The sequence below is a fragment of the Alteromonas macleodii ATCC 27126 genome (assembly GCF_000172635.2).
Taxonomy (GTDB): Bacteria; Pseudomonadota; Gammaproteobacteria; order Enterobacterales; family Alteromonadaceae; genus Alteromonas; species Alteromonas macleodii.
This window is the reverse complement of the sequence record NC_018632.1, coordinates 634385-865070: the sequence shown is the minus strand read 5'-3', so window position 1 is coordinate 865070 and position 230686 is coordinate 634385. Positions and strand designations below refer to the sequence as shown.

General features: G+C 45.2%; 187 protein-coding genes, 1 other RNA gene, 6 pseudogenes and 1 riboswitch (2 of these 195 cut by a window edge). Of the genes and pseudogenes, 82 read left to right on the top strand and 112 right to left on the bottom strand.

Annotation, left to right across the window (positions count from 1 at the left end):
• A protein-coding gene (locus tag MASE_RS03735) for an aldo/keto reductase (RefSeq protein ID WP_014948422.1) crosses the window boundary here: on the bottom strand, positions 1 to 565 show its 5' portion. 404 nt of this gene lie to the left of the window's left edge; the window shows 565 of its 969 coding nt (coding positions 1-565); the start codon lies at positions 563 to 565; its stop codon lies off the left edge, out of view.
• 238 nt (positions 566 to 803) lie between these two features.
• On the opposite strand from MASE_RS03735, the gene MASE_RS03730 reads away from it, so the two are divergent.
• The gene (locus tag MASE_RS03730) at positions 804 to 1721 is read left to right on the top strand and encodes a LysR family transcriptional regulator (RefSeq protein WP_014948421.1); all 918 of its coding nucleotides are present in this window, start codon (positions 804 to 806) and stop codon (positions 1719 to 1721) included.
• Positions 1722 to 1843: 122 nt separating this feature from the next.
• Here the strand turns inward: MASE_RS03730 and MASE_RS03725 are convergent, their stop codons facing one another.
• Positions 1844 to 3136: a TMEM143 family protein gene (locus MASE_RS03725; RefSeq protein WP_014948420.1), complete on the bottom strand. Its 1293-nt coding sequence runs from the start codon at positions 3134 to 3136 to the stop codon at positions 1844 to 1846.
• Positions 3137 to 3345: 209 nt separating this feature from the next.
• Between MASE_RS03725 and MASE_RS20480 the strand changes: the two are divergent.
• A pseudogene (locus MASE_RS20480) lies at positions 3346 to 4113 on the top strand (PAS domain-containing protein); the annotation flags it as partial.
• 123 nt (positions 4114 to 4236) lie between these two features.
• Positions 4237 to 4644, top strand: coding sequence for a methyl-accepting chemotaxis protein (locus MASE_RS20475; protein WP_321825600.1), 408 nt, complete (start codon positions 4237 to 4239; stop codon positions 4642 to 4644).
• Positions 4645 to 4770: 126 nt separating this feature from the next.
• On the opposite strand, the gene MASE_RS03715 is transcribed toward MASE_RS20475, so the two are convergent.
• Complete coding sequence (locus MASE_RS03715; RefSeq protein WP_014948418.1) at positions 4771 to 5094, bottom strand: DUF3718 domain-containing protein; 324 nt, start codon at positions 5092 to 5094, stop codon at positions 4771 to 4773.
• Between the two features lie 322 nt (positions 5095 to 5416).
• Between MASE_RS03715 and MASE_RS03710 the strand changes: the two genes are divergently transcribed.
• A complete protein-coding gene (locus tag MASE_RS03710; protein ID WP_014948417.1) occupies positions 5417 to 6019 on the top strand; it encodes a YigZ family protein in 603 nt (200 codons plus the stop codon).
• A gap of 130 nt (positions 6020 to 6149) precedes the next feature.
• On the opposite strand, the pseudogene MASE_RS03705 reads toward MASE_RS03710, so the two are convergent.
• From MASE_RS03705 to MASE_RS03695, 3 genes and pseudogenes are all read right to left on the bottom strand, one after another.
• Positions 6150 to 6685: pseudogene (locus tag MASE_RS03705) on the bottom strand (redoxin domain-containing protein).
• 320 nt (positions 6686 to 7005) lie between these two features.
• Positions 7006 to 8952, bottom strand: coding sequence for a M1 family metallopeptidase (locus MASE_RS03700; RefSeq protein WP_014948415.1), 1947 nt, complete (start codon positions 8950 to 8952; stop codon positions 7006 to 7008).
• Between the two features lie 220 nt (positions 8953 to 9172).
• On the bottom strand, positions 9173 to 9601 hold the full coding sequence (locus MASE_RS03695; RefSeq protein WP_014948414.1) for an organic hydroperoxide resistance protein: 429 nt from the start codon (positions 9599 to 9601) through the stop codon (positions 9173 to 9175).
• A 139-nt stretch (positions 9602 to 9740) separates the two neighbouring features.
• Between MASE_RS03695 and MASE_RS03690 the strand changes: the two genes are divergently transcribed.
• From MASE_RS03690 to MASE_RS03675, 3 genes are all read left to right on the top strand, one after another.
• Positions 9741 to 10193 carry a MarR family winged helix-turn-helix transcriptional regulator gene (locus MASE_RS03690; RefSeq protein ID WP_014948413.1) on the top strand — a complete coding sequence of 151 codons (453 nt, stop codon included), beginning with the start codon at positions 9741 to 9743 and terminating at the stop codon, positions 10191 to 10193.
• A 337-nt stretch (positions 10194 to 10530) separates the two neighbouring features.
• Entirely contained in the window at positions 10531 to 11205 is a 675-nt protein-coding gene (gene trhA, locus MASE_RS03680; RefSeq protein WP_014948411.1) for a PAQR family membrane homeostasis protein TrhA, read from the top strand.
• Positions 11206 to 11251: 46 nt separating this feature from the next.
• Positions 11252 to 11779, top strand: a complete 528-nt coding sequence (locus MASE_RS03675; protein WP_014948410.1) for a protein-tyrosine phosphatase family protein — start codon at positions 11252 to 11254, stop codon at positions 11777 to 11779.
• Between the two features lie 100 nt (positions 11780 to 11879).
• Here the strand turns inward: MASE_RS03675 and MASE_RS03670 are convergent, their stop codons facing one another.
• The 4 genes from MASE_RS03670 to MASE_RS03655 all read right to left on the bottom strand — a co-directional run bounded on the left by MASE_RS03670 (position 11880) and on the right by MASE_RS03655 (position 15289).
• Positions 11880 to 12812, bottom strand: a complete 933-nt coding sequence (locus MASE_RS03670; RefSeq protein WP_014948409.1) for a hypothetical protein — start codon at positions 12810 to 12812, stop codon at positions 11880 to 11882.
• Between the two features lie 17 nt (positions 12813 to 12829).
• Positions 12830 to 13588 (bottom strand): hypothetical protein, encoded by a 759-nt coding sequence (locus MASE_RS03665; RefSeq protein ID WP_014948408.1) that lies wholly within the window; start codon positions 13586 to 13588, stop codon positions 12830 to 12832.
• Positions 13588 to 14124, bottom strand: coding sequence for an RNA polymerase sigma factor (locus MASE_RS03660; protein WP_014948407.1), 537 nt, complete (start codon positions 14122 to 14124; stop codon positions 13588 to 13590). The genes MASE_RS03665 and MASE_RS03660 overlap by 1 nt, the downstream gene beginning before the upstream one ends.
• 256 nt (positions 14125 to 14380) lie before the next feature.
• The gene (locus tag MASE_RS03655) at positions 14381 to 15289 is read right to left on the bottom strand and encodes a hydrogen peroxide-inducible genes activator (RefSeq protein WP_014948406.1); all 909 of its coding nucleotides are present in this window, start codon (positions 15287 to 15289) and stop codon (positions 14381 to 14383) included.
• A gap of 335 nt (positions 15290 to 15624) precedes the next feature.
• On the opposite strand from MASE_RS03655, the gene MASE_RS03650 reads away from it, so the two are divergent.
• Complete coding sequence (locus tag MASE_RS03650) at positions 15625 to 16602, top strand: universal stress protein (protein ID WP_014948405.1); 978 nt, start codon at positions 15625 to 15627, stop codon at positions 16600 to 16602.
• 96 nt (positions 16603 to 16698) lie between these two features.
• On the opposite strand, the gene MASE_RS03645 is transcribed toward MASE_RS03650, so the two are convergent.
• The 5 genes from MASE_RS03645 to MASE_RS03625 all read right to left on the bottom strand — a co-directional run bounded on the left by MASE_RS03645 (position 16699) and on the right by MASE_RS03625 (position 23728).
• Positions 16699 to 17970, bottom strand: coding sequence for an inorganic phosphate transporter (locus tag MASE_RS03645; protein ID WP_014948404.1), 1272 nt, complete (start codon positions 17968 to 17970; stop codon positions 16699 to 16701).
• A 340-nt stretch (positions 17971 to 18310) separates the two neighbouring features.
• Positions 18311 to 19027 (bottom strand): phosphate signaling complex protein PhoU, encoded by a 717-nt coding sequence (phoU, locus tag MASE_RS03640; RefSeq protein ID WP_014948403.1) that lies wholly within the window; start codon positions 19025 to 19027, stop codon positions 18311 to 18313.
• Between the two features lie 150 nt (positions 19028 to 19177).
• The gene (pstB, locus tag MASE_RS03635) at positions 19178 to 19984 is read right to left on the bottom strand and encodes a phosphate ABC transporter ATP-binding protein PstB (protein ID WP_014948402.1); all 807 of its coding nucleotides are present in this window, start codon (positions 19982 to 19984) and stop codon (positions 19178 to 19180) included.
• Positions 19985 to 19999: 15 nt separating this feature from the next.
• Positions 20000 to 21559, bottom strand: a complete 1560-nt coding sequence (gene pstA / locus MASE_RS03630; protein WP_014948401.1) for a phosphate ABC transporter permease PstA — start codon at positions 21557 to 21559, stop codon at positions 20000 to 20002.
• Between the two features lie 48 nt (positions 21560 to 21607).
• Positions 21608 to 23728 (bottom strand): ABC transporter permease subunit, encoded by a 2121-nt coding sequence (locus tag MASE_RS03625; RefSeq protein ID WP_014948400.1) that lies wholly within the window; start codon positions 23726 to 23728, stop codon positions 21608 to 21610.
• A 209-nt stretch (positions 23729 to 23937) separates the two neighbouring features.
• Here MASE_RS03625 and MASE_RS03620 point away from each other — a divergent pair, with 209 nt between their 5' ends.
• The 4 genes from MASE_RS03620 (at position 23938) to MASE_RS03605 (ending at position 29201) form a co-directional block, all read left to right on the top strand.
• The gene (locus MASE_RS03620; RefSeq protein WP_014948399.1) at positions 23938 to 24444 is read left to right on the top strand and encodes a glycine cleavage system transcriptional repressor; all 507 of its coding nucleotides are present in this window, start codon (positions 23938 to 23940) and stop codon (positions 24442 to 24444) included.
• Between the two features lie 188 nt (positions 24445 to 24632).
• On the top strand, positions 24633 to 26705 hold the full coding sequence (gene ppk1, locus MASE_RS03615; protein WP_014948398.1) for a polyphosphate kinase 1: 2073 nt from the start codon (positions 24633 to 24635) through the stop codon (positions 26703 to 26705).
• 16 nt (positions 26706 to 26721) lie between these two features.
• Complete coding sequence (ppx, locus tag MASE_RS03610; protein ID WP_014948397.1) at positions 26722 to 28284, top strand: exopolyphosphatase; 1563 nt, start codon at positions 26722 to 26724, stop codon at positions 28282 to 28284.
• A 149-nt stretch (positions 28285 to 28433) separates the two neighbouring features.
• Complete coding sequence (locus tag MASE_RS03605) at positions 28434 to 29201, top strand: transporter substrate-binding domain-containing protein (protein ID WP_014948396.1); 768 nt, start codon at positions 28434 to 28436, stop codon at positions 29199 to 29201.
• Positions 29202 to 29225: 24 nt separating this feature from the next.
• Here MASE_RS03605 and MASE_RS03600 read toward each other — a convergent pair whose 3' ends face one another.
• Positions 29226 to 31352 (bottom strand): S9 family peptidase, encoded by a 2127-nt coding sequence (locus tag MASE_RS03600; RefSeq protein ID WP_014948395.1) that lies wholly within the window; start codon positions 31350 to 31352, stop codon positions 29226 to 29228.
• Between the two features lie 233 nt (positions 31353 to 31585).
• On the opposite strand from MASE_RS03600, the gene MASE_RS03595 reads away from it, so the two are divergent.
• Positions 31586 to 32035 (top strand): hypothetical protein, encoded by a 450-nt coding sequence (locus tag MASE_RS03595; RefSeq protein ID WP_014948394.1) that lies wholly within the window; start codon positions 31586 to 31588, stop codon positions 32033 to 32035.
• Positions 32036 to 32142: 107 nt separating this feature from the next.
• Here the strand turns inward: MASE_RS03595 and MASE_RS03590 are convergent, their stop codons facing one another.
• From MASE_RS03590 to MASE_RS03570, 6 genes and pseudogenes are all read right to left on the bottom strand, one after another.
• Positions 32143 to 33621, bottom strand: a complete 1479-nt coding sequence (locus tag MASE_RS03590; protein ID WP_014948393.1) for a TolC family protein — start codon at positions 33619 to 33621, stop codon at positions 32143 to 32145.
• A pseudogene (locus MASE_RS03585) lies at positions 33611 to 36743 on the bottom strand (efflux RND transporter permease subunit). The gene MASE_RS03590 and the pseudogene MASE_RS03585 overlap by 11 nt, the downstream one beginning before the upstream one ends.
• 60 nt (positions 36744 to 36803) lie before the next feature.
• A complete protein-coding gene (locus MASE_RS03580) occupies positions 36804 to 37889 on the bottom strand; it encodes an efflux RND transporter periplasmic adaptor subunit (RefSeq protein WP_014948392.1) in 1086 nt (361 codons plus the stop codon).
• A gap of 195 nt (positions 37890 to 38084) precedes the next feature.
• On the bottom strand, positions 38085 to 38399 hold the full coding sequence (locus MASE_RS19865; RefSeq protein ID WP_230633693.1) for a hypothetical protein: 315 nt from the start codon (positions 38397 to 38399) through the stop codon (positions 38085 to 38087).
• Positions 38400 to 38612: 213 nt separating this feature from the next.
• Positions 38613 to 40037 carry a sensor histidine kinase gene (locus MASE_RS03575; RefSeq protein ID WP_014948390.1) on the bottom strand — a complete coding sequence of 475 codons (1425 nt, stop codon included), beginning with the start codon at positions 40035 to 40037 and terminating at the stop codon, positions 38613 to 38615.
• Positions 40021 to 40710 carry a response regulator transcription factor gene (locus MASE_RS03570; RefSeq protein ID WP_014948389.1) on the bottom strand — a complete coding sequence of 230 codons (690 nt, stop codon included), beginning with the start codon at positions 40708 to 40710 and terminating at the stop codon, positions 40021 to 40023. The genes MASE_RS03575 and MASE_RS03570 overlap by 17 nt, the downstream gene beginning before the upstream one ends.
• 293 nt (positions 40711 to 41003) lie before the next feature.
• Between MASE_RS03570 and MASE_RS03565 the strand changes: the two genes are divergently transcribed.
• Together MASE_RS03565 and MASE_RS03560 are read left to right on the top strand one after the other, a co-directional pair.
• On the top strand, positions 41004 to 42611 hold the full coding sequence (locus MASE_RS03565) for a phosphoethanolamine transferase (RefSeq protein WP_014948388.1): 1608 nt from the start codon (positions 41004 to 41006) through the stop codon (positions 42609 to 42611).
• On the top strand, positions 42599 to 43018 hold the full coding sequence (locus tag MASE_RS03560; RefSeq protein ID WP_014948387.1) for a diacylglycerol kinase: 420 nt from the start codon (positions 42599 to 42601) through the stop codon (positions 43016 to 43018). Before MASE_RS03565 ends, MASE_RS03560 begins: the two co-directional genes overlap by 13 nt.
• Before the next feature lie 156 nt (positions 43019 to 43174).
• On the opposite strand, the gene MASE_RS03555 is transcribed toward MASE_RS03560, so the two are convergent.
• From MASE_RS03555 to tkt, 4 genes are all read right to left on the bottom strand, one after another.
• Positions 43175 to 44074 carry a fructose bisphosphate aldolase gene (locus MASE_RS03555; RefSeq protein WP_014948386.1) on the bottom strand — a complete coding sequence of 300 codons (900 nt, stop codon included), beginning with the start codon at positions 44072 to 44074 and terminating at the stop codon, positions 43175 to 43177.
• 321 nt (positions 44075 to 44395) lie between these two features.
• A complete protein-coding gene (locus MASE_RS03550) occupies positions 44396 to 45571 on the bottom strand; it encodes a phosphoglycerate kinase (protein ID WP_014948385.1) in 1176 nt (391 codons plus the stop codon).
• 115 nt (positions 45572 to 45686) lie between these two features.
• Complete coding sequence (epd, locus tag MASE_RS03545; protein ID WP_014948384.1) at positions 45687 to 46697, bottom strand: erythrose-4-phosphate dehydrogenase; 1011 nt, start codon at positions 46695 to 46697, stop codon at positions 45687 to 45689.
• 18 nt (positions 46698 to 46715) lie between these two features.
• Positions 46716 to 48707 (bottom strand): transketolase, encoded by a 1992-nt coding sequence (gene tkt / locus MASE_RS03540; RefSeq protein WP_014948383.1) that lies wholly within the window; start codon positions 48705 to 48707, stop codon positions 46716 to 46718.
• Between the two features lie 427 nt (positions 48708 to 49134).
• Here tkt and metK point away from each other — a divergent pair, with 427 nt between their 5' ends.
• On the top strand, positions 49135 to 50280 hold the full coding sequence (gene metK / locus MASE_RS03535; protein ID WP_014948382.1) for a methionine adenosyltransferase: 1146 nt from the start codon (positions 49135 to 49137) through the stop codon (positions 50278 to 50280).
• 239 nt (positions 50281 to 50519) lie between these two features.
• On the top strand, positions 50520 to 50990 hold the full coding sequence (locus MASE_RS03530; RefSeq protein WP_014948381.1) for a hypothetical protein: 471 nt from the start codon (positions 50520 to 50522) through the stop codon (positions 50988 to 50990).
• 88 nt (positions 50991 to 51078) lie between these two features.
• On the opposite strand, the gene MASE_RS03525 is transcribed toward MASE_RS03530, so the two are convergent.
• Complete coding sequence (locus MASE_RS03525; protein WP_014948380.1) at positions 51079 to 51576, bottom strand: 3'-5' exonuclease; 498 nt, start codon at positions 51574 to 51576, stop codon at positions 51079 to 51081.
• 336 nt (positions 51577 to 51912) lie between these two features.
• Here MASE_RS03525 and MASE_RS03520 point away from each other — a divergent pair, with 336 nt between their 5' ends.
• Genes MASE_RS03520 through MASE_RS03510 form a run of 3 tightly spaced genes read left to right on the top strand, consistent with a single transcriptional unit; the run spans position 51913 to position 56755 of the window.
• Positions 51913 to 53091, top strand: coding sequence for an ABC transporter substrate-binding protein (locus MASE_RS03520; RefSeq protein ID WP_014948379.1), 1179 nt, complete (start codon positions 51913 to 51915; stop codon positions 53089 to 53091).
• Positions 53088 to 55967, top strand: a complete 2880-nt coding sequence (locus MASE_RS03515; protein ID WP_170826495.1) for an ATP-binding protein — start codon at positions 53088 to 53090, stop codon at positions 55965 to 55967. The genes MASE_RS03520 and MASE_RS03515 overlap by 4 nt, the downstream gene beginning before the upstream one ends.
• A 23-nt stretch (positions 55968 to 55990) precedes the next feature.
• Complete coding sequence (locus MASE_RS03510; RefSeq protein ID WP_014948377.1) at positions 55991 to 56755, top strand: substrate-binding periplasmic protein; 765 nt, start codon at positions 55991 to 55993, stop codon at positions 56753 to 56755.
• A gap of 19 nt (positions 56756 to 56774) precedes the next feature.
• Here the strand turns inward: MASE_RS03510 and MASE_RS03505 are convergent, their stop codons facing one another.
• A complete protein-coding gene (locus MASE_RS03505) occupies positions 56775 to 57719 on the bottom strand; it encodes a DMT family transporter (RefSeq protein ID WP_014948376.1) in 945 nt (314 codons plus the stop codon).
• Between the two features lie 400 nt (positions 57720 to 58119).
• Between MASE_RS03505 and MASE_RS03500 the strand changes: the two genes are divergently transcribed.
• Positions 58120 to 60516 carry a TonB-dependent receptor gene (locus MASE_RS03500; protein ID WP_187289705.1) on the top strand — a complete coding sequence of 799 codons (2397 nt, stop codon included), beginning with the start codon at positions 58120 to 58122 and terminating at the stop codon, positions 60514 to 60516.
• Between the two features lie 68 nt (positions 60517 to 60584).
• Here MASE_RS03500 and rnpB read toward each other — a convergent pair.
• The 4 genes from rnpB to MASE_RS03485 form a co-directional block, all read right to left on the bottom strand.
• An RNA gene (gene rnpB / locus MASE_RS19855) (RNase P RNA component class A) lies at positions 60585 to 60935 on the bottom strand.
• 37 nt (positions 60936 to 60972) lie between these two features.
• On the bottom strand, positions 60973 to 62436 hold the full coding sequence (locus tag MASE_RS03495) for a potassium/proton antiporter (RefSeq protein WP_014948373.1): 1464 nt from the start codon (positions 62434 to 62436) through the stop codon (positions 60973 to 60975).
• Positions 62437 to 62597: 161 nt separating this feature from the next.
• Positions 62598 to 65165, bottom strand: coding sequence for a protein translocase subunit SecD (gene secD, locus MASE_RS03490; protein ID WP_014948372.1), 2568 nt, complete (start codon positions 65163 to 65165; stop codon positions 62598 to 62600).
• Between the two features lie 85 nt (positions 65166 to 65250).
• The gene (locus MASE_RS03485; protein ID WP_231513040.1) at positions 65251 to 65565 is read right to left on the bottom strand and encodes a hypothetical protein; all 315 of its coding nucleotides are present in this window, start codon (positions 65563 to 65565) and stop codon (positions 65251 to 65253) included.
• A gap of 288 nt (positions 65566 to 65853) precedes the next feature.
• On the opposite strand from MASE_RS03485, the gene MASE_RS03480 reads away from it, so the two are divergent.
• From MASE_RS03480 to MASE_RS03460, 5 genes are read left to right on the top strand one after another with little or no spacing between them, the layout of a single operon-like run.
• The gene (locus MASE_RS03480; RefSeq protein ID WP_014975735.1) at positions 65854 to 69153 is read left to right on the top strand and encodes a transglutaminase family protein; all 3300 of its coding nucleotides are present in this window, start codon (positions 65854 to 65856) and stop codon (positions 69151 to 69153) included.
• A 20-nt stretch (positions 69154 to 69173) separates the two neighbouring features.
• Positions 69174 to 71756, top strand: a complete 2583-nt coding sequence (locus MASE_RS03475; RefSeq protein ID WP_014948369.1) for a circularly permuted type 2 ATP-grasp protein — start codon at positions 69174 to 69176, stop codon at positions 71754 to 71756.
• A complete protein-coding gene (locus MASE_RS03470) occupies positions 71753 to 72631 on the top strand; it encodes a transglutaminase family protein (RefSeq protein WP_014948368.1) in 879 nt (292 codons plus the stop codon). Before MASE_RS03475 ends, MASE_RS03470 begins: the two co-directional genes overlap by 4 nt.
• A 10-nt stretch (positions 72632 to 72641) precedes the next feature.
• The gene (locus MASE_RS03465) at positions 72642 to 74117 is read left to right on the top strand and encodes a circularly permuted type 2 ATP-grasp protein (protein ID WP_014948367.1); all 1476 of its coding nucleotides are present in this window, start codon (positions 72642 to 72644) and stop codon (positions 74115 to 74117) included.
• Between the two features lie 11 nt (positions 74118 to 74128).
• Positions 74129 to 75049 (top strand): alpha-E domain-containing protein, encoded by a 921-nt coding sequence (locus MASE_RS03460; RefSeq protein WP_014948366.1) that lies wholly within the window; start codon positions 74129 to 74131, stop codon positions 75047 to 75049.
• A gap of 153 nt (positions 75050 to 75202) precedes the next feature.
• On the opposite strand, the gene MASE_RS03455 is transcribed toward MASE_RS03460, so the two are convergent.
• Positions 75203 to 75859 (bottom strand): NAD(P)H-dependent oxidoreductase, encoded by a 657-nt coding sequence (locus MASE_RS03455; RefSeq protein WP_014948365.1) that lies wholly within the window; start codon positions 75857 to 75859, stop codon positions 75203 to 75205.
• A gap of 273 nt (positions 75860 to 76132) precedes the next feature.
• Here MASE_RS03455 and MASE_RS03450 point away from each other — a divergent pair, with 273 nt between their 5' ends.
• Together MASE_RS03450 and MASE_RS03445 are read left to right on the top strand one after the other, a co-directional pair.
• Positions 76133 to 77080, top strand: a complete 948-nt coding sequence (locus tag MASE_RS03450; RefSeq protein ID WP_014948364.1) for a DUF3034 family protein — start codon at positions 76133 to 76135, stop codon at positions 77078 to 77080.
• 12 nt (positions 77081 to 77092) lie between these two features.
• Positions 77093 to 77524, top strand: coding sequence for a group I truncated hemoglobin (locus tag MASE_RS03445; RefSeq protein WP_014948363.1), 432 nt, complete (start codon positions 77093 to 77095; stop codon positions 77522 to 77524).
• A 190-nt stretch (positions 77525 to 77714) separates the two neighbouring features.
• Here MASE_RS03445 and MASE_RS20470 read toward each other — a convergent pair whose 3' ends face one another.
• Complete coding sequence (locus MASE_RS20470) at positions 77715 to 78086, bottom strand: protein NO VEIN domain-containing protein (RefSeq protein WP_080589174.1); 372 nt, start codon at positions 78084 to 78086, stop codon at positions 77715 to 77717.
• Entirely contained in the window at positions 78082 to 78690 is a 609-nt protein-coding gene (locus MASE_RS03435) for a hypothetical protein (RefSeq protein WP_014948362.1), read from the bottom strand. Before MASE_RS03435 ends, MASE_RS20470 begins: the two co-directional genes overlap by 5 nt.
• 365 nt (positions 78691 to 79055) lie before the next feature.
• Here MASE_RS03435 and MASE_RS03430 point away from each other — a divergent pair, with 365 nt between their 5' ends.
• Complete coding sequence (locus tag MASE_RS03430; RefSeq protein WP_014948361.1) at positions 79056 to 79289, top strand: hypothetical protein; 234 nt, start codon at positions 79056 to 79058, stop codon at positions 79287 to 79289.
• Between the two features lie 85 nt (positions 79290 to 79374).
• Here MASE_RS03430 and MASE_RS03425 read toward each other — a convergent pair whose 3' ends face one another.
• On the bottom strand, positions 79375 to 80097 hold the full coding sequence (locus MASE_RS03425; protein WP_014948360.1) for a YebC/PmpR family DNA-binding transcriptional regulator: 723 nt from the start codon (positions 80095 to 80097) through the stop codon (positions 79375 to 79377).
• 330 nt (positions 80098 to 80427) lie between these two features.
• On the bottom strand, positions 80428 to 81525 hold the full coding sequence (gene zapE / locus MASE_RS03420) for a cell division protein ZapE (RefSeq protein WP_014948359.1): 1098 nt from the start codon (positions 81523 to 81525) through the stop codon (positions 80428 to 80430).
• Positions 81526 to 81780: 255 nt separating this feature from the next.
• On the opposite strand from zapE, the gene MASE_RS03415 reads away from it, so the two are divergent.
• The 3 genes from MASE_RS03415 (at position 81781) to MASE_RS03405 (ending at position 85155) form a co-directional block, all read left to right on the top strand.
• Complete coding sequence (locus tag MASE_RS03415; protein ID WP_014948358.1) at positions 81781 to 82215, top strand: ZapG family protein; 435 nt, start codon at positions 81781 to 81783, stop codon at positions 82213 to 82215.
• Positions 82216 to 82303: 88 nt separating this feature from the next.
• Positions 82304 to 83665: a DegQ family serine endoprotease gene (locus tag MASE_RS03410; protein WP_014948357.1), complete on the top strand. Its 1362-nt coding sequence runs from the start codon at positions 82304 to 82306 to the stop codon at positions 83663 to 83665.
• A 419-nt stretch (positions 83666 to 84084) separates the two neighbouring features.
• The gene (locus MASE_RS03405) at positions 84085 to 85155 is read left to right on the top strand and encodes a trypsin-like peptidase domain-containing protein (protein ID WP_014948356.1); all 1071 of its coding nucleotides are present in this window, start codon (positions 84085 to 84087) and stop codon (positions 85153 to 85155) included.
• A gap of 145 nt (positions 85156 to 85300) precedes the next feature.
• Here the strand turns inward: MASE_RS03405 and murA are convergent, their stop codons facing one another.
• From murA to mlaF, 7 genes are all read right to left on the bottom strand, one after another.
• Complete coding sequence (gene murA / locus MASE_RS03400; RefSeq protein WP_014948355.1) at positions 85301 to 86563, bottom strand: UDP-N-acetylglucosamine 1-carboxyvinyltransferase; 1263 nt, start codon at positions 86561 to 86563, stop codon at positions 85301 to 85303.
• Positions 86564 to 86575: 12 nt separating this feature from the next.
• Entirely contained in the window at positions 86576 to 86833 is a 258-nt protein-coding gene (locus MASE_RS03395; RefSeq protein WP_014948354.1) for a BolA family protein, read from the bottom strand.
• Between the two features lie 29 nt (positions 86834 to 86862).
• Positions 86863 to 87171: an STAS domain-containing protein gene (locus MASE_RS03390; protein ID WP_014948353.1), complete on the bottom strand. Its 309-nt coding sequence runs from the start codon at positions 87169 to 87171 to the stop codon at positions 86863 to 86865.
• The gene (locus tag MASE_RS03385) at positions 87168 to 87833 is read right to left on the bottom strand and encodes an MlaC/ttg2D family ABC transporter substrate-binding protein (protein ID WP_014948352.1); all 666 of its coding nucleotides are present in this window, start codon (positions 87831 to 87833) and stop codon (positions 87168 to 87170) included. Before MASE_RS03385 ends, MASE_RS03390 begins: the two co-directional genes overlap by 4 nt.
• Before the next feature lie 118 nt (positions 87834 to 87951).
• Positions 87952 to 88425 (bottom strand): outer membrane lipid asymmetry maintenance protein MlaD, encoded by a 474-nt coding sequence (gene mlaD / locus MASE_RS03380; protein WP_014948351.1) that lies wholly within the window; start codon positions 88423 to 88425, stop codon positions 87952 to 87954.
• A gap of 9 nt (positions 88426 to 88434) precedes the next feature.
• Complete coding sequence (gene mlaE / locus MASE_RS03375) at positions 88435 to 89211, bottom strand: lipid asymmetry maintenance ABC transporter permease subunit MlaE (protein WP_014948350.1); 777 nt, start codon at positions 89209 to 89211, stop codon at positions 88435 to 88437.
• On the bottom strand, positions 89208 to 90008 hold the full coding sequence (gene mlaF / locus MASE_RS03370; protein ID WP_014948349.1) for a phospholipid ABC transporter ATP-binding protein MlaF: 801 nt from the start codon (positions 90006 to 90008) through the stop codon (positions 89208 to 89210). Before mlaF ends, mlaE begins: the two co-directional genes overlap by 4 nt.
• 764 nt (positions 90009 to 90772) lie before the next feature.
• On the opposite strand from mlaF, the gene MASE_RS03365 reads away from it, so the two are divergent.
• The 12 genes from MASE_RS03365 to mgtE all read left to right on the top strand — a co-directional run bounded on the left by MASE_RS03365 (position 90773) and on the right by mgtE (position 100152).
• Positions 90773 to 91729, top strand: coding sequence for a calcium/sodium antiporter (locus MASE_RS03365; protein ID WP_014948348.1), 957 nt, complete (start codon positions 90773 to 90775; stop codon positions 91727 to 91729).
• 2 nt (positions 91730 to 91731) lie between these two features.
• A complete protein-coding gene (locus MASE_RS03360; RefSeq protein ID WP_014948347.1) occupies positions 91732 to 92712 on the top strand; it encodes a KpsF/GutQ family sugar-phosphate isomerase in 981 nt (326 codons plus the stop codon).
• Positions 92713 to 93261 carry a 3-deoxy-manno-octulosonate-8-phosphatase KdsC gene (kdsC, locus tag MASE_RS03355; RefSeq protein WP_014948346.1) on the top strand — a complete coding sequence of 183 codons (549 nt, stop codon included), beginning with the start codon at positions 92713 to 92715 and terminating at the stop codon, positions 93259 to 93261.
• Positions 93258 to 93836, top strand: coding sequence for an LPS export ABC transporter periplasmic protein LptC (gene lptC / locus MASE_RS03350; protein WP_014948345.1), 579 nt, complete (start codon positions 93258 to 93260; stop codon positions 93834 to 93836). Before kdsC ends, lptC begins: the two co-directional genes overlap by 4 nt.
• A complete protein-coding gene (gene lptA / locus MASE_RS03345) occupies positions 93805 to 94359 on the top strand; it encodes a lipopolysaccharide transport periplasmic protein LptA (RefSeq protein WP_014948344.1) in 555 nt (184 codons plus the stop codon). Before lptC ends, lptA begins: the two co-directional genes overlap by 32 nt.
• Before the next feature lie 2 nt (positions 94360 to 94361).
• Positions 94362 to 95087, top strand: coding sequence for an LPS export ABC transporter ATP-binding protein (gene lptB / locus MASE_RS03340; protein ID WP_014948343.1), 726 nt, complete (start codon positions 94362 to 94364; stop codon positions 95085 to 95087).
• A 73-nt stretch (positions 95088 to 95160) separates the two neighbouring features.
• The gene (locus MASE_RS03335; protein ID WP_014948342.1) at positions 95161 to 96642 is read left to right on the top strand and encodes an RNA polymerase factor sigma-54; all 1482 of its coding nucleotides are present in this window, start codon (positions 95161 to 95163) and stop codon (positions 96640 to 96642) included.
• A 30-nt stretch (positions 96643 to 96672) separates the two neighbouring features.
• Complete coding sequence (gene hpf, locus MASE_RS03330; RefSeq protein ID WP_012517338.1) at positions 96673 to 96960, top strand: ribosome hibernation promoting factor; 288 nt, start codon at positions 96673 to 96675, stop codon at positions 96958 to 96960.
• Positions 96961 to 96973: 13 nt separating this feature from the next.
• Positions 96974 to 97417 carry a PTS IIA-like nitrogen regulatory protein PtsN gene (ptsN, locus tag MASE_RS03325; RefSeq protein WP_014948341.1) on the top strand — a complete coding sequence of 148 codons (444 nt, stop codon included), beginning with the start codon at positions 96974 to 96976 and terminating at the stop codon, positions 97415 to 97417.
• An 84-nt stretch (positions 97418 to 97501) separates the two neighbouring features.
• On the top strand, positions 97502 to 98347 hold the full coding sequence (gene rapZ, locus MASE_RS03320; protein ID WP_014948340.1) for an RNase adapter RapZ: 846 nt from the start codon (positions 97502 to 97504) through the stop codon (positions 98345 to 98347).
• Complete coding sequence (locus MASE_RS03315; RefSeq protein ID WP_014948339.1) at positions 98347 to 98619, top strand: HPr family phosphocarrier protein; 273 nt, start codon at positions 98347 to 98349, stop codon at positions 98617 to 98619. Before rapZ ends, MASE_RS03315 begins: the two co-directional genes overlap by 1 nt.
• Before the next feature lie 174 nt (positions 98620 to 98793).
• A complete protein-coding gene (gene mgtE, locus MASE_RS03310) occupies positions 98794 to 100152 on the top strand; it encodes a magnesium transporter (protein WP_014948338.1) in 1359 nt (452 codons plus the stop codon).
• A 50-nt stretch (positions 100153 to 100202) separates the two neighbouring features.
• Here mgtE and MASE_RS03305 read toward each other — a convergent pair whose 3' ends face one another.
• Complete coding sequence (locus tag MASE_RS03305; protein WP_014948337.1) at positions 100203 to 100955, bottom strand: response regulator transcription factor; 753 nt, start codon at positions 100953 to 100955, stop codon at positions 100203 to 100205.
• 222 nt (positions 100956 to 101177) lie between these two features.
• On the opposite strand from MASE_RS03305, the gene MASE_RS03300 reads away from it, so the two are divergent.
• Together MASE_RS03300 and MASE_RS03295 are read left to right on the top strand one after the other, a co-directional pair.
• Positions 101178 to 101993 (top strand): spondin domain-containing protein, encoded by an 816-nt coding sequence (locus tag MASE_RS03300; RefSeq protein ID WP_014948336.1) that lies wholly within the window; start codon positions 101178 to 101180, stop codon positions 101991 to 101993.
• Positions 101994 to 102005: 12 nt separating this feature from the next.
• Positions 102006 to 102863: a spondin domain-containing protein gene (locus tag MASE_RS03295; RefSeq protein ID WP_014948335.1), complete on the top strand. Its 858-nt coding sequence runs from the start codon at positions 102006 to 102008 to the stop codon at positions 102861 to 102863.
• A 195-nt stretch (positions 102864 to 103058) separates the two neighbouring features.
• Here MASE_RS03295 and MASE_RS03290 read toward each other — a convergent pair whose 3' ends face one another.
• The 7 genes from MASE_RS03290 to rplM form a co-directional block, all read right to left on the bottom strand.
• Positions 103059 to 103532, bottom strand: coding sequence for a ClpXP protease specificity-enhancing factor (locus MASE_RS03290; protein ID WP_014948334.1), 474 nt, complete (start codon positions 103530 to 103532; stop codon positions 103059 to 103061).
• Positions 103529 to 104161, bottom strand: a complete 633-nt coding sequence (gene sspA / locus MASE_RS03285; protein WP_012517332.1) for a stringent starvation protein SspA — start codon at positions 104159 to 104161, stop codon at positions 103529 to 103531. The genes MASE_RS03290 and sspA overlap by 4 nt, the downstream gene beginning before the upstream one ends.
• Before the next feature lie 167 nt (positions 104162 to 104328).
• Complete coding sequence (locus tag MASE_RS03280; RefSeq protein WP_014948333.1) at positions 104329 to 105063, bottom strand: cytochrome c1; 735 nt, start codon at positions 105061 to 105063, stop codon at positions 104329 to 104331.
• Positions 105060 to 106325 carry a cytochrome b gene (locus MASE_RS03275; RefSeq protein WP_014948332.1) on the bottom strand — a complete coding sequence of 422 codons (1266 nt, stop codon included), beginning with the start codon at positions 106323 to 106325 and terminating at the stop codon, positions 105060 to 105062. The genes MASE_RS03280 and MASE_RS03275 overlap by 4 nt, the downstream gene beginning before the upstream one ends.
• Before the next feature lies 1 nt (position 106326).
• Positions 106327 to 106959, bottom strand: coding sequence for a ubiquinol-cytochrome c reductase iron-sulfur subunit (petA, locus tag MASE_RS03270; RefSeq protein WP_014948331.1), 633 nt, complete (start codon positions 106957 to 106959; stop codon positions 106327 to 106329).
• A 437-nt stretch (positions 106960 to 107396) separates the two neighbouring features.
• Positions 107397 to 107789: a 30S ribosomal protein S9 gene (gene rpsI / locus MASE_RS03265; RefSeq protein WP_014948330.1), complete on the bottom strand. Its 393-nt coding sequence runs from the start codon at positions 107787 to 107789 to the stop codon at positions 107397 to 107399.
• A 12-nt stretch (positions 107790 to 107801) separates the two neighbouring features.
• The gene (rplM, locus tag MASE_RS03260; RefSeq protein WP_014948329.1) at positions 107802 to 108230 is read right to left on the bottom strand and encodes a 50S ribosomal protein L13; all 429 of its coding nucleotides are present in this window, start codon (positions 108228 to 108230) and stop codon (positions 107802 to 107804) included.
• Between the two features lie 278 nt (positions 108231 to 108508).
• Between rplM and MASE_RS03255 the strand changes: the two genes are divergently transcribed.
• On the top strand, positions 108509 to 109396 hold the full coding sequence (locus MASE_RS03255; RefSeq protein WP_232362804.1) for a hypothetical protein: 888 nt from the start codon (positions 108509 to 108511) through the stop codon (positions 109394 to 109396).
• A gap of 84 nt (positions 109397 to 109480) precedes the next feature.
• Positions 109481 to 110131, top strand: coding sequence for a tetratricopeptide repeat protein (locus tag MASE_RS03250; RefSeq protein WP_014948327.1), 651 nt, complete (start codon positions 109481 to 109483; stop codon positions 110129 to 110131).
• A 156-nt stretch (positions 110132 to 110287) separates the two neighbouring features.
• Here MASE_RS03250 and MASE_RS03245 read toward each other — a convergent pair whose 3' ends face one another.
• Positions 110288 to 112300 (bottom strand): TonB-dependent receptor plug domain-containing protein, encoded by a 2013-nt coding sequence (locus MASE_RS03245; protein ID WP_014948326.1) that lies wholly within the window; start codon positions 112298 to 112300, stop codon positions 110288 to 110290.
• Positions 112301 to 112554: 254 nt separating this feature from the next.
• Here MASE_RS03245 and MASE_RS03240 point away from each other — a divergent pair, with 254 nt between their 5' ends.
• Positions 112555 to 113721 (top strand): hydroxymethylglutaryl-CoA reductase, encoded by a 1167-nt coding sequence (locus MASE_RS03240; protein WP_014948325.1) that lies wholly within the window; start codon positions 112555 to 112557, stop codon positions 113719 to 113721.
• A gap of 5 nt (positions 113722 to 113726) precedes the next feature.
• On the opposite strand, the gene MASE_RS03235 is transcribed toward MASE_RS03240, so the two are convergent.
• Entirely contained in the window at positions 113727 to 114095 is a 369-nt protein-coding gene (locus tag MASE_RS03235; RefSeq protein WP_039224923.1) for a YbaN family protein, read from the bottom strand.
• Positions 114096 to 114480: 385 nt separating this feature from the next.
• Between MASE_RS03235 and MASE_RS03230 the strand changes: the two genes are divergently transcribed.
• Positions 114481 to 116637 carry a TonB-dependent siderophore receptor gene (locus tag MASE_RS03230; protein WP_014948323.1) on the top strand — a complete coding sequence of 719 codons (2157 nt, stop codon included), beginning with the start codon at positions 114481 to 114483 and terminating at the stop codon, positions 116635 to 116637.
• Positions 116638 to 116822: 185 nt separating this feature from the next.
• Positions 116823 to 118031, top strand: coding sequence for a PepSY-associated TM helix domain-containing protein (locus MASE_RS03225; RefSeq protein ID WP_014948322.1), 1209 nt, complete (start codon positions 116823 to 116825; stop codon positions 118029 to 118031).
• A 92-nt stretch (positions 118032 to 118123) separates the two neighbouring features.
• Here the strand turns inward: MASE_RS03225 and mazG are convergent, their stop codons facing one another.
• The 11 genes and pseudogenes from mazG to djlA form a co-directional block, all read right to left on the bottom strand.
• Positions 118124 to 119074, bottom strand: a complete 951-nt coding sequence (gene mazG / locus MASE_RS03220) for a nucleoside triphosphate pyrophosphohydrolase (RefSeq protein ID WP_014948321.1) — start codon at positions 119072 to 119074, stop codon at positions 118124 to 118126.
• On the bottom strand, positions 119052 to 121235 hold the full coding sequence (gene relA, locus MASE_RS03215; RefSeq protein WP_014948320.1) for a GTP diphosphokinase: 2184 nt from the start codon (positions 121233 to 121235) through the stop codon (positions 119052 to 119054). Before relA ends, mazG begins: the two co-directional genes overlap by 23 nt.
• Positions 121236 to 121247: 12 nt before the next feature.
• The gene (rlmD, locus tag MASE_RS03210) at positions 121248 to 122708 is read right to left on the bottom strand and encodes a 23S rRNA (uracil(1939)-C(5))-methyltransferase RlmD (RefSeq protein ID WP_014948319.1); all 1461 of its coding nucleotides are present in this window, start codon (positions 122706 to 122708) and stop codon (positions 121248 to 121250) included.
• Between the two features lie 101 nt (positions 122709 to 122809).
• Entirely contained in the window at positions 122810 to 123190 is a 381-nt protein-coding gene (acpS, locus tag MASE_RS03205) for a holo-ACP synthase (protein ID WP_014948318.1), read from the bottom strand.
• Positions 123191 to 123217: 27 nt separating this feature from the next.
• On the bottom strand, positions 123218 to 123955 hold the full coding sequence (gene pdxJ / locus MASE_RS03200; RefSeq protein WP_014948317.1) for a pyridoxine 5'-phosphate synthase: 738 nt from the start codon (positions 123953 to 123955) through the stop codon (positions 123218 to 123220).
• Between the two features lie 165 nt (positions 123956 to 124120).
• On the bottom strand, positions 124121 to 124834 hold the full coding sequence (gene recO, locus MASE_RS03195) for a DNA repair protein RecO (protein ID WP_014948316.1): 714 nt from the start codon (positions 124832 to 124834) through the stop codon (positions 124121 to 124123).
• Positions 124835 to 124889: 55 nt separating this feature from the next.
• Positions 124890 to 125171 carry a hypothetical protein gene (locus MASE_RS03190; protein WP_014948315.1) on the bottom strand — a complete coding sequence of 94 codons (282 nt, stop codon included), beginning with the start codon at positions 125169 to 125171 and terminating at the stop codon, positions 124890 to 124892.
• Between the two features lie 83 nt (positions 125172 to 125254).
• Complete coding sequence (gene recJ / locus MASE_RS03185) at positions 125255 to 126976, bottom strand: single-stranded-DNA-specific exonuclease RecJ (protein WP_014948314.1); 1722 nt, start codon at positions 126974 to 126976, stop codon at positions 125255 to 125257.
• Between the two features lie 243 nt (positions 126977 to 127219).
• Positions 127220 to 127942, bottom strand: a complete 723-nt coding sequence (gene dsbC, locus MASE_RS03180) for a bifunctional protein-disulfide isomerase/oxidoreductase DsbC (protein WP_014948313.1) — start codon at positions 127940 to 127942, stop codon at positions 127220 to 127222.
• Between the two features lie 349 nt (positions 127943 to 128291).
• Positions 128292 to 129217 (bottom strand): annotated as a pseudogene (gene xerD, locus MASE_RS03175) (site-specific tyrosine recombinase XerD).
• Positions 129218 to 130078 (bottom strand): co-chaperone DjlA, encoded by an 861-nt coding sequence (djlA, locus tag MASE_RS03170; RefSeq protein ID WP_014948312.1) that lies wholly within the window; start codon positions 130076 to 130078, stop codon positions 129218 to 129220. It lies immediately after the preceding pseudogene.
• A 407-nt stretch (positions 130079 to 130485) separates the two neighbouring features.
• Here djlA and lptD point away from each other — a divergent pair, with 407 nt between their 5' ends.
• The 8 genes from lptD to MASE_RS03125 all read left to right on the top strand — a co-directional run bounded on the left by lptD (position 130486) and on the right by MASE_RS03125 (position 140237).
• Positions 130486 to 132738: an LPS assembly protein LptD gene (gene lptD / locus MASE_RS03160; RefSeq protein WP_014948311.1), complete on the top strand. Its 2253-nt coding sequence runs from the start codon at positions 130486 to 130488 to the stop codon at positions 132736 to 132738.
• Positions 132739 to 132766: 28 nt separating this feature from the next.
• Positions 132767 to 134080, top strand: a complete 1314-nt coding sequence (gene surA, locus MASE_RS03155; protein WP_258312597.1) for a peptidylprolyl isomerase SurA — start codon at positions 132767 to 132769, stop codon at positions 134078 to 134080.
• 13 nt (positions 134081 to 134093) lie between these two features.
• Positions 134094 to 135080, top strand: a complete 987-nt coding sequence (gene pdxA, locus MASE_RS03150; protein WP_014948309.1) for a 4-hydroxythreonine-4-phosphate dehydrogenase PdxA — start codon at positions 134094 to 134096, stop codon at positions 135078 to 135080.
• Entirely contained in the window at positions 135077 to 135904 is an 828-nt protein-coding gene (rsmA, locus tag MASE_RS03145) for a 16S rRNA (adenine(1518)-N(6)/adenine(1519)-N(6))-dimethyltransferase RsmA (RefSeq protein WP_014948308.1), read from the top strand. Before pdxA ends, rsmA begins: the two co-directional genes overlap by 4 nt.
• Positions 135905 to 135911: 7 nt before the next feature.
• Positions 135912 to 136286 (top strand): Co2+/Mg2+ efflux protein ApaG, encoded by a 375-nt coding sequence (apaG, locus tag MASE_RS03140; protein WP_014948307.1) that lies wholly within the window; start codon positions 135912 to 135914, stop codon positions 136284 to 136286.
• A gap of 7 nt (positions 136287 to 136293) precedes the next feature.
• Positions 136294 to 137121 carry a symmetrical bis(5'-nucleosyl)-tetraphosphatase gene (locus MASE_RS03135; RefSeq protein ID WP_014948306.1) on the top strand — a complete coding sequence of 276 codons (828 nt, stop codon included), beginning with the start codon at positions 136294 to 136296 and terminating at the stop codon, positions 137119 to 137121.
• Between the two features lie 282 nt (positions 137122 to 137403).
• The gene (locus MASE_RS03130) at positions 137404 to 139428 is read left to right on the top strand and encodes a HAMP domain-containing methyl-accepting chemotaxis protein (RefSeq protein ID WP_014948305.1); all 2025 of its coding nucleotides are present in this window, start codon (positions 137404 to 137406) and stop codon (positions 139426 to 139428) included.
• A gap of 227 nt (positions 139429 to 139655) precedes the next feature.
• The gene (locus tag MASE_RS03125; RefSeq protein ID WP_014948304.1) at positions 139656 to 140237 is read left to right on the top strand and encodes an SOUL family heme-binding protein; all 582 of its coding nucleotides are present in this window, start codon (positions 139656 to 139658) and stop codon (positions 140235 to 140237) included.
• 64 nt (positions 140238 to 140301) lie between these two features.
• On the opposite strand, the gene lysC is transcribed toward MASE_RS03125, so the two are convergent.
• From lysC to MASE_RS03080, 9 genes are all read right to left on the bottom strand, one after another.
• Positions 140302 to 141651 carry a lysine-sensitive aspartokinase 3 gene (lysC, locus tag MASE_RS03120; RefSeq protein ID WP_014948303.1) on the bottom strand — a complete coding sequence of 450 codons (1350 nt, stop codon included), beginning with the start codon at positions 141649 to 141651 and terminating at the stop codon, positions 140302 to 140304.
• Between the two features lie 60 nt (positions 141652 to 141711).
• Positions 141712 to 142161, bottom strand: coding sequence for a DUF192 domain-containing protein (locus tag MASE_RS03115; RefSeq protein WP_014948302.1), 450 nt, complete (start codon positions 142159 to 142161; stop codon positions 141712 to 141714).
• 72 nt (positions 142162 to 142233) lie between these two features.
• On the bottom strand, positions 142234 to 144846 hold the full coding sequence (acnB, locus tag MASE_RS03110) for a bifunctional aconitate hydratase 2/2-methylisocitrate dehydratase (protein ID WP_014948301.1): 2613 nt from the start codon (positions 144844 to 144846) through the stop codon (positions 142234 to 142236).
• Positions 144847 to 145308: 462 nt separating this feature from the next.
• The gene (locus MASE_RS03105) at positions 145309 to 146262 is read right to left on the bottom strand and encodes a DNA ligase (RefSeq protein ID WP_014948300.1); all 954 of its coding nucleotides are present in this window, start codon (positions 146260 to 146262) and stop codon (positions 145309 to 145311) included.
• Between the two features lie 145 nt (positions 146263 to 146407).
• Positions 146408 to 146692 (bottom strand): hypothetical protein, encoded by a 285-nt coding sequence (locus MASE_RS03100; protein WP_014948299.1) that lies wholly within the window; start codon positions 146690 to 146692, stop codon positions 146408 to 146410.
• A gap of 6 nt (positions 146693 to 146698) precedes the next feature.
• Positions 146699 to 147880 carry an alpha/beta hydrolase-fold protein gene (locus tag MASE_RS03095; RefSeq protein WP_014948298.1) on the bottom strand — a complete coding sequence of 394 codons (1182 nt, stop codon included), beginning with the start codon at positions 147878 to 147880 and terminating at the stop codon, positions 146699 to 146701.
• Positions 147881 to 148011: 131 nt separating this feature from the next.
• Positions 148012 to 149724 carry an ATP-binding protein gene (locus MASE_RS03090; RefSeq protein ID WP_014948297.1) on the bottom strand — a complete coding sequence of 571 codons (1713 nt, stop codon included), beginning with the start codon at positions 149722 to 149724 and terminating at the stop codon, positions 148012 to 148014.
• A 264-nt stretch (positions 149725 to 149988) separates the two neighbouring features.
• Positions 149989 to 152799, bottom strand: coding sequence for a bifunctional aconitate hydratase 2/2-methylisocitrate dehydratase (locus tag MASE_RS03085; protein WP_014948296.1), 2811 nt, complete (start codon positions 152797 to 152799; stop codon positions 149989 to 149991).
• Positions 152800 to 153198: 399 nt separating this feature from the next.
• Entirely contained in the window at positions 153199 to 154425 is a 1227-nt protein-coding gene (locus MASE_RS03080) for a PQQ-dependent sugar dehydrogenase (protein ID WP_014948295.1), read from the bottom strand.
• A 117-nt stretch (positions 154426 to 154542) separates the two neighbouring features.
• Between MASE_RS03080 and MASE_RS03075 the strand changes: the two genes are divergently transcribed.
• The 5 genes from MASE_RS03075 to MASE_RS03060 all read left to right on the top strand — a co-directional run bounded on the left by MASE_RS03075 (position 154543) and on the right by MASE_RS03060 (position 160913).
• Entirely contained in the window at positions 154543 to 155016 is a 474-nt protein-coding gene (locus tag MASE_RS03075) for a hypothetical protein (protein WP_014948294.1), read from the top strand.
• 112 nt (positions 155017 to 155128) lie between these two features.
• On the top strand, positions 155129 to 156697 hold the full coding sequence (locus tag MASE_RS03070) for an AMP-binding protein (RefSeq protein ID WP_014948293.1): 1569 nt from the start codon (positions 155129 to 155131) through the stop codon (positions 156695 to 156697).
• Positions 156698 to 156941: 244 nt separating this feature from the next.
• Positions 156942 to 159263 (top strand): PAS domain-containing hybrid sensor histidine kinase/response regulator, encoded by a 2322-nt coding sequence (locus MASE_RS03065; protein WP_232362803.1) that lies wholly within the window; start codon positions 156942 to 156944, stop codon positions 159261 to 159263.
• Positions 159176 to 159820, top strand: a complete 645-nt coding sequence (locus tag MASE_RS20185) for a hypothetical protein (protein WP_232362857.1) — start codon at positions 159176 to 159178, stop codon at positions 159818 to 159820. Before MASE_RS03065 ends, MASE_RS20185 begins: the two co-directional genes overlap by 88 nt.
• Positions 159813 to 160913 (top strand): response regulator, encoded by a 1101-nt coding sequence (locus MASE_RS03060; protein WP_014948292.1) that lies wholly within the window; start codon positions 159813 to 159815, stop codon positions 160911 to 160913. Before MASE_RS20185 ends, MASE_RS03060 begins: the two co-directional genes overlap by 8 nt.
• 56 nt (positions 160914 to 160969) lie before the next feature.
• Here the strand turns inward: MASE_RS03060 and MASE_RS03055 are convergent, their stop codons facing one another.
• The 12 genes from MASE_RS03055 to phoB all read right to left on the bottom strand — a co-directional run bounded on the left by MASE_RS03055 (position 160970) and on the right by phoB (position 177303).
• On the bottom strand, positions 160970 to 162319 hold the full coding sequence (locus MASE_RS03055) for a tetratricopeptide repeat protein (protein ID WP_014948291.1): 1350 nt from the start codon (positions 162317 to 162319) through the stop codon (positions 160970 to 160972).
• Between the two features lie 6 nt (positions 162320 to 162325).
• Positions 162326 to 162934 (bottom strand): energy transducer TonB, encoded by a 609-nt coding sequence (locus tag MASE_RS03050; RefSeq protein ID WP_014948290.1) that lies wholly within the window; start codon positions 162932 to 162934, stop codon positions 162326 to 162328.
• Positions 162935 to 162937: 3 nt separating this feature from the next.
• Complete coding sequence (locus MASE_RS03045) at positions 162938 to 163345, bottom strand: ExbD/TolR family protein (protein ID WP_014948289.1); 408 nt, start codon at positions 163343 to 163345, stop codon at positions 162938 to 162940.
• Between the two features lie 32 nt (positions 163346 to 163377).
• Entirely contained in the window at positions 163378 to 163896 is a 519-nt protein-coding gene (locus MASE_RS03040; protein WP_012517279.1) for a MotA/TolQ/ExbB proton channel family protein, read from the bottom strand.
• Between the two features lie 2 nt (positions 163897 to 163898).
• A complete protein-coding gene (locus MASE_RS03035; protein ID WP_014948288.1) occupies positions 163899 to 165263 on the bottom strand; it encodes a MotA/TolQ/ExbB proton channel family protein in 1365 nt (454 codons plus the stop codon).
• Positions 165264 to 165276: 13 nt separating this feature from the next.
• Positions 165277 to 166035, bottom strand: a complete 759-nt coding sequence (locus MASE_RS03030; protein ID WP_014948287.1) for a DUF3450 domain-containing protein — start codon at positions 166033 to 166035, stop codon at positions 165277 to 165279.
• 207 nt (positions 166036 to 166242) lie between these two features.
• Positions 166243 to 168939 (bottom strand): TonB-dependent receptor domain-containing protein, encoded by a 2697-nt coding sequence (locus MASE_RS03025; RefSeq protein ID WP_014948286.1) that lies wholly within the window; start codon positions 168937 to 168939, stop codon positions 166243 to 166245.
• Positions 168940 to 169035: 96 nt separating this feature from the next.
• Complete coding sequence (locus MASE_RS03020) at positions 169036 to 173106, bottom strand: beta strand repeat-containing protein (protein ID WP_014948285.1); 4071 nt, start codon at positions 173104 to 173106, stop codon at positions 169036 to 169038.
• A gap of 206 nt (positions 173107 to 173312) precedes the next feature.
• The gene (locus MASE_RS03015; protein WP_014948284.1) at positions 173313 to 174104 is read right to left on the bottom strand and encodes a prolyl hydroxylase family protein; all 792 of its coding nucleotides are present in this window, start codon (positions 174102 to 174104) and stop codon (positions 173313 to 173315) included.
• Positions 174105 to 174166: 62 nt separating this feature from the next.
• Positions 174167 to 175195, bottom strand: coding sequence for a PstS family phosphate ABC transporter substrate-binding protein (locus MASE_RS03010; RefSeq protein ID WP_014948283.1), 1029 nt, complete (start codon positions 175193 to 175195; stop codon positions 174167 to 174169).
• Positions 175196 to 175211: 16 nt separating this feature from the next.
• Entirely contained in the window at positions 175212 to 176513 is a 1302-nt protein-coding gene (phoR, locus tag MASE_RS03005) for a phosphate regulon sensor histidine kinase PhoR (protein ID WP_014948282.1), read from the bottom strand.
• Positions 176514 to 176613: 100 nt separating this feature from the next.
• Entirely contained in the window at positions 176614 to 177303 is a 690-nt protein-coding gene (gene phoB / locus MASE_RS03000) for a phosphate regulon transcriptional regulator PhoB (RefSeq protein WP_014948281.1), read from the bottom strand.
• Positions 177304 to 177557: 254 nt separating this feature from the next.
• Between phoB and MASE_RS02995 the strand changes: the two genes are divergently transcribed.
• Together MASE_RS02995 and rdgC are read left to right on the top strand one after the other, a co-directional pair.
• Positions 177558 to 179288: a sensor histidine kinase gene (locus tag MASE_RS02995; protein WP_039224522.1), complete on the top strand. Its 1731-nt coding sequence runs from the start codon at positions 177558 to 177560 to the stop codon at positions 179286 to 179288.
• Positions 179289 to 179405: 117 nt separating this feature from the next.
• On the top strand, positions 179406 to 180317 hold the full coding sequence (gene rdgC / locus MASE_RS02990) for a recombination-associated protein RdgC (protein WP_014948279.1): 912 nt from the start codon (positions 179406 to 179408) through the stop codon (positions 180315 to 180317).
• A gap of 217 nt (positions 180318 to 180534) precedes the next feature.
• Here rdgC and MASE_RS02985 read toward each other — a convergent pair whose 3' ends face one another.
• The gene (locus MASE_RS02985; RefSeq protein ID WP_014948278.1) at positions 180535 to 181098 is read right to left on the bottom strand and encodes a helix-turn-helix domain-containing protein; all 564 of its coding nucleotides are present in this window, start codon (positions 181096 to 181098) and stop codon (positions 180535 to 180537) included.
• Between the two features lie 186 nt (positions 181099 to 181284).
• On the opposite strand from MASE_RS02985, the gene MASE_RS02980 reads away from it, so the two are divergent.
• Positions 181285 to 182475: a benzoate/H(+) symporter BenE family transporter gene (locus MASE_RS02980; RefSeq protein ID WP_014948277.1), complete on the top strand. Its 1191-nt coding sequence runs from the start codon at positions 181285 to 181287 to the stop codon at positions 182473 to 182475.
• Between the two features lie 111 nt (positions 182476 to 182586).
• Here MASE_RS02980 and MASE_RS02975 read toward each other — a convergent pair whose 3' ends face one another.
• On the bottom strand, positions 182587 to 183423 hold the full coding sequence (locus MASE_RS02975) for an HDOD domain-containing protein (protein ID WP_014948276.1): 837 nt from the start codon (positions 183421 to 183423) through the stop codon (positions 182587 to 182589).
• A gap of 449 nt (positions 183424 to 183872) precedes the next feature.
• On the opposite strand from MASE_RS02975, the gene MASE_RS02970 reads away from it, so the two are divergent.
• A complete protein-coding gene (locus MASE_RS02970) occupies positions 183873 to 185567 on the top strand; it encodes a dipeptidyl-peptidase 3 family protein (RefSeq protein ID WP_014948275.1) in 1695 nt (564 codons plus the stop codon).
• 81 nt (positions 185568 to 185648) lie between these two features.
• Here the strand turns inward: MASE_RS02970 and MASE_RS02965 are convergent, their stop codons facing one another.
• The 4 genes from MASE_RS02965 to folB form a co-directional block, all read right to left on the bottom strand.
• Positions 185649 to 186020, bottom strand: coding sequence for a histidine triad nucleotide-binding protein (locus tag MASE_RS02965; RefSeq protein WP_014948274.1), 372 nt, complete (start codon positions 186018 to 186020; stop codon positions 185649 to 185651).
• 177 nt (positions 186021 to 186197) lie between these two features.
• Complete coding sequence (locus tag MASE_RS02960) at positions 186198 to 186998, bottom strand: undecaprenyl-diphosphate phosphatase (protein ID WP_014948273.1); 801 nt, start codon at positions 186996 to 186998, stop codon at positions 186198 to 186200.
• Positions 186999 to 187006: 8 nt separating this feature from the next.
• The gene (gene folK, locus MASE_RS02955) at positions 187007 to 187501 is read right to left on the bottom strand and encodes a 2-amino-4-hydroxy-6-hydroxymethyldihydropteridine diphosphokinase (RefSeq protein ID WP_014948272.1); all 495 of its coding nucleotides are present in this window, start codon (positions 187499 to 187501) and stop codon (positions 187007 to 187009) included.
• On the bottom strand, positions 187501 to 187854 hold the full coding sequence (gene folB, locus MASE_RS02950; RefSeq protein ID WP_014948271.1) for a dihydroneopterin aldolase: 354 nt from the start codon (positions 187852 to 187854) through the stop codon (positions 187501 to 187503). The genes folK and folB overlap by 1 nt, the downstream gene beginning before the upstream one ends.
• Positions 187855 to 188135: 281 nt before the next feature.
• Between folB and plsY the strand changes: the two genes are divergently transcribed.
• Positions 188136 to 188738, top strand: a complete 603-nt coding sequence (gene plsY / locus MASE_RS02945) for a glycerol-3-phosphate 1-O-acyltransferase PlsY (RefSeq protein WP_014948270.1) — start codon at positions 188136 to 188138, stop codon at positions 188736 to 188738.
• Here plsY and MASE_RS02940 read toward each other — a convergent pair.
• Together MASE_RS02940 and tsaD are read right to left on the bottom strand one after the other, a co-directional pair.
• A complete protein-coding gene (locus tag MASE_RS02940; protein ID WP_014948269.1) occupies positions 188728 to 190044 on the bottom strand; it encodes an alkaline phosphatase family protein in 1317 nt (438 codons plus the stop codon). The genes plsY and MASE_RS02940 overlap by 11 nt on opposite strands.
• Before the next feature lie 192 nt (positions 190045 to 190236).
• Positions 190237 to 191262, bottom strand: coding sequence for a tRNA (adenosine(37)-N6)-threonylcarbamoyltransferase complex transferase subunit TsaD (gene tsaD, locus MASE_RS02935; protein ID WP_014948268.1), 1026 nt, complete (start codon positions 191260 to 191262; stop codon positions 190237 to 190239).
• Between the two features lie 521 nt (positions 191263 to 191783).
• Between tsaD and rpsU the strand changes: the two genes are divergently transcribed.
• The 4 genes from rpsU (at position 191784) to rpoD (ending at position 197070) form a co-directional block, all read left to right on the top strand.
• A complete protein-coding gene (gene rpsU, locus MASE_RS02930) occupies positions 191784 to 191999 on the top strand; it encodes a 30S ribosomal protein S21 (protein WP_012517258.1) in 216 nt (71 codons plus the stop codon).
• Positions 192000 to 192329: 330 nt separating this feature from the next.
• The gene (locus MASE_RS02925; protein WP_014948267.1) at positions 192330 to 192776 is read left to right on the top strand and encodes a GatB/YqeY domain-containing protein; all 447 of its coding nucleotides are present in this window, start codon (positions 192330 to 192332) and stop codon (positions 192774 to 192776) included.
• 204 nt (positions 192777 to 192980) lie between these two features.
• Complete coding sequence (gene dnaG / locus MASE_RS02920) at positions 192981 to 194759, top strand: DNA primase (protein WP_014948266.1); 1779 nt, start codon at positions 192981 to 192983, stop codon at positions 194757 to 194759.
• Between the two features lie 478 nt (positions 194760 to 195237).
• Complete coding sequence (rpoD, locus tag MASE_RS02915; RefSeq protein WP_014948265.1) at positions 195238 to 197070, top strand: RNA polymerase sigma factor RpoD; 1833 nt, start codon at positions 195238 to 195240, stop codon at positions 197068 to 197070.
• 170 nt (positions 197071 to 197240) lie between these two features.
• On the opposite strand, the gene MASE_RS02910 is transcribed toward rpoD, so the two are convergent.
• The 5 genes and pseudogenes from MASE_RS02910 to MASE_RS02890 all read right to left on the bottom strand — a co-directional run bounded on the left by MASE_RS02910 (position 197241) and on the right by MASE_RS02890 (position 205344).
• Positions 197241 to 198860 carry a methyl-accepting chemotaxis protein gene (locus tag MASE_RS02910; RefSeq protein ID WP_014948264.1) on the bottom strand — a complete coding sequence of 540 codons (1620 nt, stop codon included), beginning with the start codon at positions 198858 to 198860 and terminating at the stop codon, positions 197241 to 197243.
• Between the two features lie 143 nt (positions 198861 to 199003).
• Positions 199004 to 200203: a hypothetical protein gene (locus MASE_RS02905; protein ID WP_014948263.1), complete on the bottom strand. Its 1200-nt coding sequence runs from the start codon at positions 200201 to 200203 to the stop codon at positions 199004 to 199006.
• Positions 200204 to 200237: 34 nt separating this feature from the next.
• Positions 200238 to 200641, bottom strand: a pseudogene (locus MASE_RS02900) (type 2 periplasmic-binding domain-containing protein).
• A 531-nt stretch (positions 200642 to 201172) separates the two neighbouring features.
• Positions 201173 to 204280: an efflux RND transporter permease subunit gene (locus MASE_RS02895; protein ID WP_014948261.1), complete on the bottom strand. Its 3108-nt coding sequence runs from the start codon at positions 204278 to 204280 to the stop codon at positions 201173 to 201175.
• Positions 204281 to 204294: 14 nt separating this feature from the next.
• Positions 204295 to 205344 (bottom strand): efflux RND transporter periplasmic adaptor subunit, encoded by a 1050-nt coding sequence (locus MASE_RS02890; protein ID WP_014948260.1) that lies wholly within the window; start codon positions 205342 to 205344, stop codon positions 204295 to 204297.
• A 234-nt stretch (positions 205345 to 205578) separates the two neighbouring features.
• Here MASE_RS02890 and MASE_RS02885 point away from each other — a divergent pair, with 234 nt between their 5' ends.
• The 3 genes from MASE_RS02885 (at position 205579) to MASE_RS02875 (ending at position 208197) form a co-directional block, all read left to right on the top strand.
• Positions 205579 to 206124, top strand: coding sequence for an NUDIX hydrolase (locus MASE_RS02885; protein WP_014948259.1), 546 nt, complete (start codon positions 205579 to 205581; stop codon positions 206122 to 206124).
• 65 nt (positions 206125 to 206189) lie between these two features.
• Positions 206190 to 206957: a class II aldolase/adducin family protein gene (locus MASE_RS02880; protein ID WP_014948258.1), complete on the top strand. Its 768-nt coding sequence runs from the start codon at positions 206190 to 206192 to the stop codon at positions 206955 to 206957.
• Positions 206958 to 207012: 55 nt separating this feature from the next.
• Complete coding sequence (locus MASE_RS02875) at positions 207013 to 208197, top strand: mandelate racemase/muconate lactonizing enzyme family protein (protein WP_014948257.1); 1185 nt, start codon at positions 207013 to 207015, stop codon at positions 208195 to 208197.
• A gap of 70 nt (positions 208198 to 208267) precedes the next feature.
• On the opposite strand, the gene MASE_RS20180 is transcribed toward MASE_RS02875, so the two are convergent.
• From MASE_RS20180 to MASE_RS02865, 3 genes are all read right to left on the bottom strand, one after another.
• On the bottom strand, positions 208268 to 208414 hold the full coding sequence (locus MASE_RS20180; RefSeq protein WP_014948256.1) for a hypothetical protein: 147 nt from the start codon (positions 208412 to 208414) through the stop codon (positions 208268 to 208270).
• Positions 208414 to 209139 (bottom strand): amidohydrolase family protein, encoded by a 726-nt coding sequence (locus MASE_RS02870; protein WP_014948255.1) that lies wholly within the window; start codon positions 209137 to 209139, stop codon positions 208414 to 208416. Before MASE_RS02870 ends, MASE_RS20180 begins: the two co-directional genes overlap by 1 nt.
• An 86-nt stretch (positions 209140 to 209225) precedes the next feature.
• Positions 209226 to 210017 carry an SDR family NAD(P)-dependent oxidoreductase gene (locus MASE_RS02865; protein WP_014948254.1) on the bottom strand — a complete coding sequence of 264 codons (792 nt, stop codon included), beginning with the start codon at positions 210015 to 210017 and terminating at the stop codon, positions 209226 to 209228.
• A 347-nt stretch (positions 210018 to 210364) separates the two neighbouring features.
• Here MASE_RS02865 and MASE_RS02860 point away from each other — a divergent pair, with 347 nt between their 5' ends.
• The gene (locus MASE_RS02860) at positions 210365 to 212125 is read left to right on the top strand and encodes an acyl-CoA dehydrogenase family protein (protein ID WP_014948253.1); all 1761 of its coding nucleotides are present in this window, start codon (positions 210365 to 210367) and stop codon (positions 212123 to 212125) included.
• A 94-nt stretch (positions 212126 to 212219) separates the two neighbouring features.
• Here MASE_RS02860 and MASE_RS02855 read toward each other — a convergent pair whose 3' ends face one another.
• Both MASE_RS02855 and MASE_RS02850 read right to left on the bottom strand, forming a co-directional pair.
• Positions 212220 to 212765: a DUF3016 domain-containing protein gene (locus MASE_RS02855; protein ID WP_014948252.1), complete on the bottom strand. Its 546-nt coding sequence runs from the start codon at positions 212763 to 212765 to the stop codon at positions 212220 to 212222.
• A 123-nt stretch (positions 212766 to 212888) separates the two neighbouring features.
• Complete coding sequence (locus MASE_RS02850; protein ID WP_014948251.1) at positions 212889 to 213260, bottom strand: hypothetical protein; 372 nt, start codon at positions 213258 to 213260, stop codon at positions 212889 to 212891.
• 480 nt (positions 213261 to 213740) lie between these two features.
• Between MASE_RS02850 and ccoG the strand changes: the two genes are divergently transcribed.
• The 5 genes and pseudogenes from ccoG to MASE_RS02825 all read left to right on the top strand — a co-directional run bounded on the left by ccoG (position 213741) and on the right by MASE_RS02825 (position 220216).
• Positions 213741 to 215171: a cytochrome c oxidase accessory protein CcoG gene (gene ccoG / locus MASE_RS02845; RefSeq protein WP_014948250.1), complete on the top strand. Its 1431-nt coding sequence runs from the start codon at positions 213741 to 213743 to the stop codon at positions 215169 to 215171.
• A pseudogene (locus MASE_RS02840) lies at positions 215168 to 216150 on the top strand (serine/threonine protein kinase). Before ccoG ends, MASE_RS02840 begins: the two are co-directional and overlap by 4 nt.
• Positions 216151 to 216353: 203 nt before the next feature.
• Positions 216354 to 216588, top strand: a riboswitch (cobalamin riboswitch).
• A gap of 88 nt (positions 216589 to 216676) precedes the next feature.
• Positions 216677 to 218599, top strand: coding sequence for a TonB-dependent receptor plug domain-containing protein (locus MASE_RS02835; protein WP_232362802.1), 1923 nt, complete (start codon positions 216677 to 216679; stop codon positions 218597 to 218599).
• Positions 218600 to 218907: 308 nt separating this feature from the next.
• Positions 218908 to 219540: a thiol:disulfide interchange protein DsbA/DsbL gene (locus MASE_RS02830; protein ID WP_014948248.1), complete on the top strand. Its 633-nt coding sequence runs from the start codon at positions 218908 to 218910 to the stop codon at positions 219538 to 219540.
• 85 nt (positions 219541 to 219625) lie between these two features.
• On the top strand, positions 219626 to 220216 hold the full coding sequence (locus MASE_RS02825; protein WP_014948247.1) for an HD domain-containing protein: 591 nt from the start codon (positions 219626 to 219628) through the stop codon (positions 220214 to 220216).
• 58 nt (positions 220217 to 220274) lie between these two features.
• On the opposite strand, the gene MASE_RS02820 is transcribed toward MASE_RS02825, so the two are convergent.
• From MASE_RS02820 to MASE_RS02785, 8 genes are all read right to left on the bottom strand, one after another.
• Entirely contained in the window at positions 220275 to 221495 is a 1221-nt protein-coding gene (locus tag MASE_RS02820; RefSeq protein ID WP_014948246.1) for an alginate export family protein, read from the bottom strand.
• Positions 221496 to 221624: 129 nt separating this feature from the next.
• On the bottom strand, positions 221625 to 222527 hold the full coding sequence (locus MASE_RS02815) for an ABC transporter ATP-binding protein (RefSeq protein ID WP_014948245.1): 903 nt from the start codon (positions 222525 to 222527) through the stop codon (positions 221625 to 221627).
• Positions 222528 to 222543: 16 nt separating this feature from the next.
• Positions 222544 to 223539, bottom strand: a complete 996-nt coding sequence (locus MASE_RS02810; RefSeq protein WP_014948244.1) for an ABC transporter permease — start codon at positions 223537 to 223539, stop codon at positions 222544 to 222546.
• Positions 223540 to 223627: 88 nt separating this feature from the next.
• On the bottom strand, positions 223628 to 225037 hold the full coding sequence (locus MASE_RS02805; protein WP_014948243.1) for a CmpA/NrtA family ABC transporter substrate-binding protein: 1410 nt from the start codon (positions 225035 to 225037) through the stop codon (positions 223628 to 223630).
• A gap of 571 nt (positions 225038 to 225608) precedes the next feature.
• On the bottom strand, positions 225609 to 226952 hold the full coding sequence (locus MASE_RS02800) for a methyl-accepting chemotaxis protein (RefSeq protein ID WP_014948242.1): 1344 nt from the start codon (positions 226950 to 226952) through the stop codon (positions 225609 to 225611).
• A 256-nt stretch (positions 226953 to 227208) separates the two neighbouring features.
• On the bottom strand, positions 227209 to 228807 hold the full coding sequence (locus MASE_RS02795; protein ID WP_014948241.1) for a GGDEF domain-containing protein: 1599 nt from the start codon (positions 228805 to 228807) through the stop codon (positions 227209 to 227211).
• Positions 228808 to 228811: 4 nt separating this feature from the next.
• Entirely contained in the window at positions 228812 to 230329 is a 1518-nt protein-coding gene (locus MASE_RS02790; RefSeq protein WP_014948240.1) for a bifunctional metallophosphatase/5'-nucleotidase, read from the bottom strand.
• Between the two features lie 144 nt (positions 230330 to 230473).
• Positions 230474 to 230686 carry the end of a glycosyl transferase family protein gene (locus tag MASE_RS02785; protein WP_014948239.1) on the bottom strand. 774 nt of this gene lie beyond the right edge of the window, so 213 of the gene's 987 nt are visible here — the last part of the coding sequence; its start codon lies beyond the right edge, outside the window; its stop codon occupies positions 230474 to 230476.

Sequence of the window (230686 nt, the reverse complement as noted above, 5' to 3'; positions counted from 1 at the left end):
GACTCATCTCAACCTGATTCGCAATAAGCGGCTGATTAATATAGTGATTAAGATGCTGCATTTGTACGCCGCTCATATTCGACACGCCAAAGTGCTTAACCTTACCGCTATCAAACAAGGCATCAAATGCAGCGGCAACCTCCTCTTCTTCCATCAATGGGTCTGGGCGGTGCAGCAAAAGCAGGTCGAGATATTCAGTATTTAATCGCGAAAGCGTGTTTTCAACAGAAGTGACAATCCAGTCTTTCGAAAAATCGTAACGTTTGGGCCCGTGTTCATCTTCAAAACGAATCCCACATTTAGACTGAAGCACTATCTCTTCCCGTAAGTTAGGGCGTGATTTTAACACTTCACCAAATGCTTGTTCTGCTTTACCCATTCGGTATATATCAGCATGATCGAAAACGGTAATACCGGCTTCTAGCGCAGCATCGACCGCCGCAAACGCATGCTGGGTTTGATCTTTGGTTAATGGGTTAAAGTCCCACTCTCCACCAATAGCCATACAGCCGTAAACCAGCTGACTGGCGTGTGAAATGTACTGATTTAGAGGAAGGTTTTTCATATGCACCGCTCGCAAAAAAGAATTAATAAAGGCCTTTCGGATAGCTCAAGTTTACGCTTGCAGTTACCACCTTTCAGCGCACAATAGCGAAATCATTATTCTTTATAGCGAACAGCTGTATTCCATATATAATCACTAACTCTACATTTTTTGATGTGACGTTGCTCAAGACGCAGTTTTTCGAGCATGTTGTGAATATTTATCTCCGATGTAATCTCGTGTAAAAAGTAACAAGCCAATGAAACCACATAAAAAAGTCGAGCGATTGATGCTGTTTAGTGCGGTAGCAGAAACCTTAAACTTTGGTGCTGCGGCAGAGAAAATGCAGATTTCCAGGGGCTACCTGTCGGAGCAAATAAGGGAGCTTGAACTTGCGTTAGGCGTAAAGTTGCTGCAGCGCTCAACACGTCAGGTAAGTCTTACCAACGAAGGTAAACAAGTGTACGCCGATACACAGAAGATTAATCGCAGCGTGGTAGAGCTAGAGCAAAATTTAGTACGTGAGCAAACGCAGCTAGAAGGAATTATCGCCATTACGGCGCCGAATATGTTTGCGCACTACTTGTTAAGCGAACTGTGTTTTTCCTTCTCGCAGCAGCATCCTGATGTTTCGTTCCATTTAGATACCAGCTATCAAAGGCACGACTTAAACCGAGGTCATTTCGACTTGGCGTTTCGCTCTACTAACAACCCGCCGCAAGATATGGTGGCCAAGCCATTATTTACTTATAGCCACACAATAGTTGCAGCACCGCAATACCTTAAGCAAGCCGGCACACCCAAAGTGTTGAGCGATTTAGATGCGCACCAGTGCTTTTGCGGCCCCGACCAAGATAACTGGCTCATAAAGGGTAAGCGCACAGCGGTTAAAGGCTGGTTAAAACTTAATGATAATCTGGCGCTCATTCAGCATGTGCTGGAAGGCCGCGGCATTGCAAGACTGCCAAGCTATGTGGCGAAAAAGCATAGTAAGGCGGGTGAACTGGTCGCACTTTTTGAAGAAATTAAGCTGGGGTCGACACCGAGTGAGCCTCCAATAAAAAGCACCAGTCAGCTGTTTGTTGTGCACCCACAGCGCCCCCATCAATCGCTAAGAATAAAAGCCTTTTTAGACACAGTTAAACAAGCACAACACGAAGGTTATTTTAGTGGATAAGTACTCAAACTGTCAGCGCTTACCTGCCGCTATTCACGTACGTAGTGAGTAGCAATAAGACTTGAAAGCTTCGCTTAGGCTTTTCATTCCTTGGCGTACTATTATCGACGTTAAAGGGTCAATCAAACAGGCTGATAAATATTATCCCAGTAGTCATCAAGTATCTTCACAGCATCGTTAAGCGCCCGCGCCACAAAAATATCGCCGTATTGTTCGACTAGTTCCATGTCCACCAGCTTATTAACAGCGTCAGTAACGTCGAAATCGAGCGCACAATCAAGCTCTCCTGAAAAGTAACTTTCTATTACACTATCGAGGGTTGCTAATGTCATTCCACCAGCGGCAATCTCGCGCTCTGCACGCACCGCGCAGAATGCAGCACCACCTTCTACAGACACTTCACTACATTTCAGCAAAAATGTATAAGCCAACAAAGCTTCTTTGCAGTCCTCTTCCTCTGCTGCATCAATTAACGTATGAAACACGCCTGCATTATTGTCTAAATTTTTAAAATAGAGGTTGTCAGACAAGGCTTTCATAAACCTGATTTTTCTGTTTTTAAACTTTGTCCATTCCTTAAATATAAAGCTGCCGAATACACCCATGCCAATACCAAAAGTGATTAGGCTTTGCTTAGTCAATTCCACTTCATCGTCTTTAAAGCCAAGCCAAAACGCCAGAAAAGATGCCATGAGAAGTAGCGATGCGCCTAACTTAGTCACTAGCACCACGGTGCCACCTATTGCCGCCGATGCACTAATGATCAACTTATCTAGCGGACGCATTTTGACTTCGCTATTGGGAAACAGCATCTCCAAGTCTGCTTTAGGTACGTTTTGGAAAAGCTTTACTATGGTGGAACCAGGTTTAAAGGTAACTGGCGTTTGCCCTTTCTCTTTGAAGTAGGCTTCATCTTTAAAAGTGATATAAACGGCCACTTTGTCGTAGTTGGTAAATGACACCTGCTTTTTTCGCAACCCGAAAAAAGTACGCAGCGTTTCAGTTTTTACCGACTCGCCCCGTCGATAAAACACCACATCTTCAAAGTCTTCGAAGCTAACCGCAAGGCGCACTTTAAACAGCGACTCTTCGTTTAATGCTGCTTCTAAATCTTCGTTTGTGACTTTTTCAAAATTGGCTGCGTTTAATAGATTGGCAAACGCATTCGAAAACGCCTTTTGGCTTTGCTTTCTCGTAGCTTCACTTGAAGGTGTAAGATCGCGGGTGTCTTTGTTTGGATCAAAGTCGTTATAGCTATCTTTCAGACCCTCAAGTTGCTCATGATATTGATAGTGTATGCGATTAACGAGCAACGTTGAGAACGTACGAAAAAGAGTCCTCTCTTGCACAATTACGTTTTCACACAATCTACTAACATCATGTTTGCGAAATGGGATAAAGCGTTCTAATGGCATCGAGTGGTCTTATTAGTTCGAATGTTTCTTGTTAGATGAAAATAGTTACCGTACTGTAACAATGAAAACAACCACTTATAGATAAATTAAGCCTAATTGATAATGCCTTAAACATAGGCTTCGCCTAATGTCTAAACGACATAAATGTTAAATATAGTTAACATAGACTACACTAATTCTTAATTATACTTGTAATTTTCGGAGACGTTATGTTCGTATCAAGTTCTCGATACAATAATGACATTTCGGCTCTAAGGGACGAGAGCCAAGACTTGCTTGGCACGCTGGATGCGTTCAAAAACACAATGGCCTATGCCATCTATAGTACTGATGGACAGTGCACATTTGCCTCTCCCGTATTACTTTCCATTTTGGATTACCCAAATTCAACCGCAACGTCGTTTTCCCATGCGGCAATGCGCGTTGAAGGTGTTGAACCTGAGTCACAGTACAAATCGTTTTGGCAACACTTGGTCAATGGCGGCAGCTTTAGCGACACGGTTGCAAGAAAATCGGCGTTAGGTGAAACGAAGTGGCTTAAGGCAAGCTACGTAGCGGTGAATAAGCATGGCGTTACAGAAATTCATGCCATTTACCACGATATCACTGAACATGAAAACGCCTATTTTGCTGGTAAGGCAGTGACTGACGCACTAAACAAGTCGATGGCGGTAATTGAGTTTCATCCTGATGGAACAATTATCACGGCAAATGAGAATTTTACTGCAACAGTGAAATACCGTTTGGCCGACATTCAAGGTAAACACCATCGCATGTTCTGTCGCGATACGTTTTATCAAGAAAATCCTAATTTTTGGGATAACCTTGCCCGCGGTAATTTCTCTTCAGGCCAGTTTGAGCGCGTAGATGCGCACGGTAGCTCATTGTGGTTGGAAGCAACGTACAACCCCGTGTTTGACGCTTCGGGTCGAGTAGTAAAAGTTATTAAATTTGCATCTAACATTACCGATGCAATCAACGAAAAGAATGCAATCGCACAAGCGGCAGAACTCGCAGTATCAACGGCAGAAGAGACGTCTCAAATTGCTTCTGATGGAGCAACGTCACTTCAACGAAGCGTTGAGATTTTCAATACAGCCATGTTAGAAGTTGAGCAAACCAATCAACTTATGCACGAACTGAGTGAGCAATCGCTAAAAATTGAAACCATTGTGACAACGATTAGTGGCATTGCTGAGCAAACCAACCTTTTAGCACTAAATGCCGCTATTGAAGCTGCACGTGCAGGCGATCAAGGTAGAGGATTTGCTGTAGTAGCAGATGAAGTGAGGCAGCTAGCGCAACGTACCAGCGATTCGACTGTGGAAATTGAAAGTGTAGTGGCAGAGAACAGAAAGCTTGCTGACAAATCCACGAAGAAAATGGCAGGCGTTAAAGACAGTGTTGACCAAAATAGTCAACAGATTGCGCAAGTGCAAAGCATTATTGATGAGATTCAAAAAGGCGCATTGAATGTATCTGAAACTGTATCAGGTATTCTACGCTAGCAGTCCTGTTAAATTAGTAAAAAGGGCTGTTGTATAAGCAACAGCCTTTTTTTTAACCCGATTTTTCACACAATCGATTTTTCGCGTACGCATACGTACAAGCCTAGCACCGTTTAATTGTGGGGATTATTTTGCGTGCGCCACGCTAGCGATCTGCTGCTGTTGAATATTCAGGTACTTCTTGATGCTATCCCCGTTCTTGCCATATTGATCAACAAACGCAGCGACCGATAGCCCGTTACACGTCATGTCCTGTGCTACGTACTTTTTATCTAGCGCAGATTCTTTAATTTGTTCATGTAGCTTCCACTTGTTCCCGGTAGCGGCAGCAACGCAAAGGTTAGAGGTGACCGAACCGTCGGTAGGCTTAAATTCTACAGAAGCTAAAGCACTTCCGGTGAATACAGAGGTAAGAGCAACAATAGCGATAGCAGTAATACGTGATTTCATAGCATGATTTCCTTATTGGGACGAAGTTACGTTGTTGTGGCGTTACGCCTTGGCCACACTCATATTCACTATTACAATCACTGCGCCAACTTTATAAAGCCATTTAAATTCAAAAACTTAACTACAAACCCAGAAATAAGCACCCGCTAGAACGGTAAACGAAATACGACCTTTCAAGATAATTCGCCAAATAGTAGTATTTTTGACCACTGCGTTCTATCTGAGCCTATCGTCGTCTAAAATTTCGTTTTATTAAGCGATAAAACACACTGCTTACCTTATTTGGCTTAAATAAAAAATTGTCTTAGCTTACAATGCGCTGATGACTTATCCCGTTCCAGCTAAACAGGTAGAAATCCTGTACGAAATTAAGAAAAGCAAATTCATTGCTTGTGCCGGCTTTGCAAATTCTCGTGAAAGTGCAATGGCGCTTTTAGATAGTGTGAAACAACGGTATCCCGACGCCAGACACCATTGCTGGGCTTATGTTTTTGGCAACCCTAACTCGCCAAGTAGCGCGGCGATGGCTGATGACGGCGAGCCTAGCGGCACTGCCGGTAAACCCATATTAAATGTACTCCAGCACAAAGATATCGGCGACATCATGATTATTGTCACGCGGTATTTTGGCGGGATTAAATTAGGTGCGGGTGGATTGGTAAGGGCTTACTCGGCTGCAGCACAGCAAGCCATAGATGCTCTTGAGGTAAGACAAGAGATAAAGCTGGAACCGCTTAGCGTAGACATCGGTTTCAAACACGAGCAGTTTGTACGTCACTTGGTAGAGCAAGCTCAAGGTAAAATTGCGAACTGTAACTATGGAAGCAGTGTGCTAATAAATGTTGAGCTACCTTTAGATGCACTGGAAGACTTTAAAAAGCAGATGGCCCCCATTGCTTTTTCAGTGTCAGTTGAAAACGAGTAAGCAATAGGAAACAATAAGCAAGGGATAAAATTAAGACTAGCTTTTGACGGTTTCTATATGTAAATAAAAAAGGCTCTGAAAACCACCAGAGCCTTACCTTTTAATCTCACATAACTAGGGCCTGTTAACCTTATCCTTTAAAGGTGCCTCGAATGGGGTAGTTGTTATCCGGGTTACGTATAAACTCCAAGCCTGATACGAGTTGCTCTAAGTCTGGGCGCACAAACGGCGCATTTGCTATTTCAGCAATATGAATGTCGTTTTTTCATTCACTACAAATAGCGCAGGTTCAGCAAAATTGTGGTCGGTTTCTTTATCTGAGCGCGGCTTGGAGATATATAGCCCAAGTTTTTCCATATCTTCTTGCGAGAGACCGTAAGCAATAGGGAACGTAATCGACAGGTCGTCTAGATGCTCATCGAGCTGTGCTTTGCTGTCACCACTTACAGCCACCAAATCAATATTGAGCTCGCGTAGACGACCTTTATAATCTTCTAATTTGTTCAGGAATTTAGTACATATTGGACAGTGTTTACCGCGATAAACAGCCACCATTTTCCAATCACATCCCTCTTCTTTATTGGTAAGCGACACCGTTTCCCCTGTCGATAGGGTTGCTGAGACATCGGGAAATGTCGTTGCTGGATGCATTTTTTGCGTATACATAAAAACTCCTTAAAGTCGGTTTAATCCTTCAAAGTACAAGCGAGATCGCGATAAGCTGCTTTGTACAGATACACATCAAAGTAAAATTTTATACGTTGTACCCAACTTTCAGATCGTTTATTTGAACAATTGTTCAAATTTTTATTATTTTTTCTCTCGCGTTTTCTATACCAGTGACAGACACAAAAAAAGCAGCTCAATTGAGCTGCTTTAATTTTTTAGCCAAGTAACGGCAATCTACAAACGTAGACCTTTATTGTCGTTATCACAAAAACGAAGGTCTTCTTATCGAGACCGGTTCATATGAGTCTAATAAAGTCTTAGTTCACATAGCCTTCATTAGCTTTCACTGTAAGTGGGTGATAGCCCGGTTTCGCTTCTTCAAATGCGCGTTTTGCAAACGCCTTGCCTTCAGGTGTTTTTGATAGCTCGCGATAAAGGGGCTTAACAAGCTTATTGCGCCCTATCGACACCAAGTAGCTATACAAACGATCATAGGCAGGCTGATAGTTATTCTCTACTGCGATCATCAACCAGCTATGAGCAATTTCGTTGTTTTTAGTCGAGGTGAGTGAAAACGCTGAATCTAGCTCAGCCAGGTGTGCGTTGCTTAGCGATTCGGGCATGTTGTTTAGAAAATATAGCCACTCGTGTACAGTCCACTGCGCGGTTTCAATATCCGCCGCTTTCACGTCGCCAGAAAGCCAAGCGCTTCGTGTGTCATCGATTTTAGTGAACGCATCAGATTCTGGCTGTGGCGCTCCCTCGGGAATGCCTGGTTCAAAAATCCACGTTTGGATGCGCTCCGCGTCTAGCTTATCTGGATACTGCTTTAACAAGGTATCATCTAAATAAGCAATAAACGTGTCGGTAGTAATGCTCTTAAAAGCAAAGTCTTTAAAGTACTGCATTAAGAAAGCATCAAAGTTTTCTCGGCCAATCTTTTGTTCAATTTCACGTAAGAACAGTGCGCCTTTTTCATAGGGAATATTTGAGAAAACATCGTCCGGATTGCGACCACGAAGGTCGATAGCCAGGATCTCATCATTTTCCTCTAATGCAGCAACATCATTCTCCAGGTCTTGATAACCGAGCACCGCTTCTTTTTTGAAACGATCGTGACCGTAGATCATTTCCATAATTCGGTAAGTTAAGTAGGTTGTGAAGCCCTCGTTTAACCACAGATCACGCCATGTAGCGTTTGTTACCGTGTTACCAGACCAGCTGTGCGCCAGTTCATGAGCAATCAATGAAACCAAGCTTTTATCACCAGCAATGACCGTTGGGGTGATAAACGACAAACGAGGGTTTTCCATACCGCCAAACGGGAATGACGGTGGTAGAATTAGCAGATCGTAACGGTCCCATTGGTAAGGTCCATAGGTTTCTTCTGTTACTTCTAACATCGCCTCAGTGTCTTCAAATTCTTTCGCTGCACTTTCAAGTAGCGCAGGCTCAGCATACACACCGGTACGCTCACCCATGGCTTTAAATTCTAAATCACCTATTGCCAACGCGATAAGATACGAAGGGATAGGCTGCGGCATAGTGAACTCATATTCACCATCGCGCTCGGTGGTAGGATCGTTTGACGCACTCATCACCGCCAACAGCGCTTCAGGTGTCTTAATGGTCGCGTCATAGGTTACGCGTACTTGCGGTGAGTCTTGAAGCGGAATAAAGCTTCGCGCGTGAACCGCTTGCGCTTGGGTAAACAGGAACGGGTGCTTTTTACCTGCAGTTTGCGCTGGCGTTAACCATTGTACGCCAGACGCTTCAGGTGAGGTTGAATACGCAACCGTTACTGCGTTTGCGGAACTAGGTAACGTAATCGTAAGAGGTGTACCTAAATCAGGGTCAACCTCTCCCATTTCAAAAGGAACACTTTCACCGTCTACGGTAACACTTTGAATGTCTAATGCTCGCGTATCTAACACCAATGTGTTGTTGTCGGGCTTTTCACGCTTTACATCAAGCGTTACGTCGCCAACAAGCTGCTTGGTCTCAAAGTTTGCAGTTAGGTTTAGGCTGAGATGGGTAACTCGAATCTCATTAGGGTTCGCGAAGGAGTGATAATCTACCCCAGAGGCAATAGCCGCGTCAGCTTGGTTTGCTACTGCAACATTTTGTGCTTCAGTGTTTGAAGTCGAGCCTACGCTGACGGCTTGATCTTTGTCTGTCTTGGCTGCGTCTACATTGCTGTTGTCGCTGCATGCGAACAAAACAGGCGCGCATACGAATGTAGCCAGTAATCCGTATTTTTTCATATAACTTCCTAAAGGATGATTGATACGACCTCAGTGTATCAATCTGTTATATGACTGGCGACTCTAATTCGAAGAGCTGCGTTGTAACTGCGCTATATTTCGAAAAGCAGTAAGGGTTAACGTGAATAAGTGCAGGATAGCTACGCCATCTGACGAAGGCGTAGCTATCTGACGAGGGCATTAACTATCTGCGTAAACCGCTGACTCGTTTGCCGTTTAATTAAGCAAGGCTAATATCTACTTCAATGTTACCGCGGGTCGCATTTGAGTATGGGCATACTTGATGCGCAGTTTCTACCAAGCCTTGCGCTTGTGCTTTGTCCATATCGCCCAAATCTACCGTCAGTTTTACTGCAATAGCAAAGCCTTGTTCAATAGGTCCAATTGCAACGTTGCCAGTTACACTAATGTCATCGGCCAGCTTAATTTTTTGCGATGCAGCCACATGCTTAAGTGCACCGATAAAGCACGCCGAATAGCCCGCTGCGAACATTTGTTCAGGGTTCGTCCCTTCTCCACCTGCACCGCCCAATTCTTTAGGTGTAGAGAGTTTAAGGTCTAGCTTACCATCACTTGATTTCGCTGTTCCTTCGCGACCACCCGTTGCTGTTGCACTTCCGGTATAAACGACTTGTTGAAGTTTATGCATAGTTACTCTCCTCATAGGTTTATTTAAACAACTACTTTGCATGCAAAATAAATTATCACCAAACCAACTTGCAGATCAAGTGCTTTGTATGCAAAATATTATTGTTAAGAAAAAGCCGTATCGATAAGGGTTAAGCGTCATGTCAGAATTATTGAAGTTGGAAAATCAGCTTTGCCACCGCTTTTATACGCTGTCGAATGCATTCACTCGTGCTTACCGCCCCCTTCTTAAAGCGCTGGATATCACCTATCCTCAATATGTGACTTTAATGGCGCTATGGGAAAATGATGGCATTACTATTGCCGAGCTTTTAGACAGAACGGCCATAGACGGTGGTGCTATGTCACTGATTCTTAAAAAGCTACAAGACAAAGGCTTCTTAGTTGTCACTAAAGATAAAGCCGACAAACGCGTTAAGCGCGTTCAACTCACTGAAACGGGCAAGAAGAAGAAAGCCATAGCAGAAGACGTGCCTGCGCAGATGCTCTGCAAGCTCAATGGCATGACTGCAGATGAAAGCCGTACGTTAAAAGTCCTACTGGACAAATTAGGCGGCTGTTTCGAGAATGCAGATTTAAAACAGTCCGGATAGATCATCACCACTCAGCCCTGCATTCCCATGCTTTGCTAGGAAACTTACCAGCGCCTTGTGAGTGGGCAATTATCTATGCGTATTGGTATTTTAACCTCTTTTTGTAATCTGATTGTCATCAGATTTTTGACGTTTTCTGTTATTATTTTCGCATTGAGCGAACAAGTGTGCGCTATAATTGTCCTAATGGACGTAGTAGGGAAAATGCTGAACTGCGCGCTTCAATTGAAAGCGCTAGTCGCTGAAATGCTCGCATGTCTTATCGAGAAAGTGCGACAAGAGGCTTTAAGGGCATTTACTACCCATTATTCTTAGAAATAAAAAAACAGGAGCTGTGATGATCCAAGAACAGATTCAGACACAGGCTGTGCCGCAATCAAAAAGCATTCCTGCAAAAGCCTACTCTGTACTGGAAGAGTGGCTGAACAGTATTAGTCATGGGGTTGGCTTTATTGCTGCTATCGTGGGTTTAGTATTTATGTTGTATCGAGCGGAAGATACGCTCGCGTTAACTACTGCAGCTATTTATGGCTCTACACTCATTCTGGTGTTTTTAAGCTCAACCCTTTATCACGCCATTTCCCATCAAAAGGCAAAGGGATGGCTTAAGCTATTTGACCACAGCGCAATATACTTATTGATAGCAGGTACTTACACACCATTGTTACTGGTTTCGATTGGTGGCGTGTTGGGTATTACTATGACCGCGATTATCTGGAGCTTGGCAATTGGCGGCGTGGCGTTTAAGCTCGTCGCGCAGCACCGTTTCCCAAAGGTATCCGTGATGACTTATTTGCTGATGGGATGGATTGCACTGGGTCTTATCTACCCTCTTTATGTCGCCCTTCCCGGTGCTGGCCTATGGTTATTGGTAGCAGGCGGGCTGTGTTTCAGTGTAGGCGTGTGCTTTTACGTGGCAAAAAAGGTAAAGTACACCCATGCAATTTGGCACATGTTCGTGATTGGCGGATGTAGCTGCCACTACTTTTCAATTTATTATTTTGTCGTTTAATAAAAGGCTCAAATTAAGCTGCTATGCCAAAACCATGTAAAAACTTATGCTAACAAACAAGCAAGACGCCGAGAAAAAGGAAAACAGCACTACGTTGACACCAGGTATTGCGTGGTTTTCACTACACGCAGGACAAATATGCTTGGGTAAAAAGCCCGTTGAAAGTGACTTTAAACGCCTTAAGTCACTGGGTGTTACCCATATTGCAACGGTTCAGACCAGTGAAGAACATGCGCCAGTTATACGCGACAATTCTGTTGCAGCTGGGCTAGAGTGGCTATGGGTTCCCTTTGTACATCCATCGTCAGAATCGCCTACTGAGGATACGCATCTTCATCAATACCTTCATGAACTATCTCAAATGTTGACCGAAGGAGCGAAGATATACTTACACTGCGATGGCTCACAGCACCGCTGTAGCCTTTTGTTCTATGCACTTTGCCACTATTGCCGTGTTCCATCTAATAGCGCTTACAATGCGCTGCACAGCTTTGGCGCTAGTGCGGCAAATAACCTTAAGAGATCCGAACTCACTTGGGCAGCAGAATTAGGGCATATTGCACCTAAAATGTAGGCCAATAAAAAGCGCGCCTTCGTTATCAACGTTCATTAACGAAGGCGCGCGTACTGTTTTAACAAAGCAAAGCGTTCATAAGTGCGCCGTGCTTATTTATTTAGAACTGATAAATATTAGCGTTGGTGAGAAGTTTATTCGCGTCTATTTTTTCTTGAACACAGCGCACTATATCAGCACGAGTAAATACATAAATTCGGTCTTTGCGCTCGCGACTCTCGTCCATCTCAAAATCTTTCAGCACCATGCTGATATGTTCATTTTCCGGCAGACCGCGTAAGCCTGACCCAAATCGGCATAAGGTCTCGCTCATGCTCGACTCAAAACCGGCCAGAAACGTTTTGTAAGCTTGCTGCTGCTGCGCTTTTCGCGCCTCCATTTGTTTAGTCTGTTCTTTTTCAATGGCTTTGAGCTCATCCCTCATGCTTTTCTCTTTCGCTTCTAATTGCTTAAGCTGCTCACCAGACTGCTCTTTTTGCGCGAGTAACTCTTTTTTTCGCGCCTCGTCTGCGTGACGCAATTCAAAGGTAATATCTCGCAGTTCACGCTCTACTTCTCTTGCTTCCCAGGCAAGTTCACGCTGCATGTTGCGCAAGTCGCGTAAGCGACTATTGTTGTCAGCAAACGCCTGAGAAAAACGATGGCTGGTTTCTTCTGCGTAAGCTTCCCACTCTCTGGCTGCTTCAAACACAATGTCATCTACATCACTAAACGAATTTGCAGACGGAACTGGTGGTGCAGGTGGTACGGTGGCAACTAATCCTTCTACCAGCGTTTCTATCTCTCGTACCCAGTTACCGCTTTGGCCTCTTACTGAAAAAGTAAATACCGCCCCCTGCCCAGCAAGATAGCTGGTTTCAATTTGACTCACTCTCCAAGAATCAGTCGCGGCATTTTGTCGTAAGGACGTTTTGAGTACCCCAGACATTATTTCTAATTCATTTGATAGCGTGTCATATTTTTGCGCACTTTGTGCGTTCGCAAGACCACCAGCAGCAGAGCAAAGTAGTAAAGCAGTTAATAAACGTTTCATAATTTCACCTAATTACATTAATCATCTAGCGACGACTGTGGATTGTTTGTTTCATACGGCATGGCTAATGGCACTTCAGAACGGCTTTTGGGTAAATTTACCGCGCTGTACCCTATTTCAATGTCATCAATTTCATCCTGTAGACGCGTAAATTGGCGTGCATAGAATCTTTGATCATCAATACGCTGCTCGTTGATAAATTTAATAAGCTCGGCAAAGTCGTGTTTGCGTTCTTCTCTACTCGATGCTAACAAGTACTTAGTAAGCTCCGCACTGCTTTGTTGCTGCTGTGTAGATAGCGCCTGAGCGTATTCTTTGAATAGTGTTTGGTTTGCTTGTTGATAGAAATCACGTTGCTCACCTAAAGCTTTAGCAACTTCTTGCGTAACGCGTTGCTCAACCATTTCATCCACTGCGTTGGCGCTTTTGTTTGAAAACGTAAGCGCTATACCGTTATCGCTATACGACAGCTTTGCACCGGTGAGTACGGCTAACAGCGCACAGGCCGACATGGCCATGGCACACGACGGCAAGCTAAACCAAGACGACAGCGAACGTGGTTCATCTTTCTTAAAAAAGGTCTGTTCTTTGTCCCACTGGGGAAGTGCCGGAGCAACGAAGCTTGCACTTGCGCTGTTCAAACGGACGCTATTTTCTACCGCCTGCGCGAACTCAGCATCTGAATCGCACAACGCGTTAAACTGCTTTTCCTGCTCGCTATCAAGCGAGTTGTCCAAATAAGCTGAGAATAAGGCTTCTTTGTCATATAAGGTCATTATTCCAACTCCAACTTCAACTTCAACTTTGCCAAGGCTGCGTAAAGTCGCGACTTAGCGGTATTTACTGAGATATCCATTTGCTGTGCAATTTCTTCGAACGTGAAGTGGCCGAAGAATTTCAATTCCACCACCGCCTTTTGGCCCAAAGGTAGGGTCTGCATAGCCTGCGTTAATGCTCTACTCTCTCTGTCGCTATAAAGCTGCATTTCAGGGCATGGCGCACCGCAAAGTGGCGCCTGTATATCGTCAATGTCAGAATGCGGCTTTCGCTTGCGATACAGTTCAACGCAGCGACAGTGGGCAATGCGATAGAGCCAACTTTTAAAACTGCCCTCACCTTTAAAACAGGCAAGACTGCGAAACACAGAGATAAAAATCTCCTGCATTAAATCTGCTGCATCATGGCTATTCCCTGTCATTCGAATACCGTATTGATACATAGCGGTTTCGTAGCGAGATATAAGCGTAAACCACGCTTTTTTATTACCCTTTAATGCCTGTTCCACGAGTTTTTCATCTCGTTTATTAAACACGCCGTTCCCCGTTTTTACGCTCTTTTTTTTACTTAACCATTAAGTCGATAAGCTTTGCAAAAAAGTTTGTTTAATTGATAAATAAATTGTCATTTAGGGAATAACGCCAATGAAACTGTGCTTTAAGCGATGGATGAAGAACTTCTTTGGGGTTGGTGCACAAGAAAATAATTGATGTCAGCAATAAAAAAGCGGCTGAACCTATAGGCTTAACCGCTTTAGCTAAATATGAAAGGTAGCGCGCTCAGCGCCAAGGTTATTTTAGTGTAGGAATAGGCAACAGTGGCGAGATAATTTCACCGATACGACGAAACAGCTGCATACGCGTAGTGCCTGAACGCCATACTAAGCCAATCTCACGAAACCCCTGCTCTTCAGCGGGGAAGCTCTTAAGACCTGTGTGCTCAAGAATAGACTGGTTTATCGCAAGTTCAGGTAAGAAGGTGTAGCCCATTTTGCTATTCGCTAATTGCACCAAGGTATATAAGCTGCTTGCCGCTACGCTGCTAATTTGGTCGCTGTGCTGAAGGTTACACGCGCTCACCGCATGCCCGGTCATACAATGTTCTTGCTGAAGTAAGAAAATACTCTTTTTAGGCAGGGTTGAAATGTCGACAGGATTAGGTAGTTGCTCAGCCATATCTTTGTGCGCAATAAGATGGAACGGGTCATGCCCCAAGACCATCTGTTTACACCCTGGTGTTTCCATTGGCAACGCTAGAATAAGTAAGTCTAATCTGCCGTCGGTCAATTGCTGTAGCAACTTCTCCGTCGTGTCTTCCTGCATTTCTAAGTTGATCTCGGGTAAAAATGCAGAAAACGCCCCCATCATGCCTTCAAAAAGAAACGGCGCAATGGTTGGAATAACACCTAGTTTTAAGGTGCCTCGCTGCCAATTGCCCGCGTTTTGCGCATACTCAACCAGCTCTCCCGCTTCCTGAAGTAGCACTTTACTGCGTTCAACAATATCTAGTCCCAACGATGTAAACACAAAGGTTTTATGTTCACGCTCAAGAAGTTGGCTTCCGAAGTGCTCTTCAAGGTTCTGAATGGCCGTACTCAATGTTGACTGACTTACGTTACAGCGCTGTGCAGCACGGTGAAAATGTTGCTCTTGATGTAGCGTCACCAAATAGTGCAGGTGCTTAAGATTAGGCCATTTCATGGGCATCTCACAATTATTTAAAAAGGGATTAAAAAATATTGGATTAATCTAACATAAAGATTAAATAGCGCCTAGGGTTGATACCCATGGTTAACGAGAGCGATCTTCTATTATTCGCAGCTGTGCGTATACAACATCCTAAAAAAAGAGGTAGATAATTCTGTTTATTGTGCAATCTATAAGAAGCTTTTGAGAATTTGACATTTCGCGCTGGAAAGCCCCCATAAGTAGCGTTAGGATTAAATTAAAGCATTATACGCAACATATTTTTACAGCGAAGTAAGACCCGCTCTTGTATCATTCAGTCAATAGAGCGATTAACTATTGAGGGCAGTATGAAAGGACATTATAAGAACATTTTATGCGTATTGAGTGACTCGCATCGTCAAGATGATACGGTAGCCCAAGCACTGCATATCGCCAAAGCGCATCAAGCCTCGCTTACCATTATGCTTTCGTTAGAATCTTTACCGCCCAACGCCAGTATGGTTATGGAGTCTTTCTCTTATGTTGATTCTCAGCAAACCATGGAAACCCAAGCCCAGCATTGGTTAAAAGAACAAGCGGAAAGCTGGGGAAAACACTATCCTGTGTCTACCGCGGTAACGGTAGGTCAGCCGCTTATTGACGTTGTGCGTTATGTAAAAAAGAACAATATCGATCTAGTAATTAAACGGGCAGAAGAGAGCTTTCTAGATAAGTTGTTCGGAAGCTTAGACATGCGTTTATTCCGCAAATGCCCTTGCCCGGTTTGGATCATTAACCACAAGCCTCGCAGTCAGTACAAAAACGTAGTTGCAGCACTGGATTTGAACTATCACTATCCACAGCATGAAGTGTCTATTAGGCGCGATCTTAATCGCGACATTTTGCGTCACGCAAGCCAAATAGCCTTGCTAGAATTTGCACAGCTGCACATTGTCCACGTTTTCGATGCGGTTCCTGAGAACATAGCAAGAGACGGGTTTATATCGGTTGATAACGACAGAATGGAAACCGATCTTGCAAAAATCCATGCCGAGCGTGAATCGGAACTAGACAAATTGCTTGAAGAACTAGGCAATGAATTGGATGACAATGTATTAGAGTATTTGAAACCTCTGAAGCACATTGTTCACGGCTACCCTAGAAGAGAAATTGCAGCCACTACCACGTCCCTTGATACCGACATTATCGTAATGGGCACAGTGGCACGTTTGGGCGTGCCTGGCTATATCATGGGCGACACCGCGGAAGAAACCATTCATCAGCTAAAATGCGCCGTAGTGGGCGTTAAACCACGCGGTTTTGAAACGCCTATCTCTATTGATTAAAGAAAACATTCCACAAACAAAAAGGCCGTGCTTCACTTCAAGCACGGCCTTTTTTAATTCTTTTCGCTTAATGCGAACGTTTTTAAGCGCTGTGTTTTACGCTACGCCAAACGACGCCTTAAGAATGTAGAAGAAGATAATCGAGAGGATTGCGCCCGCAGGCAACGTAACAATCCACGATACGACGATATTTCTCACAATGCCTAGGTTAAGCGCTGATACACCACGCGCCAGACCTACACCTAGTACCGCTCCTACAAGTGTTTGGGTAGTCGAAATAGGTAAACCCGTACCTGATGCAATAACTACCGTGCACGCTGCAGCGAGTTCTGCTGCAAAACCGCGACTTGGTGTTAAGTGTGTAATACCTTGACCAATGGTCTTGATAACGCGATGTCCAAACAGCGCAAGACCCGCAACAATACCTAAACCACCAAGAGGAAGGATCCAAGGTGCAAGTGTAGTGCTAGAGTTAATTTCGCCGCCACTACTTACTACGCTAACTACCGCAGCTAATGGCCCAATAGCGTTAGCTACATCATTTGAACCGTGGGCAAACGCCATACAACAGGCTGTTACTACCATTAGCAGCGCGAATACTTTCTCAACGTTAGCCGCCTGTAGGTCTGCATCTTCAGAACCGCTGAACTTCATACGGCCGATAAACCATTTACCCAAGAAGCCTAAAGCTACGGCAATACCAACAGCCAGTAGATATCCGTTAACGGCACTTAGCTCTAACCCAACGTGTTTAAGGCCCTTCTTAATAGTAACAAGCGACATCACAAAGCCCGCTAACGCCATATAAAACGGCACATAACGCTTGGCATTTGCAAACGGTGAGGCTGTTTGGAAGATGAGCTTGTGCGCGCTCATGAAAATAAGATAAGCAATGATGCCTGAAATAGCTGGGGTTACGACCCAGCTACCAACAATACCGCCCACTTTGTCCCATGCTACTGCGTCCATGCTGACGCCAGTGGCAGTAAAACCGATGATTGCACCGATAATTGAGTGAGTTGTAGATACAGGCCACCCCAACCATGACGCTACCGCCAGCCAGATTCCAGCTGCAAGTAGTGATGAGATCATGCCTAATACAAGGTATTCAGGTATGTCTATAAAATAGGTTGAGTCGATAATCCCTTTTCGAATGGTAGACGTTACTTCGCCACCTGCTAGGTAGGCGCCAGCAAACTCAAATATCATTGCAATGATAATGGCTTGTTTTATGGTTAAAGCTTTAGAACCTACTGACGTACCCATTGCGTTGGCAACGTCATTCGCTCCAATACCCCATGCCATGACGAAACCAACGCCGGCGGCAAGGATTATAAGAATTAGGCCATAACTTTCAAAAAATTCCACGGATAATCGCTCCCGATCTAAACGCGATTTAGGCTGGACGCTACTTGAGTAAGTAGCATGATCTCTTCACCACAAAGGCTAGAGAATGAAGTTAAAGACAAATTGTGTTTTATCATAAGGTTCGATTAAATTTTGCACGATCTGTTCTTGGCTGCGGCGCATGATAACGTAATCATGTTAGAAGCCATAGCGAAAATCACTGAAAAACGATAAAAGTATGCGGAATTATTTGAATGCGATGATAAATCCACCAAATATTTCAGTTTTATGACAAATAAATTTCGCATGTATCCATATTTGAATATCAATACGCAAAATCGTACTGACCAATTGGACAGGATTACGTCAAATCTTCCAATTTTTGTTGCATATTTTCCAACGGTGTATGTCTAACATCAGTACCGCGAGTGAGATAAACCACATATTCACACACGTTTTTACATCTATCACCAATTCGCTCTAACGAGCGCATTGCCCACAACACATCCAGCCAATCCTGCATGTCGTCAGTGCTTTTCTGCATTTCGGAGGTGGTATACGACAGCAGCCGTTTGTACTCACTGTCAATGCGGTTGTCTTGGTCATACACTTCTAACGCCGCAGCCTCATCCTGACGAGCAAAAGCGTCGAATGTGCCGCGCATCATGGCGGCCACGCGCTCGCCAATAAGTAACATGCTGCTCTTAATGGTATCTGAGCTCGGCAACTTATTGCGCGTTACTAGTTTGGCAATACGCTCGATTTCATCGCCCATTCGCTCTATATCGGTAATGGCTTTGGAAATGGTCATAATTAAACGCAGATCGCTGGCGGTAGGATGACGTTTTGCAATAATGCGCAAGCACTCTTCGTCAATTTGAATTTCCATGGAGTTAATTTTTAAGTCGTTCAACACCACTTTTTCAGCCAGAGCGGCATGATTGTGCTTTACCGCTTTTAACGTATCCACCAGCTGCTGTTCAACTTCGCCCCCCATGGTTAATACCGAGTTACGCAAGTTTTCCAACTCGATATTAAACGTACCCGAAATATGCGTGTTTAAGGCTACCTGTCGCATGGTGTTTTCTCCTCGCGGCGTAAGCATAACGAATAACGACAATCAATCGTGCCGCTACCTGTGGCAGAACTATCGTGACAAACCGCTACATCTTGCCAAATTGAAGCATTACGGCGCAAACCCATGTTAGAACACACACCTACTGCTACGTTATCCATATCGCCCCGTTATGTAGTCTTCGGTTTGCTTCTTCTCTGGCATAGTAAACAGCGTATCGCTGTCTGCATATTCTATCAGCCTGCCCTGATGGAAAAAGGCGGTGTAGTCGCTTACCCTAGCCGCTTGCTGCATGTTGTGCGTCACGATAATAATGGTGCATTGTTTCTTTAATGCATCCATCAGTTCTTCGATAAAAAGCGTGGTCAGAGGGTCAAGGGCCGAGGTGGGTTCATCAAGAAGTAGAATGTCAGGCTTCAAAGCCAGTGCTCTTGCAATCACCAAACGCTGCTGCTGACCGCCAGATAAAACATGAGCGGATTCAAATAAACGATCTTTAACCTCGTCCCACAGCGCCGCCTGTTTCAGTGCGCTTTCCACCGCGTCGTCTAAGTGTCGACGAATTTTAACGCCTTGAAGCTTAAGCCCGTAGCACACGTTCTCATAAATGCTCATAGGAAAGGGGTTGGGTCGCTGAAAAACCATGCCCACGTTCGTTCTTAGGCGTGACACATTTACTTTGCGGCTATTGATGTTTTGCCCATCAATAATAATTTCACCATCGTATTTGCAACCGTCATACAAATCGTTAAGGCGATTGAAACAGCTAATGAGTGTAGATTTACCGCAACCACTTTGACCAATTAACGCTGTGATTTTGTTTTTTGGGATCCGCATACTGATGTCGTTTAACACATGCTTGTTGCCAAACCACAGGTTGAGGTTTTTAACCTCTACCGCAGTTTGTTCTTCACCAATGTCGTTAACGTTCAGCGTATTGTGTTCAAACAACTTCAACATGTTACAAAACCTGTATTATCCTTTGAGATAGCGTTTGCGCAGGCGCGCTCTAAGTACAACTGCCAGAATATTTAATACAAACACCACCACGAGTAAAAGCAAGCAAGCGGCAAACATCATGCTTGCGCTCTTTCCATCAGTTTGGCTGTGAAACGCTCCGTCATAAATAAGCACGCCCAAATGCATAAACTGCCTATCAAGGTGGAGATAAGGAAACTCTCCATCTATAGGCAAGGTTGGCGCAAACTTGACCGCCCCCACTAACATAAGTGGCGCTACTTCACCTGCCGCCCTCGCAATCGCCAAAATTACGCCAGTCATAATACCCGGAGACGCAATAGGCAATACGGTACGCACTATAGTCTCAATTTTGGTAGCTCCTAATGCGTAACTGCCCGCTTTCAACCCTTCCGGCACCCTGCGCAAGCCTTCTTCAGTCGCCACAATCACTACAGGTAAGGTCAAAATTGCCATGGTTAAGGCAGCCCAGAAAACGCCAGGGCTTCCCATTGTGGGTGCTGGCAGTGTGTCACTAAACAATAGCTCATCAATACTGCCGCCCAAGGTATAAACAAAGAAACCAAGGCCGAATACGCCGTAAACAATAGAAGGTACACCTGCCATGTTGCTTACACTGACACGAATAATAGTGGTAAGCGCCGTGTTAGGTGCATACTCGCTCAAGTAAATAGCGGCTAATACACCAAAGGGCGTTACGATGATGGTCATTAAAAATACCATGAGTACAGTACCAAACAACGCAGGGAAGACGCCACCTGAGGTATTCGCTTGTTTAGGGGAATCGGTGAGAAAAACACCGATTTCCGAAAACGCCGCCTGCCACTTTTCCCATGTACTTAGACGACTGACAAAATCCACATCTTGAATACTAGATATGGGAATAACAAACGGCGTTTCGTCAGCAAAACTTACCAATAAGGTATACTCGGCTCGTGTTGCTTCTAACGCTTCCACACGCTTTTGGTATTCGTCAAACGATGCCACTAAACGCTCTCTTGCTGGCGCGTCGGCAACAACATTACGTTTATCAAATTGAGATAGCGCTTCGTGAATAGGTGCAAGGTGTTGCGTATTTAAATCTTCAATTTGAGCGCTTATTTGGGCCACTTCCTCTAGCACAATGTCAATGTTACCAAGAGGTTGAGGCGGTTTAGATGGCACGACGATGTATTCAGGAATTGCCAACACACGCCTGCCGTCTAACAGTTTTATTTCTGCGCTTTGGTTTGCAAGTAGAGAAGTCTCTATTTCCTCTCGAGATAACTGGACTTGAAAGCCATAAGGATGCTGAGCATCTGAGAACTTAAGTGTCACATCCTCATTTGTCGATTCATCAAATAGGTTCGCAAGCACCGAAAACCTTGTGCCGTCTTGATGCGTACCGGTAACCGTATAGATGGGCTCTGGCCAAAAATATGCCGTACCTCGAAAACTAATAAGTATAAGAATGCTAACTAGCGCAATAAGCAGCAGGCTGGTGAAAAAAGCCGTTAAGCTAATGACTAACGATTGACGCTGTACCGCACTTAACCCAAACGTTGTTCGATTAACCATAGTACGCCCTACTTCTTATACGCTGTCGCAATAGCTCTGCCATGGTGTTTACCAAGAAGGTAAACAGGAACAAAATACACGCGGTGAAAATAGAATTTGATAGTGCGCCGATGATACATCTGCTTCTGGAAGTTCAATTGCCAAGTTAGCAGTAAGTGCTCGCAAACCTTCTATCAAGCCCCAGCTGGAGATTGGCGTATTCCCCGTCACCATAAGGACTATCATGGTTTCACCAAACGCGCGGCCGAAACCTAGCATAATCGCGGCAACAATACCCGGTAGTGCAACGTGAAGAACAACATGAAGTAAGGTCTGTAATCGTGTGGCGCCTAAAGCAAAAGAGGCGTGTTTTAAATCATTTGGAACGCCGTTTATGGCATCTTCAGCAAGGGAATAGATACTAGGTGATATGGCCACACCTAACGCTAACGCTACCACTATAGTCGTTTTCCCGATGGGACTATCGGACTCGGCCGCAAGCATTGTAAACCCGTCTCCCCCCATTATCGAGAAAATAAGCGAAGGCGCATACTCCACGCTAATAAAACCTAAAAGGAACACTCCGCTTATAGCAAATAGTAGCTCTGCTCCGTGTCTTAGCTTCTTTGGTAAGTATTCCGCAACAGGACGCTGCACCAGGGCAACGACAATAAGCACAAAAGGGATAACGATTAGGAAAAAGGCAAAGGAAAATAAAAACTGCTCAGCTTTTGGCGACAACCAAATAGCCGCGATGAAGCCGATGAGTACACTGGGAATCGCTTCGAGCAATTCGATAGCCGGCTTAATAACGTTGCGAAGGCGGCTTTTAGCAAAAAACGCGGTGTAAATTGCGGCACCGATAGCAACCGGAATAGCAATAAGCAGCGCTAAAAGAGAGGCTTTAATACTGCCTATTAATAGCGGTGTTAAGCTAAACTTTGCCTCTTGAAAATCAGAGGCACTGGTGGTTTGCCATACGGTTTCTTCCGTTTCATACCCTTCGTAGTGCTGCGGTTCAAACAGAGAGGCCCATGTAGTAACGCCGCTTAAGTGCCTGCCTTCCCATACTGATAAGGTGCTATCTGAATAGCCATAAAGCTTATTGCCGTACCAAATGATATTCTCAGCAGAACGCTCTATCTGTTGTGATGCCACTACATCGCCTGATACACGGTTTACCAACAACACTCTTGCTTTATCGGTCAGCACAGCCACCAAGTTCATACTGGCATGTTCTGCCACATCCTTAACGTTCTCTCCTGGTAGCGCTACTTGGTAGGTTTGTTCAAAGGTAAGGCCTTTATCGCTTTTGCTCAGCACCCAGCGAGTAAGTGCCTGTGTATTGCTGTTCATTAGGAAAAAGGTGCGGTCTTTAGCAAGTGGGAATACAATCTTCTCATCTAATGACGCTGTGATGTTTCCTGCTATTGGCAGTAGTGACGCACCTTCATCCGTGAGCCTATTTAGGAAAAGGGCATCATCCACTTGGAGTAACACGCTCTGACTGCCGGGTAACAATACGAGTCTGTCTATATTATGAAACCGTTTATCCACAACCTGTGTAGGACGAAGCCGATTTACCCAACGGATAAACACTTTATTGTCTTGAACGATAGAAACCACTGCCCATTTTGAGGACAGTGCAATGCTCCAGTCACTGCGTCTCTCCCACTCATCTTTGGGAAGCGCGAACGCAATGCTGTTCGACAACGCTGCTTGCGGTGTACTTGTGGCAATATCCTCTGCGCTACCGTCGGTCATGTTGAACGATCTAACCGGTAAAACTCTCACTTGGGCGTTGGGAGAAACGTCTACGATATAGTTCTCTCCCATCACACTGTGGGAAGACAGTCTATGCTCACAAGGACGGATATAATCGTGATTACTTACCAGAGCATCGCCTTTAAGCAACTTTAATCCCAATCGACAGTCAGACTTCCTAACCAGCATTGGCTGACTGTTAATAATGTCGCCTGCGCTGATAATTTTTTCGTTATCTGGCGTTTTCAAGCTCAACAGATGATTTAAGCTAGGGGTATATGCCAACGGCAGAGCTTGGCTGATTAGATGGGTAATAAGAATAACTAACGTCAACAAAACAAGGCCGCCGAAGCCGGTCACTACATAGCGTGACCACCTGTCGCTTCGCTGGCGTTTTTTGTTTGTGCTATTGCTGTCGAAAGTCATGCGGCTGTTTAGTAATTCTTATTTTCGAAATTCTTCATTTTTAAGAAGAATAACCCTAAATTGCACTGGTGAGCAGTGTAAGTTTTGTTATGCTAATAGCAAGTGAAAGTTTAAAGCATTACCTTCGCGCAACCTACTCTGCGCCTATGGTATTACCCAACAGGAAGACGATCAAAGTTTTTCTCTACACGCCCAATAAGGAGCATCGTATGCAATCATTGGTTATAAGCATTATGGGTAAAGACAAGCCGGGTTTAGTAGACACACTGGCTAAGTGTGTATACAAACATGAGGGCAACTGGCAAGGATCGAGCTTTGCGCATATGGCGGGAATGTTCACCGGTTTTGTAGAAGTACATGTTGCCGATGAGAACAAACAGGGCTTAATCGATGCGCTAGACGCCATTAAAGATTTGTCGGTGCAATCTGTAGCGGTAGCGAGCAGTGAAAATAACAACACCACCAAATTGACGGTTGATGTAATGGGCAATGACAAAACCGGTATTGTCCAAGAGCTTACTTCTATTTTAAACCAGTTCAATTTGAATATTCTCACCTTTGCTTCACACTGTGAAAGCGCGCCTAACTGGGGCAGCCTGATTTTCAAAGCAAAAGCAGAAATTGCGGTGCCAGAAGATTTTGACGACGGCGCATTGCAAGACTCACTGGAGTCGTTGGCTAACGATTTGGTGGTGGATATTACCGCGAAGCGATAAAAACAAGGGCGTATTTGTGGTGCCATACACTATCCCGCGTATCACAATTACGAACTCATCATATTGAAAGTTAATGGAATAACCACAACGCAATGCGTGCGCACTTGCACCAGAATACGTGTTGTCACAGTAGTGTCACTGACTGATGGCAGTCTTTGACCATTTTTATGAACGTGAATTGAGACATTATGGATAACGACGTTTTATATTATCCCAAAGAATTAAGCTGGCTTGCGTTTAACGAACGCGTATTGCAAGAAGCCGCAGATAAAAACAATCCCGCCGTGGAGCGAATTCGTTTTCTTGGTATTTACTCAAATAACCTAGATGAGTTTTATCGCGTGCGCGCCGCTGACGTGAAACGACAAATTACCATTGCGCAAAATGACGGCAATGAAGAGGAAGCTGAACGCCAAACCGCTCTTATGGCGCTTATTCAGAAAAAGGTAGTCCAGCTTTCTGAAAAGTTCGACCAAATTCATAAGGATGTGGTTAAGTCCCTAGCTCGCTACAACATACATATTCTTCGAAAAGACGATTTAGACGATTATCAAAAGCAGTGGGTACGCAACTTCTTCGTTAACAAAGCACTGCGTCACATTGCACCTATTTTAATAGATAAGAAGACCGACCTACTTAGCCGTTTGAACGGTACTTCAGTGTATTTATATGTGGCGCTTAGAAGAAAGGACCGCAATCCTAAATTTGCGGTTATTCAGGTTCCTACCTCTGAAATGTCGCGCTTTATGCTGATCCCACCGCAAAAAAGCCGCAAGAAGAAGAGCATTATTATGCTCGATGACATGATTCAGCTGTGTATCGAAGACATTTTCCGCGGTTTCGTGAAGTTCGACGAAATTGAAGCATTCTCGTTTAAAATGACGCGTGATGCGGAATATTCTATCAACGAAGAAATTGACGAAAGCTTCGTTGAAAAGATGTCTGAAAGTATGAAGCAGCGCCTTATCGCTGAGCCTGTGCGTGTTATCTACGACACGAACATGCCAGAGGACATGAAATCTGACTTGCGCAAGCGACTTAAGATAACGAAGCTAGATACCATGCACGCTGCTGGGCACTATCGTAACTTTAAAGACTTTATTGGCTTCCCTAATGTGGGTCGAGAATATTTAGAGCATACGCCGCTGCCTGCTATCGACAGCAAGGCATTCTCTAAGTACAACACCGTTTTCGATGCCATTACTGCACGAGACATACTACTATACTACCCGTACCATCGCTTCCTACACTTCACCGAGTTTTTGCGTCAGGCGGCTTTCGACCCGAATGTTAAGACCATACGTATTAATATTTATCGTGTTGCCAGTAATTCACGCATTGTAAACTCGTTGATTGACGCAGTAGACAACGGCAAAAAAGTAACCGTTGTGGTAGAACTTCGCGCCCGTTTTGACGAAGAGGCAAATATCGAATGGTCTAAGCGCATGACTGATGCAGGTATACGCGTTGTACTTGGCGTGCCTACTCTTAAAATTCACTCTAAACTTTGTATTGTGACCCGTGAAGAACGGGGCAGTTTGGTGAACTATGCGCATTTCGGTACGGGTAACTTCAACGAGAAAACAGCAAAGATTTATACCGACTACAGCTTATTCACCCGTAATCAAGAACTCGCCGATGAAGGCGTGGCGGTATTCGATCTTATTCAATACCCTTACCGACGCTACAAGTTCCAGCATCTTCAAATATCGCCATTAAACGCCAGAACCAAAATTCAGTCGTTAATTCGTCAAGAAATTCAGCATTTGAACCAAGGCCAAAAGGCACAAATCACTTTCAAAATTAACAACCTTGTTGATAAAGAACTCATTGATGATTTGTACCGGGCTAGCCAGGCGGGGGTTAAGATCCGCGGTATAGTGCGCGGTATGTGCTCACTTAATCCGGGGATAAAAGGAATAAGCGAAAACATCGAAATTATCTCTATTGTTGATAGATTTCTCGAACACCCTCGCGTGATGATTTTTGAAGGTGGCGGCGATAGAAAAGTGTATATCTCTTCTGCTGACTGGATGACCCGTAACATGGACAACCGCATTGAAGTAGGTTGTCCAGTGTATGATAAAGGTCTTCAACAGCGCATTGTTGATATAATGGAGCTACAATTTAAAGATACCCTGAAGGCTCGAGTGATTGACAAGGATCAGAGCAACAAGTACGTTCGCAGGGGAAATCGTAAAAAACTTCGTTCTCAGATAGAAATTTATGACTATTTGAAGAAGCTAGAAGACACTTTGTAGGATAGAAAATTAGTACATGACCCAGCACGAATCAGTTTTTAATGACGTGGAAACCCGCGAAGTCAATAAAGTCGCAGCACTAGACATTGGCTCAAATAGTTTTCACTTAGTAGTAGCACGCATTGTTGCTGGGTCTGTGCAGATTCTGCATAGAGTTAAACAAAAAGTACGCTTGGCCGAAGGTCTCAACGACGACGATATCTTGTCTGATGAAGCGATGGAGCGTGGGCTTGCTATGCTAAAAGTAGTAGCAGAGAGCCTTAAAGGTTTTGAGCCCGACTCCGTGAGAATTGTCGCCACTCATACGTTGCGCAGAGCGCGTAACGCCCGCGATTTTATCAGCGCAGCAAAAGATATCCTTCCCTACCCTATCGAAGTCATTTCTGGTGTAGAAGAAGCGCGACTTATTTATTCAGGCGTTGCACATACTAACCACTCCGACGGCCAACAGCTGGTTATTGATATAGGCGGTGGCTCTACTGAGTTCGTTATTGGCGAAGGTTTTACGCCTTTACTTTGCCGCAGCCTTCAAATGGGCTGCGTAAGCTATACCAAACGGTTTTTCCCTGACGGTGAGCTAAAGCCAAAAGCCTTTGATCGTGCTATCACGGCTGCACAGCAAGAGCTTGAGTTAATAGATAATAAATATCGCAGACTGGGCTGGGTCCAGTGTATCGGTACGTCTGGTACCATTCGTTCGCTGTTTATACTTTGTCAGCAAGACAGACCCAATGGCCACGATATTCCGGTGACACTTAAAAGTTTGCGCAATTTAATGAAGCAATTCATAAGCGCAGGGCATATAGACAAATTAAGCTACCCAGATTTAAGTGAAGATCGTCGTGTGGTTATTGCTGGCGGCCTCGCTATTCTTATCGCCGTTTTCAAAGCCCTAGAGATTGAAGGCTTGGTGTACTCGCCTGCCGCCTTGCGCGAAGGCGTGCTTTATCAGATGGAAGATGAGCTTCATCACGCTGATATTCGCGGCAGAACCGCTAGTAGTTTGGCAACCCGCTACGATGTAGATACGTCCCAAGCCACTATGGTGCTTAATACAACCCTTTCACTTTTCAACGATGTTGAAAAAGCATGGAAACTTAAAGGGCGTGACTTTAAAAGCATGCTCGGCTGGGCAGCTTTACTTCACGAAGTCGGCATGCAAATTAACTCTCGAGGCATACAAAAACACAGCGCCTATATTCTTGGTAATGTGGACATGCCTGGGTTTACGCAGGAACAACAATTACTGCTAGCTACGCTCGTGCGATTCCATAGAAAGAAAATTCGAACCAATGAATTGCCCGCATTTAATCTTTTCGATGAGCAGTCGGTTAAGCATTTAATCGCGTTACTGCGTTTGGGTGTACTGCTTAATATTAAACGCCAAGAGGGTTTTGTACCTGACCTCGTTGTTAATGTAGAAAAGAACGAACTGACCATTACCTTCCCCGATGGCTGGTTAGATGAAAAACCTATTATCTCAGCTGACCTGCTACGAGAAAGCCACTACTGGAAAGCGCTTGATTTAAAACTCACAGTTGTTCCTGATATCGAGCAATTACATCCCGCGGTAGAATAAGCAAGTACCGACTATCAGCACCTCAAATTGAACATTTTATAGGCAAATATCAGTATTATTTGCCTATAAAACCGGTATACTACGCATTAGCATTACCTTATCTAAAACCTCCAATTGATGTTATTTTTTATAGGTTCTTAACAGTAGTTATGTTTCGTAGTATCTGGATTTTTTTGTTGCTGATTGTAAGTTCATTTGCCTTCGCATCGTCCAACCATGTCTACTTTCTAACCGAGGTCACCCCACCCTATTACTGGATTAATAAGGATGGAAAAGCACAAGGCGTCAACGTAGACCTCGCAAACGCACTAGAACCTCTGCTGCCATTTAGCAGTTCGTTGGAACACATGCCGTGGGCCCGTGCAGTACAAGAAACCCTCGATAATCCCAATCTGGTACTTCTATCTTTATTGAAAACACCGAACAGGGAAGATGAATTTGAGTGGATTTCATCAGTAAATCACATGCAAGCCTCGCTGATCCGCTTAAAGCAGAAAGAGACAGCACACGTCAATTCCTTAGACGACGCAAAGCAGTTCCGAGTAGGCTCAATACGCGGCTATGGCTCAGCATCGTTTTTGCAGCAAGAAGGTTTTGAAGAAAATAAAAACCTCGCTTTGGTTGCTGAGCCAGCACTACTGTGGAAGCTTTTGTATATGGAGCGCATCGACTTTGCATTAGCCAATTTTGAGACAGGAAAGTATGAAATCAGCGACGCAGGCTTTAACCCTAACGACGCAACGAGCGAATATGTTATCGAAGCATTGGGTGCCGATCTTTTTGTTGCCACTGGCCTTAAGACTGAGCAAGACAAAGTAAGCTCACTTAAACACGCGCTTTCGATTTTAAAAGCGAATGGCGAATATGCTCGAATACTAAAAAAATGGGGCCTTGAACCGATTGAGTCGGCGCATTAGCCCCTCTTAGTCTCAGCACACTAATTATTGAGCTTCAACTTGCGTACTTTGTGACTGTACGCTGTCGTATTTTTTAAACCACGCCAAGATATTTTCAACTTTACCAATCATTCTAGATGGCTTAGAAGCAATCCCGTGAGGCGAACCAGGTACTTTTACCAGCACGCTATCAACCTTTTGAATCTTTAACGCTTGATAGAACTGCTCGGTCTCAGACATTGGCGTGCGCTTGTCCTCCACTCCCGTGATCAGCATGGTGGGAGTCGTTACATTGCCTACTAGCGATAGCGGTGAGCGCTTCCAGTAGTGCTCTTCGTTATCCCAAGGCTTGCCCGGAAATTGGAAAGGGATTTGATATAGACCTGAATCGGCAGTCAGCACTTTCGATAACCAGTTGATAACGGGTTTAGCGACTACGGCTGCTTTAAATCGGTTAGTAAGGCCAATGGCATAGGCTGATGCAATGCCGCCTGCTGAACCACCAGTAATAAACAGTCGCTCTGGATCAGCGATGCCTTTTTCAATAAGCGCATCTACGCCCGACATATGGTCTGAGAAGTCATATTCCGAACTGTATTTCCCTTGAAGTAGCAATGCAAAGCGTTCTCCATAACCTGTACTGCCTCTGTGATTATCATAAAACACCACATAGCCCTCTGCAGCCATGCGCTGCAGTTCGGCCGTGAAGACAGGACCATAAGCGAGATTAGGTCCGCCGTGAATTTCTAAGATAAGCGGATACGTTTTCGAGCTGTCATAGTTTGGCGGTAGAATGTACCACCCCTGGATTTCTTCGCCATCTATAGAAGACGGATAGACAATTTCTTTTACTTCGCCAAGCTGCTTATGACCTAGAACGTCTTCATTGAGCGCTGTTAGCTGTCGCTCGTTTCGCGTAGTGACATATAAATCAGCGGGGCGATCGGTACGTCCTTTGGTATACGCCACTACATCATCAACAGCGTGATAGGTGCCAAACACATAAGGTCGTCCTAACGTAGTACCGCCCAGCCCCTTAGCTACGGCTTTTACGCTGCCCGATAGCGATACCACATCCACCTGCGCTAAACCGCGAACCGACTGCTGAAAATAAACGTGCTTATTATCTTTCCAGTGAAAGTTAGACACTGAATTATCAACGTCTTTTGTTAAGTTTTTGGCATCTGTACCGTCACTTTTCATCACGTACAAATAGCTATTTTTGTACATCACTTTTTCGTCATCGCGGCGTGCGTAAGCAATGTGCTTTCCGTCAGGCGATACGACAGGCGATGATTCAAGGCCTTTGTCGTTGGTAAGCTGTGCGATATTACCCATCATATCCACAGAAAAGATGTCCCCCTCAACAGGCTCATACTCCCAATTGTCACTGCGGTTGGCAGAGAAATAGATTTTGTCGCTATCAGGAGAGAAACTTAAGCGCCCATTGTGGTGATAGTTCCCTGAAGTAAGCTGTCGTGCTGTGCCTCCGTCAGCAGGAACAATAAAAATATGGGTGTAAGCAGGTTCAAGAATGCCTCGGCCATCGGCTTGATAGCGCGCTTTGGTAATATATTGAAAGCTAGGAGACCACTTTGCACCGTCAGGCTTTTTAGGCATTTTAATGTCTAGCGGCTTTTCCTTGGCATCAACGCTCATAGTGAAAGCAATGTGCTTACCATCTGGCGACCAAGTGATGTTACTTGGGTTTGAGGTGACATTTGTTACGAGTGCCGTTTGCCCTGTATCCATCCAACGCACATACAATTGCGGTTTACCTTCTTCATTAGAAAGGTAAGCCAATCGGCTACCGTCTGGTGACCAGCGAATAGAATAGTAACTCTTTTTCGACGACAGTAAGGGGCGGTGTGACTTTCCATCAACCGACGCTAGCCAAACGTTCGCTCGACTGCTATCCGACATAATGTCGTTTGAACGGCGCACATACGCAACATATTTACCGTTTGGCGACACCTGAACTTCGCTCACGTATTCCAAATTAAAAATATCTTCCGATTTAAAATAGCGTTCAGAGTCGGTAGTAAGAGATTCTCTCTCATTGCTTGCAAGCGCTGTGGATGGCATAGCTAGCGTGCCTACGCTAAATAGTGCAGCCCATATAGCAAACCGTTTTTTGACTGACGGGTACCTGTGATTTCTCGTAAAAGACATATCTCACCTTAATCTATTTGTTCTTTTCCGTTCTTTTTATGGGGTGATCACGTTGTAGTGATGCATTTATCGTCTCCATATTACTGAATATATTCAGCCAATAAAGATTAAACGTTGAGCGACATCGCGAGGCGATTAAGCGCAGTACACAGGGGCGTTGGCTTTAGCCGAATGGTTAGTTGCGTGATAGCAGTAAAGTGCTAACTTCTATATAAGGCTTAAAGGAAATGCCCATGAATAATCCACACGGCGAGTTTGAATGTAGCGTAAGCGGTCAGTTGCTGCTCTTCTCAGCGCGCGGACCGTGGAATGACGAAACCATGAGAAATGGCGTAGTTAAGATGTCTTCTGACATTTCAAAATTCGAAAAGGGCGCTAAATGGGCACAAGTAAGCTGTCTTTACGGTGAAAGTCTGATGCCCCCTTCCACCTTTGATATTTTTGTAAAACAAACTCGGGTAAGAAAAACCCGCGGCCTGTCGTTTCTTGCCGTGGTGATATTAGATACCGACATTATGCTGACAACTAAGCATCAGATTTCTCAGTGCTACGACGCTGCCGAAGTTCCTTATGGCTTTTACGAAACGGTAGAAGATGCTTTGGAAGCGATGACGAATAATGGCTATGATTTTGATAGTGACGAAGCTGAGCGCTTTTTTGCCCGCTTTAACTTTACGCGTTAACATTTAACGCCGCACGTGTTCTGCTTTTGTCACACGTTGAGTCTGAAATTCACCGCCAGCTTTTGATAAAGGCGAAAAAAAGGAGAGCGAGCGCTCTCCTTTTGATTTTAAGACTGCCATCCGCCTCCGAGTGCCTGATACAAATCGACCAGTGCGGCCATTTGCTGCTGACGAGTTTCTATAAACTCGCTACGCGCTTCCAGTGCTTCTCGTTGCGCAAGCAGCACCTCTAAATACTCACCATGAGCTGACGAAAAAAGCCTATTGGCAATATCAATCGACTGTTCCAGTGAAGCAATTTGATGACGCCTTGCTTCAGCACTTTTCTCCAAATTATCGAGCTTCGACAAACTGTTTGTTACTTCAGCTACCGCCGTTAAAATGGTGAGTTCATATTCGTAAGCCGCTTCAATTTGTTCGGCGCTGGCATTTTGATAAACCGCCTCAATCGCCCTGCGGTTTATTAATGGCGCAAAAACATCACCAGATAAAGAATATGCCAATGACTCAGGCACATTAAACAAGTAGCGACTATCAAACGCCGATAAACCTAACCCTGCTTTTAGCTCAAAAGAAGGGTAGAAGTTAGCTTTAGCCACATCGATATTTAACTCTGCTGCTTGGAGCGTGAGTGCAGCTTGTTTTATATCAGGGCGATTGTCTAATAGCGTAGAGGGTACACCCACCTGCGGGCTTTTTAGCTCGGCGCTGAGCAACACGTTACTGTCCCTTTGAATGGGCTGTGGAGTGCGTCCTAATAACAGATTGAGCGTGTTCTCTTTCTCTAGGATTTCCTGCTCAATCAAGTAACGCTCGCTCTCGTTTTTCTTCACTTCCGCGTTAAAGCGCGCAACGGGTAGCGATGACGCCCGCCCGTATTCTTTCAACGCATTAATAGTGTGAATAACATTGCGCTGTAGCGAAATGGTTGAGTCAAGATTCTCTAGCTTGTTATCTAGCGCCAGCAGTTCATAGTAAGTACGCGCAACTTCAGATACTAACTGGGTAACGAAAAAGTTCTTACTTTCAACCGACGCCAAGTATTCAAGCGAGGCCACTTTAGACGCATCTCTCAGCTTATGCCAAACGTCAATTTCCCACGACGCATTAAGGCCTAGCTTTAAGTTTGCCAGCGGGTCGGGAAATTCTTTATCCTCCTTGATATTTAACTGTTCTTCTACTGCGCCTTCCCGGGTATATTCGCCTACCTTTTCGGTTTCAGCGGCTACCCCCGCAGAGAGTCGAGGCAAATATTCCCCTTCCCGTGCATACACTTCATTCGACGCCATATTAATGCGTTGAATTAATATAGACACCTCTTGGTTGTTCTTAACCGCCGTATCCACCAGCGCAGAAAGCGTAGGGTCGTTAAACCACTCACTCCATTGAATATTTGCTTGTGTACTCTGGTTAATCCCTTGACCAGCCTGAGTATCCACTTGCGAAACTTTCGCGTTAAACTGCTCTGGCAAATCTAGATTAGGGTTTCGCGTTTCAATGGTAGGGATGGCACATGCCTGTACTAACAACGCACTACTAAGCGCTAACCACAGCGGCTTATAAGTAAATCGCTTTTTATTTATCATCGCTTAGCACCTCATCGTTATAGTGGTAAGTTTCAGTAAGAGGGACATGATCTTCGTTTTTGATTAATGACTTACCTTCTTCAAGTTTGGCGAACAAGTAGTAAAGCCCAGGAATAACCAGCACACCAAAAATAGTGCCTAACAAAGTACCGCCTAAAGCAGAAGCACCAATAGTTCTATTTCCCACTGCGCCCGCCCCCGTTGCAATAACAAGCGGAATTAGCCCTGCTACAAACGAGAACGATGTCATTAGGATTGGGCGGAAGCGCTGTTTGGCCGCTTCAACAGCTGCGTCAGCAATCGATAAGCCCTGCTGATTTTTTTGCACTGCGTATTCCACAATAAGCACGGCATTTTTACCGAGTAAACCAACCAGCATAACTAAGCCGAGCTGCGCATAAACGTCGTTGGCCAGCCCCATACCTTTGAGAAACAGGAATGAGCCGAGAATACCGGTAGGTAGTGAAAGAATGACCGCAAAAGGTAGAAGCAGACTCTCGTACTGTGATGCCAGCACGATATATACAAACAACAATACTACGGCAAAGATAACAATGGCTTCATTACCTCGTTTAGCCTCGTCAAATGACAGGCCTTCCCAACCTATGTCATATCCTTTTGGCAGCGTTGCAGCCGCTACTTCCTCAACTGCTTTTATCGCTTGCGCCGAGGTATACCCTGCTGCAGGCTCTGCACGAATTGCTGCCGAGGTATAAAGGTTGTAGCGTGTAATTTCATTAGGGCCTTGGGTTTTAATCAGCTTCATAAAGGCCGAGTAAGGCACCATTTCACCCTCTTCGTTTTCACGTAGTAATCCAATAAGTCACTGGGATAACGACGATATTCTGGCGCACTTTGTGTGTACACTTTGAAGAAGTTATTAAAACGCGTGAAACCTTGCTCGTAAGTACTACCGATAAGAATATTCAGATTCTCCAGGGCAGCGCCAATAGATACCCCTTTCTGCATTGCAGCTTGGTTATCTATCTCAATTTTATATTGAGGATAATCGGCAGCGTAAAACGTGAATAAACCTTTTAGCTCATCACGTTTACCGAGTTCTTCCATGAAGGCTTTGTTGATTTGGTCGAACTCTTGATAGTCGGTAGTGTTGGTCTTATCGAGTAAACGAAATGATAACCCCGAAGACGCGCCATAACCCGGCACAACAGGCGGTTCGAAATACTCAATCACTGCTCCTAAGTGGTGTGTCTTGGCTTCCAGTTCTTCAATGATGTCACGTACCGACTGTTCGCGATTAGCCCAATCTTCAAGATTAATCAAGCAGGTACCAGCATTTGAACCTCGTCCTTCCGTGAGAATTTCATAGCCAGCAAGCGAGGATACCGAGGAGACGCCTTCAACGTCCAGCGCCAAGCTTTGCAGCTCTCGCGCTACTGTATTCGTCGCTTCAAGGGTACTGCCTGGCGGTGTTTGAATGATGGCATAGATTTGCCCTTGGTCTTCACCGGGAATAAAGCCTGTAGGTAATGCCTGATTAACGCCAAAGGTACTTACCACAAAGCCCGCAAGCAGCACTACAGTAACACTGCGGCGTGTAACGATAGCTTTAATAATGCCTGTATAACGACCGGTTAACTTATTGAAATAATGGTTAAATCCATCAATAAACTTGCTTAATGGCGTTGCCTTTCTTGTGTGTGAATGAGGGTTTTTAAGCAACATCGCACACAGCACTGGCGTTAATGAAAGCGCCACAATACACGAGATGATAATTGACGATGACATGGTAATAGAGAACTGGCGATAGAAGACACCTACCGGGCCCGTCATAAAAATAAGGGGCACAAAAACCGCCGTCATCACCAGTGTAATTGCGATAATAGCTCCCCCCATTTCACCCAGTACTTGTTGGGTCGCCATATAAGGGGTTAGGCTGCTGCTTTCTTCCATCTTCGCGTGAACGGCCTCCACGATAACAATAGCGTTATCTACCACAATCCCTATCGCTAATACGAGAGCGAACAGAGTAATAAGATTTATGTTCACCCCTGTGGCCTGCATGCAGAAAAACGTTCCAACCAGTGAAACCGGCACAGCAAGAAGCGGGATAAGTGTGGAACGCCAGTCACCCAGAAAGATGAACACCACCAAGGAAACCAAAATAAAGGCTTCAAACAGGGTATGCAGCACTTGTTCAATAGAGGCATCTAGAAACTTAGAAACATCGTAGTTGATTTCGTACTTCATGCCTTCTGGAAACGTTTTTTCTAGTTCAGCCATAGTGGCTTTCACCTGAGAAATAACCTCGTTGGCACTGCTTCCATAGTTCTGCTTTAGCACTATCGCAGCGGAAGGATACCCGTCTTTGTTTGAGTAAATATCGAAGAATTCACTACTTAACTCAACATCGGCAATATCACCTAATTTGAGCAAGCGACCGTCGGAATCGGCGCGAATAATGATATTTTTATATTCTTCAGGCTCGTCGTAACGTCCTTCGTAATAAGCACGTATTCTTTGGACTGAGCAGTAATGCCTGAGCTTCTGCCAAGTCGTCCAGGGCGTCCAATCAAGCTTTGCTCGTCTATCGATTCCATGATCTCATCTACAGAAACATTGTAAGCACGCATGCGATCAGGCTTTAACCAAATTCGCATGGCGTACTGGCGACTTCCCAATATTTTTGCACTGGCAATACCGTTTACCCGCTGTATCTCGGGGATAAGGTTGATATTGGAATAGTTGTACAGAAACTTTTCATCAGCCGTTTCGTCCGTGCTATAAACGTTTATGTACATCAACATGCTAGGCTGAACCCGCTCTAGTACCACCCCTTCTAACTGCACGAGCTGGGGCAGCCGGTTCATGATCTGGTCAAGCCGCGTTTTCACATTAATGAGCGCCTGATTCGGATCTACATCTAAATCGAAGATAACTTGAATGGTGGCTTCACCCGCGCTGGTCGCATCAGACACGATGTACTTCATGCCCGGCACACCGTTGATTGAACGCTCAATGGTAACCAGCGATGACTTCACCAATACATCAGCGCTCGAACCGGGATATGCCAGAGAAATAAGCACTCGCGGCGGAGCAATATCTGGAAACTGTGACGTGGGTAGGCTAAACACCGACAACACGCCCAAAAATATAATCATCAGCGATAACATGATGGCCATCACTGGACGTTTAATAAAAACTCCAAACATAGCGCCCCCTTATTCTGCGTGCAATGACAGTTCAGCTAATGTGTCGCTGGCTGAAATAAGTTCAGGCTCTATCTCATCGCCGTTCGAAACTCTTCGCAGTCCTTCAATCAAAATAGTGTCGTCCGGCGCTAGTCCGTCTGAAACCAGATAGATGTTAGGGAGTTCTGCAGCGATGTTAATGTGGCGGGTTGCTAACTTGTTCTCGCTATCCAGCACATATACAAAGCTTTGATCGAGAATTTCGAATGTGGCTTTCTGAGGAATAACTAAAGCATCCGGATAGGCAATATCCACCATGACATTACCGGTTTGCCCATGTCTTAGCAGTTGGTCTGGGTTAGGGAAAGACGCACGCATTTCAATGGTACCGGTATGATTATCAAAATCAGCTTCAATGGCATCTATCACGCCTTGATGCGCGTAAATACTGCCATCGGCAAGCTTTAATCGCACTGACGTTTGATCATTTGATGCGCTGTTCTGCGCGTACTTTAAATACTCTGATTCAGGCACATTGAAATACACCCACATTGTGCTGATATCAGACAATGTGGTGAGCAGTTCGCCCTCATCAAGCAAACTTCCCGTTCGAGCTTCCAGTCGGTCCATTTTGCCTGTGAACGGCGCTTTGATATCTGTGAATGCTAAGTGAGTCTTTGCCAGTTCAACTTCAGCCTGAGCTTTTTGAAGCTGTGCTTCTATGACGGCAAGTTCGTTAGGAGAAACAATGTTTTGTTCAACAAGCGACTTTGTATTTTTGTACTCCATCTCGACCGCTTTAGCCTCGGCTTCAGCGCGGTGTAGTTCAGCTTCATATACGTTCGGCATTATTTTGAACATGGGCTGACCACGTTCTACCGTTTGTCCCTCATCAACAAAGGTCGATTGAAGATAGCCTTTTTCCATAGCTCTAACTTCAATATGTTGAATGGCACGTATCTGACTGACGTACTCTTTTACCAGCGTTGTGTCTTGTACGATAGGATGAGTAACGTTGAATTGAAGTTTTTCGTGATGCGCAGCATGTTCTTCATGTCCACAACCACCTAAAAGTGCGGAAACAATGCTTACTGCAAGAAGTGCTTTTTTGCTCATAATGTAAATTCGTAATAAAAAGGCTAATCGTGACATGCCTTATAAAAAGACAGCATGCCACTAGCGCGCTTTCAGCAAATAGGTTCACCGCTGATAATTAAGCACGCAAAAACATCCAGCAAAGCGCTGGTGCGTTGTTAGGAATATCGAATTAACGTGTTTTTTAGGTAGCCAATAACCGCTAAACCTAAAAAACTAAGCAATAGGCGGCGCTCGGGTTAACGGCGTTGCGTAGTTAAGGGATGTTTTGAAAAGCCCACGCGGACGTGGTTTTGCGGTATCCGTGAAGGAGTCCGTAATGTAATCCAGCACAACATTTTGTGGCGGGACGGGCTCTTCCGGCGCACTTTCCTCTGTATCAAACTCGAAGGAATATTCGGAAATAGAAGCATCAAAATGATGCTTGAACGTGATCGGCTTGTAATCCTGTTTAAGTCCAGATAAGCAAGTAAACAACAACGCAATTAATGCGTATATGGTGTACTGCTTCATGTACTGATGATTATTCACCGATGATTATTCCAGAAATTCAATTATATAAGGAAAATTGCGGCGTTATGCTACACAGGCGATTACGCTTTTACAAGAAACATTCTTGCTAGTAAACGCAGGCAATAAACGGTTGCACGTATTTGTCACAAACAAACTCAGAATTCCTGAGTGAGGCAGTGTACGTCATATTTTTTTACTGCAAGCAATAGCGCATTTTAACAGCACGCGTTTTTAAGAGGCCTTTTTGAAAGTCACAGAAAAAGAGATGTGGTTGTGGTCCAACTTATCTACCGTCACGGCTGCCCCAATTGCTCCGCACAATGCACTTACTATTGATAGCCCTAGGCCAAAGTTGTCTTCTGACGTACGTGATGCATCCTTTTGCCACAAGGGTTCAAACATATGTCTCAAATCACTTTCATCAATTTCAGTGTGTGTTGTATTTGTCACTTCTATTTGGGCCTGCCCTGATGGTGTTTTACCTATATACACGCTAATCGGCTCACAATGCTTTCCATGCTCGATAGCGTTGTCTAACAAGTTGCTAAATATAGACTCTACCGCAATTCGGTTAGAGTGAATAACCACGTCGCTCCTTTCTTTCGCAACCACATTAATATTATCTACCGCTTTGCTTGCAACAACTTGGGCGACGAGCTCTTCAATATTAATAAGGTCGTTTAATTGAGTCTGCTTGGCACTGTGCTTTTGGATTAACATCAAACCGGAAATGATGTTTTTCATTCGCATACCAATGCGAAGAATCTGCGGTTTAAAATCTTTTTCGAGTCGCTCCTCTCCTGGAAACTTCATGGCAACTTCCGCCAGATTGATAAGTTCGGAAACCGGCGTTTTAAGTTCGTGAGCAATGTCAGAGGTAAGTCTTTTCTCTCTAAGGTATAGTGCGTAGTTATCGTTTATAAAATGGTTCAAGCTGCTGACGATTGGTTCTAGTTCTGAAACGTTTGTAGAGAATGCTTCGTGCTTGTCTGTGGCAGTAAACCTTAGAGTTCTTATATTGTTGTTCAATGCATCAAGTGGTGCCAAGGCGTAAGACACCGTGTTGCGCACGACGAACCTTACCATTAACGGAATTACAATAAGCGCCACTAAAAACGCGATATCGATAAACCAAAGAGTGAAATTCAACAGCTCAGTGGAGGTTGCATATGCGATAACCATGGGGTCGCGCTGCACTTCGCCTCTGACGCTATAGAATGCTTCGCGGTCTTCAGAGTCAATTTGAGGCACGTATTTGGTGTGAATAATACGCCCAGAGCGACCGTCTGGCAGCGTTATGTCGTTAATCACCGCCTCGTTTAAACTTAAGTTTTCAAACGGCAGCTCGTCGACAGTGTACAGTGCAAGGGATTCCGACTTTTCGAAAATCTGCCCTTTGTACCACAATTGAAAGTATTCTGGAGAAGAGGCACCCTCGAACTCAGGGAAATACTCGCCGGCGAACTCAAACTCAACGCCGTCTAAATCTTCATTAACTAAGCTTTGAAGCATGCCAACTTTGGCTTTTAAACCTTGGTTAAACTCTCTTTGGACCCAGGTATCAACTCCGATATCTGCAGCGAGTAAAACGACAATCACCAGCAAAGAAATAGTGATAGAAAGGCGCCGCGTTAAGGTTTTACGTATTGACTTCATCGCCTTCCACCACTACGTAGCCAAATCCTCGCTTACTTTTGATGGGGAGTGTAGCGCCACATGCCCTTACTTTTTTTCGCGCTGAAGAGAGGTGCGCTTCAATTGCATTTTTTGAGATATAGTCATAACTACCGGAAATAAATTCACTTAATTTTTCTGATGTGACGACCTTGCCTTTGTTTAGGAACATGCACTCTACTATGCGATATTCATTCGGCGTTAAACTAATCGCCTGCTCTCCAAATAAAAAAGACTTGGCCTGAATATCCAATATCAATCCATTAATAGTAATTTGATCGTTAATACAGTTTGTTACGCCCCGTCTCATCAAACTGAGAAGTCGCGCTGACAACTCTTCAAATGAAAAAGGCTTAGATAGATAATCATCAGCGCCTGCTAACAAGCCTTCAACTTTCTCTTCAGGTTCGGCACGTGCAGACAAAATGAGCACCTTGGTCTCTACCCGTCTTTTTCTTAGCGTTTTCAAGATAGCCATCCCGTCGAGTTCTGGCAGCATGCGGTCTAATACAATAATGTCGTAGCTACCAAGAAGCGCCATACTCAAACCATCGGGCCCTGTGGCAGCTAAATCAACTGAATGGCCAAGTTTTTCTAGACCTAAGCTCAGGCTATTTCTCAAAGACAATGAATCTTCTATAAGGAGTATTCTCATGTTTCATTGGTCGATTTTTATTCCTCGCTAAGGTTATGATCTCAATCTTAAGATAAACTGAAGGCGAGAATAATATTGAATTAATTAACGATAGAAAGTGACGGCCTAGGAAGCTTTTTGTACAACTTCACGCCGTTTCTCTATGTATAACAAGTGGTTGCAATGGGAAACCATCTGGAATTGTTGGTTCTATATAAAAATTCCCATTAACGCTAATCCCAAAGTTTTGCTTAAGCTTTATTTAAGTTTTGAAAGTTATCTTGTGCTGCAAGTAGTACACAAGAGAACTGACTTTGAAATTTCCACGTTCGTTAAATTTAAACCCTTCATTAGCCAATTTTGTTTTTATAGCATCAGTCTTAATAACGCTGGTTTTCAACTACCCTTTTATTTCAAATGTCTATCACGCTGTGTCGCCAACTTCAGTAGGCCAGTGGATATTTTTTCTGTCCGTTCCATTGTTGCTTACCTTTTTCAATATCATCGCCCTTAGCCTATTAGGCGCCATTCTTTTGCCAAGATTGACCGTGGCAGTGACGCTGTTAGTCAGTTCACTTCTTTTATACGGTACGGTCGCTTACGGCGTGATATTTGATAAGAGTATGATTCAAAATGTGATGGAGACCAATTCTGGTGAAGCATTTGCCTATCTAAACTCAACGCTTTTACTCTTTTTCTTCTTGTTAGGATTGGTGCCCGTTGTTGCCGTCTTTAATCAGGAAATTAACGGAAAATTAGTTGCTAGAGTTAAGCACTTACTTAAGCTCAACGTATTAGCAGTGGTTGGAATAATCGTTATCGCTGCTGGCCTTTATAAAGACTATGCTGCGGTGGGTAGAAATAACAAAGATTTGGCCAAGTATATTATCCCTTATGCATTTTACGATTCTGGCTACAAATATCTCAGAGATACCTACTTTTATCCACCACTTCCTTACAAGGTACTGGACAAGACACCTTCTATAATAAATAGAAATAACGCTTTGCCTTCTACGACTGTACTGGTTGTTGGAGAAACAGCAAGGGCAGACAAATTTGCCAGTAATGGCTATAGCAGAAACACTACGCCCTTTATGAACGACATAGGCGCGGTAAGTTTCAACGACGTGACCTCATGCGGGACCGCTACTGCGGTGTCAGTACCCTGTATGTTTTCTCGACTTTCAAGGCAAAGCTATGATGTTCGCATTGCGGAAAGTCAGGATAATGTGCTTGATATCATACATCGGGCTGGCGCTGACGTGACATGGATAGACAATAATAGTAGCTGCAAGGGGGTGTGCAAAAGAGTTGAAACTATTGCATTTGACCCATCCCGAGACTCTAGTTTATGTGACGGTGATTTTTGCTACGATGTTTTACTCAACGAGCTTTTGAAGGACGTTTTGTCATCACCTGCGACAACTAACAGGGTTATTGTTCTTCATATGATAGGCTCTCACGGCCCTACCTACTATCGAAGATACCCCGCTGAATTTGCCAAATTCTCTCCCGACTGTCCTAGAAGTGATATTCAAAACTGTGATTCGCAGGCGCTTATCAACACGTATGACAATACCATTGCGTACACTGACTATGTACTTGGAGAGATTGTTAATACATTAAAAAATGTGCCAAACGCTTCCATGCTATACCTGTCTGATCACGGTGAATCTTTGGGTGAAAAAGGACTCTACCTGCATGGATTCCCTTATCAAATTGCACCGCAAGAACAAACTCACATTCCTATGCTTTTTTGGGCGTCGAAGTTTGAAGATTCAGGCTACCGAAATTGTATTAAAAACCTGGCCAACCACCCTTACTCTCAAGACAACTTGTTTGACACGTTACTTGGTTTATCAAGTGTAAAGAGTATTACTTACCAACCTACTATGGATATCTTTAAACAATGCGAAGCCTAAATGAATCAAACCCCGTGGTTAGTACCACCTCGCACTTCGACCCAAGTAACAAACCAAAAGGCCTGCGTCGAGTATTTAAGGCTCTAAAGAATTCACTTCGAGCGTTTAGCTGGCTTACTAAGAACGAAGCTGCATTTAAACAAGAACTCAGTCTAGCCGCTGTGGCATTCGTGGTTCTTGCTTTTTGGTCAATTCCTTTTCTTGAACGTGCAATTTTAATGTCTTCCATTTTTTTCATTTTATTTGCGGAAATCATCAATACGGCAATTGAAGTCACCATCGACAGAATAGGTACAGAGTTTCATGCCCTATCAGGGTTAGCAAAAGACTTGGCATCAGCAGGCGTTTTTCTATCCATCGTTATTGCCTGTGTGTTGTGGGCGGGCGTATTTTATAGCCACATATAAAAGTATTAGTAAAGACCTTAAATCCCCAGAGGCATCCATTTAGCAAGGTTGTAAAGATGAGCTTATTAAGTTGAAGGTGTCACAATACTTCAAAAGAACTCGTAACGAAAAAGAGCGCCATTAGGCGCTCTTTAGAAGTGCTGACAAAAGGGAAGATTACGCCTTAGAGGCTTGGTAAATATCTTCAATCGCTTTATCTAGCGTTGCCTCGAATTCTTCTTGAGACTGCTTTGCAGAAACGCCTTCAGTCAATGCGCGAGAGAAGCTCGCAATCATACCTTGGTTTTCTGCCAGTTTCGCATTTGCTTCTTCACGGCTATAGCCGCCAGATAGCGCCACTACTTTAAGTACACGAGGGTGATCGACAAGCTCTTTGTAGAAATTAGCTTCTGTTGGAAGCGTTAGCTTGAGCATAACTTCCTGGCCTTCGTTTAGAAGGTTTAGCTGCGTTAGGATCTCTAATTTAAGAAGAGCTTCAGCTTCCGCTTTTTGTGGGCTGTGGATGTCTACTTCTGGCTCGATAATCGGAACAAGGCCTGCGGCTAAGATTTGTTTACCCACTTCAAATTGCTGAGCAACAACATCTTTAATACCTTGGTGATTCGCAAGCTTAACAACACTTCGCATCTTAGTGCCAAACACGTCTTGCGCTACCGCTTTAGCTAGCAGTGCATCAAGACCAGGCATTGGCTTCATTACTTGAACGCCATTGCTTTCTTCAGCTAGTCCTTTATCTACCTTTAAGAAAGGAATAACACGCTTTTTCTGCCACAGGTAGTGTGCAGAAGACATGCCTTCAATTTCTCTATCAAGGGTGTTTTCAAACAAGATTGCGCCAAGAACGCGCTCGCCGCTAAAAGGGGTGCTGGTGATAATGCGTGTACGCATTTCGTGAACAAGATTAAACATCTCTTCGTCTGAGCTGTACTCTGACTCTTCGATGCCATATAAGCGCAACGCTTTAGGGGTACTACCGCCGCTTTGATCTAACGCTGCAATAAAACCGGTTTGCGTCTTCAGTTTATCCAGCATTGCCTGCTGAGCTTGTGATGCCATTGCAACACTCCTTTTGTATATTACTGCCTTAATAGACAGGTGTAGGGTTTATTGTTATACCAATTCTATTAAAGATCTGTTTGTCTCAGACACGGCACGCCGACACCTTAAGTAAACACATCTGTAATAAGATTGGTATTTATATCTGCGTACTTCACTGTTTCGCAGATGTAATCGTTTCCGATTAAATGGTCACGCTCAAAATGCTGTTACTGAGCGTGACACATAGTGGGGCAACATTTGTACTAGGCCTTAGCTTTTAGGAGCTTCTATGAACTCTCTAGCGCTATAAAACGCTGCTTTAATGTGCAGCGTTGAGGCTTATTTATTTTTTTCTTCTAGTACTGCTACCGCTGGTAGTGTTTTTCCTTCCAAGAATTCTAGGAACGCGCCACCACCTGTTGAAATATAAGAGACCTTATCGGCAATCCCGTATTTATCAACTGCTGCTAGTGTATCACCACCACCTGCGATTGAGAATGCGTCGCTTGCCGCAATCGCTTCAGACAGCGCTTTTGTTCCAGCACTGAACTGTTCAAATTCAAATACGCCTACAGGGCCATTCCATACAATGGTTCCCGCGTTCTTGATAATGTCCTCTAACGCCTTTGAAGAGTCTGGACCAATATCAAAAATCATATCGTCGTCGGCAACGTCACTGACTACTTTTAGCGTCGCTTCGGTATTCTCATCAAACGCTTTGCCCACGACCACATCTGTAGGTACTGGAATATTACCGCCATTCGCCTGTGCTTCATTCATAAGCTGCGTGGCTTGCTCGGTAAGGTCCATCTCTACTAGTGACTTACCTACATTATGGCCTTGAGCAGCAATGAAAGTGTTGGCAATACCGCCACCAACAATCAGCTGGTCAACTTTTTCAGCAAGTGTTTTGAGTACCGTTAACTTGGTAGATACTTTAGAGCCCCCCACAATAGCAACCATTGGACGCTTAGGGTTGTCTAGCGCTTTGCCAAGTGCGTCTAATTCTGCAGCAAGTAATGGGCCAGCACAGGCTTTTGGTGCAAATTTAGCAACGCCATGAGTAGACGCTTGTGCGCGGTGAGCAGTACCGAACGCATCCATAACAAAGATATCGCAAAGTGCTGCGTACTGTTTTGCTAACGTTTCGTCGTCCTTCTTTTCGCCGTTATTAAAACGTACGTTTTCAAGGATAACCAGTTCGCCTTCGCTAAGCTCAACACCATCTAGGTAATCTTTTACAAGCTTAACCGGTACGTCTAGGGCGTCATTAAGATAATCAACAACAGGTTGAAGAGAGAATTCGTCTGCAGGCTCGCCTTCAGTAGGACGACCAAGGTGAGACATCACCATAACTGCCGCACCTGCGTCTAGGGCTGCTTTAATCGTAGGGATTGATGCTTTGATACGCGCATCAGAAGTTACTTTGCCGTCTTTTACCGGCACGTTTAAATCTTGTCTAATTAATACGCGCTGACCTTTTAGGGCCATATCGCTCATGCTTGGAATTGCCATCGTCTTTCCTATGTTAATTTAAATTCAGTAGAGCGTGTTTGAAGGTAAGACACGCTCAAATTAACTGTGAAAGCTGCGCGGGCTGGTGCTACCAACCCTTGGCAGCATCAATGCTTTATTTTGCGTCGAACATCACTTTTGCGGTATCGAGCATACGGTTTGCAAAACCCCATTCGTTGTCACACCACACCAGTGTTTTAACCAGTTGTTTGTGACTGACTCTTGTTTGTGTGCCATCTACAATACACGAGTGAGGGTCGTGATTGAAATCTACCGACACCAAAGGCTCTTCGGTGTAGTCCAAAATACCCTGTAAACGCCCCGCTTTTGCATTGCGAAGGGCTTGGTTCACTTGCTCAATCGTTACCTTAGATTGAAGCGTTACACTTAAATCCATGGCAGTAACATTGATAGTTGGCACTCGAACCGCAATGGCTTCGAATTTTCCCGCAAACTTAGGCAGAATGCGCTCTATACCGGCAGCAAGTCGGGTATCAACGGGAATAATCGACTGACTTGCAGCACGGGTTCTGCGCAAATCTTCGTGATAGGCGTCGATAACTTGCTGGTCGTGCATAGACGCGTGAATGGTTGTGATCGTACCACTTTCAACACCGAACGCAGCGTCTAGCGCTTGGATAACAGGAACAATGCAGTTTGTGGTGCAAGAGCCATTGGAGACTAATTTTTGTTCACTGGTCAACGTGTCTTCATTGGTTCCGAAAATGACCGTATTGTCTAAATCTGGTGACCCGGGTGACGAGAAAAGCACTTTGCCAGCGCCGGCATCTAAATGTGCTTGCCCCGATGCTCTGTCATCAAACTTGCCCGTACACTCAAGCACAATATCAACGCCCAAGTCTTTCCAGGGTAGGTCTTTAATATCGCTTATCGCGAGCAGTGTAATATCGTCGCCTGCGACATTTAGCGTGTTATTTTCTAAGGCCACATCAAAACGGAACCGCCCGTGGGCGGTATCGTATTTAAGTAAATGTGCTATGCCTTCGGGTTTAGCAATGTCGTTAATGGCCACCACGTTAAATTCGTTGTTGCGCCCACTTTCATACAGCGCGCGCAACACGTTACGACCAATACGACCAAACCCATTTATGGCAATATTTACCATAGGCTTATCTATTACCTCTTACAGAGACAGTGCAGCCTCTACTACAGCGTCAGTGGTAATGTTGAAGTGATTAAACAGGTCGCCAGCAGGTGCAGATTCACCAAAGGTGTCCATGCCTACGATAGCGCCATTAAAGCCAACGTACTTGTACCAGCTGTCTTTAGACAAGGCTTCAACCGCTACGCGTTTAACTACGCTAGAAGGCAGTACGCTTTCACGGTAATCAGCAGACTGACGGTCGAATACGTCAGTTGATGGCATAGACACTACGCGAACGGCTTTGCCTTGCTCGGTTAGTTTCGCTGCGGCTTCAACGGCTAGCTGAACCTCAGAACCGGTACCGATAAGAATAAGCTCTGGCGTACCTTCACAGTCTTTAAGTACGTAACCGCCTTTGGCAATGTTAGCCACTTGGTCAGCCGTTCGCTCTTGCTGCGCTAAGCCTTGACGTGTGAAGATCAGCGTTGTTGGGCCGTCAGTGCGCTCAATAGCAGACTTCCACGACACAGCAGACTCAACCTGATCACAAGGACGCCAGTTATCAAGGTTAGGCGTTGCTCGTAGCGCTACCACCTGCTCTACTGGCTGGTGAGTTGGGCCGTCTTCACCTAGACCAATTGAATCGTGGGTGTAAACGAAAATTGCAGGCTGCTTCATTAGCGCTGCCATACGTACCGCGTTGCGTGCATATTCCATAAACATTAGGAAGGTTGCACCGTATGCCTTAAAGCCACCGTGAAGGGCAATACCATTCATCATGGCAGACATACCAAATTCACGTACACCGTAATAAATGTAGTTACCTGACGCATCGTTCGCTTCAACGCCTTTGCTGCCTTCCCAAATAGTAAGGTTAGAACCTGCAAGGTCAGCAGAGCCGCCTAATAGTTCAGGAAGTAGCGGACCAAACGCATTCAGTGCATTTTGTGACGCTTTACGTGACGCGATATTTTGTGGGTTAGCTTGAAGTTCAGCAATGATAGCGTCTGCTTTGTCGCTGAAATCTGCTGGCAGTTCGCCATTTACACGGCGTTTGAATTCTGCTGCAAGCTCTGGGTAGGCGGCTTCGTATGCTGCGAAAGCGTCATTCCACGCGCTTTCCGCTTTTGAGCCTTTCTCTTTTCCATCCCAACCCGCGTAAATATCGTCAGGAATTTCGAACGCGCCATGGCTCCAGCCAAGCTTCTCGCGAGTAGCGACAATTTCATCTTCACCTAGTGGTGCACCGTGACAAGACTCGGTACCTTCTTTATTAGGCGAACCGAAACCAATGGTGGTTTTACAACAAATAAGCGTAGGCTGCGCAGTATTCGCCTGTGCCTTTTCAATGGCGGCTTTCACTTGCTCTGCATCGTGACCGTCAACGCCATCGATCACTTCCCAACCGTAGCTCTTAAAGCGTGCAGGTGTATCGTCGGTGAACCAACCTTCCACTTCACCATCAATTGAAATGCCGTTGTCATCCCAAAACGCGATAAGCTTACCAAGGCCTAGTGTACCGGCTAATGAACATGTCTCGTGTGAGATACCTTCCATTAAGCAGCCGTCGCCTAGGAATGCGTAGGTGTGGTGGTCAACAATAGTGTGACCATCTTTGTTGAATTGTGCCGCTAGCACTTTCTCGGCAAGCGCCATACCCACAGCATTACTGATACCTTGGCCTAATGGGCCAGTAGTCGTTTCAACACCTGGCGCATAACCGTACTCTGGGTGACCTGGCGTCTTTGAATGCAATTGGCGGAAGTTCTTTAACTCTTCAATTGGCAGTTCGTAGCCTGAAAGGTGAAGAAGAGAGTACAACAGCATCGAGCCGTGACCATTTGAAAGCACAAAGCGATCGCGGTTAGCCCAAGATGGGTTTGCAGGGTTGTGTGATAAGAAATCACCCCATAGTACCTGTGCGATATCAGCCATCCCCATTGGGGCACCTGGGTGACCAGATTTAGCTTGTTGAACGGCATCCATGCTTAATGCACGGATTGCATTGGCGAGTTCACGACGAGAGGGCATGTTGTCTCCTGATTTATTTTGTATCTTTTGTTTCGTATCTTAGCGGGCTAGGCAAGCTAGACGAGCGTAGAGGTAAGGCGTTCGCTCTACTTCTTTATACGAATGAATGTGGCGTTATTCTTACCTATGCCACCTTTCAGTTCAATGGGTTTTCATTGCCAATAGCGAAAGTCATAGTAAAAAATGGTCCATACCCTGACCATCACGTATTCCCATTACAGCAAAAACAGTTATATCTGACGCCTAGTTTTACAAATACATCATTAACTTCGACAATTACGACCTGAATAACCCTATAAGTGATCGGGTTGTGTCAACTATTCGTAACGAAGAGACTTTTAGACGTCTAGAAGTAAAGACTGGTATTTATAACTTGTTTTAGTACAATATACGACTATTTTGATAATTTAACGCTTACGGAGCATTTATGGCCACGCATTTATTCACATCCGAGTCAGTGTCTGAAGGACATCCGGACAAAATTGCTGATCAGATCTCAGATGCGGTTCTTGACGCTATTTTAGAACAAGATCCTCGCGCTCGGGTGGCCTGCGAAACGTATGTAAAAACCGGTATGGTTTTAGTGGGTGGTGAAGTAACTACCTCTGCATGGGTAGATATTGAAGAGCTTACCCGAAAAACAGTTAAAGAAATTGGCTACACGCACTCAGATATGGGCTTCGACGCTGATTCATGTGCGGTATTAAATGCTATTGGCAAACAGTCACCTGACATCAATCAAGGTGTTGATCGCGCAAGCCTTGAAGAACAAGGTGCGGGTGACCAAGGTCTAATGTTTGGCTACGCTAGCGACGAAACTGACGTACTAATGCCTGCGCCAATCACGTACTCTCACCGCCTTGTTCAAAAACAAGCCGAAGTGCGTAAATCTGGTAAGCTAGACTGGTTACGCCCAGATGCGAAAAGCCAAATTACTTTCAAATATGAAAACGACAAGCCTGTTGGCATCGACGCGGTTGTGCTTTCAACCCAGCACTGCGATTCAGTAAGCACTGAAACAGTTCGCGAAGCGGTAATGGAAGAAATTATTAAGCCAGTGCTGCCTAGTGAATGGATTGATGGAAATACACGCTTTCACATTAACCCAACGGGACGATTCGTTATCGGTGGTCCAATGGGCGACTGTGGCTTAACAGGTCGTAAAATCATTGTTGATACTTACGGTGGTATGGCCCGTCACGGTGGTGGCGCGTTCTCTGGTAAAGATCCATCAAAAGTAGACCGCAGTGCAGCATACGCGGGTCGTTACGTTGCTAAGAACATTGTTGCAGCAGGACTTGCTAAGCGTTGCGAAATCCAAGTGTCTTATGCAATCGGTGTGGCAGAGCCAACGTCTATCAGCATCGATACCTTCGGTACAGGTGTGGTAGATGAGAAAACATTAGTGGCACTGGTCCGTGAACATTTCGACCTACGCCCGTATGGACTTATTCAAATGCTAGACCTTGAGCGCCCTATTTATCGCCCAACGGCTGCGTACGGTCACTTTGGTCGTGACGAATTCCCATGGGAAGCAACAGATAAAGCAGAAGCGTTAAAAGCATCGATTTAATTCGATAACCAAATAACGCTTTTAAATACGCCGCTCAGTTTTTATAACGCTTTGCAAAAAAGTGTTGGTATAAACTAGCGGCGTTTTTATTTGGCTCGCAAAATCAACGAAACAAATAAAAAACAGCAAAGAATATTTTCATCATCTATTTTTTGCAGCTATGCTTAAATAACGAACACACTATCGCTTGTAGTTTCTGGTTGTTTACAAGCCATGATAACAACAACTTGGGCTCTTCCATGAATGTGGTTACTGGAATTCTTCTGGCACTTACTTTGGCTGCGTCTATGGCGGCTTCCCCCGTGCTCGCGGAAATAAATGCTCCCCACTACAGTCCTATCCAATTCAAAAGCAAAAAAATAGCGCGGTGGCAGCTAAATAGTATGTACCGCATTCAATCTACAACCGAAACTTATCTATACGACAACAGTTATACCTACCCAGCGGGGTCACAAGGTATGTTTAGCGCCAGCCGGCGGTTTAACACTTGGGTTCCGCAAAAGGTCTATGCAACGTACAAAACCAACAATACCGCCTTTCAGCATTACGCAGAGTGGCTTTATTTACCTCATGATGTAGGTACTTTTACTCGGTTGGGCTGGCTGCTTGGCAAAAGCGAGGGTTTAAACATGGCGGTAGAACTTGAACATAGGCAAGTTGGGGAAGAAGAGAATATGGCTCTCTCATTGGGCGTCAATTACTTGTTTTAAGTCATCCTTGTTTTAGGTCACCGCTACATTGCATTCACAGTGCGCTTTTAGTATTACACCCCATCATAAAGACGAAACGTAGTTGCCGTTATGCCAATGATAAGGTTTTTGCGTAAGTCTGTTGAATTACCATCGCGTCGGAACTCGCTCTATGACGCTTAACATCAAGTTGGCTCGCAAGGCGGCTTTTCACCTCATGCCATTGATTCATTTGTGCTTCAGACAAAATATATTCCAATGCTCTACACGTGAAAGACATTTCTACCTGCGCTGCGGCGTAGAGCTTAATTAGCCACGGGTTATCAACGACCCAACCGTCACTGTAAACAACCGTATTGCCAAGGAAGTTATTTAACTCAACACAGACTTTTCGAGGCTCTTCTCCTCGAGTTTGCAGCATCTGCTGCGTTATGCCGTGCAGTGACTCCGCTTTTCGATCCCAGTGAACCCACGAGTCAAAAGGCCGAAGTAGCTTACACCACTTTGCACCATCATAGCGCACGATACCTATCTCAATAGGGTAACTCGCTGCGCCAAATCCACTTGCTTCAATGTCTATTATTGTTGGCAGGGTATTCTTTCGCACTCACGCTCCAAACCGCTGTTTATCCTTGCTTGCAACATACGCAAACCATTTTTATCAGGCGGTTTTACTGCTACCTCGTCACCAGAGGAACAACTAAACAACGTCGAGCACTGTTTAGCAAATGTACAACCACTCTTCTCGAAATATAAGCTAATAGTAGAATCGTGCCACAATTAATGCGCACTCGTTTAGTACACCAACCCGTCGCCAGCGCTCAAAAATCTCGTAAAAGCTCTCAAAAAAGCATCAAACTTATACTAAAGGATAAGACGTTTACGCTAAAAGACTGAGCACATTGCTATACACTTTTAAGGTTAACATTTAGGTAGCCTATTCATGCGTGCACTTTCTATCTTTCTCTCGCTGGCTTGCGTCTTTTCAATTTTTACTGCAAGTAAAGCATTAAGTTCAACGGAACCTCTGGTGATTGGTATTGATGCCGATCTTTCAGCGGTAGCTGTTGAAGGTGGCATCGCTATTACAAGAGGGGTCGAGCTTGCCGTCGACGAAATAAATGCCGCTGGTGGGATTCTAGGTCGTCAAATAAAAGTTATTGCGAAAGACCATCGCGGCAACCCAGCTCGAGGTGTATATAACATTGAGCAATTTTCCCAAACTCCCAATTTACTTGCGGTAGTAGGCGGCGTTCATACACCTGTAGTTCTCGCTGAAGTCGACCCAATACACGAAAAAAACATTTTGATGTTGGTTCCTTGGGCAGCGGGGACGCCTATTATCGACAACGGGCACTCACCGAATAACATATTTCGCGTGTCGGTACGCGACGCTGAAGCAGCGTCAGTCCTAATTAATCACGTCAAATATATGGGGCTTTCAAATATTGCGTTAGTACTGGAAAGAACAGGATGGGGACGCTCAAACCTTGAATCATTAACACAAGCTGCAAGTAATAATGATATTGATATAACAGCAACCCATTGGATAAATTGGCAGCAGAAAGACTTTTCTGAGGATATCGCGGCAATAAAAAGCGCGAAAGCGGAAGCGATCATTCTTGTCACTAACGTTCCTGAAGGTGTTGTGGTACTCGATGAGATGGCAAAACAAGGCATCGCCTCTCTCCCAGTTGTGTCGCATTGGGGAGTCGCGTCGGGTCAGTTCGCCTCTTTACTTGCAAAGCCCATCGCTAACTACAATGTGTCAGTACTTCAAACCTTCCACTTCAACCACCAGAAAAATACCAAGGCAAAAAGCTTGTTAGAAGCCTATTATAATAAGTATGGCTTGGTGGATGCGACTGCGATTGGTGGTGTGACAGGTTTGGCTCATGCTTATGATTTAACTCATTTAATCGCGGCAGCTGCCGCGAAAGCTGGTAGTATAGAAGTAGACGCATTACGCGGTGCGCTAGAGTCTCTTCAAAATGTGCAAGGTGCAGTGAAGCACTACACAGCTCCATTTTCAGAGGACAGACACGATGCACTCTGGGCAAAGGATTATTTTATGACTACGTTTAACGAAAAAGGTCACTTGGTAACAACGGGCGTGCAATGATGCAGCAGCCCCCAAGGTTACGCTCTCTTCTGCTTTCAAGCATGCTACCGCGACTGGTTTTACTCGTCGCGGTTTTGTCTATCATTCTATTTGCTCTCTCTTTTCACTTCATTGTTAAACAAACCGACCAGCTTCAACAACAATCTGTTGATGGTTTAGAACAAGATATCAATTACATTGTTAGCGATACCACTAGACAGCTAGCAGACTTGGCAGCTAACGATATCATCATCAATTCCTTGGTTGATTTCGAGCAAAGGGATAATTACCTTCCCATGTTTTTCCGCTCGTTAAATTTAACTCAGGCGAAAAGTGTCGAGTTTGCGCTATTTGATTTTGCCGGGAACCGGGTGATTGATAAAAACTGGAATGCTGTTATCCCCGAGTCGCTCAGTAGTGCATGGCGCCAGCAAACCCTTGGTTCATCGAATGCATACTCCTCGGTATCAAAGTACGGCGTATTAATAAGCGTTCCAGTGTTACTTAGAGGCGTAGCGGAAGGCGCACTTGTCATGTATGTGGATAGCTTGCAGTCTTTGCTCGCGCCCTATCCCAGACTGACTAACCAGCTTGTTACCGACTCTAGTGGGCATGTCCTGTTTAGCAGTGAGCCCTCACTCATTGCTCCCAACTCAAGCTTTTCCGATTTTGATGACAGCGGCTACGCTATAAAAAAGGCTGATTGGCAAAATCTAACCTTGTACAGCGTTAAACCCACCATCACCGCATACAGAGAAGCCGCATGGACTGGGATTGTATTGCTGGCAATGATCGTAGGCTTCGTATTTATCATTTTGCATATGGTGAGTATGACGGGAACGCTTGCCGAGCGAACACTTTCGACTTTGTACAATGACATTAAGAATCGACTAAACAGTGATGATAAGACCTCACTACGCCTTGATAGTGACGTTGAGGCCCAAGAACTTGCGGATATTCGCGAAGCGTTTGACAAACTGATTTGGGATTTGACAGAGGTTTCGCTGTCTAACGAACAGTTTTCCAACGTGTTGGAATCAATGGGCGATATGCTTGTAGTGGTTGATCAAGACAAGCAAACTTTACTTTCTAATAAGCGCTTCGACGACTTTTGTCATGACCAGTACGGTGAAAAGAACGGTATTTTGAAGTTCATTATGCAAAAGCTTGCTTCTTCACAGAGCAATGAACTTACACACTTTTCGGTATCAACCGGCCAAGAGCGGTTTGTTCATTGGACTAAAACATCACTGGCCGATGCTAATGGTAATATTCGTGGTGATATCTATGTTGGTAGCGACGAAACTGAACAACGCTCTCTTGAAAGTCACGTTAAAGTGCTCACTCACGCTATGGATGAAGCAACGGTGTCGATCATCATTTCGGACATTAAGCGCGTCGGCCAACCAATAATATACGTAAACAGTGCCTTTGAAGAGCTTACAGGCTACAGTCGTGAAGAAATAATCGGTCATAACTGCAGGTCGATGCAGGGCGATGAAACCAGCAAGCAGACAGTTGACCAAATCCGCAAGGCTATTGCAGTGCGCGAGCCTATTGAAACGACGCTGCTCAACTATAAAAAAGACGGCAGCGCCTTTTATAATCGTTTGAATTTAACGCCGGTAAAAATAAATGGTGAAGTCACTCACTATATCGGGTTTCAACAGGACGTTACTCAACAACGACAAACCGAACAGTATCTTCAGGATGCGCGAGAAAAAGCGGAAGAGTCTGCCCGTCTTAAATCGAGCTTCCTCGCTAGTATGAGCCATGAAATACGCACGCCAATACACGGTATTTCTGGTGTTTTGCAGTTAATGGCTAGCTCTGAACTCACTGAGGAGCAAAAGCACTACCTGTCTCTTGCTAAGTTTAGTATCCAGGGCCTTTTACATATCGTAAATGATATTTTGGACTTCTCTAAAATTGAGGCAGGCCAACTGCAAATTGAAGAAAACCCATTCGACATTTTAGAGTCGCTTGAAAACCTTCAAAGTCAGTACGCGATTATGTGCCAAGAAAAAGGGTTAGCGCTACATTTTCACTTTGATTTACAAGGCTTTCACGTTGTACAAGGCGATGATGTACGCTTTAGACAAATACTCTCGAACTTGTTAGGTAATGCCGTGAAGTTCACCGACAGTGGATGTATTGAAGTCACCACCAGCATTCAGCAAAATGCAGATAACAGCCTTAAGCTTTTATGTAGCGTAAAAGACACCGGCATTGGCATCGCACAAGACAAGCAAAGTACAATCTTTGATGTCTTTACCCAAGAAGACCTTTCTACAACTCGCAAATTCGGCGGAACAGGCCTTGGCCTTTCTATTAGCAAACAATTATGCGAACTCATGGGCGGCGATATAAAACTTGAGAGCGTTAAAGGTCACGGAAGCACGTTCTCTTTCACTATTATGCTTGAACAAGCCGACGAAGCCCTGCTTAAGCCAGTTCACCACTCCTCAGGAGTGAAACGGGAAAAAGGGAAAAAACGCAAAGTATTAATTGTCGAAGACAACGACATTAATCAGGTTATTGTTAAACAGCACCTAAACAACCACACTACATTGAGTGCCAAATCAGGCCTAGAGGCACTTGAAGCGTTGAACAAAATGAAAGTGACCTTTGATGTTGTCTTGATGGACTGTCAAATGCCAGAAATGGACGGCTTTGAAGCAACTAAACGCATAAGAAATGGTGAGGCCGGAGAACGCTATTTGAATGTGCCGATCATCGCACTAACCGCCAATGCCATGAAAGGTGACAAAGAGCGCTGCGTTAACGCCGGAATGGACGATTACCTAAGTAAACCTTTTGATGCTATTGACCTCATCGACAAAGTTGAGCATTGGGCAAGCATTGAAAGAAATAGTGAAGAAAGCGCCGTTCATTAACCTATTGTAGTGGAACATCTTGAGTGAACGCCTTAGCGAGATTAGCCCCTCACATCAAAAAAGTTATTTCGTTTATCTTATTGATTAACGTTTCGCTTTTAGGCGGTGGCGCGACTGCCGATGAAGTACTGCGATATAATCTTGGAACGTCAGGCAGCTCTATCCCGTACGAAAATGCTGTCGACGAAGATAGGGCCGGTATTCTAGTTGAAATCCTTCCCCTTATTATGAATAGAGCAGGTATTAAGACAGAAAAAGTCATGCTCTCTACCAAACGTGCCATGCTTGCATTTAAAACAGGCGCTCTTGATTTCGACTTTTTCAGTCCAAGCTGGCTGTCTAAAGATGAGCCCGCGGGCGACTTCACTTTCTCAGATCCCATTATAGACATCACAGAATACTTTATTACTCTGCCTGAAAACCATAGCCGATACCAAACCGTCGCCTCTATCTACGGTGAAACCGTAGGGATGATCTCCGGCTATGTCTATTTTGATTCTGATAAGTTCGTCAGAATGGACTTTCAAGCCGAGAGTAACCTTATCTTAGCCCTTGGCATGAAACGGATAGATGTCATCATAATGGAGGAAGCAGCGGCGCGTTACTGGTCTTCAATGCACAACATAAAAATAGCGCTGGGCCCCATCCATACCGCAGGCAAAATGGCGTTGCGTATTCACAATCGACATAAAGATAAGCTCCCCGCCATTAACCGCGCCATTGCTGAATTAAAACAAACGGGTCAAATTGATAGAATACTTAACAAGTATTCTGACTTTTCATTATAAGCCACACGCAGTTTCAACATTACGCCGTTGCTTTTTTGCCATAGCGCTTTAAAGCAAAGGGAAATTTTATCGATTGGATTAAAAGGCAAAGACACACCAGCGTCATGCCAACCCACCCCACCGGCTTGAATACTTCGCCAATTAGAAAAATAGCGAAAAGTGTCGCAACCAGTGGCTCAATTAACGTAATAAGCGTAGCTTTACTCGCTTCGGTAGTGCGAAGACCATAGCCAAATAGCAAATAACCAAGAAACATCGGCACAACAGCCATATAGAGTGAAACGCTAATGTGGATAGTGTTAGCAAACAAGTTTTGACCGGTAAACCAGAGGGAAGGCAACAGAGCAACGGCAGCGCAACCGAAAAGTCCGGCCATGGCAGATTTTGAATTTGCGCCAGCGTCAATGTGTTGCTTCGCGGCCCATGAGTATCCAGCGTAAGTTAAACCTGCAATTAAACCCAACATAACGCCGAACACCTGATCATCTTTAGATGCTGACAACGCCATTGCGTCGTGTGCCTTACCCATGGCTAACATGCCAATCCCAAACGCACCAAACACAAAACTAATAAACCATTTTAAAGACACGGGCTTTTTACTTAAAAAATACTCTAAAAGCGCAGCGAATAGTGGTGCACTGGCGATAGAAACCACGGTGCCTATGGCAACGCCTGACAAACGCATTGAGCTGTAAAAGGCCAGCGGATAAATTGCAACACATGCACTGCCAAACAGAAAGGTCAGTGGTGTAGAAAAAAGAATAGGTGCATCCTTTACCAGTGATTTTCGGGCACTAACACAAAGCAATACACCACCTATACCCATTGCAAAGGCACCAATTGCCAGAGGACTGATTTCTGGAGCGAACTGAGCGGCAGTGCCTGTTGTCCCCCACAGAAAGCTTGCGATAACAATTGCTAAGACCCCTTTTACTACATCGCTTGTATTCACTGCCTTCTCCACTCTATTACTCACCTTCTTAGCTTTAACTGTTGAACAATGCTTTCATGTTGTACTTTCTAATTAACCCATCAGCTTTTACTGTGACGCTGATATAAACCGATTGCTGCCGCTTGCTTTTATCACTCAGTCATTTTTGCTCTTAGGGTCAACACCTCGCTCATAAAGATGATACTTAGATTATTGCTTTTGTAATTAGCCAGATAGACGCTTCTTTTGACCTTTTAGACGCACATTCCCCACACACTTCCAATTAACACTAAATTAACAAGAAAAACGTACCGCATTAGATACAACAAAAAGTGAAATATTTGTTTCGCAAGTTATGGAAATAACCCAACTTTTTTGCCACATTACGCCCTTGCCTGATAACAAAATAGAAACAACCAACCTGGATGGACTTATGTTTAAAATAGAAAAATCGTCGTTTAGACGAAGCACACTTAGCGTTGCGGTAATGGGGCTGCTTAGCTCCGGTGCAATGGCGCAGGACACACAACAAAAGGATGACGATGACTTTGAGCAGATCATAGTAACTGCAACAAAGCGTGCAGAATCCATTGAAGACATTCCTTTTTCAATCAACGCACAAACGCAGCGAGACTTTGAACGCAGCGGTGCAGGAAACTTAGAAGACGTCGCAAGAAACGTGGCGAGCGTATCAATTCAGAACTTAGGACCAGGCCAAAGCCAAGTATCTATGCGTGGCGTTTCAGCGGGTCAAATTGTACGAGACCAACCAGGCGTTAAGGAGCAGGTCGGCGTATACCTCGATGAAAGCGTGATCTCGCTGTCTTTATTTACTCCAGATCTCGACCTTTTCGACCTTAACCGCATTGAAACCCTGCGCGGTCCGCAAGGTACGCTTTTTGGATCTGGCTCTATCGGCGGAACCCTTCGCTACATCACCAATCAGCCCGAGTTAGATACCTTTGAAGGTAAGTTTGAAGCTAATCTTAATAGTGTGACAGACGGTGGCGTGGGCGGTCACGTTAAGGGCATGGTAAATGTACCTATTTCCGACACCATTGCCATGCGCGCGGTGGTATACCGCACTGATTACGCAGGCTTTATAGATGCGTTAGGTGAAAACGGCGCGTTTAGCGAAGACGTTAACGACGGCGATAGAACTGGCGGACGCGTAGCTTTCATTATCGCACCCAACGATAAGCTCACGATTACACCACGACTTATCTTCCAAGAATTGGAAATGAACGGGTTTAACAGGCAGGAAGTGTACAATGTGTTTGCTAACCCATACACCACGACCCGCCCACCCATACAATTGGGTGAGCGTGAGCAGTACTTGCTGCTAGAAGAAGGCTTCTCTGACGATACCTTGATTGCTGATGTTACCGCAGAGTATCAGGCTGACGTTGCTGACTTTACCTTTGTTTATAGCTATACCGACCGCGATATTCTTGTAAGTCGTGATGCCAGCGCGCTTTCGGGCTCTGTAAGTATCGATTTAGGGTTTCCGGATGAAGCCGTACTATTACCGTCGAATCTTTTGGACCGAACAGAAGTAGAGCAAGATACCTTTGAACTTCGTGCCGCATCCAATGGCGATGGCGCGCTAGATTGGCTAGTTGGCGCTTTCTACTCTTCTACAGAGCGTGTTTACGACCAATCACTCCCTACCCCTGGGTACGACGCATTTACCGACGCCACCTTAGGTGAAGGCACGTCAGCAGCGGTTGCCAATGGTTTTGAAGCTGATTCTCCCTACAACGCCTATTTACCGTACGACTTGAAGCAGCTTGCTGTGTTTGGGGAAGTGAACTATCAAGTGAACGATGACTTTAAAATGACTGTCGGCTCGCGTTTTTACGATTACGAAGAAGAGCGTCAGTTTATCTCTGGAGGCTTGTTTGCCAATGGCGACAACCAGACCGATTCCACAGAATCAGACGGTTTTACTTCACGTGTAATTGGCCAGTATAGCGTAAACGAAAACGTGAATTTAAATGCTCAGGTGTCTCAAGGATTCAGACTTGGCGGCGTTAACGACCCGCTAAATAGAAGCCTGTGTACCGACCAAGATGAAGCCATCTTTGGTTCGTTCCAAGACTATGACGATGAAAAGCTCACCAACTATGAGATCGGTATGAAATCATCAGGTCGAGGATGGTCAGCTAACATCTCGGCTTTCTATAACGATATTGAAGATCTTCAGGTTACATTGGATGCTGGTTCTTGCTCGTCACGTGTATCATTTAACGTGCCTGACGCCCACACCCAAGGTATTGAATTTGAGCTTACGCGTCAGTTTACTGACCAGCTCTTTTTCTCATTAACGGGTAGCATCATTGAAGCCGAGTTCGATTCAACCGTTGTTGATGGTGATGGTGCGGTACTAGGTGGCGTAGAAGACGGTAACCGCTTAGCTTCAGTACCTGAAGAGAGCTTTGCCATCGCATTTACCTACGATTTAGCGCAGCCTTTATTCTCTTCAAACAGCACCTATTTCCAAGGCTCTTACCAGTATGTGGGTGATCGTATAACCCAGCCTAGTGACCAAGTTGCGGGCGCAGGTATATTCACTTCAGGCCTTGCCTTTGGCGGTGCCACTGGCGCAGAAACAACGGAATTAGACTTGTTGTTAGACGACTACGGCACGCTTAATATGAGCTTCGGTCTTACCTACGATGACTATGAAATATTACTGTATGCAAACAACCTGTTCGACGAAAACGCGCAGCTATCCTTTGATAGAGAACGTGGTGGACGAGCTCGGCTTGGATTTACGGTGAACCAGCCTCGTACAGTAGGCGCAACTTTCCGTTACTTCTTCCAGTAACGAGCGATAAATGTCTCTGCCTGAGGAAATATCCCTTCAGGTAGAGGCTTCACTTTCTTTTGGGAAAAGAGTGGAGTTGGCCGTAAGCCGGGTTCTGTCGTGGGCAACCATTCCTCTAGATCAGCAATCGCTCACTGATTCAAGCAACCTACCCGATCCCCATGCGGGCCACACGTTGAGGGATCCTATTTGGTCTTGCTCCGGGTGGAGTTTACCTTGCCACACTCTGTTACCAGAGGTGCGGTGCGCTCTTACCGCACCCTTTCACCCTTACCGGCATGTAAACATGCTTAGGCGGTCTTCTCTCTGCTGCACTTGTCGTCGGCTCACGCCGCCCAGACGTTATCTGGCACCCTGCCCTTTGGAGCCCGGACTTTCCTCCCCTTTCTTACGAAAGCGGCGATTGCCTGGCCAACTCCGCGGCGCATTCTACATGAAGTACCTTACAATAGCACCCTATTCCTGCTCGCTGTAAAAGCAGTGCTCAACGGCGTTTTTATCAAGCAGTTTGGTGATAATGAAAATTTGATCGCCCATTTCTATTTTGGTACTTCCTTTGGGTATAAGGGTTTCTTCTCCGCGGGCAATCATCGCCACTACCGTATTATCGGGAAGGGCTAATTCACTAATGGTTTTATGTAGTGCCGGCGATAACTTAGATACCTCTATTTCTATAAGCTCGCGCTTGCTCTTAGCGACTTTTACAATCTCCAGCGTGCTCGATTCCTTTACTTCATCGTCCAACACTAAGCCTAACTTACGCGCCGCATAAGGTAAGGTGGAACCTTGCAACAAGGCAGAAATAAGCACGATAAAGAACACGACATTAAAAATGAGCTCGGCGTATGGCATGCCGAATATTAGCGGAAATATAGCGAGTATAATTGGCACCGAACCGCGTAAACCCACCCATGATATAAGCAGCGATGCTTTGAACGAGAATTTTGAAAGCAATAAAATCGGCATAACCACCAGCGGACGTGCAATAAAAATAAGCACAAACGCAATTAAAAGGCCTTCTTTCCAATTAACAAACAGCTCGGTGGGCGTTACCAACAAACCTAAGATAACGAACATGGCAATTTGCCCAAGCCAGGCCAGCCCATCCAGAAACACAAACGTATTACGCTGATAAGCAAAGCGGCTGTTACCCACGACAACACCCGTAATAAAGGTAGCGAGAAAGCCGCTGCCATTTAAGTTCGCAGCAAGGCCAAAAGACAATACACCAAACAACATCACAAATACCGGGTACAAACCGATGGCCATTAAGGTGACGCGTCTGAAAAGCCATACTGCAATATCGCCGATAGCAAGGCCCACTATCGCTCCCACTCCCATTTGACTGGCAAACAGCGAAAGTAAGTCAACTGGCTTAGTGGTGCTGTCTTGAATAAGCGTAATAAGGCCGATTGTGAGGAATATGGCCATTGGATCATTCGACGCACTTTCCAGCTCTAGTGTGGATTTTATTTTTGAAGGAATGCGTATACCAGCGTTGCGCAGAACAGAAAACACTGCTGCGGCGTCTGTCGACCCTACAATAGCACCAAGCAATAAGCCCTTATAAAGCGGTAAATCGAGAATAACCATAGCGGCGATACCGGTGACCACTGCCGTACCAATTACGCCAAAAGTGGCGAGCAACGCGGCGGGTTTCCACGCCTGCGCTATGGACTTTTTTGACGTTTGTAGACCGCCATCAAATAGGATGAGAATAAGCGCAAATGTACCAATGGCATGCGCAGCATCAGCATTATCAAAGAAGATTCGGCCGATACCATCTTCTCCAGCCAACATACCTACACCAAGGAATAAAACTAAAACAGGTACGCCAAAGCGCGGGGACAATTTACTGGCCAGTACGCCCAAAATGGCAAGCACTGCACTGAGTAAAATAATGTGATCAACTGCAAACATTATACGTTCCTTATTGCCCTTGATGCTCTCACGCAAATTATTTGGGTATGCGTGAGAGCATCAAGGGTTCCTGTTAATACTGCTACCTTACCGCGTTTTTGCACCAATGTATTGAGGTACAAAAGCACGCTGAGGTATTGGGGTTAAGGAACTTGTGCCGCCTAAGGGATGTGCGACAACGAAGCCTTAATCTCTTCTGCAGTAGGCTTTAACTGCGCTTTACCTTGTTTCTCTCTTCTACTGCCCAACAAATACAACAGCGTAGAGGTGATAAACAAGGTCGATGACGTGCCAATCACGACAGCAAAAACCATAGGGACTGCAAAACTTTCTACGGCATCACCGCCAAAAATAGCCATCGGTAACAATGCCAACAGCGTGGTAACGGAAGTGAATACCGTGCGGCTTAACGTGCTGTTCACGGCCTCATTAATGGTATCTGCCAATGGCTTGTTTGGGTCTAAACGCAATAATTCACGGATGCGATCAAGCACCACAACCTTATCGTTTATAGAGTAACCAATGAGCGCCAATAGTGCTGCGACAGCCGTTAAGTTAAATTCGATACCCGTAAGCGCGAAAAAGCCTATGGTTTTGGTTAAATCGAGTATCACGGTTAGCAGCGCTGCGCTCGCAAAATGCGCTTCAAAGCGTGCCCACAGATACACCAACATGCCGCCACCTGCGATAAGCAATGCTAGAATGGATAGCTCGGCAAAGCCTCCGCTGACTTTGGGTCCAACCATATCAATTTTATCAAAACTTACCTCACTGTCGGCCTGCGAAATCGCACGCTTTAGTGCGTCAGTCTGCTTTGCGTTGCTATTTTCAAGCTCGCCACTGCTATCTAGAACAGGGGCTCGCAATAAATAGTGATGTTCACTGCCATATTCTTGAATTGCTACCTGATCAAAGCCATTGCTTTCAATCACATTCCTTAGCTCATCGGTAGTAAGGGTTGGTGCGGTCAACTCAATCATGGTGCCACCGGTAAAGTCGACGCCATAATGTAAGCCAGGCTTAGCAAACAAGCCGATTGAAAGCACTGTTAGCACTACCGAAACAGCGAGTGCAATTTTACGCTTTGCCAGAAAATTAATACCGCTTAGCTTATCGCTTAACCGCAAAAGCGGTGATGAAAAGCGCAAAGGAACGCGCTGCTGCGCGCGATCTTGCGTATTCTTGTGCTTCGACTTAACCACTCTTAGCATTAACATTTTAGTTAGGGCTACAGCAGTAAATACCGAAGACACCAGACCAAGGGCAATTGTAATTGCAAACCCTTTAATAGGGCCGCTACCAAACATAAACAACAAGCTTACCGCTATTAGTGTGGTGAAGTTTGAATCCACAATAGTCGCGAACGCTTTATCAAAACCCACTTCTATTGCACTGGCTGCCGGACGACCTTTTTTACTTTCTTCACGAATACGTTCATTAATCAAAATGTTCGCATCGACTGCCATGCCCATGGTTAGGATCAAACCTGCTATGCCCGGTAACGTCAGGGTTGCGCCAAACAGGGTTAATGCGCCAAACACCAACGCCATATTGATACAAAGAGCAAAACTTGCGATAGCGCCCCACCTGCCGTAAATCGCTACCATGAATGCCAATACCAGTAACGCACCTGCCACACCGCTTTCCACTCCGGTTTGAATTGCATCGCTGCCTAAATCAGGCCCCACCGTGCGTTCTTCTATAATGGTAAGTGGCACAGGTAGCGCACCTGTGCGAAGCATTAGTGCAGTGTTGCCCGCCTCGGGCAATGTAAAGTTACCGGTTATTTCACCACGACCACCCGGAATCACGCTATTTATGACGGGGGCTGTAACCACTTTGTCGTCAAGGACGATAGCAAGCACACGGCCGATGTTGTCACGTGTCATAGTGGCAAACTGCTTGGCACCTGCGCTGTCTAATCGGAACGTCACTACTGGCTGGCCATTTTCACTACTTAAGACACCTGCCGCATCAGTAATATGCTCACCTTCTAGCGCCACTTTTTGCTCTAAGCGATAGGTATTACCCGCCGCATCTTGCTTATTCATTACCTGCTCAGACTGGCTGTTCGCGGCCCAGTGAAAAGTCATTTGTGCGGTAGTGCCCAATAATTTTTTAACTTGAGTGGGGTCAGACATACCCGGCATCTGAACTAAAATGGCGTCTTTACCTTGTAGCGTAACACTAGGCTCAGTAAGCCCCGTTTCGTTCAAACGCTTTCGAACTACTTCAACACTTCGGCTTAACGTGTCTTTAACCAGTTGTTCGGTGTATAGCTCGTTAAGCGTAAGGGTAACGGTGCTTTGCTTTATCTCTACATCAAGTGCACTTGAACCATTTGGCTGAGCGGAAATTTGATATGCGGTGTCTTTTACCTTTCTCGCATCATCTGCACTACGCAATGTAAAGACGACACTTCCAGAACGACTATCTTTATGAGTGAGTGAATGAGACGTTTTTGTATAGCGCACGTTTTGACTGCGCAATTCGCTAAGTAAGTCGCTCGAAAAGCTGTTGAGTTGCTTTTCAAACAAGGCGTTGGTGTCTGCGGCTAATAGCAGATGCGAACCACCTTGCAAATCTAAGCCTAAAGATAGTGTGGAAGTGGTGTACCACGTAGGTAACTGCTGTTTAATTGATTGTGGCAATATGTTGGGCGCAGCGCTCAGTAAACCGAGCATAACGATGAGCACATACACAAAGCCACGAAATGAAAATCGTGCCATTTTAAAATCCTGAATAATTTAATTTTTTGAAGCGCCTTAATTTGCAGCTAAGCGAACGTGCTAGCGCATTAAGGCAAAAAGAGAATTAGCTCAGGGATAAAGGTGGGCCGCGAGAAGGTTGGCGGTAGTGTTTGCGAGCACGGGGTACAACATTTGCCATACCCAAACACGACACAATAGCCAGAGCAATAAACCCCAAGGTCAATTCAACAATTGCCTCAGGTCCATCGCCTTGATCGTCACTGTTTTCTAGCTTAGTGCCGGTAAACCGTAACGAATAGCTTTTGCCCGCGTAGTTAAATTGGGCAAGTGGTGACTGCTGACTTACTTCAACTTCATTATTAATTTGACCACTTTGGAAGCTTGCACTAAGGATGAGGCACGAGAGTACCCATGCCATGAAAAGCGGCATGTAGGATGAAAACCCGTGGCGAAAGTTTAGTGCTCTCAAAGTAGTGAATTGTCTATCTGTGAAGGAAAAGTCGCGCTTAAAACACGCGCTGTTTTATAGCGCATATATTGGGGTGAGTATACATTATTCAATATCGTGAGTAACGAGATTACCGTTGAAGCACATAATTTTTGGGTTTTACATTTCTGCCCATCGCTTCTTCTTGTAAGTTTACTCACTTGGATATAAGGTGATTTTTTGTGCTGTTTGTATATCAATTGGCAATGGAGCCATAGCATGACAATCACTGTAGGGATCACACATCATACTGAATACCACTACGATAGAAGTATCAGTATGTCACCGCATACTTTCCGCCTTCGCCCTGCTCCGCATAGTCGAACACCAATAAAAAGTTACTCTTTAAAAGTCTATCCTGAGAATCATTTTATCAATTGGCAGCAAGACCCGTTTGGTAACTACCTTGCACGCGTAGTATTTCCTGAGAAGACTAAAAAGTTCTGGTTCACCGTAGACCTTGTTGCCGAACTGACGGTTATTAACCCCTTTGACTTCTTTTTAGAGTCTTACGCTGAAACCTTTCCGTTTTCGTACGAAAAACGGCTGGCGAGAGACTTAACACCCTACCTTGAGACAGAAGATGCATCGTCTTTGTTTCAGCAGTTAATTGACAATCAGCAGCCTAAAGAGCCTGTTGCTACCGTAGATTTCTTAGTGGGTGTAAACCGCGCCGTATACGACCTGATTGAATACGGTGTGCGCATGGAGCCCGGAGTCCAGAGTATCGACGAAACTCTGCAGAAAAAAGGCGGCTCGTGTCGTGACTCGGCTTGGCTATTGGTTCAGCTATTTCGGCATTTAGGGCTGGCATCGCGCTTTGTTTCCGGCTACCTGGTTCAATTGGCAAGTGATGAAAAGTCTCTTGATGGCCCCAGTGGCCCGGAAAAAGACTTTACCGACCTGCACGCATGGTGTGAGGTATATGTTCCCGGAGCGGGATGGATTGGCCTTGACCCTACGTCTGGGCTTTTCGCAGGTGAAGGGCACATTCCATTGGCGTGTACCCCCGAACCACTGTCGGCAGCGCCGGTTACCGGTGCCATCGATCAATGTGAATCAACGTTTAGCTTCTACAACAACGTACAACGTTTACACGAACCGCCCCGTGTAACCAAGCCTTACAGCGATGCCCAGTGGGCCGCTATCGATAGGCTTGGAGGCCAAATAGACAAAGACTTAGTTAATGCAGGGATAACCCTCACCATGGGCGGCGAACCCACGTTTATTTCCATTGATGATATGGAAAGCGAACAGTGGAATACCGCCGCCGACGGCAAGGAGAAACGCATTTTAGCGCACACGCTTTTCATGAAAATGGTGGAAAGCTTTAGTAATAGTGGCTTTCGCCATTATGGACAGGGTAAGTGGTATCCCGGAGAGCCATTACCTCGCTGGCAATATGCCTGTTACTGGCGTAAAGACGGAACGCCTATCTGGCATAATCAAGCACTACTTGCTGACAACAACGCCACCTATTCTTTCTCACAAAACGAAGCGCAAACATTTGCTACTCAACTAGCCACGGCGTTGGGTTTAAGTGAAAAGGTTGTTGTCACCGCTTATGAAGACGTGCTGTATCATTTATGGCAAGAGGGTAACCTTCCGCAAGACCCGTCACCCGACGCCCCAGAACTGCTTCACGCAATGACCCGCAAAGGCTTTTTAGCCAAGTTGGAACAGGGTTTAGATACACCCGTGGGCTTTATTATTCCCCTCGCCTACGACACGGTTTTTGACGGATGGCAAAGTAGCGTATGGTCGTTTAAACGAGGACACTGCTTCTTGTTACCGGGCGACTCTCCATTAGGTTATCGGCTGCCGTTGAGTAGCTTAGGTAGTCCAGATGCGCTAGCAGAACGGGATCCTGCTGACATGACCGGCACGCTCTCATCCCCAACGTCTCACAAAGGGTATATTAGTGAAAAGTCAGTATTAACCGCCCTTTGTTTAGAAGTGCGCGACGGAAAGTTATGCGTATTTATGCCGCCTGTAAGCCACTTTGAACATTATGCGCTGCTGCTGAACGCTATTGAGTCCATCGCTGATAAACTTGATATTCCCGTGATATTAGAAGGCTATACTCCGCCCTACGACAGTCGCGTTGAAAAGTTTGCGGTTACCCCCGACCCCGGTGTTATCGAGGTCAATGTTCACCCTGCATCCGATTGGCATACTCTGGTAAAAAATACCCATGCCCTTTATGCCATGGCCAAGTCATGTCGACTCGGTACAGAAAAATTCATGCTTGATGGACGGCACGCCGGCACAGGAGGTGGAAATCACGTGACAATGGGTGGGCCGACACCGTTAGAGAGCCCGTTTTTAAAGCGTCCAGACATTCTGCGAAGCTTTATTACCTATTGGCAGCATCACCCTGGGCTTTCCTATTTGTTTTCGAGCCTGTTCATCGGCCCGACTAGCCAAGCGCCTCGTGTCGATGAAGCGCGGGATGAAAGGCTGTACGAACTGGAAATTGCATTCTCTCAAATTCCCGATAGCGAAGTTCCCTCACCTTGGTTGGTTGACCGCCTCCTTCGGCACTTGCTGACTGACCTGACAGGGAATACCCATCGTGCAGAGTTTTGTATCGATAAACTATTCAACCCCGACTCGCCCACGGGGCGATTGGGCATTGTAGAGTTTCGCGGTTTTGAAATGCCTCCTCACGCCAGAATGAGTTTGATGCAAATGCTTCTTCTGCGCACGCTGCTAGCGTGGTTTTGGAAACAACCATACAAGAAGAAACTGGTGCGGTGGGGCACAGAGCTTCACGATCGTTTTATGCTGCCCCATTACGTTCGGCAAGACATCGCTGAAGTATGTAGCGACCTAAACGCAGCAGGCTTTCCCATTAAGCTTGAATGGTTCGATCCGTTTTTTGAGTTTCGATTCCCTCGCTGCGGTAGCCGTGAAGTCGGTCAAATTAAGCTAGATCTCTTTAGCGCTATTGAGCCATGGCATGTATTGGGTGAAGAAGCGACAGGCAGCGGAACTGCGCGTTATGTTGACAGCTCACTTGAACGCGTCCAGCTCACTGTTTCAAACATGCATACAGACCGTTACATAGTGTCGTGTAACGGCCGCAGATTACCGTTAAAACCCACCAATATTCGCGGAGAACATGTAGCCGGAATTCGCTTTAGAGCGTGGCACCCTGCATCGGCGCTTCACCCGACCATTGGCGTGCACGCGCCGTTGGTCTTTGATGTTTACGACAGCTGGGCGGGCCGCTCTTTAGGCGGATTTACCTATCATGTTAGTCACCCGGGCGGGCGCAATTTCTCTACTATGCCGGTCAACGCTTTTGAGGCTGAAGGAAGGCGTATTGCCAGATTCTGGGATCACGGTCATACCCCGTCGGTGGCATCGCCTTCCATGCCTGAGTGGTCGCCTCACTTTGCTACACAGTATGTGGTTGACCATGAAGGTCGCGGTGATTTTGATTTACCTTTGGAAGAAGCCGAGAATGAAGAATATCCAAATACGCTGGATTTGCGCCGGCCTCCTACACTATAGTTTAAGTGACAATCGATTTTATGAGTGAAGATTTCACCATGCCAGAATGGCTTAGCAGCTATATCAATTCGAGCACTGCTGCGGATGAGAGCAAACGTCTGCTCAATACGTTATTTTCTCGTTTGTCAGGCCTTAACAGTGACGAGCTGTCCTTTAGAGCAAATGAAATTCGCCGACTAATGCGAAACAGTGGTTTTGCGGATATCGATGAACACCAGAATTGGCAGCTAGATCCCTTGCCTATGCTCATTTCAAGCCAAGACTGGGAAATGCTCAGCCGCGGCATTGAACAGCGAGTCTTACTGCTCAATAAAGTGCTATTAGACCTTAACTCAGACAGGCAAACGCTAACCAACGGCGTTTTCTCTACAGACCACTTGATGCGTCATCCTTACTATCTTGCCGAGAGCCACACGCTTTCCTCGTTAAACAACGGTGTATTTCTAAGCGCGTTTGACATAGCCCAAGATGTAAACGGCGAGTATTTCATGCTGAACGATCACTGCCAGTTCCCTCGCGGTCTTGGACTGCTGCTGGAAAACAGGATTGTGGCAAGAAGGGTAATGAGTGAGGAGTTTGCTGAATGTGGTGTGCAGCGAATAGCAGGCTTTTTTGAGCAATTTCAGCATGCTATTGACCAGGAAACCGCTGCGATTAATGACCCGCGCATTGTTATTTTGTGCAGAGGTCCAGACGATCAGTATTATTCTGAGCAAGCCTATCTTGCCACTTACATGGGGTACACCCTGGTAAGAAGCGCTGATTTAACGGTGAGGAAAGGACAAGTCTGGCTTAAAGCTTTAGACGGATTACGAAAAGTTGATGTCATTTTGCGCTGGATTGAGGACAGATTCTTAGATTCACTGGAGCAAGTTGACTACTCAGCGTTCGGGATTCCCGGGCTTATTCATGCAGTCCGAACTCAGAACGTGGTATTGCTCAACCCCTTGGGCAATGGCGCTATTCAAATTCCTGCCATCAAAAACAACTTGCATAGGGCCGCTGAGTTTTTTAATGGTGAATCTTTACTGCTTCGCCAACAAGAAACCTTTCCCGCAGAAAACCTTACGCAAAGCGATTGGTCGGGATATGAGTTATTAAGTTATGTTGACCCTGAATTAAAATACGACGGTGAAAAAGACGCTGACGCTATTGCAAATACACTACAAACGGTAGCGTTAACCGACCTATTCTGGCGAAAAAAAGTGAATCTTTCGCATACGCCATTTTGGCACGATAAAGGGCTGGTAAGTAAGCCAGTCATTATGCGTTGCTATGCGTTGTACTCACAAGGGCAAGTTTTTATTCTCCCCTCAGCCATGTGTTTTACGCCCAAGGCAGCGCGCACCGATGGCAAAACAGAAATAAAGGACACGTGGGTTGAAACCATAGGTCCGCCACAAGAGCGTGCGCCTTCTATTCCCAAATCACTGCAATCAGATGCAGACTTAGCGCTAGTCGAGGGGCTACTGCCTAGCAGAACGGCGGAAAACCTATTTTGGTTGGGCTGCGCCGTAGAGCGAAGTGAAAACGTGATTCGGTTGGTCAGGGTATTTATAGACAAATTCACTGAGCTTGCCATTTATCCCGATGAGGCGCACAGAAATGCCCTGCTACGATTTAAATCTGGGTTAGAACAGCAGGCATTAATTTACCCTTACCTTACACCAGACGCAGCGAAAATAACCGTCAACGAAGGAGGATTCAAAGAATTAGTGATATCGCTAATTAACGATAACTCCTTCGCCGGCGGCCTTTACAGTAGCATTAATATGGTGGTGCAAAGCGCGCTGCAAGTGAGAGAGCTACTTTCTTATGACAGCTTGCGCATTATCGAAAGCCTAGAAGAGGAACATCACGAATTTAGTACCATTACCGAGCAGACGCCGACGCACAGATTACAAAGTACACTCGATAAATTAATTGGGCTTACCATGGCGTTTAACGGCTCTATTCAAGACAGCCTGTCTAAAAGTAATGGCGCCTTTATGATAGAAATTGGACGACGGTTAGAGCGCAGTAAACAGCTTGTGTCTATGGTGCAAAATCTGCTGCAATTCCCTCTGCCCGAGGCTGAGCAACAAAACGTGCTGGAAATCGTGTTGGTGGCGCAAGTGAGCGCTATTACCCACAGGCGTCGATACCGTGCGTTTCAAAGTATCGAAACGGGATTAGAGCTATTGCTTTTAGATGCCGAGTACCCACGCTCATTAGCTCATCAAATCCAAAAAATTACCGAGCTTTGCGAAAGCTTGCCGGTAAGCGCCAAGCCCGGTTTTTTAAGTACCACAGAGAAAATTCTGTTGCAGTTAAAAGCAAGCTTCGCGCTGGCTGACAGACAGACCTTAAATATCAACACTAATCAAGCACCTTCGGGCTTAGTGTCTTTACTAAAAAGCGTGACATCACAACTGCAGAAATTTAGCGAAATGATGCAAACTCAATACTTCAGCCACACTAAGCCTGCGTCACAACTGCACTGGTCCGGCATTGGCACCGCGTCTGTACAGGTCGTCGAAAAACCAATAGATGAGGAAGCGACAGCTCCGTTAGCTAGTGCGCCTGATGCCAGTAGTCCGAATGACAGTGAGGTGAAAAAATGAAGTACACCATTCGTCACGTCACTACCTACAAGTATTCCGACAAGGTGAGCCTGACACAAAACCATGCCCGCCTAATACCGCTAAACACCTTTAATCAAAAGAGGATTAGCGCCAGTGTCACCATTGTGCCTGAACCTGACTATCAGGCAGAGTTTAAAGACTACTTCGACAACACGGTAACGGTGTTTGAAATACCCACTTTGCATGAAGAAATGCAGGTCATCGCAACCAGTGAAGTTGAAATTCAAGGAGCACCATTACAAGGTCTGTTTGCGCACAATACACAATGGGAAAGCGTGAGAGATCAAATCCGCTACCCAGTAGATCAGAGCATGTTGGCAGCGCAGTTTTTCAGTATTCCTACTCGCTTAACGCAGGCCAATAAAGCGATTTTAGACTATACCTTGATGTCGTTTACGCCTGGCCGCTCTATCGTAGAGTCGTGCGACGACTTAATGAACCGCATTTTTAACGATTTTACCTTTGACCCGTCCTTCTCGACGATTAACACCCCAGTAAGCCACGTGTTTGAGCACAAGCGGGGCGTATGTCAGGACTATGCCCACCTAACACTTACTTGCTTACGCAGTATTGGTTTGGCGGCGCGCTATGTAAGTGGATATATCGAAACGATTCCACCACCGGGTCAGGAAAAGCTTACTGGTGCAGACGCCACCCACGCTTGGGTTGCGCTTTTTGTACCGGGCTCTGGTTGGATTGATTACGACCCGACCAACAATTTGAAACCCTACGACCAGCACGTTACGTTAGCTGTCGGACGAGATTTTGCAGATATCACACCGCTTAAAGGCATTATGTTTGGTGGTGGAAATCAGGTTTTAGACGTTTCAGTGGATATGAATCGCGGACAATAAGGAGCGTAGTTTGAGTAGTCAAAAACAAAGTCAGACGTTATCGAAAGCTGTGAGTCTGGAACACTGCAATTTTTCCGAGTTTTACGATGAACTGATAGATAAAAATGGAAAACCCCGCCCTCACGGTGCGCCGTTAATGGATTATTTGTCGCAATTAAGTGAAGAAGAGTTAAAAAACGCGCAAGACGCCGCCGAGTTGGTGGTGAAAGAAATGGGTATTACCTTCACGGTTTATGGTGAAGGAAGCTCAATAGACCGAGCGTGGCCCATCGATATCATTCCTCGCATTATCCCAAATAAAGAATGGCAACGCGTAGAAGAAGGGCTTAAACAGCGCGTAAAAGCCCTTAATATGTTCATCGACGATCTGTATCACGATCAGAAGATTATTAAAGATGGCGTTTTTCCTAAAGCGCTTCTCGACAAGTCCGTGAACTTTAGAAAGCAGTGCGTGGGTGTTTCTCCCCCAAACGGTATCTGGGCACATATCTGCGGCTCTGATTTAGTGCGAGATAGCGACGGCACCATTTACGTACTGGAAGACAACCTGCGCGTACCTTCTGGCGTGTCTTACATGTTAGAAAACCGCTCAGTGCTGAAGCGTGTCTTTCCAGACATGTTCGAGAAAATGGATATTCTTCCCGTAAACGACTATCCCTCACAGCTGTTCGACATGTTGTCGAGTCTATCACCGCGTCCTCAGGATAAACCTGAAGTTGTGGTACTTACACCCGGTATCTACAACTCTGCCTACTTTGAACACTGCTATCTTGCTCAGGAAATGGGGTGTGAGCTAGTAGAAGGTCGAGATCTAACCGTAGAAAAAGACGACTGCGTATATATGAAGACGATTAAGGGCCTACGCAGAGTGGACGTTATCTACCGCCGTATTGACGATATGTTTTTAGACCCAGAAGCGTTTAACCCTGATTCGATGCTGGGCGTTCCCGGGCTAATGCGAGCGTGGAGTAAAGGCAAGGTAACGCTGATCAACGCGCCGGGGGCTGGCGTGGCAGACGATAAAGTGGTGTACACCTATGTGCCTGACATGATTCGCTATTATTTGGATGAAGAGATTAAGCTGCCTAACGTAGAGACCTACCGTTGTTATGAGCCCGAAGACTTCAAATATGTTGAAGCCAATATCGACAAACTTGTAATAAAGCCTGCCAATGAATCGGGAGGCTACGGCTTGCTGATTGGACCGAAATCAACCAAAAAGCAGCAGCAAGAAACCCTTGCTCAAATAAAGGCTGACCCCAGAAACTGGATAGCACAGCCTACCTTGAATTTGTCTACCGTCCCCACTATTGACGGTTCTACAATTGAAGGGCGACATGTGGATCTTCGCCCTTTCATCCTTTCATCAGGTACTCACACCTATGTCACAACGGGAGGCCTCACTAGGGTTGCCCTTGTTAAAGGTTCCCTCGTGGTCAATTCATCACAAGGCGGTGGTAGTAAAGATACTTGGATTGTGGATTAGGAGGGACTGACATGTTATCACGAGTTGCTGAAACGCTTTATTGGACGGCGCGCTACGTTGAAAGGGCTGAAAATCTCGCTCGCTTGATCAATGTTAACAACCTCCTGCTGATGGACTTACCCAAAGGGTTTTCGCCAGGCTGGGAGCCATTGCTAGACATAACGGGAAATCGCGAGCCATTTGAGGCCATTTATAATGAATACAGCGAGAAGAATGTCGTTAAGTTTCTTACGGTAGACACACGCAATCCGTCTTCCATATTAAATTCCCTTCAATACGCAAGAGATAATGCGCGCACAATCAGAGACGTTATTCCAAGAGAAGTGTGGGAAACGCTGAACGCACTTCACTTATCGGTAAAAGAGAACAGTACAAGCTTTCTAAGTAAACGCGGGCGCTTTGCAAGTTTAAAACAGGTAATCAATCAGTGTTTACTAATGTTTGGAACCATGGATGCCAGCATGAGCCACGATGAAGGCTATTTCTTCTGGCGCTTTGGTGCGGCATTGGAGCGGGCTGATATGACATCAAGGATAATTGACGTTCGCTCATCGACCCTTACCGAAGACATGAGTGACCTGCCATTCGAAAACATCTTATGGATGAGCGTACTTAGAAGCCTGAGCGGCTACCAAATGTATCGCCAGAAAATGGGCGTTCGCATACGTCCGGGCGATGTGTTGTTATTTATGCTACATAGCAAGGAGTTTCCGCGAAGTGTGTTGTTCTGCTTGAACAAACTAAAGAGTTTGTTCCTCAACTTGCCCGACAATGAAGCGATGATAGAGCGAATTGACCACAGTATTAGTGATTTAGAAAAGCAGCCAGTTGCGACACTTCGAGGACGAGCGCTTCACAACTATATCGACGAGCTTCAAATTGATTTTGCCGACATTCATCAACAACTCGCAGAGCAATACTTCTTACATTAGTGCGCGTTTTTTCCGCGTCTGTCGGTGCGCAAAGCAAAAGAAGTTATAAGTGAACACAGGAAATGGAAGCCAGAACATAAAAGTAAGAAAACAAAACAAAGCCCGCGCTAAGCGGGCTTTGTTATATTCATAGCAAGCTTGTGTTGTCAGGTATTACACAACCGCGATCACATCTTCTTTTGCAAGGCGCGCTTTCGGTAAACCATGGTTCCAATCTTGCTCTGTATCTGGGTAGCCCATGGCAAGTGCCACTTCGCAAACGTGGCCGTCTAGCTCATCTTTAAACTGTTCGCCAAGCAATTCGGCGTCAACACCTTCCATCGGCGTAGACGCTATGCCTAAACGCGCCAGCGTGTGAAGAACATTGCCTAGCGCTAGATAAACTTGCGCTTTGGTCCAAGCCGCGTTGTTACCGTTCTCATCGGTGTTCGCTTCAGCAAATGCGTAAGCGCCCATGAAGTTTTCACGCATATCTTCGGGTAAATGACCAGACGATACTTCTGCATCGACACGCTTTACAAATTTCTCTTTCGTAAATTTAGGATCATAAGCAAACAGAATAGTATGCGATGCTTCTTTAGCGTGATGCTGATTGAACTGATGCTTGTTGGCAAAGCTTTCGTGTAAACGCTGCTTGGCTTCATCACTTTCAACAACCACAAATTTCCATGGCTGAGAGTTGATTGAAGACGCTGATAATCTCAACGCCTCAAGAATTGTCGCCAGATCATCAGCTGAAATGCGTTTATTCGCATCGTACTGTTTAACCGTGTAACGCTTATTTAAATCTTCAATAATTGGATGAGACACAACTAACTCCTCAATACGTCTGCTATTTGTTGTTCACGCATGAATGCTGCGAACAGAAAATTAAAGTACTCAATGAATATGGCGTGTATGGTATAGATTCGGCTTTTCAATGATAAGCCCTATAAAAAACGAATCAGTTTCAAATATTTTTTGATAATAAAAATTCGATAATAGCTAGTATCGCCAGCAGCGTGCATTTCACAATTCATGGGATAGGCGCTATGCTGATTAATAGAATTACAAAAAACCATTTAAAAACATTAGGCTTACCTTATGATTAGGCATTTGCTCCTCCCTCTTTTTCTCGCATCTTCTCCCGTACTCGCAGACAGTGGATCTCGCTTAATTGCATCTGGTGGTATTACAGGTTTCGAAGGCACTGCGGGTGGCGGCATTACGCCTTGGGCATTTATTGGCGGATACGCGAGTAAAGAAGAGGTCAGTTATTCGGCAAATATTCAGTACTTAAGCCTAAGCGATTATTCCCTTACAACAGCAGGGGCAAGTGTTAGTTTGTTTGACCGTATAGAGCTTAGCGTGCAGCGACAGCGCCTCGATATTGCTTCAGGGTTAACAAGCAACGTTTTCGCGTTACTCACAGAAGGTGCTATTACAAACGCCAACAGCACCACCATTGAGCAAGATATAATCGGTGCAAAAGTTAAGGTTCTTGGCGATGGCGTCTTTACTCAAAACTCATGGATACCCCAAGTATCCATCGGCGCACAATACAAGAAAAACAGAGACTACGACAGCTCTCTTTCGCTACCCGACGGTACGACCCCCTTGCCCGGCGTAGGCGTACCAATGCTGCTAGGTGCGAAAGACGACAGTGGTACCGACGTTTACCTTTCAGCCACGAAACTGTGGTTAGGCACTTCATCAGGTTATAATTTACTCACCAATCTTACCGCGCGATATACAAAGGCGAATGTGTTTGGCTTACTTGGATTTGGTTCTGAAAACAACGATAGCGCTAAGCTCGAATGGGAGGGCTCTTTAGCGGTATTAATTAGCCCTACCACAGCAATTGGCACAGAGTTTAGAACGCAAACCAATCGATTAGGAGGCTTAGCTGAAGAAGACACCGTTGTTGATGCCTTTATTGCCTACTTCCCAAATAAATCTATTTCGATTACCGCTGCCTATGTGGATTTGGGCAATTTACCTTTGCAAGAAAGTTCTTCAGGATTTTATCTAACGGTAAACAGCACTTTTTGATAGGGGAACGAAATGATCAGACACTGCTTCCGGTTAATGGTAATTGCTGCGTTAAGCGTATTGATAACCGCATGCGCCAGCGCTCCTGAACAAAGCCTTTATGAAGAAATTGGCGGCCATAAAACGCTCAATACCATATACGGTGTAGCGATTACACGAATTTACACTGACCCCGTAATTGGTCATTACTTCAAAGGTGTTCCCAAAAAACATTTAAGAGATCAACTTGTATTGCAAACATGCGAGCTTATTGGCGGGCCTTGCGAATATGATGGAAAAACAATGTTGGAGTCTCACACGGGTCTCAATATTAAGGAGCGTGAATTTTACATATTGGTGGAGTATGTCCAAGGCGCGATGCGCGATGTGGGGCTAACCTATCAGCAAGAAAACCGTATTCTCAAGCTGCTAGCGCCAATCAAATACGAAACGGTATACTTGTAGGGAAGCGTGTATTTATTAGCCCAGTGAATCGACTAGAACTCTCTAGACACTTAACTACTTTATAATTATGTAGTACTAAGTAAAAATGTTGCCATGACTATCACTTTACTGAGTTTTTCTATAAATATTGTATTATATAAAAACTAAGCTTGTAATTATTGAAAGTATCTAGAAAAGTCTCACCCCATGATTAATTAATTTGTAACCTGAAAGATTCCACAGTCTTTCCAACTACTGACATTTCTTGATTGTTTATGACAATTAACTTCTTATCCTTAAATTTACAAATAAAAATTTTTGGTTCATCGGTCATACATCCTGTAACAATTACGAGTCGATAGTTTTTCTTTCTTTCCTTAAAATACTTATATTCGTTCGGAGTCAATGTTATGTCTGGAGATTGTTGGCCTCTACCTTTTACTTCTACACATAGTTTACCTTTACCCTTACCTATCTCTAGATCATAACCGCAGTTTTCGCTTTCTACGGATTTGATATACTCATAACCGAACTCCTCATAATGCGTTATCGTTAATGCTACAGCTTTCCGCTCAACTTCAATACGCTGTAAATAAGGTGTATTTTTCTACCAGACTTTCTGGGAGAGTTTTTTCTATGGAACCTTTTGAAAAAGAGAAATTTTTAACGACGTTAATATATTTCTTTGGAGTAAAACACCATTGCGATTGGGTCGTGGGCGAAAACTTAGTAGTCCGATCAACTTGTTTTAATAATACGACATCTTCAGCTTTCGCTTTAAATCGATAGTACTTTAGTTGATTTTTTTCGTGCGTTACCATATCTACTGGTAGCCGCTGCGATTTTCGATACACTATTGCTTTTTTGTAGTATCCAATTAAACGGTTTTCATTTATTCCTTTAAATTGTTTACCGCCAAAAAAGAATATTGGAATATCAGTAATAAAATCATCCTCATCATTAGCACCTAACCTATTTATGGACAATTCAACTTTGTGACCGGGTAAATTATCTCTCTTAACTCCAACATTACCGTAAACGTATCCGTCAGTATGAGTCAGAAAGTTACACACCTCCACACCGCGGCCAGTCTCTTCTGGGTTTTTACCACCGCCAATAATATAGTCACTTTGCGTAACTCCCTTATACTCTTTCATCCAACCAACTCTAATGGCTAAAAAATTCATAATTTCTCTCTATTAAAAACTGTCGGCTAATTATTAACACTGACCTTTCTCCTTAACAACTTCAAACGTAGATACGTATGCAACTTGTACTAGGTAAACATAGGCAAGACTTTGACGAAATAAGGAGGCTATGCCTAATCTGTCATGGGTTAGTTTATACGACTAGTAACTGTTCTGAAGATGGGAAAGGGTTACGTTTTTCTAATAGTTGTTCTGGTGCTGTCGAAAGCCTTACATAGAGTAACCTTCTTAGCCTTGCGATTGCATTGAGCGTAAACATATATCAAAAGGTCATCAAATTTCCAATCTACGAGCTTGGTAAGTCATAAAGTCTATACTATGACAACGAGCTTGTAGAAAGACCAGTGACGTTAAAACAAGTAATTGACAAAATTATACACGCTGACGAAGTATTAAAGCCTATCGTGCCCAACTCATTTAGGAATAAAACTTTAAAAATCGCAATCCAGTTCAAAGGAACTGAATTTGGTAGAAAGAAATGGACAATGAATGTCATTTTAGAAAGGTTTGCAGAAGAGATTTTATTGTTGCTTGATGAACAAGGAGTAATTAGTTGTTATGAAACTAACGTCAGCTAAAAAGCTTATTTATTTCCAAAGTTTTTTAGAAGCCCAAAATTTCGGGCTTCTATTATATTTTAAACAACTTAATTACTGTGAACACTTAGTTAGGCGTAATCGCGTTGTGGTAAACGTCTTGCACGTCATCACAGTCGTTAAGCATGTCCATGAATTTTTCAAACATCGGCATGTCTTCTTCGCTTATCTCAGTTTCGGTCTGAGGCATCCAGCTCATTTCTTCTGCAATAAAGCTAATGTCTGGGTAGGCTTCAGTTAGCGCTGTTTTTACTTGATAGAATTCAGTGTGTGGCGCGTAAACTGTAACTTTACCGTCTTCAACTTCAACATCAGTTACGTCTACGTCGGCTTCCATTAGCACTTCTAGGATAGCGTCTTCGTCGTCACCTTCAAACTGGAATACCGCTTGGTGATCGAACATATGCGATACCGCACCCTGTGCACCAAGTTTCGCGTTGGTTTTAGTAAAGCAGTTACGTACTTCAGTGATGGTGCGGTTTGCATTGTCAGACAAGCAGTCAACAATGACCATGCAGTTACCTGGGCCAAAACCTTCATAACGCATAGGCTGGAAATCTTCGCCAGCGCCACCAGCGGCTTTATCAATCGCTTTTTCAATAACGTGGCTTGGTACTTGGTCTTTCTTCGCCTTTTCCATTAGGCGGCGAAGTGAAAGGTTGGTGTCTGGATCGGCACCACCATTTTTCGCACATACGTAAATTTCTTTACCGTATTTAGAATAAACTTTAGTTTTTTGGCCGGCAGTTTTTGCCATGGCGTTTTTACGAACTTCGAATGCTCTTCCCATCTTAAAATTCTCTTTCTCGCAATTTGAAATGCTGCGTTGGGTTTTATCGGGCTACCTGTTGCCTGACCGTTCATCAGGCGCATCGCTCTGCCTTACTTGGTAGCATTGCCGAACTCGACGTTTCAATAAATGGTCGAACGCGACGGTACTAGAAATTGCCAAGCGAAACACTGCCCAAAATAACGGTAGGCTAAGCGACACAAAAAATTTGGGCGAAATTCTACCTTAATTTTCGTGTAATACCAATGTGAACGCCCCTAGAAAGGGTGTAGGTTAGTAGCTTTCACATTTTTAATGAGGTCAAAATGTACTCTGACCCCATATTTATGCTTACGGCAAATGCTCGGTTGCTAGGTAGTCGTGTGACTGCATTTCCTTTAAGCGGCTAAGACAGCGCCTGAACTCAAAATTAAGTAGCCCCTCGGTGTACAAGCTTTCCAGCGCGACTTCTGCAGATATGATCAGCTTTACATTTCGCTCGTAAAATTCGTCCACCATCGCAATAAAACGACGCGCCACATCGTCATTATGCTGGCCCATTTCCCTAACATTGGCTAAAAGCACTGAGTGATAACAACGGCTTAACTCAATGTAGTCGCTCTGGCTTCTGGGCCCGCCACACAAGGCTTTAAAATCAATCATCAATACCCCGTCAGCGTTTCTAAGCGTCGGTATTTTTCGGTTGTTCACCTCAATATCTTCGCCTTTAGAGCCTTCTTCCGGAGCTAATTGAGAAAAGTAGCTATGCAAGTTTTCGGTGGCTTCGCCATCAAGTGGGTAGTGATAAATTTCGGCTTGCTCTAACGTTCTAAGACGATAATCAATACCGCTATCAACGTTTACCACGCGGGTATTCTGATTGAGTAGATCGATAGCAGGTAAGAACCGCGCACGCTGCAATCCGTTTTTATACAAATCGTCAGGGACTATGTTTGACGTCGCCACCAGCACAATACCGTGACCAAACAGCTCTTCCATTAACGTGCCTAAGATCATGGCATCGGTTATATCAGACACGAAAAACTCGTCAAAGCATATTACCCGCGCTTCTTTTGCTAACTTAGCCGCTACCAGCTTTAGCGGGTCTTGTGCGTTTTTAAGCTGCTTTAGTTCATCGTGTACACGGTACATAAAGCGGTGAAAATGCACGCGCATTTTCTTTTCGAAAGGCAAACAGTCGTAGAATGTATCTACTAAATAGGTTTTGCCTCGCCCTACACCACCGTAAAAGTAAATGCCCTGGATACCAGGCTTCGCATGGCCTTTCCCAAACGCTGCTTTTAACTTTACCCGCCACGTCGTTTTCTTTTCAGGTTGGGTAAGTTCATCAAACAAACGTTGAAGTTCTTTTACTGCATTTTCTTGCGCCGCGTCGTAATGAAAGTCAGACGACTGAAGATCTAGCTGATATTTTTCCCATGGCGTCATCGCCGAAACCACTCCGTACAAAAGTCAATAGCGGCGCTTGCTGCACCGACCTGCTTGAATTTCTCAATTATGACCTTAATTTTAATGGAAATCACGGTAGAATCTCACATTGAAATTCGACATACACCGAATAAATGTCACGATGTATGCGCTTTTCGGGTTCGACCTTGCTATATTCAGCGTATGGTCGAAAGCAGCTTTTAGATCGTAGAAGTAAAGGTCGGCTGCAAGATGTAGATTGATTCGGAGAATATAATGGAATTGTTAGTATCTCTTGCTTTGTTAGTAGTTGGGTTAATTATTGGCTTTTTCGCAGGTCGCTTTTTTCAACAAAAGCAGGGCGCAGGCAATACTGCACAGACTGAGAAGCAAGTTAAAGAGATCCTCGCACAGCAGGCGCAACACCACATTCATCAAACTCGTCAAAGCTTAGAGAGCATTGAAAGCCAGTGCGAAACCTTAAAGCAACAAATTGAAGAGTATGAATTGCTGCTTGAGCAAGGCAGCGATGATGACAGCAAAGTTCCTTTTTATGGGGAACAAGCAACTACGTATTTACGTAACAACCTAAAAGGGTCTGACAAATCGAGAGTTCAGCGTGTATCTGACACACAGCCAAGAGACTTCGCTAACTCGGGTTCTGGGCTGTTCGTCGGCGGATCTGATAAGAATACCGCAGAAAAACAGTAACATCGGGAACTTTATCACGACCTCGGACTCTTTTAGTGAAACCATGCTATGTCGCATATAACATGAAGGAGTGTAAGCGAACATGAAAATGTCTTTCCGCCATTGTCTATTGGCGTCTGCCGTTGTTGTAAGTTCATTGGGCTTTACTGCTAGCACACAGGCGGCGTTACCGTTCTTTTCTGATAAGAAAGATGAAGTTCCCTCTTTAGCCCCTATGCTAGAAGAAGCTACCCCAGCGGTAGTGAGCATTGCGGTAGAAGGAACACAAACCTCTACGCAGCGTGTACCCGAGATGTTTCGCTACTTCTTCGGCGCCCCGCAAGAGCAGGTTCAAGAACGTCCTTTCCGAGGTCTTGGTTCTGGTGTCATCATTGATGCCGATAAAGGTTATGTCGTTACCAACAACCACGTTGTTGATAATGCAGATGAAATCACCGTAAAGTTAACTGACGGTCGCGAGTTTAAGGCGAAAAAGCTAGGCTCCGACGAGCAAAGCGATATCGCGTTACTTAAAATAGAACCTGATGATTTAAAAGCGTTACCGCTTGCCGATTCTGACGCGCTGCGCGTAGGTGACTTTGTAGTAGCAATAGGTAATCCGTTTGGTCTTTCTCAAACAGTTACCTCTGGTATTGTGAGCGCTCTGGGCCGCTCTGGCTTGAACATTGGCGGTTATGAAGACTTTATTCAGACCGACGCAGCAATTAACCGAGGTAACTCAGGCGGTGCGTTAGTTAACCTTCACGGTGAACTGGTTGGTATCAACACCGCTATTTTTGGTCCTAACGGCGGCAACGTCGGTATTGGTTTTGCTATTCCTGCCAATATGATGAAAAGCCTAATTGATCAAATTGCAGAATTTGGTGAAGTTCGCCGTGGCCTTCTAGGCATTTTAGGTAGCGATATTGACGCGGGCCTTGCCGAAGCCATGAATGCGGAAGTGAACATTGGTGCGTTCGTGAGCGAAGTGCAGCCAGACTCTGCCGCTGAAAAAGGTGGTCTGCAAGCCGGTGATATTATTACTGCCATTAATGGTCGTAAACTTCATAGCTTCCAAGAACTGCGCGCAAAAATTGCGAGTATGGGCGCGGGCGCTGAAGTTGAGCTCACGGTAATGCGCAAAGGTAAGAAAATGAACGTAGACGTTGTATTAGATGACGCTACAGACACGACAGTGACGGCTGCTCAAATTCACCCAGCCCTAGAAGGTGCAACCCTGTCTAACGGCACTGACGATGCTGGTAATGCTGGCGTAGTGGTTTCTGATATCGAGCGTGGTGCGCCTGCGGCGCGAATAGGCCTTCAATCTGATGATGTGATAATCGGCGTTAACCGCGTACGTACGTCTACGGTTGCAGAGTTCAGAAATGCACTAGACGAAGCCAAAGGCGTTATCGCACTAAATGTAAAACGTGGAAACTCTACGCTTTACTTGGTAATCAGACAGTAGCAATGTAGCTCTTCAATTACATCCTCCGCTCAGACGCGTTAGTGTCCAAGCTGAGGATTAGCATAAAAACGGCGCTTTATTAGCGCCGTTTTTGTTTTCAAATGATAACCTTTGAAAACAGTGTGCTCCTAGCTTCCTAACGGGGCTTCTTTACGGGCTCCTCTGATAAGCCGCATTCTCAAGCTACACCTATGTCCACGTAAATAAGGCTGTATGAACAGCATGAAAGGTTTTGAAGTACATGCTAGTGCAAATTGAGTTGCACAAAATTTGCGTTTCATTACGGTAGTTTATTAAATAAAGTGATATCCTTTGCCGTAAGATGATAATTTAAGAATGTTGCGCTTTAAGATTGTGAAGTAGTGCTAAGTTAACGGCACGTATTAATTAAGTGCGACAGATAACAAAAAGTGTGATTTGTGACTGGCCGCTCAATTTTTAACTTCTTACTAAAATCTGTATTTCTTGGCGTAGCTGTTGCTGCACTACTGTTAGTTTTCCTACCCGATCTACGTCAAGGCAAAGGCCTTGCTCAAGGATTCTTTAACTCTCCATCAGTAAGCGCTAGTCGCGAAAGCTATTTTACTGCCCTGAGCCGCTCTGCGCCTGCAGTAGTCAATATCTACAGCGTCAGTATTGAGAACGGTTCAGGCCTATTCAGAAATCAATCTCGTGGGCGCACCAATTTGGGTTCTGGCGTTATCATGACAGAAAATGGCTATTTGCTTACCTGTCACCACGTAGTTGCAGATGCCGATAGCATTTACGTAGCGGTTCAAGATGGACGTATTTTGGAAGCGCAAATTGTGGGCACCGACCCACTGACCGACCTTGCCGTGTTAAAAGTCACCGCTGATAACCTGCACATTATTCCTCAGGTGTCAGAACCTGACACCCATGTGGGTGATGTGGTGATGGCGATTGGTAATCCTTTCGATCTGGGACAAACCATTACTCAAGGCATAGTAAGCAGAGCCGGACGAAATGGTCTATCTAATTATGTTGATTTCATTCAAACCGACGCAGTTTTGAACCAAGGTAACTCTGGTGGCGCACTGGTAGATAGCAATGGTATTTTGCTGGGTATCACTAACGCCAACTTCCAAGTGCTAGATTCAAATAATCGCGCTCGCAATGTAGACGGCATTAACTTTGCCGTGCCTTACGAATTAGCTAAGCGAGTCATGGATGAAATTATCAGCAATGGACGTGTTGTTCGCGGGCAGCTTGGTTTTGTTGGCGGTGAAAACCGCAACCGACCAGGCATAGACGTTTCAGCAGTAGCTAAAGGCAGCCCTGCCGACATCGCGGGTATCCGCCCTGGCGACATCATAGTAGCCATAGACGGCGTACGTTTAGAAAGCGCATCAAAAACGTTGGATATGATTGCCGAAACCGAGCCCGGTACAGAACTTGAAATTGAGCTCAGCCGCGACGGGCGTTCGATTACTCTTACGGCAACGGTCGCAGAGCTTCGCGCTGGTCAATAAGTATTGTTGGAGCTGGCAGATTAGTTCGGCTTCCCGAGTTTTAAACGTGAAGATTTAATACCAGCCCGCATAGATAATAGACACAAAAAAAGCGCCAGATAGATATGCTATCTGGCGCTTTTTCGTAGAAGTGCGAAACCTTGAGTTATTCTTTCACTCTTTCAATGATGGCACCCAAGCCACCCAGCTTCTCTTCAATGGCTTCATAACCACGGTCTAAGTGATAAATGCGATTCACGTGAGTCTCACCTTCTGCGATGAGCCCAGCTATCACCAAGCTTGCCGACGCGCGCAGGTCAGTAGCCATTACCGGAGCTCCTTTAAGGCTTGAGCTGCCTTTAGACACTGCTGAGTTCGCTTCTAACGCGATTTCTGCGCCCATACGTTGTAACTCTGGCACGTGCATGAAGCGGTTTTCAAAAATGGTTTCTGTAATTACGCCCGTGCCTTCGGCAACACAGTTTAAGGTAACAAACTGCGCCTGCATATCCGTAGGGAATGCTGGGTGTGGTGCGGTTTTTACTCGCACAGCCTGTGGTTTGCGCCCTTCCATGTCTAGCTCTATCCAGTCATCACCAGTGGTGATTTTAGCTCCGGCTTGCTCTAGCTTATCTAGCACTGCATCTAATGTATCTGGCGCCGCATGAGTACAGCGTATTTTCCCACCTGTCACAGCAGCCGCTACCAAGAAAGTACCGGTTTCTATACGGTCAGGCAGTACTGCATAATCACAACCGTTTAAGGTTTCCACGCCCTCAATGGTTATTTTATCGCTTCCTGCACCGCTAATTTTCGCGCCCATCTGAATAAGACAGTTTGCTAAATCAACGATTTCGGGCTCGCGTGCCGCGTTTTCAAGAATGGTTGTTCCGTCAGCCAGCGCCGCTGCCATCAGTAGGTTTTCAGTGGCACCCACGCTTACCATATCCATGAAAATACGCGCACCTTTCAGACGCCCATCGACTTCGGCTCGAATATAGCCTTCGTCTACTTCAATCTTCGCGCCCATCTTTTCAAGGCCAGTTAAATGAAGATTTACCGGGCGCGCACCTATAGCACAGCCACCGGGCAAAGAGACATTCGCTTTACCTTGCTTAGCTAACAGTGGGCCAAGTACCAAGATAGACGCACGCATAGTACGTACTAACTCATAGGACGCTGTAACGCTTTGTAGCGTACTCGCATCGATAACGATATCGTTAGGTGCGGGTAGTGCGACTTCAACCCCTAATTCACGCAAAAGTGCCGTCGTTGTATTGATGTCACGAAGACGAGGAACGTTGGTGTAACGACAAGGAGAGTCGGTCAGCAAGCTTGTCATCAACAATGGCAAGGCCGCGTTTTTAGCGCCAGAGATGCGCACGGTACCGTTGAGCGCAGGGCCCTTTTTAATTACGAGTTTATCCACGTGCTACGCCTATTATTGAGGAATATTAAACTGGCGCTCACGCTCCCAGTCTTTTACTGAAAACGTCTTGATGGTAATTGCATGCATGCTGCCGTCTGCAATTTTATCAGCCAAGGGCGCATATACCGCTTGCTGGCGCTTCACACGGCTCATTCCATTAAAAGCATCGCTTACCGCAATAATATTAAAATGCGAACCTTCGCCCTTTACATGGACTTCGTGAAGGTCTAACGCATCTTTCAAGATTTTTTCAATTTCAGACAATTCCATAACTTACTTCTTAATTCGCTAACGGGTGTTTATTCTACGGGTAAAAAGCTATCTGCGTCGCTTATTTTAGCAAGCTTACGTAGCTTCTCAGGCATTTTATATAGGCTCATGCTAACACCATTTTGCTTTGCATCCCTAACGGCATTAATAAGCCAAGCCAAACCTGCACTGTCTGCGCGCTCAACATCACTTAAATCAACAAGACATCTTTTATTGTTAATCAAGGTACTACGCTCATTTCCGTCCAAACTATCCCAGAAATTCTTCGACAGCGTTTCACGGTCAAGATGACCGTGAACCACTACATTGCCTTTGTCGTTTACCTCGAATAGGCTCACTCAGCCTCTCCTTCGATTTCGATTGGCTCGCCTTGCTTAAGCTCAACTGGCTTACCAATTTTGTCGCGCATTAGTGCGATAACTGCATCGATACCGTCTTGACGAAGGATTGATTCAAATTCGCTACGCTTGCTGTTTAGCATGCTGATGCCTTCAGCAACCATATCGTAGGCTTTCCACTCGTTCGTTTTACTATCTTTACGAACTTTAAAAGCAATTTTGATTTCAGGGCGGTTTGGATCTTGAACCACTGCACGCACTGTTACTGATTTTTTATCATCAAAAGATGATTCAGGCTCAAAGATGACTTCTTGGTTGTCGTAGTAGCCCATTGCCACAGCGTAGGTTGTTACCAAATATTGACGAAATACGCTGATGTACTCGCCCATCTTCTCTTGAGGTACTGACTTAAAGTGTTTTCCTAGTACCATAAAAGCAGCGAATTTGTAGTCGATATGAGGTACTAATTCTTCTTCCATAATAGTGCGTAGCATTTCAGGATCAGCTTTGATCGCTGCTTGGTTCGCTTTGATGCGCTCAAACGTGCGGTTTGCTACGTCTTGAACCAATTCATACGGGTTTTGTTCATTAACTTCTTGTGCATTCGCTATGCCCGCTACAGACATCATGAAGATGCCAAGTGCTACCATAAACTTTTTCAAAATTACTCTCCTAACTTAAAACTCTATTTAGCAGACCTGATGGCAATCCAATAAGTTTCATCACCCCGCTGGAATAATTTAACGACCTGGTAATATACGTCTGGCCGTAATACTGCGATTAGTCTTCGTCGCTTCCGCGATTAAATAAGAACTGACCAATGAGATCTTCAAGAACCAAAGCTGACTTAGTATCCTGAAGGTAATCGCCATTCTGTAAATTAGCGACACCGTCGAAAGAGAAGCCAGGTTGGAAGCCAACATACTGTTCGCCTAGCAAACCCGAGGTCAAAATAGACACAGAGCTGGTTTCTGGAAAGCCGTTGTATTCATTTAAAATTGACAGCTCAACCACTGGCGTAAAATCTTCTTGGTCTAGCGTAATCGATGACACACGGCCAACCGTTACCCCACCAACCTTTACTGCCGATCTCGGCTTTAAGCCGCCAATATTGTCGAATTTTGCGTATAACGTGTAGGTATCGCCTTCGGTGGCTACCGTTTGGTTTGCTACTTTCAGTGCCAATAACAACAACGCACCGATTGTAAGCATGACAAACACACCAACCATTACTTCCGTTTTATACTTACTCATTCCAATCCCCTACTCGATACCAAACATAAGGGCGGTTAGCACGAAGTCCAGCCCTAATACTGCTAATGATGAATAGACCACCGTTTCGGTAGTCGCTTTGCTGATCCCTTCCGATGTTGGAATAGAATCGTAACCTTTAAATATGGCAATCCACGTCACAACCAAGGCAAACACGAGGCTTTTTATTACGCCGTTTATGACATCCTGGTTCCAATCTACTGTCGATTGCATAATTGACCAGTAGCTGCCTGCATCAACGCCTAACCAATCAACACCCACTAAGTGGCCGCCTAAAATACCAATGGCACTGAAAATAATGGCAAGCATAGGCATCGCTAACATTCCCGCCCAAAAACGCGGTGCGACAATACGTCGTAGCGGGTCTACCGCCATCATCTCTAAACTACTCAGCTGCTCAGTGGCTTTCATTAAGCCTATTTCAGCTGTTAAGGCTGAGCCAGCTCGCCCAGCAAAAAGCAATGCGGTAACTACCGGACCAAGCTCTCTTAACAATGAAAGTGCGACCATGGGGCCTAAGCTACCTTCTGCGCCATAATCAACCAAAATGGTGTAGCCTTGTAGCGCCATTACCATGCCGATGAATAACCCCGACACCATAATAATGAGTAGCGACTGAACGCCCACTACATACAATTGCTTAATCACCAGCGGTACATTTTTAAGCCGAGGAACAGCGATTAACGCACCGAATAACATAAGAGCTGCTCGACCAACCGCAGTGACCTTCCCTATCGTTTTAGCGCCTATTGATTGGAAGAACTTCATTTATCTGCCCCCAAGAAGCTTGCTTTCAAATCAGGTGCAGGATAATGAAATGGTACCGGACCATCTGCTTTTCCTTTCAAGAACTGTTGGACTAATTCAGAGTCACTTTCTTTGATTTGCTGCGCCGTTCCTTCACCGATAACCCGCTTGTCAGCTAAGATATAAATATAATCGGCAATGGTCAGTACTTCAGTGACATCGTGAGTCACCACAATACTGGTTAGATTAAGTGCGTCGTTTAATTCACGAATAAGCTTAACCAGCACACCCATTGATATAGGATCTTGTCCTGCAAAGGGTTCGTCGTACATGATTAAATCTGGATCTAGTGCAATCGCCCTAGCCAAAGCAGCCCTGCGCGCCATACCACCAGATAATTCACTAGGCATTAACTGAGCTGCACCGCGCAATCCTACTGCCTGTAGCTTTAAAGCGACAATTGTCGCAATAACGTCTTCAGAAAGTTTTGTATGTTCGCGAAGTGGAAACGCCACGTTATCGAACACACTCATATCGGTAAAAAGCGCACCACTTTGAAAAAGCATGCTCATTCTACGACGTGTCTCATATAGCGTTTTTCTCGACATAGAAACAATCGAATCGCCGTCGAATCTAACGTCACCTTCATCTGGCGTTAACTGCCCGCCAATAAGGCGCAGCAGCGTGGTTTTACCTATACCACTTGGCCCCATTACCGCAGTAATTTTGCCTTTGGGTACCTTTAGCGATATCCCATCATAAATGATGCGATCAGCGCGCTTAAAGGTAAGGTTATCTACTTCAACTAAATGATCCATAGTTACTTAAATGTCGACCCCTGACGTTGGATTGAGACCTTATAAAATAACGCGTTCAATCCACTTAGAAAATTTTAAAATTATAAGAGTAAGTGAGTATTCAATTTCTGTGCCTTCACTTGATCCACTCTTAAGGTTTACTGCACAGTTTACTTTATGAGCGCATAAAATCAAAAAAGTTTACTCTCCAGTGTACTTTTTTGAATTTATATCGCCAGACATTGCTTAGAACACCTTGTCTGGGCGGTGTAATTTAAGGGCATTGTACGCTTTTTCAAGCCCCTCGCCAAAGTCAAAAAGTTACAAGTTATGTTCGATTAAGACGAATATATACCAGTCCGTATAGATTATTACCCACGCAGCGAGAGTTAAAATGTTCGTAATCGCGGCGTGAAACTTCCTAGCTTCATTCTGGGAATTTGAAAGGGAACAGCCATTCCTGCATTCCCACGCTTCGCTAGGAAACTTGCCAGCGCCTTCTGAGTGGGCAATTATCTATGCGGACTGGTATTCGGTATCTCACGCCCAAGTGCCCATCTAGTATCCTACAAGCCTCCCAAATCAATCCTAATACCATCCTATTTTGTTGTTTCTTAACTGAAACTGAATATGAAGTCTTGTGTGTGTAAGTGCGACCTAATTTGCGTATTCAGCGGAAATTTACGTCAATTGACAGTATTTGGCGAAAATAAAACGCTGCGAGCATAGGCAAATGGCACTCTTTTTGCGACAATCTAGCGAAATACTTTCTATTACAGGTTGTTGTGCTTTTAAACATTGTCATTTTTCTTGTTGGGCTGATTGTACTGAGTTGGAGCGCTGACCGGTTTGTATATGGCGCCTCAGCATTAGCAAAAAACATCGGCATTTCTCCAATGATGATCGGACTAACGATTGTCGCTATGGGATCTTCGGCACCTGAAATTGTGGTTTCCGCCATAGCCTCCGCAAATGGCAATATGAACACCGCCGTGGGTAACGCGCTAGGTTCTAACATCACGAACATCGCGCTAGTTTTAGGTATAACCGCGCTAGTGAAACCATTGCTTGTTTCATCAACAACATTAAAGCGCGAGCTTCCAGCACTCCTTATCATCTCATTGATTGCCATTGGCTTTATGTTTGACGGTGAACTTAAGTCTTATGAAGGTATTATCCTACTAGGCCTGTTCATTTTCGTACTGGCAATGATGGCGTGGTTGTCGCTACAGGTAGATAAAGAAGATCCTCTGGTTGCGGAAACCGCAGATGAAATCCCCAAAGGCGTTTCAAATACGTCAGCCCTCATTTGGATTGGTGTAGGCCTTGTAATACTGCCATTAAGTGCTCACTTTTTGGTGAACTCAGCAGTAGAAATTGCCAGATACATGGGCATTTCGGATTTGGTTATCGGACTAACGATTATTGCGTTTGGTACAAGTCTACCTGAACTAGCAGCAAGTGTTGCTGGTGTACTGAAAGGGGAAGACGATTTAGCACTGGGTAATATCATCGGCTCAAATATCTTCAACCTGCTTGCCGTACTTGGCATGCCTGGGTTAATCGCGCCTGGTATCCTGGACCCTGACGTTTACAACCGAGATATGTACGTAATGCTTGGTTTAACATTATTATTGTTCTTGTTCAGCTTCGATTTAATCGGCAAACGTACAATATCAAGAACAAATGGATTCATACTTCTGGCTTGCTTTATCGGCTATCAATTCTGGCTATTCGGATAATCATGAATACACAAACTCAGATGAACTATATCGACTCAGCGAAGCGCGTTATTGAAATTGAAACACAGGCTATTGCTAATCTGGCAGAGCGCTTAAACAATGAATTTATCGCTGCCTGTAATATTCTCTTTGCCTGCAAGGGTAAAGTTGTCGTGAGTGGTATGGGAAAGTCTGGGCATATCGGAAATAAAATTGCCGCTACGCTTGCCAGTACAGGTACTCCTGCATTTTTCATGCACCCTGGTGAAGCCAACCATGGCGACTTGGGCATGCTAAGCAAAGGCGATGTCTTACTCGCCATCTCTAATTCTGGCGAGACTAACGAGCTAGTTAACTTATTGCCCGTAGTTAAGCGCTTAGGCATACAGGTGGTCGCCATGACCAACAGTGCTTCCAGTTCATTGGGGCAACACGCAGATGTCGTACTTGATATCAGCGTTGAAAAAGAAGCGTGTTCGCTAGGTCTTGCTCCTACGTCAAGCACAACCGCCACACTGGTTATGGGTGATGCGCTTGCGGTAGCACTGCTCGACCAAAAAGGTTTCACCTCAGATGACTTTGCGCTTTCGCACCCAGGCGGTAGTTTAGGCAGAAAACTTCTGCTTAAAGTTAGCGATATCATGCTAAGCGGCAGTGATATCCCCCTTGTCCATGCCAGTGCTTCTGTCGCTGACGCACTGCTGGAAATATCTAAAAAGGGATTGGGTATGACAGGCGTGATAGCGGCAGACGGTACGCTGACAGGCGTCTTTACGGATGGCGACCTACGACGAATCCTCGATGCCCGCGTAGACGTACACAGTGCGACAGTAGAAGAAGTAATGACTAAAGGCGGCAAGACTACCACCGCAGGTCAGCTGGCTGTAGAAGCCCTGAATTTGATGGAAACCCATAAAATTAGTGCGTTAATGGTTACTGACGATAAGCGCAAACCTGTTGGGGCTTTTAACATGCATATGCTACTAAAAGCAGGAGTGCTTTAAATGACAACCACCTTGTACACGGAAATAAATGACTCGCTTTTCGCAAAACTAGCCAAGATAAAGTTGCTGGTATGCGACGTTGATGGTGTGTTCTCAGATGGCCGAATTTACTTAGGTAACGACGGTGAAGAACTTAAAGCATTCCATACCCGTGATGGATATGGTGTAAAAGCGCTAGTGAGCAATGGAGTGAATGTCGCGGTTATTACTGGACGTCGCTCTGCCATTGTTGAAAATAGAATGAAGGCACTGAATGTTGCACATATAATTCAAGGCGAAGAGAATAAAGCAGACGCGCTTAGCGACCTGATGAAGCACCTTGAGTTAAACACTGACGAAGTGGCTGCGGTAGGTGATGACATGCCAGATACGGGTATGTACAAGCACGTTGCGGTTAAAATTGCGGTTGCCGATGCCCATCCTTACGTAGCAAAACAAGCAAACTGGATTACGACCCTTCCCGGAGGGTTTGGCGCGGTCCGAGAAATATCGGATACCATTTTGCAGGCCAAAGGGGTAGCAAATGAGATTTTTGGAGCTAGTGTATGAGCCTGTTTGGCTTTAATCGCTTAGGATTAAGTATATCGGCGCTATTTATTCTGGCGATGCTGATGTACATCCCTACGTGGATGGAAGAGCAGCCTGAAACGCAGGGGAATCGTGAAAACGATGCGCTAAAGCCCGCCTACAAAGCAAAAAATCTAACCACTACGCTGTACAATCAAGACGGTGAGTTAAATCACAAAGTATTTGCAGAGTCGATGGAGCATTACGACCAGCTTGGCTTTGTATTGTTTCAGCAACCTAAATACACCCTTTATACAGAAAACGCGTCATCACCATGGGTGGTAACCGCTGATGAAGGTACACTATACAATAACGAGCTAATCCAGCTGGAAAACCAAGTTAATATTGAGAACCAAACTGGCGATGACTTTGTCAGAAGTATATCGACCGAGTACATTCAAATTAATTTAGAAACCAAGCAAATGACATCTGACCAACCCGTTGAAATACTGGGCACCCAATATGTCATTTTAAGTAATGGGTTTAACGCGAATTTACGCACACAAGAATACGAGCTTTTAGATCATGTACAAACCACTTATTCCCCTAGCAACTAGTTTATTGCTTGCCATCGCTAGCGGTGCGGTACACGCCAGTGAAGATGATTTTTCGCAGCCCATAAAAATAGGCTCGAACACCCAGTTTATCGACGGTAAAAATAAAACCGCGTTGTACAAAGACGACGTACTCATAACTCAAGGCTCTTTGGTTATTGAAGCTGACGAAGTGGAAGTAATTGCCACTGACGGTGGTGGTCGTGAAATATTTATTGCTAGAGGAAAGCCTGCAAGCTATTCCCAGCAATTGGAAGACGGCACGCCAGTTTCGGCAAAAGCTAATGAAATACGCTATGAAGTGGTGAACCGAACGATTTCTCTTGCTGGAAACGCAGAGTTGAAACAAGACACCAGTAAAGTACAGGGTGACAACATCACGTTCGATATGATTACCGAGCAATTGCTAGCGACTGGCGGCGCAGGTAAGGATGGTGAGGGTCGAGTGACCACAGTATTCACACCTGAGACCATTCGCAAAACTTCGTCTAAGAAAGACAAAAAAGACAACGAGGGCAATGAATAGCAATGGCAACTTTGAGCGCTAAAAATCTTGCTAAGGCTTACAAGTCAAGACAGGTTGTTCGAGATGTAAGTCTGTCTGTCTCAACGGGTCAAATTGTTGGTCTTCTTGGCCCAAATGGCGCTGGTAAGACCACCACATTCTACATGATTGTTGGTTTAGTGAATCTGGATAAAGGCAAGATTGAAATCGACGACAATGAGCTAACTCATCAGCCCATGCACGAGCGCGCACGCCGCGGAATTGGCTACCTACCGCAGGAAGCCTCTATTTTCAGAAAGCTCACAGTGCATGAAAATATCATGGCCATTTTGCAAACCCGTAAAGATTTAAATTCACAACAGCAAGAAGAAGAAGCTGATGCGCTACTTGATGAATTTAATATTAACCATATACGTAATAGTACGGGGATGAGTTTGTCAGGGGGCGAACGCCGTCGCGTTGAGATTGCCCGCGCTCTGGCAGCAAAACCGCAATTTATTTTGTTAGACGAACCATTTGCTGGTGTTGATCCAATATCAGTTAATGATATAAAGAAGATAATACAACATCTTCGCGATAGGGGTATTGGAATCCTTATCACAGACCATAACGTACGAGAGACATTGGATGTTTGTGAAAAGGCGTACATTGTGAGTCATGGCGAGCTTATTGCGCAAGGAACGGCGGAACAGGTTTTAAGTAATCAAAAAGTAAGGGATGTATACCTAGGCGAACAATTCAGGCTATAGTTAATGTAACCGAATTGCCATTTTTCAGTTTCGCTCTGGTATATTCAATTTAGAGCATTTAAATAAGACGTAGATGAAACCATCTTTACAGCTAAAATTTAGCCAACAACTTACCATGACACCACAGCTTCAGCAGGCCATTAAACTGCTGCAGCTTTCTACACTTGATCTTCAACAAGAGATCCAAGAAGCGCTCGATTCTAATCCGCTATTAGAAGTTGAAGAAGGTAACGACGAGCCGCAACTAGAAAAGAACAATATCGACAACGATGACAGCGGCTCTGAGGCCACTGCTTCTGCATCTAGTGACACACTAGAAGCCGGCGATGCACTTGAGAAAAACGATCTTCCCGATGAGCTGCCAATCGACAGCACATGGGACGAATACTACTCTGCTTCATCTTCGCCAGCTCCGGGTCCATCCAATGACGACGAGCAAATCTTCCAAGGTGAGACTACTGAAGATATTCAAGAGCACCTTCTTTGGCAAATGCGCCTTACCCACTTCTCGGATACCGATCGCGCAATCGCTACAGCAATCATCGACTCTATTGACGAGTCAGGTTATTTAACCGTTACCCTTGATGATATTTTAGAAGCGGTTAACGATGATGATATGGAAGAGCCGATTGAAATGGACGAAATAGAATGTGTGCTTAAGCGCATTCAGATGTTCGACCCTATTGGTTCTGGCTCACGCTCTCCACAAGAATGTTTGATGGTGCAATTGCGCCAGTTTTCAGAAGACACACCGTGGCTTGCTGAAGCAAAGCAACTGATTGAAGAGTACTCTGACTTACTGAGCAGCAAAGACTATCGTACGCTTATGCGTAAAAGCCGATTGAAAGAAGATCAGCTACGCGAGGCAATGCGTTTACTGCAAACCTTGAATCCTCGCCCAGGTAGTGCTTTAGTTACTAAAGAGCCTGAGTACGTTATTCCTGATGTCTCAGTAACCAAGAAAAATGGCCGTTGGGTGGTTGAGCTGAACCCCGACAGTCTGCCTAAGTTAAGCGTAAATCAACAATACGCTGCAATGAGTCGCCGTGCCAAGAATAGTAGCGATTCACAATTCATCCGCTCACACATGCAAGAGGCTAAGTGGTTCATAAAGAGCCTTGAATCTCGTAACGAAACCTTAATGAAGGTTGCAAACTGCATTGTGCAGCAGCAAATGGGCTTTTTTGAGCACGGCCCGGAAATGATGAAACCAATGGTGCTAAATGATGTCGCAGAAATGGTAGATATGCACGAATCCACTATTTCGCGAGTGACAACGCAAAAGTACATGCATACGCCACGTGGAATCTTCGAATTGAAGTATTTCTTCTCAAGCCACGTTGCAACAGAGTCTGGTGGTGAATGTTCATCTACAGCGATTCGTGCATTGATCAAGAAATTAGTGGCCGCTGAAAAGCCTAGCAAGCCGCTAAGTGATAGCAAGATTGCTTCATTGTTGGCCGAACAAGGCATTAAAGTTGCCCGGCGAACAATAGCAAAGTACCGGGAATCGTTGTCGATCCCGCCGTCGAACCAACGCAAAAGCCTTATTTAATCGGGCTTAATAATATAAGGAAGACGAAATATGCAAATCAACCTTACTGGTCATCATGTCGAAATCACCGACTCTTTGCGTAATTATGTCGATACGAAGTTCAGCAAACTTGAACGTCACTTTGATCACATTTCTAATGTGCATGTCATCCTGAACGTTGAAAAATTAAATCAAAAAGCCGAAGCGACCGTTCATTTAAGTGGCGCTGAAGTATTCGCATCCTCAGAAAATACCGACATGTATGCGGCGATTGACAGCATGGTTGATAAACTCGACCGGCAGGTAATCAAGCATAAGGAAAAACTGAAAAAACATTAGTAGTTAATTAAGCATGGATATACAAGCCATCGTAAGTCTGGACCGCACCGAGTGTGCGGTTCAGTGTAATAGTAAAAAGCGAATTCTTGAGATCATCGCTGATATCGCTGCCAAGCAAAACGAGAACATTGATCAGGCAACGATACTCAACAGTTTGATGGCTCGAGAGCGTATGGGTAGTACAGGCATTGGCAATGGTATCGCCCTGCCCCACGGACGCCTGCCGGGCCTTGAGAAAGTGATTGCCATTGTTGTAACCAGCACGCCAGCAATCGACTTTGACGCCCTTGACGAGAAACCCGTAGACATCTTTTTTGCGCTACTCGTTCCCGAGGAACAGACCGAAGGACACCTTCAAACGCTGGCCACCGTGGCTGGTAAACTAAGCGACAAAGAAACGATTAAAGCAATACGTCGCGCAACGACAAGCGACGATATTCTATCTGCATTAAGTTAAACATTAAGCGCCTATTAACCGTTTAGTAGGCGCCTAATTCAACAACGCGTATGTGATAAAACCAGAGTATTAGGGAGAAAGTAGGTGAAGCTGATAATAATCAGTGGTCGTTCGGGGTCTGGTAAGTCTGTCGCACTTCGCGCATTGGAAGATTTAGGTTATTACTGTGTTGATAATATCCCTGTAAACTTACTTCCCACCTTAACCCATACAGTTGTTGACGAGTACGATCAGGTTGCGGTAAGTATCGATGTGAGAAACTTACCTAAAAATCCTGACGATTTGGTAGAAATTCTAGACTACCTGCCTTCTTCGTGGTCGATGACCATTGTTTACATTGACGCGAGCGATGATGTACTGGTTAAGCGTTTTAGCGAAACACGTCGTCTTCACCCTCTCGCCAAGCTTAATAAATCGCTTTCAGAAGCCATTAAAGCCGAGTCAGCCCTACTTGCTCCTATTGCTGAACGCGCAGATTTATATTTAGACACAGATAAGCTTACCATTCACCAACTGGCAGAGTTAATTCGAGAGCGTATCTTGGGTAAGAAAAGCTCACGCCTTGTGCTTGTGTTTGAGTCGTTTGGCTTTAAGCACGGTATTCCTAAAGATGCGGATTACGTTTTTGATGCCCGCTTTTTACCTAACCCCCATTGGGAGCCCGACCTTAAACATCTGACCGGATTAGACGCACCAGTAGAAGTATTTTTGGGGTCGCAGCCTGTAGTGACCAAGTTCATTTGGCAAATTCAGAATTTAATAACGACATGGCTGCCTCATTTAGAGCGCAATAACAGAAGTTACGTAACCGTAGCGATTGGCTGTACTGGTGGCCAACACCGTTCGGTTTATATCGCACAGACCCTGTCGAAAACCTTCAGTGAAATACACCCTGATGTTCAAATTCGTCATAGAGAGCTGAATCAGTAATGACTATTCAAAAAACGCTAACTATCGTCAATAAGTTAGGGTTGCATGCAAGAGCGGCGACCCAACTGGTTAAACTGGCTAATCAATTCGACGCTAAAATCATCTTAAAAAAAGGCGATAAAGAAGCAGACGCAAGCAGTGTATTGGGATTAATGATGCTTGAAAGCCATCAAGGTGAACAGGTAGACGTGATTGTGGACGGCAGTGATGCTGTTGATGCACTTGCAGCTATTGAAGAGCTTATTGAGGGCAGATTTAACGAAGACGAATAGTCTTACTTGCCCAATCCATTGACCAATTAATCAACACTTAGCGCAGTTATCTTAAAATCCTGCGCAAAACCTACGCAATTATCATGACAGACTCATCATAATTGCGATATTCTACGCCCACTTAGGCTCTATGGCCTGCATTGTTCATCTTTTAGCTTGTAGGAATAACGCCTTATGGCAGAAGCGCTTGTTTCTAAATACGTACAAACTCAGTTACGCGCACTCAACGCTGCGTTGACCAACGGTCAATTCGTATCTGTACGTAAGCTTCTGCTTGAATTACCGCCTTCAGACGTCGCCCACATTCTTGAATCTAGCCCTAGCAGAACCCGTGACGAATTATGGGAGCTCATTGATGGTGACTTTCACGGCGACATTTTAGAAGAACTGTCTGACGATGTTCGAAACGGTATCATTACAAAAATGCTTCCCGCTAATGTGGTTGACGCACTTGAAGAGATGGATACCGATGACTTAGCAGAGACGCTAAGCAGCCTTCCCGAGCCAGTATTGGCCGATATTCTAGATTCGATGGATGCACAAGATCGCGTGCGCGCAGAGCAAGCGCTGTCTTACGGTGAGGAAACCGCTGGTTTCATCATGAACACCGACACCATCACATTACGTCCAGATGTGACCATTGACGTGGTTCTGCGCTATATCCGCTTAAAAGGTGAGCTACCTGAGAATACGGATACGTTTTACGTGGTAAACCGAACTGACAACCTTGTTGGTATTGTTCCGGTTACCCGTTTACTCACCGCAGATACCGACGATAAAGTGTCTGACGTTATGGACGAGGAATCTGAAGCGATTCCTGTGAATATGCCAGACGACGAAGTGGCGAGCCTGTTCGAGCGATACAATTGGCTTTCAGCACCTGTTGTAGATGAAAACCATCGCTTAGTGGGCCGAATTACCATTGATGACGTGGTTGATATTATTCGTGAGGACGCCGAGCACTCGATGATGAGTATGGCGGGTCTTGATGACGACGAAGATACCTTTGCACCCGTTATGCAAAGTACCAAACGACGCTCGGTGTGGCTGGCGGTAAACTTAGTGACGGCGCTAATGGCTGCGATGGTGAGTGATCTATTTGAAGCAACGCTCAGCCAACTGGCTGTGTTAGCTATATTAAATACCATTGTCCCCAGTATGGGCGGTGTAGCGGGTAATCAGACGCTAACGCTAGTTATTCGCGGTATGGCACTAGGCCATGTTAACGCGAGTAACTCACGATGGCTTATCAGTAAAGAAATATCCATCGGCTTTTTAAACGGTGCCATTTGGGCGGTGCTTATTGCCTCTGTCATCGCGTTATGGAAACAAGATTACATGCTGGGCGTAATTATTGCCTTTGCCATGATGGTAAACATGATTGCGGCTGCTTTAGCGGGTGCAACCTTACCTATGATCATGAAGCGTCTTAAGATAGACCCTGCCCTAGCTGGCAGTGTTATCTTAACTACGATAACCGATGTAGTGGGTATTTTTGCTTTCTTAGGTACTGCGACGCTGTTTCTAATTTAAGTTAATTTTGAACTCTCATGCCTGATAGGGCATGGTGAGCTAAAAAATACTCATGCAATAAGCGCTTTCGCTATATATCCATTGACGTTCAGCTTGTAACCCACACCCCAGACGGTTTCTACTAGCTGTCCACCATTTTCAATACTGTTGATTTTATCAAGCTTAGTGCGTAAACGATTTATATGGGTATTCACCGTGTGCTCGTAGCCTTCGTGGTTATAGCCCCACACCTCACTGAGCAATTGATTGCGAGAAAAAACTTGGTTTGGATGACGACAAAAATAATCCAGTAGCGCAAACTCCCTAGCCGTTAACGTTAGCACTTGGCCATTTAAGGTTACGCTATGAAATCGCTGGTCGATTTTAAGGGGTCCTATTTCGATGCGCTCTTCACTACCTTGAGATGGTCTTAAATGTTCTTGGCTAGGCATACTTCTGCGCATATGGGAGCGAATACGGGCAATAAACATACGTGCATCAAATGGCCCTGATAGATAATCATCTACGCCTACTTCATAGTAGTTTGCTTCATCTACCTCTTCGTCGGCCACATCGTCTGTCATCGCGTCACTTTCCACTGCCATCACCCAACTTTCGGGGTTCGTATCAACAAGGCCTTTTATACGATTAAGACAGATAATATTTCCATGCGACTCAACAATAACGAGCGAATAATGCTGCGTCTTAAGCAGCGACTCTGCGGATTGAAAATTAGAGACTGCGTCGTAAAGAAAGCTATGCTTACTTAAGCATTGCGATATGTTCTGTTGAAACTTATTTCCACTGTAGATGATAAGGATCATATCTCGCTCCTAATTCGCCAATAAAAAACAAGACCAGTGCGTTGGTGGTTTTCTTTCACAGTGATTACAATTTTTTTATAAAAAATATAAATTCAGAATTTATAACAGCACTGTTATTTATTGAGACGAATCTGTGTGCGTTTTGTGAAAGTTCTGTGATGAATTGGACATTTTACTGCCCTAAATTTTTATGCGATTTAAGCCATAAATAAGGACAATAAAATGAAATTCACTAAACTTGCTAGCGCAACGCTTTTGTCGCTAGCTGCAGTATCAGTAAGCCAAGCTGTCACTTTAGACGTTGAAATTACCAACCTTACTCAGGCGCAGAGTTTTACGCCGCGCTTAGTCATAGCTCACGATGACACCGTCGATGCCTTTGAAGTTGGGCAACCTGCGTCGTCAGCTTTAGCGTGGTTAGCTGAAGCTGGTGTTATTGACGACGAACAAAATGCTGATTCAAGCGGCGCAAACTTTGAAGCGTTACTCGGCCCTGTTGATACCGACAATGGTTCAAATACGTGGCACCGTTTTGGCGGACTTCTCGCGCCGAAAGCTACGTTAAGCTATCCCTTCGATACTATGGACAAGCCATATCTTTCGCTACTTTCCATGCTAATACCTACTAACGACGCTTTTGTTGGTATGGACAGTATTGAAATTCCAACCGAGCCGGGTACCTACACTTATTACCTTAATGCATACGACGCCGGTACTGAGCTTAACGATGAATTAAATAGTGCCCGTACAGATGTTGTTGAAGCTGGGACCGGAAACGCGCTGGGTGGATATGGCGTACCGGGTGTTGCCGGTGGCGGCGCTCCCACTCGTATTGTTGATTTGGGTACAGGTGGCACGGGTGTGGGTGCACAAATCGTTAATGGCGAAATTGAAGATGGTGAAGATGGCCCAGTACACATCCACCGCAATGCGCTTGGTGATACTGATAGCGCCGCTGGTGCCAGTGATCTGGACTCTACCGTACACCGTTGGTTGAACCCAGTAGCACGTGTAGTTATTACTGTTCCTGCATCTTAAGGAGCCAATACGATGAATAATCCAATAATTAAACTCAGTACATTATTGATGCTTTCAGCGCTTCTTGCTGCCTGCGGCGACGATGGTGATACAGGCCCTCAAGGACCAGCGGGTCCGCAGGGGGAAGCAGGTACTGACGGACAAGATGGTACGGATGGCCAGGACGGTTCGGACGGTTCGGACGGACAAGACGGTATCAACGGTAATTCAGCGGTTTATACCGTACAAATTACCAATTTAACCTACTCTCAGCCCTTTGCACCTGCCGCAGTCATATTGCATGAGTCAGGCTTCCATTCATTTAATGAAGGCGAGCCAGCCAGCATGGGCATTGAAATAATGGCTGAAGGCGGTGACCCGTCTATGGTCATTACTGAAGCCATGGACTCCACGGACTTTTTGGATGCGCAAAACTCTGGGGGCATATTGGGTCCTCGCTCAATGGGCGCAGAACTAACTCTTGTGATTCCAGAACTCGATGCTGACGACCTTCGCCTTACGGTAACGACCATGCTGGTCAACACCAACGACGCATTCACCGGCTTAAACGCTGCGAATGTAAGCAACATGGCGGTTGGTGATATAAAAACGTTCATGACAGTGACTTGGGATGCGGGTACAGAAGCAAACACAGAAACAGCTGCTACTATGCCAGGCCCTGCCGCTAGTGCAGCGGGTGGCGGCGGAGAAGCTGCGGGCTATGATGTGGTGAGGGATGATCTTGCCGATGCAGTAAGACTTCACCAAGGTGTAGTCACTAGTGCAAACGCTGACGATCCAAGCCGTGAGGGCCTATCTACATCGGTACTAACCGAGGCCCATCGCTTTGATTTCCCAACGAGCCGCGTGGTGATTACCCGAACCCGTTAAATGGTCAAACACAGTAAACGTGAAAGCGCCCTATTACTCAGGTAATGGGGTGTTTTTACTTTTGTGCGAAGGGGAAACGGAGATAAAACTTAACGGGAATAAGAAAGATAAGCGCTGGCTTTGCTGAGTAGATAAACTTCACAAAACCAGGCTAATACGTTATTTGATAAGCTATTTAATAAGTTACTTAATAAGCTACTTAATAACTTTAAGGGTAGGTTTACCCTTCTTAGGTGGAACAGGTGCGTCTTTCACGTCGCTTGCATCAGCATCTTCCAGCGACGTCGGGCCGCTAGGTTGAGAAACATCTTCAGATGTTTCTGGACGCTCTTGCTGCGCACGAGCCACATCTTCTTCAGTGGCGAATACTGTACCTGCACCATTTTCTCTTGCGTAAATAGCCATTACCGCTTCACAAGGCATACTTAATCTTCTAGGTTGCCCAGAGAAGCGCGCTTGAAACGATAAGCCATCTAAATCAAGAGAAAAGTTAACACACGCACTAGGTGATACGTTTAAAACGATCTGGCCGTCTTTAACGAATTCCTGCGGCACTTCAACCAACTCGTTGGTTGCATCTACCACAATGTACGGCGTTAAGTCGTTATCAACAATCCACTCATAAAAAGCCCTAAGCAAATAGGGCTGGTTTGACGTCATAGATGTCATAGCGGGTTGTGGATCTCACGCTCTTGGTCAGTCAAAGACGCTTTAAATGAACTACGAGAGAAAATACGGTTCATGTAAGCGTTAATTTCTTTGCTGCCAGCACCGTTTAGTTCAATACCTAGTGCAGGTAAACGCCATAATAGCGGAGCAAGGTAGCAATCAACTAAGCTGAACTCTTCGCTCATAAAGTAAGGCATTTCACCAAATACAGGCGCAAGAGATAGCAAAGCTTCACGCAGCTCGTTACGTGCTGCTTCTACATCACCTTCGCCACGGAAAATACGGGCAGCAAGCGAGTACCAGTCTTGCTCGATGCGGTGCATCATAAGGCGGCTCTGACCACGTGATACTGGGTAAACCGGCATAAGTGGTGGATGAGGGAAACGCTCATCAAGGTATTCCATGATGATGTGCGACTTGTAAAGTACAAGCTCGCGATCAACTAGAGTTGGAACAGTACCGTAAGGGTTAAGCTCCAACAGATCTTCAGACAAGTTGCTAGGATCTGTGTAGCTGATTTCAACACCCACACCTTTTTCTGCCAACACAATACGCACCTGGTGGCTATAAATATCAATTGTGTCAGAGAACAACGTCATAATAGAACGTTTATTCGCGGCTACGGCCATTCAATTTCCTCCGTCGAGAAACAAGTTTACGCTTACAAACGGTAAGCTTATTACGTTAACTCGTGCTACCTGAAGACCCTATTTATTAGGATTTTCAGATAGCACGAGTAAATACCAAAAAAGGGGGCGAGAAGCCCCCTTTTCATATTATACATAAATCTGTGCGATTAGTGCACTTCTCGCCAGTATTCTTTCTTCAGTAAGTAAACAAATACAAACAATACTGCGATAAAGATAAGTACCCACTTACCGATTTTGTGAGATTCAAGTTTAGAAGGCTCACCTGTGTACTCTAGGAAGTTCACGATATCGGCAACAGCTTGGTCGTACTCGTCAGGAGACATTGCGCCAGTACCATCTGACTTAATGCCTACATAACGCTTAACCATCTCTCCATCAACCATTTGCTCTTCATAAGTACGTGTTGGCGTACCTTGAAGTGGTTGAAGTACGTGTGGCATACCTACTTCTGGGAATACTGTGTTGTTCACACCAAATGGGCGGCTTTCGTCAACATAGAAAGAGCGCAGGTAAGTGTAAATCCAGTCTTCGCCACGAACACGAGCCACTAGCGTTAGGTCTGGTGGAGCAGCACCGAACCAGCCAGCAGCGGCTTCTTCTGGCATTGCACGAGTGATGTAGTCAGACACTTTTTCACCCGTGAACTGCAGGTATTCTTGACCTAGTTCGTCAGGAATACCCAAGTCTTGGAATGAACGCTGATAGCGCTGATACTTCATTGAGTGACAGCCTAAGCAGTAGTTCATGAACAATTGTGCACCGCGTTGTAAAGACGCCTTATCGGTTAAATCGATAGGCGCTTTATCTAGGTGTACGTTCCCGCCTGCCGCAAGCGCTACGCCAGGTAGGAAGAAGGCTAAAAAGCACATCATTTTTTTCATTTAGAAATCCTCTCTGGCACAGGTTTAGTGTTTTCGTTTTTGCTGTACAAGAACAGTGCTACGAAGAAACCGAAGTACATTACCGTTGCAACTTGCGACGCAATGATTTTCCAGTTTTCTTGCGGTGTACCACCTAGGTAACCTAGGAAGATAAACACAATTGCAAACACGATAAGGTTTACTTTGTGTAGGCCACAACGATAGCGCCATGACTTAACACGACCACGGTCTAACCAAGGCAGAGCAAATAGCGCAGCAATTGCACCGAACATCGCTAATACACCGAATAGCTTATCAGGAACCGCTTTTAGTACCGCGTAGAACGGTGTGAAGTACCAAACAGGGAAGATATGCTCAGGTGTTTTAAGTGGGTTAGCAATTTCAAAGTTAGGGTGCTCTAGGAATTTACCGCCCATTTCAGGGGCAAAGAACAGCACGTAAGTGAACAATGCTAGGAATACACAGAACGCCACAAGGTCTTTAAGTACGATGTGCGGGAAGAAAGGCAATACGTCATCGGCAATGTCGTACTTGCTTGTGTAGTATTCATGGATTTCATATTTCGTCTTTTCAGACTCAGGCAGTGAACCTTTCTTATGCTTGATAGCAATACCATCAGGGTTGTTAGAACCCACTTCGTGAAGTGCGATGATGTGAAGGAACACAAGAATAACAATAACCAATGGCAACGCAATAACGTGTAATGCGAAGAAGCGGTTTAGTGTTGCGCCAGAGATTACGTAGTCACCCTGTAGCCAGATAACAAGATCAGGACCAACAACAGGAATAGCACCAAATAGCGATACGATTACCTGTGCACCCCAGTAAGACATTTGTCCCCAAGGTAGTACGTAACCCATGAAAGCTTCTGCCATAAGCGCTAGGTAAATAAACATACCAAACACCCATAGAAGCTCACGAGGCTTCTGATAAGAGCCGTAAATCATGCCACGGAACATGTGTAGATATACCACAATAAAGAACGCTGATGCGCCAGTACTGTGCATGTAACGAATGATCCAACCGTAGTCGATCTCACGCATGATGTATTCAACAGAAGCAAATGCGCCTTCTGAAGATGGAACGAAGTTCATGGTCAACCAAATACCAGTAACAATCTGGTTTACCAAAACAATAGTTGCTAGAAAACCGAACACATACCAGAAGTTCATGTTCTTTGGAGCAGGATATTGAAGAGCGTGCATATTCGCAACGCGCATCATTGGGATGCGTTCTTCAATCCAACCTAGGAAAGCATTCATATTACACGGCCTCCGCTTCTGAACCGATGATGATGTTATTGTCATCAACGAATTGATATGGCGGTACAACCAGGTTCAACGGTGCAGGAACGTTTTGGAATACACGTCCAGCCATGTCGAATTTCGAACCGTGGCACGGGCAGAAGAATCCATCTGGAACGCCTTCAACCACTTCTTCAAATGCACCGTCTTTAAGATGCTGTGGAGAACAACCCAGGTGAGTACAGATACCAACAAGGATAAGGTACTCTTCCTTCATTGAACGGAAACGGTTTTGAGCAAAGGCAGGCTGCTGCTCAGCTTCAGAGTTAGGATCTTTCAGCTTATCTTCGTGCGCGCCTAGTTCTTCAAGAATTTCAGGCGTACGACGTACAATCCACACAGGCTTGCTTCGCCACATCACACGTACTAACTGTCCAGGCTCAATCCCGCTGATATCTACTTCAACGTCAGCACCAGCGGCTTTCGCTTTGGCGCTTGGATTCCAGGACGCAATAAAAGGCACAGCAGCACCAACGACACCTACACCACCAACTACCGACGTGGCAACGGTCAAGAACCGACGACGAGTGTTGTTTTCTGGCTGGTTTTCATTGTGTGCAGACTCTGTTGCATCTACAGATACATTGCTCATCCACATTTCTCCAGGTTTGGATAATTATGATGTGTAACCCAAGCTTATACTGGTTTTATCACGCTTGCGTCATGCATCATATGGCTTGTCATGACAGCGACGTAACAGTAAAAATTTACTGGTTTACGAGGTCACGAAAGTTTTCAAAATTTTCGACCGCAAATGATAAAAGAAAAGCCCTTATAAACACAAGGTTTTACTGATATTTAAGCGATAATTTAATTCAAAAGGTGTGTTTAGGTTTAGTGAGGGAAAGGCCTAAAATCAAGGTTTTGAAGAATATTTGGTTAGATAACACCAGCAAATTAAACCTTTGTTATGAATTGTAGAGGCTTGAAGGCTTTACTGAATGTGGGACGCAGGCAACTTGTAATAGAAAAAAAGCAATAAAAAACCCGGCATAAGCCGGGTTTTTGCAAATACAAAAAACGTAAAAATTAACGCTTTGAGAATTGTGGACGCTTACGCGCTTTGTGTAGACCAACTTTCTTACGTTCAACGCGACGTGCGTCACGAGTAACGAAGCCAGCTTTACGAAGTGCTGGACGTAGTGCTTCATCATACTCCATAAGAGCACGAGTAAGACCGTGACGGATTGCACCCGCTTGACCGTTAGAACCACCACCTTTAACAGTGATGTATACGTCAAACTTTTCAGTCATTTCAACAAGTTCAAGTGGCTGACGAACAACCATGCACTCTGTTTCACGACCAAAGTACTCGTCAAGAGCGCGTTGGTTTACTTTAATGCTACCTGTGCCTGGACGTAGGAACACACGAGCAGTAGAACTTTTGCGGCGGCCTGTGCCGTAGTATTGAGTATCTGCCATGTTAATAGCTCCTTAAATGTCCAAAACTTGTGGTTGCTGTGCGGTGTGCTTGTGCTCTGCACCTGCGTAAACTTTCATTTTACGGAACATTGCGCGACCTAGAGGGCCTTTTGGCAACATGCCTTTAACTGCTTTTTCAATAACCATTTCTGGCTTGTGAGCAATTAGTTTTTCAAAGTTTGTCTCTTTAAGACCACCTGGGTAACCAGAGTGCGCATAGTACATTTTGTCTTGCGCTTTACGGCCTGTTACCGCAACTTTCTCAGCATTGATTACTACGATGTAATCACCAGTGTCCACGTGAGGTGTGTACTCTGGCTTGTGCTTACCACGAAGGCGTAGTGCGATTTCAGAAGCCAAACGGCCTAGAGTTTTGTCTGTGGCGTCTACCACATACCAGTCACGTTGTACCGTTTCTGGCTTAGCAACAAAAGTTTTCATTTTCAAATTCACCCGAATAATATCGTCGTTACTGATTTCTGAACACCAGAAATCACCTTAAAATCAACACAATGACCCCTTCGAGCCGGCTGATTCTTCCACCTTCCCAAAGGTGGGCGTAACTGGGCAGGGCGCGAATTATACAGGAATTGAAGGAAATGCGAACCCCTAAGAACAAAAAATATGGATAAAATTCCATCATCTGCCGATGACATAGAAACCGATTTGAGGTAACGTCAAAACGTTGTATTTGGAACCGTTATAAAAACAAAATGAAAATGTCTCGCTTCGTAGCTTCAATGATGATGCTACACACGCTACTTATGGCCAGTGTAAATGCTGAGGAGTTAGTATATACACGTGCGTTTGCCGATGATGATTATGGAAGTTATCACGTAGCTGTACTCAATGCAGTTTTCGCAGCAACACCTGAATACGGTGATGTTGCTTTACTCCCTCACCCCCATCCTATGAGTCAGAGTCGTCAGCTTGTTACTTTGCTAAAGGGCGATGCGGATGTAATGTGGAGTGTCACCAACAGTAACCGAGAGCAGCGTCTTCTGCCCATTAAGTTACCACTGCTGAAAGGTTATTCAGGTTATCGCGTATTGGTGATTAACCCTTCTGAGCAGGCCAGTTTTGCCCAACAAACCGGCGAAGCATTAAAGCAATCAACCATGGTTCAAGGCGCAGATTGGCCAGATTTAAATGTACTTAAAGCAAATGGCTATAACGTAAGCGGTGAAGATTGGAGCCTTTGGTTCCATTCTATGTACTCTATGGTAGATAAGGGACTAGTTGACGCTTTCCCGAGAAATATCATTGAAGTACACCGTGATCTTACCCGACATTCTGAGAAAGCTATCACTTTAGAGAAGCATCACCTTCTCTTTTACCCCAATTACGAATACTTCTTCGTAAAGCCCGACAACATTGCTTTGGCTAATAGACTTCGCGTTGGCCTGATTAGGGTACTCGAATCTGGTGAACTTGAGACTATTTTCAACCGGTTTGATGCACACCGCAAAGCACAACGCATTGCTGACGGCAAAATGCGCAAAGTTCACATGCTGACGAATCCATCAATAGATTACACCCTACCCTATGCACGATGGGATAAACACACCGATCTTGCTATCAATACGCTGAAGCAAACCCAGTATTAGTCACAGGCTTTTCTATTCGTAGCGACACCTACTAAAGTGTTGCTGCGTTTTTTATTTAATCAAACTCATTTGTTTGGAATTTTCATGACATTAAAAAAACGACTTTCTTCTCTTTTCATTGCAGGCATAACATCAGCGTCGCTTGTATCTCCTGTATCAGCCTCTTCTAGTGAATTACTTGAGCTTCAACAACAGTGGGCAACAGTGAATTATCAACTAGATGGCGACGCGCAACTAAGCGCATTTTCAGAGCTTATTGAGCAAGCTAAAGCGCTCGTAGAACAATCGGGAAATAGTGCAGAATCGCTTACTTGGCTGGCTATTTCTCAATCCAGCACAGCCAGTGCCAAAGGAGGTTTAGGCGCCTTAGACTTTGCTGAAAGTGCGAAGGAAAATTTGGAACGCGCCATTGATAAAGAAGAAACGGTGCTAGACGGCACGGCGTTAACTGTTTTAGCTGCCCTTTATCACAAAGTACCAGGCTGGCCTGTCAGCTTCGGAAGTGACAAGAAAGCTGAAAAATTGTTTAAGCGTGCCCTTGAAGTTAATCCACATGGCATGGACCAGAACTTCTTTTATGCAGAGTACCTTTTCGACGAAGGTGAATACAAAGAAGCCCAAGCTTTTTTAACCCGCGCTCAAAACGCGCCTGAAAAAGCCAATCGCCCACTAGCAGACAAAAAACGCAGAGAAGAGATCGCTGCGCTTCAAGAAAAGCTAAATACTAAAGCTTAGCCGGCCTGATTAGTAAAGGTGGTTCAGTTATCTTTAACGTTCCACCTTTACTTTACACACTCCCCTTACCAACGATAGCTTATCACTTTTGCCTTGTTGTCTTTGCTTGCCAGCGCGTTTCGGGGAAGTGCTTTTTCACTTTCTTCTCAGCTTTACCTAGCCGCCAAATTTAATGCGTACACCCGCATTGGCAATAAAGCCATCATTGCGTGACCAGATATCGGTTGTCCAACGTCCACTTGGTGTCTGTGACTGTAATAATAAAGGATGCTCATCGGTTTGCTGAACATCAAGTAAGTTTTCTAAGTTTAAGAACCAGCTGTAACGCCCTGTCGTTATTTGCCCAAGTAAACCTAAATGCCAATAAGGCTTGGTATGCGTGATGTATGGATTATCGTCTACTCGCTGTACGCCAGTGTAATAAGCCTCAAACCCTACCATAAACTTGCCGTGCTGCTCCCACATTGCGACAAAACCAGCAGAATGCTGCGGCGTTAGCGCAAGCTTTCGTCTCCCTGAAGCATCGGGAACTTCTTCTGTGGCGTCTAAGTAAAGATAGCTCGCTGTTAGCTTCAGGTCTTCCCAATAATAACGAAGTAAAACTTCCGAACCTCGAATTTTTGATTCACCTTGCGCGTTCACCAAACGTACATTCGTAGACGGAGTGCCATCGCTACTATCCACAGCTTCTAATCGCGTTACGTTATCTACATTTGAGCCAAATAGGGTAAAGCTTGTCTCTATATCATCAAAGCGATAGGTTACGTCTAATGATGCGGTTTGCGCCTGCTCTTCTTTAAGCCCTTCTACAGGAAGTAAGCGTGATAACCCAGCAGCCTCGATTTCCTCAACAAAGGGCGTAGGGGCGAAATAGCCTTCGCCGTACGATCCTCTTATGGTGACATCACCTGGGCGATATAAGAATGAAACTCTAGGGCTAAATTGAGTACCGTATTCACTGTGGTCATCTAACCGTGCACTCCCTGACGCTGTAAATTCATCACTTATTTGATAGTCCACTTGAGTAAAAACCCCTGGGACTTCATAGCTGTAGTCAAAAGACGCAAACGTCTCAGAGTCATAAATATTAGATTGGTAGGCTACGCCCACCAGCCAATCACTCTTTTCGGTGTAGCCCGCTAAGCTGGTTTCAGCGAGGTAGCTTTCATGCTGATCATTTTCTACACCTGACAACTCATTGCCAAATTGATGCTCATGCTCCTGTGACATCGCTGAAAAGCGTGAATTAAGGGTAAGCGTATCGCCAAGCGGTTTTTCAAATACAAGGCCACTATCGATGCGCTCAGACTCAAGTCCGCGGATAAAAGGAGCTGCCGTTTCTCCAATGCCTACAGTCGCATCTCCTACAGTTCCGCCTTGTCGGTTTTCCGTCATATATCCGGTTGTGAAGTATAGACGCTCGCCATCATCGCCCTCCCAAAAGACGCGAGGTCTTACCGTATAACGCTCATAACCCGCTAAATCGGCCCAACCGTCATTATCAATATCTTCTTCACTTTGATGGTGCGCGCCAGCTGTCACAGAGCCGCTTAGGCTGTCACTAAAAGGTGTAGCCATGTAGGTTGTAAAATCCTGGCCGTCACGGGTGGTGAAATTTACCAACGCTTCTCCTTCAAACTCATCTTTTGGGCGACGAGAGACAAGGTTGATAACACCACCAAGTGCTGAGCCACCATACAATGACGATGCGGAACCTTTGATTATTTCAACGCGCCCTAAGTCTGTAGGGGGAATTTGAAGTAAGCCTATTGATGCAGATTGGTTACCGTAAAGAGGTAACCCATCAGAAAGGAGCTGAGTATAACGGCCATATAGACCTTGCAAACGAATATTTGCACTGCCAAGGGCAGGTGATGTAGTTTGCATTCTGACACCGCCAGTCTCAGCAACAAGCATTGAAATGTTACCCGGTCGCATCGCGGCTTTCTCTTGAATTTCTTCTCTATTAATCAATTCAACGCGAACAGGTTGGTCGTCTGCTATGCGGCCTGAACGGGTAGCCTGAACTACTATCTTTTCGACGTTTTCTTCCTCGTGAGCGTCATGTTCGCTGTGTTTGTCTTCATGGGCGTGTAACACAGAAGAGGGTGAATAAAATGCAGTTAACGCTAAGAGGTAAAGCGAGGGTCTGAAAAATGTCGCTGGCATGACCGTCCATAAAATCCATTGTATGTAGGACGCGCATTACATCATAGTCTGCCATTAAGCTCACACAATTTTGCCTTGTGAAATCATGCATTCAAAGCATACTCCTTTATATTCACTGGCATTCTCTTACTGGCGTATACCCTTTTTAATTCTGAAGTCCTTCTTATAGGCTACGTTTATCCCCATGTATAAATTGTAAACAGTTCTCATTCGGTATCAGCACTCCTATTATGAAAGAAAAAAGGAGTGGCCCAATGCCTAAAATCCCACGTTCCTCAGACAACGACTATACCGATGACATGAGCCGAACACGCCGCGAATTTATTGCGCGCGAGACCGGCACTCAGCTAAACCACTTAGGACACTATTCTATTCCGCCCGAAACCTTGTCGGGAAATATAGAAAACTTCGCAGGCGTTGCACAGGTTCCTATCGGCTTTGCAGGCCCGATGCTAGTGAACGGAGAGCACGCCAAAGGCGAGTTCTACGTTCCAATGGCCACAACAGAGGGTACACTAACAGCCAGCTACAGCAGAGGCATGCGTCTAACAAGAGAAGCAGGCGGTATAACGACCACCGTTATTGACGATGCTATGCAGCGAGCGCCTATGTTCGCGTTTTCTAACGCAAGAGAAGCCCTCGAATTTGGCAAATGGGTTGAGCAAAACTTTGAAGCCATTAAACAAGCCTGTGATAGTACCACCAGCGTGGGCAAGCTGAGGGATATTGAACAATATGCTGCCTCCAAGCTTCGTTGGCTTAGGTTCAACTTCACCTGCGGTGATGCAGCTGGGCAAAACATGGTAAGCAAAGCTACCAAAGCAGGCTGCGAGTGGATACAGGCAAACTACTCGGGCCCTATTGAACACTTTGTGCTGGCTGCAAACCTTGATACCGATAAAAAGCACTCGCACTTAAACTCGCTGCATACCCGCGGAAAGCGCGTTGTAGCAGAAATCACCTTGCCAAAACAACTTATGACGGAGATTATGCATTGCCCGCCAGAGGCTTTGTTTAAACAGCGCCAATATTCAAATATGGGCGCATTGATGGCAGGCAGCGTTAACAATGGTGCGCATTTCGCTAACGGCATTACCGCCATGTTCATCGCTTGCGGGCAAGATGTCGCTAATGTGGCTGAGTCGTCGGCGGGGTTTACCTACGCTGAAATTATGCCAAATGGTGACTATTACTTCTCTGTTACTATTCCATCGCTCATCGTTGCTACCTATGGAGGTGGAACGGGTCTGGCTACACAAAATGAATGTTTAAGCGTACTTGGGTGCACAGAAAGAGGTAGCGTTAACAAGTTTGCAGAAATTGTTGCCGCGACGGTGCTATGTGGCGATCTGTCTCTGGGTTCTGCTGTTGTAGCGGATGAATGGGTAAGCAGTCACGAGCGACTAGGTAGGAACCGTTAAAGGCGCTAAACAGCAGGGACGTTGGGGCGCGTAACAACAAAGTACGCGCCTATTCCCATGAATAGACCTATGCCTATGTACGCTGGAATAGGCATTGATGCGAACAGGCAAACCAGAATAAAGCTCACCAACATACTGCAGCACGCTATGCATTTCACTTTTTTCGAAATTGCACCATGTTTTCGCCACGCAACAAGACTGGGGCCATATTTAGGGTGTTGAAGTAACCAGTTTTCAAGGCGCGGTGAAGATTGAGTAAAACAAAAAAGCGCACCTATCAAAAAAACAGTTGTTGGCATTACCGGCAAGAATGCGCCAATAATACCTAGAAGGGTAAAAAACAACCCAAGTGATAAATACAGTACTTTTTTCATGAAATAGTAACGCCCAATCCAGTCCAATTCCTTGGTAAGTGTCATGACTTAACACCAGCGACACACCCTTCCAATATGCCAAATTTATACTCAGATATTAGATAAAGTGGATCTACATTGCTTTGTCGTAAATCAAACCTACTCTATAACCATACGCCAAAATAATGAAGTTTCCATCTACATTGGTCTAATTTACTTTGATGCGAATTGACACCTATCCATCTACGTTGCTGCACACCATAACTCTCGCTTACTGATATTGATTACAACACGACAAATGGCATACAACTATAGATAAACGATAATAAAAACTGTTATCATTTATACTAAAGTATTGGCTTTTCATCACGCTCCTTTTATCACACAACACTTGGATTTTTTTGCAATGAAATATTTAGCCGCGTTAATAGCTGCTTCGTTGACCTCCCCTGCTTTATCACAAGACATTGAAACCTCTTCGGATACACGTGAAATATCACCCGCGAAATCCGACCAAGTAGAGCGTGTGGTAGTGACTAGTAGAGCGATCAATCTATATCGCAATGGTAACTCATCTACAGGTAAGTTAAGTGTTGACCCACTTAATTCGACCCAACAAATCACTACAATCAACGAAAGCTTGATACGCGATCAGGGTGCGCGCAATGCAAAAGATATTTATCGTAACATTGCTGGTGTTAGCCAATTTAGCTATGCCGGTGTAACCGCCAGGGGTTTCAGACAAGAGGAAATCTTCTTCGATGGCTTACGCGGAGACCCTTATGTAGGTTTTAACGTACCTCAACTATTTAATATCGAGCGCGTAGACTTTTTAAAGGGCCCTGCCGGAATGCTCTATGGGCCGGGGGCGCCAGGTGGCTTGTTCAACTACGTCACAAAAAAACCTACGTCAGAATTCGACGCCAACGCTAGAATAATTGCTGGTTCGCATGCTCGCTTTGGAGGCTCAGCAGAAATAAATGGGGCAATTAATGACGACCAAAACGCCCGTGCAGGTGTTTTTTATGAGCAGCAAGATACTTATCGAGACAACAGCGACAGTGAAGTATTTATCTTCGATTCTGGCTATACATACGACCTTCAAGGCCACCTACTAACGCTTCAGTACACTCATTACTCACAGGATTTGGGCGCTAATCGACTGCGCGGAGTGCCCGTCGACGACAGCGGTAACTTTCTCACAAATCCAGACTGGAATCATAATGAAGCCAGTGACTTCCTAAATTTGCGCTCTGACTCTGTTCAGCTCTCTCTAGAAGGACAGCTTAACGATGCAGTAAGCTACAATACACGTTTGCGCTACATAGATAATGAACAAGAGCAGAACTACCATGAGCCACGTGCTCTTATTGATAGCGATGGAGATGGGAACATAGACCTTGTCGGCCGTGAATTTAGAGATCAGTTACGCGAACAAGAGCAACTTAGCTTTGGCGCCAACTTTGTATATTCAGGTGAGTGGTTGGGTGCAGACCATAGAACGGCGTTCGGCATTGACCTTTATAAAGGAAAAGAGGACGCGCTTTTAGGTGCTGCGGCTTTTCAGCAGGATTTCGTTCTTCGTTATCTAAGCGGGACTTCACTTGAATCAGATATCATTCCACTAACGCTTACTAACCCTAACTACGGTATAACGCAGTCTGAAAACTACAATGTACAATTCAGACCATTGAGCACAACCGAGCAAACGCGAAACGGTGCCTACGTACTGAATGAACTCGCTTGGGAGCAGTTTACCTTTGTTGCTGGTTTGCGCTACGACCAGTTTGAAGATGAAACGTCTAGTGCCATTTTCGACGATTCAAACGTAAGCTTCAGGGTTGGTGGTATTTATAAAATTAGCGCTAATATTTCACTTTATGGTCAATGGGCAGATTCATACGAACCACAGTCGGTAAGTAATCAGCAAGTTCAGGCGGGTGGACCGTTTGAACCAACGACCGGAGATATTATTGAAGGTGGTGTGAATGCAGAGCTGTTCGATGAAACCACCTTACTGCGATTGGCCGTGTATCAAATCACTAGGCAAAACCTCCTTCAGTCTACTGGCGAAGACCCTGAAGGCGATGGCATTGATAATGTCGCGCCCGTGGGTGAGGTGACCAGTGACGGATTCGAAGTTGAGGTTATCACTGACATAACGCCAAATTGGATCTTGAGCGTAGCTTACGGCTACAACGACGCAAGAATCACTGCAGATAATGGCGGTGGCGGTATTAGCAATAGTGTCGGCGACCGCTTCGCTAATGCGCCTCAGAATCAATTTGGTTTCTGGACGCGTTACCAAATACCTGAGTGGGATCTTGCCTTTGCCTTTGGTGGAAACTATGTTGACGACCAACTGAGCCTGTCTGGTCAGAACGTGAAGTCATATTTCATTGCAGATGCGTCGATAACTTGGGAAGTAGACAACTACAGCGTACTATTTAGAATAGATAACCTATTTGATAAAGAGTATGCCGAATCAGGCTTTATTGAGCGCACAGGTCACTTCCCCGGAAACCCAAGGAACGGTTTTGTAGAATTCACCTACAAGTGGTAAACACTGCGTTTTTTAAAATTCGGGATTGGCTATGCGCATGAATTCTGCTTAGAGTTCTGTTTATAAGTAGCGCTTTTAAGTTAAATTCTTGCGCTTAGCCCTTCTTTCTTTCAATTATACGCCATGCTTTTTACTATGTTCCCTGCACCATGCAGGGATTGTCTTTTACCTTACACAAGTATTTCATGACAAACGATAAAACCGCGCAAAGAAAGTACCTAAAGAAGTTATACAACTTGCACGCGTGGGTAGGTTTTCAGCTCTCACTTGTGCTTTTTATTATTGTTGCAACGGGCACTATTGCTACGGTATCCAATGAAATTGATTGGCTTGTGTTTGAGGAAATGCGCACGTTTAATACGCCTCCTAGCAGCCTAGACAGCGTCGATGATGAAATTGTTAAGTGGAACAGTATCTATGAGGCTACGCTTAACTATGCAGAACAAGCAAAGATGAAATCCATCTCGACCATGGGACATGATAATTTCACTTACCGTGTCAGAGCAGAATTCCCCGATGGTCATGACCGCTTTATCCACGTGGATCAGTACACCTATGAAGTGACAGGTGATATTCCTATTTTAACGATTCAGCGGTTCTTTCGAGACTTTCACCGCTATCTGTTTATGCCTAATTATCTTGGCTTACCAACGGTTACCTTTTTCGCATTCATTCTTGCTATCTCGCTGTATACGGGCCTAAAAACAACCCGAAACTGGAAAACCGCCATCACCCGTCTCCGCCTAAACCAAGGCCCAAGAATACTACTGAGCGACCTTCATAAACTGCTTGGGCTGTGGAGCCTCTGGTTTTTCATTATCATTGTTATAACCAGTTGGTGGTATTTATTTGAATTCGGTGCCGCAGTTGCAGGCAATCGATTTGAACCTCGCCCACCAAAGGCCACCGTCATTTCAAATTATGAGCAAGTTAACCCAGTATCAACCACGCAGTTTTCCAGTGCGTTTCAGAAGGCATCGCAAGCCATTGAGGACTGGCAGATCACCGGTGTACTATTTCCTACCTCAGACACAGCAGCACTGCGATTCACAGGTATAGGCAATAACCCTTTACTACGTGAGCGCGCGCATAAAGTAGATATTGATATAACCAATCAGCGTATTGTTGGCGTACAAGAGCCCAAAAGTATGGCCTGGACTAACTACCTCAATGAATACGCAGACCCACTGCACTTTGGATACTTCGGTGGGCTTTTGACTAAGTTAATTTGGTTTGTATTTGGTGTTGGTTTAACAACGCTTTCTGCAACGGGGGTGATGATGACTTGGAAGCGTACGAAATCCTCTGCTCTAACCAAAACACAAAAGCGAACGCTGCCCATCTTACTTCTGGCACTAGTCTATTTTGTCTTTTGGCTGCAGCGGTATTTGTAATTCGTTCTAACTGAAGACTCACATACCTCTGCACTAACGCGGCATTCACGTTATTAGTCTAAGCGGCGCTTTTAGTATGCTGCGCCGTACAACTACTTAGTGTTAGACGACTGCTTGACCTGCTGCCACAGCGCTTCCATTTCATCAAGCGTCAATACGTCGAGCTTGTCGCCCTGTTCAGCCGCTAAGCGCTCTACGCCTTTAAAACGGTTAGCAAACTTGTTACTGGCGTTTCTAAGTGCGGTATCAGCATCTACCTTGCAATGTCTTGCCAAGTTAACCATGGCAAAAAGTGCATCACCAATTTCTTCTTCAATGGCTTTTTGGTTGTCGGGCACGCCACTGTTTAGAGGTGCAATACCAGTATTCAGTGCCCCTTGTGCTCGCTGTTTGAAATCCAGCTCTTGCTGAATCTCTTCCACTTCCTCACGCACTTTCTCTATGACAGGTGCGGCATCAGGCCAATCAAATCCTACCTTTGCACAGGCTTTCTGCAGCTTTTGCGCGTACATAAGTGCTGGCATACCTTTAGGCACATTATCTAGAATACTGTTTTCTATTGCTTCGTTGCCTTGCTTTAAACGCTGCTTTTTAAGCTGCTTTTCTTGGGCTTTGATAGCATCCCACTGCGCGTTTAAAGCACTGTCGTTCAATTGGGTACGTTCGACCGTGACGTTTTCATTTGTATCGCCTGCACCTTCAGATGCAAGCGCGTTCGCAAACACATGAGGGTGGCGACGCACGAGCTTATCACTAATGCTTTGCGCCACATCGTCAAAAGTAAATGCACTAGATTCACTGGCTATCTGTGCGTAGAACACCACTTGAAACAGCAAATCACCCAACTCATCTTTAATGTCATGCATATCACCAGTGGCAATAGCATCAGCCACTTCGTAGGCTTCTTCTATGGTGTAGCGAGTTAGGCTTTCCATGGTTTGTTTTACATCCCACGGGCACCCAGATTGCGGGTCGCGCAGCTGCGCCATAATGTCAAGCAGCCGCTGCGTTTCACTAAGCTTAGCTTTGTTTGCGTTTTGCATCAGTCACGCCTTTAAGCTGTCGCAATCGGGTTAACACTTTTGATACGGTGTCGAGATCGTGCACCTCTATCGAAATGGTGATAAGCGCCGTCTGTCTATTTTTATCACTTAGGCTGTTCACGCCTAAAAGCGGCACGTTTTCATTCGCCAATACCGTAGTAATATCTCGCAACAGGCCAGTTCTATCGTGACAGAATATATCTATGCCTGTCTCAAAGCCCACTTTAAGCTCTTGTGACCAATTCACTTCTATTTGACGCTCAGGGTGTTGTGACAACAAGTGTTGCAGCTGGTCGCAGCTTTCTTTATGAACGCTTACACCACGGCCTTGTGTGATATAGCCTAAAATTGCTTCGCCTGGTACCGGCTTACAGCAGTTCGCCAGCTGGCTCATTAAGTGACCCACGCCCTGCACTACCACTGCATCTTTTTTGCCTGATCCGGCAGCAGTTTTGCGCGTTTTAACCTTAGGGCTAATTTCGGGTTCTGGGGCTGGGGGCTCCTGCAAATGATGAATAAAATTAATCACCTGCATAACGCGCACATCACCGGCACCTACCGCAGTGTACAAGTCATCGAGGGTTTGTAAGTTAAACTTCTCAAATGCCTCATTGGGTACTTTGGCAGGTAAGTGGGCACGCTGAAGTTCGCGTTCTAGCAGCTCTTTACCGGCAGCAAGGTTTTTATCTCTGTCCTGCTTTTTAAAGAAGGAATGGATAGTGGCACGCGCCCGTGATGAATGCACATAGCCAAGTCCTGGGTGCATCCAGTCGCGGCTTGGGTTTGGCTCTTTTCCGGTGAGCACTTCTATCTGATCGCCACTTTGCAGTAAATAAGTGAAAGGCACTATTCGCCCATTCACTTTTGCGCCAATACAACGATGTCCCACGTTACTGTGAATGTAGTAAGCAAAATCAAGCGGTGTAGCGCCTTGGGGAAGGTCAATAACATCGCCTTTGGGTGTGAACACATACACCCTATCGTCAAACACCTGGCTGCGAAGTTCTTCAACTAAATCGCCAGATTCGGCCACTTCCTCTTGCCACGCTAATATGCGACGAAGCCAGTTTATACGCTCGTCATAGCCTGACTGCTTGCCCGTACTGCCCTCTTTATATTTCCAGTGAGCAGCCACACCCAATTCTGCATCCTGATGCATTTTCTGCGTGCGAATTTGAATCTCTACCGACTTCCCTTCAGGCCCCACGATAACCGTGTGAATAGACTGGTAACCGTTAGGTTTTGGGGTTGCAATGTAGTCGTCGAATTCGTTCGGTAGGTGCTTATAGCTGGCGTGAACCGTACCAAGCGCCGCGTAACAGTCTTGAAGTCGCTCGGCAATAATACGCACCGCACGAATATCAAAAAGCTGCTCAAACGTAAGGCGCTTTTTCTGCATTTTTTTCCAAATGCTGAATATGTGCTTAGGACGGCCGTAAACCTCTGCGCGAATTTCTTCGCTATCAAGCAAGCCTTGCAAGTCGCCTACTATGGTTTCTATGTACTCGGCACGCTCTCGGCGCTTGCCGTCAAGCTGATGAGCTATTTGCTTGTAGGTGATGGGGTGTAGATAGCGAAACGCAAGGTCTTCAAGCTCCCACTTTAACTGGCCAATGCCCAAACGGTTTGCCAATGGCGCATAGATGCTAGCGCATTCGCGGGCCACCATAACGCGGGTTTCTTCGTCGGCTTTTTTAACCTGTTGCAATGCACAAATGCGTTCTGCCATTTTGATCACAACGGCACGCACGTCTTCTACCATCGCAAGCAGCATACGACGAATACTGTCTATGTGCTGTTCGTCCGACTTTTCTGCAAAGCCAGAGCCTTTTACTTTACGCGCATGTAGCGACTTGATGGCATCCATTCGGCGCACGCCAACGATCAAATCGCGTATTTCCCCGCCGAATTCTTCATAAATATCGTCTTCACTTAAGGCGTGCTGTTCGCAATATGGAAAAACCAAGGCTGCCTGAAGCGTTGCGTCATCCATATTGAGCTGACACAAAATCTCAACCATTTCCTGACCAACCAACAGTCGCTCGGGAATAGATGACACTGCACTTAGTTTTTCTTTTGTTTCTGCACTTAACTCAAGGCTATCTAACCACGCTTCAAAGGGTGGTCGGTCGGCTTGGTGGACCTTTCTTGTCGATACCATATCCTTTACTCGTTACTGCTGCTTTCGCGTAAACAAGGCCATCATTTCCATGTGATGGGTGAAGGGGAACATTTCTGCTACGCCCGCTTTTTCCATTTCATAACCTCCGTCTATCAACACCTTCGCGTCTCTAGAAAACGTACTTGGGTTGCAAGAAACATACACTATCGTTTTTGGTAGTGCTTTTACAAGCGCATGACAAACGGTCAACGCCCCTTCTCTTGAGGGGTCGAGTAGTACCTTATCAAAGCCCAGCTGTAATGAAGCCTCGACGTTGGTCTTATCAGCCAAATCTAAATGCAGCCACTCTACATTTTCAATGCCCTGTTGCTGTGCATTGTCTTTGGCGCGGCGCACCATCTCTGCCACACCTTCTACCGCCTGGACCTTTGCACCTAACTTAGCAATAGGTAAAGTAAAATTGCCCAGCCCGCTAAACCAATCGGCAACACGCTCGTTGGGCTCTGGGTTTAGCCAACCTATTGCCTGATTAACCATTTTTTCGTTAACCACTTTATTAATTTGAATAAAGTCGTTAGCACTAGGTGAAATCGAGCAGCTATTTACCGTGTTCATCACCATATCAGTACCACGGCCCACACTGCGAATTTGCGCCTGCTTATTTTCAAGCTTTAATTCAATACCGCAGACACCAACTGATGAACTCGTGTTCACCAATTCGCTCACTGCATCAATAAGCTCAGCTTCAAGGGCTTTGGTGTGTTTAATAACAAGATGCGAGGTGTTGTCGCCTGCAATAAGGCTGATATGTCCAATATGACGCGCTGACTCAAACCCTGTAAGCGCATCTCGTAAAGGGCCAATAAGTTTAGATAGCGGGTCGACCAGTATTGGGCAGGTTTCTGCATTGATAACGTTACTGCTATTTGCTTCACGAAAGCCCAACTTAATTTGATTGGGGTTGCGGGCATCTATAGCCAGCCTTGCTTTTCTGCGATATTGAGGGCGAGGACCTGCTAAAGGTGCTTGCCAAACGTGTGGCTTCATTGAAAGCTGGCGTTCCATCATCACTTTAAGAGCACGGTCACGTTGCTCAAGGGCTGCGTCAGGCTTTATGTGCTGTAGCTGACACCCACCACATGCATCAAACACAGGGCAAAAAGGCGCTTGTCTTGCATCACTTGGCGAATGAATGTTTGTCGCCCTGGCGTTAATGACTTTCTTTTTGCTAGATACCACCTCTATGTCGCAGGTTTCTCCTACAAGGGCACCTTCAACAAATACCATCGGATTGCCGCGCACTACGCCATTGCCCATCCAGTCTAAATCTTCAATGGTGACCGTGTTAGGGTTTTGACTTTCACTGGTATCCGCTGCATTTTTGCTTTTCCCAAATCGAAGTCCTGCGACCTGCGCGTTGGCTCTGGCATTCCCTTTTTTTGAAGCGCCACGCTCAGTAAGCGACGTTTTGCCTTTTTGCTTGCTGCGAGATTGTTTAAAAAGGTTTGCCAAGTGTGACTCCGGTTACTTGCTTTACGTGGTTTGATGTTAGTAGAGCTTCTTGCGCGCGCTCACCAAATAGAAGTTGCCTAAGTGGGTTAGGGGCAGTTGCTCTATTCAGACTCTAGTATAACGGTGGCGACAGCATAATGCTGCTCATCTGAAATACTGACCACGCTTCGCGTGATACCTCGGTTTTTGCACATTGCGGCAAACTCGCCAGAAAAATGAAGCTCTGGCGCACCTAAATCGTTATTGCGCACTTCTATATGCTGCCAGCTGATCCCGTTTCCAATCCCTGTACCAAGGGCCTTCACTGCCGCTTCCTTGGCGGCAAAACGTTTGGCTAAGAAGCGAACTGGCGTACCGTGTTCGCTGAACTGCTGCCACTCGGCAGGCGTAAGTACTCGCTTGGCCAAACGCTCATTAGCACCGTCGCCCTTACCAAGTCGCGCTATCTCTACAATGTCAGTACCTAGCCCTGCAATCGCCACGTTATCTGCACCCTTTTGAATTTAAGGTTAAATGCCCGCTCGCGCTTCAAGCATAAGTTTACGCATATCAGCTACAGCCGTATGAAGGCCATCAAACGCGGCGCGAGCAATAATAGCGTGGCCAATATTAAGTTCGATTAACTGAGGGATAGCCGCAATAGGCTTAACATTGTGATAGTGCAAGCCATGACCGGCATTCACTTTAAGCCCTAAGCTATCGGCGTACTCGATACCTTCAACTAAACGCGCTAGCTCTTTATGCTGCTCTTCTTCGCTGGTGGCTTCTGCATATTGGCCTGTATGAATTTCGATGTAAGGAGCGTTACATGCTGCTGCCGCGTCAATTTGCGCTTTGTCTGCATCAATAAATAACGACACCAAAATGTTCGCATTAGCGAGTCGCTCACACGCCGCTTTGATGTTCTCAAAATTCCCAGCCACATCAAGACCACCTTCGGTAGTCAGCTCTTCGCGCTTTTCTGGTACTAGGCAGCAAAAAACAGGCTTTACCTCTTCTGCAATTGCTAGCATTTCTTCGGTTACCGCCATTTCCAGATTTAGGCGGGTATTTATGGTCTGCGCTAAAATGCGTACATCGCGGTCTTTAATATGGCGGCGGTCTTCACGCAAATGAACCGTAATGCCGTCTGCACCTGCACGCTCGGCAATATCCGCTGCGTGCACTGGATCTGGGTAATGCGTACCACGCGCATTGCGTAGCGTTGCAATATGGTCGATGTTAACGCCTAATAAAATCGTGCTCATTTCACCACCTAGCCTGTAAGAGCGATAGAAGAGGTCTGCTCTTCCTGTTTAATACGTTGCTTTAAGGGTAAAAATACCCTTTTAAGGAAAGTCGCAATTGTAGCAAATTTTTTTGTAGAACGTGCTTATTAAGCGTTTGAGTTAAGAGAAAATAATTTAATGCTATTACCGCGGCTTGGGCATAAAAAGCTCGCGGCTTTTAAGTGGCTTTTCACCAATTAGCGGTTTCAGCAAGTCACGGCAAAGCACCTTAGCCACTTTTTTACTTAGCGGCGTAAACTCCCCCTGTGACAAACTAAGCAGCGCTTGTCCGGGAAATCCTCGCATACCGCGGGGACCAGCCATATCTTCGGGAATAGGCACAAAGCCCGCATCTATCTGAAAGTTATAGCTGCCTGTTTCTTCTATGGGCATTTCGTATTCTACGTCAGTAGTAAAGTCGGGCAGTAGCCCCATTTCGTCAAGCAGTGCAAATTCGAACTGTCGCAAGGTCACTTCTATGTCGCACTCATCGCGAAGGGACAGCAGCGCATTTTCATAAGCGTTGTGAACGCCATCGCTGGCAAGCCCCGCCGGCATAACACGATTAGTTAGTTCGTTAACGTACATGGCGCAAAATAACGCCGTTCCCACAAGATTGATGGAGGGTGAAACACTTTCAACGTGACGTAAATTTTTTAACTCCGACTTTCCGCTTAACTGTAAGCGAAGATGCTGAAAAGGTTGAAGCAGGCTTTTCTTATCTGATTTGCTGTTTTTTACCCCTTTCGCCACGGCACTAACACGCCCTTCTTCTAGGGTAAAAAAGTCAACAATATAGCTGGTCTCCCTGTAAGGGCGTCTATGCAGTACATAGGCATTTAACCATTCATTATTCATTGTTGTTCACTGTGTTTTGATTGTGGCCAAAGTGTTACCGCTGGCAACGTTAATATCAGCTGCGCTTAATTCGTACCACTTTCATGGTTTCAAACTCAATGCCAGCCACCTCTTCAACGTGGCGATAGTAGGTTACGTTCACTCGCGCGCCTTTTAAGCTTTGGTATTGCTGTTTACGCCGATAGATAAAAGGGACATCAATACCTTCTAGCATAATGGTGTGGCGAATCCAGTCTCTTTCTTTCTCTTCTCGCTGAACGTGGGAAATCACTTTTGCATTGTCGGTTTGATTCAGCTGACTATGCTTATCCACCAGCTTTTGTCTTTCGCTTTTCACCTTTGCCCCCTTTTTTTACACAACTTTAGGCTTATTGCTCGTTAGGCTTACTGGCCATCCGTCTGCGTGTGAACTCGCTCCTGCTAACGCGCTTCTATTTGCTCTACAATAAGTTGCACGGTTTCCTGACCGCGAAATACGTTGATATCGAGCCGATAGGCAATATGCACGCGTTTGACCATGGCATTCGGCCATGATTTTAAATCAACGTTAAACGCAATAGCATCGACCTCGTTAGCACCGTCACTTTTTAACACCATTTTTAAGTGCTTTTGGCCAACTAAGCGCTGGTCAAGTAGTGCAAATTCACCATCGAATAGCGGTGATTCAAAGCCCTGTCCAAACGGACCTGCTTGACGCAGTAAATGCGCAAAGGGTAAACACAGCTCTTTCGATGACAAGTCACCGTCGGAAAGTAAAGCATGATTTCCATCAAGCTTTGCCATGTGCGCTCGCGCAATATCAACAAAAGCCTGCTCGAAGTCTTGAAGCTTAGCTACGGGCAAGCTTAATCCAGCGGCCATGGCATGCCCGCCAAATTTTTCGATAACGCCAGGGTAGCGCGTATTAACTTCATCAAGTACATCGCGAATGTGCACGCCGGGAATTGAGCGTGCCGAACCTTTAATGATCTCGTCGTCTTGATGGGCAAAAGCAATAACGGGCTTAAGGTACTTTTCTTTCAAACGCCCTGCCACAATACCAATAACCCCTTGGTGAAAGTCTTCGCGATAAACCACCAGTGCGCTTGGCATATCGCCTTCATCCAGCGCCATTTGCTCTAGCACGGTTTCTGCTTGCGCTTTCATGCCGGTCTCAATTTCACGGCGTTCTTTATTAAGCGCATCGAGTTCCGCAGCGATCATTCGCGCTTGAATGGTTTCATCTTCCAACAAGCACGCAATGCCTTGCGACATGTCGTCTAATCGACCCGCGGCATTAAGCCTTGGCCCAACCACAAAGCCTAAGTCAGTTGAGGTTAAGTGAGCGCAATCGCGATTCGCTACTTCGACCAATGCTTTAATGCCAGGTCGACACTTACCCGCCCGAATGCGCTGAAGGCCTTGATGAACTAAAATTCGGTTGTTTTTATCAAGCACTACTACATCGGCCACGGTGCCAACCGCAACAATATCAAGTAGCGACGCTAGGTTTGGTGGCGCTACTCCCGCTCTTTCAAAATGCCCTTGCTGCTGTAACTCGGCTTTAAGTGCTAGCATGATGTAAAAGGCAACGCCAACCCCAGCCAAATTTTTAGAAGGGAATTCACAGCCAGGTTGGTTAGGATTTACTATCGCATCAGCAGGAGGTAGAACATCGCCTGGCAAATGGTGATCGGTAACAACAACCTGCATTCCCAACGACTTTGCATGGGTCACACCGTCAATACAGGAAATGCCATTGTCCACTGTGACAATAACCTCTGCCCCCTGTTTGGCAGCTTCATCCACAATAGGCACGCTAAGTCCGTAACCAAAGTCAAAGCGGTTAGGTACAAGAAAATCAACGTTGTGATAGCCCATGGCTCGAAGCGCCAATATACATACCGATGTACTGGTTGCTCCGTCGGCATCAAAATCGCCCACAATAATAATACGTTTATTTTGCACAACAGCATCAGCGAGAATTTGCGCGGCCTGCGGCATCCCCTTCAAGACATTGAAGTGTGTTAGCCCTTTTAGACCATTCTCCAAGTCATCTAAATTCGCAATATTACGACCGCGATAAATTCTATCGATAACAGGATGTAAGTCGGAACTAAGCGAGGCGCCGGTAACCTCACGGCGAACAATAGGCAAAATCATGAAATACCACTAACCAATACTGTAAATGCAGTTGTCGATGCCAGTTCAAATAGGCTTTAAATAAAAAGACTGGAGTCGGGACACTTGATAATTAGTGCAGATTCCAAGTAAACGCCCGAGTGAACTGCAAAGCAAAACTGTACGAAAAAACGCTAGAAAATATGAGGACGAATCATACCGCAGAAAACAAAAAAACGCACAAAGCGTGCGTTTTTATCATATTTAAGGTTAAGGACTGAATGGCTATTCAGCTTCCTCCAATGCTTTAGCAAGCAACGCAGCTGGCTGATAACCAGGAATCAATGAACCGTCTGGCAGTACGATATTTGGCGTGCCATTCACGCCTAATTTTTGACCCAACATGTACTGCTCTGCCACTTTATTTTTACAGCTTGCGCTAGCTACGTCGTTACCCGCTTTAGCTTTAGTTAACGCTTTTTGCGGGTCTTTCGCACACCACACCGACACCATATCGTTGTAGTTTTCACTGTTTAACCCAGAACGTGGAAACGCAAGGTAGTGTACGGTGATGCCCGCATCGTTGAGTTCATCAATCTCGTTGTGAAATTTACGGCAATAGCCACACGTAATATCAGTAAATACGCTTATTTCATGCTTTTCGTTTTTGGCCTTAAACGTAATAGACGATGATTCCATCTCTTTTACGCCTTCTTTGCGCAGCCCAGAAAGTGCCAGCTCTGTTTCGTTACGCATCTCTTCATCAATGTTAAAAACACGAGCCTGAAGCAGATACTGCCCGTTTTCACTTACGTAAAATAAACCGCGGTTTGTTGATACCTGAACCAGCCCTGATACTGGAGAGTCAGCAATAGTTTCTACATCTAACCCTAGCATTGAGGTTAATTTATCACGGATAGCCGCTTCATCAGCCGCTTGCGCACTAAGCCCTAATAGAGAACCTGCCGCAACTACACTGGCTAACAATACTTTCTTTACTGCTTTCACTAAATACTCTCCATTTTGCCATTTAAGTTCTCTTGTACTTATTGGCTTAACATGCAACTGCTTGAATCGGTACCTTCCATTTAAAGCAATTGCTAAAAATTTTTACATTCATAACGTTCAGACCGTAAAACTTAGCAAAAAATTGCACGTTAAACGCTAATTTTCTTTTAACCTCAGTACATTTAACGTCAACATTTAAATTCAGCCGCGTTAAAGCACTAACGGAAAATGTATTTTCTAAACGTTTTGCATGGCTCGTATCCTATCATAGACCTTTTTATTTTATATACGTCGTCACTGAGCCTCGTCGTACACAGCCCCCAATTTATAGCATTCTTTATTTGTATATTTAGCCACGTGGGTGATGACTGTGGATTAAAGTTTGAAGTCGCTCTGTCGCTACATGGGTGTATATTTGAGTCGTTGACAAATCGCTGTGCCCCAACAGCATTTGTACAACACGTAAATCAGCACCGTGATTCAAAAGGTGTGTCGCAAAGGCATGACGCAACGTGTGGGGAGAAAGGTGCTGCTCAATTCCCGCTTTCACCGCATAGTATTTAATGCGATGCCAAAATGTTTGGCGCGTCATTTTCTGTCCACGCTTGCTTAGAAATACCACATCAGAAGCCTTACTGGCGAGTATCGGTCTTGCTGTTTTAATATAGGTCAGCAGCCATTCTATTGCATCTTCACCAAGGGGCACTAAGCGCTCTTTTTCCCTTTACCCACAACCCTAACTACGCCTTGCTGAAGGCTTATTTGATCCATTGTTAACCCAATAAGTTCACTTACACGAAGGCCGGTTGCGTAAAGCACTTCAAGCATGCTCTTGTCCCGACATTCAATAGGGTCGTCGGTAAGGGGGGCATTTAGCAAATCTTCAACTTGTTGCTCACTGAGTGAAGAAGGCAAAGCTTTGGGTGTTTTCGGATTAGACAGCGCGGAAACTGGGCTATCAACGCGAACCTGCTTACTAATTAGGAATACGAAAAACGCCCGGATAGCGCTAAGCGCACGTTGGGTGCTGCGTGTGGACAGCCCCTTGTCGTGACGATAGGCTAAATAGTCCTGAAGCTGCTCAGTGGTCAGCACAGCGATATCTTTTACGCCTTGATTGTTGCTAAAGATAGCAAGCTTAGTAAGGTCGGTGCGATAGCTCTGCTGAGTATGATCGGACAGTCCTTTCTCAAGCCAAAGCATCTCGATAAAACCATCGATATGCGCCTGACTCGCTGCCGGCACATAAGTTAACTCACGTTGAGTTTTTGCCATCTAAAAGCCACGCTTTTGCTTAATCAGCTCGTAGGCTGATTGAATATCTTGCGCTTTCTTTTTCGCAATTTCCATTGCCTGTTCAGGTAGCCCTTTAGACACCAGCTTATCGGGGTGATGCTCAGACATGCGCTTCCTGTAGGCACGCTTTATTGTCTTTTCATCGTCAGATGCCGCCACACCCAATATATGATAGGCATCATCTAAACTTTGCTGTTCTGAATAGGCTGATTGGCTGTGCTGACGTTGACCTGAATGAGTGCGTTGTCCTGAGCCAGAGTTAGACCGCTGCCTAAAGCGTATTTCAGCTTCATACATTGAAATTAGATAATCTAAATCACGACGCCTAAAGCCTAGTGGCTTCGCTACTTTTTCAAGTACGTTGTATTCTTCCTGTGAAAGCTGACCGTCGGCGAAAGCGGCTTGAATAAGGATCTCTAAGAATACTTGAAGAATATCCCGTCTACCGTGGCTGGCGTCGTAAAAACCTTTCAACGTATCGACTAAAGGAAAGTCTCGTGCTTTGCCTTCTCTAAATGCATCCTGAGCTTCACGACGGGCATCTCCAGTTAAACGCATCTCGTCCATTAATGCTGTGGCGATTTGAATTTCTCTGTCCGTTACTTTGCCGTCAGACTTAGCAAGATGGCCTAACGCACTAAACAAACTATGAAAGAAAATAGCTTGCTGCTTCAGATTGTCCTGATCGGTAAAAAAGCGCCCAAAGCCACCTAGCTGATTGAAGTCTTGGCGATAGGCTTTATCAAAAAAGTGCCCGACTAACAGCCCTAAGATCGCCCCAGGTATTTTAAGAAACATAAAGCCGAACAAGGCGCCGAGGATTTTTCCCCAAATTGACATCGCGTCATACTCCGTTGGTGCACTGTTTAGAAAGTTGATGTTACTGTAGTGAAATCACGCCGTGCAGAGCGCGTTATACCAATCATCATATCAAATACATAAGTTAATTAACTAGGGCTTGTGCAGCTTGAAATCAAGCTTACTGCCACTAATTGCCTCCGTCTTTGATGTGTTGTGCATATAAAAGTGCATTTTTTTGTCTGAATGGTTGGTAATTACGACAGAAGTGCTTAGAATTGAGCGCTTATATAAATAGTAATAGCGAGTGAAAGCTACATTAACTCTTTGCCAAGAAGTAATGTGCATTATCACTGTTTTTTTAAACGTTATGTCGAACTAACCGAGACGGACGTCGTCTTACTTGGGTTTAAAAGCAACATACAACAAAACAGGCCGCCCATTAACGCATGAAAAACACCTGCGCCATGCTTGTTTCCGCGACTCTTTTGCCTACAGTCGCGTTTGCACAGGAAACGACAGCTTCAAATTCTAAACCAACGTCAGATGCAGTCCCTCTTGCATTCTGCTCAGTCGAACCTGTTACTTTCAGTAGCCAGGCATTAATGCCCAAAGGCCACGTTAAGGTTGAAGCTAACCGTACTGAAATTATCCAAGATACCGTAGCGCTGTTTTCTGGTAATGTTGATATCACGTCAGATACTGCGGTAATTAGTGCATCTCAAGCACAAATTAACGGAAGTGGCAGAGACCTTATTGCGAAAGGCGACGTAACGTATCAAGACTCGCAGTTAAAAGTAGAAAGCGATGCTGTGACCCTTCGCTCTGAAGAAGAGCGCTTAGAAATGCAAAATACCCGCTATCAGCTGACGGGTTTTGTGGGTCAGGGAGCCGCAAAAGATATTGTATTAGATACAGACACGGGAATTGTGCTCAAAGAAGTTAGCTTCACTACGTGTCCTGAAGGCGATGAAGACTGGCTAATACGCGCCAGTGAAATTAGTTTGGAAAAAGGGACCGTATGGGGCCAAGCCAAACACACACGCTTCTACATTGCCGATGTTCCAGTGTTTTATTTACCGTATTTTGCGTTCCCTGTTAGCAACGAGCGCCAAACGGGCTTATTGTTTCCAGAGTTAACCAGTTCAAGCAGAACGGGCGTCGACTATACGCAGCCCTTTTACTGGAATATTGCCCCCAACTATGACATGACTATCTCACCGCGATTGATGACCCTTCGCGGTCTTCAGCTGAATACTGAGTTCCGCTATCTAACGGAGCGTAGCCAAGGCAAAGCATACGTGGAGTACTTGCCGAGCGACTCAGATATTAGTGGGAACCCTGACCGATATTTTTATCGCTTGGAGCATCAAGGGCTTATAGCTGACAACTGGCTACTAAACGTTGATTTCAACGGATTAAGTGACGACAACTATTTAGTTGATCTTGGTTCAGATTATTATAGTCGCGCTGACACCCACCTATATCGTAGCATTGGATTAAGTTACTACTCGCAAAATCTATCCGTAAATATGCAGATAAAAGATTTTGAAGTACTGGGTAATACTGCAGATAGCTATCGCGCCGTACCTGAGATCAAAATCAACTACAACAAAGCGTTAGGTGAATATCTAGAGTTCAACCTAGACTCAGAAGTCGCACACTTTGACAATACTCTCGATACCGCTCCAACGGCGACTCGTTTTCACGTTGCACCTACTTTAGCGGTGCCGCTTCGCGCAGCATGGGGTGAACTTGTCGCAGAAACCACGCTTTTTCAAACGGTTTATCAACAAGACAATGTTGAAGGAACTGACTTAAAAGAAGATGTTGAACGCACATTAGGACAAGCTCGCCTTTATGGCGCATTATATTTTGAAAGGGATAAATCGTGGTTCAGCGACGATATGTCGATGACTTTAGAGCCAAAGATTCAATATCTTTATACATCGTATGAAGACCAAACTGCGATTGGATTCTATGACTCAACGCCGCTGTTAACCGACGTTGAAGGATTGTTTAGAGGTCAGGAATTTACTGGCCTTGATAGGATAAGCGATAACAACCAAATCACCCTTGGCGCGACCACACGCATGTTGGATAAAAACAATCGGGAACAATTTGTTCTTAGTGTGGGTCAGATATTCTACCTTGAAGATAACAAAGTCATTGCGGCAACCAAGAATCAAGATCGTTCAGCGCTCGCCGCTGAAGTGGATTGGCGCTTTAATAAAAACTGGTTCTTCCATTCTGATGTGCAAGTGACCACTGACACAGACAAAGTTGACTTAAGCAGCGTGGGTATTGAATACCGCAAAGATGATTCGCGCTTTATTCAATTAAGTCATCGCTATGTTCGCGATCTCAGTGGTGAAACCATAGATCAAATTGGTATTTCGGCAAGCTGGCCTATTTCTGAAAATTGGCAGTGGGTTGGCCGTACTTACCGAGATCTTGAACGCAATAGAAGTGTAGAAACCTATGCAGGTATCCAGTATGAATCATGCTGTTGGGCGGTGCGATTAGTTGCGCAGCGCAGTCTGAACAACCGTTACAATGCTAGCGGCGAACAGACAACAGACGATTTTGATTCTGGAATATCGCTACAATTTATTTTCAAAGGCATCGGGTCATCTGGTACCCAAAGAAGCATGCTTCAAGACGGTATGTTTGGCTATCGTCAGCCTTATAGTTTAAATTAACCCGCAGTTGAGCGCTTACAGCGCTTAAATGCAATCAACCAATAATAAAAGAGTGTGTATGAAGTTCATTATCCGTGCATTGATGTTAGGTGCCCTACTCTCGTTTAACAGTGTTGCGCAAGAGGTCATGCTTGACCGCGTGGCCGTAATTGTTGACCAAGGTGTTGTGCTTGAAAGCGAAATTGATGCCCTTGTACAAGACGTTAAACGCAACGCAGAAGCTAATAATCAACAGCTACCGTCAGATCGTGCGCTTCGTACACAGGCAATTGAGCGTTTAATCACTAAGAGCCTTCAGCTTCAAATGGCAGAGCGTATGGGTATTCGCATTAGCGATCCACAGCTAGAGCAAACCATTAGCAACATTGCAGCGAATCAAAATGCAACGATTGAAGAACTTCGTGCCCAATTAGCGGCAGAAGGTATTGCATACGATGATTACCGCGAAGACATTCGCGAAGAAGTTATCATGGGTGAAGTTCGCCGTGCTAACGTACGTCGCCGTGTTTATATTACACCTCAAGAAATTGAAACCTTGATTGACCTGATGGAACAGCAAGGCGCTACTCAAGCTGAATATCGCTTAGGTCACATTCTTATTGGTTTCCCGCCAGAGCCTACAGATGAAGATATTCAATCAGCACGTGAGCGTGCAGACAAAGTCATTTCACTATTAGAGTCAGGCTCTGATTTTGCTAAAATCGCCATTGCGTCATCATCAGGTAACGAAGCGCTCGAAGGCGGTGACATGGGCTGGCTTAACATTAACGCCATGCCGACGCTTTTTGCTGAAGCTATTCAAAACAAAGACAAAGATGCTCTTGTTGGACCTATTCGAAGCGGTGCAGGCTTTCATATCCTAAAAGTATTAGATACGCGCGGTATCGAGAAAGTCACGGTGGAAGAAGTAAACTCTCGCCACATTCTTGTTAAACCGTCAATCATTCTTAGCGAAGACAAAGCTAAAGCCATGCTAAACCGCTTCAAGGAAGAGGTGAAAAATGGTGAAGCTGATTTTGCAGAGCTAGCTAAAGAGCATTCAGAAGATCCTGGTTCAGCCCTTCGCGGTGGCGAGCTTGGCTGGTCGGATCCAAATAATTACGTGCCTGAGTTTAAAGACGCACTTGCACAGCTTGAGCCTGGAGAATTTAGTGAACCTGTTCGTACCGTGCACGGCTGGCATTTAATTCAGCTTATTGAACGTCGTATTGATGACGCTACCGATAAGCGCAAAGAAGATAAAGCTTACCAGCTTATCTTCAACCGTAAATTTTCAGAGGAAACCGAGAACTGGTTACGTGAGATGCGTGATGCCGCTTACGTAGAAGTTGTCGACTCGTAACAATAAGTTATTCATGAGTACACCAATTAAAATAGCAATAACGCCGGGAGAACCGGCGGGTATCGGGCCAGATTTGATCATAAAACTGGCCCAGGAAACATGGCAAGCTCAGCTTGTCGTGTTTGCCGATGGCGAAATGCTCAAAGCACGAGCAAGCGCCTTGGGGCTGCCATTAACGCTAATCGATTACGATGCCACTAACCCGCAAATTCAAGATGCGGGTTCGTTGTTTATAAAGCAAATAGATAAATCCGTTGACGTTACGCCAGGCGAGCTTGATAGCGAAAACGGTTTATACGTAGTAGAAACTCTGCGCCAGGCGTGTCAGGCAAATATGGATGGCGACTTCGACGCCGTCGTTACCGGCCCCGTACACAAAGGCATTATCAACAAAGCAGGGGTATCATTCAGCGGTCATACTGAGTTTTTTGCGTATCAGTCCAATACCATTGATGTGGTTATGCTTCTGGCAACTGAAGGTCTTAATGTAGCGCTTGCCACCACGCATATTCCCCTTGAGTATGTAGCGAAAGCTATCACCCGAGAGCGTCTTCATAAGGTCATTCATATCATCAACACCGACCTTAAATTGAAGTTTGGCGTTAAAGAACCTCACATTTATGTGTGTGGCTTGAACCCTCACGCGGGTGAAGATGGTCACATTGGCACTGAAGAAATTCATACCATCATTCCGGCGCTTAACGAACTAAGAGAAGAAGGCTTAAAGATCACAGGCCCTCTACCTGCAGACACCATATTTCAACCCAAATATCTGGAAAATGCTGACGTAGTGCTGGCTATGTATCACGATCAAGGCTTACCCGTGCTAAAATATAAGGGTTTTGGGGCTTCAGTGAATATCACGCTAGGGTTACCTTTCGTTCGTACATCGGTAGATCACGGTACTGCATTAGACTTAGCAGGAACAGGTGAAGCCGACGCCGGTAGTTTCAGAAAAGCATTGGAAAAAGCCATCGAGCTTGCACATCATCAACAATGAGTAAAACACACTTAGGCCATACGGCCAGAAAGCGATTCGGACAAAACTTCCTTCACGATGATTACGTGATAGGCAAGATTGTTGCGGCCATCGCGCCAAAAAATGAACAAAACCTGGTAGAAATTGGACCCGGTTTAGGCGCATTAACAGATCCTGTTTGTGAAGAAGTAGATGCACTCACAGTCATTGAGCTAGACAGAGATCTTGCTAAGCGATTGAGACACCATCCATTTAACGGCAATAAGCTAACGGTTATTGAACAAGATGCAATGACCATGGACTTTGGCGCCCTTTCTAAAGAAATGCCAGTCAAAGACAAAAAGCTTCGCGTATTTGGTAACTTGCCCTACAACATTTCGACACCACTAATGTTTCACCTTTTTGATCATGCTCACTGCATAGAAGATATGCATTTTATGCTTCAAAAAGAAGTGGTAAACCGCTTGGCAGCAGGACCAGGTTCTAAGAATTACGGCAGGCTTTCCGTTATGGCGCAGTATTACTGCCACGTCATTCCGGTACTCAATGTTCCGCCGGGGGCCTTTAAGCCACCCCCGAAGGTTGATTCTGCAGTAGTGAAGCTAGTGCCGCATCAGGCTCCGCCAGTAGACGTTGAGTCTGTAAATACGCTTGAGCGCGTCTGTGCACAAGCGTTCAACCAGCGCCGAAAAACCATTCGCAACTCGCTGAAAGACAGTTTAAGTGAAGAGGAGATCCGCGAGCTAGGTATCGATCCTACCTCTCGCGCAGAAGTATTATCACTTAACGATTTTGCCACAATAGCAAACGCTGTGTCGGCAAAAGAGCACCAACAAGAGCAGTAAGTTCTCTATGGATGTACTTGATATTAAGGTGCGGGTGAAAACCCGTCACCTTCCCGACCACCTTCCGTCAGATTCAAAGCAATTTGCCTTCGCGTACCACATTACGATTGAGAACAATAGCGACCATACGGTGCAATTACTCAGTCGCTACTGGAAAATTACCGATGCAAATGGCAAGACATCAGAAGTTGAAGGTGATGGGGTTGTAGGCAAGCAACCTATCATGAAAGCGGGCGAGCATTTTGACTATACCAGTGGCGCTGTCATTGACACACCGGTTGGGAATATGGAAGGCTACTATGTAATGGAATTAGAGAGCGGCGAGCGTTTTCGCGTTCCTATCGACGTTTTCCGATTAGCCATTCCAAGTATTCTTCATTAAGGTTTCTATGTCGCAAGGTAACACGTACGTCATTGGTGATATACAAGGCTGTTACGATGGTCTTCGTCGCGCGTTAGATAAAGTAAAATTCGACGAAGAAAACGATACGCTACTCGCAGTAGGTGATTTAGTTGCTCGAGGAGAAGATTCTTTGAGCACATTGCGCTTTTTAAAGTCTCTAGGCAGCCAGTTTAGCAGTGTTTTAGGAAACCACGACCTTCACTTACTTACCGTTGTAAACGGCATCCGCAAAGCAAAAAAATCCGACAAATTAGAGCCTCTACTTAATGCTTCAGACTTGGCCGAACTTATTGACTGGTTGCGTCAGTTCCCGTTGGCAATGAAGTTAGATGAGCAATCAGTAATGGTGCATGCTGGACTCTATCCTAAATGGTCTATCGATGAGTGCGTTTCACTTAGTGACGAAGTTAGTAACATCCTAAAATCCGACAATTACGCTGCTTTTCTTTCAGAAATGTATGGTAATAAACCCAACAACTGGTCAGATAAACTTAAGGGTGATGAGCGACTGCGTTTTATTGTGAATGCGTGTACGCGCATGCGTTTTGTTCATACAGATGGCACACTCGATTTTGATAACAAATCTCATCCCAGCGCAGTATCCCACAGCACTAGTAGCACGTTAAAACCATGGTTTGAAGTAGAGAATAAAAAGCTCGCTGACGATCAACGAGTGATATTTGGGCATTGGGCAGCTCTGTCGGGCCAAACGAACAGTCATCAATTTATCGGCTTAGATACAGGCTATGTTTGGGGGCAAAGCATGACTTTGCTAAACCTGAACTCCGCTTCGCTCGTGAGTGTTTCTGCCTAAAACCAGAGTATACTGGCTCCGCAATTATCCAATTCGCACATATTTACGTGTATAATTTTACGCATCAACTGGTATTACCAGTTAAACTTTCTACACTTAAGTGCTAAATAAAATAAACATTAAGTTATTGTAGCCGATACACTTACTTACGATAGTAACGATAATGTCTCATTATCTACTCAGTAATTAAGCAAACTAGCTTCTTTAATCGCTATATTTTGTTTGCTGAGACGGGTAATATCGTTAGGGATAAAAATAAAAAACACTCATCCAGGAGTTCCGATGAAAATAACGGTAGCCACACGCGTAATCGGGGGATTTGTAGCGATTAGCGCACTTCTGATCGTCATTAGTGTTGTTTCACTTTATAACCTCAACTCAATAGGCTCAGCAACGGAAGAAGTAAATGACGTTGCATTACCCACAGTAGCAGGCAGCAATGCACTTAAAGCCAGCTTTCTCAATATGGGCCGACTTACCTTCGAGAGCTACATCGAAGAAGATCTAAATGGCTTAAAAGACAAACGAGCGTCTTTTAACTCTGCCAAAGACACCTTTGAGAGTGAATATAAGAAACTGGCGCAGGCCGTTAATAACGAGCCTGAACTAAAGAGCACGCTAAATACTGTACGTGAGTCATATGAAGCATATATCACCAATGTTGAAGCGATGTACAAAAATCACCAAATGTACCTTGATATACGCAACACAATTCAAGACAGACTGGGTGACGCTGAAGACAACGCAGACGATGCATCTACCTACCTTCTAGACTTCTCAGACTTAGATGCTGTTCAGCGCGACCCTAACCTACGACGTGCGGCAGAAATCGGCAGCCAACTTGAGACGTCGCTGCTTTCTTTGCTAACGGTTTCATACGAGTACATTAAAACAGAGACACTGGTTCGTTCACAGACGCTAGGCAACGAAGTTGATTTGGTTGTCGAGAAAGTGGTCACGCAATTAAGCGACATGATGCAAACTGCGGGCGGCCGCGATGATTCTGGTACTCTTGATGATATTAACGACTTGGTTAACAACGCAATCAATGCGATTAAAGCTAACGATGGCGTGGTTCAGCTTCATGTTGATCGTCTAGAGCGCAGAAATGATGCTGAAAAAGCGCTTAACGCTTCAGACTCAAATATCGCGCAAGCGGTTGTCGCTCTAGAAAACCTGCTCAATCTTGCAGACAAGAAAGCGTCACATGTAGAAAGTCAGGTTAACGGCGCCATTGCGACGGGCAACACGTTCGTTATTGTGGTTGTTATTATCTCGATTGCAGTAGCAGCATTTATTGGCTACGTGACCGTACGCGCAATCACACGTCCGCTTTATCGTGTAAATGAACTTCTGACGGTGGCTTCATCGGGTGACCTTACTCACCGTCTAGACGATTCGGCGCAAGACGAATTTGGTCTTTTAGCCCGAAACTGCAATACGCTAATTGGAAACCTGAAGGAGCTCATTACAGCCATTAACGTTCGTGCTGAACAGCTGGCAGCCGCCTCAGAACAAACGTCTGCAGTGACGGCGCAAACGACGCATTCAATTCAGGATCAGAAATCACAAATTGGCCAAGTAGCAACAGCAACCACAGAAATGCACTCTACGTCGCAACTGGTTGTGCAAAACGCTGAAGATACACTAAGTCAAATTCGCCATGCGGATGCTGAGGCTGAGAACGTGCGCCAAATCTCACTAGAGAATAAGAACACCATTGAGATCTTATCTCGTGACGTTCAAGAAGCGGCAGACGTTATCAATAAGCTTCATCAAGACAGCGCAAGCATTGGTGGCATCTTAGACGTTATCCGTGGTGTTGCAGATCAAACCAACCTGCTCGCCTTGAATGCTGCTATTGAGGCAGCGCGTGCTGGTGAACAAGGTCGAGGCTTTGCGGTTGTTGCTGATGAAGTAAGAACCCTCGCCAGCCGAACTCAAGAATCGACACAAGAAATCAACGCAATGATTGAAGTGCTTCAAGCGGGTGCTGAAAAAGCGGTATCGGTGATGAATCAAGGTAAAGAGCAAACTGCGGCGTGTGTGGCACAAACTGAAAAGGCTACACAGGCATTGGATATCATCTCTGACGCCGTTCACAAAGCCCATGACGTGAGCTCTCAAATTGAGCAGTCTGCCCGTGAACAGAATACGGTATCACAAGAGATCAGCGAAAAGCTTGAAACTATTGTGGGTATCGCTGAAGAGACGACAGCTGGAGCACAGCAAACGTCTGAGTCTAGCCATGAAGTGGCTCGACTTGCTGAAGAGTTACAACAGTCTATCAGACAGTTTAAAGTGTAACGCTTTTTACGAACCTGTTTTAAAAAGGGGCTTTTAGCCCCTTTTTTGTGTCTAACAATTAATCTGGCACACTTTAGGAATGCATAGATAGTTACTTAAGAACAGTTTAACTGAGCATTAATCGGCTTTAATTCGTATAAGGACTATTCGTAACAAACCACTAAAAAAGAATGATATTTTCCCGTTTTCGCTTGCCTCTTTTCATTACTACTTTATTGGTGTCAACAATGATCCAGGCTGAGCCATTATATTACAAAGATACAGAAACCCTTCCCTATTCCATTATCGAGACCCTTGATGAAGATATTGAAGTGAGGCATTACAATGAAGCGTTAGGCGTAATGTCTAGTGGGAATGAAGATAACGGAGCATTTCAACTACTCTTTAATTATATCTCTGGTGAGAATACATCCAGTAGCAATGTGTCAATGACGTCCCCCGTAGAAGTTGGAAAGCGCTCTCAAGAAATTGCAATGACCTCTCCTGTCGAAGTCTCATCTTCAGAAACAATGATGTTTTTCTTGCCCAGCAAATATGACATTAAAAGCGCTCCTGTGCCTACGCACAAAGATGTATCGCTGGTTACTGTACCAGCGAGAACGGTAGCCGCTATTCGTTATTCAGGTTTCAACAAGGACAGCGATAAGAAGCAGTATACGAATAAACTGCTTAAAGCCCTTAGGGACAATAATATTGAGCTTGATGGTGAACCTAGCTATATGGGCTACGACTCGCCTTTCACCCTACCGTGGAATAAACGTCACGAAATCATTGTACCGGTCGACATTTTGAAATCATCTACAAACTGATGTGAAATAAAAACGGCCGCCTTTAAGGCGACCGTTTTTTGGGGTCATTCAGCACAGTAGGTGCTTATTCAAATAACGCCGTGTGAAGCTTGCGAACCACGTCGTCACTGTCGGTCTCGTTAACCAAGAACGATAGGTTGTGCGGGTTGGCGCCAAAGCAAATCATACGCAGGTTGAAATCTGAAACCGCAGCTAAAATCTTGCTAGAAACACCAACAGCGGTTTGCATGTTGTTACCTACAACCGTGACAAGGTCGTAACCTTTTTCTACTTTCACATCACAGATAGTTTCAAGTTCGGCAATGGTTTCTTTGTTTAGTCGCTGAGCCACAGAGTTTGCAGGGTTATCAAGGGTAAAAGATACCGAGATTTCTGACGTGGTAACCAAATCAACACTTAGCTTGTGCTTAGCGATGATGGCAAATACCTGCTGTAGGAAGCCTTGCGCATACATCATCTTCGGTGTTTTCACTGTCACCATTACCTGCTCTTTACGGCGAGTAATAGCGCGATACGGTGGTTCGTGCTCACAATCACGCACAATCCATGTACCGCCCTTTTCTGGCTCCTTACTAGAGCCTACAAACACCTTTATGTCCTTGCGAAGCGCAGGCTCCATAGTGGCAGGATGTAGTACCTTGGCACCAAAAGTGGCCATTTCCGCCGCTTCTTCAAAGCTGAGTTCAGGTAACGGATGAGCGGCTGGCGTAATGCGCGGATCAGTTGTGTACACCCCTGTTACATCAGTCCAAATCTCACACGATTCGGCATCAAGCGCTTCAGCAAGTAGCGCCGCCGTAAAATCTGAACCACCACGACCTAGCGTTGTAGTACGGCCTTCCTCATCGGCTCCAACAAAGCCTTGAGTAACCACTATCGCGTCTTTAATTTCAGGTGCCAGCAATTGTTTAGACAGCTTTTCGATTTCTTCGATTTGCGGCGCACCTTCTCCAAACTCACTGTCCGTACGTAACACCTTACGTACGTCAAAGTTCATGGTTTTTACGCCCTGCTCTGCAAGCACTGAAGAGAACATCAGCGATGACATCCGCTCACCCATTGAAAGCAGCTGATCTTTTAAATCATCACGGTGAAGGATTTCTTCATGAAACGCTAAGCTTCGCATTTCATCTAACAAGTCGTTGAGTTTTGGCTCAACCGCGTCTTTATCTTTCAACTTGTTAAGAATGGCAAGCTCAATATTAATAATGGCCTGACAGGTCTCTTCAATTTGCTGTTGCGTCATAGGTGTGTGCGCTAAGCTTACTAGGTGATTGGTTACACCTGCCGCAGCGCTCACTACCACAATGCGCGTTTTGTCATTACCGGCAACAATTCGGGCGCAGTTTTGCATTACTTCGTAATTCGCAACGCTAGTTCCACCGAACTTAGCTATCGATAAGGCATTTGTCACTATATTTAACTCCAGAATAAAACTAGCATTTCGCTAGCAGCAACCGCGCCTTTTGCGCGGTTAATCAATCGTTATTTGGTCGCCTACTTTTATATTATTCTCGGCAAACCACCCTTGGTTCATTTCCAACGCGTAAAGTACCTCTTTCGATGATCCGACCGACTCCAAACTATGTGGAGTGAGAGGTTTTATATCCGTTATTACGCCTTTTCTGTCGATAAATGCTACGTCTAGAGGAACAAAGGTATTTTTCATCCACATGCCCGCAAACTTTGGGCTAGAAAACTTAAAAAACATACCACAGTCTTCACACAAGGCTTTGCGAAACATAAGGCCCTGTGCGCGTTGTTCAAAGGTTTTGGCATACTCAACTTCATAGTGCTTGCCGCCAATCTCAAGTGTAATGGATTCAAAGTCCACTGAATTCAGCGACGATACAGGGTCAACCTGCGCTTTTGCACACCCTAAGGTTAATACAAGTGCAGCAACAATAAAGAAAGATTTTCCCATTAGACATTCCTTTTCGCCATAAAAAAAGCCGGTCACCTTAACGGTCACCGGCTTTGTAGTTTATACACTATTTTAAGCAACATTCAATGTTGGAATAATGCGCGCTTTTGCTTCTTCCTCAGCCTTTTTAAAGCTAGGCATTTTGTCGAAGTTTAAGTAGCGGAATACTTCACCCGACATTGCATTAATTTTGCTAGCGTATTCCATGTACTCTTCAGCAGTTGGAATGCGCCCAACAATGGCACCCACCGCGGCAAGCTCTGCTGAGGTCAAATATACGTTCGCCCCATCGCCCAAGCGGTTAGGGAAGTTACGAGTAGACGTTGAAAGTACGGTTGTTCCCGCATCCACCCTTGCTTGGTTACCCATACATAGTGAACAGCCGGGCATTTCTGTACGTACGCCTACGCGACCATAAATATTGTAATAGCCCTCTTCCATTAACTGGGCTTTGTCCATCTTAGTCGGTGGCGACATCCATAAACGGGTTGGCAGTGTTTTGTTGTACTGCTCAAGTAGCTTACCGGCTGCACGGAAGTGACCAATGTTTGTCATACATGAACCAATGAAGACCTCGTCTACCTTATCACCTGCAACGTCAGATAAGGTTTTCGCATCGTCAGGATCGTTAGGGCAGCACACAATTGGCTCTTTAATTTCGTTAAGATCGATTTCGATAACCTCAGCGTATTCAGCGTCTGCATCGGCGCGCATCAACTCTGGGTTAGCTAACCATTCTTCCATTTTTTGCGCTCGACGCTCTAGCGTACGAGGGTCGCCATAACCTTCGTTAATCATCCAGCGAAGCATGGTAATGTTTGAACGCAGGTATTCAGCAATCGACGCTTCAGATAGATTGATAGTACAACCGGCTGCTGAACGCTCCGCCGACGCGTCAGAAAGCTCGAACGCCTGTTCTACGGTTAAGTTCTCTAGCCCTTCGATTTCTAAAATACGGCCAGAGAAGGCGTTGATCTTGCCTTTTTTCTCTACCGTTAACAGCCCTTGTTTGATGGCGTACAGCGGAATGGCGTGTACCAAGTCGCGTAGCGTAATGCCCGGCTGCATTTCACCCTTAAATCGCACCAATACCGACTCGGGCATATCTAGCGGCATAACGCCGGTTGCCGCAGCGAACGCGACTAGGCCAGAACCCGCAGGGAATGAAATACCCAATGGGAAACGAGTATGCGAGTCACCACCCGTGCCTACTGTGTCAGGCAACAGCATGCGGTTTAACCAGCTGTGAATAATGCCATCGCCAGGACGCAGCGATACGCCACCGCGGTTCATTATAAAATCAGGTAGCGTGTGCTGCGTTTCTATATCCACCGGCTTTGGGTAAGCGGCGGTGTGACAGAATGACTGCATGGTTAAATCGGCAGTAAAGCCAAGACAGGCTAGGTCTTTAAGCTCATCGCGGGTCATTGGCCCTGTGGTATCTTGCGAGCCCACGGTTGTCATTTTAGGTTCGCAGTAGGTTCCTGGGCGAATACCGTCGACACCGCACGCCTTACCCACCATTTTCTGCGCTAGCGAGAAACCCGCGCCGCTGTCTTTTGGCTGTTCAGGCGTACGGAATAAATCCGTTGGGCCTAAACCTAGTGTCTCACGCGCCTTCTCGGTAAGGCCACGGCCAATAATCAGGTTGATACGTCCACCTGCGCGCACTTCATCCAGAATCACCTTCGACTTATAGCTGTATTCTGCAAGAAGTTCACCGGTTTCATGGTTGGTGATTTTGCCTTCAAACGGATAGATGTCTATCACATCACCCATGTTCATTTTTTCCACATCGGCTTCAAACACCAACGCACCGGCGTCTTCCATTGTGTTAAAGAAGATAGGCGCAACTTTTGAACCAATGCACACACCGCCGCCACGCTTATTAGGCACACCCGGTAAGTCTTCACCAAAGAACCACAATACAGAGTTAGTTGCCGACTTGCGTGACGAGCCGGTTCCAACTACATCACCGACAAACGCTACGGGATACCCCTTACTTTTGACTTCTTCTATTTGCGCCATTGGGCCTTTAACACCTGGCTCTTCTGGCTCTAAACCTTCGCGGGGCATCTTGTAAGCTGCCAGGGCGTGCAGAGGAATATCTGGGCGAGACCATGCGTCAGGGGCTGGCGACAAATCATCAGTGTTAGTTTCACCTGTTACTTTAAACACGGTGTAAGTGATTTTATCGTCCATTAACTTACGCGACGTAAACCACTCACCTTCAGCCCAAGATTTAATGATGTCAGTGGCATGCTCGTTACCCGCTTTGTGCTTTTCTTCCACATCGTGATAAGCGTCAAACATTAAAAGAGTATGTTTCAGCTCTTTCGCTGCCAACGGCGCAAGCGCTTTATCATCAAGTAGCTCCACTAAAGTGGCAATGTTGTAGCCACCGTGCATATTTCCTAGCAGTTCAACGGCTTTCTCTTTAGAGATAAGCTCACAACTGTCTTCACCTTTTGCGATTGCACTTAAAAACCCAGCTTTAACGTAAGCTGCCTCATCAACCCCAGGCGGTACACGTTCTGACAGCAATTCTAAAAGAAACTCCCCTTCGCCTGCTGGCGGGTTCTTTAATAAATCAACCAGGCCAGCTACCTGTTCAGCGTTAAGCGGTTTAGGTGGAATATTTTGAGCGGCACGTTCTTCAACGTGATTGCGATAGTCTTGTAACACAGTCTCTTCCTCTAAGTTAGCTTGCGCAATGGGAGTAAACGGTCTTGTACGCACTTGACGCAAGGTGTGTTTAATAAATCATCAACAGTATAACTTCACGGGCTCATTTTTTAAATTTAGCGCCCTTTTAATTCACTTATAATCGCTATTCATACCATTACTTTTAAACGGCAAAAGCGATTAAAAAGAAATAAGCAAAGTAACTTTAGCAATTAACACGTAGTAAAGTTATAGGGCTTTATGACTTAAAGACAAGGGGTTAGCTGTACACGATGATTCTTCAATTGAAGCAAACCGTAAACGATTAATACCAGTCCGCATAGATAATTACCTACTCAGCGAGAGTTAAAATGGCTATGAAGCTTGCCAGCGCCTTCTGAGTGGGCACTTATCCATGCGGATTGGTATAACAACAGTAAGTGAGAGGCAGTTCATTGTGACTATACTGGCAGTAAATAATTGTTAATTGGGCAAGTCTGTCTGAGGTCTGGTGCGAAGATAGCTTGCAAACTTTGGCTTTCCATTTTTAGTTAAGCCGTAGTACTTAAAGGTTACCCAGCTACCGATAGCGGGCGGAGATTGGCGCTCATTTTCTGAAAAGCCCGTTCCTAATTTAAATTGAATGCCTTCTCGCGTTTCTACAAGAAGCGAGCCCATCATTCCCTTAAATCGTCCTTTTCCCGGAAGCAATGCCAGCACTTTCCCTTCTGCATCTTCAAAGCGTTTTACTTTGAGCAACATGTCACTTCGCCCGGATGTGTACAGCGCTTGTTCATGATGAAGCATTAACCCTTCTCCGCCTTCCTGGGTTACTTGCTCCAGCTTTTCATCAAGTGAAGCAATAGACGTAAGCTTAAATTGAGGGATAACTGCAAACGTTGGATTAGGTGTAGATTTACTTAGGCTGTTAAGCCTGTTGAGTCGCCGACCAAAGGGCTCACCCATCATAGGCATGTCAAAGGCCATAAATCTAACTTTGGCCCAGCGTTTTGCAGATAGAGAATTTGCTGCGGCTATAGTGTCTGCTGAAGACACTGTGCTAGATGAAGCGTTAGCGACAGAATGCAGCTCGATGTTTGTCATCGTTGAAAGCACAATAGAAGCTGTACGTTCAAACTCCCCTCTTCCTATCCAAAGTTCGCCGTCAATAGTGGTTTCTGGCCAGTTAGCGGTGAACCATGTTGGCGCGAATATCTTGTTCCCATTGCGGGTAAGTAATTCAGTACCGTTCCATCTTGCGCGAATACCGTCTAGCTTCTCACTAACCCAATAGTCAGCTACGTTGATATCAGTGCGACTTTGATCGTATTGCTTAGCAAGCTGCAGCCCTTCGACAGTATCGAGCATGTGATTAGCATTAACGTTAGCTATGGCGGTGATTGAAAGTACATATACAGCAGTCAAAAAATTTCGCATCGGCTCTTCCTATAACGTGTTAACCTTTGCTTGCTTTAATGCTTTTAATAGAGAAGCAAAAACAAAGAAGGCAGAGTAAATTACTCTGCCTTCTTTGCTTTTATAACTGTACGTAGGAAGGTTTTTTCGCTTAATCGAAGCGGCTCTAGTCGGTAATAATATCAATAACTGAGATCAGCACGTCTTCAGCAAACGCTTCACCTGCCGTTCTTTCTTTATCACGTCGCAGTTTGTAAGTTTCCAAGCAAGCATTTAGCTGCTCGTCGGCGGTGTACACCCCATGAACATCTGCGTTGTTAGCTTGCTCAATACAGCGATCGGTTTGGCCTGTCGTGACGGTACTGCACCCGCTCGTTCCCAAGGCCATTCCGACCATACAAACCGCAGTGGCGATCCAGTTTACGTGTTTAACTGTGCTTTTATGGTTCAAGATAACTTAATCCTTCAATAAAGACTGCAAGCGTTTTTGTCTATTAACATAAACCTGATGGCCATCGTGCTCAGACGAGGAAAGTGCTAAAGCTTGGTTCACGCTTTCCAGCGCTTTTTTGTACTCGCCCATCTGCTCATAACCATAAGCTAAGCCATTATATGCGTCAGGCGTTTGAGGATACTCAGCAATATCGTATTTAAACAAGGCGATGGCTTTGTCGTAGTTTTGTTCACCCACATAGTGATAACCTAACTCGCGAATAACCCATTCCGGCGCGTCGAGTTTCTCGCCTCTCTGCTTTGAAACACGGGCGTAATAGTCTTTAATACTTTTGATATCTCCACTGAACTGCTGTGGCCTTAAATAAGCTGATAAGAACAAATGATGGTAAGCGCTGAAAGTTGACGCAGCTGAGACCAAATTGTGGGTAACTCCCTCGTAGGCTTCGTTCTCCCATCTTAATCCGGCAGGTTGATTTGCCCGCATTCCAGAAATCATATCGTTATAATACGGGCGCATGGGCGCGCCTTCATTGCCGATAGACGTGTAAATGAAGTGGTCTAATTGATTGGCAGATTTTAAGAATGCAACCGTACTTTTTGCAGATGCGCCATAGTTCCACCACACCGCAGCACTGTAAGTCAGCGCGGCGTTAAAAAGCTCAGGCTTCTGGGTAAGTGCGTACAACGCGAATACGCCTCCGGCTGATGCACCCTCTATCACTCGAAAGTCATGCACGCGATATTTCTTCTCTACCATCGGCATAAGCTCAGTGGTTATAAAGGAAAGAAAGTTTGCACCGCCACCGCCATAGCCTACAGGCCCGTTTGGATCTTCATTTGCCGTGGGATATAAATCGCGAAGTCGGTCGGTATTTTCAATGGCGACTATGATGACTTCCGGAGCAGCATTCTGAGATTGCAGCGATTCTAGCACTGCATTCATCATAGTAAGATTTCCCGAACCATCTAGACGATAAATAACGGGGTATTTCTTGTCGGGGTTTTCGGCGTAGCCTTTTGGAAGCTGAACAACCACTTCTCGTTGCTCGTTTAGCACTTTAGACTGGAGTTTCTCTACTTTCAATTCGTAACGCTGGCTGTCGCTGCCTGTTTCGCTGTTAGCCGAAAGGCTCGTGAAAGCAAGAAATAGCAGGGCAATTATAATATGTATTTGTGACTTCAAACTTAAATCCTTTTATAAGACGCTTTGCTTTTCGCAGTAATACTATTTACTTGATTGGGCCAAGCGAACTTTTATTATTATCTATTGTATAACAGGGGTTTATTCGGATTAATGACAATTTCATAGCCACATTACTCTGTATATTCCCCTTTAGCAATACAGGAACTTTCTGTAGACATTTCTCCGCCCAAGTATTTAGTTAGCACAGCGTGTAGTTCCGTTTTATTGACTGGTTTTGTGAGATATCCATTCATCCCGGATGCTAACGCTTTATCTATTTCTTCGGCAACCACCGCAGCAGTGAACGCGATAATAGGAATAGTGATGTTAGCTTTTCGCAACGCTAAAGCGGCTTCAGAGCCGTTCATTTCAGGCATGTGTAAGTCCATCAATATAAGGTCGAAATGCTGCTTTAGTGCAATCTCTACTGCTTCGTTACCGTTATTAGTAAGCGCAACTTTCAATCCTGTGTCTTCTAACAATGATTTTGCTACGACCTGGTTAATGTCGTTATCTTCTGCAACCAAAACAGTAAGGTTTGGGAACGACGGTGTGCTTTCCTGTTCTTTAGCGCCAATTACACTATCTGCAATTTCAAACGGTAGCTCGAAATAAAATTCACTCCCCTGACCTACCGCGCTTTTTAGATAAACCGTGCCGCCCATAGCTTCAACCAAGCTTTTTACTATCTGTAAACCAAGTCCCGTTCCCCCGTGCATTCGATTAATGCTGCTGTTGGCTTGTGTAAATGCATCGAATACGCGCTCTTGTTCAGAAGCATCAATCCCGTCCCCCGTATCCTTTACTGAAAATCTGACAAATTGATGGGTCTTTGACGCTTCACCTTTCGATAGCCCTAAAGTGACACTGCCCTGATGCGTAAACTTTATCGCGTTGCTCACTAGGTTGTTTAACACTTGAGAAAGGCGCGTTGCGTCCCCTACAACACAAGTATTTAGTGTTTTATCTACTTCTATTCTCAGTGAGATACCTTTGTTCTGCGCCAATTGTGCATAAAACGCCACGCAATCTTTGGCAGTACTTTTTAGGTCAAAGGGAATGATCTCCAGCGCAAGTTTTCCCGCATTCAATTTGGAGAGATCTAATATGTCGTTCAAAATGCGGTTTAGCGAGAGTCCTGAACGCTGAATCTTCTCGAGGTTAGGCCGTGCACTTTCCGAAATATCATGAGAAAGCACTACATCGGTCAATCCCAAAATACCGTTTAATGGCGTGCGAATCTCGTGTGACATAGTGGCGAGGAATCGTGATTGTGCAGCCGACGCTTGCTTTTCGCTTGCAAGCGCCCTGTTTAGCTCAAGAGTTTTGTTTTTACTCTCAACAAGGGCTTTCTCTAATTGGCTCGCTAGAGCATAGATAAGAAGGGACACAACAAGGTTGGTCACACAAAGCCTTAGCCAAAGGCCCTTGTCATAATCCCCTTCGTAAAACGGCACAAGAAAAGTACAGCATGCGAGTACTACCATTGCACTTATTCGCCAACCATTAGAAAGCAGTAAAATGGGAAAAATAGTAGCAATTGGAACTAAGGTTGCGGGCATGAGCCCATTGCTTATTACAAGGTAAGGCGCGACGGGAATGGTGAGTATTGCCCACAATTTCGCCAAAGGGTCTTTATAGTTAGAAAAGATAATTCCCGCTACCGAAATTGCACACCAAGACAGGCCGAAAAATACTGCCACATACACATTTTGGGGTTGGGCTATGACGATTACCGCTAAGATGAGTAAAGAAAAAACCAGCAGAATTTTGAAGCCAGCTTTTTGCAAGGCCGATGTGACTTCGCCAAATGATTCAGGCTTTGTAGGGTACTGCTTTGGCATTAGAGTTTCTAAGCATTATTAAATGACTAATAACTCAGTATAAGTACCAAACAACAACTCTGCATAAAAATAATGGGGTCAGAGTACTTTTCTAGCTGTTTACCGCTAGCTCTATTAACGTACTAATGTACTCTGACCCCATTATTCAAGTTGGCTATCGCTGGGATCATTACCCTATTAATGTACTCTGACCCCATTATTTCGGGTACAAAAAAGCCCCAACCGAGGTTGGGGCTTTTAAATGCGTTTGAAAGCGTTAAGTACTTATACGCGCTTAACAGCTACATCTGCTTCGAACTTAGGCTTAACTGCCAAGTCTTCAGAAGGTGGAGCAAACTTAGTTAGGTCAATGCCTGCAACTGCTTGCTTGTACTCTTCTGTCGTTGGGAAACGACCAAGAACCGTTGAAAGTACTACTAGCGGCGTAGAGCCTAGTAGTGATTCACCTTTCTTCTCAGCAGAGTCAGCTACAACACGACCTTGGAAAAGACGTGTAGATGTCGCGATAACTGTATCGCCTGGCTCAGCCTTTTCTTGGTTACCCATACATAGGTTACATCCAGGACGCTCTAGGTAAAGAATGTTGTCGTACTTAGTACGCGCCGCTTCTTTAGGTTTAGCATCATCGAACTGGAAGCCTGCATATTTAGCTAGAACGTCCCAATCGCCTTCCGCTTTAAGCTCGTCAACGATGTTATATGTTGGTGGAGCTACAACTAGTGGCGCTTTGAATTCGACAGAACCGTTAAGCTTTTCTAGGTTACGCAGCATTTGTGCGATGATTTGCATGTCGCCTTTGTGCACCATACAAGAGCCAACGAAACCTAGGTCTACTGGCTTACCATCGTAGTAAGAAACTGGACGGATAACGTCGTGGGTATAACGCTTAGATACGTCTTCGTTGTTTACGTCTGGGTCAGCAATCATTGGCTCGTCGATTTGATCTAGATCGATAACCACTTCTGCGTAGTATTTCGCGTTGTCATCTGGCGCAAGCGCTGGCTCTTCACCAGACTTGATTTCAGCAATACGCTTATCAGCTAGATCAATTAGGCCTTGAAGCATGTTCGCTTCGTTGTCCATGCCCTTGTCGATCATGATTTGGATACGGCTCTTAGCAAGTTCAAGCGACGCAATCATTGTCTCGTCATTTGAGATACAGATTGATGCTTTCGCCTTCATTTCTGCAGACCAGTCAGTGAATGTGAATGCTTGGTCAGCCAATAGAGTACCGATTTGAACTTCAATTACACGACCTTGGAACACGTTCTCGCCAGAGAATTGCTTAAGCATTTGCGCTTGAGTCGCGTGAACCACGTCACGGAAGTCCATGTGCTCTTTCATGCTACCTTTAAAAGTAACTTTCACAGACTCAGGGATTGGCATTGCCGCTTCACCCGTTGCAAGTGCTAGTGCTACCGTACCTGAGTCGGCACCGAACGCTACACCTTTAGACATACGCGTGTGCGAGTCACCACCGATGATAATGGCACGATCGTCTACTGTAATGTCGTTAAGCACTTTGTGAATAACGTCAGTCATTGCATGGTAAACGCCTTTAGGATCACGTGCAGTGATTACACCAAAGTTGTTCATGAACGACATAAGCTTAGGGATGTTAGCTTGTGCTTTTTTGTCCCATACTGATGCCGTGTGACAACCAGACTGGTAAGCACCATCTACAACAGGAGAAATCGTTGAAGCGGCCATTGACTCAAGCTCTTGGCACGTCATTGGGCCAGTCGTATCCTGCGAACCTACAATGTTTACTTTAACGCGTACGTCAGAACCAGCATGAAGCGGAGCATCTGAATTTACGCCAACTGCATTACGGTTAAAGATTTTTTCAACCGCTGTTAGGCCTTGGCCTTCGTGAGACACTTCTTTCGACGCTGCATATACGGCTGGCGCTTTTGTACCTAGAGTACGTGCTGCGAAAGACTGTAGCTGCTTACCGAATACAACTGCGTAAGAACCACCGGCTTTCATGAACTCCATTTTTTGAGGAGTAAATGATGCAGATACGTCAGCAAGTTCTTCTGAACCGTTGTAAAGCTTCTTCGCCTTAGTATCGATAGTTAGTACAGTACCAGTTGCTACTGAGTAAGCTTCTTCAAGTACTGGGTCACCGTTTGCATCGCGAACGATTTCACCGTTTTCATCAGTTTTCTTAACCCAGTTCTTAAGGTCAAGACCAATACCACCGGTTACGTCAACGGTAGTAAGGAAGATTGGCGCAATACCGTTAGTACCAGCAACAATTGGCGCTTTGTTTACAAATGGAATGTAAGGGCTTGTTGGCTCACCTGCCCATAGTGCAACGTTGTTAACACCAGACATACGAGATGAACCTACACCCATTGTGCCTTTTTCAGCGATAAGCATCACTTTAGCATTCGGGTGCTTCTTACCAAGTTCAACAATTTCTTGCTGCGCTTCAGGAGAGATCATGCACTGGCCGTGAAGTTCACGGTCGGCACGTGAGTGCGCTTGGTTACCTGGAGAAAGAAGGTCAGTTGAGATATCACCTTCAGCGGCGATGTAAGTCACAACTTCAATTTTCTCTGGAACATCAGGAAGCTTGGTAAAGAATTCAGCTTTTGCGTAGCTTTCTAGTACGTCTTTAGCAATAGCATTGCCAGCTTTGAATGCATTTTCAAGACGCTCAGTGTCAGCTTCGTATAGATAAACTTGAGTCTTCAATACTTCTGCCGCAGGCTTAGCAACCGCTTCGTCATCAGAAAGTGCTAGGTCTAGTAGTACTTCTACAGACGGACCACCTTTCATGTGTGAAAGTAGTTCAAGCGCAAACTCAGGGGTAATTTCTTCTACTTTTTCTTCGCCAAGTACAATTTCTTTTAGGAATTGTGCTTTAACACCCGCCGCAGGTGTAGTACCTGGAAGCGTGTTATAGATAAAGAATTTTAGAGAGTCTTCGCGATGCTCGTTTGTTGTATCTTTAATTTGAGCAATAATTTCAGACAGCAGATCTGCACTGTCGATTGGCTTAGGGTTAAGACCTAGTTCCGTTTTACGGGTTTCGATCTCTGCCAGATATTCTGAATACAAACTCATATAGTTCTCTCGGTCTTAGTTTTACTTGGGCGTAGTGTTAAGTCGGTCTTAGCTATACGCATATAAAAATGAGGGATATTTTAACCGATTTTTAGCGGTTACGTAATGACTGAAAGTAAACAGTTAGGTATTCACCCGCCTAAACTGTCGTTGTGTTAAAGCACTTACATTTTTACTAGAAAAACGAATTTTAATTAAAAGCAAAATTAAGCCAATAATTTCATGTAGTTAGAAGCAAGCCATTTGAAATCAATGACGATATTTAGCTTGAATGGTTTGACCAATAAAGATAAATAATAGTGTTGTACTTATGACAGACATTCATTTTATTTATGGTGCTACCAGTACAAATTACCATCAATTTTGAAACAAAATTTCATTTATTAATGTTTTCTGTGCCTAATTTCCTCTTGGCGATACCTCGATCACTCTTCCATTTTCACCATCGGTCAAAAGAAGCAGGTTACCTTGATGATCAAGCGCAATATCCCGCAGCCGTTCCCCAGGTCCCTCAAAAATTTTTGTAGAGATATATTCGTTCGATACGGCTCTAACTGCATACAAAGCTTTGGCTTTCAAGCTGGTAACAAGTAACGTATTAGCTAGCATCGGGAAACGCCCATGGGAATAGTAGATCATGGAGGATGGCGCTATAGAAGGTGTCCAGTCTACAATGGGGCCAGTCATACCCGGATAGGTCGAAAAAGGCGAAATTCTAGCGCCGGAATAGTCTTTGCCTAGTGTAACAACTGGCCAACCATAATTTGCGCCTTGTTGTAAAAGGTTTACTTCATCACCGCCATCTGGGCCGTGCTCATGCAAAAATAGGTTGCCATCACTCCCCTCTACAAGTCCTTGGGGATTGCGGTGTCCAATACTAAAAATAAAGGGGTTATCAGGAAAAGGAGGGTTGGCCAACGGCTTGCCGTCTATTGTGAACCCTAGCACTTTTCCTAGTTGTGAACTGATAACTTGCGCTTGCTCGCGATAATCAAAGCCATCTCCTGTCGTAACCAAAAAGCCCTGTTTTGTGTGTAAAGCACTGCCCTCTAGTTGAAGCAGTTTCCCACCGTAGTGCACAGGCGTGTCTTTGGCTTGTGCCAGTGCTAACACTGGCTGAATGTTAGTAATGCCAGAAGTAAGGGAAAGCTGTCCTTTTACTATGGCAAGACGGTTTGCACTATCGTTCCCCTTGGAATAACTCAGCAACACGGTTCTGTCTTCAGGGAATTGCGAGGGTATAAGAAGATCGAGTACGCCTCCTTGCCCTTTGGTGTACAAGTCATCGAGCATTAAAGAAAACCGCGCACTTTCCCCCTTATTGTCAATAATTACCAGCTCACCATCTCGCGTTACTATCAATATATGGGTGCTTGCCTGAGCCTTATCGATAACCGTCGTTAAGGCCTTGGGAAACGCCAGTGAGGTAGCGATATCTTCTGTCATGACATGCTGGTCGAAATTTTCATAGGCCGTTAGATTTGAGCTACCTGCTTCACGTTGCTCATTATTAGATGCGTGCTTTTGAGTGAGTTCAGAGGCAGTAGTTACGGCAAAAGCAGGAGCCAAAGCAGCTCCCAATAAAGAAAAAGCCAGTAAACTGATCATCGTACGCCATGACTTCATTGTGATTGTCCTCTTTTACTTAACATACTATGGTATACCCTATTGCCACGCTCAAACCATTTGAGGCCTGTTGAGTTTTGTTCTAATGCACTGTGCGACAAATCTTGGACTACAAAAATGAACAACCTAATACGACGCACTATTTTCCATTTTTTACCATCATGGGCCGTCGGCTTTCTACTAGCAAGTACGTTTCACTCGTGTGCCGTTTTAATCGGACTCATTCGAATTGATGTCGATATGAATCCAAGCGATTGGTTTTTCATGATATGGCAAGATGCACTAGGCCTTTTGCCTACTTACGGCGTGATTATTGCTGTTACCTTATTGTTGGCGTTCTTGGCGACACATTTCATCGTTAAACGTCTTAATCAAAATGCTAGTGGCTCTTCCAACCGTACCCGATTTATTCTTTTCACAATAGCGGGAGGCCTGTCGTTCTTATTAATGCTCATTGCCATGCAGCCCATATTGAATGTGACCCTAATTGCAGGCGCTCGCACTACCTTAGGACTTACCGCACAATGCATGGCAGGCATCTGTGCTGGTGGGCTATATAGTTACTTAAGTAATAGTTCTACAAACAATTGATAACTAAAAATTATAATACTAAATAACCCAACCCTGATGTAAATGAAAAGTTAAGTTTGCTACTGTAAGGCATAAACACCCTACTTACTTTGCCCTACTAGGAACAAGCAACATGATAACTTATCCTGATAACGTGACCTGCTTAGCCGATTATATTGAAAGCGTTTTGCAAAAATTTGCCGACAGGCCAGCGTATACGGCGCTTGGACAAACACTTACATTTGCCGAGATAGACCGTAAGTCATCAGCGTTAGCCCGCTACTTTGTTCACGAAGCTAAATTGTCTCCTGGTACCAAAGTCGCCATACAACTTCCTAATTTAATTCAAAACCCTATTGTTGTTTATGCTGCCTTACGCGCAGGCCTTGTTGTAGTAAATACAAACCCGCTTTATACCGAACGCGAGATGAAGCACCAGTTCACTGATAGTGGCGCGAAAGCTCTGGTTATTCTGGGTGATTTGCTCCCCAAATTTACTAGCATAAAAGATGATACTAGTATCGAAACCGTTATCACCACATCGGCAACAGAGCTTTTAGACCCTAACACTGCACCAAATCTCGATGGTACGGTTTCATTCACACAAGCAGTGGAGCTAGGCAATACACTGCCTGCATTTGAACGTCCTTCTATTGCTCTAGATGAACTTGCCATGTTGCAATACACCGGTGGTACTACTGGGGTATCGAAGGGCGCAGCCTTAAGTAATAAAAACGTTTTAGCTAACTGCATCCAAATGCTCGACCGTATTGGTGAGGGCTTCAAAGATGGTGAAGAAGTATTGGTATGCCCATTACCGCTTTATCATATTTATGCATTTACGGTTGGAATGATGGCGCTCTTTGCCAAAGGTACTCAGATAATTCTTATACCCAATCCACGGGATATCGACGGTTTCATTCAAACACTCAAGCCCCATAAAATTTCAGCATTCATGGGGATCAACACCTTGTTTGTTGGTCTTGGGAGACACCCTGAATTTGCAAAGTTAGACTTTTCTAAATTACACCTCACAATGTCTGGCGGCACCGCACTTACTCAAGCCGCAGTATCTATTTGGCGAGACGTAACCGGGAACACCATCACCGAGGGCTATGGGCTATCAGAAACTGCGCCAGTTGTATCTTTTAACATTCCAGGTAAAGAAGAGATTGGCACGGTGGGGCATGAACTAGAAGGCACTGAAGTTGCGTTACTGGATAGCCATGATAAGCCGGTGGCCGATGGTGAGTCGGGGCAAATTGCAGTTCGCGGACCTCAGGTTATGCTGGGTTATTGGAACCGAGACGACGAAACTGCCAAAGTCATGACCCAAGATGGCTTCTTTAAAACCGGGGACATTGGCATTCGCACCGAATCTGGGGCAATTAAAATTGTAGATCGTTTAAAAGATATGATTATTGTCTCTGGCTTTAATGTCTATCCAAACGAGATTGAAGATGTACTTACAACTCACCCTAGCGTGATGGAAGCCGCTGTTGTGGGTAAACCCGATGAAAAGACCGGTGAACGAGTATGTGCATTTATTACTGTTTCAAGCGATGTATCGACACAAGACGTCATTGATTTTTGTAAACAGCACCTCACAAATTACAAGATCCCTAAGTCGATCACGATACTTGACGAGCTACCAAAATCTACCGTCGGAAAAATTCTACGTAGAGAGCTTCGTTCGGCTTAATGACTCCCCCACTTGCGCCGCACAATCAGCGCGGCGCTTAATACCTAGTTTTACGCGTTTTCCATTGAAAATCAGGTTATTGCTACCAAAGGATAATCTGATTTCATTGGAAATAAGCGCGGTACAGACTATAACTTATCTATACCCCATTCACTTTTGTTGCACATATGCAATTTATGACATTGTCTGTCAAAACTAGCCGTCGTTCTGTCCTGCAATTCAACAATGTTGTAGGAGAGTTCACATGAGCGCGCAGCTTTTACAGCGGCAGGCCATGGATAAACACGGCATTGTTGCGACAATGGACGTAAACGGTAAAATTCTAAGCGCTAATGACAAGTGCAGCCAACTATCTGGTTTTTCAATTGACGAGATAATTGGGGAAAATATCTCCGCATTCGATATTACCAATATGTCCGAGCAGGAAAAATCAGATATTTTTGTTTCGCTATCTCAAGGCCAAACCTGGCAAGGCGAAGTACATAGTCTGACTAAGTTGGGCGAACCTTGGTACGTATTTGCCACTCTGGTTCCCGTCATTAAGTCACCGCCGCGGGTAGACCACCTAATTGCTATTGCCACCGATATATCAGAACAAAAGCGATTAGAGACGAGACTTTCCGAAGGGCGCGCGTTCTATCGAAGTATCACTGATAGCATCGGCGAGGGTGTGTATGCCGTAAACGGTGAAGGTACAACACAGTTTCTCAATCCCGCTGCCTCGCGATTATTAGGATGGTCGCTTGACGAATTACAAGGCCGACGTTTCCACGACACGGTCCATTATCAAAAAGGGGATGGAACCCTCCTTCCTAGAGAGCAATGTCCAGTTAACCTCACTATCCGAAGCGGTCAGTCTTACACGTCTTATGAAGACTTCTTCACCGATAAACGGGGCCGCCTTTTTCCCATATCTATTGTTGCGGTTCCTCTGCTTGATAAAGAAGGAAAGCCCGATGGACACGTGGGCGTATTCAACGACATAAGCGGTCAAAAAGCCATAGAACAAAAACTCCAAAAGGCGTATGACGAAGCCCAAAGTGCTAACAAGGCAAAAAGCGACTTCCTTGCCACAATGAGCCATGAAATAAGAACACCGATGAACGCCATTATCGGCCTCACTCACCTTGCCCTAGAATCCACCGACAATGAGCAACGTCAGCAATATTTAGAAAAAGTGCAGCGTAGCTCTACAGCATTGTTAGACCTGATGAATAGCATTCTCGATTTTTCTAAAGTGGAAGCAGATAAAATAGAGATAGTTGATGAGCCCTTCACCTTAACAAAAACCATCGATAAACTCGCTCAAGTCTTTCAAGTAAAGGCGCAACAAAAACAGCTTCAGTTGCTTTTTGATATTCGGTGCCATACTAATTTGCAATGCCGTGGCGACAGCGAAAAGATATACCAAGTACTGCTCAACCTTTTAAGTAATGCTATAAAATTTACCGCCAGCGGCCACATAATACTGACGGTTGAAAAGCGCGAAAATCAATTAGCATTCAGTGTTTCCGATACCGGTATGGGTATCAGTGAGCATGTAAAATCAAAACTTTTCAAAGCCTTTGTTCAGGCTGATGCATCCATTTCCAGAGAGTATGGGGGAACCGGCCTTGGCCTTGCGATATGTAAGCGTCTGGTTGAACTGATGGGTGGTGACTTAACCTTGGAAAGCGAGGTAGACAAGGGAAGCTGTTTTTCCTTTGCATTGCCTGTCTGTTCTGATGAAGGCCCTGGTACAGGCCCTCAACTTCCCGTATCGGTTCCCGACAATGTACTGTGCATTCAAACACACGAAAGCGTGAGCCAAGGATGCGAAATACTTGCGGCAACATTGAACAGACATAACATTCACTGCCAAATAATCGACCAGGTTGAAGGGCTATTGCCGAGTAAAGCCTCTCAAACTATCGCATTTCTACCAGATGATGAGCAAAGCTGGAATAGCTTCATTAAACACATGCAGTTTGGTGAATATCAGTCGCTAAACCTTACAACATTAATCAGTCCCCTCAACAAGCAAGACGTACAAAAACGAATGGGAAGTGCCCTTGTTCAAAATATAAATATCATTGAGCTTCCGTTTACCGACACAGAACTTATTTCAACACTATCTCCAGCTCAACTATCACTCAGTAAGCGGACACTAGAAGGCCTTGAAAGTCGAAAATGGCGAACCAGGCGCCTTTTAAACAAACATGTGCTTGTGGTAGATGACGACGCAATTAGTGTAGAGATTAGCCAGCAAATACTTTCTGATCTAGGTATTAATGTTGCTGTTGCTTCATCGGGTGAGCAGGCACTTGCGTTATGCGAAATGAGCAAATTTGACGCTATACTCTTGGATTGCTACTTACCCGGCGTATCGGGCTATGAAGTTGCAGAACAACTTACCCAGAAAAAGACTGGTATACGCCAATTATTGCGCTTAGTGCCGATGAGTCTCAGGAGGCTTCTGAAAGCGCGCTTACCGCCGGTATGTGTCAGCACTTGGTTAAGCCCGCTACCGCGGATGAAATCGTTCATACCATCGATATTCACATACATTCAGGCTACATTGAAATAAACCCTCCGGACGAAATGAGCCAGTTTATCTCGTCGCTGCTAACATTTTATAAAACCTACAGCCAGCGTGGTGTTATGTCTGACTTGCTCGATATTTTTCATACACAGACGAACACGTCGAAATTGTTAACCTCTCTGCTTGAAGATGCTCAGCTTATTGGCGCCACAACGCTTGAGCAAAGCCTGCTTCCTCTTATAGAAGCACAAGAGAGAAATGAAGCTGTTAATGCAAGACACGTAACAAACTTATCGTTTCAGCTAGATGCAACGCTACGCCTAATTGCTCACACTATCGATAAAAACGACACCGACAATATCCATCAAAGCGGTACGAACTTCGATAAATCCTCCATGCTATCGACCCTACGCAACGTTGAGCAGGCGCTTCAATCTTATGACGCGAAAGCGGTTGAATACATCAACGTATTGGCAGCCAATTACAGCGAGTCGGTCTATGCACATAAGATTAACCGATTGAAACAGCTTGCTACCATTTACGATTTCGAAAGTGCTCAAGCGGTTATTACGCAACTGATAGGCGATATTACCGATGAATAATCAACGTAATGAAGCACATAGGTTTAGCATATTAGTGGTTGATGATGAGCCCGCAAATATCGATATTCTATTAGGCATTTTAGGCCCTTACTATAATGTAAAGGTTGCGCCTTCGGGAACAATAGCACTTAAGATTACCCAGCAGTTTACTCCCGACCTTATATTGTTAGATATAATGATGCCCGGTATGGACGGGTTTGAGGTATGTAAAAAACTCAAAGCTAACGAGGCGCTTAGCCATATACCTGTTATTTTCGTTACAGCCTTAACTCAAGGAGAGGACGAAGAAAAAGGTTTCAAACTTGGTGCAGTAGACTACATAACCAAACCCGTATCACCGAGTATCACCCTCGCTCGCGTTAAAACTCACATTAGTTTAGCCCATCAAATGCGGATGGCCGAAAACCTTGTAGCGGCGCGTACTAAGGAACTAAGTAAAAGCCAACAAAGCGCAATCAGCATGCTAGCTGCCGCTGGTCATTACAATGATACCGACACCGGTCATCATATTTGGCGGATGGCAGCTTACAGCCAATGTCTTGCTCTGGCTCACGGTTGGCCTTTCGAAAAAGCGTGCCTGCTCGCGCAAGCTGCTCCAATGCATGACACAGGCAAAATAGGTATTGCAGACGCAATATTAAAAGCACCTCGGCGATTATCTTTGAGCGAAATGGAGGTTATGCGCTCCCATGCTGAAATAGGGCACAGAATACTGTCTCAATGTGATACCCCGCTCTTTAACCTCGCAGCCGAGATTGCTTTATGTCATCACGAAAAGTGGGATGGCACAGGCTATCCAAGAGGATTAAGGGAAGAGGCGATACCTGAAAGTGCACGTATCGTAGCTATCGCCGATGTTTTCGACGCCCTTACAATGAAAAGGCCTTATAAAAAAGCGTGGGCTGACGATGATGCTTTTGATCATCTTAAACGAGGTTCAGGCCAGCACTTTGATCCCGTATTGGTCGACTGCTTTCTTTCGATAAAGGAAGAGGTTTTAGAAACCAAACGCTATTGGAACCAGTTAGAGGCAGAAGGAAAGATGGCCTCGGTGTCTGACTTATTGCCTCAAGTACTTTTCCCTAGCGCATAAAAAAGGGTCGAATATATTCGACCCTTTTAAATGATGTATTAACGAAAGTACGATACTTAACTTGTACCTAGCTCAGCTGCAATGGCGTCTGCCTGACGCTTTTCGCCCTGTACAAACTGCTTCCATTGCTGTGCCATGGCACGACTCTTCTGATGCTTTTCTGCTTCAGCTAGCTGATTAAGCGCAAGGGCATATTGCTTCTTGTTGTAAAGTGCCATGCCTTTAATTAGGTAAACCAAACCAGGGTTTCTCAAATCGCCCTTTTCAACCGCTCGGTCTGCCGCAGCAATTGCATCGTCGAAACGCTCTTCATTAAGAAGAATTTGCGCTAACTGTGCATCTAACTCACCGTCTTCAGACAGTTCAGCCGCTTGCATCATAACGGGAATGGCTTTGTCTTGCTCTTTAGCAAGTGACCAGCTTTGGCCTAAGAACTTAAGGTTGCGCAAGTTTTTCTCTAGCACGCCGTCGTTCATCGCCTGCTCCATCAACTTAGCACCTTTGTAAGGTACGCGATGATAGTAATAAAGCTGCGCCATATTAAACACATCAGCGGATGTATTAACGAACCCGCGCTGATAAGCGGTTTCCATAATAGCCAACTGCTTGCGCTCTTCGCCTAGCTCACCGTACATACCCGCTAGCTGGATCCAATACTTAGGCTCGTCAAATAGCTTCACCATTTTAACCAGAACGTCTTTAACCTTTTGAGGCTGCTTGAGTTCATAGAAAATAGCACGCTGAAGAATTAACCACCCTTCATCGGGAATCATGCCTTCTGCTTCGTGGTCGGCAACGGCTTCAGAAATCCACGTTGCGGCTTGCTCGTACTGCTTATTCTGATAGTACGCTTGGGCCTTGATGACTTTGTTTTTCACCGGCACAGGGCCCGCATTAAGACTTTCCCAACGCTCTAAGTAAGTGATGGTATCGTCGTAATTACCCTGCATAAGGTTAAGCTGCGCCAAACTGAAAAGTGTAGTCATTTCGAACTTTTCAGGAATAGGCTGTTGCTCTACTACCTTGGCAAACGACTCCAACGCTTTTGCATAGTCTTCGTTGTTGTAATAAATGAAGCCGAAAAAATTGTACATCATCGCTTTTTCGTAGGCGTTCATAGAATGAGACTTATCTTCCACTTCTTTCAAAATGGAAATAGCTTCTTCTACATTGCCCGCTTCATCAGCAGCCGTTTGTGCACGGGCTAGCTGCTCGTAGACTTTACCGCGAAGCGTAGGCACGCGACGGGTTTGCTTATCGCTAGCTTTTATCTCTTGTCCATCTTGCTGCTCAGCCTCTTGCGCTGTAGCGTTAGAAGCAATGAACATAGTAGGTACAGATACTGTGGCCGATGCAAATGCAAACGCCAGTGCACTAAGCAATGTATTCGTCTGTTTTCTCATCATGTTCTGTTACCCGTCAATTTGGAACGTAATACGGTTTTGTACACCAGACACTTCCGTTGCTTCGCCATTTACCACTCGAGGCTTATATTTGAACTTCATTGCCGCATCAATCGCCGCTTGTTCAAAAATACCTGAAGGGTTAGCTTCAACAACAATTGGGTCGCGTACTGCGCCTTGTTTAGTTACTGTAAATTCAACAATAACGAAACCTTCAATACCCCGTTGAAGTGCACGTCGTGGATACACTGGCGCAACCTTAACAATAGGAAGATATTCACCGTCACCGGATTCGAGGGCCAACCCGCCTTCTAGCGAGATGTCGTCTCCTACTTCAGCACCAAAGTCCATCGACGTACCTTCTGCATCTGGAGAAGGTGAGTCCATTTGAGGCTGCTCCATTTGCGGTGGCGGCTCTTCAGGCTTAGGTGGCTTCTTCGGCTTACGATCTTTTTTCTCAACCTGTTCATCCTGCTTAACCCTTACGAAGTCAAGCACGCTTCCCTTAGGCGGCTCAGTTAGTGCGCTGCCACCCATCTTGATAAGCGATTGCATCAAGAAGAACAGGCCTAACGTGATCGCAAGGGAAATAACAAATGCGATTAAATATCGTGGCATGATTTATTGCTCTTGGGCTGCAATCGAAACATCGTAAACGCCAGCGGCTCGCGACGCGTCCATAACCTTAATCAGTGTTTCTGTTGTGGCTTTTTTGTCAGCCTGAATTACAACAGAACCCTGTGGGTTTTCTGCGCGAAGACGCTCAATGTTCGCTTGCACTGCGCGAACGTCGATACGGCGCTTGTTAATCCAAATTTCGCCTTTATCTGAAATAGCGATAAGGATATTAGCGCGATCCTTTTTCACAGCAGTTGCTGCTTCTGGACGGTTAACATCGATACCTGCTTCTTTCACAAATGACGCAGTCACAATGAAGAAGATCAACATGATAAATACAACGTCCAGCATGGGCGTCATGTCGATGGCTGCTTCTTCTTCATCGACTAAGTTTTGAAAGTGCTGCTTCATAATAAATACCTTACCTTAACGCTTAGCTAGCATTAACGTTGAATAATCAATGCATCCTCAAGATGCGTGCGTTCTGATTTCACCATACGAGTTAACCAGGTAGCGGCGAATACGCCTGAAAGTGCGCCAACCATGCCCGCCATTGTGGGGATAGTGGCTTTCGATACACCTGAGGCCATTGAACGAGCATTACCTGAGCCCGCAATCGCCATTACATCGAACACTTCAATCATACCGGTAACCGTTCCCATCAAGCCTAGCAGCGGACAAAGCGCAACCAGTGACTGGATAATTGGGATGCTGCCGTTTAGGCGCATGGTTAACTGTGAAATTGTTTTCTGACGAACCTGCTCTGCGAACCAAGAAGAGCGATCGGCACGTGCTGTCCACATTGCTATCGCTTCTTTCTTGGCTTGCTTGTGCCAAACCATCAGATACATCGCACGCTCGAGGATCAAAAGCCACATAACGAATATCAGCAGACCGATGACCAGGAGAACCTGGCCACCTGTTTCTGTGAAATCGCGAATTGCTTCTAGAAACTCGATCATGATTAGCCTCGCTCAGCGCGCTCTGCAATTACGCCAGACGCCTGTTCTTGTAGGATGTACACAATGTTCTTAGAACGTGTGTTAAGCATTGCATAAAGCAGTGTCATTGGAATCGCTACAACTAGACCTAGTACTGTTGTTACAAGTGCTGTTGAAATACCACCTGCCATCAGTTTCGGGTCACCCGTACCAAACAAGGTGATAGCCTGGAAGGTGTTGATCATACCGGTTACCGTACCTAGTAGACCCATAAGCGGTGCTACAACAGAGATAATCTTAATGATAGTTAGGTTACGACCTAACTTAGGCACTTCGCCCAAAATCGCTTCTGTAAGGTGAAGTTCAAGTGCTTCAACGTCGGCGTCTGGGTGCTCGTCACGTACTTTAAGTACACGGCCAAGCGGATTGTTTGTGTTTACTTCTTTGCTCTTAAGCTGTTTGTTCACTTTCATGCGAATAAGCGTCAGCGTTACAAGACGCTCAAGGGCAAGTAGAAGACCGAATGCACCAACGATAAGAATGATGTAACCTACAACACCGCCCTGCTCTACACGCTCTTGAAGGTTAGGCGCTTGAACAAGAAGACCTAGGATTGAACCACCCGTTGGGTCGATACCGAACTGCACTAATTCACCGCTTGATGCTTGTAGTTCAGCAGCAGAATCCATGTAACGGTCAGCAGGCTGACGTACAAGTTCAGATACTGTACCTGTTACACCGTTGTACTCTAGGTATTTACCATCAGCAACAAGTGCAAAAGGACCTACGCGAACAACAGACTTATTCACTTTTTCACCGCCCGCTTCAACAACGTCTGTCTTGAACGTAGTGACTTTGCCGGCTTCAGTCATTTCGCGTTGCATTTCAAACCAAACGCGCTCAATTTCTTCAATTGATGCAAGTTTTGAGCTTGAACCCATGTCTTGTGCCATCTTATCAAGGAAGTCAGCACGGCCAGGGATTTGTGCAGAAACCACTGAGTTATAGAATTTGTTTTTGGTGTCGCCAGCGATTTGCTGAAGCACACCGAATAGCTCTTTAAGTGAACCAAGACGTGTGTCTAGTGCACCGTTTAAGTCAGCCAGTTTGAATTCGTTTTCTTCGAACTGAGTTTCAAGCTGCTCTGATTGTGCAAGCATTTGGTCGCGCTTTTCACGAGTTTCGCGAAGAATGCGATCTTGCTCTGCACGTTGCGCTTGGAAATCACGCTCGCGCTGTTTGTTTTGCTGAGACTGTGCGAACTGACCTTCTTCTAGTTGCTTAAGAAGTGCGTCTAAGTCCATGGCACGGTCGCTTTGTGCGAAAGCACCAACGCTGATGCTAAGGGCTGCTAGACCAACAGCGATACGTTTTACTGTGTTAAACATTCTCATCAACCTCTTAGTCTGTAATTGCCACTGGCAGCATTAGCAAGTCTGGTGCAAGTTGCTTCTTCGCCATGCGCAGACCTTTTGTAATTTGTGTACGGTAGCTGCTATCAAGCTCTTCCCACTGACGAGTTTGCTTGTTCCAAACACCCTGCATGCTTGCATCACGTGTTTGATAAATTAGCGCTGTGCGACCAAGGCGTAGGAATTCAACGTCACGCTCTTGACCGTTAATTGAATGAATACCGCTGTACGCTTCCATAGTGCGGCCGTAGTCCATCTCTACTTGATACGCTTCCATTACGCGGCGGAATTTCTCAGACGCAGCAACGTCGGCACGGTCCATCATAGCGCGAAGGTCAGCAACGCGATTCGCGCGCTCTTCTGGAAGGAATGGTACGTCTAGCGCAACAAACTGCTCTAGGCCGTCAATCATGCGCATCATTAGTGGTGTGATTTGACGCTCAACAACAGACACTTCATCGATAGCAGCATTTAGGTCTGCCATTTCTTGTTCTTGGTTATTGATTTGCTTACGAAGCTGAGTGTTATAAACCTCAAGGCCTTCGATTTCTTTCATCAATGTTTTGAACTGTTGAAGTTTGCTGTCGATTTGATCGGTAATACCGTTAATCTTTTCTTGCGATTTCGCCGCTGACTCGTTTATTTTCGCTGCCTCATCGACAACGGGTTTTAAGACTTCATCGTCTTGTGCAAGCACGGGTGTCGCTGCTAGCGCACCTGCCACAAGCAAGGCATTGATAAGCTTCATACATTCAAACCTTTAAAGTTAAAAGAAATCGGTTGTATCCGACTATAAATTTCTGCGCGTAGGATAGGAGTTTTCTGTGACAGTTTTATTACGAAACTGTCATAAATCGATGACTATTGTCACAAATAGAAAAGCCCGGCAAGAAAACCGGGCTTTAGATGATTGTTGCTGCTCTGTTTTTGAAGAAGCAGCACTGGCTGTATTTTCTTAGAAGTTATAAGTAATTGAAGCGTTTATACCTGTACCCACGCTTAGCTTACGCAGCGTAAGACCTTCTTGCTCAATTTCTTTCTCGTCGTTGAAAATGTTTTGCACACGTAATTTAATCGTAGTGTTGAAGTCTGGATAGTAAGTATAAACGGCATCCAATGAATGGAACGGTTTTTCAATACCATCTTCAAAACCACGTACGCCAGGCGCAATGATACGTTCACCGAATGAGTTATAGACTAATGACGCTGAATGCTCACCGTTATCAGAATCCCAACCTAGTTGAAGGTTAGCAACCCATTCTGAGTGACCCACTAGGCGACGTTTGTCGTTAGTAATGGTCGCCGTGATAGTACCGCCGTATGCTTCACGAGCCTGCTGAGAGAACAGTGATTCTTGGTCGCCACTACCAATAGTTACTTCTGAGTCAGAAAGCGTCATGTTTCCTGATACAAAGAAGTTACTGAAGTTATCACTAATAAAGCCAAGGTCGTGCAAGAATTCAAACTCGATACCGTACAGCTCACCTTCCTGTCCGTTAGCCGTTAATAGTTGAGGTACACCTTCACCGCCGTCAAATTGCACCATCTCGATAGGGTTTTCCATATCTTTATAGAAAAGTGCAACAGACAAGTTGTTACCTTGTGACATATACCACTCCCAGCGGAAGTCGATATTCGTCAATTCAGTTTCAACCAATGAAGGAGAACCACGTACAAGGAATTCTGTTAGCGGGTCGATAAAGAAGGTTGAGCTGATATCGCGTAAGTCAGGACGGATTAGCGTTTGACTGATGTTAAAGCGATACTGCATTTCTTCACTTGGGATATAAGTGAAAGCTAATGACGGTAGTACATCAGATTCATTGTAGATGCTGTCAATGATGGCATCAGTGTCGTCAGCAAACTTATCCGAGTGCTCGATAAATGGAATCGATACTTGCTGGAAGTCTTCATAACGAGCACCGCCACTTACGCGGAACTTCTGGTTGAAAAATGCATCAACCATGAAATAGCCTGCGGTAAGTTTAGTTGCCGCTGAGTACTTATCACCTGCACCTGTATTGTCCTGAAACACAGAACGACCCGTTGAGCTGGTGTAGAAGTCGTCGTTATAGATATTTTCTTGTGAGAAAATTTCATTCAAACGGCTACCTTCTTTAAAGTCAGAAGAAATACCAAAGTGACGCACCGCTAAGTCAATATTGTTACCGTCACGGGTTTTGTCGTAGTAATCCATACCGGCTTTAAGTTCAACGTCGTAGCCATCGCCGAAGAACGCGGTAGACACGTTGAAGCCATAGGTATCAGACTCATCATAAAGCACCTGATATTGGCGGTTAAGGTTAGTTCCTGGCGTATCATCAAGACGCTCAAGCTCTAATGCACCCGACTCATCGTAGAACTGCTGGAATGTTACTTCCATGATATCTGGCGCTTCACGAGACGCACGGCTAGTTCCCACGTACCAATCGAAAAACACACCATCTAACAAGTTAAGGAAGTTGTGCGTGCCTTTAAGCTGTGAAGAAACCATTTCACGCTCTTCGAAAATGATATCCATGCGGCGGAATTCTTCCACGCCAGGGTTAGATTCACTTTCGTCAAAGTAGTATCCATCGCGAACACGGTCACGCATGTCGTGAAGGATCATGTTCACAAGTTCTACTTTGTGATTGCTGTTGTACTCGTAACCTACGTTGAACATACCGCTCCAACGCACGTTTTGCTCAGTAGACACCATGTCGCGATATTTAGTGAAACGTGGATTTTCCTGACCACCACCAATATCGTTACCTAACATCTCTTCGGCAACTGTCCATTCATTGCTGTAAGAAACCGTTGCAAGGAAACCAAGTACAGAGTCGTTGTCGAAAACGTAATTGTTACCAATGGTCGTACCCAAGCTGAAGTTCGGGTCTACAGACTTTTCGTCTGGGCCGATGTCCCAGTTAAATGAACTTAGGATATCCTGCGTTTCAGCCAGTGTTCTTGTACGGTCACCCTCGAAGCCTGCAGAACCATTTGCAGCAAGACCCGAGCTGATAATGTCAGGCAGTGCACGAGTACCGTCATCACGACCTGTCCAATCATCGCCGCCACCAGAATAGAAAACACCAGTATCGCTGTTCTGCGTATTCCAACCGCCACCTGCACTTACGTTGAATACAAACTCAGATGGGATTGATTTAGTACGAATGTTTACGTTACCACCACCAAAGTGCCCAGGCATATTGGGTGAGTAAGATTTCTGAACGTTCAGGCTTTCGATGATACTTGATGGGAATAAATCAAGCGGTACAACCGAGCGCGTAGGATCCGGACTTGGTACCGTCATGCCATTTAGCTGTGTGCTTGAATAGCGCTCACCTAAACCACGAACGTAAATAAATTTACCGTCAACTAGCGTAAGACCTGTTACACGTCGAAGTGCAGCAGCGGCATCGCCGTCACCGGTACGAGAAATTTGTTCTGCGCCAAGAATATCAGCAACGAACGCCTGATTTTGACGCTCTTGTAAAACAGCCGTTGCGGTTCCTTTAAGTCGCGTGCCCGTAGCAACGACTTCTTCAATTAGTTCGTCTTCTGACTGCTGTGCTACTGCTGATAACGGTAACGCGCTTGCGCCAAGAATGGACGCGATAGCCAGCGAAAGTCCACCGACTTTAAATGCTGACGTTTGATTGTTTTTCATTGTGTAACTCCTAAGAAACTGTAATCAGGTAGCTGCGCTTACACAAAAGCTAAGGCGTAAAAACGCCTTAGCTTTACTGTGTCTCGCATTCACTTATTAGTCTTGAAGACCAACAGTTACCCAACCCAGTGTCCAGTCAGACTCACCGTCGAATGCACCTTGGAAGTCTGTGCTATCAAAGAAAGCGTCCAAAGTAGAAGCGTCGAAGCCTGAACCTAATAAAACTGAATTGCTTGCAGGTACGAAACCTGTTGAATCAAAGCCAAGTGCTGCAGTTTCAGCAAGAACGCTGTTGCCGTCTTGACCTTCAAACCACGCTTGCGTGCTGTCTGTACCAATTGTGTCTGAACCAAATGCGCTCGCAGATGAACATGCTACTGTTGAGTGTGTCACAGTTAGTGAACCTGCTGCTGCGTTAGCAATTGATTCATCACCATTCACTCGTAGGCAGTTGCTGTAGTTTGCGCCACCGGTAACCACTAGGTTTTTGATTGTTCCCGCTGTACCGTTGCGAAGACGTACACCGTTTGTATTGTCTGCACCTAAAATTGTTACGTTAGATACTGTTGGTGTCGTCAATGGTGTCCACGCAGGGTTATCTTCGTTGTTGTCAGCTTCGAACGCATTGTCGCCGCCCGCTGCATCTTGCTTGATAACTACGTACTGCGCCTTACCTGTCCAACCGAATGACCAGTCTAGAGAATCATCACCGATAGCAGTTAATACTAAGTGACTTACGTTTACTGTACCGCCGAAGAACTCAACGCCATCATCTAGGTTTTGGTGAACTTGGATGAAGTCAACTTCAGTGCCGCTACCTACACCCGCAAATGAAATACCGTTTAGCTCATCACCTGCCGCAAGTGCTTTACCTGCGTGCTTCACGATAACGTAGCGAAGCGTACCTGAGCTATCTTCACTGTCTGCACCACCGTATAGGCCTGCATCACCTTCTGCGGCTACACCACAGTTAGCCAGTTCAGCTTCAGACGTATCACCGTCGTCACCTGTGTTACATAGGTTTGTTGGTGCGTTACCTAGAATAACTAGGCCGCCCCATTGGCCGATGGCTGTTTCGCCGCCAGTCATATCTTCTGAAGATGTGAAGGTAATTGGCAGTGTTGCAGTACCAGACGCTTCAATCTTAGAGCCACGACGAACAACTAAGAAATCATCACCATCTTCACCGAATACTGTAGTACCGCGCTGAATGTAAAGTGAAGCGCTGTCAGCGTTGTCGTTACCTACCGCTGTACGACCTTTAATTAGCCAGTGAGCATCGTTAGTTAGCGATACATCAGCAGTAAACACGGTGTCAGTAGCAAGCTGATAAACAGGCTTGTCAGTAATATCTGGGAAGCTAGCAGACACGTCGGTCGCCAAGCCTTGCTCTAGTGCCGTTGTAACGTCAGCAGGAATGCTATCGTTTACCGCAACAGTCCAACCGTCCATCCAGTTGTTGTCACCGTCAAATGCACCGATATAGTCAGTTGCTGCGAAGAAGTCATTCTCTTCTGATACATCAACGCCCGCACCAAGAAGTGGTGAGCCAGAGCGAGGTGTAAATCCATCGTTAGAAAGCATTAGTGCATCAGCGGTAAGCACGCTGTTACCTGTTTGGCCTTCGAACCATGTTTGAGTAGTACCACCACCGATAGCGTCTGAACCAAAGTTATTACCTGCTTCACAAGCAACCACTGAATGTTCTACAGAAAGCTCGCCAGATACTGCGTTAGCAATCGACTCGTCGCCGTTAACTCGTAGGCAGTTAGAGTAGCCTTCACCAGCTGTAACAACTAGATTGCGGATGTTACCCGCAGTACCGTTGCGTAGACGAACGCCGTTAGTTGTGTCAGCGCCAACGATAGTCACGTTAGAAATAGTAGGCTTAGTGAGTGGAAGCCACGCTGGGTTGTCTTCGTTATTATCCGCTTCAATAGCGTTGTCGCCACCAGCAGCTGATTGTTGGATATAAACGTTTTGCGCGTTACCTGTCCAACCGAAAGACCAATCTAGCGAGTCATCACCGATATCAGTAAGTACAACGTTACGTACGCTAACTGTACCGCCAAAGAATTCAATACCGTCATCAAGGTTTTGATGAACTTGAATGTACTCAACTTTAGTACCTGAACCGATACCTGCAAATGAAATACCGTTTAGCTCGTCACCCGCTGCAAGAGCGCGGCCTGCGTGCTTAACTACTACGTAGCGAAGTGAACCTGTGCTATCTGCAGGGTTATTACCGCCGTAAAGACCCGCGTCACCTTCAGCAGCCACACCACATGAAGCAAGTTCAGCGTCAGAGGTATCTGAATCGTCACCGGTATTACATAGGTTAGTTGGTGCATTACCTAGAAGTACGATACCGCCCCATTGGCCGATACCCGTTTCGTCACCGATAAGGTCTTGTACAGAGGTAAACGTGATAGGTGCGCTTGCTGTACCGTTAGCTTCAATCATTGAGCCACGACGTACTACCAAGAAGTCATCACCTTGCTCACCAAACACAGTCGTACCTTGTTCGATGTATAGTGTTGCGCTGTCTTCGTTATCGTTACCTACTGCAGTACGGCCTTTAATTAGCCAGTAAGCATCGTTAGTAAGTGTAACGTCAGATGTGAATGTGGTGTCTGCAGCAATTTCGTAAACCGGCTTGTCTAGGTCGAAGTCAGCCGATACGTCTGTTGCTAGACCTTGTGCAAATGCGTTTTGAACGTCAGTTGGGAAACCGCCGTTTACGCCTACCGTCCAACCTACAGTCCAGTCTGTGCCGTTAGGATTGAATGCACCAATATATTGACCGCCGCCAAGTGCTACAGGAGAAGAGGCCGTTGGGAAGTAACCGTTGTCTTCAAGCATTAATGCAGACGCAGCTAAAACGCTGTTGCCATCTTGGCCTTCAAACCATGCTTGAGTAGTGCCACCGTTAATGGTGTCAGAACCAAAGTTGTTCGCAGGTGTTTCACACGCAACAATTGAATCAGTGATAGAAAGCTCGCCCGACTCAGCGTTAGCAATTGCTTCATCACCGTTTACACGTAGGCAGTTGTTTGCAAGTGCAGAACCCGTTACTAGAACGTTTGAAAGCACGCCCGCTGTACCGTTACGTAGACGTACACCATTGGTGTTGTCTGCACTAACAATAGTCACGTTTGAAATAGTTGGCTTAGTTAGCGGCAACCAAGACGGATTATCTTCGTTGTTATCCGCTTCGATTGCGTTGTCGCCACCGTCAGCTGACTGTTGGATATAAACGTTAGTTGCGCTACCAGTCCAGCCAAATGACCAATCTAGTGAATCGTCACCGATATCAGTAAGTACAACATTACTTACGTTAACTGTACCACCGAAGAATTCAATACCGTCATCGAGGTTTTGGTGAACCTGAATATAGTTAACTGTGGTGCCTGAACCGATACCAGCGAATGAAATACCGTTTAGCTCGTCGCCTGATGCCAGAGCTTTACCCGCATGCTTAACTACAACGTACTCTAGCGTACCTGAGTTATCTTCTGGGTTATTACCGCCGTAAAGACCTGCATCACCTTCTGCAGAAACACCACAGTTTGCAAGTTCTTCGTCAGACGTATCTGCATCGTCACCCGTATTACAAAGGTTAGTCGGTGCGTTACCAAGTAGAACTACACCGCCCCACTGACCGATTGAAGTTTCTTCACCAGTAACGTCCTGTACCGATGTCATCACGATAGGCGCTGAAGACGTACCAGATGCGTCAATTTGAGAGCCACGACGAACAACTAAGAAGTCATCGCCGTCTTCGCCGATTACTGTTGTACCTTCTTGAATAGTTAGTACCGCTGCATCAGCGTTGTCGTTACCAACCGCCGTACGACCTTTGATGATCCAGTGAGCATCGTTCGTTAACGTCATATCTTGAGTGATAGTTAAATCGGTATCTAAACGATAAACAGGCTTATCTGTAATCGTTCCTGAGAATTCGCTTGATACGTCTGTGGCAAAGCCTAGAGAGAACGGCGTATCTACATCAGGGGTAGTCGGTGTTGTTGGTGTTGTAGGTGTAGTTGGTGTTGTTGGAGTTGTTACTACTTCATCACCTTCATTAATATTGATGTCACCGCCACAGCCTGCAAGGACAAGCGCAGTCGTGATAGCACTTACCTTAAATATGTTACGAATTTCCATTAAATTCTCCAGATTTTTGTAATACGGATTCTAAGGTTTGCTAGAGAGTAAAGGAGATCGGTGACATTTTTGTTACAAAGTAAAAAACTTATCGAATTTATTTGAACTTTTTCAGCTTTGAACTAAAGCCAGCGTAAAGCTATTACTTTTCAATTAGATAAAACAAGATTGATTAAAAATAAAACTAAAAGCATGGCCTGAGGTGTTTAGTTTTTCGTTCTAAACCATTTGGTTATGACAGTTTTGTGACCACGAGTGACAGGTTCTGCGAAATGAATACTGTTAAGGTTGGGGTCGCCAGAGGGCAGCAAATTATTCCAAAAGAGTGCCATTCCCTTTTTCGGTTTTACTGCAATATCTAGCTTGGTGAAGCGGGTGTGACCGCCGTCACATTCATCATTCAAGTAAATCATGCATGTCCACGTTCGCTGACCACGCGATAGACAATGCGCTTTGTACTGCGGGCTTCCTGGAGGAAAGAAGTCGTAGTGAGGTTTGTAATATTCCCCAACATTGTAGTGCTGGGCCTGAATAACTTCTCCTTCTCCCACGCCCAAACTAAGGGTTGAAACAATGCGATTATCAACGTCTTTGACTAGCTTATTACCAAGAAAGGCTAATTCACATGTTGAAGAGGTTCTAATGTCATCAGCGCTAGCGGCTCCTGCCAATTTAGAGGGCGCGAGTTTATCTTTGGTCAGAGCAACAATGTCGTCACACTCTTGGCTGCTCAAGAAGTCATCGTACGAGAAGAGCTGAATGTCACTGGGCTCGGCAAGCGGCTTAGCCTGCTCCACGCGGGCGATAGCACTTTTTGCTAGCTTCTCGTAGAAACTTGAAGAGGGTGAAAACTGATAATTAGTGGGCAAATTGGCGCCGAGCACTTTTTTAATAGTGTCGGGAGAAAAACCGTTTTCCGCTAGGGTTGTCACGATAGTTGGCACAGCTGTCCCTGATAGCAGGCATTTGACAACCCATTGTTTCCACGCTGGCGGCATATACGACACAGTTTTATCCTTTGCTTTTAACGGCGAGTGATACGGCTTCTACTTTCGCTTTTCTATTCCAATAATCGACGTTGGCGTACCAGTACGTCTTCACGAATGGGGAAATATCCGTCTCTTAACACCTGCTGCTGCCCTTCCTGTGACAAGATATAGCGCAAAAACTCCCTTTCCAGAGTAGGTAAAGGCTCACCGGGCTTTTTATTTATCACTAAATAAAGAAACCGGGCAAACGGATACGTTTCGTTGCGCACCGTATCAATAGAAAGAGGGATTAAGCTGTCTAGCGACTCACCTAAAGGCAGAGCGCGAACTCCTGCGGTTTTATAACCGTAAGCGGCATAGCCAATCGCGCCTGTACCGCTGGCCACGGACAATACTACAGATGCAGAGCCAGGTTGTTCGTTTACCGTATTCTTAAAGTCACCATCGCACAGCGCCATCACTTTAAACAAGCCGTAAGTACCCGATACTGAATTTCGACCGTACAGCCTGATAGGAGAACGATAGCCTATATCGTCAACGCCGAGCTGAGACCAATTGGTAATGGCGGTATTGCTGCCACAAAACTGGGTTTCAGAAAACACCGCGTCAACTTGCTCAAGGGTCATACCCGGCAGCGGATTGCGTCTATCCACAAAAATGGCGATGGCATCCATTGCCACTTTTAATACCGTAGGCGGGTAACCATGGGTTCGCGTAAAATCCCGTATTTCACTGGGCTTTAATTCCCGGCTCATAGGGCCTATGGTGGCAGTACCTTCAATAAGTGCCGGCGGAGCGGTAGATGAACCAGACGCCTGTATTTGAAAGCCGACCTGAGGATAAAGAGTTTTGAACTCCTGTGACCAAAAGGTCATTAAGTTTGCCAGCGTGTCTGAGCCAACAGAGGATATTTTTCCTGCCACCCCAGGCTTGCGTTCATAGGCAGGTACTTGATAGCTACCAGAAGCAGATGACGAGCTTTGAGTATTTTGAGAATCAGCCAGGGTTCCAAATGGTAACAATAAGCCTATTACTAAAAGTAACGTTGAAAGGCGATAGCGTTGCTCTTTCATCTTGTCATGCTTTTTGCTCACCAACACTTCTCGCCTCTTAGGGTTACAGTTGCTCTGCAATCAACTCGTTATCCAGCACAAACGAGAAATTGCTGCCCTCACCCAATGTACTGGTTATATCTAAACGAGAATTATGATGACTTAGTACATGTTTTACAATGGAAAGACCTAAGCCAGAGCCACCGGTTTTGCGAGAGCGCGCTTTATCCACGCGATAAAAGCGCTCGGTAAGACGGTTTAGATGATTTGGCTCAATACCATCACCGTTATCTACCACAGAAAATTGCGCGCCATTTGGTTTACGTCGCCAGTACACATTAATTTCGCCACCAGCAGGTGTGTAGTGCACCGCATTAAACACTAGGTTTGAGCAAGCACTTCGAAGCTCGGTCTCTACACCGAAAACATAGAGTTCTTTGTCGATGTGGAAGTTTATTGTGTGGTTTTTCTCTTTATTAAGCGCCTGCGCTTCTCTTTCCACTTGCGCAAGGACCACAGGAATATTCACAACATTTTCGTAGATGCGTTCCGAACTTGCTTCAATGCGCGACAACACCAGCAAGTCTTCTATCAAGTTTTGCATACGGTGGGTTTGCGATGTCATTTCTTTCATCGCTTTTTGCATGAATGGATCGGAGTCTTCATCAATAGGAAGAATTTCAAGGTATCCGTTAATGACCGTTAGCGGTGTACGCAATTCATGAGACACATTTGCCACAAAGTCCTTACGCATTTCTTCAAGCTGGGACACCCGCGTTATGTCACGGGCAATCAGCAACAAATGCTCATCGCCATAAGGCATAATCCGGTATTCAAAGGTTTTGTTGGGGTTGGTAGGTGACGGTACTTCAATGGGGTATTTATAATTCCCTGCATGAAAGTACTGAATAAACTCCGGATGGCGCAACAAGTTGTCGATTCGACGCCCAGAGTCTTGCGGCCATTTAAGCCCTAAATCCAAGCGAGCAAGGCGGTTACACCAAATAATGCAGGCCTTAGCATCAACCACTACCGCCGCATCAGGCAAGGCTTCAGACCCCTCTCTAAAGCGCTTTACCAATTCACCAAGCTCTTTGCGCTTATTGCGGTTACGACGCTGAAGGTAATAAATCCCTTCATAAATATGTTCCCACACGCCACGCACGGTAGGTGGAGACATTTTACGACTATGCCATAACCAGCGATTTAGCTTGTAAAGATGCCAGTAGTTAAATAGCAGTAGCAGGGTTGCGCCAATAGCAACGGCGAATAACATATCATCTAGATACCACCCGACTAGCGCAAAAACCACAAGGAATAGCACTAAGCGCAATGTACTTCTCAACCAAGAGAACGGGTAATACATGAAATAGCTCGCGTTGTTAAAGGTGGAATTGGGCGCATGCCCAGATGGCGCAGCGGCATCAAGGGAATAACACTATGTTACTCCCTAAACACTACATTTATTACAGCTTAGTAGAAAAACGGTAACCCGCGCCGCGTACTGTTTGGATCATAGCATCATGTCCGTGGCGAGAGATAGCTTTGCGTAGACGTCGAATATGTACATCTACCGTTCTGTCTTCTACATAAACATTGGTTCCCCAAACATTATCTAGCAGTAGCTCTCGGCTATAGACACGTTCTGGGTGCGTCATAAAGAAGTGCAACAATTTAAATTCAGTCGGCCCCATGTCTAACGGTTCTTCATTCGCCATTACGCGATGTGATACCGGTTCAAGTTTAAGACCATTAAATTCAATGGGCTCCTCGCTTGATGTAGGCGTTACTCTTCGCATCACTGCTTTTATTCTTGCCACAAGCTCTTTCGGCGAGAATGGTTTAGTAACGTAGTCATCAGCACCTGCATCCAGGCCGCGAATTTTGTCTTCTTCCTCGCCACGGGCTGTAAGCATGATGACGGGAATGTCACGAGTAAACTCGTGCTGCTTTAAACTTTTAGCTAGCTGTACACCGCTTCCTCCCGGCAACATCCAATCTAATAAGATTAAATCTGGGTAAGGTTCGCAAATTTTTTCTTGCGCGATGTCGAAATCTTCGGCTTCAATAATGTTAAAACCAGATTGCTCAAGCACAAACTTAAGCATTTCACGGATAGGCGCTTCGTCCTCAACCACCAACACTGTACGAGACATCGTAATATTCCTGCTCATTTTTAAACGCCGTTATTATTAATGTGGTCTGTGACAGTTTTATTAAAACGATTACATTTATGTGTCAAGTTTAATACAAGCTTGTTCCAAAGTTTAAATACATAATCTTGTTTATTCATACGATTACGCATATTCTTGAAATTACATAAAACCGACTGTTATTGTTGCAAAGGTGAGCTACTACCAAGCGTTGTCGGTGATTTAAAAGGTCTGATGTAACAGGGGTGTGTTTATCGATGGCTGCGGTCAAGACAGGGTTATCAAGGAAACTCTTAGCCAGAGTGTTGTCAGTGTACTTTTCTCTCACGCTGCTAGTGACGGTAGGACAGATCTTTACAGAATACCTCAGCACGAAAAATCACGTTGAAGGCGAGCTTCAAACGCTAAAAAACACCTTTTCTTCTAGCCTGACCCGCGCTTTGTGGGAACTTAACCACGACCAAGTGCGTGCCATCGCCGAAGGCCTTATGTCATTGCCTATTGTTGAAGGGCTTCAAGTTCGTGGTGAAAACGGTAACTACATTGCCGAGTACGGCATCCGTGCTCAGCGCTCTCCTGCTCCGGTTGACCGTGAAATAATTGAAGATCATCCCGGCGGCGTATTTAGCTACAGCTTCCCACTAGTATTTAAATTCTCAGGTCGCGAATCTACGGTTGGCGACGTTACCTTATATTCTAGCTTTGATACTATTTTTAGCCGTATTGAAGTAGGCGTATTTTTTCTTATCGGTAATGCGTTAGTAAAAACCACCTTTCTGGTCTTCTTGTTCATGACCGCATTTCGCACCATGCTTTCTGAACCGCTGCAAACCATTACTGAGCAAATGGGTAATTTCGATCCTCAGCACCCAGAAGAGAGCAAACTCAGCATAAAGCTCGATGATGACAACGAGCTATTACAGCTTAAGGAATCTTACAACCACGTTATTGACGACCTTATTATTTCAAACAATAAGCTGAAAGACGCGCAGAATGAACTCACTCTTGCCAACAAGAAGCTAGACGACCAAAACCTGATTTTAGAACAAGAAGTGGCAAAGAAAACAGCGTCGTTGTCTCAGATTATGCTCGACTTAGAGCAGCAAAAAGACGAGCTTATTGCCCACCAGCGAGAGCTTCGCCAGGAAAACGAAAATCGTCAGTATATAGAAGCCGAACTGCGCAAACGTAACCAAGAGCTAGCCAGTTCGATGGATACACTTCATCAAGCGCAAGAGCAATTAGTCGAGTCGGAGCGCATGGCGTCGCTTGGCGGTCTTGTGGCCGGTATCGCGCATGACGTAAACACGCCATTGGGCGTGAGTGTGACCGCAGCCAGCTTTCTACAAGAGCGACTTAACAATTTAAAGACCGACTTCGAAGATAAAAGCCTGACCAGTAAGAACATGGCAAGCTTCATCGATGAAGCCGAACAAACTGCGCTATTACTTTTAAGTAACCTAGAACGCGCATCTGATCTTATCGCCAGCTTTAAACAGGTGGCCGTTGACCAGACCAGTGAAACCGAGCGCGAATTTGTGTTGGGCGACTATATTAACGAAATTATTCAGTCACTTAAGCCAAGTTTTAAGCATACTGAACATCAAATTAACGTATCCTGCCCCGATAATTTAGTTGTGACCTGTGCACCTGGCGCCATCGCTCAAATCGTTACCAATATGGTGGTTAACTCAATTACGCACGGCTTTGAAGGCAAAGCGGCCGGCTCTGTAACACTAGATGTAAAAGAAGATGGTGATAATGTTGTGATCCACTACCAAGATGACGGAAAAGGTTTAAGCGAAGAAGAGCTCAGTAAGTTGTTTGATGCCTTCTTTACTACCAAACGCGGAGAAGGTGGTAGCGGTCTAGGCACACATATTATGTACAACCTAGTTACACAGTCACTGCATGGACATATAGAGGCCGACAGTACGCTTGGCAACGGCTTACAGTACACCATTCGTTTTCCGAAAAAGAGTGCTTAACCTTTCTTGCCACTATCAATCTAAGGTGCCCGCTTTCTAGGGCCTTTTATTCAATTGCACCGCGAGTCTTACGTTGGTAGGCTTGCGCCCTATTTTTATCAAGAGAATGCTTACACTATGTGGTTTAAAAATGTAAAAGCCTATCAAATTACTCAGCCGTTATCGCTAGACGAGGGCGATTTAGAACGTGCCCTTAACGAACACGCTTTTCGCCCGTGCGGTAGCCAGGACTTAGCAACCATGGGGTTCGCCTCTCCGTTTTCTCAGGCGGGTAAGCAAGGCACCATGTTCCATGTTGTTCAACAGCGTTTTTGGATAACCCTAAAGAAACAAGAAAAGATCTTGCCCGGCGCAGTGGTAAATGCCGAGCTTGACGAAATGGTGGCCAAAATTGAAATGGAAACCGGTTCGCCGGTTGGTAAAAAAGCCAAGGCAGATCTTAAACAAGAAATTCAAACCCGCTTGCTGCCCCAGGCATTTACGAAAAACACCTACACTCACGGCTTTATTTCGCTTGCTGACAACTTAGTCGTAGTTGACGCATCATCTGATGGCAAAGCCGAAGCCTTTTTGGCCATGGTAAGAAAAGCCATAGGCTCACTTCCAGTAGTGCCATTTACGCGCAGAAGCCTTCAAAGCGAGCTTACGCACTGGGTTACTGAGTCAACACCAGAAGGTGTAGGTCTACTTGAAGAAGCTGAGCTTAAATCTACCGATGACACTGGCAGCGTTATTCGTTGTAAGAACCAGCCGCTAGACAGCGAAGAAATTAGTATTCATTTGGATGCCGGTAAGCTGGTTCAAAAGGTTGCATTCGAATATGCAGAGACGTTGACGGCTATTATGTGTGAGGATGGCGCCATTAAACGTGTTAAGTTCACCGATCGCATTAAAGAAGAAACTGACGATGTGCCAAAAGATCAGGTTGAAGCGCGCCTTGATGCAGAGTTCGCGCTTATGTCAGCCGAAATTTGTACACTGCTTAACTTCCTTCGTGGTGCGCTTAATCTTAACGACGATAGTTTATAAACTTATGGCAAATAAATATTAAGCCGATGAAAAAGATAGCCTAGCGCTATCGAAAAGCCTAATTACCTTGGGGTAGTTAGGCTTTTTATTAGGTCCTGTTAATTAACTTGCTTGTTTGAACTGGCAACCGTCATTTAGCGCAAATACTTCTTCGCTGTTTTCCTAGCCTTTCTCCTAGCCTTTTTCCTAGCTTTTGCAAGAAAGTTTCCCAACCGCTTTAAGTTGGATAGTGAATAACCACAATAAAGCGCGTTTCTCCTACTTCATCTCGATAACCGTGGGGCTGGTCTGCGCGTAATATACACTGCTCTTGCGCTTGATAAGTTTGCCATTGACCATCTTGCAAAACCCCTAACTTTCCTTGTAGTACGTGAATATGTTCGGTGACGCCTATTTGATGCGCCGAAGAGTGCTGCTCATGAAAGTCCGTTAAGCATAGTTCAAACATTTCAAACTGGGTGGCTGAGTTAAACGGAAATAGCGTTTTTATGGTTACGTTTGGGTCGTTAGCGAACTTGTTGTCGGCATGTTGGGACGTAGGTGCGGTTTCATCACCTGACAAGAAAGAAGAAAAAGAACACGCAAGACCGGTTGCTATCTTCCACAAGGTAGCGATTGTGGGGCTAGACTCGCCTCGTTCTATTTGCCCCAACATGGCTTTAGACACTCCCGTCAACTGCGCGGTTTTATCAAGGGAAAGCCCCCGAGCTTTACGAACAGACTGCAGGTGGTGTGCAATACTTCTTGAAATAGCAGAAGGCTGCGCATTTGCTTTTGTCATGTAATGAAGGCCTTTTATTTTGACGCTGAGTTTAATAAACCAGTTGTGCGCTATAACGCACAGATGTTAAGTTAACTATTGTACGTTATAGCGCACAAAAAGGTAGAGTAGCACATTCGATAGACACTAAAAGCGTGTTTCATCGCTCGGTCGATTCCAAATCGAAATTCCATCACGAGGGTTTTCATGAGCAAGTGGAAGTTAAGTCATATCAGCGCAGGGCTAACCGCGGTTATAGTGGGTTACAGTAGTTCTGTTGTCATTATCATTGATGTAGCGCGTAAAGCCGGCGCCAGCGACGACATGGTAGTGAGTTGGTTGTTGGCGCTTGGGCTCGGTATGGGCATTACCTGCATTCTGTTTTCGTGGCTATCCAAAGTGCCCGTTGTTACCGCTTGGTCTACCCCAGGCGCGGCTTTTTTGTTAACCAGTATCGGTGACTACCGTTTAAGTGAAGCCATTGGTGCATTTATACTATGTGCCTTGCTTTCTCTTGTAACTGCGCAAAGCCGTAGCCTGCTCAAACAAATAAGTCGGATTCCCCCTGCAATCTCATCGGCGCTTTTGGCCGGCATTCTCTTACCTATATGCCTTGCGATATTCAGTGATGTTAATGACGCACCGTACTTAGTTGCGTTATTTATCGCGGCTTATTTAGTAGGAAGCCGACTATTTCCCCGCTATCTTATGCTGTTGTTGCTGATCATGTCGGTGACCATTAGCTTGTTTATGAGTAGTGCAGATGGTGTGGTTGCTCTATCAAGCGACTCACCAGGGCTGCCATCAATATTCACCCTGCCCGAGCCTATTTGGGTAACGCCCACTTTCTCACTGAGTGCTGCCATTGGATTAGCATTTCCCCTTTTTCTTATCACCACGCTTTCTCAAAACTTGCCAGGTATAGCTATTCATCACGCCCATGGCTATACGCCCGACCACAAACCCATTTTGTCAGGCATTGCCATTGTTCAAGCCTTATTAGCACCTTTCGGTGGTTTTACCTTTAACTTAGCGGCGATAACGGCAGCGCTATGCATGGGCGAGCAAGCGGATGATGAAAAGTCGCAGCGCTATAAAGCCGCTATAGCAGCGGGGGTGGTGTATTTGTTCATGGGGTTATTAGCGTCTGTGGTCGTTGCGCTATTTGTGAGTATGCCCAGTATCATTATTCATCTGCTTGCTGGACTAGCCCTATTAGCTACGCTGCAAGGAGCGGTGGTTCGCGCCATGGAAGTAGAGCACCACAGGGCTCCTGCGTTGCTTACCATGCTGTGTACGGCGTCAGGATTTAGTTTATATTCCATGACTTCAGCGGTGTGGGGATTGGGGTTAGGTTTATTACTGCTTTACGTTCAAAAGAAGCCTGTTAGCGCGTAGCGGCATTTGTTTGCTTTGTGCTGTTTCATTGTCAGCTTTCCATAACGAAAAGGCCGGTACTGAAGTTATGCTTCAGTACCGGCCTTTGCAGTATTTTGTCGCTTAAAACACTTACAAGAAGATCTGCTTCGCTGCGCTTGCAAGCTCTTCAAACTCATCAGAGTGAAGCTCGCCCATATCTTCAACCACACCGCGCTGAATAGCTAAGTTTAAGATCGCATCTTTTTGACTGTCTACCGCACCTGAAACTGCAGCGCCAACACGAACGAAATCAATGTAGGTTAACTCTTCTGGCATGTAGCTTAGGTCTTTCCAATTTTTTGAAACATTAACGAATGTTTCTCCGAAGCCCCACTCTGTCATAATGCTTGCACCAATACGGCCAGCTAATTTATCGATTGCCACTTCAAGGAATGAAGGGTTCGCAAAGACTTCAGGGTGACGCTCAGCCTCGGTCAAAATAGGCAGAACACCAATGTTGTGAACCAGTGCCGCTAGTGTCATGGTATCCATGCTCATTTCACGCTTTTTGGTACGCGCTATGTAAAGCTGAAGCACCGCCATAGAGTTAGCCACGATATTAACTGTATTTGCCCACTCTTGTTGTAAATAGCGTGCAACTACATCGTTTTTAGAGACGAATAATTGCTCCATAGCGAGTGCAGTAGAGATGTTTTTAATTTGGCGTAAACCAATTCGTGTAACCGCTTGGCTGATAGAAGTAACTTTTACGCTACGTCCCATATAAGCACTGTTCGCAATTTTGATCATTCTTGCGCTAAGTGATGGATCTTGACCAATCACATCACCCATCGCGTTTAAGTTAATATCGGGATCGTCTGCCGCTTTGCGGACTTTCAATGCAATAGCAGGAAGCGTGGGAAGGACGAGTGTGTCATTGTTAATTTTTTCAACCAAAATGGTTGAAAGCGCGTTCTGTGTAGACATATTTCTACCCTTAGAAAGTTCCAAATAGCCTCGTGAAGGCGATAGGTTGCTTTACCAGTTAATCATCTCGACCACCAGCAAAACTGATGACTAAAATAGATTCGATGTTTGTGCGTTGCATTCCGTGCGTTAACTTACATAGGCCTCTATGCTTCACGCTAAAATACAAACCGTTTATTGTTTTATTATGGTATTTCTATCACCATACTATAGTAGCTCTTTAGTTTCGACCAACTAAAAAAATACAGTGTCGATGCGAATTATTAGCAACGGTAGAACCACCAGAGCTTTTTTTAAAGTATAGTCAACTGGTAGCAAACCACTATTGATATTAAGCAAATATTTTTCATACTTTTGTATTAAATCAAAAGCATAGCTATAGTGAGCTATCTATTCACCGCCCCGCATACTGTAAATCAATGCGGTTAAACCACACGGTAAGAGTCATTATGAAAAAAACAATTACAACTTATTCTCCTATTGCAGCTGCAGTAGCGGGTTTATTTATGCTGACCGCGTGCAGCAAAAGCGCCGATACAACACCAACTCAGACAGCAAAGCCTGAAACTGCTTCCGAGCAAACCTTACTTGTTGATGAGTCTCGCTTGTCTATTTATCACGGCGTAGATCTTACCAGCGATTTGTCACACCTGAGTGACAATCAACACAAAATGCTTTCACTGTTAATTGATGCATCGAAAATCATGGACGACTTATTCTGGAAACAAGCGTTCTTTGAAGATAAAGATGCATTTCTTTCATCAATTAGCGACGAAAAGGTCCGTCACTTTGCAGCGATCAACTATGGCCCTTGGGATCGCTTAAATGGCGATACGCCTTTTTTAAGTGGCTATGAAGACAAAGCGCTGGGCGCTGAGTTCTACCCCCATGATATGGAAAAAGAGGAATTTGCCACGGCAGATTTTGGCGACAAACAAGGCCTTTATTCCATGGTGAAGCGCGATGAAGCGGGCAACCTTTATTCGGTGCCTTATTCTGAAGCCTTTAAAAGCGAATTAATGAAGGCGTCTGACTTACTTAAAAAAGCGTCAGAGCTTGCTGAAGATGAAAGCTTTAAACAATATTTGCAGCTGCGTTCTGAAGCCCTACTATCAAACGACTACCTGGCTTCTGACATGGCGTGGATGGATATGAAAACCAACCCTGTTGAGCTGGTTATCGGTCCTATTGAAAGCTACGAAGATCAACTCTTTGGCTATCGCGCAGCGTTTGAAGCCTATGTACTCATTAAAGATTTAGCATGGAGTGAAAAGCTAGCTAAATACGCGGCCTTCTTACCTGAATTACAGCAAGGCCTTCCGGTTGCTGAGGCATATAAAGCGGAAATGCCAGGTTCTGATGCAGACCTTAACGCTTATGATGTTATTTATTATGCCGGCCACTCTAATGCAGGCAGTAAGACCATTGCAATTAACTTGCCCAATGACGAGCGAGTACAGCTAGAAAAAGGTACCCGCCGTCTGCAGCTTAAAAACGCAATGCGTGCAAAGTTCGATACTATTTTGGTGCCTATTGCGGATACGTTAATTGTACCAGAGCAACGTGAACACATTACGTTTGACGCCTTTTTCGCGAATACCATGTTTCATGAAGTGGCACACGGTTTAGGGATTAAAAATACCCTAGATGGATCAGGGACTGTGCGCGGAGCACTTAAAGAGCATGCGTCGGCTCTTGAAGAAGGCAAAGCGGATATTCTAGGTTTGTACATGGTACAAAGTCTTCTTGAAAAAGGTGAAATCACTGAAGGTACACTAGAAGATTATTACGTTACCTTTATGGCTGGCATTTTCCGTTCTGTGCGCTTCGGCGCAAGCTCTGCACACGGAAAAGCGAACATGATCCGCTTTAACTTCTTTGCCCAGCAAGGCGCCTTCGAGAAAACAGAAGACGGCATGTATCGCGTAAATATGGAGAAGATGGGCGCCGCAGTAGAAGCACTATCTGAACTAATCCTTACGTTACAAGGTGACGGCGATTACGATGGCGTAGCGAAGCTAGTAGAAACTATGGGTGTAATTAAACCCGATCTTGCTTCAGATTTAGCGCGCCTAGAGGCAGCGAGCATTCCAGTTGATATTCACTTCAACCAAGGTAAGAAAGTACTGGGGCTTGCTAACTAAGTAAGCACTGTACTCATTAAATAAAAATGCCGCCCTGAGATAACATCTAGGGCGGCATTTTTGTATTCTTATCTTTCCACGCTACTCTACGTGTTGCTTCATATTTTCAGTGTAAGGAGGCCAGCCTAGCGGTTTTCCTGCCAACACGTGAAGGTGAATGTGATATACCGTTTGACCGCCGTATTCATTACAGTTCATTACCGTACGAAAGCCTTGGTCAGCAAACCCTTGCTCCTTTGCAATTTTTGCTGCAACAAATGACAAGTGCCCCACCACTTCGCGATCTTCTTCGGCTATATCATTTACCGTTGCAATTTGCTTTTTCGGAATAACCAGAAAGTGAGTCGGTGCCTGAGGGTTTATATCTTTAAACGCCAGCGCCAATTCATCTTCGTACAATATGTCCGCTGGAATTTCCTTGCTGATGATTTTGTCAAATATTGTTTCTGCCATATCTCACTTCCCTTACCAATTAGGTGATTACCAATTATGTTAGCGGTGTTAAAACATTTGCCTGCGAACATAATTAAAAATTAAGTGCTATTGTGCGGCGCTGGGGCACATTCTCATGCGAATAACCCCCTCATACGAAGACCCCTCATACGAAGAATAGCGCCCTTTTTTCTTTATTTAAGCGAAAACAAACCACAGTAGTATTACGCCCAACGCCAAGCGATAGATAACAAAAGGCAGCATGCCGATACGCGATATCCAGCTTAGGAACAAATAGATACAAAGGTAGGCGCTTACGAATGAAAACGCCGCGCCATAAAGCAGCGCATACCAGTCTACCGCTTCGTTGGCATTAAGCAGGTCGAGAGTGGCTAAAAGCCCCGCGCCTAAAATAACTGGAATAGACAGCAAAAAGGAAAAGCGAGCACACGCTTCGCGCTTAAGGCCTAACATTAAACCCGCGGTCATCGTAATACCTGAGCGAGATGTGCCAGGAATGAGTGCCAATACTTGGGCTAACCCGATATAGATGGCTTGCTTAAGTGTCAGTCCTTCTAGCTCTTGTTCGCGTTTTGCAGTGGCATCGGCGTACCATAGCAGCAAACCAAAAATAATAGTGGTACCCGCTATTACCAGCGCCGTACGTGCGTTTTCTTCTATCCAGCCTTTCATTAAAAAGCCAATAATAACCGCTGGAATAGTTGCCACAATAACGTACCAAGCAAGCTTACTGTCGGTAGATTGTTGCTTGCTAAACCCCTGTGTTACCCAAGCTACGGTCATCTGAGCGATTTCTTGACGAAAATAGATCATAACCGCAAGCAGGCTTCCCACATGAACGGCGACATCAAACGCTAAGCCCTGACTTACCCAACCAAAAAGTTCAGCGGGCAACAACAAGTGTCCAGAGCTGCTGATAGGAAGAAATTCAGTAACGCCCTGAATAATTGCTAAAATAATAATTTCAAAAAGTGTCATTCCTTTGCTTAACTCCAAGTAAAGTCAATCGGCCATAATTGCTGTTTCTGTTTATCAAAGTTTTGCCACATTTTGGCATAGGTTTCTTGCGTTTCAGGGTGAATGTCGTTGGGAACAAGTTCAGCTAACGGCCAAAGCACAAACGCGTTGTAGCAAATCTCTTCGCGAGGTAAAACCACAGGGGTTGTGGTCACCTTACTATCATAGGTAAGCAAGTCGAGATCAAGGGTTCTGGCACAGAATTTTTTGTCTGTATGCACCCTGCCATTGTCTTTTTCAATGGCTTTAAGAATTGCGCACACCTCTTCTATACTTTTTGATGTCGTCGCCCGAGCAGCTGCGTTATAAAAAGGGCTTCCATTGAAGCCCACCGCTTCGCTCTCGTAGACCGAAGACACTGCGACATCTGAGAAGTGCTGTTTCAGGGCAACTAAAGATTGCTTGGTGTAATGCTCACGTTCAATATTAGAACCAATGCTGATTAAGATGGTGTGTTGTGACATTAATTGCGCTCTTTACGCATTTCAACAGCAACCGTTTGCGCATTGGGAAGGATATTAGGCTTAACAATTTTAAGCGTTATTGACGCAACGGTGAAATTATCAAGAACGGCGTCCATCACTTTATTACCTAGAGCTTCAAGTAGCTCAAATGTGCTTTCTTTGCCTACTTCTACAATACACTCTGCCACTTTTGCATAGTCTACAGTGTCTGCAACATCGTCGCTTTGCATCGCAGCGCTTAAATCAACATCAAGTGTTACATCAAGAAGTAGCTGGGTGGTTCTTACTCGCTCCCAATCATAAACACCAATCAGGGTGTCTACTTCAAGCCCTGTTATATAAATTTTTCCCATGGAATTTTTCATCTTGTACTGTTATCAAACCAGTTTATCGCCGTTTTTATTAGCCCTACTACTGGTCTTACTACTGCGCTTTCACCCACATATTGCTGGTAAACGGTGGTATATCGCGTTTGGATGGAGTAGCTTTACGCTTGTGTGGCACAACTATACCGCTGTATGACAACTGGGAGCAACCAAGGTTTCACAATTTAATGCGACTAAAGCCCATTGAACTTGCACACACCAAATTTAACGTAATAAAAGGCAATATTTTTAATAATTAGAATGACAAAATGATTTCGCTAACTCTTTTGATGATCGCTGTTGCCTATCTTTTCGGTTCACTTTCAAGTGCTGTGGTTATAAGCCAGCTGTTTGGTTTACCAGACCCACGAACCGCCGGCTCTAAAAACCCAGGTGCTACCAATGTGTATCGACTGGGCGGTCGTGTTCCAGCACTCCTCGTGCTTGTCATGGATATACTAAAAGGCACTATTCCCGTTTACGGCAGTTACTTTCTGGGCATAGAGCCAATCATGTTAGGCGTCATTGCTATTTTCGCGTGCTTGGGGCATATCTTTCCGCTCTATTTTGGTTTCAAAGGTGGAAAAGCCGTCGCCACTGCGTTTGGCGCTATGCTCCCTATAGGCCTCGATTTGGCAGGTTTGCTTATTTTGAGTTGGGTAGTAGTGGTGTTTCTTACGGGCTATTCTTCATTAGGCGCGCTTATCGCAGTATCTCTTGCGCCGTTATTTACATTTTTGATTAAGCCTTTATATACCGTGCCCGTGGCAATGCTTTCGCTGCTTATCATTCTACGCCACAAAGACAACATTGCCCGTCTTTTAGCGGGCAATGAAAGTAAAGTATGGGATAAGGGAAAAGTTAAAGAGTAAGCGCCTTTTCCAGCACATCTAACTTACCATCTATCGGCGTAACCGGCGCAATGCCAAGTATTTTGGCCAACGCAGGATAAACCTCCAGGTTGCTAAACAGAGGTAGGGTGGTATTCGTTTTAAACGCAGGTCCCACTGCTACAAACGTCGCCCCCATATCAGGCAGCGTGTTCATGTAGCCATGCCCACCTTTACTAATATGCATGCTGTTGGCGTTTTTAAAGCGTGCTGGCGGGGCTATCTCAATAATAATATCGCCGGTTCTATTTCCCACTTCCATATGTCGCTCAGCGCGCTGGGTATCGTTAAGCACAATGTAACGGTTTTCGGCTATATGGGTAAGACGCTCTATTTCTTCGGTGATTTGTTTATCGTTCACGCCCACTTTGGCGTAAAGATGAACTTGCGCTCCCTCATTTTCAATAATGAAGCTATCAGGTATAGATAAAGACTCAACTTCTATAAGCTGACTTTCATCAATGGGTGTCATGCCGTGATCCGACACCACTACCAAGTTTACCGGCAAATCTAATGCGTTAATGCGTTCATAAAGTTGACCAATAAGCGCATCCACTTCCTGCACCGCATCATTGGTTTTGTCGGCAAAAGGTCCTTCATCATGTCCAACCGAATCGGTAAGCGAGAAATAACCCGCAATAAAGCGAGGGCGCGACACCTCAGGCAGTTTCAACCAAGTTATAATTTGATCTACCCGCTGCTGGTAATCAGCGTATTTAGAGTAGTGATAGAAGTAGCTAGGCAAGGTACCTGATATGCGTGAATCAGACTCTGGCCAGAAGAAGGTAGCTGCCTTCATGCCATGATATTCCACTAAGTTCCATAGCGGCGTTGCCGTAATCCACGTGCTGTCCATGCCGCCGTAACCCAGCTTGTACTGCGCGTAGCCTTCTTTCGTTGGGCGAGACTTATCAAAAAATCGATTGTTCACGATGCCGTGGTGTTTCGGTAATAACCCAGTGATAAGTGAAATATGGTTGGGAAAGGTATTTGAAGGATAAACAGGGGTCATAGACGACGCTCTTACCCCTTTCTTTGCAATAGCACCAAGGTGTTGCGCGTTGTGTAATTCGATATAGTCGTGGCGAAATCCATCAAGAGAAATGAGCACGACATACTGATCTTGCTGCTCTTGCTTCAGGCCTTTTACAAAGTCATTCAAGGGTGCTTTGCTTGATGCAAATGCATTGGACGCAGTGAGCGCTGCAAAGGTAAGCGAAATAAATAACGACAATGCTAAATAGAATAGCGGTGCATTTTGTTTTGTTCCGTCTGTTGCTAAGCGCATGGTGTTTAACGTCCTTACTCAATGTTCATTTTAGTAAAACAAAAGGCAATGGAATGCGCTTCCATTGCCTTTTATTTATGCTTTTTTGTTTTACCTGCTTGCTATGCTCAATATTTCCCCAGTGAACTTAGGGAAGACATAGTAGCGTTTACAACGAGGTGTGGCGCCTAATTACCGGTTTTTTATGAATACCTAAATCGCCGATAAAGTATCAAGGGGCCAGCGCGGCTTGGCTTGTGAAGACAAGGCCAAGGTTTCTCCAGCTTTCAAACGCTGCATGCCCGCATAGGCAATCATGGCACCATTGTCTGTACAATACGCTAAGCTAGGATAAAACACCTCACCTTTTAGCTCTTGCATCAGGGCTTTCATCTCACTGCGCAACATTGTATTTGCACTTACGCCGCCAGCAATAACCAAACGCTTCATGCCAGTCTGCTTTAATGCTCGCTTACATTTTATAATAAGCGTATCAACTACTGCTTCTTGAAACGCGTAGGCAATATTGGCTTTAATTTGCTCAGCATCACCACCAGTTAAATCAGCATCGCGAATGGTGTTCGCCGCAAAGGTCTTTAAACCACTGAAACTGAAATCTAGTCCTGGTCTGTCGGTCATCGGGCGAGGAAACTTATAGTGTCCCGCTTCTCCCTTTTCAGCCAATCTTGCTAAAAGAGGGCCGCCTGGGTAATCAAGGCCAAGTAACTTGGCGGTTTTATCAAAGGCTTCACCAGCGGCATCATCAATAGACTCACCAAGTACTTCATATTGACCAATGCCTTCGACTTTAACTAGCATTGAGTGGCCACCTGAAACCAATAAAGCAACGAAAGGAAATTTAGGTGCGTCGTCTTCAAGCATAGGCGCTAATAAATGCCCTTCCATATGATGAACGCCCACTGCTGGCACATTCCACGCGTAGGCCAATGAACGCCCGACAGACGAACCCACTAACAATGCGCCCACTAAACCGGGACCTTGGGTAAAAGCAACGCCGTCGATCTCTGATGGTTGGGTGTTAGCGTCTTCCATAGCCTTTTCAATTAAAGGAATGATCTTTCTCACGTGGTCCCGTGACGCAAGTTCAGGCACAACACCACCGTAGTCTGCGTGCAGCTTTACTTGGCTATATAGTTCGTGCGACAGCAACCCTTTTTCATCGTCGTAAACGGCGATGCCAGTTTCGTCACAAGATGTTTCTATTCCTAAAATACGCATGGGGAGTAACCCTTTTACTACTAACTTCAATGCTTCGTTTTTGGATTTGCTGTCGTCTTTTTATCACAACACGTGTTCACACAATTGTTGAGAACCATAATGACTAAGCAAATATCAAAAACTGAGAAAATAATTCTGGCGATCTGATGCGATCATCTTTATGATCCCGTCGCGATCATAACACTACCCTAGTCAGGATCATATGATTCCACACTTTTGATCACTCATTTTTCAAAAGGGAATTGAGCAAGAAAACATTCTGAAAAGGGCGCTTATACAAGCCGAGTTAAACAACACGGTGCTTAACGAGCGCAGAGTTTACCTTTAATCCTGCATTCATGGAATGCCAGTGAACAGGTAAATGAACGGTAAATGCACAATATTGGCTATTTTTTGGCAATTCATCCTTTACTTTCTCTGTAGATATGATTAGAATTTCGCACCATTTTTAACCCGGGTGGCCTTTTTAGCGCACAATTTTACCCGGATTTACACAGTAAAAGTTTTGAGGTGAGTGTTTAATGCCTATCGTTAAAGTTAGAGAAAACGAGCCGTTTGATGTGGCGCTGCGTCGTTTTAAGCGTTCTTGTGAAAAAGCAGGTGTTCTTTCTGAAGTTCGTCGTCGTGAATTCTTCGAAAAGCCAACTTGGGAACGCAAGCGCAAGAAAGCTGCCGCTAAGAAGCGTCATCTTAAGAAGCTAGCTCGTGAAAACGCACGTCGCGTAAAACTCTACTAATATAGGGTTAAGTAACGAGTCTGAAAGGTGTTGCAATTGCAGCACCTTTCGCGTTTCTGGGCCTTTATTTTTTTGGCCTTATTCTTAACGACTCCATTTTTTCCTTTTCAAATGGTTGCATTTGATTTTCAACCTGGGGCTTAATAATACCAGTCCGCATAGATGATTATCCACTCAGCGAGATTTAAAATGTTCGTAATCGCGGCGTGTTATCGCAAGTATAGTGGTTCTACATCAAGGTGACGCAACAAAGAATACGGACATTTTCTGAGTGGGCAATGATCTATGCGGATTGGTATAAACTCTACTAATAAAAAATCAGGAAACATCATGGCACTAATTGATGATTTAAAAGCAGCGCAAAAAGATGCGATGCGTGCAAAAGAAAAAGTACGTCTTGGTACTATTCGCATGGCAATGGCTGCCATTAAACAAAAAGAAATCGATGAACAAATTACGCTAGACGACAGCGCAATCTTAGCGGTACTAACCAAAATGGTTAAGCAGCGCCAAGACGCGGCTGCACAATATGACGCAGCAAACCGCGACGACCTAGCTAGCAAAGAGCGTGAAGAAATCACTTACATTGAAGATTTCTTACCTCAGCCTTTGACTGACGATGAGCTAAATGCACTTATCGACGAAACTATGGCTGCGACCGGAGCAACGGGTATGCAGGATATGGGTAAAGTCATGGGCGCCTTGAAACCTAAGGTTCAAGGCCGCACCGACATGGGTGCTTTGAGTGCAAAAATTAAGGCGCGTTTGAACGCTTAAACTCTGCCCTTTCGTAAAAGTGAAGCGTGTAGAAGGTGTGCATTGTCACACCTTCATTGTTCTCATTTTTACACTTCCCTGTTAAAGTAGATTACTGTTTTCATAATGTTGTAGCCTGTCGCTTGAAGCGCAGTTACGACTTGTGCTTTTCTCATTCTTTTTGAACTGAATCTTTTTTAACTAACCCTTTTTGAAAGTACCCTCATGGCTGGAAAGATACCTCGCGATTTTATAGACGACCTGCTGTCACGTACCGATGTGGTAGAAGTAGTAGATAGCCGAGTTAAACTTAAAAAAGCAGGTAAAAACTACCAAGCGTGCTGCCCTTTTCATAACGAAAAGTCGCCATCTTTCACTGTTAGTCAAGACAAACAGTTTTACCACTGTTTCGGCTGTGGCGCTCACGGTAACGCTATCTCGTTTATTATGGAATTCGACCGCTTAGAATTTGTCGAGGCGATTGAAGAGCTAGCGCGCTATCACGGGCTTGAAGTCCCCCGTGAAAAGGGCAGCCGCCCTGCCATGAGCGAAGAGAAAAAGCAGCAACAGCAAGACGATTACGCAGTAATGGAGCAAGTTGCACGCTTTTTCCAGCATCAGTTACGCCAAAATGGTAATAGCAAAAAAGCCATCGACTACTTGAAAAACCGTGGATTAAGCGGCGATATCGTTAAGCAATGGGAAATTGGCTACGCGCCAGACAGTTGGGACGCGTTGCTAAATACCTTTGGCAAAGATCAACAGCGCATCAAGCAACTGGTCGATTTAAAACTGGTCAATAAAAACGACCAAGGACGTACCTACGACTTCTTCCGCGACCGCATTATGTTTCCTATCAGGGACAAACGGGGTCGTGTGGTGGGTTTCGGCGGCCGAGTATTAGATGACGGCGGCCCTAAATACTTAAACTCGCCAGAAACCCGCATTTTCCACAAAGGCAGTGAGCTCTTTGGCTTTTATTCTGCCAGACAAAAAAATCGTAGCCTGGATACCGTCGTTATTGTAGAAGGCTATATGGACGTAGTGGCGCTCAGTCAATTCGACATTAATATTGCTACTGCTGCGTTGGGCACAGCTACCACACCTGAACATATTCAAATGCTGGTTCGCGCTACGTCTCACATTGTATGCTGTTATGACGGTGACCGCGCAGGGCGTGAAGCTGCATGGCGCGCGTTAGAAAACGCCCTGCCCGCGTTAAAAGACGGCGTGCGTATTTCGTTTTTATTCTTACCCGACGGCGAGGATCCTGACACTATGGTGCGTCAGGTGGGGAAAGATGCGTTTATGGAAATGCTAGATGACGCTATGCCGTTATCCCGCTTCTTCTTTGAAAACTTATTAAAGACGCACAATGTGGGCACGCCGGAAGGTAAAATTGCCCTTAAGAAAGCGGCAATGCCGCTTATTGAGAGCACATTAGGTGATGATCAAAAGCAAATGCTGCTGGAAGAATTAGCCAAGCACACTGGCGAGTTTGACCGATTTAAACTTCAGCAAGATATCACCAAAGCCAATCAAGGTTCGAAGCAAGCTTATTCTCCGAATCGCAATCAAGTAAACAAGCCTAAACTATCACCGCTTCGCATGCTGATACGCTTGCTGCTTGATAAACCTGAATTAGCCACACTATGTGAAGACGTTCAAATTGATATTTTTGCGGGCAGCAACGCTGCTGGCATGGATTTATTACGCGATGTGCATAGCTATTGCGTGAGTCACCCTCAAGCAAAAACCGCGCAGCTTGTTGAAAATTTCCGCGACCATCCCCATTCTTCTACTATCGCGAAATTATTGTTACAAGAACACTTGGTTAAAGACGAGGATGCTGAACGGGTTTACAACGACAGCTTCGCTCGCTTACTGGACGGGCATTTCGATAGCCGCATTGAAACCTTAATTTCACGCTCGCGGGTTCAGCCGCTGACACAGGCGGAAAAACAGGAATTGAACCTGCTTATGAGGGAAAGACAGAAGAGTTAACCTTGGGCAAACTGACCTAGAGGTTAGCCTGTTCTTCTGTAGGCTTTTGCACAAGGCTTTTTTAAACACTTATGTTGGTGAGATTAAGTTAACAAGATTAGTTTAGCTAAAATACGCGCTGTAAGTATGCGCTGTTTTATAGCTTAAAAACACTGGCTAAAAAATCGGCCATCAATCTGGTAAAACCACCGTTTATTCTGCTATACTGGCTAATTCGCTGTGGGCACAGATAAACGTGTCTCATTCACTATAAAGTGAACAAAAATACAGCAGCACGAGTAGCAAAGATATAGCCGAACATAACGGGCAGATCCGAACCCGAGCAGATGTGCATCGCAACATAATGGTTTAGACCAGCGTGGCATCGAGCATTAACGGCCTTGATACAAAAGCAGTACTACAGCAGAACGGGGAACATACCTAGACGTATGTTGTCTTTTCTATTGCAAACTAATTGAATGTGAGAAGTGTAGGTTATATGGCGCAAAGCAAGCAGTCTCAGATTAAACTCCTGATTGCAAAAGGTAAAGAGCAAGGTTACTTAACCTTTGCAGAAGTAAACGACCACCTGCCGCAAGATATTGTCGATTCTGATCAAATCGAAGACATAATCCGCATGATTAACGACATGGGAATTCAAGTTTCTGAATCAGCTCCTGATGCAGACGAACTTCTCATGCAAGAAGCGAATGCTGATGAAGATGCTGCAGAAGCGGCAGCTCAGGCACTAGCTACTGTAGAAAGTGAAATTGGCCGTACGACTGACCCAGTTCGCATGTACATGCGTGAAATGGGTACGGTTGAACTTCTAACTCGTGAAGGCGAAATTGAAATCGCTAAACGAATTGAAGATGGTATCAACCAGGTACAATGTTCAGTTGCTGAATACCCAGAAGCTATCACTTATCTATTAGACCAGTGGGATCTTTACGAAGCAGAAGAAATTCGCTTGAGCGACATCATCTCTGGCTTTGTTGATCCTAACGATGAGCAAGACCTTGCTCCAACGGCTACTCACGTTGGTTCTGAATTATCTGAAGAAGAGTTAGATGATGAAGACGACGATGAAGATGATGACGATAGCGACGAAGACGATAGCGGTGTTGACCCAGAGTTAGCCCGTGAGCGTTTCACTGAGCTTCGTGAGCAATACCTTAAAACTCGTGAAGTTATCGAGAAGAAAGGCCGAGCTCATGCTGACTCTCGCACGCAAATCAATGCATTAAGCGATGTTTTCAAAGAATTCCGCCTAGTTCCAAAACAGTTCGATCGCATGGTTAAGAACATGCGTGAGATGATGGACAAAGTGCGTATTCAAGAGCGCCTAGTAATGAAGTTTTGCGTGGTTAACGCAAAAATGCCGAAGAAAGACTTCATCAAAGCATTTGCGGGCAACGAAACGTCTAATGCATGGTTACATGAAGCAGTTAAATCAGGTGCACCATACGCCGCTGACCTTGCTGTAAATCAGGAAGAAATTGAGCGCTGTATTAGCAAGATGAACCAAGTTGAACAGGAAACTGGCTTGGTGATCGCAGATATCAAAGACATCAACCGTCGCATGTCAATCGGTGAAGCGAAAGCACGCCGCGCGAAGAAAGAAATGGTTGAAGCTAACTTACGTCTTGTAATCTCAATTGCTAAGAAGTACACCAACCGTGGTCTTCAATTCCTAGACCTTATTCAAGAAGGTAACATTGGTCTAATGAAGGCGGTGGATAAGTTCGAATACCGTCGTGGTTATAAGTTCTCAACTTATGCAACGTGGTGGATTCGTCAGGCGATTACTCGCTCTATTGCTGACCAGGCGCGTACTATCCGTATCCCTGTTCACATGATTGAGACGATCAACAAGCTTAACCGTATCTCTCGTCAAATGCTTCAGGAAATGGGTCGTGAGCCTACTCCTGAAGAGTTGTCAGAGCGCATGTTAATGCCTGAAGACAAAATTCGTAAGGTACTTAAAATTGCTAAAGAGCCAATCTCGATGGAAACCCCTATCGGTGATGATGAAGATTCACATCTTGGCGACTTTATCGAGGACAGCACAATTATTCAGCCCCTCGACTCAGCAACTGGCGGTAGCTTGAAAGATGCAACGCAGGAAGTACTAGCAGGCCTGACCGCCCGTGAAGCAAAAGTACTTCGTATGCGCTTCGGTATCGACATGAATACTGACCACACCCTTGAAGAAGTAGGCAAGCAGTTTGACGTAACCCGTGAGCGTATTCGTCAAATTGAAGCGAAAGCACTTCGCAAACTTCGCCACCCTAGCCGTTCTGAGCAGCTACGCAGCTTCTTAGACGAATAGAAAAAGCATTGCTTTGACTAAAAATCCCCAGCCTTGGCTGGGGATTTTTTTATGCCTTCGTTTTATCCTAATTCAGCTTTACTAGCGCTAGTAACAATGACTTTTGAAATGTAACTGGCGCCTACAAAAAAGCCTCCTTGCGGAGGCCTTAAATAGCATTTGATAAGGTGTTACACTCTGAATTGCTTCGCAATTGACTCAAGGTGCTGCGCCAGGTCAGCAAGCTCATTACACATGCTGCCTAATTCACCTGAACGGCTCGCCGTTTGCTCGGTACGCTCATGAATTTCATCAACGTGACGAACTATGTCAACCGCTACAGTGCGCTGGTCTTCGGTATTGTGCGCGATTTGCTCGTTCATTTGATTGATGCGCCCAATAGTACTGGTAATGGTTTCTAGACTGCTTCCCGCTTTATTAGCCGTTTCTACACTGCTAGTTGCTTGTTCAGTACCACGAGACATTACCTCTACCGCTGAGTGAGCAGCATTTTGAAGCTGTTCAATAGTACTTTGAATTTCTTCCGTAGACTGCTGTGTGCGCGATGCTAGCGTTCTTACTTCATCAGCTACCACTGCAAAGCCTCGACCTTGTTCACCCGCCCTAGCTGCCTCGATAGCGGCGTTAAGCGCCAATAAGTTAGTTTGCTCTGCAATGCCTTTAATCACATCCAGCACCGAGCCAACTTTATTAGAATCAGACTCTAAACGAGCTATAACGTCAGCGGTTTCGCGTACGTTCTCAGCAAGCTGCTGAATACTGGTAACGGTTTGCTGTACGATTTGACGACCTTCACTGGCCGCTGTTGTTGCTTCGTTAGCGTCACTGGCCGCCTGCGCTGCGCTATGTGCAACACCGTCAACAGAGCCACTCATCGTATCTACCGCACGCTTAGCATTGGTTGCAGACTTTTGCTGTACATCAATAGTGCGCTGGGTTTCTTCCGTTACACCGCGTAAGTTCTGCGCTAGGTTTGATAGTGGTAAACTCGCTTCTACCACATCACGCACTACGCCTTGCAATTTGTCCATAAATTGGTTGAACCAATACACCAATTCGCCAATTTCATCTTCGCTTTTGGTTTCTATACGAACCGTTAGGTCACCGTTTTCTTGAGCAATATCTTTAAGGGAACGAACCACGTCATCAATACTTTGCTTAATGCCGCGAACAATAGGTACCGCTGTTCCAAACAGCAATATAGTCACAACCACGGCTAAAATGACGCCTGTGCTAATTAACGAGGTATTGGCACTGTCTGTGTTTTTAAATGCTTCTTCAAATGCCGCCTGTTGAGCATCACGAAATTGAGACATCGCAGCGATGGCACCATCGTATGACTGATTCATTTGGGCTGAGAGTTCGCCTAAACGACTGAAGTCGGCAGTGCCGTTGACCATAGACTGTGATACGTCGTAGGCAACATTGAAATAATTATCAAAGCCTGAGGAGATGCGGGAAATTTCACTACGAAACTCAGGGCTAATAGAAGCAATTTGGTTTAAGCCGCTTTTTGCTTCTTCGGCGAGCTCTTGCGCCATAGTAAGGGTGTCTTGATCACCAGTGGTCACTGCGCTCGCAAGGGTATCGCGAACCTTTTGCATATCAACTAAGGTCGATGCTGATAGTTGAAGGGCAGGAAATTGAACTTTCTGAACTTTTTCTAGCGTTGCACCATTATTGAGTGCGGTATAGACAGTGATAAGCAAGTAAATAATAAAACTTAGCGCTGCGATCCCCGGTATGAGGAAAATCTTTGTCGCAATTGGCATTTTTTTTAGAAAGTTCATCAGCTATCCCACTGTTTTTTATAATTGCTTAACTACGTTTCAGTTTTACCTGAAAAAACATCATAACTAATTTATCTACCCAATAGCTAAAATCTTTAATGAAATTATGGCCTCGCACCAAAATGCAAGGCCATAACGAGTAGTTAGAACGTATAGTTTACGCCTACTTTGAGCAGTGTTGCATCATTTAGATCGTTTAGATCATCTGAATACCAAGTTACGTCAGTTTTAAGTGCAAAACCTGGCTCAACGTCGTAACGAAGACCAACAGTAACTGCAGATACATCTAGCTCCTGTTGAGCAGCAATACCTGCCGCAGTTTGGTAAATACCCGGCGAGCCATTTGCGCCGTTCCACGTAGCATCAACCACGGCATCACCTGTCGCAATCGTAGCAGGCAATGCAGCAATTAAACCTAGCTGAGTACCATTATCCGCTTCTTCAACTTCGTAAGTAATATGTGGTGTAAACTTGCCAAAGCGCATACCCGCGGTAACGTACCATGCTTTATTATCGGCAATAACAGAGCCATCAACTTCTGTTTGGGTAAATTCTGCACCCACAAACCAATCGTACTTATCGATATCAACAGCAACTTCAAAGAAGGTACCTGTATCTTCGTTAACACTCAGGCCTTCAGCGGCTAAAGACGCCGCAGGAATAAAGGCACCATATTGATTTAAACCACCAACAAATGTGTCAAAGTCAGCATTCGCAGCACTTGTTTTACCACGTGCTAGCAAAGTACGCGCACTGAACCAATCACGTGTTGCTTCAAATGAAACAGCGACCACGTTTTCCAACTCTAACGCAGCAGGCGTTCCTGAAATGGTGGTATCAGCCTCAACACGACCAACGGTAAACTGCGCACCATATTCCCAGTCACCTGAATAGTTCATGTAGTCAACACGAACACCGTCAATGTTGTTGAAGTCAATGCCGTATACAGCATCTGGTGGTGTTAGCCAGTGATACGAGTAACCGATATCTAATGACGCAGAGTACTTAAATAAAGGCATACGAAGACGGCCTGCACTGATGTTGAAGTTGTTGTTCAACATATAGGTCATGTACGCCCATTCAAAATCGGCGTCGTAATCTTCACTACCACGGCCAACCAGCTGGGCGGTCGCAGAGAGCTTATCGCTAACATCACCACGAACCTGAAGGCCAAATACACTTGCAGGGTCGAAGTTAAAGTCGCTGTCGTAATCGTACACTGACTCGTCATCGTCTAGTGTCATACCACCAATAAGGTTTGCAAAGCCGTTGATTTGAATATCAGCCAGTGCCGGAGTAGCTAACAGGCCAGCCATAGATAAGATAGCAAGTTTGGTTTTCATGCGTGTTCCTTAAATTCTTTGTATAAACGGTCAGTTAAAAGGTAGCGACTACTCGTACGCTGTCGTTAACAGCGCCAGCGTCGACGTAACCAATTGCGCCAGGGTTTCCTGCTACTGCGATACAACTTCTGCATCGCTACCCAGAGCTTTTGGTGGTTGACCTTTACCGGTAAATACTAGTTTTGACCAAAACGCAGTTAATTGTGCTGCGGTTTTGTTTAATACCTTGCCGTTAAATTCATCAGTGGCAGATTGGCCTTCAGCTAACGCAACTGGCTCGGCTTGCGTACCGCTTGGAAACGCCTTTGCTTTATTTAGAAATAAACGGCTAATACTATCTTTATCGAGGGTGTCAGCGTTACTTGGATGAACAATAACTGCTACATCGGCAAAAGCTACGTTACAGCACAATCCTGCTGCAAGTATCCATTTCTTCATGATATGTCCTCTAGAGTCTGTTGAATGCTTGCTCTTCGCTTTTAACTTTCTTGCTAACCCGTTTGCACGGAAAGTGGAGCTTTTAAACGGCTTGAGACAAACATGTGCGTGTGTGCTCATACTCATACAACGGGGTAAGTATTGGTCACAATTGCCATATTCGCCAATTTGAGCGTGAAAATTTTAGCGTTTAAAAATTAATGACTTATACAAGCGTTTGATTTTGGCGCGAAGTGTAGATGAAGTTGTAAGTTAAGCAACTATACAAATGTCTAATACATACCTTTATGCATTATGGCTACAAATAAGAATTAATGATGAGAACAATAAAAAGCAAATTATTTTATCTTATTCAGTAGGTTAAGGGAGTTCACCACAAAACGTTTAGTGATAAGCGATGATATTTACGTATATAAAAACATACGCAAAAGATAATCCTTACAGCCCCTTCCTGTATATTTTTGAATCAGCACTTGTTGAGCGTGTATTGAAGAAAATAAAGGATAAGCGGGGCTTGTACCCCGCTAATGGTTACGATTCGCCTTTTTTATAAGGGATCGTCTGCTCCAGCTTCTCTATCTCCATTGTTCGTTGAAGTGGAGAACCGGTGTTTCTTGCCAGCCAACTATAAGCGGTGGGAACAACATAAAGTGTCATGAAGGCAGAAACGAGAACACCAGAGAAAATGACCATGCCTATAACCATTCTGCTTTCTGCTCCTGGTCCAGACGCGAGTACAAGTGGTAAGGAGCTAAATACCGTAGTGAAGCCCGTCATTACGATAGGACGTAGGCGCTGCGCGGCTGCGCGTTTAAGCGCATATTCAAACTCCATACCGGCATCCCGTAGTTGGTTTGCAAACTCGACAATAAGAATACCGTTTTTTGCGGCAAGTCCAATTAGCATAACCAAACCGATTTGACTGTATATATTGATTGTCATATCGCTAAAGAATAGCCCGATATAGGCTCCAACAAGCGCCAACGGTACGGTCAGCATGATGACTAACGGGTGCACCCAGCTTTCAAATTGCGCAGCCAATATTAAGTAAGTGACAGCGAGTGCCAGCATAAATACATATACAAATGAATTACCCGCTTCCTGATACAGCTGTGACTCGCCTTTGTAATCTATTGATACATTGTCAGGCAGCTCTGTACTTACAATGTTTTCTAAATATTCAAGTGCCTGCCCTAGCGTATAACCGTCCGCCAAGTTGGCAGAAATAGTGACAGCACGCATTCTGTTGTAGCGATTTAACTGTGCTGACGTGGCTTGCTCTTCAAACGTGAGTAAATTGTCCATAGGAATGAGCTCGCCAGTACGGGATGAACGCACGTACAAATTTTCTATGCTGTTAGGGCTTCGAAAATCTTCCTCTATACCTTCCATGATGACATCGTATTCTTCGCCCCTATCAAGGAATGTTGACACCCTACGCTGACCCAGCATCACTTCCAGTGTGCCGCCAATATCACTAATTGATACCCCAAGATCAGCGGCCCTGTCGCGGTTAATATTCACCAATAGCTGTGGTGAGGTTTCTTTATAATCGGAGTCTAGTCGAATGAGCCTTGGGTTCTGCGCTGCCTTTTGTAGAACAATGTCTCGCCATTCAACCAGATTTTCGTAGGTATCGCCTTGTAAGACGAACTGAACAGGACGGCCGAGGCCTCCTCCAGAAATCCCGCTGCGCATGATGGCAAAAGCACGAACGTCAGGCACGCTGTTAAGTTTGGCGCTGATTTCATCCATGAGCGAAAATGTACTGAAATCTCGCTCATCCCAGTCTGCAGACCCCACAATTGCGATACCCGCATTACCGCCGAAACCAGGTGTTCTAACCAAAAGGCGATTGATTTTCCCACTCTCGCGGTAAGGCATTAAGATACTTTCAATCTTTTCGAGATTCTTTGCGTTACTTTCGAAACTAGCCCCTTCCTGCGCGTTCATCAAAATGAAGAAATTGCCTCTGTCTTCTTTGGGAACGAACTCGCTAGGCACTTTTTCAGAAAGCTGTACCAATGCAACGATAGCAATAGCAAGCATAAGCAGCATCAAAATAGGCTGATGCAACGTTTTACCTAGCGTATTGAAGTAGCCGTTCTCTAGTTTAGAGAACTGCTTGTCCATCCAACTTCCAAAGCCAGACGATCGGGTTCTTTTTTTAAGGATTTTCGACGCCATCATGGGCGACAACGTAAGTGCGGTAAAGCTTGAAAACGCTACCGCAGCAGCTATGGCCAATGCGAACTCCGTAAATAGCCTTCCAATGTTGCCCTCAAGGAAAACCAACGGTACAAACACAGAAATAAGCACCAGCGTTGTTGCAATAACCGCAAACCCAACTTCTTTAGCGCCGCGGTAGGCGGCCAAAATAGGTGGTTCGCCCATTTCTATGCGTCGGTAGATGTTCTCAAGCACAACTATGGCGTCATCCACCACCAAACCGATGGCTAGCACCATAGCAAGCAGGGTAAGAAGGTTGATCGAAAACCCCAGTGCATACATCACGATAAAAGCGGCAATAATAGAAACGGGTACGGTAACTGCCGGAATTAACGTGGCGCGAATATTACCTAGGAAAAGGTAAATAACGATCACCACCATTAGCATCGCTATACCTAAAGTCTCATATACTTCATCAATCGACGCCTCAATAAATACCGACGAATCATAGCTGGGTACAATAAAAATATTATCAGGAAGGGTGGCTTCAATTCTTTCAATTTGCGCTTTCGCTGCACGGGCAACGTCTAAGGTGTTGGCTTTGGACTGCTTAATAATACCGAGTCCAATCATATTGACTCCATCACCACGAAACTCGGTTTCGTCATCTTCTGCGGTTAATTCAACATGGGCTATTTCGCCAAGCCGCACAAGATAGCCGTTGTCGCCTATCGCAACCGTCAGCGCGGCAAAGTCGTCAGGCGTAAGAAAGGTTCGCGCAACCCGTACTTCAAAGTTACGATCAGTACTTTCCACTTCCCCCGCCGGCAATTCCACATTCTCGGCGCGAATGACTTGCTCTACATCGTTAACTGTAATGCCTCTTGCCGCCATTGCATTGCGGTCTAGGAATACCTTCATGGCATATCGTCTTCCGCCACCAATTTGGACTCGGGCGACACCATCGACAATTGAAAGCCTATCCACTAATACGCGCTCGGCGTAGTCAGTTAGCTCCATGGTATTTAGGTTTGTGCTTCGCAAGTTGTACCATACCACTGCACTTTCATCGGAATTTGCTTTAGACACCTCAGGAGGATCAGCTTGATCAGGCAAGTTATTGAGTGCGCGACTTACTCGCTCGCGCACGTCATTCGCGGCAGCATCAATATCACGAGAGAGCTTAAATTCAATGGTAATGTCTGAACGACCATTACGAGAGGTCGAGGTAACGTTTTTTATCCCCTCTATACCCGATATTCTATCTTCCAATAGCTGGGTGATCCGAGTCTCAACAATATTAGCCGATGCCCCTGTATAGGTCGTACTCACCGAGACAATCGGTGGGTCGATATCAGGGTATTCACGCAAACTCAACATGGTAAAAGCGACAATACCGAAAATGATCAGCAGTAAATTAATAACCGTTGCGAAAACAGGGCGCTTTACAGAAACGTCTGACAATAACATGACGATATGCTCCCTTAGCGGTTTAACACATTAACCGGAGATTGGTCGCGTACCCGAAGCGGGCCTTCGGTAATGACCTCATCGCCTTCGTTTAACCCACTAACAATTTGTACCAGCCCGGGACGACGCTCACCAATTACCACTTCAGTTTGATGTGCAACGTTATCTTTAACGACATACACATACTGCTTGTCTTGAACGGGAACCAGCGCCTTTTCCGGCAATACCAAAGTATTCAGCACGCGCTTTTCAACAATTACGGTAAGCAGCATACCTGGGCGTAGACGATTATCTTGGTTGTCTATCGTTGCACGTACCCGAATGGAGCGGCTAATCGGGTCGAGTCGCGTGTCAATGTTAGAGATTTTCCCTGTAAACTCTTCTCCGGGGTAAGCCACCGAGGATGCACTTAATGCCTGCCCTTTAGCCACGCTTGCAAGATGGTTTTCAGCGATACTGAAATCGACCTTAATTAGACTGATGTCATCTAAAGTAGTGATAGTGTCACCAGGTTGCACCAAAGAGCCGATACTGATTTCGCGATTACCTAGTAGTCCGCTAAATGGCGCGCGTATCTGCAAGTCGTTTAGCTGAGCTAGCGCAATATCTAGCTGAGCTTGTAAGGCTTTAACCCGTGCTTGCTGCTCGTCAAGAAGTTGTTCAGAGGTAGCGTTTGACTGACGCAAGTCAGAAATTCGCGTGAACTGGCGTTTGGCCTCATCAATATTCGCCTTAAGTTCCTCTACCCTGGCGCGTTCTTCCGTATTGTTTAGCTGAACCAGTAACTCGCCTTCGGTGGCTTTATCGCCGTCTTCAAAATTAATCGTTTTTACGGTATCGGTGACTTGTGCGGTAATATTCACCGACTCGTTGGCGGTAGCAGTACCTAATGACTCAATAGTAATGGGGAATGCTTGTGATGATACCAAGGCTGTTTTTACCGGCGTCGCCCGCACGCTACTATTACTCGCGCTCTCTTCTTCGGGCATATTCAAATACACTACAACACCTGCAAGTAGTACTACGCCAAGCAACAAAGGCGATAAAGATAATCGTGAAGACATAACCTTTCCTATAGGTAAAAAAGTATCCCATCACGTATTTTTCAAAACGTTTAGGATACTCAAGTACACAAAATCCGCTTACGATTCTTCGCAAGCACCGCTATACGTTAAGATTGTGTACCGCGTTATTATTGTTAGTTGTGTTATTTTTATTTTTGCGTAGAGTCTGTCATTTAATATTGATTATTTTTAATAACAATCACAAACAGCTTCTAGAGTATTTTACCCAAATCGATGGTCATCTTATTTCGCTTATCAGCTATATTCGCTGTTTTAACGCTTTTCGCATGTTCACAGTCTTCACCCAACGCGCCGGTTTGTCGCGTTTCCGATAGGCTTTTATCTCAACAAAACCAAGTCGGAGAAAACAGTCCAGCCCCTTTGATTGCTGCCGCGTGCCTAGTCAAAACAAATAACAAGGTACTGTTAGTAGAACACCGTCTTTCGGGTAAATTGGATTTTCCTGGTGGAGGGGTGCTTGAAAATGAATCGGTCGCCTGTACTGCACACAGAGAAACGTGGGAAGAAACTGGGTTCAATGTTGAAGTTACCCAATATTTATCCACCACATCTAATGGACTGGCTATATTTGGTTGTGATTTAGATGCTGGTATTGAGACCCTTCCAGACGCCTTCGATGCGCCTCCTTGGGCCAAATTAGAGATAAAAAAGCTCGTAAAAACCGACCCCTTTACCCTTGACCACGACGCAATGCGTTTCGCTGACGATCTTATTCCCTTGCGCGATGGCTACACCCAATTCGATATAACGCAGCACTGACAAAGCATTGTTCATTGTTGCGGGTATTGGTAAATTGTCACCATGAAAAGAATAGGAGAAGTGGCTTGTTTTCACTGCCAACCTTAAGCCTTAAAGGCAAAGTATCTGAACAAGAATGGCAAACTCGTGTCGATTTAGCAGCATGCTATCGGTTAGTGGCAGATATGCGATGGGGCGACCTTATTTACACTCATATCTCAGCTAAGGTACCGGGCACTGATCATTACTTGGTTAACGCCTTTGGCCTGACGTTTGACGAGGTTACCGCCTCTAACCTGGTTAAGGTCGATTTAGAGGGTAACATCCTTGACGATACACCTTACGGCATCAACCCTGCTGGCTTCACCATTCACAGTGCTATCCACGAAGTGCGCCACGATGCCCAATGCGTTATTCACCTGCATACACTAGCCACAATCTCAGTCGCATCTGTCAAAGGCGGGCTTAAGCCCTGGAGCCAGTATTCAATGTTTTCGCTACCTTCACTTTCTTATCACAGCTACGAAGGTTTAGCCGTTGATGATAGTGAAAAGAAACGTTTGCAGGACGATCTTGGCGACACTAATCACATGCTTTTGCCTAATCACGGCGGTCTAACCCTTGGCCCCACCGTTGGTGACGCCTTTATGCGCTTTTATGATTTGCAGCGTGCGTGCGAAATTCAGCTTGCCCTGATGCAGTCTAATGAAGAGGTTATCGAGATACCGCAAAGCATTATTGATGGCATATACGCACAGGCTAATGTGGTTCACAGCGGCGAAACAGGCGGCCAAAAAGCATGGCCTGCCATGCTTCGCAAAGCTTACAAACTAGACCCGGGCTTCTGCGAATAATTTAGCTTAGCCAGCTAAACGCCAACTTATTTCAAACAGGAATTGTTTATACATTATGAAAGTCAAAAAAGTAGAAATTTTTGATATCGAATGCCCTAAGCGCCCTCAGTGGAACCCGGTTTTCGTACGCGTTTACACCGACGAAGGTATTACCGGTGTGGGCGAAGCAGGACTGGCTTATGATTGGGGTCACAGCGCCGCTGCACACATGATTAAAGAAATTGCCGAAGCCATGCTGATTGGCTTTAATCCTTTTCACACTGAACTGCTATGGTCGAGAATGCTGCGCGAAGGCTTTTGGGGATTAGGCGGCGGCCCGGTTATTTATGCTGCGATGAGCGCTATTGATACTGCACTTTGGGACATTAAAGGCAAAGCGCTTGGCTTACCGGTTTACGAATTACTGGGTGGCAAAACTAATGGCAAGCTCCGTAGCTACGCTAGCCAGCTACAGTTTGATTGGGACAAAGAAGTAACCAAGCTTAACGACCCCGCTGACTATGCTCGCGCCACTGAAAAAGCACTTAAAGATGGTTACGATGCGGTTAAAGTTGACCCCATCGTTTACGATAAAGACGGCAACACCCATTTCGACAGAACCAAACTATTCACTAAGCCCGAGCTTAAACTTTTCAAAGCCCGTCTTCAGGCGATTAGAGACACAATGGGCGAAGATGGCGACATCATCTTTGAATGTCACAGCTTATTAGGTGCATCAACGGCTATCCAGCTGGGTGACATCGTTGAAGAAATTGGCTGTCTATATTACGAAGAGCCAGTGAATTACCTTAACTCGAAGCTTCACGACAAAGTAGCGAAGAACGTGAATGTGCCTATTGCGGGCGGTGAGCGCTTGTACCACCGCTGGGATGTACGCCCTTACCTTGAAGACCAATCTATTGATGTACTTCAGCCTGACGTTGGCCTTTGTGGTGGTTTCACCGAAGCGAAAAAGGTGTGTGATTATGCCGACATTTACGATGTACGTATTCAGGCTCACGTTTGCGGAGGCCCTGTAGCGACAGCGGCAAGCCTGCATCTAGAAACGGCCATTCCAAACTTCTTAATTCACGAGCACCATACCTACGCTATTAAAGACTGGAACCGTGAACTTTGCATTCAAGATCCTCAGCCAGTAAACGGCTTCATTGAAGCGCCTGACACACCGGGAATTGGTATCGATCTAAACGATGAGGTGGTTTATCGCTCGCCGCACATGACGGTAACTGCGCTTAAATAAAGCTGAAATCCAACGGGTTTATTGAAGGCAATAAACCCTAGGCTAGTTCAGCAGCTCAAGTAAGCTAGCTTTATGCGATGTCGTACCATCGCTTCGCATTTTCGTACAGCAGCGCCGCTTTTTGAGTTACAGAAAGCGGCGTTGTAATGTCAACGAACCCGTGCCAAAGCGCGGCATACGGCATTGCCACTGACACACGGGAAGTTGCTGGAAACATCAGTGATCTGTGCCAACGGTGTCCAGCAAGGTTTCAAAAATATAAGACGCACGCTGCCACAGCCAACGGCGATCTTGCATTTCTAATCCTGAGAACTTAAACACAACTTGCTGCGTTTCATTCAAGTCGCGAATATTCTGCCGCCATGTTTTAAACGCAAAGCTATTTACATCAATTGGCGCTATTGCGGCATGATTTATAGCCACTTTTAGCGAGGGTGTTTGTTCTAGTACCGTTAGCAGCGCATGCACAGCATTGCTATCTGCAAGATTTAACTGCGCTTCAAAAGACAAGCCTTGCGACGCCATATGATGAACTCCCCATTTAACCTTAGGGGTGCGTAAAAGTACTTTAGCATCGTCATCTAATATGTGACGAAGCCCACGTATTGACTGGTACCGCTTTAGCTTGTCGATATGACTGCCAACATTATTTCCCGTTAAATCGATACACCCAACCGAACGGAATGGCAGCGTACAATGACGCTCCAAGAACGCAATTTCACGCCAGGGTCTTTCGTTATCGTAACCCGCTTCAATGTGAACAAAACCGGCTAACTGCCCTAACGACGCGCGATAAAGCATGTGCTCTGTAGTATGTTTTGCAATCGCTTTTTTATCTGGCCAAAAGGGGGCATTGGCTGGTTTCAGCCAACCATAGTGCCCTTCGTTTAAGGCAAAGAAGTGAATATGAGGGTCTATCCAAGTGATTGAAGGCTTGCTCATCTTTGTTTATAAAACCTTGGTTTATGCTATTGCTGATAAGGCATTTCGCGTTGCTTTTCTGTTCAGCCCTATCTATTGTGCTCTTTCTATTGTGCTGTGTAGCCCCCATCCACCGCATACAAGCTACCCGTGATGAACGACGCTTTGTTGCTGCATAGGAAATAAGTCAATTCAGCTACGTCTTCGGGCTGGCCCAAACGTCCAATAGGTTGTGCAGCGGCTTCTTCAGCTACCACTTCAATTTTATCTGCCCCGGAACGTGCCACATAATTATCAATGGCGTTATGAAATAGAGGGGTTTCGATGGTACCCGGGCATACCGCGTTAACGCGGATATTATAGGGTGCGTAGTCAAGCGCGGTGGTTTTCGCCATAGACGCCAACGCACCTTTGCTGACACCGTAGGCGAACGAATTGCGCTTTCCAATAAAGGACTGATCTGAACCCATCACCACAATCGCGCCGCTGCCCTGCTCTTTCATGGTTGGCAGGCAAGACTTAATCGCGCCATACGCCCCTTTTACGTTCAAGTTTAGTACCTTATCAAGCAGCGCTTCATCAGTGTCTTCAATGGTTGCTGAAACATGTATACCGGCATTACATACCAATGCGTCTATGCGTTGATAAGAACTAATAACCTCATTCACCGCGGCTTCAATATTACGCACAACACTTACATCACACGGCTTCCAGATAGCATTAGGTAACGCTTGCTCAAAGTCTCTGATATCTAAATTAATGACTTGATAACCGTTTTGACTAAACAGCTTGCATACCGCAAAACCGATACCCAAGCTTCCCCCCGTTACAATGCAAACCGGGATCTGCGCATCATCACTGCTATGTTTAAGGTTTTTCTTCGCGCTTTCTGGATTCATGTTTTTATGTACCATGTTGCTTGTGCGTATGTGAACGGGTTATTTCAATGTAGGCTAAGCATGCCAGTGAGAATTTGAATTGCAAGCGAGCTTACCACTTGAGTTCACTTTTCTATATTAACATCAATGCGTCAGTCATCATCATCAGAGCCTGTGTGACCTTTACTGCACATTTAAAGTCCACGAGTCTTGGTAAACCTATGTGTTTCTCTCATATCAGTCCGCATAGATCATTACCCACATCATCCAAATTTATTATTAACTTTCCTTTAACGGACTATTCGGACTACGCTTTTTGTGACTATAATAGACAAAATTAAAACACTTGTTTGAAAAAGGAGTCATCCATGCCTCTGTACCACGCCCCTACGACTGATTTTCAGTTCTTGTTAAAAGACTGGCTTGGACTTGATGCTCACTACGAAAAGCTCGGTATCAGCGACTTTGATAGCGAACTTGCCAACGAAATTATTGCACAGGGTGCAAAGTTTGCTTTGGATGTGGTTGCCCCTCTTAACCGTGAAGGCGATGAAGAAGGCTGTACGCTAAAAGACGGCAGCATTACCACGCCTAAAGGCTTCGCTGATGCCTATCAGGAATATGTTGCTAACGGCTGGAATGCAATGCTAGGTACTGCCGAGTACGACGGGCAGGACTTGCCGTACACCATGGCTGTGCCTGTTCACGAAATGCTAAACGCGGCGAACTTAAGCTGGCGTTTAACCACCATGCTTACTGAAAGCGCAACACTTGCGGTTACTAAACACGCCAGTAAAGAATTAAAAGATATCTACCTTGCTAAGCTAATCAGCGGTGAGTGGACAGGTACCATGAACCTGACCGAACCTCATGCAGGAACAGATTTGAGCTTGCTTAGTACCAAAGCAGAGCCACAAGGCGACGGCAGCTATAAAGTCACCGGTAATAAGATTTTTATTACCGCAGGTGATCACGATTGGAGTTCGAACGTTATTCACCTTGTTCTAGCTCGTCTACCTGACGCCCCTAAAGGTGTTAAAGGCATCAGCTTATTCTTAGTGCCCAAGTTCCTTCCAGATGCCAGCAATGAGCCTGGTGAGGCGAACAGCTTGTCAGTGGGAAGCATCGAACACAAAATGGGAATCAAAGCGAGCCCGACTTGTGTGATGAATTTTGACGGTGCAACGGGTTACCTTGTAGGTGAAGAAAACCAAGGGCTGGCATGCATGTTCACCATGATGAACGATGCACGCTTCCAAGTAGGTCTGCAAGGTTTAGGGGCGGCAGAAGCCTCTTACCAAGGCGCGCTGACCTATGCCCGCGAACGCGTTCAGTCTCGCGCACCTCAGGGTATTCAAAATCCAGAAGGCAAAGCAGACCCGATCGTCTTTCAACCTGACGTAGCGCGTATGTTACTTACGCAGAAATCACTGATTGAAGGCTGCCGTGCACTTTCACTTTTCTATGCCAAGTTTATGGACGTTGAGAAGCTTGGTGAAGGTCAAGAAAAAGAAGATGCCGACAAGATACTTCAGTTTTTAACCCCAATCTGCAAAGCTTTTATGACGGATATGGGCCTTGAGACCACCAGCCTAGGTGTACAAGTATTTGGTGGTCACGGCTTTATTCGTGAATGGGGTATGGAACAACTTATGCGCGACGTGCGCATTGCTATGTTATATGAAGGCACCAACGGTATTCAGGCGCTAGACCTTATTGGTCGTAAGCTTACCCGAGATGGCGGTCAAATGATGGAAGCGACCTATAATGCGTTTAACGCTTTAGTTAGCGACATTCAAGACAGTGAGGCGAAGGGTCTGGCTCAAGGAATTCTTGATGACTGGCGTGCATCTTCAGCCGATTGCTTAGGTATGGATGCCACCACCGCTGCAGCCGCTGCTTGTGATTACTTGGCATACAGCGCTTATTCCTTGATTGGTGTACTGTGGTACAGCATGGCCGACAAAGCGCAGGCATCAGGTAATGCGGTACTTGCAGCGTCTAAGATGAAGACACGTGACTTCTACATGGAACGTATCTTAGTACGTCGCGATGCGCACAAAGCCGCTTATAAAGTTGGCCCTGAAAGCACCCTTGCAATATCAGGTAATGAGTTTGATTATCTGTAGGCAGCTTATACTGCTATAGCCCGTGAAATATGGACTATGAATGCAAAAAAGGTCACTATATGTGACCTTTTTTATTATGATTTGAATGAAACTATTAGTCGTTCGCTGCTACTTGGGTTGAAAAGGTATCTGAAAACCAATCGTTAAGCATCGCTTTTTCATAAGAAAGCGATTCCGTGCGATTGCGACGAATATTCGACTCCATAAAATCCATATCTTTAAGTTTCACATCTTCACCACTTAAAATGACCTGACCGTCGGCATTAGCCAACGAGTAGCTAAATGTCATTCTAGGAATATCAACGCGCTTAATGATACGGACGTCGCTACCGGCGCCGTTACCGAAACCGACAAACTGGCTTGGCCAAACTTGGCCAGCTAAATCAACGTTTGTTACTGTCATTGACAGCACTTGCGACTCAGGTAAATCACTGGCCAAATCTACAATATGTTCTTCAAGCTCTTGTAGCGTTCGTTCGCGGAACCGTTTACGAGATTCATTGGTTGGTCTTACATCGCTATAAGACTCAGGTTCTTCCCACGTTATCTTCACCTCAGCGGCTTGAGTGGGAGCAAAAACGGTAAGGAGTCCCACCGCTGTGGCGCAGCTTAAACAAGAAAAAGTACGTAATTTATTCACTTTTATGCTCCTAAATTCAGTCGTTTAAACTATGAGTTAGCAAGACATTTAGAGAAAGCTTAGCATGCAGCAATTGTCGGCTTTTATATCAGCTTTATATTTAACCAACCTTGTTAAAATTGGCTAGTCTCGCTTTGCTACTTGCATAACTGACGACTGTTTAATGATTAGGCATAGTTGAACGCGTTTAGTTCCCGTAAAGTTGGGGTTTATATCGTCCTTTTCACAATAGGTGTGATAAAAACGTTTAACGCTTGCGCTATCAGCGGTGATTTGCTGAACATATGTTTGCTGGTAAGGCTTTAAGGGACTCAGCTGGATATTAATTTTATCTTGTAAACTACGCAGTTCTTCTCGCTCCGGTAAGGTGGCAATTGAAACTAGCCATTCAGAAAGCGAGTTCTGGATATCTTCAAAGAGATACTGAACAAAAGGAGACCGCAGCACAATTACCAAAACAATAATTTCAGCAGCGATGATAAAGAACCTTAACATGACTTCTCAGCTAACTTTGACAGACGTTTACTACAAATAGCGCCAATTTTTTAGCACCTTTCTCACTATGTGCTCAACTACACTTTGCCAATTTACATTTTCACAATGCTCACTGTACACGATTCAAACGGTAATTGACCACATTATTATCGACGATAATAGGGTCATATCGGTTTACCTGTAAATACAGCAAACTATACTCATGTATAGTAGGTAAAGCCTAATCGTCGATGTTGGACATCAAATGGCATCTGGCCGTTATATTAATCCTCATTATTCACGTAGCTGTATTTAACTATTTACAAAGTTACATAGACTGAGGAAATCAAAACAAAAAACGACTTACGTTCTGAAGTTTCAGTATTGACTGAAACTTTAAAAAGATACACCATACGCCGCATTATTGATCTACATTAAATATGACGTTTTGAACGCAGTTATACTGCACAGGCAGTTCGTTACGTCACACAAGGTTAAGCTATGAATGAACAAATACCGGTAAAGACCGTTACACCGGTAAAAGTACATAAACCCAAAGGTGGACCTGAGGGTAAACGCCACGACTCTCGTAGCCGTATTTATGTGCGGGCTGTACAAGGCCCTCTGGAGACGTTTAGACGCATGTTTGGCCTTTTCTTTTTGGGCCTCTTTGCCATCATTCCATGGATTCAGTACAACGGGCATCAAGCCGTGCTACTCGACATCGGCGAGCAGCGATTTACTATATTCTCTCTAACCTTATGGCCTCAAGATCTCACTTTACTGGCCTATATATTTATTGTTTCCGCCTTTGCGCTGTTCTTCGTCACCACTTTCGCTGGTCGAGTGTGGTGTGGATTTATGTGTCCTCAAACAACGTGGGTATACATTTATACGTGGTTCGAAGAGAAATTCGAAGGCCCGCGCAACAAGCGTATAGCGCTAGATGCACGCAAAATGGATGCAGATAAATTTTTGCGTAAAACAGCTAAGCACACCGCTTGGGTATTGGTAGCGCTGTTAACGGCTTTAACCTTCGTTGGCTACTTTACGCCAATTGATGAACTGTTTATCGATTTTGTAACATTTAACACCAGCTTCTGGGCAGGTTTATCGGTTATTTTCTTTGCCGTATGTACGTACGGAAACGCTGGCTACATGCGCGAAATCATGTGCACGCACATTTGCCCGTATGCGCGTTTTCAGTCTGCCATGTTCGACAAAGACACGTTTACGGTATCGTACGATGCAAAGCGTGGAGAGCAACGCGGCCCGCGACCACGCAAACTTAGTCACGAGCAAGTAAAAGAAAAAGGGTTAGGCGACTGTATAGACTGCAACCTGTGTGTTCAGGTATGCCCAACCGGTATCGATATACGAAATGGCTTACAATACGAATGCATCAACTGCGGCGCCTGTGTTGATGCGTGTAACGGTGTTATGGATAAAATGGGTTATCCTAAAGGCCTGATAAGCTTTACCTCTGAAGAAGAACTAGCTGGCGGTAAGACTCATATTTTACGTCCAAAGTTAATTGGTTACTTTGTAGTTTTAGTGGTGATGATAGGCTTGCTGTTTGCCAATATTTGGATGCGCAGCCCCACCGAAGTTGACATTATCCGCGACAGAAACTCGCTATACCGCGAAACGAATGAAGGGCTAATTGAGAACGTTTATACAATAAAAGTACTTAACAAAACTCAGCAAACCCAAACCTACTCTATTGCTGTAAAAGGTTTGCCTGACTACAAGTACATTGGTGAGCAAACTGTAACAGTTGAAGGCGGTGCGGTGTATAGCACGCCAATTTCAGTTGCAACTGACGCCTATAATCTGGAAGATACGGTTACCGATATTTTTATCAGTGTAACCTCCACTATTGATGGGGAAACGGTTACCGTTGATGAGCCAACTAAATTCCTTTATCGATGACAGATTTTTCATTCTCTGGGCTTAGCCCAGACACCATATTAGATGCCCTGGAAAGTCAGGGCATTTTTCTTCAAAGCGGTTTGCTAGCACTAAATAGTTATGAAAACCGCGTCTATCAGTTTTTGGCTGAAGACGGTCAGCGCTATGTAGCAAAATTCTATCGCCCAGGTCGATGGACCGACGCTCAAATTCTTGAAGAACACGCGTTTGCTGCAGAGCTAATCGATAACGAAATTCCATTGGCTGCGCCCATTTCTCTCAATGGCAGCACGCTGCATCATCACACCGTGGCCGAAACTGACTATCGATTTGCGTTATTTCCTTCGGTGGGCGGTAGACAATTCGAAAATGACAACCTTGATCAACTCGAATGGATGGGGCGTTTCATTGGCCGTATCCACCGCGTGGCCCATGCTAAAGGGTTTGCACATCGTCCCTCGATTGATATTGAAAGTTACCTCGATGAACCGAAGCAGGTGCTTATGAAAAGCACACTGCTGCCAGAGCATCTAAAGACAGCATTTTTGCCATACTTAACCCCGTTATTGATGCCACGAAAAAAGCGTATAAGCCAACATCAAGTATTCGGCTTCACGGTGACTGCCACCCAGGCAATATACTGTGGCGCGATGGCCCTACCTTCGTTGATTTAGATGATTGCCGCATGGGCCCTGCTATCCAAGATTTGTGGATGATGCTAAGCGGCGACCGCCAACAACAACTATTGCAGATCGATACTTTGGTTGAAGCATACGAGGAGTTTCACCCGTTTGACACTGCACAGTTGCCACTTATTGAGCCCCTCCGCGCTATGCGAATGGTGCATTACATGGCATGGCTTTCACGACGCTGGGAAGACCCTGCTTTTCCGCGGGCATTTCCTTGGTTTGCTGAAGACAAATACTGGGAAGGCCAAATACTTGCTCTGAAAGAACAGCTATCGGCCCTTCAAGAGCCTCCACTGAAATTAGGATATTGAGCCAGCCCCTTTACTGCTGAAAAAACGCTTTTTCGATGACCGTTGCCGATAATCTTATGGCGGTTACGAAAAAGCGTAAGGTATAAGAAACCGTATTCGCTATCACTTTTTAACTTAGATATAATCGACAGTGTGTAGGTGCTCTTGTCTAGCTCCGTATTATACCAGTCCGCATAGATAATTACCCACTCAGCGTGAGTGGGCAATTATCTATGCGGATTGGTATTAACTACGGCGACAAGGGTTAAACGGGAAATCAGTGAAAAACTGATGCTGCCCCCGCAACGGTAAACTCAACGCGTTGTCGTTTTCTTTTCATACGCCACTGTCTTTTATGCGTTACGTATTAAACGCCATTAGATGGGAAGGCAAAAGAGCTATTACATTTTTAGTAATGGTGAGTAAGCCCGGATACCGGCCTGTACTTCATGGTGTCGTTTGCTTGCTCACATCCATAATTAAGCAATGCGTGCACTTTCCCTAATCATGTGCTCGGGTGGAGCGCATCAAAGACAACATAAAAACCATGCGTACACATTTTACTAAAGCAGCCCTTAGCGCTGCAGTTATTTCGTGCTTAAGCACACCTGCCTTTGCTCAAACTTCTGACCAAGATATTGAAACTTTAACAGTAACAGGCACGCGTTTGCCTATTTCGTTAACCAAACTTCCTGGTTCAGTATCGGTGCTAACTGAAAGCGACATTAAAGCTTCGGGCGCACTTCAACTTACCGATCTAATTCGCGGCCTACCTGGCGTTAGCTTGTCTCAGTCAGGCAGTCCTGGTGGCTTAACAGAGCTGCGCGTGCGCGGCGGTGAAACCAACCATCTACTTGTTTTAATTGATGGCGTTGTTGCCAACGACGTAGGCCAAGGAAGCCTAGTTGACCTTGCTCACTTAACTAGCGCAAACGTGGTGCGCATAGAACTTCTTCGAGGCCCGCAGAGCGCAAGATGGGGCAGCGGCGCTATCGGTGGTGTATTGAGCATTACTACGAAATCAGGCCAGTTTGCCGATAATGCGTCACACGTAGACTTCTCTGCTGGCGTTGGCACACAAGGTACGTTGCAGGGCAGCATGAACGCGCGCTCGCAAAGCGATAACGTAGGTATTTCTGCATACGCCAGCTACATACGTACCGACGGTGACAACGTATCTCGTGTTGGTAACGAAGATGATGGCTACGACAACATGACCGCTGGCATTAATATTAATTATGCCGCAACGTCGGAGCATACGTTAATAGCTAACCTTCGCACGGTTCAGTACGAGAACGATTACGACAGCACTGATTTTGTGACGACAGGCCTTCCTGCTGACTCAGATAACGTGACGGATGGTTCACAAATTAGCGCGAAATTAAGATGGGAATTTGCTCCGGAAAATACAGGTTATCGCTCAGCGCTAAGTGCGCATTATCGCAAAGACGATAACGATAACACTGAGTCAGGTGCAGACACTGGCGGCACCACTGGTGAGCGCATAGAGCTAAACTGGACAGGTTTCTATACCATGGATAACTGGGATTTTGCTGGCGGTGTTGAATACCTACAGCGCCTTTTTACCCAGCGCGGCCCAATTGCATTTGGCGATCCGAACCAGAAGCAGCACGACAATACTTATAGCGTATTTGCCGAGACAAATGGCCAGCTAACCGAGTCGCTAACCGCAACACTAAGCGCACGATTCGACAACAACAGTGAGTTCGACAATGCCGTAAGTTATCGCGGTGGCCTTACATGGCAGCTTAACGATTACTACGCTGTTTTTACCAGCTATGGTAAAGCTGTTAAAACCCCCACCTTCACCGAGCGCTTTGGCTACTTCCCAGCAAGCTTCATCGGCAACCCAAACTTAGAACCTGAAACCAGTGAAGAATGGGAAATAGGCGTTAAGGCAAACTGGAAATCACTGTCTGCACAAATCAGCGCATACACTACCGACCTTGAAGACGAAATCAATGGCTTCGTATTTGTGTCAGATTTGGGTGCATATAGTGCCGATAATATCGACGGTGAAAGCTCGCGAGAAGGTATTGATCTAGAACTTAACTGGGACAGTGGCTATGGTGATTTTACCGCAGCGTATAGTTATCTAGATGCGGAACAAACCGACAATGGTATAACAACCACTGAACTGCGTCGTGCCCGTCACCAAGGCTCATTAACCTACAACACTGACTTTGGAACGGAGAAGTTCAGCTTTTACACCAAGCTAGCTTACACAGGGAGTCATTACGACACCTTCTTCCCTCCTTTCCCTGAACCGTCTCAGACTCTGGCGCTGTCAGCCTATACGCTTGCAACCGTTAATTTAGGCTATCAGATAGATAAGCAGTGGCAGGTCTCGTTGAAGGTCGACAATGTATTTGATACTGATTATGAAGACATTGTAGGTTATGCAGGCCAAGAGCGTCGCGCTCTACTTTCAGTTAACTACAGCATGTAAGTGATGTAACGTTAATGAACCTTCTGTTGAGCGTTGCTTAAAGGCAAAACTCAACGTGAAATCAACAAACAATAAAGGGCTATACATGGTTATAGCCCTTTTTCTTTGAGTTTCTGTTAGGACCTGATGATTCAGACTCTGTTCATCATGCGTATATAAAATACTGCATTTACCTAAACCTTGAGTCGCGTTTTTTAGTGAGCTTGTCGCGTACTAAGGCATTAAAGTAGAACAGGTCCTAGTTAAGCGAACAAGCCTGTGATAACCTCGGTATCGATAATAGTTTTTTGAACATAGGATTATATTCCATGAAAAAGTTTGCAGTAATGTTTGTCATGGCAATGCTTTTGCCACTAACAGCATGCGCTCAGGAGCCAGCGTCTAAATGGAAAGAAGGTACGCACTATACTGTGCTTGATAAAGAAGCCACAGATAAGCCTGTTATTACTGAGTACTTCTCATTTTGGTGCCCTCACTGCTTCCAGTTCGAACCTATCGTTGCGCAAATTAAAGAAAAGAAAAGCGACGGCACGAAATTCAATAAGGTGCATGTAAACTTTATGCGTTTTACTGGACCAGAAGTTCAAGACGATGCAACTAAAGCCATGCTAATTGCGCGCGCTATGAAGCAAGAAGACGCGATGAACGGCGCTATTTTTAACTATATCCACAAGCAACGTGCATCTATCACTGGCTTGAAAGACCTTCGCAATATCTTCGTTGTAAACGGTGTAGACGGTGAAGAGTTTGACAAAATGGCTAAAAGCTTCGGCGTAAATAGCATGGTGCGCAAGAATCAACAGCAAATTGATGAGTATCGTGAGCACCTAACTGGTGTGCCAAGCTTTATTATCAACGGTAAATATCAGCCTACTTTCACTGCTGACATGACCTTCGACGACATCGCTGACCTAATCGTGTGGCTATCTGAGCAAAAATAATTTGGTTAATAACCAATACACTCATTAGACCTTGAATAATTAAATGGGCGCTCAGGCGCCCATTTTTACGCCTTGGAGCATCCCAATGTATGCAGTAAGTGACTTTGCTGACTTTATCTGTGAACTTGACCAGCTAAAAGCAGTTAAGCGCCAGATCACCCTACCCTGTGATAACTATCGACAGGAAAACTCCGCAGAGCACAGCTGGCATGTTGCATTAATGGCAAATATGCTAAGCGAATATGCGGCTAAACCCATAGATGTGACCCGCGTTATTCGCATGATCCTTATTCACGATATTGTGGAAATTGATGCTGGCGACATGTTTGCTTTCAATCATCAAACAGATCACGACGCACAAGCCGAGAAAGAAGTAGCTGCCGCTAAGCGCATTTTTGGTTTATTGCCGAGTCCACTTAGTAGTGAAATGCTCGATTTATGGCTTGAGTTTGAAGCAGCGGAAACCGCCGATGCAGAATTTGCAAAATCAATGGACCGCGTACTTCCCGTATTTCAAAATATGAAAGACAACGGAGGAAGCTGGAAGCGTCACGGTATTGCAAGGGAGAAAATTGAGAAGCGTAATGCTCACCTTAAATCTTGCGCACCGGCTTTATGGGACTACGTTATGCAGCAGCTTGATGTGGCCGTTGAAAAAGGCTGGCTAAGTCAGTAACGACTCAGCCAGACCTGTAGTATTAATTACAACATAACGTTGTAATAGTGTATTGCAATTAGAAGCGTGTACCAATCCACATCCAGAAGCGATTGGTATCCACCTTTATATCTCCCGCATCGTAAGTACCGTACTTAATGCCAAAATTGTACTTACCTGCAAACTTCTTCGTATACTGTACATTAATTTCGCTGCCTAAGTCGTCAGCACCGTTACTGCTGTCGTCAGCGCTGAAATCGTGGTAAGCCAAAAGCCATTTACCACCGGCTAGCCCACCTGATAGAGATAACTTAAGATCTTTTAAGCCCTGTGCTGGCGTGCCCAAGAACTGATCAGTCCAACCGTTGAATTTGTGCAGCGTAGCTAGCGGCGTTGCAAACCCGTACAACCCATCGTCAGAACCTAGTATTTCGTAATCGACCTTAGCCGTCACGCCAGAAAACGTGGCTGCGACATACGCATTTAAATAAGAGGCGTCAAAGTCGGTGGCCGTTTCGCCCGCGCCAGCTTCGCTTGATTGCGTGGCAAACTCACCACCGTAAGCCCAACTCACGCTCTCACCTTTCATCTTTCCATCGTAGCTCACGCCATACGTGTCCAACGCGTTATCCGTGTCGTTGTCCACTTCTAAAAGGTAAGCGTAGGCCACAAACTTGCCAATTTTAGATGTATAAGTAGCATGAAGAATATGATCTTTAGAATCTAAATCTGCCGCCTCAGCAAAAATGCGGTTGCGTTTGTAAAGATAGCTATAGAATAGTTCTAGATTGTCTGTTGCCGCATATTTAGCGCTTACGGCATCAAAGGTCTGGCGGTCTTGTCGCCAGCCAACGTGGCCAACAAATCGATGGTCATCCAACGTAATTACTTGTCGCCCTACTCTGGCGGTAAAGTTATCTGCCTTATACTGAATAAAAGCTTGATCAACTTCGGTAGTTTCAGGGTCGGCAATGACCGAATACTCACCTACGTTAAAGCCAGTAGGCCCCACAGTGAACTCATCTTGCCCAAGTACAATACGACTGTCTTCAACTTCAGCGGTAAATGAGAAACCATTAACGCTACCCGAACTAAACCCTAGACGCGTACGCAAAGTCAGTGCACTTGCGTCTTCTAACGCATTGTCTTGATCAACAGCTTCGTAGCGTAAATTCAGATCCGCCCATGCCTTTGAATCGCTTAATGCGCTGTGAATGTCAGCGGCCATTACGCTTCCACCCAATACTGTCAAAACAGATGCTGTTAGCATCTTAATGCCAAAGTTTTTTAACGTGTTCATGTGTATTCCCTATCGGTATCGATTTTTATTAGTCAACACTTACCCAGCCAGCAGTAGAATGCTGGTTAAAAGTGATGGTTTTGGTTAGTTGGCGGAAAAGGCTTCCGCCCTAGTCAGGTGCCGATAAAGCTAGGCGGCATCTGACTTCTTAGCGTCTTTTTTTTCAGATGACACCCCGCTGGGTTTTGCTAGCTGTTGTGAATGTTTGTTAGTTGTAAGCGCTTGGTTGGCGCGTGACGAAACGGTTTCAACCTTCTTTTGTTTGTCGTAAAGGAAAGTTAAGACTTCATGTCTGTAGTGGTTGTACTGCTTGTTATCTGCAAGTGCTAATCTATCTCGCGGACGCGGCAACTCAATATCTAGAATTTCGCCAATGGTGGCTGCCGGGCCGTTATTCATCATAACAATACGGTCTGATAGCAATACCGCTTCATCCACATCATGAGTAATCATGATAACCGTGTTACCCAAATCAGCATGAATTTCCATTAGCGAGTCTTGAAGATGAGCGCGAGTTAGGGCGTCTAGCGCACCGAACGGTTCATCCATTAGCAGCACTTTTGGCTCCATTGCCAACGCTCGTGCAATGCCCACTCGCTGCTTCATACCACCTGAAATTTCACTAGGCAGTTTGTCGAGAGCGTGGGTCATGTGCACAAGCTCTAGGTTGTGCATGATCCAGTCACGCATCTCGTTTTTACTCTTGCCTCGCATGGTCGATTTTACGGCCAGCTCAACATTCTTGTATACCGTAAGCCAAGGTAATAAAGAATGGTTTTGAAAGACTACTGCGCGTTCAGGTCCAGGCTGCTTCACTTCTGCGCCATCTAAAATTACGCCGCCGGTAGTAGCTTGGTGCAAACCTGCGACGATATTCAGCACCGTTGATTTACCGCAGCCCGAATGGCCAATTAACGACACAAATTCACCTTTGCTGATTTTAAGATTTACATCTTGAAGCGCAGTAAATGGCCCCTTCGGTGTGGGGAAGTCGATACCCACCTGCTCTAACTCTAAGTGTTTAGTGTGCATAAAATTCTCCTCAAAATTAGCGTAGTACGCTCGACTTGTCCCAGCTTACAGCGCGCTGAATCGATAACATTAGGCGGTCTAGTACAAAGCCAATAGCGCCAATGGTGAGCACTGCGACCATGATTCTCGCTAGCGACTCTGAACTTCCGTTTTGGAATTCATCCCACACAAACTTTCCTAGGCCCGGGTTTTGGGCAAGCATTTCTGCCGCAATCAGTACCATCCAGCCAATACCAAGCGACAATCTAAGTCCTGTAAAAATCATGGGGATAGAAGATGGAAGTACTATTTTGGTGAGATGAGCAAACGGCGTAAGGCGCAATACCTTACTTACGTTGATTAGGTCCTTATCAATATTTGATACGCCTACTGCGGTGTTAATGAGGGTTGGCCATAAACAACAAAGCGAAACCGTAAAGGCAGAGGTCACGAATGATTTAGAAAAGGCCGGATCATCGCTGACATAGAGGGCACTTACCACCATAGTCACGAGCGGCAGCCATGCCAATGGAGACACTGGCTTAAATAACTGGATAAGTGGATTTATTGCGGTGTAAGCAGATTTACTTAGACCACATAGTATACCCACGGGAACCGCCACGACTGATGCAATTAAGAATCCAACCATAACGGTGTAAAGGCTTGTCCATATCTGATCAAAGAAGGTTGGCGCACCGGTGAATTCTCTAATTTTTGGCTGATAAGTAGGGTCCTGCGCTACACGCGCTGCATTTCTTGCTTCTTGACGTTGATAGAAAGCGTCCGCTTTTTCACGCTGTGCAATATGTTCGTCAATTAACGCACCGGCTTGCTCAAAAACTTGTGCAGGCCCTGGGAACTGCCCCAGCGACGTGTCGATACTTTTTGCTACACCATTCCAAATGGCCAAAAACATCAGCAAGCCAATAACAGGCAGCAGCAACGCAGGCGTGGATTGATATAAACGGCTCAACAAAGAGTTGGCGTTTGACGGCGACGATGGAAGGCGAAGAATGGTTGTCATCTTGCTCATTGCTTGCTCCTGACACTTGATGTGCGCTTTTGCGCTGTTTATGCCCCGCCCTAGTTAGAAATGAAAGCAGGGCCATTAAATCAGACACTTACAGTACAGTGTCGCCCTTCAGACCAATCTTGAATTGCTCCAAGTAAGCGTTAGGCTTGCTTCCGTCAAACGTCACGCCATCAATGAATTCGCTCTGAGGCGGCTTGTAGCCCGTTTCCGTCCCAAACTCTGGAAAGTCAGACGCCTTAGCTTTACCTTCGGCAATCAACGCTTTAGCAGCCTGAGCATAGACCTCTGGTTTATAAACTTTTTTGGCTGTCTCTTTATACCAATCGTCAGACTTAGCCTCTGAAATTTGACCCCAGCGGCGCATTTGTGTGAGGTACCAAATAGCATCACTGTAGTATGGGTAAGTGGCGTTGTAGCGGAAGAACACATTAAAATCAGGCACGTCGCGCTTGTCACCTTTCTCGTATTCGAAAGTGCCTGTCATGCTGTTAGCCAGTACGTCTTCATCTGCACCTACGTAGTTACTTTTAGCAAGAATCTTTACCGCTTCAGGACGGTTAGCATTGTCGTTTTCATCCAGCCACATTGCCGCTCGAATTAGGGCTTTAACCACGCGAATGTGCGTATTTGGGTATTTGTCAGCCCAGCCTTGGCTTACGCCGAACACTTTTTCAGGGTTATTTTTCCAAATTTCGTAGTCGGTGATCACAGGTACACCAATACCTTTAAACACAGCCTGTTGATTCCATGGCTCGCCTACGCAGTAGCCATAGATGGTGCCGGCTTCCATCGTCGCTGGCATTTGCGGTGGGGGGGTGACTGACAACAGTGCCTGAGCGTCTATTTGGCCCGCGGTATCGCCTTTATGCGGCGCATAATATCCAGGGTGAATTCCACCTGCCGCAAGCCAATAGCGTAACTCGTAGTTGTGTGTAGATACTGGAAATACCATTCCCATGTTGAACGGCTTTCCAGCGTTGCGGTATTCATCAACCACTGGCTTTAAATAATCAGCTTTAATAGGATGAACTGGCTTGCCATTTTCCTGTGGAATATGGGCCTTCATTTTGTCCCAAATTTCATTAGAAACGGTAATTCCATTACCATTGAGGTCCATACTGAACGCTGTTACCACATGCGATTCCGTGCCGAAGCCAATGGTTGCACCAAGGGGCTGGCCAGCCAGCATATGAGCGCCATCTAATTGGCCGTCGATTACGCGATCAAGCAGCACTTTCCAGTTAGCTTGCGCTTCCAATGTAACGTAGAGGCCCTCATCTTCAAAAAAGCCTTTTTCGTACGCCACAGCAAGCGGTGCCATATCAGTGAGCTTGATAAAACCAAACTTAAGTTCTTCCTTCTCAGGCCAGCCTACCGCTGGCGCTTGTGCTGCCACACTCGCAGAAAAACTTGCTACAGAGACGGCAAGTGCTGCACATACTCCAGCACTCGCCGTTCGAAAGCGTTTTAGCAGTGATGTTGTCTTTAACCCAGTCATACGTGTTCCTCGTAGCCAAAAAAAAACCCACCAGCGTACGACGTTTAACCGTCGAGCATGGTGGGCTTCGTTGCCGTGTTTGTAATATCGGAGTTCTTACAAACGCATCAAGTTGTTAATGGTAAGTCAGGAATTCCCGCTCACACACCTCATCTTTAAGGGAGGTTTATTAAAAGCTTTAGCTTATAAAACCATCTTTATTTTTTATTATTATGCACTTGCCATAAATGCCGGAGATGATGATGCTTCCTTACCGTTCTCCGCTGAATCCTATTTGTTTACCCTATGGTAAGTGTTGTGCACTCCACTCTGCCATCGCATTTGTGTTTGCACCCGTTGCTTTGTACAGCAACGTTGTTGTTGCACGGATTAATTAGCACCCATCGTGCCAGAAATGTAAGCCATTAAAATTTATGAACATTTACACTATTGAGGTAAGAGAAAAGTGAGAATGAATTCGTTTTGGTGCACCAAAACAGGGGGGGTGTTCAACCTTGGTGCGCGAAAGCAGATACCAAGGTTGAACAAATATGGCCAATGACTAAAGCTGTCTGATTGTGTCGCTAATTTTCTAGAGGCGTTTAGTAAATTGCCCGATAGCGTTTACCACTTCATTGGCACCGCTTTGGATTTCGCTCATTGCTTTGCCTGACTGCGTTGAATACTCTAAGGCTTCGCGCGCTTTTTCCTGACCCGCTTCAATTAACTGAACTGCATTTTCTGTTAACTTTCTGTTTTCTACGACAACGTTTACGATTTCTTCAGTTGCGCTACTGGTTCGCGACGCTAGCTGCCTGACTTCATCGGCTACTACCGCGAAACCACGCCCTTGATCGCCTGCACGTGCAGCTTCAATAGCAGCGTTAAGCGCCAATAAATTAGTTTGGTCGGCAATTCCGCTAATACTTTTAACCAAGTCCGCAACTTTTTGGGATTGCTCATCAAGGTCCTTAATACCTTCACTCGCATTACCCATCTGTTTCGTTAATTCGTTCATCGCCTTAACCGTAGAATCGAGCACTTGGTTTCCCTTACGTGCTTGCTCTCCAGTTTCTTGCGAAATATTGAATGCAACGTTGGCGGCTTCAGAAATGGCGAACTCCCGCTTCATTTGCTCTGTAATTACCGTTGCAAATTTCACTACTTTATAAAGCTGACCATCTTCGTTTCTGATGGGGTTATATGACGCTTCTAGCCACACTTCATTCCCTCGGCTATCAATGCGTTTGTAGCGTCCAGATTCTAACTGTCCTTGCGCTAGCCCACGCCAAAACTGTTTGTATTCTTCCGAGTTCGCCTCTTGCTCTGTGCAAAAGATCCTATGATGCTTTCCAACTATTTGCTCCAGCTTGTAGCCCGTGCCTTTCAAAAAGTTTTCGTTGGCTTTTATGATGGTGCCATCAAGGTTGAACTCAATAACAGCAGAAGAGCGATGAAGCGCGGCAATCATATCTCTAAGCTCATTACTGTAAGAAATATTGCGCGTTTGCTCTGCCATATAGAAAGAAATACACTTCACATTTCCATAGGCGTCATCTATGGGCTGTATGATTCCTCTTACCCAAATCTCATGGCCTTTTGCATTATTGAAGCTAACTGCGCCATGCCAATGACGATGATTTTTAACAGCGCCTAGCATATCTTGAACGTCCGATTTCTTAAGCGATTTCGGGTCCATTAGGCTTTCAAGGGACTTCCCTTCTAGCTCTGAAATCTTAAATCCTGTTGCTTGAGTACATAGATCATTAATTGCACGTATACGTCCATCTGCATTCAACTCAATGTACAACATTTCTTCACGAAGCTCTTCCTTAACCGTTTGATATGCCGCCAGTTCCTTTTCCAAACGTTGGTTTTCGGCTATCAACTCTTTATTTTTGAAAACATCCCGCGCTCCTAATGAACTTCGTTTCACGCATTATTTATCAGCCGACTTAGCTCATAACGAAGCCACCCTGACAAAATAGGCACTGGCGTATCACACTGAAATACGGTTAGTTGTCTGAAACGATAAGCTAGTTTTTGTTGGTTTTGATTAAAGATAGCAGAGGAAATGAAGTTTATTGATGTTTCACACAAATAAAACTGAAGTTTTTTTGTTCAATAAAGATTAGAGATAGCCCAGTTTGGGGATTGACATAAACCCGCCTCTTTTTACTATACAAAAATACTCATGGCAGCGATGAAAACACGCAGCGATTCCGGCCGCCCGTTTTGGCGTCGTACAAAGCTTTATCAGCGGTATTAAGGATCGAAGTTAACGTCCAGTTGTGGTGATTAACGAAATTGACCGTTGCAACGCCCAAACTTGCGGTAATTACGGGTGAAACTGTGCTCTTGCTGTGCTCTATCCCTAATGATTCTATCGCATCTCGAATCTCTTCAGCTTTCACCTTCGCGCCTTTCTCATCGGTATTGGGCAAAATCGCTACGAACTCCTCACCACCGTATCGAGCACAAAAATCAGTGTTACGGGTAATGACTTCATTAAGCCCAATAGCGACGGCTTTCAGGCATTCATCCCCTTTAGGGTGACCATAATTGTCATTGTAAAGTTTGAAACTATCGACATCCAAGATAACTACCGTCAACGGCCAGTCATACCGTTTTGACATCGCTATTACCTTTTCCATTTCCATTTCAAATGCCCGTCGGTTTGGGATGTTAGTCAGCGGATCGCTAAGTGACAAACGAATCAATTCGGTTTCCTGGCTCTTTACTCTCTCAAAATACAGTGCGAAGGTTTTAGCCAGGCGAGATATCTCGTCACTGCCTTCGAAGCTTGCTACTTCTTCACTATTTTTTTCAACCAAGTTGGTTAAAGCAATTAAACGCAGAATAATACGTTTGTAGATATAGAAGATGATGGCGCAACAAATAATCATCACAATTAATGAAAGTGCCAATGACAGGGTTATTTGTTTGGACACAGCTTGGTTGGCAGATAATGCGTAAAAAGAGGTGTCTTTTGTGATTGAAGATGCTCTAAACTCAATATTTGACGCGACTTCTTCAGCCAAGTGCTCAACAAAACTGCCTCGCCCTCTTGAACGTCCACGAATGCGCATGACATTAGCTTGTTTATCAATCATGCCCCATTTACCTAATACCCCCTCCTCTAGCGCACTTACCAGTTCGCTGCTGCGCTTGTCGAGCGTTGTCGCCTCACGCAAGGAAGCGATGCTTTCTTCAATATTGTCCTCTAACTTGCGTAACTCATGCAGTTGGAACTGCTGATTTATTTGGGCAATTTGTAATATCAGAGGAACCAGCGTTTGAGAAGATTGAATACCCACATACTGCGATTTATTGTCTTCAAAAATATTGTTCAAGTAAGTAAATAGTACTTCCCTTTCCACCCGCACTTCTTTTTCGACATCAATCCGCTGACGCACTAATGCGTTTAGTTCTTCTATTTCTAATGTAAGTACATTCAGCTGCGTCGCTAAGTACTTGTCTCCTTGCTCAAGCTTCAAATTGGAGGAATCCAGGCGCTCTATCGTTTCATCCAACTGGGTTTTGACGATACGCCGAGACGATTGGCTCTCAGACGATGTTAATCGCGCAGTAAGTGAAATTAAGTGCTGAACTTCTCGCGTAATTTCAGTAGCTTGGCTAAGAGTGGGGATAGAAGACGAGGTGATATCGTCAAGTACTTTTCGCACGTCATTTAAACGCAGCAGCGACAAAACCAGTATCAAAAGAAAAAATCCCATCACACTGCATTGCGCAATGATAAACAGATACAAGGTCTTTTTCTTATGCTGCATCTGATCAACCGCCTTTTGCCATGTTTATTATGCGGTTATCAGTTTTAGGCTTTATATCGTATTGATTGACGATGGCCTGCATCACAAGGTCTGATATTTGAGGGGGGCGTGTACTCAAGGCCGGACGCTTTTCGGTATTCTTTAACGCGTAGAAACCGTCTCCGCCATTGGCCAGAAAGTTACTTGTAGCCAGTGAATAGGTTTTCGACTTATCTATTCGCTTTCCATTAATGGTGACATTTTTTACTCGTTGAAGCACTTTCGCTGAAGGGTCGAAACTATAAGACATACCCGATACATGAGGAAAACCGCCTTTTAAATTTTGATATTGCGAAAGCCCCTCTTCCAGAGCTTGAATTAACTGAGCGCCAGTTATATCCAAAGCCACAACATGCGCACGAAACGGCATTTCGGTGACAATATCTTGCCGAGTAATTGGTGTACCTGCCGTATATTGTTTGTTGCCTCGGATACTGCCTCCGTTTATCAAGGCAATTTCAGTATTGGCATAGCGTTTAATGGTATCCGCGACAAAGTTCACAAAAGGATTCTCTTCACTTCTCACTTCTTTGCGCGCAGTCGAAACGGCAATCTTCCATTCGCCAATTTGGATATTTAACAACCGTTTTAGGCGCGCTTCATACTCAATGAGTTGCTCGTTTAACTCAGCATCAGCCTCTATATCTTCTAACGGCTGTTCTATATACGACGTTGCTTGCCACCCAGCATTTTTCACAAAACTAGCAACGACAGCGGTTCCCTGCTGTGTAAGTACCATCCTATTAGGATGACGCGTAGTTTCGAGCATATTTTTCTCGTCCAAGCGACTGTCTGTTATAAAAGCGACATCAATAATACGTTTGTTCAGCATGGTATTAATAAAAGGGAACGGGTAGGAATAGTGCAGCAAAATAATATCTGCGCCTTGCTGTCGCAATCTTTTAGACTCCTCCATGATGGCTTTTTGAGGAGGCGTTATAGCAATATCAGATAATTGGTACTCTTCTATCACTCTCTCATGTAAAACTGATATAACACCAAGAGTTAATTCTTCTTTTTCTACAATCACAGAAGTGTGCAGGCCATCAGGGGAGCGCCCCACCCGGTTGTCTATTACGTTGCTGGCTACCAATGGAAAGGCTGCTTCATAAGAACGAAGAGATAATTCATCCTCATAGAAACTAAATTCTCTCTTTGTGACCCCCATCACATCTGGCTCAAGGGAATTGAGAATATCAATAATGTGGGAGCCACGGTCAAACGAGGATAGCGCGCTCGGCCCAATCGAGCCGCCGCCGAAAATGAAGAAGACGGTTTCACTAATTTGCCGCTGTTGTTTTACGAGGGTTTGAAGATTAGCGTAACGCCCTGTGCGTGCGTCGCTAATATTAGGCATATCTGCGGTTAGTACGAAAGTTACGCTAGAGGTTGTGACCTGTTCTCGATTTTCAGATACAGCATAACCTGCTCGAAATAAGAGCGACAGGCTAGCTAAAAATACGAGCCATTGCGTGATTCGCATAACACCACTTAAGGAAAACTTGTTAATACTATTAACAAGTATAGCAACGATTAAGTCAATGCGACGATTGGCTATTTTTCCTTAAAAAGAAGGGTTTTTATCAAGCAATATAGATAATTGCCCGCTCAGAAAACGCAGGTGACCTTAAAATGGCGTTGCGCTTTTATCGCGCTGTGCCCAAAGCTGCCTTGCCTGGGACAGGGCATCTGCAACATCACACTTTTGTAGCAGTACCAAATAGCTGGCAAGTGTGCTTAAGATGGCTTGTTCACCGTAAAGGCTATTCGCGTTACCCGCCCACACATCAAGCATGTCGTTAACGTTCATGTCTTTATCTTTAAGCGCCCATTTGTCAGC

Coding starts and splice junctions, on each gene's coding strand:
- MASE_RS03730 (WP_014948421.1), top strand. CDS start 804: ATGAAACCACATAAAAAAGTCGAGCGATTGATGCTGTTTAGTGCGGTA.
- MASE_RS03725 (WP_014948420.1), bottom strand. CDS start 3,136: ATGCCATTAGAACGCTTTATCCCATTTCGCAAACATGATGTTAGTAGA.
- MASE_RS20475 (WP_321825600.1), top strand. CDS start 4,237: ATGTTAGAAGTTGAGCAAACCAATCAACTTATGCACGAACTGAGTGAG.
- MASE_RS03715 (WP_014948418.1), bottom strand. CDS start 5,094: ATGAAATCACGTATTACTGCTATCGCTATTGTTGCTCTTACCTCTGTA.
- MASE_RS03710 (WP_014948417.1), top strand. CDS start 5,417: ATGACTTATCCCGTTCCAGCTAAACAGGTAGAAATCCTGTACGAAATT.
- MASE_RS03700 (WP_014948415.1), bottom strand. CDS start 8,952: ATGAAAAAATACGGATTACTGGCTACATTCGTATGCGCGCCTGTTTTG.
- MASE_RS03695 (WP_014948414.1), bottom strand. CDS start 9,601: ATGCATAAACTTCAACAAGTCGTTTATACCGGAAGTGCAACAGCAACG.
- MASE_RS03690 (WP_014948413.1), top strand. CDS start 9,741: ATGTCAGAATTATTGAAGTTGGAAAATCAGCTTTGCCACCGCTTTTAT.
- trhA (WP_014948411.1), top strand. CDS start 10,531: ATGATCCAAGAACAGATTCAGACACAGGCTGTGCCGCAATCAAAAAGC.
- MASE_RS03675 (WP_014948410.1), top strand. CDS start 11,252: ATGCTAACAAACAAGCAAGACGCCGAGAAAAAGGAAAACAGCACTACG.
- MASE_RS03670 (WP_014948409.1), bottom strand. CDS start 12,812: ATGAAACGTTTATTAACTGCTTTACTACTTTGCTCTGCTGCTGGTGGT.
- MASE_RS03665 (WP_014948408.1), bottom strand. CDS start 13,588: ATGACCTTATATGACAAAGAAGCCTTATTCTCAGCTTATTTGGACAAC.
- MASE_RS03655 (WP_014948406.1), bottom strand. CDS start 15,289: ATGAAATGGCCTAATCTTAAGCACCTGCACTATTTGGTGACGCTACAT.
- MASE_RS03650 (WP_014948405.1), top strand. CDS start 15,625: ATGAAAGGACATTATAAGAACATTTTATGCGTATTGAGTGACTCGCAT.
- phoU (WP_014948403.1), bottom strand. CDS start 19,027: ATGCGACAGGTAGCCTTAAACACGCATATTTCGGGTACGTTTAATATC.
- pstB (WP_014948402.1), bottom strand. CDS start 19,984: ATGTTGAAGTTGTTTGAACACAATACGCTGAACGTTAACGACATTGGT.
- pstA (WP_014948401.1), bottom strand. CDS start 21,559: ATGGTTAATCGAACAACGTTTGGGTTAAGTGCGGTACAGCGTCAATCG.
- MASE_RS03625 (WP_014948400.1), bottom strand. CDS start 23,728: ATGACTTTCGACAGCAATAGCACAAACAAAAAACGCCAGCGAAGCGAC.
- MASE_RS03620 (WP_014948399.1), top strand. CDS start 23,938: ATGCAATCATTGGTTATAAGCATTATGGGTAAAGACAAGCCGGGTTTA.
- ppk1 (WP_014948398.1), top strand. CDS start 24,633: ATGGATAACGACGTTTTATATTATCCCAAAGAATTAAGCTGGCTTGCG.
- ppx (WP_014948397.1), top strand. CDS start 26,722: ATGACCCAGCACGAATCAGTTTTTAATGACGTGGAAACCCGCGAAGTC.
- MASE_RS03605 (WP_014948396.1), top strand. CDS start 28,434: ATGTTTCGTAGTATCTGGATTTTTTTGTTGCTGATTGTAAGTTCATTT.
- MASE_RS03600 (WP_014948395.1), bottom strand. CDS start 31,352: ATGTCTTTTACGAGAAATCACAGGTACCCGTCAGTCAAAAAACGGTTT.
- MASE_RS03595 (WP_014948394.1), top strand. CDS start 31,586: ATGAATAATCCACACGGCGAGTTTGAATGTAGCGTAAGCGGTCAGTTG.
- MASE_RS03590 (WP_014948393.1), bottom strand. CDS start 33,621: ATGATAAATAAAAAGCGATTTACTTATAAGCCGCTGTGGTTAGCGCTT.
- MASE_RS03580 (WP_014948392.1), bottom strand. CDS start 37,889: ATGAGCAAAAAAGCACTTCTTGCAGTAAGCATTGTTTCCGCACTTTTA.
- MASE_RS03575 (WP_014948390.1), bottom strand. CDS start 40,037: ATGAAGTCAATACGTAAAACCTTAACGCGGCGCCTTTCTATCACTATT.
- MASE_RS03570 (WP_014948389.1), bottom strand. CDS start 40,710: ATGAGAATACTCCTTATAGAAGATTCATTGTCTTTGAGAAATAGCCTG.
- MASE_RS03560 (WP_014948387.1), top strand. CDS start 42,599: ATGCGAAGCCTAAATGAATCAAACCCCGTGGTTAGTACCACCTCGCAC.
- MASE_RS03555 (WP_014948386.1), bottom strand. CDS start 44,074: ATGGCATCACAAGCTCAGCAGGCAATGCTGGATAAACTGAAGACGCAA.
- MASE_RS03550 (WP_014948385.1), bottom strand. CDS start 45,571: ATGGCAATTCCAAGCATGAGCGATATGGCCCTAAAAGGTCAGCGCGTA.
- epd (WP_014948384.1), bottom strand. CDS start 46,697: ATGGTAAATATTGCCATAAATGGGTTTGGTCGTATTGGTCGTAACGTG.
- tkt (WP_014948383.1), bottom strand. CDS start 48,707: ATGCCCTCTCGTCGTGAACTCGCCAATGCAATCCGTGCATTAAGCATG.
- metK (WP_014948382.1), top strand. CDS start 49,135: ATGGCCACGCATTTATTCACATCCGAGTCAGTGTCTGAAGGACATCCG.
- MASE_RS03530 (WP_014948381.1), top strand. CDS start 50,520: ATGAATGTGGTTACTGGAATTCTTCTGGCACTTACTTTGGCTGCGTCT.
- MASE_RS03520 (WP_014948379.1), top strand. CDS start 51,913: ATGCGTGCACTTTCTATCTTTCTCTCGCTGGCTTGCGTCTTTTCAATT.
- MASE_RS03515 (WP_170826495.1), top strand. CDS start 53,088: ATGATGCAGCAGCCCCCAAGGTTACGCTCTCTTCTGCTTTCAAGCATG.
- MASE_RS03500 (WP_187289705.1), top strand. CDS start 58,120: ATGTTTAAAATAGAAAAATCGTCGTTTAGACGAAGCACACTTAGCGTT.
- MASE_RS03495 (WP_014948373.1), bottom strand. CDS start 62,436: ATGTTTGCAGTTGATCACATTATTTTACTCAGTGCAGTGCTTGCCATT.
- secD (WP_014948372.1), bottom strand. CDS start 65,165: ATGGCACGATTTTCATTTCGTGGCTTTGTGTATGTGCTCATCGTTATG.
- MASE_RS03485 (WP_231513040.1), bottom strand. CDS start 65,565: ATGGCATGGGTACTCTCGTGCCTCATCCTTAGTGCAAGCTTCCAAAGT.
- MASE_RS03480 (WP_014975735.1), top strand. CDS start 65,854: ATGACAATCACTGTAGGGATCACACATCATACTGAATACCACTACGAT.
- MASE_RS03475 (WP_014948369.1), top strand. CDS start 69,174: ATGAGTGAAGATTTCACCATGCCAGAATGGCTTAGCAGCTATATCAAT.
- MASE_RS03470 (WP_014948368.1), top strand. CDS start 71,753: ATGAAGTACACCATTCGTCACGTCACTACCTACAAGTATTCCGACAAG.
- MASE_RS03460 (WP_014948366.1), top strand. CDS start 74,129: ATGTTATCACGAGTTGCTGAAACGCTTTATTGGACGGCGCGCTACGTT.
- MASE_RS03450 (WP_014948364.1), top strand. CDS start 76,133: ATGATTAGGCATTTGCTCCTCCCTCTTTTTCTCGCATCTTCTCCCGTA.
- MASE_RS03445 (WP_014948363.1), top strand. CDS start 77,093: ATGATCAGACACTGCTTCCGGTTAATGGTAATTGCTGCGTTAAGCGTA.
- MASE_RS03435 (WP_014948362.1), bottom strand. CDS start 78,690: ATGAATTTTTTAGCCATTAGAGTTGGTTGGATGAAAGAGTATAAGGGA.
- MASE_RS03425 (WP_014948360.1), bottom strand. CDS start 80,097: ATGGGAAGAGCATTCGAAGTTCGTAAAAACGCCATGGCAAAAACTGCC.
- zapE (WP_014948359.1), bottom strand. CDS start 81,525: ATGACGCCATGGGAAAAATATCAGCTAGATCTTCAGTCGTCTGACTTT.
- MASE_RS03415 (WP_014948358.1), top strand. CDS start 81,781: ATGGAATTGTTAGTATCTCTTGCTTTGTTAGTAGTTGGGTTAATTATT.
- MASE_RS03410 (WP_014948357.1), top strand. CDS start 82,304: ATGTCTTTCCGCCATTGTCTATTGGCGTCTGCCGTTGTTGTAAGTTCA.
- MASE_RS03395 (WP_014948354.1), bottom strand. CDS start 86,833: ATGGAATTGTCTGAAATTGAAAAAATCTTGAAAGATGCGTTAGACCTT.
- mlaD (WP_014948351.1), bottom strand. CDS start 88,425: ATGAGTAAGTATAAAACGGAAGTAATGGTTGGTGTGTTTGTCATGCTT.
- mlaE (WP_014948350.1), bottom strand. CDS start 89,211: ATGAAGTTCTTCCAATCAATAGGCGCTAAAACGATAGGGAAGGTCACT.
- mlaF (WP_014948349.1), bottom strand. CDS start 90,008: ATGGATCATTTAGTTGAAGTAGATAACCTTACCTTTAAGCGCGCTGAT.
- MASE_RS03360 (WP_014948347.1), top strand. CDS start 91,732: ATGAATACACAAACTCAGATGAACTATATCGACTCAGCGAAGCGCGTT.
- kdsC (WP_014948346.1), top strand. CDS start 92,713: ATGACAACCACCTTGTACACGGAAATAAATGACTCGCTTTTCGCAAAA.
- lptC (WP_014948345.1), top strand. CDS start 93,258: ATGAGCCTGTTTGGCTTTAATCGCTTAGGATTAAGTATATCGGCGCTA.
- lptA (WP_014948344.1), top strand. CDS start 93,805: ATGTACAAACCACTTATTCCCCTAGCAACTAGTTTATTGCTTGCCATC.
- lptB (WP_014948343.1), top strand. CDS start 94,362: ATGGCAACTTTGAGCGCTAAAAATCTTGCTAAGGCTTACAAGTCAAGA.
- MASE_RS03335 (WP_014948342.1), top strand. CDS start 95,161: ATGAAACCATCTTTACAGCTAAAATTTAGCCAACAACTTACCATGACA.
- hpf (WP_012517338.1), top strand. CDS start 96,673: ATGCAAATCAACCTTACTGGTCATCATGTCGAAATCACCGACTCTTTG.
- ptsN (WP_014948341.1), top strand. CDS start 96,974: ATGGATATACAAGCCATCGTAAGTCTGGACCGCACCGAGTGTGCGGTT.
- MASE_RS03315 (WP_014948339.1), top strand. CDS start 98,347: ATGACTATTCAAAAAACGCTAACTATCGTCAATAAGTTAGGGTTGCAT.
- mgtE (WP_014948338.1), top strand. CDS start 98,794: ATGGCAGAAGCGCTTGTTTCTAAATACGTACAAACTCAGTTACGCGCA.
- MASE_RS03305 (WP_014948337.1), bottom strand. CDS start 100,955: ATGATCCTTATCATCTACAGTGGAAATAAGTTTCAACAGAACATATCG.
- MASE_RS03300 (WP_014948336.1), top strand. CDS start 101,178: ATGAAATTCACTAAACTTGCTAGCGCAACGCTTTTGTCGCTAGCTGCA.
- MASE_RS03295 (WP_014948335.1), top strand. CDS start 102,006: ATGAATAATCCAATAATTAAACTCAGTACATTATTGATGCTTTCAGCG.
- MASE_RS03290 (WP_014948334.1), bottom strand. CDS start 103,532: ATGACATCTATGACGTCAAACCAGCCCTATTTGCTTAGGGCTTTTTAT.
- sspA (WP_012517332.1), bottom strand. CDS start 104,161: ATGGCCGTAGCCGCGAATAAACGTTCTATTATGACGTTGTTCTCTGAC.
- MASE_RS03280 (WP_014948333.1), bottom strand. CDS start 105,063: ATGAAAAAAATGATGTGCTTTTTAGCCTTCTTCCTACCTGGCGTAGCG.
- MASE_RS03275 (WP_014948332.1), bottom strand. CDS start 106,325: ATGAATGCTTTCCTAGGTTGGATTGAAGAACGCATCCCAATGATGCGC.
- petA (WP_014948331.1), bottom strand. CDS start 106,959: ATGAGCAATGTATCTGTAGATGCAACAGAGTCTGCACACAATGAAAAC.
- rpsI (WP_014948330.1), bottom strand. CDS start 107,789: ATGGCAGATACTCAATACTACGGCACAGGCCGCCGCAAAAGTTCTACT.
- rplM (WP_014948329.1), bottom strand. CDS start 108,230: ATGAAAACTTTTGTTGCTAAGCCAGAAACGGTACAACGTGACTGGTAT.
- MASE_RS03255 (WP_232362804.1), top strand. CDS start 108,509: ATGTCTCGCTTCGTAGCTTCAATGATGATGCTACACACGCTACTTATG.
- MASE_RS03250 (WP_014948327.1), top strand. CDS start 109,481: ATGACATTAAAAAAACGACTTTCTTCTCTTTTCATTGCAGGCATAACA.
- MASE_RS03245 (WP_014948326.1), bottom strand. CDS start 112,300: ATGCCAGCGACATTTTTCAGACCCTCGCTTTACCTCTTAGCGTTAACT.
- MASE_RS03240 (WP_014948325.1), top strand. CDS start 112,555: ATGCCTAAAATCCCACGTTCCTCAGACAACGACTATACCGATGACATG.
- MASE_RS03235 (WP_039224923.1), bottom strand. CDS start 114,095: ATGAAAAAAGTACTGTATTTATCACTTGGGTTGTTTTTTACCCTTCTA.
- MASE_RS03230 (WP_014948323.1), top strand. CDS start 114,481: ATGAAATATTTAGCCGCGTTAATAGCTGCTTCGTTGACCTCCCCTGCT.
- MASE_RS03225 (WP_014948322.1), top strand. CDS start 116,823: ATGACAAACGATAAAACCGCGCAAAGAAAGTACCTAAAGAAGTTATAC.
- mazG (WP_014948321.1), bottom strand. CDS start 119,074: ATGCAAAACGCAAACAAAGCTAAGCTTAGTGAAACGCAGCGGCTGCTT.
- relA (WP_014948320.1), bottom strand. CDS start 121,235: ATGGTATCGACAAGAAAGGTCCACCAAGCCGACCGACCACCCTTTGAA.
- pdxJ (WP_014948317.1), bottom strand. CDS start 123,955: ATGAGCACGATTTTATTAGGCGTTAACATCGACCATATTGCAACGCTA.
- recO (WP_014948316.1), bottom strand. CDS start 124,834: ATGAATAATGAATGGTTAAATGCCTATGTACTGCATAGACGCCCTTAC.
- recJ (WP_014948314.1), bottom strand. CDS start 126,976: ATGATTTTGCCTATTGTTCGCCGTGAGGTTACCGGCGCCTCGCTTAGT.
- djlA (WP_014948312.1), bottom strand. CDS start 130,078: ATGTCAATTTGGGGAAAAATCCTCGGCGCCTTGTTCGGCTTTATGTTT.
- lptD (WP_014948311.1), top strand. CDS start 130,486: ATGAAAAACACCTGCGCCATGCTTGTTTCCGCGACTCTTTTGCCTACA.
- surA (WP_258312597.1), top strand. CDS start 132,767: ATGCAATCAACCAATAATAAAAGAGTGTGTATGAAGTTCATTATCCGT.
- pdxA (WP_014948309.1), top strand. CDS start 134,094: ATGAGTACACCAATTAAAATAGCAATAACGCCGGGAGAACCGGCGGGT.
- rsmA (WP_014948308.1), top strand. CDS start 135,077: ATGAGTAAAACACACTTAGGCCATACGGCCAGAAAGCGATTCGGACAA.
- apaG (WP_014948307.1), top strand. CDS start 135,912: ATGGATGTACTTGATATTAAGGTGCGGGTGAAAACCCGTCACCTTCCC.
- MASE_RS03135 (WP_014948306.1), top strand. CDS start 136,294: ATGTCGCAAGGTAACACGTACGTCATTGGTGATATACAAGGCTGTTAC.
- MASE_RS03130 (WP_014948305.1), top strand. CDS start 137,404: ATGAAAATAACGGTAGCCACACGCGTAATCGGGGGATTTGTAGCGATT.
- MASE_RS03125 (WP_014948304.1), top strand. CDS start 139,656: ATGATCCAGGCTGAGCCATTATATTACAAAGATACAGAAACCCTTCCC.
- MASE_RS03115 (WP_014948302.1), bottom strand. CDS start 142,161: ATGGGAAAATCTTTCTTTATTGTTGCTGCACTTGTATTAACCTTAGGG.
- MASE_RS03105 (WP_014948300.1), bottom strand. CDS start 146,262: ATGCGAAATTTTTTGACTGCTGTATATGTACTTTCAATCACCGCCATA.
- MASE_RS03090 (WP_014948297.1), bottom strand. CDS start 149,724: ATGCCAAAGCAGTACCCTACAAAGCCTGAATCATTTGGCGAAGTCACA.
- MASE_RS03085 (WP_014948296.1), bottom strand. CDS start 152,799: ATGAGTTTGTATTCAGAATATCTGGCAGAGATCGAAACCCGTAAAACG.
- MASE_RS03080 (WP_014948295.1), bottom strand. CDS start 154,425: ATGAAGTCATGGCGTACGATGATCAGTTTACTGGCTTTTTCTTTATTG.
- MASE_RS03075 (WP_014948294.1), top strand. CDS start 154,543: ATGAACAACCTAATACGACGCACTATTTTCCATTTTTTACCATCATGG.
- MASE_RS03070 (WP_014948293.1), top strand. CDS start 155,129: ATGATAACTTATCCTGATAACGTGACCTGCTTAGCCGATTATATTGAA.
- MASE_RS03065 (WP_232362803.1), top strand. CDS start 156,942: ATGAGCGCGCAGCTTTTACAGCGGCAGGCCATGGATAAACACGGCATT.
- MASE_RS20185 (WP_232362857.1), top strand. CDS start 159,176: ATGTGTCAGCACTTGGTTAAGCCCGCTACCGCGGATGAAATCGTTCAT.
- MASE_RS03060 (WP_014948292.1), top strand. CDS start 159,813: ATGAATAATCAACGTAATGAAGCACATAGGTTTAGCATATTAGTGGTT.
- MASE_RS03055 (WP_014948291.1), bottom strand. CDS start 162,319: ATGATGAGAAAACAGACGAATACATTGCTTAGTGCACTGGCGTTTGCA.
- MASE_RS03050 (WP_014948290.1), bottom strand. CDS start 162,934: ATGCCACGATATTTAATCGCATTTGTTATTTCCCTTGCGATCACGTTA.
- MASE_RS03045 (WP_014948289.1), bottom strand. CDS start 163,345: ATGAAGCAGCACTTTCAAAACTTAGTCGATGAAGAAGAAGCAGCCATC.
- MASE_RS03040 (WP_012517279.1), bottom strand. CDS start 163,896: ATGATCGAGTTTCTAGAAGCAATTCGCGATTTCACAGAAACAGGTGGC.
- MASE_RS03035 (WP_014948288.1), bottom strand. CDS start 165,263: ATGTTTAACACAGTAAAACGTATCGCTGTTGGTCTAGCAGCCCTTAGC.
- MASE_RS03030 (WP_014948287.1), bottom strand. CDS start 166,035: ATGAAGCTTATCAATGCCTTGCTTGTGGCAGGTGCGCTAGCAGCGACA.
- MASE_RS03025 (WP_014948286.1), bottom strand. CDS start 168,939: ATGAAAAACAATCAAACGTCAGCATTTAAAGTCGGTGGACTTTCGCTG.
- MASE_RS03020 (WP_014948285.1), bottom strand. CDS start 173,106: ATGGAAATTCGTAACATATTTAAGGTAAGTGCTATCACGACTGCGCTT.
- MASE_RS03015 (WP_014948284.1), bottom strand. CDS start 174,104: ATGCCGCCAGCGTGGAAACAATGGGTTGTCAAATGCCTGCTATCAGGG.
- phoR (WP_014948282.1), bottom strand. CDS start 176,513: ATGTATTACCCGTTCTCTTGGTTGAGAAGTACATTGCGCTTAGTGCTA.
- phoB (WP_014948281.1), bottom strand. CDS start 177,303: ATGTCTCGTACAGTGTTGGTGGTTGAGGACGAAGCGCCTATCCGTGAA.
- MASE_RS02995 (WP_039224522.1), top strand. CDS start 177,558: ATGGCTGCGGTCAAGACAGGGTTATCAAGGAAACTCTTAGCCAGAGTG.
- rdgC (WP_014948279.1), top strand. CDS start 179,406: ATGTGGTTTAAAAATGTAAAAGCCTATCAAATTACTCAGCCGTTATCG.
- MASE_RS02985 (WP_014948278.1), bottom strand. CDS start 181,098: ATGACAAAAGCAAATGCGCAGCCTTCTGCTATTTCAAGAAGTATTGCA.
- MASE_RS02980 (WP_014948277.1), top strand. CDS start 181,285: ATGAGCAAGTGGAAGTTAAGTCATATCAGCGCAGGGCTAACCGCGGTT.
- MASE_RS02975 (WP_014948276.1), bottom strand. CDS start 183,423: ATGTCTACACAGAACGCGCTTTCAACCATTTTGGTTGAAAAAATTAAC.
- MASE_RS02970 (WP_014948275.1), top strand. CDS start 183,873: ATGAAAAAAACAATTACAACTTATTCTCCTATTGCAGCTGCAGTAGCG.
- MASE_RS02965 (WP_014948274.1), bottom strand. CDS start 186,020: ATGGCAGAAACAATATTTGACAAAATCATCAGCAAGGAAATTCCAGCG.
- MASE_RS02960 (WP_014948273.1), bottom strand. CDS start 186,998: ATGACACTTTTTGAAATTATTATTTTAGCAATTATTCAGGGCGTTACT.
- folK (WP_014948272.1), bottom strand. CDS start 187,501: ATGTCACAACACACCATCTTAATCAGCATTGGTTCTAATATTGAACGT.
- folB (WP_014948271.1), bottom strand. CDS start 187,854: ATGGGAAAAATTTATATAACAGGGCTTGAAGTAGACACCCTGATTGGT.
- plsY (WP_014948270.1), top strand. CDS start 188,136: ATGATTTCGCTAACTCTTTTGATGATCGCTGTTGCCTATCTTTTCGGT.
- MASE_RS02940 (WP_014948269.1), bottom strand. CDS start 190,044: ATGCGCTTAGCAACAGACGGAACAAAACAAAATGCACCGCTATTCTAT.
- tsaD (WP_014948268.1), bottom strand. CDS start 191,262: ATGCGTATTTTAGGAATAGAAACATCTTGTGACGAAACTGGCATCGCC.
- rpsU (WP_012517258.1), top strand. CDS start 191,784: ATGCCTATCGTTAAAGTTAGAGAAAACGAGCCGTTTGATGTGGCGCTG.
- MASE_RS02925 (WP_014948267.1), top strand. CDS start 192,330: ATGGCACTAATTGATGATTTAAAAGCAGCGCAAAAAGATGCGATGCGT.
- dnaG (WP_014948266.1), top strand. CDS start 192,981: ATGGCTGGAAAGATACCTCGCGATTTTATAGACGACCTGCTGTCACGT.
- rpoD (WP_014948265.1), top strand. CDS start 195,238: ATGGCGCAAAGCAAGCAGTCTCAGATTAAACTCCTGATTGCAAAAGGT.
- MASE_RS02910 (WP_014948264.1), bottom strand. CDS start 198,860: ATGAACTTTCTAAAAAAAATGCCAATTGCGACAAAGATTTTCCTCATA.
- MASE_RS02905 (WP_014948263.1), bottom strand. CDS start 200,203: ATGAAAACCAAACTTGCTATCTTATCTATGGCTGGCCTGTTAGCTACT.
- MASE_RS02895 (WP_014948261.1), bottom strand. CDS start 204,280: ATGTTATTGTCAGACGTTTCTGTAAAGCGCCCTGTTTTCGCAACGGTT.
- MASE_RS02890 (WP_014948260.1), bottom strand. CDS start 205,344: ATGTCTTCACGATTATCTTTATCGCCTTTGTTGCTTGGCGTAGTACTA.
- MASE_RS02885 (WP_014948259.1), top strand. CDS start 205,579: ATGGTCATCTTATTTCGCTTATCAGCTATATTCGCTGTTTTAACGCTT.
- MASE_RS02875 (WP_014948257.1), top strand. CDS start 207,013: ATGAAAGTCAAAAAAGTAGAAATTTTTGATATCGAATGCCCTAAGCGC.
- MASE_RS20180 (WP_014948256.1), bottom strand. CDS start 208,414: ATGTTTCCAGCAACTTCCCGTGTGTCAGTGGCAATGCCGTATGCCGCG.
- MASE_RS02870 (WP_014948255.1), bottom strand. CDS start 209,139: ATGAGCAAGCCTTCAATCACTTGGATAGACCCTCATATTCACTTCTTT.
- MASE_RS02865 (WP_014948254.1), bottom strand. CDS start 210,017: ATGAATCCAGAAAGCGCGAAGAAAAACCTTAAACATAGCAGTGATGAT.
- MASE_RS02860 (WP_014948253.1), top strand. CDS start 210,365: ATGCCTCTGTACCACGCCCCTACGACTGATTTTCAGTTCTTGTTAAAA.
- MASE_RS02850 (WP_014948251.1), bottom strand. CDS start 213,260: ATGTTAAGGTTCTTTATCATCGCTGCTGAAATTATTGTTTTGGTAATT.
- ccoG (WP_014948250.1), top strand. CDS start 213,741: ATGAATGAACAAATACCGGTAAAGACCGTTACACCGGTAAAAGTACAT.
- MASE_RS02835 (WP_232362802.1), top strand. CDS start 216,677: ATGCGTACACATTTTACTAAAGCAGCCCTTAGCGCTGCAGTTATTTCG.
- MASE_RS02830 (WP_014948248.1), top strand. CDS start 218,908: ATGAAAAAGTTTGCAGTAATGTTTGTCATGGCAATGCTTTTGCCACTA.
- MASE_RS02825 (WP_014948247.1), top strand. CDS start 219,626: ATGTATGCAGTAAGTGACTTTGCTGACTTTATCTGTGAACTTGACCAG.
- MASE_RS02820 (WP_014948246.1), bottom strand. CDS start 221,495: ATGAACACGTTAAAAAACTTTGGCATTAAGATGCTAACAGCATCTGTT.
- MASE_RS02815 (WP_014948245.1), bottom strand. CDS start 222,527: ATGCACACTAAACACTTAGAGTTAGAGCAGGTGGGTATCGACTTCCCC.
- MASE_RS02810 (WP_014948244.1), bottom strand. CDS start 223,539: ATGAGCAAGATGACAACCATTCTTCGCCTTCCATCGTCGCCGTCAAAC.
- MASE_RS02805 (WP_014948243.1), bottom strand. CDS start 225,037: ATGACTGGGTTAAAGACAACATCACTGCTAAAACGCTTTCGAACGGCG.
- MASE_RS02795 (WP_014948241.1), bottom strand. CDS start 228,807: ATGCAGCATAAGAAAAAGACCTTGTATCTGTTTATCATTGCGCAATGC.
- MASE_RS02790 (WP_014948240.1), bottom strand. CDS start 230,329: ATGCGAATCACGCAATGGCTCGTATTTTTAGCTAGCCTGTCGCTCTTA.